Consider the following 230,686-nt stretch of genomic DNA (forward strand, 5'->3'; position numbering starts at 1 on the left):
ATGTCAAGTTCGCTACAGTCAGTCTGGCAAGACGCGATCCGACAGTTAAAACAAAATCCCCAGGTAGGTCAAGCGGATCTGGCCTTCGTAAGAATGTCAAAACCCTTAACCACCTACGAAAACACCATTATCATTGCCACTCCCAATAACTATTCAAAATCAATTATTGAGACCCGGCTAGCTCCTTTTTTACGGCAATCACTTTCTGCAGCTACCTCTCGCGACGTCATTTTGGCGGTTTCGGTAGATCCCTCTTTGGATACTGGACAGACCGTTAATCCTTCCGAACACCAAACGGTTGCTCCCCTTCCTCAAAAAAGTGAAAGTACCACTACTAAAACCAGTACCACTTCTCGAGAAAAAAAGCCGTTTGAAAGCCGTTTGAACTCAAAATATACTTTTGAATCCTTCGTAATCGGAGCTTCCAATCGCTTCGCTCACGCGGCGGCTATCGCAGTCGCCGAAGCTCCCGCTAAAGCCTATAACCCCCTCTTTGTGTACGGTGGTTCCGGGCTGGGAAAAACTCACCTGCTTCACGCCATTGGCAACTATGCGCTGAACCTTTATCCCCATATCAAAGTGCGTTATGTAAACTCTGAGGAATTCACCAACGACTTCATCAATTCGGTATCAGAGGGCAGTGCCCACGAATTCCAAAGGCGCTACCGCAATATCGATATTTTGATGATTGATGATATCCAGTTCCTACAGGGAAAAGAACAAACTATCGAGGAGTTTTTCCATACTTTTAACTCCCTACATAATGACAACAAGCAGGTAGTTATTACTTCCGATGTTCCTCCCAAAAAATTAGAAGGATTCGAGGAGCGACTACGGTCTCGTTTTGAGTGGGGACTATTAACTGATGTGCAGCCTCCGGATCTCGAAACTCGAATCGCTATTTTGCGTAACAAAATCCGTCAGGAAAAAGTGGAGGCGCCCTCGGAGGTCTTGGCCTATATCGCTTCGCGGTTTACTATCAATATTCGCGAGCTGGAAGGTGCCCTGCTTAGGGTTACTGCTTTCGCTTCCCTAACTAAGCAACCCTTGACCCTACAGCTAGCAGAGATGGTGCTTAAAGATATTGTTTCTGACCCTAATGATCAGGAAATCACCCCCGCTCTGATTAAGGCACAAACGGCTGGATATTTTGAAACCACCGTTAATGACTTATGCTCGCCTTCGCGTTCGCGTTCGCTAACCGAGGCACGCCAGATAGCCATGTACTTGTGCCGGGAACTTACCGAGCTATCATTACCGCAGATTGGCAAGGAGTTCGGAGGACGTGACCACACTACGGTAATGCACGCCAATAAGAAGATCACCCAACTGATGAAGTCGAAACCGCAAATTTTTGATCATGTCAATGAATTAACCAACCAAATTCGACAGGCCGCTCGCCACGCAAAGTGACTTAGTCAATAAAATCACGACAACACCCGCTTATCTAAGGAAAGTTTTGACTTCTTTTTTACCTTTATTTTTGAATACTTCTACCTGCAAAACTACAAAATTATAGTTCTCATGATTACAGGTTAAAGCTGGTTTCTCCACACCTGTGCATAACCCTGTGTATAGCTGGGGATCGTAGTTATAAAATTGTTCATAAACCGGGCATCATTTGCTCGAAATTTTTCTGTCCCCAAAACGATCCCCAGAACCATAGCCAGCAATTCACAGGCTTAAAACCCTTATAAACTGCATGTTTAACTGATAATCCCGATAATTCTAGGCAGTGATGACTATTAAAGAGTTAAAAATAATTTCTAAATAATTCACCATTGCAGCGGCAGAACACCAAATGAAAATTGCCATTAGCTTTGAAATCTAAGTAATTCAATCCTTTTCCTAAGCTAACCTGTATTTATGACCGAACAGCACTCATCGCGTGGCAATAAAGCTGGAGAACATAAGTTTTCCTCTCGGGCTGAACGCCGCAAACATGAAAAAGCGCAATTTCAGGCACGGGCACAAGAGGGGGATCAACGTATTTTTGCCCCTATTAACCCGGATCAGTACGGTAGTTCTTCTAAACCGGGTGCTAGTGCTGCCCGCAAAACACAAAATGTTCCCTACAGTGCAGTTAAGCCCCGGTATGTGCCAAATAAAAAATCCACCGCGCCCTCTTCCCAAACTAAAAATAGAGTTAAGACGCAGGCAGCTGGTAAAGGTGACAACAACAAAAAGTCTAAGACAGCTGTCGGTAATAAAACTTCCAAACAAAAGCACCCAAAGGGCAAGAACACTTCGGGCCGCAGTAGAGTCGGACTTTGGGTAAAAAGAATCTTAGGATTGATAACTGGCTTAGTTCTGGTGGCAATTATTGCCGGATGTATAACTTTCTTAATTGCCTACTATCGCCTGGAAGTACCTGAGGCACAAAAATTTGCGAACGCCCAGGTAACTACCGTTTATTGGGGTGATACGAACAAGATGATGGGAAAGTTTGCTGAACGTAACCGTACCATCGTAGACACTAAGTCTTTCGAAAACTCCTATATTCGTGATGCCGTAGTAGCCAGCGAAGACCGCACTTTTTACGAAAACAGCGGGATTGATATTAAAGGTATTGCCCGCGCCTTGTGGAATAACGTGCGAGGGCGTCCCACCCAGGGCGCTTCTACCCTCACCCAACAATATGTAGAGAACTACTACACCGGAAAAAACACGGGGTATACCGGAAAATTTAAAGAAACCATTTTGGCGTTAAAGATAAATAGACAGGTACCGAAAGAAAAAATTCTTAATGACTACTTGAATACCATCTATTTCGGTAGGGGGGCCTATGGGATCGAAGCAGCAGCTAACGCCTATTTTGGTAAGAGTGCTAAAGATCTGAATTTGTCAGAATCAGCCTTACTTGCCGGGATTATTCCCGCCCCTAATGCTTGGGATCCACTAGTTAGCCCCGAAAAAGCTCAGCAACGTTGGCAGCGGGTATTAAACCTCATGGCTGCCGACAATATGATCAAAAAGAATGAAAAGAATGCCGCAGAATTTCCTCAGGTACAAAAGAAAAAGCAGGAAGGAACCTATTTTAAGGGCACCACAGGATATCTGCTCCAACATGTACGCCAAGAATTAGTAACGCAAATCGGCTATACCGAAGATGAGATCGATCGAGCGGGGATTCGGATTTATACGACTATCGATCCAGAAAAACAGAAGCTGTTGGAAGAGGCAGTCGGTACCCTCCCGGAGAATAGACCTGAAGGATTAAGAGTAGCAGCTACCTCGATCGATACCGCTACGGGAGCGGTAATCGCTGAATATGGGGGACCGGATTATCAAAAAGTTCAACGCAACGCGGTAACTCAAGACGTAGCCCAAGCCGGGTCGACCTTTAAACCATTTGCGCTTCTAGCAGCCCTCGAGCATGGTCATAAACTATCGGAGAAAATCAATGGTTCTGGCCCGATGAAAATAGGGGATGCTTGGGTAGGTAATTATGGAGGTGCCTCCTACGGTCAAGTAGACCTGATCAAAGCTACAAAATACTCGATTAACACCGCCTATGTCCGGCTTAATAGCGAAATCGGTATGGATGCCACCCGGCAGGTGGCGATTGCGGCTGGATACTCTAAGAACACGGTGGGGTTGGATAAAAATTCAGTCGTGGGGGTATTAGGAACTAGTTCTCCCCATAACTTAGAGATCGCGGAAGCTTATACCACTTTCGCTACCGGAGGTATCAGGCGAACAGCTCATATCATTGATAAGGTTACCGATTCGTCTGGCAATATTCTCTACGAAGCTGATACTGCTGGTATTCGCCAGTTTGAAGAAGAAAACATTTCAGAGTTGACTAAAGCGTTATCGGCGGTAGCTGAGACTGGAGGTACCGGTGATACTGCCGGAAAACTCGGTCGACCGGTAGCGGCGAAAACGGGATCTTCAAACGATAACCGCTCTGCACAGTTTGTGGGTTATGTACCGCAAATGGTGACTGCAATTTCCATGTATCAGGTAGGAAAAAATGGGGCAGAAGAATCCATTACCCCCTTTGGTGGGGTAAGGGAAGTAACCGGTGGTACTTGGCCGGCTAAACTATGGTTGGCATATATGAGACCGGCGGTTAAAGGCCTGGAGCCGCAGCCCTTATTTTCTTCTGAAACCAGCAAATATCGGGTGAGGCCGAAAGAAAAGAATACCCCCTATAAGACTGCGGAAGTGCCTTCAGCTCCTCCGCCAGAAACGGTAGGTAATCCGCTCACGGTTCCTAGCAGCTCTGCTCCTGCCAGTTCGCCGCCTCCGCAATCCCCAGAGGCTCCGGAATCGTCTTCTCCAGCTGCTCCTCCTAGTCCCTAGGGAAAGCGAGGTATTAGGGACTGCTTTAACGCACCCTGCTCGCCCTGCTACCCGCGAGGTGAAGGTGGGTTTTATCTGCGGAGGTTAAAAAAGAGCGTTTCCTAACAATGTTTGATAACGGCTAGAAATAGTGCTTTAAACTAAGTTATCCTGTAGTGCGACCTTTGGGTCGTATGCATAAGCCCTCCTGCCGCGGAAGGACCGTGGCCGTTAGACCAAAGGAGGTGGGTTGAGATGCGTAAATATGAGATGATGGTGATCCTGAATCCCGAAATCGACGAACGCACCGTAGCCCCGGCATTGGAGAAACTACTAAATGTGGTTTCTGCTAATGGGGGAAGCGTAGACGCGACCGATATTTGGGGCAAACGTCGCCTGGCATATCAGATTGAAAAATACTCTGAAGGGATCTATGCGGTCATCGAGATGACCACTAACCCGCAGATTGCTGAGGAGCTAACCCGGCAGCTGTCGCTAAACGAATCTGTTTTGCGCACTAAGTTGTTGCGGCGCGATTAAGTTCGCGGAGAGGAACAAAGATGGCTGGAGAAACCCAGATAACGGTTATTGGGAATCTGACTGCAGATCCCGAGCTGCGCTATACCGCGCAATCGGTGCCAGTGGCTTCGTTTACCGTGGCCTCCACTCCCAGAACCTATAATCGCGCCTCCGGACAGTGGGAAGATGGCACTGCCATGTTTCTGCGTTGTTCAGCGTGGCGGGAAATGGCCGAAAATATCGCTGAATCTTTAACCAAAGGCATGCGAGTGATTGTTCACGGTCGCTTGCAGCAACGTAATTGGGAACGGGATGGACAGAATCGTTCCTCAATAGAGATTCAAGTCGACGAAATCGGTCCTTCCTTGCGTTATGCGCAAGCCCAAGTTACCCGGATTCCGCGCTCAGGTGCAGGCGGATTTAATCAGGGAGGACAGGGCGGCTTTGGCGCAGGTGCTCCAGCCGGCAATTTCAATCAAGGTGGGGGATTTAACGGAGGGGCTGCCGCGAACTTGGGAACAGGTTCCATGACGGCCGCGCAGCCGGCGGGGGATGAAAATCCCTGGGCTGCTCCTGCCACCAGCGATAACGGCGAGGACAATGAACCGCCGTTCTAAAGTTTCAGGATAAGACCTTAGGGTCACACCATTAAGGAGTAAATATGGCGAAGAAAGTTCTTCGCGCGAAGCCGATTAAGAAAAAGGCTAACCCGCTACGTAATATGCCGGTTGAAAAAATCGACTATAAAGATACCCCGTTCTTGCGGAAGTTTATTTCCGATCGCGGAAAGATTCGTTCGCGCCGGGTTACCGGAGTTAGCGTTCAGCAGCAGCGCGCTATCGCTAAGGCAGTTAAGAATGCCCGCGAAATGGCGTTGCTTCCCTACACTAGTTCTGGTCGCTGATAGGAGGGTTTAGTCATGGCAACAGCCAAAATTATTTTGAATATGGATGTACCGGGGCTGGGTTCCTCCGGGGACGTAGTAACCGTAGCTCGCGGATATGCCCGCAACTACCTGGTACCGCGGAAAATGGCGCACCCTTGGACTAAGGGCGCCCAAAAGCAGATCGATGAAATGATTCGCGCGCGCCGCCGTCGGGAAATCTCTAACGTAGAGGACGCCCGGGCAGTACGCGATGCTATCGAAGCCCACAATACCGTGGTAGTTTCCAAGCGGGCCGGACATTCCGGTCGCCTCTTTGGAGCAGTATCCACTCAGGATGTGGTGGCAGCGGTTAAAGAACAGATCGGGCAAACCATTGACCGGCGCAAAGTTATTATTGAAAAGCCGATCAAAGCGGTCGGAAAATATCAGATTCAAATCAATTTGCATGAAGATATTAGCGCCAAACTGTTTGTAAACGTTGAGGGCGGCAAGTAGGTAAGTTCTTACCTGGCAGCACTTAACTAATAAAAAGTAGGGTGAGCAAGATTAACCTCTTGCTCACCCTACTTTTATCTGTAGATGAACTAGGGTTCTACCAGCAGTAACCGGCTCAATTCATAGTAGCTAGAGCCAAGCGTCGGTGCGGATACGCAGCCACAGCGAGGCCGCCCTCCCGCCAATAAAAACCAATCCGTAGATAGCCCATAAACCAGCTAAACCCCAGGCTCCTTCAGGGAGGAGGCCAGCTAGTAAAATCGCCGGTAGATAGATAGCAAACACTATGGCCATCGCTTTTGCCAGGTATTTAGTATCATCAGCGCCGATCAAGTAACCGTCGTAAATGTAGGTTAAGGCTGCCAGTGGTTGCATAAGACCCACCACGATGATGGCGGGGACACAAACGGATAATAGCTCAGGATCTGCCGTAAATAGGTGTGGCGAAAAGCTAGAGGTAGCTGCAAATACTAGACCAATCAGGGTGCCAAAACCCAGTGCCCAGCGGTTTAACTGGGCGATTAGCACCCGTATTTTTCGCTCCTCGCCCTCACCGAGAGCGTTGGCGAGGAGAGCCTGAGCTGCGATCGCTAATGCGTCTAGCCCGAATGCCGCTAGGGTCCACAGAGTTTTTAGAATCTGATAGCCCGCCAAAGTTGCTGCCCCCAGGCGGGCCGCCTGCCAAGTCGTGACTACGATAGCCGCCTGCAGAAAAAGCGAACGGAGAACTAAAGGTAATCCGTGCATACCGGAATGAAAAATTAGTTGTATATCAGGGCGAGCCGATACTCCTTCCGCTCGAAGTTTTTTAACTACCACTATCCACAGCCAAATAGCCATGAAGAACTGGCAAATCGCGGTGCCAGTGCCCGCCCCCGCCACCCCGAGAGAGCATCCGAAAATTAAGAATGCGGAAACCGGTACGTTAAGAATAGCTGCGCTGGTAGTTACCAAAAGAGGAGTGCGAGTATCTAATAATCCCCTCAATACCCCGTTAGCAGCTAATACAGACAGCATGGCGACAAGTCCGGGAGCCGAGACTATTAAGTAGCGACGTGCCAAATCCGCAACTTGCTTCTCAGCTTCGAAAAGGCCAATGATTTGCGGGGCAAAATCAATCAAGACTATTGCCAAGGCGCCACCCAACAGCGCCCCCAACCACATTCCCTGAATACCTAAACGCAGACCTTCAGCGCGTTTACCTGCCCCAATGGCTCTGCCGGTCACCGCAGTAGTGGTGTAGGCGAGGAATACACAGATTCCCACTACCAGGGTAAGTACCGTCGAACCGATAGCTAATCCTGCCAAATCTGGGGTTCCTACATGCCCGACCAGGATGGAGTCAGCCATCCTTAACACCGGCTCGGCGATTAAGGATCCGAGGGCAGGTAAAGCCAAAGCCAAAACCTGGCGGTTAAGACTGGTTTTCTTAGGCTTTTCCACGAATCTTCCTCTATTTTCTATACACAATCTGTGAATAACTCTGTTAGTAGTTTCCCAGTTTGTAACTGGTTTATAAACTTGGGGTTATTCACTACCCACATATTCCCCGATATTTCCACAGGTTATTAACACTGTCTGCACCAAATTTTACGAGTTTTCAACAGGGGCTTTTCTGGTTATACCTGCGGGATGTGGCACAATCAAAGAGTTTGTAGTTCTTTCCAGGAGGTAGCGATGACAGATTTTGATCGGACACCTCCGCAAGATATTGCCGCAGAACAATCCGTATTGGGAGCGATGATGCTCTCCAAAGATGCGATTGCCGATGTCACCATGACGATCAGGGGAGAAGACTACTATCGTCCGGTGCATCAGACTATCCACGAAGTAATCTTGGATCTATTTGGTCGCGGGGAACCGGTAGATGCGGTGACCGTAGCTGGGCAATTAAAGCGCCGCGGTGACTTGGAGAGAATCGGGGGCGCCCCCTATTTACATCAACTAATCTCCGGGGTTCCTACCGCCGCAAACGCGGGATATTATGCCCGGATCGTGCGGGAGAGGGCGCAGCTGCGTTCCCTGGTGCAGGCGGGCACCCGGGTGGTGCAACTAGGTTACGCTGACGATGGCGGTGACGTAGATGAGCTGATAAACCAGGCACAAAGTGAAATCTATGCAGTCAGTGAACGCGGAGATAGCGAAGACTACCGCCCGATCACCGAATTTTTAGATGAAACCGTAACTGAACTGCAAGAACTACAAAAAAATGGGGGCATGTCTTCGGGGGTTCCCACCGGTTTTTATCAATTAGATAATCTCACCCATGGCTTGCACCCCGGGCAGTTGGTGATTGTGGCCGCTCGCCCGGCAATGGGTAAATCTACCTTGGCACTGGATTTTTGTAGAAACGCAGCGATCCATCACGACCTTACTTCCGTGATTTTCAGTCTAGAAATGGACGGAACGGAAATTTCGCGGCGCATGATTTCCGCGGAATCCGGGGTGTCTATGTCGCGGCTCAGCGCGGGAGATTTAGAGGACGCAGATTGGACAAAAATAGCCCAGGTGCTATCCCGCTGTTCCCAGGCTCCGCTGTATATAGATGATTCTCCGAATATGACCATGCCGGAGATACGTTCAAAATGTCGACGGCTCAAGCAGCAAAACGATTTGAAATTGGTAGTGGTGGACTACCTCCAGTTGATGAGTTCCGGTAAACGGGTAGAGTCCCGGCAACAAGAAGTAGCGGAGTTTTCTCGCTCTTTAAAACTGCTAGCTAAAGAACTAGAAATCCCGGTGGTGGCAGTCGCCCAGCTAAACCGCGGACCCGAACAACGAATCGAACACAAACCAATGCTTGCTGACCTGCGAGAATCTGGTTCGTTGGAACAGGATGCGGATGTGGTAATGCTGCTAAATCGCCCAGAAGTTTACAATCAGGAAGATCGTCCCGGGGAGGCAGATGTGATTATCGCTAAACACCGTAACGGTCCCACCGCAACCATTCCCTTAACCTTCCTCGGGCGTTTGTCTAAGTTCGGTAATCCCGCCCGCGAGTAAGTTTTCTGGTAGCGTCGCCATGTTCGTCCTCGACCCGCCCTAGTGTCCAGGAAGGGGCAGCCGGGAGCGGAAAGACCGCAGCCATTTGGGAGCCCACCAATTAGCTTTTCCGCAGATTGCCATAATGGCGGGTACTAGTCCCATGCGTACTAAAGTAGCGTCCAGGGCTACCGCCACCGCTAAGGTAAATCCAATCTGTTTTATGGCTTGGATGCCTCCGGTGGTAAAACCGAGGAACACTACTAGCAGAATTAATGCTGCGGAAGTAATAGTTGAGGCCGAATGAGTAAGTCCCTCCCGCACCGCACGTTTGTTATCTGCGGTTTCATCCCAGATTTCTTTCACCCTAGAAACTAGGAACATTTCATAATCCATTGATAAGCCAAAACCGAAGCAAAACACGATCGCCACTACATAAGATTCCACTGCGCCCAAGGAAGTGAAACCTAGCAGCTTCTCTCCATGACCATATTGGAAAACCCATACGGCTACCCCTAAGGAAGACATTAAAGACACCATATTTAATACCAAGGCTTGCAGTGGTAGCAGCAACGCCCCGGTCATCAGGAACAACATTAAATAGGTAGTGAGGGCGACTACCGCAAATACGTAGGGAGCGTATTCGTAAAGGGTGTCTTGGAAATCGGTTTGTAGTGCAGCTTCTCCGGTCACCCAAATTTTAAAGGGGGCAGGTAACTGGCGTACCTCTTGCATTTCTTGTTTCACTTGCGCGGCGAAGGCATCTTTTTCTTTCGTGTAAACATCCAGAGCCGCGTATTGTTGGCCATCTATTTTCAGGTCTTCGGCGGGTCGAATTCGTTTCACATGGGATAGCGGTTCCACTTCTTCTTCTGCCCAAGTTTGCAGCTTTTGCGGGGTGGTTTTGGCTACCAAACGGATTTGTGGGTTTGCCGAGTCGGGGAAGCGTTCCCACATATCCCATAATGCCCCGATTTGCGGGATTGACCGCGGCATCGATTCTACCGCGGAGGAACGCATTTGCATCTGGTAGAGCGGAAGAGACATCACCACTAACACTAGGGTCACCACTACTAGCACTGGCCAGGGACGGCGGGTCACGAAAGTTGATACCGCGCGAAAAACGGGAGAGGGATCGTCTTCGGAGCGCTCGCGGGAACGGCGCAGTAAATGGCGGCGTATCCAGTTCATCCAGTGGGAAAACTTGGAGGGAGAAGCCAGGCTCGGTCCGAACAGCATCATCAGGGCAGGCAAAAACGTCATATTAGAAATCATCGCCAGCATGGTTACTAACACTCCGCCGATGCCCATCAGACGCAGTAATGGTAGCGGGAAGATACATAGCCCCAAGATTGCGAGGGAGACAATTAGAGCCGAAAAGAAAACCGTGGCTCCGGCAGTGTCCATAGTTTTATCTAGAGCCTGAAGATAGGGTTTGCGGGCACGCAGGAGTTGGGTGCGGTAATCTTTCCGAGTGGCGATACCGATTTTCCTATCGCCTTCGCGGCGCGAAGCAACTAATAATTGCAGCACGCGAGGGTAAAAAATAAAGGTATCTTCCTGGCCGTGAATACCACGTTTATGCAGTTCATGGCGGTAACGAGACACGATTAGTAATCCGTAGTCAATCGATAGCCCCAGCCCGAGGAAAGAAACAATATTGACTACGAATGATTCCACAGTGATCAGATAAGTCAGTGCCAGGATCAGCATTAAGGTGATTCCAATGGCAGCCCCGGCTCCCATTAGCGGCAGCAAGGCAGCTAACATTCCCCCGAAAACTATGGTCATGATCAGCAGAGAAATTGGAATCGAAATTCCTTCCCCGCGTAACATATCGGCTTTGACTTGCCCATTGGCAGCATTTTGCAAACCGATGTTATCGACTACATTAACGGTGGCAGTAACATTTGAACCGGAAAAATAATCAGGTATTTCCTCTAAAATCCGGGCTACCTGGTCGCGGGCATCTGGGTCAACCTGGTCATAGCCGCTGGCAGCTAGCTGCACGTTGACTAGGAAAGTTTTTCCGTCCTCGGCAATCATCTGCTGGAGTTCACTGGACTGGATAGTTTTCCAAGCCGGGGGTAGCTGACTGTTGAAAGCTTTTTTAACCTCCCTTTCGGCACGCTGCTTTGCTTTTTCTAGTTGCTGGCCACTAGCGCCCTTAGCTCTAGCGACTTGCTCGGCCTGGGTTCTTCCCTGCGCTAATGCCTGCGCTAATGCCCGGTCAATTTGTTCTTGAGCTTTTTTCCCGGCGGGGAGCTGGGGGTCAAAGGCGATAAAGGGATCTGCGATCTGTTTTACCTTACTTACCTGCAACAGATCCGCGTGTAGCGGGCGCAGCATTTTTGCAATCTGATCAGCATGTTTTTCTAAATCCGGTATTTCAACTACTGCCGTTACCGGATAGGTATCGCGGTGGCCTTGCTCATACAGTTTCTTACCCACGGCTGATTCCGAAGCGGGGCTGGCCGGCTGGGGGGTAATTAACCTTTCAAATAGTGGTTTTCCCCCTAGACCCGAAAATACCGCGACGATGGCGAGAGTTACGGTTAGCAACCAGATAGTTACGATGAAGCCTGGGTGTTTTCCCCACCAAAAGCGCTTCATCCGTTTCATATTTTCAATTGTGCTGGTTCTGGCGTCAGAGTGCAGGCAAATCAGGTAAAGATTTTAAATCGGACGCAGGGTAACTCCGGAACTGCTGGCTCCGTGCCGGTTTAACTGGGTAATTGATACTTTGATAGTTGGGGGAACGTAATAATCTAGGTGACAATTATCGGTAGCAAGCTGCGGGGACTGGGGATAGGGCGAGGATTTTAAGAACCAAAATCCTCAAACCAGGAAGCGGAAGGCATCCGAAAATTGCTGCCTCCCCGTTTTTTGATCTGCTCTATTAGGGAATCACTATCTTTTGCTACCCGCTTCAAACTGGCAGAAACCTTACTAGTAGCGGGAGTACCTCTCTCCAGTTTCCAGTATTTTTGGCGAGTTTTTAAAGCTTCCTGATTGCAGTAAACCAGCTGCTGAGCAGCCTGGACTAAAACATCAGTGGATTTGGGTTCCTCACTGGTTTTTATCGTCACTAAAGCTAGGTTGTAGTTCACCTGGCAGCCAGCCAATACGGCCTGGGGTTCAGTCATTTTTGCTTCCAGAACGAACGGCATTTTCTTACTAGCCCGAGATAAATATTTGTTAGCATTTTGCAGGTCGCCGGCGTTTAGATAGGTGGTTCCCAGGTTGTAGTTCACCAGCCACCGATCGGCTAGTAGGCGGGAGTCGGCTTGGCGTAGACGCAGATCTTGCGCCAAGGAAGGATCCCCCTGCCGGTCTGCGCGGACTGCCTGTTGTTCTAGTAGCCAACTTTGGGTTTGCAGCCCGGAAATAACTAGCAGACAGAGCACGGTTAAGGTTACTGGCACTATCCAAAACCGGGATCTGCGAGGAGGTTTGATTACCAGATCCTGGCGGGTATTTAGAGCGTGGGCGTGGAGTTGGCTGCGATAGCTAATCTGGGAGAGCGCGGCCGTTAGCGTGGCAGTGTCGCTAGGAGAAACCTGGGCGCGCCCTTCCCAGGGAGTTTGTCCGGGGAATTGGTCGGGATGAGACAGCGTCGAAATCAGGGCAGCCAGTTCTGGCCAGTCCGTGGCTACCAGCTGTTGCGGGTGATAGTTACCCCAACCGGCGGTGCGGTAATACTGTTCGCTTAGATTTCTTAAGATTTTGCCGAGGATGACTCGGCGAGCGCTAGTATCTAAAGCCGCGTATCGAGGATCGGCTCCTAGGGAAGCCAGCCGCTGACGGTAAGCAGCCAGTAGGCGGTATAAATTCTCGTGGCGACGCGCACTAAAAGTCAGGATGGGGGAGCGGGAGGCACTTTGGTAAAAAACCACGGTCCATACCACTAGCAGCGTGGCCACCACTATCAGGGCGGCCGCACCTACCAGCGCCATAAAGGAATGCTCCATTAGGGGCTGAATAGGGAAGTTGGCAGTTGAGTATGGGAGCATAGATCCCTTCCAATGCCTTAGTGATTTAGTGGTGGTTGCGAAGTAGGAGCCGAGTTAGGGGGCATAAATGACTGCGTTGGCGGCGCCGGGAACTGTGGGTAAGGCTGGGGCTGTCCGCTTTGACCTGCCGGTGGTACTGGTTCCCCGTAGTAAGACTGTGGAGGGTAGGGGTAGACAGGGTATTGTCCCGGCTGGTAGTAGCCCGGGTACTGATTAAACTGCGACTGGTTCCTAAAGGCTGCGGTTAAGTCAGTGACTGGTTTTTTCGCAATGGTCTGGTAGATAGCCAAGATGCAAGCTGCTAGGACTACCGCGGAAAACACCCAAGTTAGACCGCCGATAATCCAATAAATCCAACCAACCTTTTCTAGCTGCCCTTCATTGCTAAATAGAGTTCCATACAGACTAATTCCGTGGTAATCCCCGTTTAGTCCCAAGAAACAAGCGGCAGCGGGGGAGGCCAAACCAATAATGAAATTTGCCAGCCCCAAAGTCCCGCTTACTCCCAGAACTACGAAGTAGGCCGGACGCGGCTTAATTACCGCGCAGGCGGCAGCCGCGATTAATAAAATCATGCCCACCGCGTGAATCACCGGAGTAGTGGTGGCGGCCAATAATAAGAACAGGCTGATTAGAAGCGCTGGTGCCGGGGAAATAGGCTCACTGGGTTTACTAGCCAGTACCGATCCGGTAATAATTCCCCCGATAAGTATCAAGACGAATAACACGGAGAAAATTAGGAGGGTCGTGGGGAAATACGATCCGTTTTGGGAAATTCCGAGCACCATATTTATCAGCACGCAAACCCATCCTCCGGTGATTACCCCACTGGCCACCCAAGCTGTGGCGTAGGTAAACCCGCCAACTTGCTTAGCGGTAGCCAGGATGAAAGCAACTAGCAGGGCTTGCCCTAGAGTTAAGAACAATAAACCGGTACCCGCCGCTGCAGCTGAATCCAGCTTTGAGACCGCAATTACGATGTATCCCACCAAAATAAAGAACAGGGCGAAGGGGATAAACCAAATCCGGTTTCGTTTCACGCTGTTTAGTAGCCAAGAAAGGTCGGTTCCGGTTTGGGGGGCAGGCATGCCTCCCGGGTATCCCGCCGGGGGATAGGGGTATTGGCTATTAAATCCATTATTGCCAGGTAAGGGGTAAGCAGCGGGAGATAATCCGGGCTGCGGATTTCCCTGCGGTAGATTGCTGGGCGGATAGGGATAATTTGGGGACGACATTTTTCTCCCGACTCTCTTAGCAAACAGTTACGTAAACTTCTAATATAAAGCTACCAGTGACCCTAAGTTTAGAGTTGCTACCTGATCCAAGCAATAATATTCGCTAGCTGGCGCTGAAATCGTGCCTACAATTCCTGTTTATTAAGACCAGCATCTTTAGTGGCGGTTTCTAGAGACTGATTACTAGTCACCATCGGGGAAGAAACCAGAATTTTTTGGTGTCCCGTAAAAACCAAAGTCTGGCTTTTAGAACAGTTCTTCTTCACAGTTTGCGGGCTTAATCTACAATTGCAATCGAGAGTAAGTAACAGGAGGTAACGCAATGACCTATCGGGAGCGGCAGGTTCCTAGTGATCACGAGCTGGAAGCTCTGCTCGCTGATACTCGCGCTCTCCTTGCCGAAAAAGCCCGATGGGAAAATGACCAGATAAATCGCGACTTAGACGTGTTATTACACCGGGTACGCGGGGCAAAACGGGTCTCTTACTCCCAGGTACTGCGTCAGCGTGCCCAAAGGTGGCAACAGAATCCGGAAAATACTGTCGCGCCCTCGGAACAGGAAAAGACTCCTCACTTAGACTCGGGGCTGCCCTCTTGGATAGGCAAAGACGAAGCCCCGGATAAATTGGCTGATCAGCTAGCCCGTTCAGAAGCAGCGATTAGGGAACAGTCCCGTGAAGGGGAAAGCGAAGATTTAGATATCCCAGAAGATATCCTGGAATCTGTTGACGGGGAGATTCCTCCAGATTCCGATAATAATTTTTAATCACTATCTAGGAGGCAGGCAAGGATGCTAGTACTAACCCGCAGACGCGGAGAAGAGATCGTGATCGGGGATCAGGTCGTGATTACGGTGGTGGAGTCACATAAGGACTCGGTGAGACTGGGAATTAGTGCCCCTAAGGATTTAACTATTCGTCGCGGCGAATTGTTAGAGCAACCAGATCGGGAACGCCTGGGATTAGAAGGACCAGGACCGGGATCTAAGCAGGCCACGCCGGAAAAATAGTTTTTTTATCTTCCCCTTTCCCCGGGTAGCATTTTATTAGCTGGACTTGGAGTGCGCGCGTAACCGCCGCCGAGTACGCTAAAAATAAGTTATTCACTAGTAAAATAAGTGGATAAATATTGGTATTTTAAAAGCCAAAACTATAAGGAGTAACTGTGCGAATTGGAGTTCCCAAAGAGCCCACGCCAGGCCAAACCTTGGTTGCCGCCACTCCGGATACGGTAAAGAAACTCATCAAACTGGGATATCAAGTCCTAGTCGAGAGGGGGGCGGGAGAAAAAGCCGCCTATCTTGATGAGCAGTATTCGGCCGCCGGAGCGGAGATCGTGGATACTCAGGCCGCCTGGCAGGCCGATATCGTAACCGTCCTGGATACACCCCCCACCAACTACCTGGATTTGGTCAAACCCGGAGCGCTCTTAATAGCCCGGATGGCACCAGGCCGTCACCCTGAGACAGTAGATGCACTGGTAGAGCGGGGTATTACTGGGTTTGCGATGGATACGGTTCCGCGAATTTCTCGGGCACAATCTATGGATGTGCTCTCTTCCATGTCCAACGTTTCCGGTTATCGCGCGGTCATTGAAGCTGCGGAAAGTTTCGGCCGCCTCTTTACCGGTCAGGTAACCGCGGCCGGAAAAATTCCGCCCGCCAAGGTCTATGTGATCGGCGTAGGGGTAGCCGGCCTGGCTGCTATCGGTACCGCCAACTCGATGGGTGCCCAGGTTAGCGCCACGGATGTGCGCAGTGAAACTGCCGAGCAAGCAGAATCGGTAGGCGCGACTTTTGTGCCCATCCCGATTGCGCAAGAAAAATCCGATGATGGTTACGCCAAAGAAATGAGCGCGGATCAAGCCGATGCTGCCACCAAGCTCTACACCGAGCAGGCCGCCGCGAATGACATTGTAATCACCACTGCGAATATTCCCGGTCGCCGCTCGCCGCTGCTAATCACTAAAGAGGCAGTAGCGGCCATGGCTCCCGGTTCAGTCATCGTGGATATGGCCGCCGCTGGCGGCGGTAACTGTGAATTGACCCAACCCGGCAAAAAGGTAGTTACCGAAAACGGGGTTACCATAATTGGCTACACCGACCTAGCCGGAAGGCTGCCGGGACAGTCATCACAGCTGTATGGACAAAATATTGTTAACCTGTTTAAGCTGATCACTCCGGAAAAAGACGGAAATTACGTCCTCGATATGGAAGACGAAGTAGTCCGGGGGATTACGGTCGCCAAGGACGGGGAAAATATGTTCCCCCCGCCCCCCATTCAAGTGCACGCGGCGCCTGCTACCCCTGCTAAGGCAGAATCAGTAGAGGATGCCGCGGCCAGTGCGCGCCAGAAAGCTGAAGAGGCGGCGGCTAAGAAACGCAAGCGTTTACTGTGGGCAACGGTAGGGATAGTTTTAGGGCTGGCTCTGATTGCCGCCACCCCCAAGCCGCTGATCCCCTACTACTTCATTTTGATGCTGGCGATTGTAGTGGGCTTCTATGTGATTACCTCTGTTACTCACTCGCTGCACACTCCGTTAATGAGTGAAACTAACGCCATTTCCGGAATTATTTTAGTGGGCGCCATATTGCAGGTAGGCAGCGCTAACCCACTGGTGTCCGCGCTGAGCTTCCTGGCAATCCTGGTGGCCTCGATTAATATTTTCGGCGGTTTCTCGGTAACGCACCGGATGCTGGCCATGTTCCGGGGGGAGGAGAAGTAAGAAATGAGTAACGTGCTATTTGCGGTAACCCCCACCCTGGTTGCCAGTGCTTCTAAAGGCGAATTTTTGATTAGCAGAGGGCAAAGCATTGCCTATCTGATTGCGGCGCTGCTGTTTATTTTGGCGCTCGCGGGTCTGTCTAAAAATGAGACCGCCCTGCGCGGTAACCGTTTCGGCGCGATCGGAATGTTGGTGGCCGTGGTCGCTACTATCGCGGTGGCGCTACATAATGCGGGTGGACCTGGATATCAATCCACCCTCGTAACCGCGCTTTTAATAGCGGTAGCGATGATTGCAGGTGCGATTATCGGGCTGTGGCGCGCCAAAACTATTCCTATGACCGGCATGCCGGAACTGGTAGCCATGCTGCACTCCTTTGTAGGTTTAGCGGCGGTGCTGGTGGGATATAACACCTTCATTCACATGCCCTCCGAATTTAAAAAAGCAGGCGCTGACGCGGCCACCGCGATTAATCCCGCCACGGTAGGGTTCCATCTCGGGGAAGTAGGAGTAGGGATATTTATCGGCGCGGTTACCCTCACCGGTTCTATCGTCGCCTACCTGAAACTATCGGGAAAGATTAAGGGCGCGCCCCTGACGCTGCCGGGACGGAACTGGCTGAACGCTATCGCCATTATCGTGTCTATCGTGCTCATCGGAGTGATGGTGCGCGGCTCGCACCTGAGCGCTACCACTATGACCTTGACTTGGATGCAGTGGGTGGCCATCATCGTGATGACTGTAATTGCCCTGGTACTAGGACTACACCTGGTGGCCGCGATCGGCGGCGGCGATATGCCGGTAGTGGTTTCGATGCTTAACTCTTACTCCGGTTGGGCAGCGGCTGCCGCGGGCTTCATGTTGGGTAACAATATGCTGATCATCGCGGGTGCCCTGGTGGGCTCTTCTGGTGCCTACCTGTCCTACATCATGTGTAAAGCCATGAACCGTTCGTTTGTCTCCGTGATTTTGGGAGGCTTCGGCTCTGACGGGGGACCGGCTAAGGGGGCAGACACCGATTATGGCGACTATACCGAAACCAGTGCGGCTGAGGTCGCGCAAGCGTTAAAGGACGCCTCCAGCGTGATTATTACCCCCGGTTACGGAATGGCGCAGGCACAAGCCCAGTTCCCGGTAGCAGATCTGACTGCCAAGCTGCGCGAGGCAGGAGTAAACGTGCGTTTCGGGATCCACCCGGTAGCCGGACGGATGCCCGGACATATGAACGTGCTGCTGGCAGAAGCTAAAGTACCCTATGACGTGGTGCTGGAAATGGATGAGATTAACGACGACTTCCCCGATACCGACGTAGTGCTGGTGATTGGGGCAAACGATACTGTTAATCCCGATGCCACTAAACCGGGCAGCCCGATCGCGGGAATGCCGGTACTGGAAGTGTGGAAAGCCCGCCAAGTAGTGGTGTTTAAGCGTTCGATGAATCCGGGTTATGCCGGGGTGCAAAATCCGCTGTTCTTTAACGACAACACCGATATGCTCTTTGGTGACGCGAAAGCCTCGGTAGAAGAGATCGTGCGCAGCCTGTAGCCCGATCCCTAAAATAGGGGTTCCGTACCCGAAAGCCAGGGGCGGGATCGAAGTAGGTATCTGCTACTTCGACCCCGCCCCGTTTTCACCTTTGCAGGTACTAGCCGGTCAATACCCGGTGATTAACCGGTAAACCCAAAATCAGGAAACAGAATTCTTTTGCATCAAGATATTTTCCCCGGTCAGCTTAAATTTGAGGTGATCGGCTTTAATCTCTACTGCGCTTAGCTGCAGATTGGCGGGCAAGCCGGTGATCGGGATATTGATGGTGGGTACGAATTCCGGCAGTTTCAGGCGAGCCTGCAGGTGGCGCGGCAATTCAGTTTGGAGAGCAGTGGGTGTAATTACCAGGGTGGGGGTCAAACCATCTGCCCCGCCAGCTAGGGAGAGCTGTCCCGTAGCTAGGATCTCTTGCCCCCACTTCTGGGTAGCAAAAGTTAGCTTCCCGGCATCCAGTTTTACTTTTACCCCCGGAGCCTTTGCCTCCACTAGCTGCGCTACGGTTTCTTGGCTGAGATTGCCTTCAGCGTGCAATTGGCCGATTCTCTCGATATTTAACCGTCCGGCGGTCAGATCCAGCTGATTGAGCTGGGCGCGGACGGCGGTTATGGGGATGGCGCCGCCCTCAGCGGCAATATCCAGGCGGGGAATGTTAACATCCACCTGGTTAATCCTGCCGGCCACCAGGGAGGTTAGAAAGGGCAAGTCATTAACTTTAACCGTGGCGTTTTCTGCGCCCCGTTTCTCCAGAGCCTGCGTGCCCTCGCTTTCTGCCCACCAGCAAGTAACCCGATCCAGCACTCCCAGTAGGAGTGCTAGTACGGCTACTACTATTAAAAATCGCTTCAGACTTCGCACCTGTTCATTATAGGGTGCGCAGCATAATTCCTATGCACCCCGCTGAACCCCTAAGTAGACAGGATCGCTGCCGCCTGGAGAGGTGAAAAGCTACTTGGCGATTTCTTGCTGCAACGGTCCCAGGAGTTCCCGCTTGGGGTTAGCTCCCAGAATCCCGCGAGTAATTTCGCCCTGGTTGAAAACCATAAACATGGGGATGGAATTAATCCCGTATTTGGCGGCCAGCTGGGGGTTCTCGTCAATATTTACTTTGACGACTTTAGCTTTCCCGGCAACCTCGGCGGCTACCTCGTCTACTATCGGTCCCATTTGGCGGCAAGGTCCACACCAGGGCGCCCAAAAATCTACCAAAACTGGGGTTTCTGCTTTCAATACTTCCTGGTCAAAGTTATTTTCAGTTACTTCTAAAGGTTTAGTCATCTCGTATTTTCCTCTCTAAATATGGTAAAAATCAGTTCTTAGTCGGCTAGGGAACGCTCGGCATCCAGAGCAGCTCGGCATCCCGAACCCGCGGCAGTGATCGCTTGGCGATAAGTGTGATCCACTAGGTCTCCGCAGGCGAAAACCCCTTTGAGGTTAGTGGCGGTTCCCGGTTCATTAACCCGCACGTATCCGGCCTCATCCAAATCCACTTGGCCGGTTACTAGCTGCGAGCGCGGTTCATGGCCGATCGCTACGAATACTCCGGTGGCATCTAAAGTACTTTCTTTGCCGTCTACCGTTGACTGCAAAGTAAGCGATTCCACTTTATTTTCCCCATTAATTTGGGCAACAGTACTGTTCCAAGCAAAATCAATCTTCGGGTTAGCTTCAGCGCGTTCGGCCATAATCTGGGAGGCACGTAGTTGGTTGCGGCGGTGAATCACCGTCACTTTCTTAGCGAACTTGGTTAAGAACAGCGCCTCTTCCATGGCGGAGTCCCCGCCCCCCACTACTGCCAAGTGCTGGTCTTTGAAGAAGAAACCGTCACAGGTGGCGCAATAGGAAACGCCGCGTCCGGACAGTTCCGCTTCTCCAGGCACGTTTAGTTTGCGGTATTCCGAACCCATAGACAAAATCACGCGGCGCGCCAGATATTCTCCCTCCGAGGTGACTACTTTTTTCTCTTCCCCTGCAAGAGAAACTTCGAGGGCGTCTTCGTAAAGAATTTCGCACCCGAAACGCTCGGCTTGAGCAAGCATATTCGCCATTAGATCCGGGCCTTGAATCCCCTCGGGAAACCCGGGGAAGTTTTCCACCTCGGTGGTGTTCATCAGGGCACCACCGGCAGTTACTTCCCCGGCGATTAATAGGGGGTTAAGCCCCGCGCGGGCAGTGTAGATCGCTGCCGTATAGCCGGCTGGTCCGGAACCGATGATGATAATGTCGCGTACCGACATGGAGCCTCCTAGATCAAGGTCTTAGCGCCGCTATTACTAAAACCATTTTCCCAGCTAAAAAGCTCGCTATGCAACCAGTTAATGCGGTGAGCGAAACCGGGCAGGCAAGGCTCGCTAGGAAACCGAGATCTCAGAAATGGTTGCCCGGTTGTTTCCCGTGTTATCAAGCGGAAGTTCGGGGAACCATAAGATCAGAGCCTGGGCATTAGCTTTCGGGTTAAGTTTGAGGTTAACGGTATCGGAAAAAGTACCATTGGCTAGGACTTTGCCATCACGCGGGAGTCCGGATTCCGGTAGCGAACGCACCTCAATTTTTCCGCCTTGCGCATTAGTTTTTAGCTTAATCTCAGAAACATTAGCCTGTTCCTTGAAAGTTATTACTACCCCAAAACCGCTGCGGTCTCCTAGTTTCGGGTTGCGGAAGAACCGTGAGCGCCACCAGGTGTTTTCGTCGCCATCTATCATCCGGTCAGCTAGCTCAGGATGCTCGGTGTCATTGCCTTCCGCATCGATAGAAGCCACCCCGGCGATTTCCGCCGGTTTAGTTACCGGCGCTGGTTCCGAGGACGGCTTTTGGGTTTGGGTTTGGGTTTGCGAGGCGGACGGTTTGGCTACCGGCGGGGTGTGCCGTGGCCAAAGCACTAAGATCATCACCGAAAGAACTAGCACTACCGCCATCCCGACCAGGCTAGAAACAATCAGCCGCCGACTAACGTTCACCGGTTCTAAATCTCTAGGGGAAAGCTGGGAAATTCGGTCTTTCCGGCGCTGCTCCCGTTGCTGTTGCCGTTCCGCTTTACGCGCAGCTTTTTGCGCGTCCCTATTGATTTTTTCTGCTAATTTCGCTTTCTGTTTAGCTGCCTTTTTCGGATTCTTAGAAAACTTCGGTGTCTGGAGTGAAGATTGAATAGCGGTTTCCTCTGCGTTTATCCCCAGTTCTTCGGGTGTTTTCATTTTCGAATCTAGGGTAGCTAATGTAGGTATATGTCCCGCCGAGTCCCCCGGTTTGCCTGATCCGAGGCGACCTAAGAAGTTTGGTGGTTGCGGGTGAGATCCCTCCCGGGCCTGCTGGGAACTCACCGCTTCGGGCACCCAGGCGCCATCCCCTGCTTTTTCCTCCTGCGGGTTAAGATCCATTTCCTGCATTTCGGCTAAGGGGATTGCCTGGGTCTTTTCTGATTCTTGATAGGGCTGCTTGCGATGTCCCGCGATTTTAGCTGCCGGAGGCAATACCGGTTTTATGGCTCGGGGAGAATCAGCAGCCTCCATAGCTAAAGTATTGTCCCGGGGCTTTTCCTCTAAATTCTTTTCCCCGCCATTGTCGTTTTTATCGTCCCGGTCGGCTAACCAGTTAGCTACCGGATCCAGTTCGCCCGTTCCCAGTTGCTCCCAGATGGCCTGGCAGAGACGAGGAGAAGGCATGGCTGCCCCCGCCAGGGCTACCGCATCTAAATCCACATCGCTGCCATGATGGAAATCAGAGGGAGGGAGCAGTTTTTCTCCCGCATTTGCTTTCTGGAACTGGTCACGATCACCGCTAGTCAAGAAATAGAGCAGCTCTAAAACTCGCTGTCCGTCGCGGCTTTGCGTCGCGGTTAAATCAGCGGACGCGTTTTGATCTGCTACGTCAAGACGGATAAATACTTTTCCGGTCGGCGAGACCAAAATATGGGCGGGATCGATAGCCCCATGCGCTAGACCTGCCTCATGAAGTTGTGACAACCCCGCGCTCACCTGCGAAATTAGAGAGTGGATTACCGATGCCGGCATTCCAGATCCTACAATCTCGCTAAGCGGTAGATCCGGGGTAGCTTGCAATAAAACTGCATCCACCGGATCAGAACAAACCCAAATAAATTTCTGGAAACCTGGAGCCTTAACTTGCTGCAGGCGGGAATAATATTCGCGGGTTTTTTCCCGTTTACCTTGTAGCACCAGCAGCTCGGCAGGTTTATTGCTTTCATCACTAACTGCCCAGGCATCCTTTTCGGGTAAAAATTCGCCCTCCAGTCGCTGGTTGAGAGTCAGCAAAGAAAAATGTTCCTGACCGGGGAAACGCACCGTCATACCGGATTGCAGGTTAACATATCCGTCGGCGTTATAGCTGATAGCTGTCACCTCGGGTTCAAGATGTTCACTGGCCACTTGATCCTCATCTTCCTTGCTTAGTTCATTTTGAGGCTGCAAATAGGAATTTTTCCCAGTTTCGCTGGGATGCGATTGCGCTTCAACCTGGGTTTGCGCGGGTTCGTCCTCCCCTATAGATGCGATACTAGGTTCATCTTCCCTAGAGTTTATCGCCTCTGGTGCGCTAATGCCCTCCTGGGACTGCGAGTTAGAGCTCGGCTGAGTCTCGCTGGGAACGTAAGTTAGTACTTGCGGCAAAGGACGCCCTTTGCTCAACTTGGCCCAGATGGGAGCCGCCAAAAGGGCAAGCGCGGGACAGCGCCAAACCAATAGTAGTCCCAGGTACACCAGGGTAATTACCAGAGTGACTACCAATACCCGCGCCAAAGCCCCGGTCATATGTACTAGCGCCGGATCATTTTCGGCACCAGCCAGGGGCCCCCAGTAATGTAAAATCAACCAACCCGCACAGCCGGCTCCCAGGGTCGCGAGAGAAATAGTCAGCAGTGAACGCCCTAGTTGAGCAGTAAATTTTAAAGGCAGATGCTTCTTGTGCAAATGCCAAAGCGTAAGTGCCGATCCCACCAGGTATGACAACTGCATACCGGCGGAGGCTCCCATTACCCAATATTTGACCGGTAGTAGCAGCACCGTTAACCCACAAACAATAAGGGTGGAGATCGTCATGGGGATTTGCACCAGGAAAGTACTGCGGGCATCCGCAAAAGCCAAAATTAGTCGCTGTGAAAGGTTAAAGAATCCCAGGAAAGGAATCCCCAACGCCATCACCGCCAACACCTGTGCAAACGCCTGCACCGAGGCGATAGGGGTAGTGGGCATAATGAACTGCATAATTGGCAGCGCTAAAACTATGATTAGTACCGCACACAGGCAAGTGATTAAAGAAACCCCCTGCTGGGTGTTAAGGAATTGGGTGCGTAGGCGCGAGAGCGCTCCGACGGCCACCATAGCGCTCATAGAGGTAAACATGGCGGTAACTACGGAAGTCACAATCATTGATTGCGGGATCATATAGACCGTAAAGGCAGTGTTATAAGCTGTAGTAGTAGCGATAGTTACCTGATGTTTGGAGGCGTAGCCGTTAGCTGCGGCCGCGATATTAGAAATTGCCAAAAAACCCAGCTGGGCTACACATAAAGCTGAAAAAGCCCAGATGGCAGTGCGGGATACTTCTCCTAGGCCATGGCCGCGAATCCCCCAAACGGGACGCATTTTAAAACCGGTGCGGCGCAGCGGAATCAGCAAAATCAGGGCTTGCACCACGATTCCTAACGTGGAAATACCGGCCAGTAAAACCACCGGTTCCCCGGTCCAGACGCTGGGGTCACCCGCCCAATCGGTTTCGGTACCCAGTACCCTCCAGAAAACAAATATTCCTGCAATCCCCACCACGTTGTTTACTACCGGTGCCCACATGTAGGGGCCGAAAGAGCCTTTAGCGTTAAGGAATTGTCCCCACAGGGAATAAAGACCGTAGAAGAACACTTGGGGGAGTGACCAATAAGAAAAAGTAATCGCCAGCTGTTTCCATCCCGGATCCAGTTTTGCCGCAAATAAAGTAACGAATACCGGAGCCAGGGCTACACATACCAGAGTTAAAAGTAGCAGTCCGGTAGTAAATAAGGTAAGCAGCCGATTAATGAACTCATCAGAGTTTTGGCGTTGCAGGGCGCGCACAATCTGGGGAACCAGCACCGCGGAAAGAATAGAGGAAGCTAGCAGATTATAAATAATATTGGGAAGGCTATTGGCGGCCTGGAAAGCATCATTAGCCCCGATCGAACCGATCAGCGCAATTAGCAATGCCGCCCGCACAAAACCCAGCAGCCGGGAAACCATGGTTCCAGCTAGCATGATTCCCGAGGCACGAGCTACATTAATTTTCTTGATGCCCTTAATTTCCGGGTCGATTTTTTTATCCTCGCTGCTCACTGCCTCCTCCTTCGCTTTATTCTTGTTCCATCCGGGTGCCCCGGCGGAAATTAACAATCAAACCAACTATAAAGATCGCTGCCGCGCTAAAGATAAAACCAAGAAAAATCCGATCCTCCCACCCGGTACGAATCCGCAGGTCAATTTGCTGTTGCTGATCAAGAACTAGATTACCGGTCTGCGGTAAGATCGCTACTTTCACCCGGACGTTACCGTTGCGTACCGCAGTAATTGGAATCTTTACGGTTCTTGATCCTTTGGGAGCTAAGCTCACCGCTACTGTGGAGTCGGCTCGCAGACGCGAATCAGTTGGCTGTAGCTTTAAGCGTACGTTCACCTTAACTGGGAGTCGATTTAACACCTTAATCGGTATTTGGGAACTACTGGCAATCAGATTTATTTGCGAAGAAGTCTGGATCTGTACCGCCCGCGCCAAAAGATCCAGTTCGCTTCCCGCATTAGTGATCGCCTGGTTACGTTCCGCACTAGTCATTGCCCGGGAAGTGGAGAGCAAAAGCTGCTGATATAGGGGGGTAGTAATGCGCTGGTGATCCTGAGCTATCTGCTCTAACGACGGCACCACGCGCCCGCGGGCAGAATTAAGCGATTTGGTGGAGCTATGGGAAGAACTCCCGGCGACTCCTAAAGTTCCGGTAGTATCTGGCGCCAGATTCTGGATTTTGGGATCGGTACCTAAAGTTACCGAGGTAGGGTCGGCGCCTAGCGCTTGCGGTAAAGCGGTACCCTTAACCCACGAGTCGCTAAGAATCTTGCTTATACGCTGTTGGGTTACCGCCCCCTCTATGGCTCCATTAGGTAAAACTGCGTTAATGAGTCGGGGTTGTGAAGGACGTTCGCTGGCGATTGCGGCCAGCATGGCGCGAGCTACCTGGGTATTAGTGAAAGCGTCCTCGGTAGAAGAAGAAGCCAAAAGTGCCGATAAAGTCCCATGATCTGCCAGGAATTGACGGGTTTGATCCCCGGTTTTAGCTTGCCCTAGCAGGTCCGGTTGATAGTTGTAACTTTGCGTTAAGGGTAACTGATCTCCGCCGGTAACTAGGACGCAGCCCTCGCTTAACCGATTTTCGGAGCTGCCGCAGATAGCATCTGTCCGGCCTGCCCAGTGGGGATTAGCCAAAAAAATGGTACTGGGAGCTAGGGTTAGCTCCTTTTCCAGTAATGCTCCCAGTTGGCGGTTTCCTTCTGCTGCTTTAGCCAGCGCGTCTTTATCTAATTGCACTAGGTCGGGTGCGCCCCATAAATCAAGTGAGACACTAGCGCCTTTAGCTTGCGCAGTTTTCAGAGCCTCAAGCATTACCGGTTCAAGACTTAAAGGGTCGGGTTTTTCCGGTAAAGGAGCAAAACTACCGGTTAAGAGGGGAGAGTTAGTGTGCAATAGGGCAGGATCAACCACCCAAGTAATTCCCGTAGTTGACAGGTTGCTCAAGAGTTTTGCATTAGCGCCCACGCTTTTCAATGGCTCGTTGACTCGACTGGACGTCTGGGTACTGGCAGTAGCCTGACTGCCTATTCCATCCCTAGCCAACCATTTGGCGATTTCGGGGGAAGAGGCCGAAAGGGGAGCTATAATCGCCAGGGAACTTTTTGCCGGTGATTCTGTTTGCGGAGCATACAACAGTAGGGACCGGTCACCTCGGGTATTTTTTCTTTTCACCTTGCTAGCGGAAACGCTAGCCTGAACCCCCAGGCTCCCCAAACTGTTCTTACTTAGGGCAGGCAGGGTACTGGTGGGAATCTCTATTGCAAATTTAACGGTTTTTTTCGCTGGCACCTGGGTTAAAGTTTTACTTTGCCGAAGGCGTAAAACCCCCATCCCCCTGTCGGATTCCCCTTTAACCCAGGTGCGGATAGTCTCGGCGTCTCCTCCCAATCTGGAAGTAGTAGACACCTGCACTATTACATTATTTACAGTGGCGTCGGTGTGGTTGCTGACGCTTCCGGTCACCGTAACCTTTTCTGTTCGCCCCTGTTCATCCTCTTTATAGGAGAGGGTGTCGGGGCTAATCGCAGTAATGGCCGCAGTTAGCTCCGAGGACGGCGCAGATGGGGCAGCTTTAGCCCCCGGGGGGCTAACGGGATTCAGGGTGCAGGTCAGGGCGAGTAGCACGGTAACTACCGCCCCGAACACTCTGCCCCTCAGACGTGAGATAGCCACCCTAGTCCTCTATTTCTAATAGTTCCAGGGCAGTGGCTACCACTTTGCGTTCATTTGGGTAAACCAGCACTTTGGAGACCATGTCCAGGGGAACCCAAGCGGCGGCCTCCGCTTCATGGTCAGGATCATTATCGACGGTAATCGCGCCGCCCGTAGCCTCTAATAGATAGTGGTGTACCACTTTATGGATCCGCCTGCCGGCTCCCGCGAACCAGTAATCGATAGAGATCAGCGGGGCAATCACTTTTCCTTTGATCCCGGTTTCTTCAAAAATTTCTCTCCGCGCAGCTTGTTGCGCGGTTTCGCCCGGTTCCAAATGACCTTTAGGCAGGCACCATTCGATATTGCCATTGCGGTTACGACGGGCGATTAAAGCCACGAAAGCCTGGCGGTCTTCAACTTTTACTACCAAGCCGCCGGCAGAAGTCTCGTCCACAATTGGTAGCGAGGCAGCGCGGCGCGACTTGGCGCGGTGACGGCGACGATACGAATTGCGAACAGACATATCTTTAATGCTACCTTGCCCCCTTGTCAGCGGGCTAACAACTTGCCACTTGGAAGACGGCTAGGCTTTCTGGCAATCTGTAAACGATGAATAAGAATCTAAAGTTAGCTAATGATCCTGCTGGCCTGAACGCTAACGAGGTGCAGTTGCCAGAAAATGCGGCCGCCGCCCTCGCGAATATGCTGCAGGCGCTTTCTAAGCTGCCGGCAGTGGTGTTAGAACTCGCGGATCTATTTACCGCCAAAGGCCAAGAGCTTTCCTTGGTAGGCGGGCCGGTTCGGGACGCCATGTGCGGGCGCGAACCTCACGATTGGGATCTGGCAACTTCAGCGCGTCCAGATGAAACCGAACAGATTTTGAAAGACTGGGCGGGAAACGTGTGGACCATGGGTAAAGAGTTCGGCACTATTGGAGCCCATAAAGCAGGTTTAACCGTAGAAGTAACTACCTATCGCAGCGATAAATATCAAAAAAATAGCCGCAAACCCGCGGTAAAGTTTGGGGATACTTTAGAGGGCGACCTAACGCGTCGGGATTTTACGGTGAACGCGATGGCGCTGCGGCTACCAGATTTAACCTTGGTGGATCCCCATCAGGGGATAGCCGATTTAGTTGCCGGCCAGCTACGTACCCCGGTGTCTCCGGAGCAATCTTTCGATGATGATCCGCTGCGAATGATGCGAGCTGCCCGGTTCGCTTCTCAGCTTGACCTGGACGTGACTATGCCGGTGATGGCGGCGATGGAAAATATGGCGAGTCGTATCGAGATTGTTTCCCCTGAGCGGGTGCGCTCCGAACTGGAAGCCCTGATGGTGGGAAAAAATCCGCGCAAAGGCCTAGAACTATTGGTTTATACCGGGCTGGCAGCGATAGTGCTACCGGAAGTGGCAAATCTGCGCGCCACCGTTGACGAACACGGCCGCCACAAAGATGTCTACGAACACACCTTGACCGTAGTTGACCAGGCAATAGCTTTAGAGACCGGCCCCGAGGGGGAGGTGCCGCGTCCCGATTTTATTCTGCGTTTCGCCGCTCTGATGCATGATGTGGGTAAACCTGCCACCCGCCGTTTCGAAAAAGATGGGACGGTATCTTTCCATCATCACGAGATCGTGGGAGCGAAACTTACCCGTAAACGGATGCACGCCCTCCATTTTGATAAACAAACCATTAAAGATGTAACCCAGTTAGTTGCTTTACACCTGCGCTTTCACGGCTATGGGGAGCAGGCTTGGAGTGATTCGGCGGTGCGCCGCTACGTGGCCGATGCCGGGCCGATGCTGACTCGTCTGCATCGCCTGACCCGCGCTGATTGTACGACCCGGAATCGGCGCCGCGCGGCGCGCCTAGAGCACGCCTATGATGACCTGGAAAAACGCATTGCCCAGCTGGCCGAAAAAGAGGAGCTGTCTCGGATTCGCCCCGAATTAGACGGGGAAGAAATTATGCAGATCCTGCAGCTAAAGCCCGGTCCGCAGGTGGGGAAAGCCTATAAGTATCTGCTGAATTTGCGACTAGAAGAGGGCGAAATTGGCAAAGAGGCGGCGCGTGAGCGACTGCTGGAATGGTGGGAAAGTGATTCTGCCTAAGTAACCTAGAGGATGCCCGCCGCTTAGTGAGGTTTTGCCGGGCTAGTGCCCGTTTTGTCACCGGAGGCAGAGCGCTGAGCTAACTAAGTTCGGTAAGCTAAGCACATGAATGCCGCCACGCCCTACCCTGGTTTCTTTATCTCCTTTGAAGGAGGGGACTATACCGGGAAATCTACTCAGGTGAAACTGCTCATGCAGGCTTTAGCGGCGCGCGGGGCAGCTGCGATCGCCACTTTTGAACCCGGCGGCACCTCCTTGGGGCAAAGACTGCGCCGGGAAGTGATGCATGGTGAAGACCTTGACCCCCACACGGAGGCGCTGCTTTATGCGGCAGATCGGGCTTGGCATGCGCACACTATAATCAAACCGCATCTGCAGGCGGGCGAAGTAGTGGTATCGGATCGTTACCTGGATTCTTCCCTGGCCTATCAGGGAATAGGACGGGGACTAGGGCTAGAAAAAATTGCAGAAATCTCCCGGTGGGCAACCAATAATCTCCTGCCTGACCTGACTATATTGCTCGACGGTGATCCGGAAGTATTAGCTTCGCGGCGCACCGAGCGCCCTGACCGGATGGAGTCGGCAGGCCTGGCTTTTCACCAGGCGGTGCGGCAGGCGTTCTTGCAGATTGCGCAGCGCGATCGGCAGCGGATAAAGGTGCTAGATGCTACCCGTGGGGTAACAGAAATCCATCAGCAAGTGTTATCACTAGTCAGCGCGGCTTTTGCGGCGAGGACGAAAATGCAGGCTGGCCAAAAGCAGACCGGAAGCGTGTGGTCGCTACCAGATTTGGGTGCCTGCGAGGCGGATACTCCGGCCGGTGATAGTCCCCAAACCGGGTTGCAGCAGTTATGAGCGTTTGGGATCAGATCGTCGGGCAAAAGACGGCGGTAAAAATTTTTGAGACCGCTGCGCATTCTGCGCGCGCCCTCCGACAGGCAAATGAGCAGCAGACAGAGGACTCGGCTTTAACCAGGCAAATGTCGCATGCTTGGTTGGTTACCGGTCCTCCCGGTGCGGGACGGTCGGTAGCGGCGCTCGCTTTCGCGGCCGCTTTGCAATGTGAAGATCCGCAAACTCCAGGCTGTGGGCAGTGTGGGGAGTGCCGCCGCGTACTTAAAGGTACCCATCCGGACGTGAAAGTGGTGACCACCGAACGCCTGATTATCAAAATGGAGGAGATTGCTTCCCTGGTGACGCTGGCACAGCAGGCGCCTGCCGGAGGAAAATGGCGAGTGATATTGATGGAGGACGCCGATCGGATGGTGGAGCGCACCTCCAATCTATTGCTGAAAGCGATTGAGGAACCACCCCCGCGTACCGTGTGGCTCCTGTGCACCACTCAACCTGGCGATGTGTTACCCACGATTCGTTCCCGCTGCCGCCACGTCAGCTTGGTTACTCCCAGCGTGGAGGAAGTGGCGCAGTTGCTGATTGAAAAACATGGGGTCGCCCCGGAAACTGCCCGCCAAGCAGCGGCGATGTCTCAATCCCATATTGGGGTGGCGAAATCTTTAGCTCGCGACCCGGCCGAACTGGAGCGCCGCCGAAAAATTTTATTGTCTGCCACCACTACTTCCAGCGTGGGCGAAGCGGCGCTGCTAGCACAAAAATTGGTGGAGGCAGCAAAAACCGATGCTAGTAAACGGGCGGAAGAAAAAGATCAGCAAGAACTGACGCAGTTGCGTCGCGCTTTGGGGTATGACCAGGAGGGGACGCGGCTGCCGCCTGCCCTAAAAGCCCAGGAAACTGCGCTAAAAGCGGATCAAAAACGACGCTCTACCCGCTACCTACGCGATAGTCTAGATCGAGTATTACTTAATCTTCTGGGGTTTTATCGCGATGTTTATCTGCTGCAAAGCGGGGCGCAGGTACCGCTAATTAACGTTGACCTGATGGAAGCGATTACCAGATTGGCGAAAGGCTCTGCGCCGCAGCGTACCGTACAACGTATGGACGCGATTCGCACCGCCAGGCGGCGCCTAGCAGCAAATGTGACGCCGCTACTTACGATGGAAGCAATGATGATGGATTTGAGGCAGTAGTTAATGATTAAACACAAACTGTCAATGCTGGTAGCAATAGTTTTTACCGCTTGCTTGATGCTGTCGGCCTGTAGCGTTGGCTCCAAATCCGATACCCGGGTGGCCCCGTCTACGTCCTCAGAAACTAATTCCTTAGATGGCGAGGACGCCGTTATTCCCGCCGGGCTGGAACGCTACTATCAGCAAAAAGTTTCCTGGGCGCCCTGCCAGGAAAGCGACTTGAAGGATTATCAATGCGCGCAGGTGAAAGTACCTTTGGACTATAGTGACACCCAGAAGGAAGATATTGAGTTGGCGCTGGCGCGCAGTCGGGCGAGCGGAAAACGCTTAGGGAGCCTGCTGATCAACCCTGGCGGACCGGGAGGATCAGGGGTTGACCTGATAAAAAACTCGGAAGATATGTTTTCGGAGCAGGTGTTTTCCACCTTTGATGTGGTGGGATTCGATCCGCGGGGAGTCTCCCGCTCGCATCCCATAGAGTGCACCACCGATGCGCAAAAGGATGAGTCCTTAGCCGAAAGCCTGGATCTGGGAACGGTCGCAGGCCGGGAGACTTCCATAGCGGATATGAAAGAGTTTGCCCAGCGCTGTCAGGAAAAAAACGCCGACTTGGCGCGGTATCTAGATACCGTTTCTTCCGCCCGAGATTTAGATATTTTGCGAGCCGTCCTCGGAGATAAAAAACTCTCTTACCTGGGATATTCCTACGGATCGTTCCTGGGGACCACCTATGCGCAACTATTTCCCAAAAATGTGGGACGCCTGGTATTAGACGGGATTTTGGATGGGTCTTACTCCTATGGGGAAGTCTCAATGGCGCAAGCCAAAGGTTTCGAGGCGGCGTTTGGCAACTTTGCTGCCTGGTGTGCGCGAGAAGGCAAGGATTGCCCCTGGAAAGATACGCAAGCCGGTATAAAACAGTTGAAACAGTTTTTTTCTGCCGCCGATGCCTCGCCGATTCCTACTAATGATTCTGCCCGCCCGCTAAATGGGGCTTTAGCTTTTGGGGCAGCGGTCGGGATGCTCTACTACGAAACTTTGTATCCCTCTCTGCTAGAGGGACTGCAAGCCGCGTTGAAAGGTGATGGTGCGCCTCTATTGAAAATCTCTGATTTATTTAATCAACGCGGCGTAGACGGCAAGTTTGAGAACAATGCTTTAGATGCTTTTATTGCGATTAACGGCGCCGATTATCCGGTGGAAGGCAATGAAAAACAGTGGGATCAGCGTGGGCAAAAACTGGTGCGAGATTTTCCCTTGATGGGATCTTCCATGGCGTATGGAGAATATGCGCTCGCGGCCTGGCCGTGGCAGTCTACCGCGAAACGGGAAAAAGTGAAGATTGTGGGGGCGCAACCCATTTTGCTGGTGGGTAACACTAAGGATCCGGCTACGCCCTATGAAATGGCGCAATCGGTTCACCGGCAAATACCTAACTCGCGGCTGGTGACTTGGGAATCCTATTCCCATACGGCTTACGGTTTAGGGTCGGAGTGCGTAGCGGAAACGGTAGACAAATACCTGGTGGCGGGGATTTTACCTGAAAATGATGTTACCTGTGATGATTAAGGCCGAGGGTATAGCCGATGGATAAACCCCGTGATGTGGCTAAGCATCCTGCTCGGCGAATAGGGGCGGATGCGGTCGCTATTTTTATTGGCGGTATGGCGGGAACTTTGGCGCGCTGGGGGCTAGATAGCTGGACTTTACCGATTTCAGAAAGTTATTTTACCTGGTCGGCGGTAACTTTTGGAGTGATTGTCGCTAATTTGTTGGGGGCTTTCCTGCTGGGATACTTCAAAACTCGGGCTAATCGGAAAGGGACGGGCCTGCACCGTTTGGGAACTCCGGTAAAACTGGGGATCACCACCGGGTTCTTGGGAGCTTTCACCACCTTTTCGGCTTTCGGAATCGCGGCAGTTAGTGGTGAGAAAACCTCTTTGGATAGTGATTTTTGGGCGCTAGGGGGCAAGTTTTATCCCGCCGCAGCTTTGGCGATAATCCTGCTGGTAATCGGGGTGGTGCTTGCCGGTGTTGGGTACCGGCTGGCGACTAAAGATGCCCCGGGAGGGCGCGTCAAGAGCGGACGGGGGCAGGAGCGTTAATGGGTGGAATCGGTTTTGCCTTAGCGTTAGGCGCGAGCGGTGGAGTGGGGGCGCTTTGCCGTTGGGGGATCGACGTGACTTGGCTAAAGCTAGAAAAACGCCACCCGGCTGGAGGAATCGCCCTGGTGAACGTGTTGGCTTGCCTGTTGGGTGGGATGCTGATTGCCGCGGTGAGTAGTGGCGGCCTGCATTCTGATAGCCGGGTCTATGCCCTGTTAGCTACCGGATTTTTGGGTGGCTTTTCTACTTTCTCTACTTTTGTGCTCGATATTTTTTCGGTGACGGAACGGGGAAATTGGCGCCGCGCCTGGGGAGCGTTACTGCTGGTATGGGCGCTCTCACTACTGGCAGCGGCCGCCGGGCTCGCCCTCGGTAGTTTCCTATTCTGATTTTTACTTCCAGATGGGATTTTCGAGTTTAGGTCTGACTTTTGTGTGACATCCGCCGAAATCTAGGCAGGTGATTTTTAGATTTACCGAGGGTCTGCCTACAATATGGGAGTTACGCGGGGTGTGGCGCAGCTTGGTAGCGCGCTTCGTTCGGGACGAAGAGGTCGCAGGTTCAAATCCTGTCACCCCGACGAGCGAGACCGAAAGGGAGAGAAACGAAAGTTTTTCTCCCTTTTGTGTTGAGCGAGGAAGGGGTCGTAGGCGACCAGCCGAATACCCCGACCATGGTCAGGGCACGATTTATGCCCATAACCGGGGACTGTACGTGCAGCAGATATGTCGTGAGATTCATTTGCAGCCCCCAAGACTGTTTAGAATCGCAAGGGCTCGCGGGTCATTAACACGACCCCGACGCTGTAAATAAATCTTGGCCGTAATTTGAACATCAGGATGGCCCAACAGTTGGGAGACAGTCGGCAACTTCATTCCCGCGTCAATCCACACACAACCGGCCAAATGCGGGTTAATACCCAAATGGGCATTAGCCCTGTATTAGGGGGGTTGTGATCCGTTTTTCCCTCAGATATACTGGATGCATAACCAAGGCTCGTGTTTCCGAACAGTCGCCCCAAGGTGTGCGTGCCTCCTAGCGAGGCTAGGAACACGAGCCGTTCCTTTTACTGAAAGTGCCACCAAGTCCCGTAAGGTTGGTAGGTACGTCCTCTAAATGTTCTCACGTGGTTTTCGCTATCAGGGTTGCCTCTCAGGAGTCCATGTACTGCGCCAGCAATCATGTCCGCCAGTTGTATTAGTTCGTTATCTTTGGAGTCGGCAAATTCCGCACTTTGGATTGGGTGATGGTTTTTAGAATTAACGGTTTTTCGCAGATATTCAGCACCTCCAGAGAAACCGAACGCTCTCTTGTCTTTGCCGTCAATAATAACTTTTGCGCGAGTTATCTTGCCGCGTGTTTGTGTCAGAACCTGCTTAATCATGTACATCTTTAGATCTTCCGGATTGGATCGCAGATGAGGTGAATACAAGTCATTTTTGTCTATGAAAATGACCCGCACGTAAAAATTGCAGTTTTTGATTGCGTTAAAGTATTCGTCTTTTAGGGCAAGTTTTGTTTTGGAATACTTAAACTCCCTGCTGTAGCGAATCACTTTGCCATGGCTTATGTGTCTGTTTCTTAGCGTGTCTATAACGGATAGGAACTCTACTATCGACTTTCGGCTGTAAAAAACACAAGCAGCCATCACAATGTACTTGCTAGATCCCTGTTCTAACTTCATTCCAGCATCGCCAGAATCATCGATAAATACGTATGCTTCAGGTTCTCGCATTTTTAAATTGGAGCCTGCCTTCATTGGGTACCGTTTCGCAAGAGGACGAGTTCCATGATACCTGCATTTGCATTCTCAATTCCCGCCAGACCCAAAAATCTTTCTACCTGCATTTTTGTTTTGGAAATCCTGTTTACGCATTACCTCTAGTGGAAACACTAAATAGGCGCAAGGAGGGTTTTCCAAGATGATACAAAAAGTATCGAAACGCTTAGTATTGCTTTTCGCCTTGGTGCCGTTAGCGGTAAGCGTTATAGTTCCACTATCAATGCCTAAGGCTGAGTCGAAATAAGAATAGTCGGAATCTGATCGGGTATTTCTTGGTGGATATCCCTGCTTGGCTGCCCCACGCTTCCGGTCGTTTCTGGCCCGGCTTCGAAGGTCTCTCGCCTGAAGAACACGACGCGAAGCTATTCGAAGTGGCCACGCAGTACTACAAGACCATTACTGAAGCGATCCGTCGATACGATCCGAATCACCTCATCCTCGGTGACCGTTACAACGGAAACAAAGGAATTCCTGAGGTCGTGTTGCGCGCTATGGCACCGTTCGTTGATGTACTTTCAGTACAGTACTTCACCGGGAAAACTGAGGAAGAGTACGCCGCGATGATCTCCGACCTCCGGCAGTGGCATGAAATCACAGGTAAGCCCGTGGTAATCGCCGATATTGGGAACTGGGTTCCTACAGACATGAACCCGCACCGCACCAGTGACATGCACACTCATGCCGAGCGTGGTGAGGACTATGCGCAAGGTCTTGCCAGAGTCATGGCCGAACCCTGGATCATCGGCTGGCACTGGTGTGGGTACATTGAGAACCTGGGCCGAGGATGGGGAATTAAGGATCCCTATGATGAGTTTTACTCCGACCTGACTGACCGCATCCGCGAAGCTAATGCAGCTGCCCAGGCTGCGATTAGTAAACGAATGGAGTAAAGAATAAACGAGCGACGGTTAGGTAAAGTCTGATCGCTAATTTCCGTTACTGCAGTCAGCTAGCACCCGCTAGCTGACTGCAGTAATGCTTTGTTTAGCGTTGACATCGACGATAAAACAATCTGAATGATGTACAAACCCGCAGTTCAGGGTCGACTATCCTATCTGTGTGGCTACGTCCATGTTCAGAAGCAGATCAACTTGGCCGTGTAAAGGTCGCTAATAGTTTCGCTAGCGCTCTATTTTTCATAGCTCATTCAAAGCATCATAATCCCTGGTAATACCTCAAAAACAACAGGTTTACATACAGAATTCAGGTGTTATTGCGAAAAAAGTTTTATAGAAGGTCTTGACATCTTGAGTATGAACGTTCACAATAAGGATATCTGGTTCCGCCTTACGGATCGGAGCTTGATAAGTCTCACAGTTCAAAGGAGAACGATTATGAAGAAAAGGGCATTGCTTATCGCTGCGGCCTTGGCAATTGTCGGAAGTACAACGGCCTGCACAGTCGAGTCTGGAAGCGGTGAAAAAGCTGACACTCAGGTTGCCAGCAAGGCAGATGCCGCCCTCAAGGAAGTAGAGGGCAAGGTGTTCAGCAAGGGGCCGAATGGGGAGACTCCCGTCACGTCTAAGGCTGTCGAACTCACCGATGAAGAAATAGCGCAGGTTAAAGCGAAGAAGGCCACCGCTGCCCTCGTGATGCACTACGCTGGCAATGACTGGGCTAATGCCCAGATTGCGGGGCTTAAAGCCGAATTTGCTCGACTAGGCATCGAGGTTATCGCGGTCACCGACGCGAACTTTAACCCGGGTCAGCAGGTATCCAACATCGAGACGGTGCTCGCCAAGAACCCGGATATTGTGGTGTCTATTCCCACTGACCCGGTGGCTACCGCCGGTGCATACCGTAAAGTCGCGGAAAGCGGCGCGAAGCTCGTCTTCATGGACAACGTTCCTAAGGGGCTAAAAGCTGGCGTGGACTACGAATCGATTGTAAGCGCCGACAACTTTGGTAATGGCGTTGTTTCCGCGCACCTGCTCGCCAAGTCTCTAGCCGGTAAGGGAGAGATCGGAGTCATTTACCACTCCGCAGACTTCTTCGTTACCCGTCAACGTTACGAAGGATTCACCAAGGTTATCGAAGAGGAATACCCGGATATCAAGATCGTTAAGAAGCAAGGGATCGCTGGCCCCGACTTCGCTGGAGACGCGCAAAAGGTAGCCGACGCGATGATCAGCCAGAACCCCAAGCTAGCGGCTATCTGGGCAGTCTGGGATGTTCCCGCTGAGGGTGTGATGGCTGCCGCTCGTTCAGCCGGACGCACTGACCTCAAGATCGCTACCGAGGATCTAGGGACAAACGTGGCAATCGCTTTGGCTCAAGACCAACTAGTTGTCGGTCTTGGTGCCCAGCAGCCGTACCAGCAGGGTGTCGCCGAAGCGCGTATCGGCGCCGGGGCTTTGATTGGCAAGAAAGCTCCCTCTTATGTAGCGCTAAATGCTTTGCCGGTCTCGCATGAGAACGTGCTTAAGGCATGGAAGCAGGTCTATAACAGTGAGCCTCCAGCTGATCTGAAGAAAGCGATGAAGAAGTGACTGCCGCAGAGGACACCAAACGGGATGTAACCAACCCGGAACCCTTGGTGGCTATGAGAGGGATCGAGAAATCCTTCTCTGGGGTGAAAGTTCTCGACGACGTTGACTTTGAAATCGTCGCCGGTGAGGTTCACGCCCTGGCAGGTGGTAATGGCGCTGGAAAATCTACGTTGATGAAGATTCTCCAGGGCGTGTATTCCCTGGACAAGGGAACCATCGAGATCGCTGGCAAGCAGTGTCGCTTCGGAAATATCCACGATGCGAAGCGAGCCGGGCTGGGGATGGTATTCCAAGAGTTTAGTTTGGTGCCTACCCTAACCGTTGCGCAAAACATCTTTCTTAATGGTGAGCCTCGCAGCGGGGGAGTGATCAACGACAAAGAAATGATTCGCCGTTCTCGGGAACTTTTCCAGCGTATGCAGGTCGATGTAGATCCCACGGCAAAAATGTCCTCGTTGTCGACGGCCTACTGGCAGTTGACCGAGATCGCGAAGGCTCTGGCCGAGGATGCTCGGGTACTGATCATGGACGAACCTACGGCCGCTCTTGCTCGACAAGAAGCCAAGTCGCTGTTCGAGCTGATCGAACGGCTTACCTCCGAAGGTATCTCCATCGTCTACATTTCCCACCGGATGGAGGAGGTCTACCAAATCGCGGATCGCATCACGATCCTGCGCAATGGTAAGCGCCTACTCACTTCCACACTGTCGGAAATTACACCTGAGGAGATCGTCGAAGGTATTGTCGGTCGTAATGTAGCCATGGCATCTGCTCCCCACCGGGATTGTGCTGAACGTCCGGTTGTGCTCTCGGTAGAGGGGCTGGCCGCTAACAATGGGCTGCATGATGTGTGCTTCGAAGTCCACGAGGGAGAGGTTCTCGGGCTGGCTGGTCTGATGGGCTCCGGTCGTACTGAACTGGCTCGTTCCTTGTTTGGTATCGACCAGGTGACTGCAGGAACCGTGCGTATCGATGGGAGCGAGGTTAAGATCAGCAAACCCGGGGATGCACTCTCGCACGGTTTGGTACTGGTTCCCGAGGATCGCCGCCGTCAAGGTCTCGTATTAAGGCACTCTGTCAACAGCAACCTCCAATTGCCGCACTTGGCGGAAAACTCTCGAGTTGGATGGATGAATGATCGCGCCCTCGGCGGACTGGCCAACAAATTGATCGAAGAGTTTCGCATCAAGGTGACGCGCCCCGAGGCACCTGCCTCGTTACTGTCCGGCGGTAACCAGCAGAAGATCGTGCTCGCCAAGTGGATTAGCCGTAACCCGCGGGTTCTGGTGATGGACGAACCTACAGCCGGTGTTGACATCGGAACCAAATCAGAAATCATCGAGACTATCCGTAACTTTGCAGCCGAAGGCCACGCGGTGATCGTTATTTCTTCTGAATATCCCGAACTACTCGCCATGAGCGATCGCCTGCTCCTGATGCGCGAGTCCACTGTTGAACGCGAACTCACCGCGTCCGAAACTACCGACGAGCAGGCACTAGAACTAGCAGTTCAAGGAGTGAACCATGAGTGATTCAACAGTCCCGGCCAAGGTGGCCAGAAAGCGCTTCAGCTTCGACTGGCGTCGGGATATCATCTATGTCGGTTTCGTAGCCGTCCTGCTTATTTTCTCGGTGCTGCTGCGCGATCAGGGGTTCCTGTCCACAGCTAGCTTCTGGAACATCCTCCGTCAAGCAGCCATCGTCTCGGTGATTGCCGTCGGGATGACACTGGTAATCGCAGCAGCGGAAATCGACTTGTCCGTTGGTTCGGTCGCGGGTCTGGCTTCCGTGGTGACGGCCATGGCACTGTCACAATTTGGGTTGGTGCCCGGCATCTTAGCGGGACTGGCGCTCGGGGCGGTCGTCGGCTGCGTCAACGGTGCCCTAGTGGCCTTTGTACGAATCCCGTCCTTCTTGGTGACACTAGCCATGATGGGCATAACCTTCGGTATCGCCCAATGGATTACCGACTCCGCGCCGGTACCCATTCTGGACATGAACTACGTCGCTAACTTCGGTGGCGGGAACATTGGCCCGATCCCCGGCCTGATCATCTGGATGCTGCTCTTCGTCGTGGGTGGTGCCTTAGTGCTCAAGAAAATGCGCTTCGGACGCCAAATCCTGGCGACCGGCGCCAATCCGGTAGCAGCCGAGTACTCCGGTATCAGTACCTCTTGGGTACGTTTCCGGGTAATGCTGATCTGCTCCATGGGAGCAGCCGTGGCCGGCATGCTCTACGCTGGTCGCCTCATGTCTGGTCGTTTCCAGTGGGGCGCCGGTGACGAGATGAACGCTATCGCCGCAGTAATCCTCGGCGGTACCGCACTTGCTGGTGGTCGTGGCTCCGTTGTCGGCACCTTCTTCGGTGCATTACTTATGGCGACGATTAACTATGGCCTCATTTTGGCCGGACTCGATACCTCTCAGCAGCAAATCATCCGGGGCATAATCATCATCCTGGCAGTCGCCCTGGCACGCAAAGACTAGCCGCCTAACAAGCAAGAATACAGAACTCTCCGCAGTAACAGAAGAAAGGAAGAACTATGGAGAAGCAAACAGACAACCGGCCTGTGTCGGTTGGCAAGAGCGCCTTCAAGGTTGATGGCGAGACCGTCTCGCTCTACGGCGGTGCCGTACACTACTGGAGGCTTGACCGGGACAAGTGGGATCAGATCCTTGAATCCGTCAAAGGTATGGGTTTCAACATGATCTCGATCTACATCCCGTGGGAGATCCACGAAGTAGAAAAGGGAGTCTTCGACTTCTCGGGTAACAAGGACATCGACGCCTTCCTGACCCTATGTGAAGAAAAAGATTTCCGGGTAATCGTGCGTCCCGGACCGCAGATCAACTCCGAGTTGACCTGGTTCGGATACCCCAAACGTATACTCGAGAACGAGCGGTTGCAGATGCGCAACGCTAAGGGAGGACGGACCGTCCTGACCCAGGTGCCTAAGCCCATCCCCGCGGTCAACTACGCGGCCGATGAATTCTACGAGGAAACCGCACTCTGGTACGACGCAATCTGTGAGATCCTGGCACGTCACTGCTACCCCAAGGGCGGCATTGTTGCGGCTCAGGTAGATAACGAGATGGCGTACTTCTTCTGCATCAACGCTTACGCTGCTGACTACTCTGAAGAGTCGTTGGCACAGTACCGCAACTTCTTGCTTGACAAGTACGGTGACCTGGCCAGCATTAACAAGGTCTACGGCACCTCTTATAGCAGCGAGGGCGAGATTGACCCGCCGCGCCGCTTCGAAGGCAAAGAAAAGCATGACATCCCGGTATTGGCTGACTGGATTGAGTACCGCGAGCAGTACCTGATCATTTCGATGGATCGTCTAGCCGACATGATGCGTGAGCGTGGCCTGGATCAGATTGCGCTCTTCCACAACTACCCGCACCCGCTCGGTCCTGGTGGTGCCGCTTCTGGCTTCACCACACCTTTCAATATCGCCAAGCTGGAAGAAAAACTCGACTTCGTCGGCTTCGATATTTACTCCCGCAAGGAACTTTACAGCCACGTCAAGACCGTAGGCTCGTATGTGGTGGGAACCAGTCGCTTCCCCTACATCCCGGAGTTCATCGCCGGTGTATGGCCCTGGTACCTGAACCCAGGTGAGATTTACGACGAGGAATTCGTTACCAAGGCCGCGCTGATGCAGGGGATCAAGGGCTTCAGCCGCTACATGCTGGTGGAGCGCGACCGCTGGCTAGACTCTCCCATCCGTCGCGATGGTCGGGTTCGCGAAGACCACGAGAAGATGTTCAGCAATGCTAACCGGATGCAGTCCGAGAACAGCTTTACCTCCTTGCGTCGTGACGCAAAGGTACTGCTCCTGGCTAACCGCGAATATGACCGGCTAGAGGCGGCCTCGGTGCTGGTTTCCTTCCCCGGTGACTTCTTGGAGACCCCGTCGGGCTTCAGCGAATACGCTAACCCGCTGACCATCAGCGAAGACAATCTGGGCTTCGATGCACCAGTACAGTTGGAGAAGAGTAAGGCTTTCGGTGCTTGCTTCGAGGCACTGTCTGCCGGGGGTCACGACTTCGTGATCTCCGATACGGATCTCGATCCCGCGCGCTGGGGCGAACGCAGCATCATCGTGTTGCCGACCCTCGACTACCTGGATGCAAAGATTCAGCAGGCTTTGGTGGACTTCGTAGCCGGTGGTGGCTGCGCGGTAGTTGGTCCGAAGCTGCCCGAGCTAGACTCCCTGATGAACCCCTGCACTATCCTCAAGGATGCTGTTGAATCCGGCAAGGGCAAGTGGTTCGTTGTCAAGAGCGGAGATGACGCCGCTAGCATGCTCGATAAGGCTTGCGCTGCTGCCGATGTTGCCGCCGTAAGTAAGAGCGATTCCCGGCTTGACGTGGTGGTACATGTAGACCAATCTGACGATAAGCGTCGCGTGGTCTTCGTCGCCAACCCGACTGCTGAGGCTATCGATACCCGTATCGAACTGCCCTTCGAGATCGAAAAGGCCACGGAACTGTGGTCAGGTCAGCCGGGCACCGTCCAGGGCAGCCAGTTGATGGCTTCTATGCCCGCCTACTCAATCAATGTCTACGACTGCTCACTAAAGAACTGAAAGGAACTGCAATGCTTCACGGTGATGTTTTAATGGCCGATCTGGACGTGGACCAGTGGCGGAATGCGCAGCGCCTGCTGCTACGTTCCGCTAAGGGTGCCCGTAGGATCGTGTGTTTGCTGGAAAAGGGAAAGGTAGTCAAGTGCCGCCACACCGAAGGTAAAGAGGTGGCTCAGGCTCCGACCCAGGTTGATGATCTGCAGGCTGCTGCGGATGCGCTGTACGCCGCCAACCGCGACCAGGTCGATTTCGTCCTGGTGGCAGAGCGCGATGAAATGGACGAGTACTTCGCCGAATACCAGAATACCTGGAACGCGGACGAGGATCTCGACGTATACGTTTGCCGCTCTTGGAGCCTACTGCGTGGCCGCTACAAGTCCTCGATTGTGACGGCTCCGGAACCTGCTGACGAGACTCTGGGTCTGCAGTGGAAGCTGGGCGCCTCTCATGAGGATGTGGTGTCGTCTGCGGAGGCGTTCGTGAGCCCGGAGAGCACTGTGGTGCTAGCCGTACACGACAACAACTCTTTGTGGACCAGCCTGATCCTGCGTTTCGATCAGGACCGCAAGGTTATTTCGATTGGTACCGCCGACCCGAGCTTGATGGATATCAAGGGTGACCGGACTGCGGTTACGGAGCGCCTAGTCTCCTTCGCTAATGGTCGCGAGGGCGACGTTAAGCTGGTGGTGAGCTGTACCCGCGAGGCCGCCGAACAGTTCTTGGCTACCAAGGACAAGGCAGCGGTTATTTCTAAACTTGGAGATGACTTCAAGGTAGAGCGCATCGGCTAACCGTAATAGATAAAGGAAGTGGCCGGGATCCCAGGGATGGGATCCCGGCCACTTCATGTTACGCACCTAAATATTGCCTTTAACAGGACTTTCACCCCGAATTAGGGGCTTCTGTGCTCTCTAGTTAACAGGCGCCTAGCTATTGCTTTGCCGGTTATTATCACGAAATTCTCGAGCGGGGGGGGGGGCGGTTCAGTGCTCTTCCTGATGATGAGATCAGGGGAAATAGTGTGGCGAGCGTCAGGTTCAGAATCTTGCAGGCTACTCACACACAGGCGGCCCAGCGCCACGAAGTCCTGCCGCACGGTGGTTAGTGGGGGATCGAATTGGGAAGCGAACTCATGGTCGTCGAAACCAATGATGCTGATGTCTTGCGGTACGCGGAGGCCGCGCTCGTTAAGTGCCCGCATCAAACCGAGCGCCATCAGGTCGGAAGCTACGAATACGGCCGTGGGGCGGGGATTCAAGTCGGCTATGCGGCATCCAGCCTGGTAGCCACTTTCCCCTGTCCAGTCACCGATTAGCGGTTCTGGAACGGGTAGATCCTGAGCGAGCAGGGCATCTCGCCAGCCATTGAGTCGAACTTGTCCTTCGAGCCACTCCTGGTTGCCAGCTACATGGGCAATATCTTGATGACCGAGCCGTATCAGGTGTTGCACGGCTCGCATGGATCCCTCGTATTGGTCCTCGGACACGACTATGGCGTGTGGAAGGGGAGTAAGGTCAGCGGCGAGCACGACAATAGGTAGTCCGCTGGCCCATCCAGAGTTTTCGATGGAGTTCAAAGCGAGTTCGGCTTCCCGGATTAGCGGGGCGATGACGATCAGACCGTCAACGTAGGCATCGCGGAAAGTGTCGAAAGTTGACTGGAGTGAACCAAAAGAATCGCGATCATTGACGGACAGGATTACATTTTTTCCGACTTCTCTGGCAGCGATTTCGATTCCTCGCAAAGCTCCCATCGGGCCGTAGCGCCAGGATGAGTCAGTAACCACCCCAATGCTGCCGGGTCGGTCAGTCTTTAGAGCCGCAGCAGCGGCATTACGTCGATAGCCTACCTCAGCGATAGCGGAGAGTACTCGCTCGCGAGTATCCGGATGCACGGCTCCCTGATCATTAACCACGCGCGAGACGGTCTGATAGGAGCACCCAGCTAGACGGGCAACATCATGTAAAGTTGGGCGTCGCTTGCTAGGTGTAGTAGACATACAAGCAACTCTACTACGAAGCGGTTGCCGTCACTTTCGTAAGTTGTCCGTTTTTCATCTTGATATCGGGAAATTACCGGGTTTAGCAACCTGGTATTTTAACCTAGTGATAGAACTAGGCGTCATTTTTAAAGATGCTGAGCAGACATAATACGGGATGGATGGTTTCCTATGAGCCAATCTTTAGGTGAAACCGCTAATGAACCGGCAATGCCCCTACCGGAAAATAGCCGGAAAGATGCGAAAGTTAAATTCCCGGTCTTCCTAGGTTCCTCATTGGGGATCTTAGCCATAGCCCTGTGGGCACTGATATCGCCCACTAGCGCCGCCGAGGTGCTGGGAGTTGCGGTCGGGGCAATCTCGAAATGGTTTGGCTGGTTATATATTGCACTGGCTGCCATCATTCTAGTTTTCGTATTTTTCTTGGGATTCTCCCGCTATGGGGAAACCCGCCTGGGGCCGCCTAACTCCCGTCCCGAATTTTCCACCTTCTCCTGGGCATCCATGCTGTTTGCTGCCGGGATTGGTACCGATATCCTATTTTTCTCCGTGGCCGGCCCCGTCAGCCAGTATCTGCAGCCTCCGGTGGGAAAAGGGGAAACTATCCAGGCTGCCCGGGAAGCCACGGTTTGGACGCTTTTCCACTACGGGATTACCGGTTGGGGGATGTATGCCCTGATGGGGATGGCTCTGGGGTATTTCGCCTATCGTCGGAAAAAACCACTCTCGGTACGCTCCGCCCTCTACCCGATTTTTGGAGACAAACTCAACGGCCCGCTGGGACATACCGTTGACGGAGCCGCCATCCTAGGCACTATCTTTGGGGTGGCCACCACCCTGGGAATCGGGGTGGTGCAGCTTAATGTGGGGCTGGAAATCCTGTTCGGGATTGAGCAGGGGATTCCCGCGCAGGTGGGACTGGTGATCCTTGCGGTAGCCATGGCTACCGTCTCTGCAACTACCGGAATCCATAAAGGAATCCGTTTCCTTAGCCAACTCAACGTGGTATTAGCGCTGTTTCTAGCATCCTGGGTTTTCATCACTGGAAGAACAGATTTTTTGCTTAACGCTATTGTGATGAATATCGGGGACTTTGTATGGTCATTCCCGCGCCGCGCCCTCGAAACCTTTGCCTATTCAGACGTAAGTGCCTGGATGTCGGCGTGGACGCTGTTTTTCTGGGCGTGGTGGGTGGCCTGGGCGTCCTTTGTGGGAATGTTCCTAGCTCGGATTTCTAGAGGACGCACCCTGCGAGAATTCGTAGTAGGCACCATGCTGATTCCCTTCTCCTACGTCCTCATGTGGGTAGCTATTTTCGGTAACGCCGCCATCGACCTGATTCGCAGCGGAGATAAATCTTTTGCCGAGACTACCCTCAAAGCCCCCGAAATGGGTTTTTATCTGCTTTTACAACAGTGTCCGGCGGCGGTATTCATTATGGGGCTAGCCACCTTTGTAGGTCTGCTGTTTTACGTAACCTCCGCGGACTCGGGCGCCCTCATTATGGCGAACCTGTCCTCATTCCTCCCGACGGTACGTTCCGATGCTCCCGGTTGGCTACGAATTTTTTGGGCGGGGGTAACCGGGCTGTTAACTATCGGGATGTTGATAGTAGGGGGTATCCCGGCGCTACAAAACGCCACCATCATTATGGGATTGCCGTTCTCGCTAGTAATGATCTTAGTGATGATTGGCCTGGCCAGAGCCTTAAAACAAGATCGGCGTGCCCGGCAGTTACGGGCGCACTCTGCTCGCAATATTTTGGCGGGAACCGGGTCTATTGCCGGGCGGCTAGAAACTAACTGGCGCGAGCGCCTCTCGAAAACTTTCGGGCAAGTAACCCCTCTCGAGGCTCAAGCCTACCTGGATAATGTGGCGGAACCGGCGTTGCGGGCCTTTGCCGCAGAACTAAATAAACAGGGGATCCCCGCCGAGGTCGTCCGGGGAGATAATGATCCCCTCGAGCAAGTAGATCTACAAGCCCGCATCTATGACCGCCTAAAATTAACCGCTTTCAAAGGTGCTGACCAGTTTGTTTACCGGATTTTGGCGGTAGATACCGCGAATACTATCTACGCGGGTTCTGCCCCCAGTAGCCCGCGATCTACTCGCCTGGAAGTACATTTGCCTGATAATGATCAAGATTATGACGTGATGGGGTATTCGCGCAGCGCCATCATCCATGACGCCTTTGACCATTTCGACCGCTACCAGGACTATTGGCGGATTAACGACGGCTAAAGCGGGAAAAATCGCGCTCGGGCTTTAACGTTTCCTATTGTCGAGCGGGGTTTTCCGGTAAACTGCAAGTATAGACAGGATTTTGAGCCGCTATTGTTAGCACAGTAGACAATAACGCTCGCGGATCGGGCGATCCGTTAACTAGGGTTAAAGTTGACGCCATCGCCAGTAGTTTAGAGAGGAAAATAGATGACTATCCCGGTGCCCCTGTACAGATTACCGGAGGCTATGGCCTGTTTTAACTCGGCTTCATTGATTACCTTGCCTTACGGTGCCCACGTAAAAGTCCATACTGTAGATCCGATCTTAGAGGACGGGCGACTGAGAATCCGCAATGCTCGCGACTCGGCCTTACGTAACGGAGCTGCCAACCCAAATGTTACTTTGATTTGGCAAAGCCCCTATCCCCATGGCTGGAGCCTGGTAGTTGAGGGCCAGGCTTGGGCAAACGGTCCAGATTTGATGATCGAGTACGAGTCGGGGATTCTGCATCGTCCTCAGTACCATAACGATGGGCCGCAGTGGATGTGGCAAGACGGGGAGTGCCCCGTCCAGTAGGGTGCCCCGTAGGCAATGCTCGCCCCGGCACGGATCAAGCGGGAGACTATTTGGCTTATACTGGCTGAAAAGACCGTAACCGCAGGCTATTTCCCACCACGAAGGCCGACGAGCAAGCCATAGCGGCTCCCGCCAGCATGGGGTTAAGTAATCCCAAGGCTGCCAGCGGTATGGCGGCAACATTGTAAGCGAATGCCCAAAACAGATTCCCTTTAATGATTTTTAGGGTGCGGCGCGAAAGCCGAATCGCATCTACCGCGGCCAATAGATCCGGGCGCATCAAAGTAATATCAGCGGCTTCAATCGCCACATCGGTGCCGGAGCCCATCGCGATCCCCAGGTCTGCTTGCGTAAGGGCGGCCGCATCATTAACCCCATCACCAACCATGGCTACGGTGGCTCCCCGTCCCTGTTTGCGGAAAACTGCCACCACTTTATCCTGGGGTTTTACTTCTGCGATTACCTCTTCAATTCCAATTTGTTTACCTACTTGGCGCGCCACATTTTCGGTGTCTCCAGTCAGCAACACCGGGGTTAGCCCTAACTCTTTGAAGCGTGCGATTGCCTGGGCACTGGTTTCTTTTACCTGGTCGGCAATCCCTAGAAGTCCTTTCACCTGGCCATCGAGGGCTACCAGTACCATAGTTTCGCCGCGGCTAGTGTGTTCCGTGATTACGTCCTCGAAAGCGGAAGAAATTACGGCACCTTGCTCGCTAATAAACTTGCGGTTCCCCGCCAGTACCGCCTGCCCTGCAATAGTGCCGCGCACCCCGCCTCCGGGGTAGCTTTGGAAATCTGCTGGTACCTTATCGCTGGTGAGCTCGATTCCTTTAGCGGTTGCTGCCCGGGTAATCGCCCCGGCGATGGGATGTTCACTGCCGCTTTCCAGGGTAGCGGCCGCCTGCAATACCCCCAGATCATCGGGAGGAAAGATGCTTACCAGTTCCATATTTCCACTGGTAACAGTGCCGGTTTTGTCGAGGATAACTGTATCTACTTGTCGGGTAGATTCCAGTATCTCCGCGCCCTTAATTAAAATCCCCAGCGAAGCCCCGCGACCGGTTCCCACCAGTAGCGCCGTAGGCGTAGCCAGCCCCAAGGCACAGGGGCAAGCAATAATTAACACCGCCACCGCGCAGGTAAAGGCAGTAACCGGGGTTCCAATTATTAACCAGATCAGCAAAGTAAGCAGCGAAATCGCCATCACTATCGGCACGAAAACTGCGGAAATCCGATCTGCCAGGCGTTGAATCGGGGCTTTACCGGCCTGTGCTTGCTCCACTAGGCGGGTAATTTGAGCCAGTTGCGTTTTAGAGCCCACCCGGGTGGCGCGAACTACCAGGCGGCCATAGGTGTTGATGGTCGCGCCGGTAACCTGGTCACCTACTCCTACCTCTACCGGGACTGATTCCCCAGTTAGTAAGGAATTATCGACGGCGCTGACCCCGGAGACTACCACTCCATCGGTAGCGATTTTTTCGCCCGGAAGAGAAATAAATTCTTCACCCTCGCCAAGTTCTTTGATCGGGATCTTTACTTCCTGGCCGGCTCGCAGCGCGGTTACCTCCTTCACCCCCATTTCGGCGAGGGAGCGCAGCGCGTCCCCGGCCCGCACTTTGGCGCGTTTCTCAAAATAGCGTCCGCCTAGAATAAAAACCGTTACCCCAGAACAAACTTCCAGATAGATGTGGCTGGCGGCATCCCCGGGTCGGGCAAGTAGCTGGAAATCATGGGTCATTCCCACCCGGCCAGCATCCCCAAAGAACAGGGCATATAAAGACCAAATAAAAGCAGCTAAAGTACCCAAAGAAATCAGGGTATCCATAGTGGTGGTGGCGCGGCGGGCATTTACGAAGGCCGCGTGGTGGAAGGGGTAAGCTCCCCACAGCACCACCGGAATCGTCAGAAGCAGGGACACCCATTGCCAATAGGGGAACTGCAAAGGCGGAATCATTGCCAAAGTGATGACCGGAACCGCCAGGAGGGCGCAAATAATCAGGCGCCGCCGCAGCCCTGCCAGTTCCTGCGAGCTGGTCTTCGGGCGTTCTTGCCCGTCCTCGCGCCCAAAATCCCCGTCCGTAAATGCGCTATAACCGGCGTTTTCCACGGTTTTTATAAAATCTTTCGCGCCAAAATCACCACTTTGGGAAATAGTGGCTTTCTCAGTCGCATAGTTAACGGACGCGCTTACTCCCGGCATGTTATTGAGGGCTTTTTCAATATGCGCCGCACAGGCCGCGCAACTCATGCCCCCGATTGTCAGTTCGAGGTTCTGAGAATTATCGATACTACTAACCAACTGCTACCTCCTGCGCCCTATCCTAACTATTTGATAATCAGCTAGTAAGCGTTTTTTTCCAGGGCGAAAAGCAAACTGGCAGCACCTTCAGCGAGTGCGGGCTTTGAAAGAATCCCGGTAAGAGGGCGGGAAAACAGAATTAGCTAAGGAAACTAGCAGAGCCGCTAATCGGACTTGAACCGATGACCTACGCTTTACGAGAGCGTTGCTCTACCAACTGAGCTATAGCGGCAAAATGCCTTAGGCACCGTGTCAGTCTATCTAGCCTTCGCCCCGCTTTCCAAACTTTTCGACCAGGTAGAACGGTTATTTTCGCCACGCTATAGCCGGTGGCAGAGCCGGGAGATGGAAATATGAGGTTACAGCTGGCGGATGGTTTGTTTAATCATGGCGATCATTCCGGCGCGCACCGATAGCGAATCCACTCCGGCCGCAACTAACTTGCCTGCCCAAGCCGGATCAGAAGCCATATCCCCGCATACGCAAACTTCAATGGGAGCGGCGGCGTCATGGCAGACTTGAACGATCTGGCGAACCATTTCCACCACTGTTTCCCGCACTTCATCGGCTAGGTCGGCTACCTGAGAGTTTCCCCGATCCGCGGCGGCAACATATTGACACAGATCATTCGTGCCTATGGAGATAAAATCCACGGCCCCACAAAACTCATCCATGCGCAAAGCAGCAGAGGGTGTTTCCACCATAATTCCCAGAGGCAAAGGTATTTGGGCTGGCCGCGCAGCTTCTTCGATCCCGTAAGTATCGGCGGTGATTTCTTCTAGGAGGGAACGTACCCAATCCACTTGATGCACGTGATTGACCATAGGAATCATCACTCGCAAAAGTTTACCTAGACCTTCGGATTCTAAAGTTTGGTTAGCGTCGAGAACTGCCCCTAATTGGTCGCGTAACAGATGCGGGAACTTACGTAGTAAGCGAACCCCTCTAACCCCTAAGAAAGGATTATTTTCCGGAGGCTGCTTGGCAAAAGGCAAGGGCTTATCTGCTCCAATATCCCACAGGCGAATCGTGGTTTGCCCCAGGTTACGCGCTAGCTCGGCGTACACTTCTGCCTGCTGCAGACGGGATGGAGCTCCCTGGTAGCCCGCAAATAGGGTTTCGGTTCGCACCAGACCGCAGCCTTCGGCACCTTTAACTGCGCCGGTAGGCCCGGAAACATTCACCTGGATAGGGATCTGTTTACCATTGGCGGTAATCGCCGGGTTCTCTAGCTGCTCTAAGGCTTTGGTGGCGGTAGCAACTCGCTCGCGGGCTAGTTCAATCCAATGAGCAAAGACCCTAGCCTTGGGGTTAACTTCTAAATGTTTTGTGCGTGGATCGAAAACAATGGTGTCCCCGTCATGAACCCCCCATTTCAGACCGGCATAAACGGGGATTCCCCGCGAGGCTGCCACAATCGCACCATGACCGGTAGTGCCGCCACTGCGGGTAACTACCCCTTCTATTTCTGGAGGCAAACTGGCGGCTAGCGGGGCATCAAGTTCTTCAACTACCAACACTGCCGGAGTGGAATGCTTCTTAATCAGTTCCTCTAGATTATCGAGCTCGCCACCGATCAACGCCTTTTTTAACAGGCGAGATACCGCAAGTAAATCGGTAGCCCGCTCCGCCAAATAAGGATCATCCAGCTTTTCCATCTTGGCAGCAGCTGCGCTATAGGCATTGTCTACTGCGGCAAAAGCATTGGTTCCCCCCGCAATTTCATCGGCGATTTCAGCTCGCAGTTCGGGATCATCCACCAGCGCGATCTGCATTTGGATAATTGAATCCGAACCCAAAGACCTCAGGTAGGCTCTAACGGCTTTGCGGGCTTCTTCTAACGCCTGCCCCTCATTGGGACTGACCCGATAAAACTCGGCGTCCTCGTGCCCCTCCAGCACCAGCGCGTATCCGATAACTATCTGGTCGCCGTTACGCGCCGGGTCGGTAGGAGTAGGAACTTCCTTAGCAAGTTGAACGGCAATCGCGTTAACCGAACTGCCCTCTGTTTCCGCGGATCCGCCTGCAATCGCAGGAGGATCAGTTTGGGTCAAGGCTTGCCGGATAGCAGCAAAAACCTCTGTTGCCTGCGGATCTAGAGTACCTAGCTCTAAAGTGTCACCTTTGCCAATTCCTAAAGAACTCACCTGGGTGAGGGAAGCGGCGTTTACTATGCGGAAAGTCCCGGCGTTGCGGGCAAAAACCGGAATTTTTCTCGCTCCAATAGCGCCGGCGAGGGCAGCGGCAGGGCGGGCATGCATCCCGTGCGGATCAATAATTTCTAAAGCCAGGGTCGCGGCCTCGGGGGCGGAAAATGATTCCTCTCCCGAGGCCGCCTCGGCAGCATTATCGCTAAACTCCCCCTCGCCCTCGGGGAGAGGCTCCTGGGTGTCACTGAGCTGGTCGATCTTGCCCGCCAAGGCTGCTTGTGCTTGGGTGGCTACCTCTTGCAAGCTAGCGCCCCCGGCGGCGCTCACTACCGCCGCAACCAGTCCTTCCACCAGGGGGGCGGAAGATATTAGGCAACGGTCAGCCAGTTCAGGGTCAAGGAACTCCAATGCCATTTGCGAACTGAGCAGCGCGGAGCCCAAATCTACCAAAATCAGCACTCCATCGGGGTTATCAGCAGCCTCGATAGCTTCGCTGATTTGCTGAGCATCGGTACCTAGCTCTACCTGCTCGCCATCGCTAATTCCCGCTGCCACCAACACTTTGGGGGCGCTGCCGGCGACGGTCATTTGCATCGCGAGTTCTTTAGCGGCAGTAGCTAAAGGCAGTGAATGAGACACCACTACCAGGGAGATCATGCCTACTCCTTATAACCGGTGTTATGCCAAAGCAGCGGCGGCCGCTTTGAACAGTAAAGCAGAGGAAGTAGCGCCGGGATCAGGGGTGCCCTGAGAGCGTTCCCCTAGATAAGAGGCGCGACCTTTCTTTGCGATCATCGGTTCGGTTTCACTGGCAGCCTTATCAGCGCGTTCGCTGGCTGCCGCCAATGCGGCCTGAAGCCCTCCGGCCGCGGCCTCGTCAAAAGCATCCAGAGCCGGATAGAGACAGTCAAGCATGGTTTTATCACCCAGTTCGGCTTTGCCTCGCATCTTTACCCCATCGGCTCCGGCTCGCAGCGCCTTCCCAATGGCCTCAGTGTCCGCATCAGGGGTTAACGCTGCCCCCATGCGCATGAAGAAAGTGCCGTACAGCGGCCCAGAAGCGCCCCCCACTTTAGAAACCAGGGTCATGCCGGCTTTCTTTAGCAGGGCGCCGGCATCAGCAAAACTGGTGGGATCGAGCTCTGCCACTGCGGTCATGCCGCGCGCCATATTGGCACCATGATCGGCATCCCCAATGCGTCTATCGAGATCAGTCAGGTAGTCGGCGTTCTCGACGATTAACTCTTTGTAGGCGGTGAGCCAGGCGAAAAAGTTTTGGGTTTCTGCCACTATTAGCACCCCCAACGCAAACCGGTAGTGTTAACCGGAGCATCCCAGAGTTTGAGGAGCTCGTCGCTGCCCTGGGTTAGAGTCAGGGAACAGCCCGCCATATCTAGGGAAGTAATGTAGTTACCTACCAGGCAACGAGCTACTTTAATTCCTTTAGCTTCAAGTATCCGGGCTACCTCGCCGTACGCCAGGTAGAGCTCAATCATCGGGGTGGCACCCATGCCGTTGAGCATCGCAAATACCGGTTCCCCACTAAAATCTAGGTCTGCCAAAATCGGTTCCACCAGTTCCGCAGCAAGCTCATCGGCGGTCACTAAGGGGCGGCGTTCCCGTCCGGGCTCCCCGTGAATACCGATACCTACCTCGATCTCGTCCTCTCCGAGGTCGAAAGTGGGTTTACCGGCAGAGGGAACCGTACAGGAAGTAAGGGCAATCCCGTAGGAGCGGGAACGTTCATTTACTTCCTTGGCGATGCGTTCTACCTCGTCCAAACTGGCTTTAGCTTCCGCGGCGGCTCCTGCCAGTTTTTCTACGAAAACGGTGGCACCCACCCCGCGGCGTCCCGCAGTATAGAGCGAGTCTTGCACCGCTACGTCATCGTTGACCACTACCGAACGCACATCCACCCCGGTTTCGGCGTTTGCCATCTCTGCGGCCATCTCGAAATTCATCACATCGCCGGTATAGTTTTTGACGATATGGAGGACACCGGCACCCCCATCTACTTCACTGGTGGCGGCCATCATCTGGTCGGGTACTGGGGAAGTAAAGACCTCTCCGCAGCAGGCGGCATCCAGCATACCGGGGCCTACGAAACCGGAATGCAGCGGCTCATGTCCGCTGCCTCCGCCCGAAATCAAACCTACTTTGCCTTTAACGGCGCCGCGGCGAGTGTAAACCACTTTGTTTTCATGATCGATACGCAGGGTATCCAAGTGAGCTAGTTCTAAACCTTTTAGCGAATCTGCGACTACATTGTCGGCAGAATTAATTATTTTTTTCATGCCCTCATTGTGTCACGTACCACTTCCAGGCGCTACCGTTTTTTAAAGCAACGCTAGAAGCTAGTTACTTACGCTCGTTACCGCGCTTTGAGAATAAGAAAAATGAAAGGAGGAAAAATTAACGATGCTCCGGAGCTTTAAGGGGTATCAGCAATGCGAGCCCGGTTCCCAGCAGCAGGGTGATCCCTAAGACTCCGAAATGCTGGGAGCTAGCCCCTGCCGGCACGAAAAGTTTTCCAATCCACACAAACAGGGCAAACAAAGTGGGGGACATGAAAGAAACTGCTCTTCCAGTGGTGGCGTAAAGCCCAAAAAGTTCTCCTTCGCGCCCCTTAGGAATAATCCGCGCCAGGAAGGAACGCGAGGCTGACTGGACGGGACCGACGAAAATACACAGCAACAACCCAAAAGACCAGAAGATCTTGGCGCCACCGTTGTGGGCAAAAAAGAGGGTCAGCCCCAAGCAGGTCATACAGACAAGAGAAAAAACCATTACTTTTTTCGGACCAAAAAAGTCATCAGCGACCCCGCAGGCGATAGTGGCGATTCCCGCCACCACGTTAGCGACAATCGCGAAAATCATTACTTGCCCGCCGTCTAGACCGAAAACGGTAGAGGCCAGGATAGCTCCGTAGGTGAATACCCCGGCGAGGCCGTCTCGGAAAATTGCAGACGCAATTAGGAAACGCAAAATTTCGGGGGCGGTTTTTGCTAGACGTTTAATGGTTTCCCACAGCTCGATATAGGCGGCTTTAACTCCTGCCAAACCCCCAATAGGTTCTTGGTCTTGCGAATCGACCCCTGCCATAGTCACGGGATGGAGTTTTCCATCCGCTCCTCGCCGCCGTCCTGGAAGCGCCACAATCACCGGAATCGAAAACACCGCAAACCAGATGGTAGCGAACACCATGGCGATCCGGATATTTAGGAAGTTTTCACCGGTTACCCCGAACCAGCCCACTTCGGGGGAGATGAAACCAACATAGAGCACCCCCAGTAAAATAATGCCGCCCAGATATCCCATACCCCAACCGATACCGGATACTTTTCCCATGTTTTCTTTCGTGGAAACCCGCGACAACATGGCATTATAGTTCACGGAGGCGAACTCGAAAAAGATATTTCCAAAAGAAAGCAGCGCCACCCCTAGCCACAGCGCCCCGGTTTTTCCGAGGGGAGAAGTGGGGTAGACCGCGAACATTAGCGCCATGCAGATGGTTACTAGGGTAGAAAACAGTGCCAACATCCGGGTGCCGCGCCCCTTATGGTCAGCACGCTGCCCGGAAACCGGTGCCACCAGAGCGATCACCAATCCGGCGAAAGCTAGCCCAATCGACAAGTCAGTAGTAGCCCGATTGCCGGGGGCAAATAAATCTTCGGTAGTTAGGTACACGGTGAAAACAAAGGTGGTGGCCACCGCGTTGAAGGCCGCAGAGCCCCAATCCCACAACGACCAGGCTAAAATTTTACCTTTGGTGCGGTCATGGTTCTCGCCTGCCAGATGTTGCTGTTGATCACTGGTTTCAGCCATAAGTTCCTGCCCTTATTCTTGCTCGGGATTCTCCACCAGCCAGGTGGCTAGTTTTAGATCCAAGGGGTACGTGATTTTCAAAGCTCGCATTGATCCTGCCACAAAGTATTGCTGGTAACCGAGTTTAGCTGCAAGTAGAGCATCATCTAGAGCCCCGTCCTCGGAAATGCTTTCCTTTCGCGCCTGTTCGTGAGCCGCAAAAATAACATCCCCGGCAAAACCTTGGGGGGTTTGTACGCAGCGCAGTCGGGAACGATCGGGGGTAGCTCCTGAGGGAGTAATCTCTACCCCCGCCCGGCAAAATGATTCACCGGCGATTTCCCGCACGGTGTCAACCAAAGCGGTGGCGGGTACTACCGCCGGGCAGCCAGAGGCGACCGCTGAACAAACGCGTTGAAACTGCGCGCGAGGAGTGAGTGCCCGAGCCGCATCATGAATCAGGACGATAGCTTCCGGGTCTTTGGCGGGGACTATCCCCTCGCCAGTTTCGAAAGTTAATAACCCTTGCAGACCCTGGTAGACGGAGATTTGCCGGTTTGTGCCCCCGGCTACAACTTTCCAAGGGTAGGACAGGGAGGCGGTACGGGCAATCGCGCTGAAAGCATCTAGGTGATCGCCGGGAGCGGTAATTACTACCCCGGCCAAGTCATCCAACGGTTCTAGGGAGCGCAGGGCATGGTGCAATAAAGTCTGACCAGCCAATTTTACTAGCGCTTTTGGTCCGGGATTGCCGAGACGAGATCCGGAACCAGCGGCAGTCACGACGCAGTAAACGCTGCGCCCCATAACCAGTCCTTTTACCTCTATTTATCGTTAACCCGGTTGTATTCTACCTGGGCTTCTTCCATGATTTTATCGAGACGATCCGAGGCCGCCTCTTCGTCTTCGTTTTTCGCTAAAGCAAGTTCAGAAATCAGAATTGCCCGCGCTTTAGCCAGCATCCGTTTTTCACCGGCCGACAGTCCGCGTTCGTTATCACGGAAGGTTAAATCCCGTACCACTTCGGAAACTTTTAAGATGTCTCCGGTGGCTATTTTTTCGCCATTAGCCTTATAGCGGCGTGACCAGTTAGAGGGTTCTTCAATATGGGCCTCTTGCAGCACCGCTAGTACTTCTTTTAGGCCTTCTTCATCGACCACGTCGCGAACCCCAACCATATCCACATTTGCCGCCGGCACTTGGATAGTCATATCGCCATTGGTAACCCGCAGCATTAGGTAGGTGGTGTCTTCTCCCTTGAGTTTACGAGTAGTGATATTTTCGATCACCGCCGCGCCATGGTGGGGATAAACAACGGTCTGGCCGATTTCAAATGTCATAACTTATAGGCTCCCAAATACAATTTTTCCGGATCCTATTCTACCGTAAATCGGCTTTACCTGCTAAAGAGGGCGTGTAGGTCACATATTTTAAGGAGATGCTTCTTTCCCGCTATTTTTGCAAGCTAGGAGGATGCAAAACCAAAACCTGACCCGCTTTTCTAGTATTCCGCCGTGAGCTGGCTTTTTCTTTAGGCGTAGCCAGTAATGCTAATGATTGCCGCCTCGGGTGGGCAAGCAAGACGCACCGGTGTGAATTTGGAGGTGCCTAGTCCTCGCGAAATATGTACCCAGGTTTTCCCGCCCGGCCTCCAATCAGAGATTCCGGCCTGCCCGGAAAGCTTGTTGAGGTTTGGGAGGGGGTAGGTTATCCCTTTGTGTACCCGAGGAGCCGGATTAGCTACCGTGCCTATATGCCATAAATGCATCCCGCCCGAATAGCGTAGCGGCAGATCGGTGTTGTTTACCAGAGCCCCAAATCCCGGCAGACAAACCTGACCTCCGTGGGTATGTCCGGCCAGCACCAGGTCGGCTCGGCAAGCTACATATTGGTCGAGGACGCGCGCATAGGGGGCATGGGTGAGGGCGAGCCGCAAATCTGCTTTCTCCCAGGTATCCGGGACCTGCACCGCCTGGTCACGTCCAATATGGGGATCGTCGGTACCCGTCAGCGCCACGGTTAGTTTTTTTGCGCTGTGTCCTTGCCGAGCAGGGGAAGTCAGAGTGCAGGTAGCTACCTGATTATTAAGATCGCTCCAGCCTCTAGCAGTTAAGAAGTCGCGAAAATCTTCGGTCGGCAGGTCGGGAACGGTACGTAACTTGGGTTTCTTGTTCGGGAAAAAATAGTGCAAGGGCACTTTGGGGATGCCTGAATAGTAATCGTTGGAACCAAATACAAACGCGCCCGGTAGCTTTAGCAAAGGGTTGAGGGCGCGGGAGAGCATCCTTAATCCGGAAGCATCCGCAAAATTGTCTCCGGTTAGCACCACAAAATCTATATCCTGAAATTCCGCCAGTGAGGCCACCCAGTCGGCAAGCCAGCTAGTTCCCGACCAAAGATGCAGGTCTGATAGGTGTAATATCCGCAGTTGCCAGCGCAAACTGGCTGATGAAATATTAGGCGAATTGCTGGCTGCTCTTCGGTTTTCCTCGCGTCTATCTATGCGGATAGCATAGTTAGGGGCAGAATCTTCCAAAACTAGGGACGGTAGCTTCCCTAGGTTCTCCCTCAACTGGTAGCGGCGCAGGCGCGGTGATCGAGCCTCAAAAAATGGGTACGCTATCGCGCCTGCAGCTAAAGATAACCGGGTGCGGTGGCGCCTCAAAAGCTAATCTTCCTCATAATAAAAAGTTTGAGTGATCTGGGTGGTGGTAGCAGTAGGCGATTGCGAGGGCGAGGGCTCTTCGCTGGGTTGCGTGCGCTTAGGCCGCACTCGGCCTTGGGAAATGGTTTTACCCTCTCCAATATTGGCGGCCGGGAAACTCGTGGCCGGCAGGGGTTGTACTGCTGCTGACATGTATTCCCTAAATGCCATGGCGGGAACGGTGCTACCCCAAACGATCCCATAGTAAGCACCGTTAATCCTCAATCCCGTCAGGTTGCGTGGCCCTCCCTGGGAGTAGCCGACCCAAACCGCGGTTGCCAGATTCGGGGTTGCCCCCACGGTCCAGGCCGCTTTCGGGCCGTTAGTGGTACCGGTTTTTGCCATTACTTGGCGGCCAATATTGACCCGGCCTCCATAACTATTAGCGGTAGATACCAGTACCTGAGCAGTTTTATTAGCCACGCTCTCTTCAACGGTGCGTTTACAGTTTCCCGAAGGAACTTTGAAAGATTTACCGTCGGCATCCACCACTTTTTCGAGTGCTACCGGCGAGCAGAGTGTACCTCCGGAAGCAATAGTGCCAAACGCGTTTGCCATGTTTAGGGGGGTCACGGAACCGGCGCCAATAATAAAGGATGGACCGAAATCCTGTTTTAGATTAGGATCGCCACTCACCGCGCCAAGATTCTCGCCCATTTTGTAGATATCGCAAAGATCAAGGTTGGTAGCCATCCCGGCATAGGTGGTGTTTAAAGATTTTTGGGTACCTTCTAAAACCGAAGTGGCATAGTTGTTACCCCCGGTAGCGTTCTTTAGCGGCCAGGGACCAGCATGTACCGGGCAGTTACCAGAAACTTTCCAATCGCGCGGAGAATAATCGGTGCGCCCTCCCACAACCGAATAGGCCGAGTAACCATTATCAAACCAGGTAGCCAAAGTTACCGGTTTATATGATGAGCCTGGCTGGAAGCCCGCGCCTCCACCGTGCGCCTTATCCACCCCGAATGAGCTCTGGGTTGCCCGCGGATGCTCCTTCGCGGGATTACCGTAAGGAGTGTTTTGGGCGATAGCTCGAATTTTTCCCGTTCCCGGTTCGATAGAAGTAATCGCGATGGACAGTCCGGAACCATCGGCCTCTGGGATGCGGTTAAAAGCGGTATCGGTTGCCGCATTTTGCATATTGGAATCCATGGTGGTGTAGATTTTTAGACCGCCGCGTAGCAACAGGCGTCGCCGGTCATTAAGGGACTTGCCGAAAGCAGGATTATTGTAAATTTCGTTGACTGCATAGGCGCAAAAGAAAGAGGCCTTCCCCGCGGCTGCACATCCCTGCTGACCAGGAGAAACCTTCAATAATTCAGGAACCGGTACCGCTTTAGCCTCTTTATATTGATCGTAGGAGATCATTTGTTCGCGCAGCATCGCCTTTAAAACCTGGTCACGACGATTTTGGCTATAATCTGGGTGGACAGTGGGATCGTATTTTGCGGGGGACTGGGTAATGCCCGATAGCAGGGCACCTTCGCTAAGCGTCAGGTCTTTCGCGCTTTTCGAAAAATAGTATCGGCTGGCCGATTCTACCCCGTAAACCGAAGTTCCATAGGGGGCGATATTTAAGTACCCCTCTAAGATTTGGTCTTTAGAAAGCTTTTTTTCGATAGCGAGGGCGTCCTTGGCTTCCCGCAGTTTACGGGAGATGCTCTGTTCGCGGGCTTTGCGAACCTCGTTCATATCACCGGCGCGCAGACCCTTGTCAATCAAGGTATTCTTTACCAATTGCTGAGTCAGGGTGGAAGCCCCCTGGGTATCCCTACCAGCTAAGTTGTTAGCGATAGCGCGGGCAATACCCTCAAGGTCTACCCCGCGATGCTGATAAAAACGGTGATCCTCGATAGCCATGGTTCCTTTTTGAACCCAGGGGGACATGTCTTTGAGCTTGACGACGATACGGTTCTCGGCATAGAAACGGGCGATTGCTTTGCCATCGCGAGAGTAAATCACCGATTGCTGAGATGGCTGAGTGGGTTTGAATTCGCTGGGTATTTCGGTGAGGGCGCTCATTCCGGCGCGAGCCGCTAGCCCCGTTACTCCCACGACAGGCAGGGATAGACCGGCTAGGAGCACTGCAGCCAGTGCGATTAAAGCCGCCAGTGCCGCTAGGGTGCGACGAAGCTGCTGACGGGGCAGATAACGAGCGGTGCCTTTATGCATATTCCTAGCCTACTTGTCTTCCGGCCTATTGGGCACCTTCGCTGGCAGTTGGGAGCAGATTGTGGGCAATAACTATCTATTATTTTAGGTAAAATTTTTCTCTGGTTTTCGTTTTGTGTTTTTAGCAAAATGTAGGTACGGTCACATATATAGGCAATGTCGCCGCGAGAGCTCAAGGAGTGAATAATGAGTTTTAGCCAGGATGAGACATGGGCTGCACGGGCTCTGTGTGCTGGTCAGGAACCGGATGCTCTATTTGTACAAGGAGCGGCGCAACGACAAGTTCGCACTCGCTGTTTCGCGTGTCCAGTACGTCTTGAATGCCTAGCCGATGCCTTACAATCAGAAGCTAACTACGGGGTGTGGGGCGGCCTCACTGAAAGGGAGCGCCGCGCGATGCTGCGTCACTACGAGGACGTAACCGACTGGTGGCAATGGCTGAACGAGTCTCATGACGAACTGGCTGCCGAGCTCCGCCAACCAACCACCCCCAATGTTTTAGCGCGGGTGCGTTAAGCGCCTGGCTGCCATTAGACTTGACCTATGACTAAATGGGAATATGCGACGATTCCGTTACTGTCGCACAATACGAAAGCGATTCTTGATAACTGGGGAGAAGACGGCTGGGAACTGGTTAGTGTAATTGCCGGCCCCAATGGTTGGGAAAACCCAGTCGCCTATCTAAAACGTCCTCGCGGTGAATAAAATGTCGAACGTTTCTCACCGTTTAACCGAGGCTGGAATGCTTTTGCCCCCGGTAGCGACTCCGGTGGCGGCCTATACCCCCGCAATTGCCCTTGCGGGCGAGGGCGGATTACTGGTGCGCACCTCCGGGCAGATTCCGGTAGTGGACGGAGAACTGGTGGCAACTGGCTTGGTGGGGGCAGAAGTTAGTCCTCAAGATGCTTATCGGGCAGCTCAGGTTTGCGCCCTTAATGCCCTGGCAGCTGGCGCGGAGGTTGCCGGTGGGGTAGACCAGCTAGAACGGGTACTTAAAGTGACCGTTTTTGTCGCCTCGGCTCCCACTTTTACCGGTCAGGCGAGTGTAGCCAACGGTGCCTCCGATACTTTCGGGAAGCTTTTTGACCAACCCCATATTCGCTCCGCAGTTGGGGTGGCCGCCCTGCCGTTAGGAGCTCCTTGCGAGGTAGAGGTAGAGTTTCTGGCTCGTTCTTAGAAGCTAGGTTTTAGCTAGCTTTCTTGGCGTGTACGGTGGCGACCCGGCGCGCCGACCAGTAAACGATACCGGTAAAGATCACGGTACCTAAGCTGCAAATAAGCTGCACAGACAGCTTATGTTCTCCGGTGAGGGCAGCGATAGCAAACCCGTTAATCACGCACAGTACCGCGGTAGCCCCCAGTAGGGGAGCTGCCGCCCGGTGAGCCTGGATCCAGGCATTATCGCTGGCGATGGTGGCGGCATTCACGATCCCCCAGCGGGAGGCGCGGGGCAGGTGGCGACGATGAAATAAAATCAGTCCCACCCCCAGGTAGGCTGCGAGCAGGAGGTAGCAGATGCCAATTACCAAAGCCATCATTTATTCATTCTCTTTCTTTGGCGAATTCACTTCAAACTTTAACGGATTTTCCCGGCGTTTCAGGGCATCAGTCAGTGCAAATAGGAAAGCGATGATGATGAAAGCTACTACCGCGGACATTCCGTAGCTAAATGCCTCGGTGTAGGCGGCTCGAGCAGGCTCACTGCCGGCAGGGGCAGTGATGGTACCTAGCCGCAGGTAAAAAGCTAAAGTAGCGCCGGCCAACCCAATAGCTCCTCCTACCCGTTGGGCAGTTTGGGAAATTCCCCCGGCCGCACCAGCTCTGCCCGGTGGTATCGAAAGCAGCGAGAGTGCTTGCGCGGGAGAAAAGAAAATTCCCGATCCTAAACCTGAACAGAACATGGAAACTATTAACAGATAGGGGATGCTCCCGGGGGAAGCAATCCGGGTTATTAGCACGGTAACACTCAACGAGACGATAACGAGGGCGCAGGCGATGACTAAAATCCCGCGACCCCACTTTAGGGTCAGGCGGGAAGACCTAGCGGAAGCAATCGCGGAGCCTAGCGCTAAGGGGATCTGTAAAAGTCCAGCTACCAGGGGGCTGATTCCTAATCCTTGTTGCAGGTAGAGGGTGTAAATAATAAATAGTGCTGTCCAGCCTGCGCAAAATACAGTCAGTACTATCGTACCCACCATATAGGAAGGATCTAGGAGCAGAGAGCGGGGCATGATTACCGGGATCTGGCGTCTTTCGCGGAAGTCCTCCAGTGCCCAAAATCCTAGGAAACCTAGGGCTCCACCCGGCAGCAACAGCCAGCGCCAATTTCCAAGTCCTCCACCAGGCATAGTGGCATCAATAAAGGGATACATTACCGCCAAAAAGGCTGCCGCCAGCAAGAAGATTCCCGGCAAATCAAGGCGAGTGTCGCTAGCTGTGCGGGCGGGGTCAGGGGCAATAGTGCGGTAGGTGACAAAAATAATTACTAGGCAGATGGGGATATTGATTAAGAACGCGGCTCGCCACCCGAGATCGGTACCTAGCAGCGCGATTAGTACTCCTCCCATCGTGGGGCCGATGGCGGTGGCAATCCCGATAATCATTCCGAAGGATCCGTAGGCGCGGGTGCGTTCTTCCCCATGAAAAAGGATCTGGATCAGCCCTAATACTTGGGGACTGATGATGGCGGCACCGATTCCGGCCAGTAGACGCATCAAAATTAGAATTAGCGGGGTGGTAGCTAGACCTGCGCCTAAAGAAGAAAGGGCGAACACTGCTACCCCGATTACAAATAGGCGGCGGTGCCCCCACGTGTCTCCCATTCTGCCTGCCGGAATTAGGGCAATCCCAAAAATCAGGGTGTAGCCCGCCATTATCCATTGCACATCGCTACTGGTTAGTCCCAGTGCTTTGGTCATGGAGGGGATGGATACATTGAGCATCGACACTGCCAGCAAGGTCAAGGCTGCCGCCGAAAGCAAGGTGTAAAGCGCGCGGTAGCGTTGGCGCCGGTCTGGCTGAGGATTATGCATCGGTTATAGCCTAAGGGGTGGCGGGTTAAAAGCGTTAGTAAAGCCAGTCAGGGTGCAGCAAGTGCCGCGAGTTAGTAACTTAGGAGGCCGATTTGGGGCGAAAAATATCTGCGGAGGATGGGCAGACGGCTTTAGCGGTCTGGAGCAGGGGAAATGCCAGCCGGGCAGACACTGGCACCGCAGTTCGTTACAGCTTGCAAGTGTTAGCTCAGCGTCATCCGGGGCAGGCGGTAGAAGTGAGGGTGCCGCCTTTTGGGGCAGTGCAGATTGGCGCGGGAACCGTGCATCGGCGTGGAACCCCGCCAGCGGTGGTGGAAATGAATACGGATACTTGGCTCGCCCTCGCCACCGGCATCTTGAACTGGGAAAACGCCGTGAACGCCCAGAAGATTACCGCCACGGGCGTGGGCTCAGATTTAACCGCCTATTTGCCGGTGTTTTCCTCGCCGCTCCCTCGCAGCTAGGGGAGAGTGTAGCTAGTGGCGGATCGCGGTAGCCCGATTCGCTAAGGGGGAAACTGTGGGAAACTATAGAAACTGCCTATAGCTTAGAATATGGTTACTACAAGGAACAGCTCTCAGCTATGGATAGGAGCGATTTGAAAATGTCAGATTCACAGCGGCAGGTACCGCCTACTCCCGGCTATCATTCGGCACCTGGAACTCCGCCGGAACATCGGGCGACTCCGGGAGTTCCGGCAACTCCCGGTTACCACTCGCCGCAAAATGGAGGAGCGCCTCAGGGATCTACTGCTCCCCAGGCAGCAGCTGGTGGTGCTGCAAATACGGGTAGCAAAACTGCTCCGCGCTATGTATCTCCGCAGCTAGCGGGGCGGGAAAATGCCAGCGATAAAGCAAGTGCCAGCAAACCGGCAGCTGTGGCTGCGGAAAAAACAGGATCTGCCCGTCCTAATTTGGGAAATCTGGTTTCGAAACTATCTGACCAGGTGCAGGCACTGGTAAAGGGTGAGATTGAACTGGCTAAGGTTAAGGCCGCAAATATGGCTAAGCGTTCCGGGCTGGGAATTGCGCTCCTGGTAGTAGCTGGGGTGCTCGCCCTCTATATGTTGGGGTTCCTGTTTGGGGCAGCGGCAGAGGCTCTGGCGCTGGTAGTGCCGGTATGGGCGGCGAAACTGATTGTTGCCGGTATCCTCTTGGTGTTGCTGCTGATTTTAGCGCTGGTAGGCAAGGCTTCTTTACAAAAAGGAATGTCTGAAAAACCAGACCCTCAAGAAGGTATAAAAGAAGGTATCGCAGCAGTAAAGAAAGGCTTGGAATAAGATGACAGCACGTAGCGAAAGTCAGATTAAGGCAGATCTCGAGGCTGTCCGGGCAGACTTAAGTGGCACCGTAGAGGAACTTTCCGATTATTTTTCACCGAAAGCTAATGTAGAGCGAGCAAAATCCGATGCCCGAAAGAAGGCGCGTGCCTTAGCGGATAAAGCTCAAGATACCGTGCAGCAGGCCAGTACCGGCAAACCAGAGGCGCTGGGAAAGGTGGCATTAGCTGCTGGGGGAGCCTTGGCTTTAGGAGCGCTGCTGGTGCGCCGGATACTAAAGTAACTCCAAAGCCCAGCTATTTACACAGTAAGACTATTGCCATTCCCACCTGGTGTCATTAACCTCACCTGGCGGCTCAAATGGTCATGGCGCCCGTAATGGGGTATCTTTTTATACAGAACATTTTAGAAGTTTTAGGGTGCGTCCGGCGTATCCGTGATTATTGTGGAGGGGGTCACGCCATGGGGCGCGGCCGTCAAAAGGCTAAACAGACAAAAGTAGCGCGTAAGTTAAAGTACTACAGTCCCGAGACGGACTACGAAGCGTTGCAGCGGGAGCTGCAGGCTAAACAACGTGATCAAGCCGAAGATGATAACGGCGATGATTACGAGGATTGGCGTAAGCATATTCCGTCCGCGACTGATGACGATTGGTTTAACTAACCCGGCGGCGTTTCTGGGTAGCGGTATATCTAAAGGCATTAAGCGGCGTTAGGCAGCAGCTTCCGTCGCCTCTTCAGGTTTAATCCCCGGAGGAGACCGCCTCCAGGATTGGCATCCTGCGGGCGCGGCGCGCCGGCATTAGCGCCGCCAAAGTTCCTACCAGCACCGCCAATAGACAAATCAACCCGAGCGAAGCCCAGGGCACCTCAATAATGCTGATCCCGCGGTCGGATAGATAGCGACACACAAACGTTGCCAGCGCGGTTCCGCCACCTATCCCCAGGAGGGTACCTGCCAGCGTAATCAGCACCGACTCGACGGTAATCATCAGGGATAGCCCCAGGGAAGAAAGCCCCACGGTGCGGATTAGCCCTAGTTCTCTAAAACGCTGCTGCACCGAAAGCGATAGCGTGTTCATAATTCCTAAAGCTGCGATTATCAGGGATAATGCTAGTAGTGCGTACAGGACTGACAAAACCTGATCTACGGTAGCTGCCACTCTATCTGCTGCTTCCTGATGCGTTTGCACCACCATAAAGGGGTTGTTTGAAACTACTTTTTGCACCTCGCGTTGTACTTTATTCAGGTCAGCCCCGTCCTCAAGTTCGATGGAGGCGCTGGTGGTAATGTCGGCCGCTTCGGGACCTAGTTTGGTGGCCAGGGAGCGGGGCACCATTACATCCAGGAATATTAATTCGGTGTCGATAGTGGCGGCGATAGTAACTATTTCTTGCCCGTGAATCCCGCTGATCTCGATCTTGTCCCCGGGGGCGAGCCCTCTAGATTTAGCCCAGGCGCGTGAAACAATTGCTCTAGGAGTTGCAGGTGACTGCGAGAAATAGTCTGCGGTTGCACCGCTAATGGGGGTTACCTTAATGTAGCGGTCAAACTGCGGATAGGTCACTTGCATCATGGTTTGCTCAGGTTTTTTCCCCGGAACTGTAATCCGAAAAAGCCCGATTCCAGTCATCAGGTCTACCTGTTTTACCCCAGATACTCGGGCGGCTTTGTCCAAAAGACTGGGAGAAAGCGAAACCACTGTTGGCTCCGTGCTCACCACCAAATCGGTGTTTATCTTTTGATCTATTACCGATTGGGTAGAGGCCTTGGTAGAGGCAGCCAAAGTCGCTCCCACGGCTACCAGAGCAACCCCGATCATCAGGGCGGCGGCAGTATTGGCCGTTTGCCTCAAGTTGGCAGTTAAGGTGCGCATCGCCAAGCGGGCATGAGGACGCAGCCACCAAATCAGTCCGGCTAAGACCCTAATGATTGCTGCGGATAAAGGAGTAACCAAAATCAGCATGGCCAGCAAGAATAGGGTGGCACCAATGCCGAGCCACAGGCCGTTTTTCCCGCTATCAGAGGATGCCCACGCAAGTAGTCCCCCTGCGAGCGCCAGCACCAGCGTCCCAATTATGGCTCGTGGCCATACCGGCTTTTGGGTTTGCGTATTTTGCCGCATTGCCTCGACCGGAGGCGTAAGTGCCGCCGCGCGGGCAGGCCAAAGGGAACCGATGACCGTCACCAAAATGCCCACGGTTAAAGCCAGGAGGGTAATTGACCAGGACCAGCTAATTTGTAAAGCTTCGAATCCGGCTTTTGCTAAGCCCCAGGAAACCAGGCGGGTGAGTAGATATCCGGCTCCCACCCCGATCGCGGAGCCGAGGATACCAACTAGTAAGCCTTGTAGCGTCACAATCGAGAACACTTGTCCTCCGCTAGCCCCGATTGCCCGCAACATCGCGAATTGTGATTGCTCGGCACGCACCATCATTTGGAAAGTGTTGGTAATAATAAACGTCCCCACAAATAGGGCGATTGCTGCGAATACCAGTAAAAATACATTGACAAAATCGAGAGAGCTATTTGCTGCCGTATTTATCTCATCGTTGTATTCGGCCTGGCTCATTACTTCCGCAGTATCTGAAAACTCGTTATTGAGTAAGGCGCGCAGCTTTTGGGAGGACACTCCTTTTTCAGCGGTGATACCGATAGCGGTGGTGGCTAACGGCGGAGGTTTTTGGGTTAGAGGCACGAAGCCATCGGCATCCACAAAAACATAGTTGGTGAAAGCTACCGGGTTGGGGAATCGATAAATCCCGCTGACCGTAGCGGTTTTACCTTCGCTAGAAACGTATATTTTTAGTTTTTTTCCAGTGGTTATACCTAAGCGTTTAGCCGCGGATTCTTCAAGGGCGATTTGTTGTTCACCGCGAGGAGCTTGCCCTTTGATCAAGCGGGGTTGGGTTGAGTGTCCCGGATATAGAACCTGCAAAATGGATACTTGTCCCGCTTGTCCCAGGCGTTTATTATCCTGGTCGGCCAGCATGCACACATCCACTAAATAAGGATCAGCATACTTGACTCCTGCTACCTTTTCGGCTTCTTTAACATTTGTTAGGGCTAAGCTATCCCGCACGGGAGTCTGCCCTGCAACTTTTTCACCCTGCATTTTTCCTACCAGGTAATACTGGTAAGTGTTGGTAGAGGCGATCAAAGAATCATAAGAATCGGCAAGGGTGGCGCGGAGCGCAAAAATTCCTGATAAGAAAGCCACCCCGAGCACCACTGCCAGTAGCGACATTTGGAAACGTCGCAGGTGGGCGCGCAGGTTGCGCCAAGCTATCCTAATCATGCTTTATCCTGAGGGGTTTCAAAGGAATCGATCGCATCTTGCGAGGAATCAAGCAGTGCTTCCGCCTTCTTAATCATGGCGAGCAAACGCTGTTTTTCCTGATTTAAAGTGTCTTCCGGGGTGCGTGGTACCGATTTACTCGGTTTGGCCTCAATTGGCGGCATTTGATTCCCCGCAGTTTTCTTGGTTCCTGCCTTGCTTGCGGATACTTCCGGCTGGGCAGCGCCACCTGTCTGTTTGCTAGGGGTCTTTTTCGTGGCTGCCAAAGCTTCATTTGCCCGGGAATCGTGTATAGCTGTAGGCTCAGGATTTTCAGTGCGGGTAGTTTTCCTGGAGGCGGGAACATCTGCTGCGTCCTCCCAAAATCCGCTAGTTTCTGCTACCGGATTGGAAAATACTGAATAAAGTCCCGACCAGCGCTGGTTATCAGTTTTTTGGTCAGTCTTTCTAGACGCGCTAGTAGCAATCTTGTTTGCTTTAAAGCCACCGGGTGTGGAGGCAAGCGGTTTTGCCGAGGTATGGGGGCTGGGCGAGCGCGCAGGCTCCGGCTTAGGCACGTTTTTTGAGGACAACTGTGGACTCGGTTTTTCTTCTTTAGTAGCTCTCGATCCCGGTTTGGGAGTCCATCCCTGCCAAGTAGTGCCGCGTTCATCCCGAGTTTCCCGCACGCTGCCACTTAGGCGGGTAACGGGCATTTTGGAGGCGGCGGGCTCGGCCTGTTTACTGGCGCTTCCAGGCGAGGCTACTTCCACCGGCGGGTTGCTTTTCTTTTCTGGCGGCGCCGCTTCCCGCTTCTTAGCCAATGCTCGCCGCGCGCCCTCTCGGGTACGCAATTCCGCGGGTACTACCGGTTTTCCAGCTCCCATCAGGGCGTGCAATGCCCCCGCATCTATGCCCCCAACTTTATTTGGGGCGGCGGAGCGAGGCGGTAGCTCAACTTGAGCGCCTCGAGCTAGCTGTAAGTTTGCCAGGCGCGCCTGCATTTTTTCATGATCTGGCCAGGCACCTGTTTTGGTTCCAGCCGGCAAGAATGCGGCAGATTTCTGGGTATCCTTTAAGGATCCGCTGGCAGCATTCTCGGTATTAGGTAGGGAGTGCGTGGCCATAAAAGCAGGTAGTTCGGTTTGAGCCGCCAGTATCCTTTCGCGTTCCGGATTATCAAGTTCGGCCACAATCTTGCCATCGGATAAAAACAGGACGCGATCAGCATAGGCGGCCGCCGCGGCCTCGTGGGTCACCATCACTACTGATTGCCCAAAATCATTAACTGCTTTACGCAGGTAACGCAGCACTTGCTCCGAGGATTCAGAATCTAGATTTCCCGTGGGTTCGTCCGCAAAAAGCACCACCGCATCTTGGAGGAGAGCTCTAGCGCAAGCCACTCGCTGCTGTTGCCCGCCCGAAAGCTCCGAGGGACGATGATTTAGGCGATCTTGTAACCCCAATGCCGCGACTACCTGTTCGAAGCGTTCTGCGGGAAATTTTCGACGTGAGATTTCGAAAGGCAAAACCATGTTTTCTTTCGCGCTCAGCGTGGGGATTAAGTTAAATGCCTGAAAAATAAAGCCGATATGATCACGGCGCAGTCGAGTGAGCCGGCGCTGGTTCATCCCTACGATCTCGGTGTCGTCGATTTTAATAGAGCCGGAAGTAGCGGATTCAAACCCGGCTAAGCAGTGCATAAATGTCGATTTACCAGACCCGGACGGGCCCATAATCGCGGTGAAGTGGCGGCGAGCAATCCCGATGGAAATACTATCCAGAGCACGTACCTTGCCCGCTCCTGACTCATAATCTTTGGTCAGGTGGTTGACCACAATCACCGGGTCTTCAACTTTAGAAGGCAGTTTAAGACCGGATTTCAGGCGGCTGTCTTGGGAGTTCACCATGTGTTTTATGTTATCCCATACCTCTAGGAGTGTCGTTAGTGCCACTCGCATCAATATTGCACAGCCGGGATTACGATCTAGTTTTCCTAATTTGTTTATTTGTAAACAGCTCCGCGAATTATTGCCCCGCTAGATTCGCAAATAGCTAAGGAAGGAGAGGATATGGCAAGCGAGGTGGCGATTGCTGCCGCTATTAGCGAGGATATGCGGCAAGCGGCGCTGGTGGCGCACAGCGCTTCAGGACAAGTGGCTGGGATGGATTTGCGTGAACAGTGGACATCAGATGCAGCTACCGCTGCGCAAGGAACTTTGCGGCGTCACGAGCAGCACCTGATTGCGCTATCTAGAGCCGCCGTGGCGGCGGATAGCTTAGCCCAGGAAGCAATCTCGGCGCTGCTAGCCCTACAGCAGGCGGGAAAATAACTATGCCCACCGATGATAATTCCCTACCGATTAGCGTAGTTGGCGGTCACCAGCTGGGGATTAACACCGCTGTTATTCGTGCTAACGCGGCCAATTTAAACAGTGTTTTAGAAAAGGTTTTACAGGTCAGACGGATTGCCAATCAAGCAGTAAACTCTGCTGCCATCTTGCCGCGGATATCGGTAACGCAGCGACTGATTTCAGCGTTGCAGATGCTCGCGGAATCAGCGATAGATTTATCTCTCCAGATCGGATTGCTACAAAATAACTTGCTGCTGGCAGCAGCCAGATACGAAAACTGCGAGGCACGTTCGCGACAGATAGTTTCTTCGTTGGATGTGCTTTCCGGTTCAATAGACTTCGGTAGTCTTGCGGGACTTTTGTTATGGAGCAAACCTGATGATTCCATAGGTGATTCTGCGCTGTGGGTTTCACAAAACGACCGGCACCGCGATAATTCTTTGCTCGCAGCCCTAAATGAGCAGGGTGAAAACGGCAAAGGTTTCATCGTCCAGTTATTGTCTGCCCGGCTCGCCCAGCAGATTGCGGCATTTCAAGGACCGGGTTCGCTGTGGGTAGCCCCGAAAATCGATGGTAAATCTCAAAAAGTTACCGCTCCCTTAAACATTTCTGGACTGGTCAGCGAATTTAATCAAGCAAAAGCGTTTCCCGATCATGGCGAGTTGCGGGTAGTTAAATATCGTACCGGTAATCGGGTTGCTTGGCGGGTAGATATCCGTGGCACCCAGGTATGGACGGTTACGGGGGCAAATCCGCAAGATATGCGCACTAATTTGCAAACAAATGCATCGGGTCGGGCAGGAAACTCCGATATGACCAATGCGGTTACTAGAGCCTTAGATCAGGCCGGGTATCGCCGCGGGCAACCGGTAGAACTGATAGGTCACTCGCAAGGCGGGGCGGTGGCAGCACAACTAGGTGCAAATCCCGCTTTGGCAAAAAAATACAATATAAAAAGCGTGGTAACGCTGGGTTCTAATACCGGCAATTTTCGTCCGGCGTCAGGAGTCCATATGGTATCACTAGAAAATTCTGCCGATATTGTGCCCCGGCTTGACGGACGGACAAATCCCAATGTTCCCAACCTGACTACGGTGCGGACCTATAAGAACTACCACAGTGTGGGAGGAAATCACGCTAAAGAACTATATGGCCAGGTAGCGAAAGCGTGGGAAGACTCCGGCGATGGAGACTATGCGCGTTTTATTGAAACTCGTAACCACAACTTGGGGATTAATAGGACTACCAAAGCCACGGCGCAATCATTTGTGGTGAAACGGATGGAAGCTCCGCGTCCTGCAAATCCTAGAACCATTAAAAGGCTAATCTCTCCCTTTTAATGGGGTTACACCAGTAAAGTAATAATGATCAGCATCGCCACCGCTATCTCCGCGAACCCTATCCGCGATACCGTAAGCGCCTGCGGATATTTCTTTTGCAATAGCGGCACCGCAATTGAGCGCGCCAGCAGCAGCGTCCAAACCAACAGATGCCACCAGGTAACCCAACCTAGAATGAAAAATGCCAGAATCACCGCAGTTAGTACTGCATGAGCCCCTATCGAAAAGAACCAGAAAGGCTGTGAATTTCGCCGGCGAACCAAAGACCGCACATAGGGAACAGTTGACCAGTAGTAAGAGGTAATGACCCAAGCTACTACCAGCATCCAGCCCCAACCTTGCAGATTCCCGGTAGGAGATACGACCCAGTCAACATTACTGGTAGCAGTATGTTCCAACCAGGGAATGGCAGCGAAAGATCGCGAAAACTGGGTGCCGATATCGTAGGAAACTAGGCTCATGACTCCAGTCGCCAAAATGGTACTGGTGCGCGCCAATAAAGATCGTTCCCGATGGAGAATCGATTCGACCACTGCGATTACGATTAGCGGGAAAAATACTAGGGTCCACTCCAGCAGCGGGGGTGCTACCAGCAGGCTGATAACTCCTAAAACTAAAGTTATAGCACCATAGATTTGTAATGGTTTGAAGTAACGATCTTTACGGTGGGATCGCAACCACAGTCCCCCCGCATTAAAGGCGAAATATCCGCAAAGCCACAGCGTAAATACCAGCCAATGAACTGGACGAAGCGAAGACTCTATCACTCCAATCCAGTAGGGCAGTAGCGCCATCGCATAGGCACCCTCTTGAGTTGGCACCCAACCGTTGCGTGCCCATCTGCCCCAGCGGTTAGATTTTTTACCAAGCTGTTGGATGATATGGAGATCATCGTCGCGTTTAAGTGGCTTATTAATCTGCGAAAAATCGTTTTTCACTACCCGCCGAAAGCGGGAGGTGTGAGCCTTCACTCCCGGTAGCTGCAGTTTTTCCGAGGGCGAAGACAGCTTTTCGCCCTTCCGGGAGTCTTCTGCAGATTTTGCCAGCTGGTCGCTAGGCGCGGGATTGTCAGCGTTAGACTCTCCCAGCAAGGGGGCATGAATCTTTTGCAGGTTACCGGTGTTGGGAACGGCAGTTACCCCGCCGGTGGTATTAGCGGAAACACCGCCCTCGGCACTGAAGCCCTGGGGTTTTCTAACCAGCAGAGAACGCCGGATCGGGGGCTCGGAGTTGGTGTCACGAGGAGTATCGCCCTGGCCGCCATCACTATTCAAGGGAGTAGGATCCTCGCCCGCTAAAGGTTTTGAAGAGGCGATCGTATGAGAGGAAGGCTGCGGAATTGTGCTGCGTACCGGCCTCGCCCTTGAGGGCGTCCTGTCCGGTTTGACCTCGTCTTCGCCCGCTATATCTTCGGGCTGAACGGCTTCATACGCATTTTGCACATGGGCAACCGTACTATGAACACATGAGATTGTGCTTAATAGATGCTCACGAAGCGGTAGCATTTTGGTCTCGGTTAGATATAAAAGTGCCGATAAGAACGGCTAATAACACTTCGGTCACATTTTTTCTGGCGGGATAAATATGCGCTCAGGTATTTAAGATACATTCGCGTCAGGGAATCCCTTATGAGGTAGAAAACCTTATAAACTTAAATTCCCTGGTAATGGCAATTTAATATTTGGATGCCTCTTAGCTGGGACCGCAGTCCTAAGGTAAAAGTATGACTGAAGTTCGAATTCATGGCAGAGGTGGCCAAGGCGTCGTAACTGCTGCTGATCTGATTGCCTATGCGGCATTCACCGATGGGCATCATGCGCAGGCGTTCCCTTCTTTCGGTTCGGAGCGTACCGGTGCGCCGGTAGTTTCTTATTGCCGGATTGCAGATAAAGAAATCCGTACCCGCGAACCCGTTCAGGAACCCGATTTGGTGGTGGTGCAAGATGCTACCTTACTGGCGATTATGGACGTGTTTTCGGGTCTGAAACCAGACGGGTTCGCGCTGGTAAACTCAGCCAAGTCGGCTGCTGAACTGGGGATAGAGGAAGTTATTGCCGCCCACCCGCAAGGACATGTGGTGATGATCCCGGCTACCGAGATCGCTAAGAAGCATCTGGGTCGCCCCCTACCGAACGCAGTGATGCTGGGGGGAGCAGCCGCCCTGACTGGGTTAGTGCGCCTGTCCAGTGTTACCCAGGCGATTCAAAACCGTTTCCACGGCAAAGTCGGTGAAGGCAATGTGGCTGCCGCGGTCGCCGCCTACGAAATGGTCAGTTCAATGAAAGCAGAGGCCAAGTAACGTGCTAAAACAGATTGAAGGTTCGCAAGCTATTGCGCAATCGGTTGCCGCCTGCAGCCCGGAAGTTGTCAGTGCTTACCCGATTAGCCCCCAAACCCACATAGTGGAGGCGCTATCTGCCCTGGTTAAAGCAGGCAAAATGGGTAGCGCGGAATATATTAACGTAGAATCCGAGTTCGCAGCCATGTCGGCCTGCATTGGGGCTTCGGCAGTGGGGGCGCGTACCTATACCGCTACCGCCTCCCAGGGGCTTCTCTATATGGTAGAGGCAGTTTATAACGCTGCCGGGCTAGGGTTGCCCATCGTAATGACGGTGGCTAACCGGGCGATCGGCGGGCCGATCAACATTTGGAATGACCACTCCGACACCATGAGTCAACGCGAATCCGGGTGGCTACAATTGTTCGCTGAGAACAACCAGGAAGCCTCGGATCTGCATGTACAAGCGTTCAGGATTGCCGAAGAACTTTCGGTTCCAGTAATGGTTTGTATGGATGGCTTCATTTTGACCCACGCGGTGGAACAGGTAGATGTTCCGGAAAAAGAGCAGGTAGAAAAGTTCCTGCCTCCCTATACTCCCCGGGTCGTCCTCGACCCTGCCGATCCGATCACTATTGGCGCGATGGTAGGTCCGGAAGCCTTTACCGAAGTAAAGTACCTCCAACACGTAAAACAGCTGCAAGCGTTAGAGCTCATCCCCAAAGTACAAGCAGAATTCAAGAACATTTTCGGGCGCGATTCCGGCGGGCTGGTTCGTCCCTACCGGATCGAGGACGCCGAAACCGTTATCGTGGCGATGGGTTCGGTGCTGGGCACCATTAAAGACGTGGTTGATCAGCGCCGCGAAGCGGGCGAAAAAATCGGGGTGCTCGGGATTTGCTCCTTCCGACCCTTCCCCTTTGAACAGGTAGCCAAGTATTTGGGGGGTGCAAAACGCTTCGTATGTATCGAGAAGGCCTTCTCCTTAGGTATTGGGGGAATCGTAGCTTCTCATTGTCGCTCTGCTCTTTCGCGATCCGGCAAATCAGTTCGTGACTATGAAGTGATCGCCGGTTTGGGCGGGCGCAATATCACCGAGCATTCCCTGGAGCAGGTGCTGGATCAGGTAGCCGCCGATCAGCTAGAACACCTCACCTTCTTGGATCTGGATCAAGAACTGGTTGAGGCGGAGCTGGAACGGGAAAAAGCCACCCGGCGTTCTGGTCCGATCAGTGAAAACATTCAACGTCACGCCACTCAGCGTGCCAATGCGGCGCGCGGAATTTAGGAGGCAGGCTATGTCAGCAACTATGAGTGTTCCGCTTCCGGCACCGCAGTTTCGCGAAAGCGTAGAAACTGCGATTCCGGCACGCGAAAATGTAAAGTTTTACCAGGTAGGCTCCTATGCGGTGGGTAACCGGCTCGCGGAATTAGATTATCGTTCCGTCCAGTCTGACCCGAACCGGATCAACTCGCTAACTTCCGGTCACCGCGCTTGTCAGGGCTGCGGGGAAGCTTTGGGGGCGCGTTACGCCCTCGACACCGCGATGGATGCCGCCGATCGAGATTTGGTGGCGGTTAATGCCACTGGCTGTCTGGAGGTTTTTTCTACTCCTTACCCCGAAACTGCTTGGACGATTCCTTGGGTGCACTCCCTATTCGGCAATGCTCCCGCAGTAGCTTCGGGGGCGGCGGCGGCGCTTCGTGCCAAAGGCAAGAAAACCCGGGTGGTTGCCCAGGGTGGTGATGGCGGCACTGTAGATATCGGGATGGGCTGCCTGTCGGGGATGTTCGAACGTAACGATGACGTCCTCTATATCTGCTATGACAATGGCGCCTATATGAATACCGGGGTGCAGCGAAGCGGGGCGACTCCCCCCGCTGCCCGTACGGCTACCACCCAGCCGGTAGGGGAAAAACCCGGAAACGTGTTTGGCCAGGGTAAAGATGTACCGCGAATCGCCATGGCGCACGAGGTTCCTTATGTAGCTACTGCCACGGTCGCGGATTTGCGCGATTTGGAATACAAGGTACGTAAGGCCATGCAGTTCCACGGTTCTCGCTATATTCACGTTCTGGTGCCGTGCCCGCTGGGTTGGGGTTCTGCTTCTAACCTGACGATTCGCCTGGCACGCCTGGCCACCCAATGCGGACTTTTCCCGGTTTACGAGGCCGAGCATGGCGAGATTACTTCGGTAACTAAGCTGCGCCGCCCGGTGCCGGTCACCGAATATATGCGTCCGCAACGCCGCTTCGCCCACGTATTTAAGAAAGGGCAAGAAGAGGTCTTAGAGCGGATGCAGCAAATCGCGGATCGTAATATCCGCCGCTACGGCCTCATCGATCCGGAACAATTGGACGAGGACGTACTGGAGCGGATTCTGGCGGCGGGTGAAGACCCCGAGGGGCGCTTTACCCAGCGCATTATTGAAGAGGCTTCGAAAGCTAAACGTACCCAAAGCGACGCTTTTTCTGCGGATGACCGCCCGGATTCTGGGGAAACTTCTGCTTCCGCGATGCGTCATATTGCCGGCAACTCGGCTTCAAAGGGGGATAACTAAATGAGTCAAACTGCTCTGCCCACTCCGGAGATTCGCAGTGAAGATACCGCTCCTTGGGCGGTGACTTTGAATGTGGGGTCGTCGCTGGCGAATGAAACTGGTTCCTGGCGTACCGAACGTCCGGTTTATGTATCCATGCTGCCCCCTTGTAATAAGGCTTGCCCCGCTGGTGAAAACGTCCAGGCTTGGCTTTACCACGCCGAGGAGGGCGACTACGAGGCCGCTTGGCGGGAAATCATGGTAAACAATCCGTTACCTGCTACTATGGGGCGGGTTTGCTACCATCCTTGCCAAACTGCCTGTAACCGCGGGCAAATGGACGAGGCCGTAGGCATTAACGCGATTGAGCGTTTCCTGGGCGATAAGGCCATTGCAGAGGGCTGGAATGTAACTATAGATGCGGCTCCCACCGGTAAACACGTACTGGTAGTGGGAGCCGGGCCTTCCGGGCTGTCTGCTGCCTATCACCTGCGCCGTCTCGGCCATGAAGTTACCGTAAAAGAGGCAGGTCCCATGGCGGGCGGGATGATGCGTTTTGGGATCCCTAAGTATCGTCTGCCCCGCGAGGTGCTCGATGCCGAGATTAAACGGATCGAAGACCTGGGCGTACGTTTCGAGTTCAATGCCAAAGTCGAAAATGTTGACGATGTGGCCGATGACTTCGATGCCGTATTTTTGGCGGTCGGTGCCCATATTGGGCGTCACGCCGATATTCCTGCTGGTGGCTCTGCGAAAGTTATGGACGCGGTTCAGCTGCTTGCCGATATGGAGGGCGAGGACAAGCCGATGCTAGGGCGGCGGGTTGTTATCTATGGCGGGGGTAATACCGCGATTGATGCTGCCCGTACCGCGAAGCGTCTGGGCGCAGAGGAAGCGGTGATCGTGTATCGCCGTAACCGTGACCGGATGCCTGCCCACGATTCTGAGGTTACAGAAGCCGAAGAAGAGGGGATTATGATGCGGTGGCTGTCCACCATCAAACATATTGATGGCGGCAAGCTTACGGTAGAGAAAATGGAGCTGGACGAGAACGGCTTCCCCCAACCTACCGGTGAGTTTGAAGAACTCGGCGCCGATTCGGTGGTAATGGCGCTAGGTCAGGAATCTGATTTGGGTCTGGTGGAGCGCGCCCGCGATATTGAAATCGAAAAGGGAGTCGTCCAGGTTAACTCGCAGATGATGACCGGGCGTCACGGCGTGTTTGCCGGCGGGGACATGGTTCCTTCCGAGCGTACAGTTACGGTGGCGATTGGTCACGGCAAGAAAGCTGCTCGCTATATTGACGCTTTCCTGCACGGCACCGAGTACCACAAGCCCCCGATCACCGGGGATGCCACTTATGATCGGCTTACTAACTGGTATTACGCGGATGCTCCGCACCGGGTGCGCGCCAAGATTGAATCTGCCCGGCGCTCCTCGACCTTTGACGAGGTTGTGCAAGGCTTAGATCAAGAGTCTGCCCTATTTGAGGCGCGGCGCTGCATGTCTTGTGGTAACTGTTTCGGTTGCGATAACTGTTTCGGGGTTTGTCCTGATAACGCCATCAAGAAGATTAAGCCGGGCGAGTACGAGTTCAAGTATGACTACTGTAAGGGCTGCGGGATTTGCGCTGAAGAGTGTCCTTGTGGCTCCATCTTGATGATTCCAGAGGAAAACTAGCCGGTGATTAGGCGCGCTAAAGAGTAGATCGGAACCGCAATAAACAAAGTGGGTAGCAGGGCGAGGGTAAGTTGCCGCCAGCGGTAGTTTTTGCCTGCCGGCACCATAAATAACGCGTTGATACAGGCGACTAACAGCCCAGATAGGAATCCTAAACCCACCGTCATGATCCAGATCGCCAAGGCAGGATTGCGGTAGGCAAAGGGGATCGCTAGGGCTAAATCGGAGTATTGGTAGAGCACAAAATACGTCAGCAAACCCGAGGCGAGGATCCCGGCTACAGAGCAATATAGCCAGCGGAGACTGGCATATTTGGTGGGGAGTGCCAAGGTTAGGCATGCTAGTCCCATGGCTGGCAGTGCTGCCATCGCCAGCAGGTTCATCGTGGGGTAGGCGATAGCCAGTCCCCAGGCCGATCCGGCTGCTACCAGCGCGCATCCAGCGATAGTGCTAGCTAGTGACCAGGTAGTTAAAGGGCGATGTTTTCCCCGGGTCATTTCGGCGATAAAAGCTGCCAGTACACACCAGGAAAGTACCAGCGGAACCCAGGTGAGATTATTGGTTAAGAATGCGGCCAGCAGGCAGCCGATTCCGGCGATTACCACCACTAAGCCGGTTCGCCCCGGGCTGGGAGCCTGGGAGAGGCTACCCCAAGTTAGGGAGACGGCGATAGTTACAACGGCGGCAGTAAGTACCGCCAAATAGGGGTTCCAATAAAGGAAAAACAGCATCGCTAGGGGAGGCAGGGCAGCAAGTAGTGCTACCCACCAGCTGCGAGCAGCTATGGGAGAAACCGGTTTCGGGGTAGGTTTTGTAACCGCATTTGCCAAGCCAGGCGCGTTTTTCTGGGTGTTTTTGCCGACAGGGGCAGGGGAGTCTGCTGGCGCAGACGGGTTCGCGCCGCTCGGGGTTGCCTGCGGTGTGGTTGCCGAATCTTCCATATTTCCGATTCTCTCCCGGTTTTGCTCTTCGCCCAATTGCGTCACTTTTATAGCTTGTGTCTTACTTACTCTACTAGGCTGTAGCTCATGATGGATTTACCTTTAGGCTTAGCGAAAGAATTAATCCCCCTGGCGTGGCTACTGGGATCTTGGCGAGGGTGGGGAACCGCGCGTTTGCCTAAAGAAACGGATGCTGAAAACGCAGAGCGTGAAGAATGCTTTATTTGGCAAGAAACTACTTTTCGCGCCACCGGAACGAGTCTGCAGCAAGCCACTCTCACCTGGTTGGCAGAACCGGTCGCCGAAAAACCGGATATGCAAGCTGACGCCGCGACCGGCCTCTCGCAGTTGCGCCGTGGTGCTTTGCTTTGGCGGGAGGATACCTCTTGGAGAGTAACTGCCGCCGCTCCGGCCGATAGTGAGCAAGAGGCGCGCTCGCGTTGTCGCCTGACTTCTGCTGGCGGCCCCTACACCGCCGAGGTTTCCTGGGAGGCGGTATCGATGGGGCCGCGGATTATGGTTTCTTCCCGGCGCGCACCTGCTCCCTTCGAGCAGCTTTCGCGAATGATGGGATTGGTTTCTTCGGAACTGTTCTGGGCGCAAGATTCGGTGCTTCCCGGTAAAGATGCCGAATCTGATTTTTCGGCGCGCCTATTGCGTCTGCCCGCCGGAGAGGAGACTTTGAGCGCCCCCGGGGTGACGTCTTTGCCCGCCGGGGAAGATCCGCGCGAAGAGCTAGATAAAGAGGACGCCGCGGAGGTAGCGGAGGCCAAAGCGGCGAACGATACCGGGCAGACCGCAAACGGGCAGGAAGCTGCTGATCCGCACGAGGATACTCCAGGTATTAACCGGGCAGAAGGAGCCTAATAGTGACTTTTGTAGACAACCAAGTGGCTTTGCGGTGCGGATACGGGATCGCGGAAACCGGGCTGCAGGTCATCACCGTGTCTGGCTCGGACGCTCCCTCCTGGCTAACCACCCTATCTTCGCAAGTGCTAACCGGTATGGCTGCGGGGGAGAGCCGGGAAATGCTGTTCCTGGATGCCAATGGCCGGGTCAAATTCGCGGCTGGAATCGTTTGGACCGGCGAGGTTGCTTGGCTGTTTACTGCGGATGCGCTGGCTTTGGCGCAGTTTTTAGAATCTATGAAATTTATGTCGCGGGTGGAGGTTGCCGTACGCGCGGAGCTTACGGTTTGGGGTTTTTTCACTCCCAGCCTAGCCGAGGAAGTGCTGGCACATTTTGGGCCGATTTGGACAGACCCATGGCCAGGAATAACTGCTGGTGGCACCGCTTATTCTCCCCGTTCTCAGGCTCATCCGGGGCAGGATTACCCGGCGCGCCTGGGGGTAGTTCCGGTGGAAAAGACTGCCGCAGTTCGCGCCCAGTTACTTTCCGAGTGGGAGCAGCTTTCTTGGCCACGAGAAACTGAGGACGGATACAGCCTGGCTGCTCCGGTTTTTGCTGCCGCGGCCGATTGGCGGGCTTTACGGATAGCGGCTTGGCGTCCCTACGGCACCGACATTGACCCGCGCACTTTGCCCCATGAACTGGATTGGCTGCGCACCGCGGTACACCTTAATAAGGGATGCTACTGCGGACAGGAAACAGTAGCGCGCATCGTTAACCTGGGTCACCCTCCGCGACGAGCGGTGTTTTTGCATCTGGATGGCAGTTCCTCTTTGCTGCCACCTCCGGGAGCGAAACTCTATGCTGGGAGCCGCAAAGTCGGTACGGTGCAGGCGAGTGCCAATCATTTTGAGGACGGGCCGATTGCTTTGGGGTTAGTGAAACGGACTGCTCCCACCGGGCAACTGACTGTCTGCTGGAAAGAGGGAGAGGAAGAGCAATCTTTGGCCGCGGCGGTGACTGTGATTACCGATCCTGCCGGGGTTTCCTGGCAGGGACAGTCCCGCATTGATCGGAAAGCCTTTGCTGACGCCTCCCCGCGTTCGGGTTCCGGATCGTTAAATATCGCAGGCTAGGAGGGTCTTATGCGTACCTTAATTCAAAGGGCACTTTCCGCGGAGGTGACGGTTGAGGGTAAAACCGTCGGGAGGCTGGATCGGCCAGGCCTGGTGGCTTTCGTGGGGATAACTCCCGGTGACGGCCAAGAGCAGATTGATTGGACGGTGCGCCGCCTACTTAATCAACAGATTTTTGAGGACGGCTCTTCAGTGCTGGAGTCGGGGGCACCCCTGCTGGTGGTTTCCCAGTTCACCCTGTATGGTTCGGTGCGCAAGGGACGCCGCCCTTCCTGGACTTATGCGGCTAAGGGCGAGGTGGCACATCCTATTTTTGACAAACTAGTTGCGGATTTGCGCGCTGGTGGCGCGGAGGTTGAAACCGGAGTCTTCGGCGCGATGATGCAGGTGTCTTTAGTTAATGATGGGCCTTATACTTTGTGGCTGGCCAAGGAACCTCAGTAACGCGTCAGCTAACGCTTTTTCCTGGCGGTTACTAAGTATTGCTGCCTTCGGTTTAGGCTGGTCACTAAAGTTAGTCTCATAATTAAGGAATACCCAGTTCGGAAATCATAAAACCGCTTAATGGATTTTTAATGTTAATTCGTAATTGATACAGGCCTTTTGTCCTGTGAATCTGTGCACTTTTCAAGACAGTCCAGATGGTAAGCGCCGCTAAATTCCCTGTTGAAAGTGGGCTAACTTCCGCGAACTACCTCAGTATCCTAGGTTTACCTCTATAACTCTCTTGCGTTGTTCTATGAAAATCTTGTAAGATGGTAAGTGTATTAAAATAAATTAACTACACCTAGACAAGTTAATAGTGTTCCTGTCGGCATTGACAACAGGCCAGGTCCCTCCAGGCGGGGCGTTTGGGCGTGACATAACCCAGGCGAACGCCTCGTCAGGATCTGTTGGTGGAGATGTCGATCCCTCCTTCTAGTAGACACAGGATGAATAATGATTAACAGTCAAACTGCTAAATTGTTGCGGCGTTGGATCGTCGCTGGATTAGCTGCTGCATTAGCCCTGGCATGGACTATCACCACCTTGGTAGCCCCCTCCCAGGCCTCCGATACGGAGAATGCCCAATTAGCAAAAGATTTCAAAGCCGTAGAAGCCGGCATGAATTTCCAGGAGATAGAGGACGGAAACTGGGATATACCTAATCCGCCTTTTGCCGAGGGAACTATATTTTGGGCGGAACAGTTCGGTCAGAGGAACAATCATTGGCCAAATACTCAGCTGAGAGACGCGTATAACAATGCGATTGCCCAGAGTAATGGGTGGTCGAATGATTGGGAGGTAGAGCTCCCCAACACGCTTCGGATGCATAATGCGAATTACCTGATGGTAAAAAACCGCGGAGATGTCTATCGAGATGTTAATCAACAGGGTGTCCTGACTAAAGCACCGGAATACTACACTAGTTCATTCTGCGCACAGCCTGGTTTTGGGATTGACCCCTCCTGGTTAGATCCCAGCAAACCGGGGCATACGGAAAAAGGTTTGAAAGTATCTATTGATGCTGGCGATGCGGTAGGTTCTGTTGACAGATCATCGACAGGTCGTATGGTCTCCGACCCTAAGATTCAACGAGAGCTAAAGGCTTTAGCGTACATCTATAACGGTGGGGATCGTCGTCTGATGGATGTTGACACTAGTTACCCAGCCGGAAAAGATTTTTACGAGCAGAACAAATTACTGATCGAAGAACATAAAGCTGCCTTGGATCTGTTCAATCAGTTAGATCCGTACCAGAAAAATGGCGCCGCCCAGGCTCTAGTTTGGGCCATTGAGAAGAATTCTGCCGCAGACGGAATTTTTGTCTATCGAAAGGGAACCATCGATTGGACTGTTACCAATGTGGCGCGGGCAGTATTGCCGCATATTCGGAACATCGCCAATGCCGAAATCAAGATGTGGCAGGCGTATCAGGCACTTAAAGATCAGCAGATCGCTGATGAAAAGGCTTATAAAGAGGCATTGGCCAAATGGAAAGCCGAAACTGCGGCCAGCATGGCTAAGGATGAAGCAGCCTATCAAAATAATAAGCAGCTACTGGAATCGATCAAGCTCAGCGTTACCCGCGCCGATGACACTCACTTCCGGGTGAACCTGATTGGTAGTTCGGAGGCCATTGCTCTGTTGCAAGAGGCTAAAGGTAGCTTGCAGATCAGCGGCTCGGATAACTTAGTCCTGCCCTCCGATACTTCAATTGCGAAAGCTGCTTCGCCGGGCGGAATTTTAGTGGGCGTTAAATTTGATAACGCTGCCGCTTGTTCCGGAGCTGTCCAGAAAGCTAATATCAATGCGTCCTTCAAAGGCAGTATTGAGATCACTCGGACTTATATCTTCAAGAACCCCAAGACTACAGGGAAATACGTTCAGTTCCAGTCCCAGGTGAACCTCGGCAAATATGCAGTAGCCGTTTCCGGTTCTGCCTCCAGCTCTTTCGAATTCACCTCTACCTGCCCGGTGGCTCCGGAGCCTAGCATCGGCACCACTTTGGAAGGCAGCGATGGAGCCAAGGTAATCGATACCGCCGGCAAAGCCGATACCGACACCGTAACCCTTATCGACAAGGTAGCCTTTAAGAATCTTAAGGGCGGACAGAACTATGTCATTAAAGGTGAACTGGTAGATGGTGATGGCAATAGCGTTGGAGTAACTGGCGTCAGCGATCCTTTCGATCCCAAAGCTTCTGGTGCTACTGACAGTGGCAGTGGCTACTATTCCGGAACCGTCAGCATTCAGTTCCAAGTACCAGTAGCTAAAATCCGTGAAAACGCGAAACTGGTAGCTTTTGAGACCCTATATCAGGGAACGAATCCAGAAAGTGGCACTAAGGCTGCCGAGCACAAAGATAAGACGGACGAAAAGCAGACCGTAACCGAGAAACCCCGCATCGGTACCAGTGCTCAGGCACAAGGTGACTCCACCGATGAAGGTAAAGTAGCGGTACCGGAAGAAGGTAGCGACGTCCTCATTAAAGACACGGTCACCTGGAACAAGTTGAAGCCCGGCACCTACACCCTCAGCGGACAGCTAATGAAGAAGGTAGGCGACCAGGTAGTGCCCGTACCGGGCACCAATGCCTCCAAGAACTTCACCGTAAACGCGGGAGAGCTAAAGGGCACCCAGGAATTAACGTTCACCCTGCCTGCTAAGCAAATCGAAGCTGGCGCCTCCTATGTGGTTTACGAAAAAGTATTCAAAGGTGCCGACAACACTGCTGGTATCCTCGTGGCATCCCACGAAGATCCCAACGACAAGGGACAGACCGTCTCGGTGAACCCGAAGCAGCACAAGCTGCCCACCATTGAGACCAAAGCGTGGGTACGTGATGATGGAAAGTCACTAATCAGCTCGGTTGAGGCCGATGGTCAAGACTTCAAAGTCAAAGACCAGATCACTTACAAAGACCTCAAACCCGGCACCTACACTGCCTTCGCCACCTTGGTAAACAAAGACAATCCGAAAGACATTATTGCTAGCGGACGTCAAGTATTTACCAATGGTTCCGAAAATGGCTCCGCCCTGGTAGAGCTGACAGTTCCTGGTTCCGAGGTAAAGGCTGATGGCAAGTATGTGGTGTTCGAGCGCATTTATCAAGGTGAGCAGAGCGCTGAACCCAGCGGTGAACCCTACGCGAAACACGAGGAAATCACCGATGGTTCCCAAACCATTACCGTAACCCCGAAGAATCCGGTACCCGCCGAGTTCAAGATCGTTAAAAAGACCGTCGGGGGCAACACCGATAGCGATCGGGCATTCGACTTCGATGTAAGCTGTGACGGGTTTAAGACCACCGCCACCGTGTTGGTGCGCAAAGGCAAAACCCAAGGCGAGACCATCGTCTCTAACAAAGCGCTGACCAGCGGTATGAGCTGCCAGGTAAGTGAAAAAGCAGTAACCGATAGCCTCAACACGGTAAAAGTTAAATTCACTGGCACCGACACGAACACTGACGGTACCGTAGCGAAGTTCAACCTAACCGAGGACAACGCTAAGACCGTCGTGGTGACTGCCACCAACACTTACACGCCGAAAGAAGCAAAATTCACCGTTCGCAAGAACGTAGAAGCAGCCGGGGTAACCCACTTCAGTGTGCCGAACTCCTTCGACTTCTCCTACCAGTGTGACGGCGACGCTTCCTGGAAGGCCATACCTAGCTTGAAAGCAGGCGAAACCTCCGCGGCCATCAAAGTAAAGCCCGGCGTAACCTGCAAGATCAAGGAAAATAGTGCGACCCCGGAGAACCTGGATCGGCAACTGCAATGGCAAGGCGCCCAAAGCGTGGCCGACGGAGAAGCAACCTTCAAGGCAGAAGCTGCCAACCAGCTCGCCCTAGTTGCCACCAACACCTACACCGAGAAGACCGGGCAACTGGAAATCTCCAAGCAGGTAGTAGATGGAACCGCCGGTGCAGGCACCATTCCTGGCACGTTCGAAATGAAATACATTTGTGCCACCGGACAGAAAGCCGAAAGCGTAACCAAGAAGCTTACCTCCATTAGCGTAAACAAAGGTGGAAGCGCAACCATCACTGGTATTCCAGTTGGTTCCCAGTGTGCAGTCTACGAAGATACCACCGGTATCAACGTACCGAACACCACTTTGACCACCACGTTTAACGGTAAAGCGCCTCAGCAAGTAACTATCGGGGGACAGGTACTGCACAACGCGGCACTATCCAACCCGATTAAAGCCGGGGAAAGCCAAAAAGCTACCATCAACGTAGAAAACAAATACGTAAACCAGAAAGTTGGTGGCTTCGAGGTAGAGAAGCTAGTCGCCGGAGTAACAAACCCCGGCACCGTCCTCAAAGACGTAGCCTTCGACTTCGGATACTCCTGTGAGATTCCTGGCAATGCACATGCGGTTAAAGGCAGCTTCAAGCTCAAGCATGGTGAAACCTTCACCAGCGCTGACCCTGCCAACCCGCAGCTAAATAACCTGCCCGTAAACACCGTATGTAAAGTATGGGAAGAAACCCCCAAGTCCAGTGCAAATGCTGACTATGTAGGTTCTGAGCTACGGGCAAGCGCCACCAACGGTGCGGAAGTAACCGGAACCGACGGGAAACTAGAACTGACCATCAAGCTGAACAAAGCTGCAGCAAAAGCCAAGATTTTGGCTACTAACCAGTACAGCCAGCAGCTCGGTGGGTTCACCCTGAAGAAAGAAGTTCAAGGCAGCGCTGACCAGTCTCTGGATATTCAGTCCTACAAGTTCAAGCTGACCTACATGGACGGCACCAACACCCACATGAAGGAGCAAACCATTCCTGCGGGCGGTGGTTCCTACTCCTTCTGGGGAGTACCGGTCGGCAGTCAAGTTCAGGTGGAAGAACTCGGCGCTATTGACAGCAAGGGTAAGTTCATTCCGGTAGACGAACTGTCTACTGCCAAAGTGAAGCACTCGATTAGCTGGAACGGCACCCAGGATGATTCCTCTACTGCGTCCGCTAACATCTTCACCATCAACAAAGCGATGACTGAAGCACAGTGGAAAGAAAACGGTAAGCAGGCGAACGTGGTAGTGAAAGCTACCAACGCCTACAAGGAGATCGAGCAAAAAGGTACCTTCTCCGTGCAGAAGACTTCGGTGAAGGTAGCCGGTGAAAGCGCTGATAAGGTAAAGGATCTACCCGCCAGCTACAACTTCACCTATGACTGCTCCGATGGCACCCACGGTAATATCCCCAACGTGAAACCGGGCGGCGAGCCTGTAGTAGCCCCCGCGCAATTCCGGGCGGGCACCGTTTGTACCGTAACTGAGCAGCAAGTCCTACCTAAAGGCACTAATGCCCAGACGGTAAGCTGGACAGTTGACGGTAAAGGCGCAGGCGTAGGTGCGGCCGCTGGAACCAGCGCGACTGTAACCATCGGTTCAGATGCGAAGACTCCGGTTGCCGTACAGGCCGCTAACGAATATCAGACCCCCGATGAGCCGAAGATTGCTACTGAGCTAAAGGGCGAAGGACGCGATGGCAATATCGACCTGGTTGAGGACGCGGATCACACCTACACCCTGACCGATAAGATCAGCTACTGGAACCTTGAGGTCGGCAAGACCTACAAGTTCTCCGGTGAGCTGGTAGTACCGAACGCGGATAAGACCGATGCCACCCGCACCGGAATCAAAGCCGAAAAGACAGTCACCATTACCACCCCAAGCGGAGTAGTGGAACTGCCATTCAAGCTGACCCAGGCAGATGTAGCCAAGTACTCGACGCTAGTCGCGTTCGAAAAGCTAGACCTGCAGGTCGAAGGCGGATTCGAACCGGTCACTAAGCACGAAGACCCCAAGGACGACAACCAGACCAAGCAGGTCAATCCCTGGATCGCCACCGTGCTTACCGATGAAGGTGGAAACAAGCAGATCGATACTACCGGTAAAGCCGATAGCGATCACGTAACCCTGGTTGACACCGTGAAATACCGGAACCTAGAGGCCGGTAAGACCTACCACTTGACCGGGAAACTGGTCGATGGATCCGGAAACCCGATCGGGGTCAGCTCCACCTCCAAGGCATTCACTGTTCCTGGCGAGGCTGGAACCCTCCAGTCCGGTGAAACCAAGATGACCTTCCAGGTTACCGTGGGACAGATTCGTCAGAACGCGAAACTAGTGGCCTTCGAATACCTCCACCCGGGGCAGCCGAACACCCCCGGTGATGAGACGGTAGTCACCAAGCACGAGGACCCGAATGATGAAAATCAGACGGTAAACGAAGGGCCGCGGGCGGCAACCACTGCTCAAAGCTCGACGGGTACCAAGGTATTCGACGCTAAGACCCCGGCCAAAGTGCTGGACCGCGTAACTTGGTCGAAACTGCCTGCCGGAAACTACGTGCTGGTTGGCACCTTGATGGATAAGGGAACCAAACAGCCGATACCGAACGTAAATGCGGAAATCGTGAAGTTCACCGTTAGCAACGGCGAGCTGAAAGGTATCCAAGAAATGACGTTCACCGTTCCCGCAGAGCAGGTGAAAGCGAACTCGCAGTTCGTTGCCTTCGAGAAGATTTACCGTCAGGGCGATGTCGATGAAAACGGCAACGTTAAGGACGGAAAGAAACCAGTTGTTGACCACTCAGATCTCAACGACTCGGCACAAACCGTAACCATCGGTGAAGAACCGCAAAGCCCGGTAACTCCGACACTAACTTTGCAGAAAGTTGTTAAGAGCGAAGGACTAGAGGTTCCCTCCACCAAGGAGTTTACTTTCACTTTGAAGTGCTCCAACCCTGCCAAGCAAGAGACCTACAAGGTTACTGCCGGATCCAAGATCTCGCTGCCCTACGTCAAGGGAGCCAACTGCACCCTTACAGAGGATCGCGAAGCTGCCAAGGTAGCGGGCATTGCCCCCTCCCAGGTATCCTTCAGCGCAGATTCCGAGAAGATCGGTCTGATCAGCTCTGAAAACTCGGCCTCCTTCAAGATGCCGGCAGAAGAGCTGACCGAAGTAAACGTAGTGTTCACAGCGACCAACACCTACCCGGCGCCGGAGAAGCCCACCGTGGCGACCTCCGCTAAAGATGCCAACGGCACCAAGGGTATGTATGGCCAAACCAAGCAAGCCAACCAGGTTTATGCTGGAACCTCCGCCAAGATCGTGGACGAGGTATCCTGGGCGAACCTGCTGCCTGGCGACTACGTCCTCATCGGTAAACTGATGGACAAAAAGACCGAAAAAGCGGTAACTTCCTACACTTCCACCCCGGCACCCTTCACGGTGAACGAGGGCCAGAAGAACGGGAAGCTGGATAACACCTTCACCGTCAGCGGTGACTCTCTCAAGGCTGGTAGCCGCTACGTGGTTTACGAATACATCTACCGCGCAGGTGATGTAAACGGCACAACCCCGAACAATGGCGCCAAGCCGGTCGTGGAACACGCCGTAATCACTGACGCGGATCAGACGGTAGAGGCCATCACGCCTCCGACTCCGCCGGCCGCGAAAGTGAAGATCATGAAGAAGGTAGAGGCCTCGGGTATGGAAGTATCCAACAACCGCCCCTACTACTTCACCTTGAGCTGCCGTGATAAGGACGGCAACGCCGCAGGCGATAAGACCTTGCTAGTACGTCCAGACAAGGCTACCGAGGTAACCGGTTTGCGCAGCGGCTACGTCTGTTCCATTCACGAGGATCTCAATGCCGCACTCGAGCAACAGGTAACACCGTCAGTTTCGCTGACCAGCGGAACCAACGGTTTCAGCGTGCAGCAGGACTCCACTGCAGGATCGGCACACTTCACCGTACCGGCGGCTACCGACGAGGTTCCCGAGGTACTGGTGAACGTGACCAACACCTACAACAAGATGGGCAAGCCGGAACTGCAGACCAACGCGGTAACCGATAACGGTACTTCAACCGTGCAGGCAGGAACTGCTACCACCGTGACCGATAAAGTCACCTGGAAGAACCTACCTGAAGGTAAATACCTGCTCACCGGTAAACTAATGCACATTACGGATAACAACGCTGCTCCGGTAGCGGGAGTTACCAATGAACCAGTGGTAGTGGAAATCACCAAGGACAACTCCGCGGCGGGTAGCACCACCATGAAGTTCAATGTGCCAGCCGGGGCAATCAGCCAGGCCGGAAAGTACGTAGTGTACGAATACCTCTACAACTACGAAGACACTGACGGCGAAAATCCGAAGCCGAACACCTCCACCGTGGTTTCCCACAACGACCCCAGTGATGATGCGCAGACCGTGACCGTTACCGAGGCGCCCTCGGTAAGCACCACTGCCACCACCGATGGAGCCAATGAAAAGGAAATCCAAAAAGGTAAAGCTGCGGTAGTAACCGATACTGTTAACTGGAAGAACCTGCCTGCTGGCAACTACCAGGCGCTGAGCGAACTGGTAGACGCCAAAGGCAATCCGGTTGCCGGAGCCACCACTAAGGCGGTTCCCTTCACTGTCAACAATGGTGAAGACGCAGGCAGCGTGACTACCAAGATCCAGCTACCGGCAAGTGCTACCACAACAGTTGGAGCAAAGTTCGTAGTCTTCGAACGGATCTATCGCGCCAGCGATGTGGATTCTAAGACCGGCCGTCCCAATGCAGGTGCTCAGCCGGTAGTGTCCGAACTGGATCTGAACGCTATCAACCAGACCGTGCGGGTAGTTGAAAGCCCGAAGGGGCCGCCAGCTATTACCTTCACCAAGGTAACTGAGAAAGTTCTCGACGGTGAAGTTCCGGATAAGGATCGTAAGTTCAAGTTCACCATCAGCTGTGACAAGAACTTCGGAGGAGCATTCGAATTCGATATGCCTGCCGGAGTATCCGCGGGACTGCCTGCCGACAAGCAGCTGCAAGTAGGCACGGTATGTACCTTGACTGAAATGCTGACCGATGAGGCGAACCCCGACGGGATTCTCCCCAATACAATCAGCTTCAGCTCCTCGGATCCGGCAATGACGGTTTCGAAGATTGGCAAGCAAACCGCACAGTTCACGGTGCCCGATGTAGATACCAAAGTGGTTCCCGAGATTCAGGTAACCATTAAGAATACCTACAGCAAGGACTTCCCAGAACTAGGAACCATTGCTCGCGACAACGCCGATCAGGACAAAGTCCTCAACCTTAAGAAGGGCGAGAACGCTCAGGTACAAGATGTTGCTACCTGGAAGAACCTGAAACCGGGCAAGTACACCATGATCGGTACCTTGATGGACAAGCTGACCGGTAAGCCTGTCGTAGGGGCCAACACCCCGGCGGTTGACTTCGAGGTCAAGAAAGGCGAAAAGACCGGAACCATCTACGCGCTATTCACAGTGCCGGGAGACAAGATCTCCACCAAGGCCAGCTGGGTAGTATTCGAGCAGGTCTACAAGGCCTCCGATGTTAAAGATGGCAAGGTAGTGGGTAAAGCTACTCCGGTAGTAGATCACTCCAACCTCGAGGATGCCGATCAGACGGTTCAGGTAACACCTCCGCCGGCCTCAACGGAAGAAAAGACTCCGGAGATCGCCACGGTTGCTAAGAATGGCACCACCTACAACGACGGAACCAAGGATCCGAACCTAGGTAAACCGGTATTGACCCCAGGTCAAGATGCGGTGATCGTAGATACGGTCAAGTGGAAGAACCTGGAGCCTGGTGAATACACCATCACCGGAACCCTGATGGACAAATCCAGCAACGTTCCGCTCACCTACCTGGACAAGGACGGTAAGCTCCAAGTGGCAGCTACAGCTGAACGCGGATCCTTCACCGTCAAGAAAGGTGAAACTGCAGGAGAGGCTAAAGTCTACTTCACGGTTAAAGGTGAAGCTATTCAGGCTAATAAGCAATACGTAGTATTCGAGGATCTGTACAAGACTGCGGATATTAAAGACGGAGAGCCTAGCCCTGGCGCTAAGGAGGTAGCGCAGCACCATGACATTAATGATGCTGCTCAGACCCTGAGCGTCGAGAACCCGACACCGGGGACACCTCCAGAAACTCCGGAAACCCCCAAGACTCCGAACACTCCGGGAACCACGCCTCCCGGACCGACTCCGCGAACCCCCTCCGGGTTCGGGGGAGTGGTGAGCACGGTTCTAGCTAAGACCGGCTCCACCACCGGAATCATGGCAATGACCGGTGTTCTAGCAATGGTTGCGGGAGTTGGATTAGTACTGATCCGCCGCTACCAGCGCGAAGAACTAGAGGACTAGGAAAGACATACAACTAAATAGCTAGAAGGATCTCGGGGTCGGAAGCCAAGCTTCCGGCCCCGAGTGCTATATATCCGCGCTCCCTTTCGGGTTTTAAATCGGTCTCCTAGTTACTTAAAAGCCATGAAAAGTCGGGTCTGGCGCGGTAAAAGTAGCAAATGTGAGGGGCGGGGGAGATAGCTTTTCCTCCTGCCCAGAGTCCGGGAAATACCTGTGGTATTTCCCGGACTCTATGCCCACCGCGCCTACTCGGATAAAAGCTATCCCCCCGCCTTCCCTTAGTGGTTTTCGTTTATTTATCGGCCGCGACCCTGGTGTTTCGCCAGAAAATCGTTCTCGGTCAACGTTTCTGCGGTTTTATCACACCCGAAATTGAGCGCGGTGAGGGGTAGCAAAGGGTAATGTCCCGTACTCACATCCCGGTTCATAAAATCACCATCATGTTTCAAGCGAAATAAAATTTGCGCGGTCTTGGAAATTAAAGACCGCGCAAATTTCTATCTAGACTTTCTTATTCTGCAACCGGATCGAGGGTAGGCAATTCACTCTCGTCCCTACCGTCTTCTGGTCGAACCGTGGCAGGATTAATTGCAGCTTGAATTCTGCGTGGAAGGTTCAGCCCGACAGAGAGAATAACTACGAGCGCACCTCCAACCGAAATAGTTGCCAAGGCTATCCCCAAGGGAACAGCAGATGAGATGGAAGCTCCCACGATTGGTCCAACTGCACCCCCTAGGGCACCAACGTTATAGCAGAAGCCTAGCCCCGCAGCACGCTTTTCAATAGGGAAGTAGCTAGAGACCCACTTGGGTGCAAGTCCCGAAATGCCTTGCCCAAACATTTGCTGGAAGAATAACAAGATACCGATCAGGACTGCATACTTTCCCCCGACCATAAAACAAGGGAATACTAGGACTTGGGATAAAAGCAGGGAGATTACGTACCAACGGCGCATTCCTAGTTTGTCGCCAAGGAATCCCGAAAGAATATAGCCACACATATTGCCGAGGTTGGCATACGAAACGATAGCCGCTACTAGTCCGGCATCCATAGACAGATCGCTCTTCAAATATGTCGGCAATAAACCAAGAATCGGCCAGGTGTAGATGAATGAGCAAAAAATCGTCAACATAATGGCAACGCCCACCGCCCAACGGGTCGGATCGGACTGGTAAACAAACCACACGAAAATCCCCGCACATACGAGTGCCAGCAAGGTAACTAACAGTCCGCCATGAACAATGCTCGTGAAAATTAGGAGTAAGAGAGTCAAAGCTAACACGGTAAGTAGATAATTAACTACCCGATTTTTCCCCCTGTAAAGGATAGTAAGCATATTTCCTTCATGCAGGCGTTCATTATCATCGGACTGCTTAACACTTCCCAATCCTCAGCCTCTGGAAGGCGACGGCGCATATATAAAGCTACAAGAATCGGAATCATTCCGGTTAGGAATAGTGCACGCCACCCCCAGTTGGGATGCCAACTGTCTACCCAGGGCACAAGCAAACGGTATATCTGTGCTGCAAGAATCGATCCAACGGCGTAGCCAGAAAGCATGAAACCCGAAGCGCGGTTGCGCATACGAACTGGCCAAAGTTCAATAATATAGGTCGCAGAAGAGGAATACTCTCCCGCCATAGCAAAGCCGATAAGTAAACGCGCGAGGAAAAGAACCGTCCAATTTGAAGCCAGACCACACATTAAAGACCCAATTGTGAACAGAAGAATCGAAGCAATCATCGCAGGTTTACGTCCATGCTTGTCTCCCATAGCGCCCAGAACTAGTCCGCCAAACCACCGGGAGATGAATGCGGCGGAAACAAGGGCGGTTCCTTCAACAAGTGTCAGACTGAAAGTGTCGATAATCTCGGAAAGCACCAATGATATTAAGACAAAATCATATCCGTCTAACACCACTCCAATCCAGGCGGCGAAAAACGCCTTCCAACGTTGTGCCCCGATTTCCTTATACCAGGGTATTTTCTTTGTTTGTTGAGACATTATTTATTTCTCCTTTGAAACGTCTATTAAAAGGTTTGCTGGATAGCGCAAAAGGCGAGTGTTTTTTAATAAAAAGAGCAAGAATACAAGCTGCATTCAGCTGATAGTTGAGTTCGATTCTGTAACCCAAGCCAGAGGAAACGAGGTGAAGAAAACTCCTTGCAGTTCTCTCTCCCACAGGAGACCAATCGTTCCATCGGGCATTTGGGTCATACATTGGTATACATAGTGACGCGGGTTAAAGACTTTGTTGTGCGGCCATGTTAATCCGTCATCATAGGATAGCCGCACGACCCCCCGTCCCCTGAAAGGGAGAAGCTGGGAAGCATTCGCAAACAGGATTGCCGGCTTTGAATCCTCATCGTAGACCCGAATAGCGTTCGGCTGCGAAAATATTTCAGGTATTTGTTCAACAAATGTGACTTCTCCCCAGTTTTCGCCACCGTCATCGCTTATTGCGTGAGCAACTCGACCGCGGGGATTCAGATTCCTCATCCAGACGTGGACAGTGCCGTCTTCCCCTTCTACTAGGACAGATTCGTGACAGTAGGCTCGCTCGTCCTCGAGATTTCGGGCAAATACTTCTTTTCCGTCAACTACCCGGCCATCGTTCGGCGATTGCCCACGATGCCAAGTTTCTCCACCATCATCGGAATAGGCAGCTGCACACGAAAATGCCAAACCGCTCTCATGGTTGAAGTAAATCGGAACCAAGATTCGTCCCTTGTGCTTTCCAATCTGAAGCTGGATTCCATTCCCCGGGGAGGTTCCACAAAAACGCATCCACTCCTCTTTAATCTGAGGAGTCAGGTCTACAGGGGCGCTCCAGGTTTCCCCATCGTCATCACTAAAAACCATGAGCAAGTGGCATGAGGGATGTTCGAATAATGATTCGTTAGAGTCGACTCCTGGCGCTAGATAGATATTTCCAGCTGGTTCGCCCTGAACTGTCACATTTCCAAGCTTGTCTACAAGGTAGTTAGTGGATGTGCCGTCTAAGTTGTTAACTATTCCGTCATCCATCAGGTGATACTCGTTGCCATCACGGTCGTGTAGAATTTTAGTGCCATCTTCCGAGTATCCGGTGCCAACCTTGGCGTTCGGCTGCCCGATTCCGCCGGGAAAGTGATCGATCAGGCAGATCACGCGACCTGATGATTCATCTTGTACGAGGACGGAGTCAATAACCGAGGCTCCCAGTCTTCCACTTCCCGGGTACTGGAGTACTGTCTGAGGATCTGTCCAGGTCTTACCATTATCCAGACTACGTCGAATAACAAAATTAATGTCGTTCGGACTGTCGTTTGCGATACTTACTCGCTGGTCGGCGCCTGCGAGAACCACTCCTGATTTGCAGGTGATAATTGAGGGAATGCGGTAATTCTTAGCACCCATCAACCCCGTATCGAAGAGTGCTTGAGTTACTAAAGGGGCAACACCAGCTAGTCTTTTTATTTGATGGTCAGTCAGAACCTGCTGATAGATCTCTGCTGAGGAGACTTCTCCGAATAGTTTGGTTCCATCCAGATCCTCTCCAACTAGGACGCTTTTCAGATTTCCAATATCGTCGAAGAAAACTGCTCCTGGGGAATGAACTACTTCGTATCCATCTACGAATATCGTGGTAGCGCCCCTTCCGCTTACGAGCACGAGCTCATGAACCCTTCCATCATCCCAGTGTCCCGGCGCCGTAATTTCAGCAATAACCTCGGTATCTACCGATGCATGGAAATAGAAACTACCCCCTTGTTCGATACCTAGACGCATAGCTCCTTGCGCTCCTTCAGCAGCCATGATCACACCAAACTGACCTTCGCCACGAGTGCGGAATTTTGCCCGCACGCTTCCCTTGGTAAGTCCACTAACTTTGCGCACATCCCAAGGTGATAACGCAGAGCCACCAAACTCTACAACCGAGTTTGGTGTGCGTGCTATTGAAAGAGGAAAATCTGGTTCCGTTTGACCAGCCCAAACCGCGAAGTGTATGACCTTGTGGACACCTTGGGGATTGATTGTGATGTCCTCGAGTTCAATCTGTAAAAACCATGATGGCAGGGAGGTTGAGAATGCTTCGTAGCCGTCGAAGAATAGGTGCATACCAGATTCGTTCGATGAAAGAGCCACCGAGTGTGCGAAACCGTCATCAATTCCGGGTACATCTTCGGCGTCAATGATTCGGTGTTCGTGTCCGCTACGTACAAACCCGGTGATTTGCCCACTAGAAATATTGAGCTCAATACAGCCGTTTTTCCCATTTGCTCGGAAAATACATCCAGGCATTGTCGTTGCTAGATTAATGTCGACAATACCGCAATAATCCTGTTTAACGAGGGTGCACAGCTTACTGTTATCTACGGGTTGTCCGTTTGTAGAGAACCTTTCTTCCAGATCCTGCGTAGCGTCTTTGCGACTCATAATCTTGCCTCCTTGTATCAGTTATCGCCAGTTGCGTTAAAGTTTTATGTAATCGGTGACTGCTCGCCTGACTGGTATGTCCAAATTGATGGATTCTGCTGCAAAATATCTCGCCTGATTGATCGTTTACAACAGAGTCGTGGTGTATATCTCACGTAGTCCCTGATGGGAATAGGTGATAACACAAATCTAACTACCCGACATCGTTGTCTTCCATTCCATAAATTACGTTGGCGGATACAAGCTTACAATAAACATAGGACGTCTGACAAATAACTTGAAAACGATAGCTAAATAGCGCGATATTATTAAAATTAAATAAGAGCTTTATAAATATTTAACTAGGTGTCTGATGAATAAATGAATTCATAGGTCTTTTCTTTATCTATGGACGCTGATAACCAAACTTATGTAGGCTCTAGACATCCTTGAAACGTGGTTTAATACCTAATCGGGTATTAAATCTGAAAAGTGGTAAGACAATGCCCTCCCTGCTTTGGGCAGGGAGGGCATTGTTAACTATTTGAATGACTTACTGGTTACTTTTCAACCTTGTCTTTTACTGCGTCAACGGCTTTGTCGGCTTTATCGGCTACGTCCTCGGCCACCTCTTTGGCCTTGTCCTGAGCCTTTTCTGCTGCTTCTTGGGGATCGAATTCGCTCACTTCTACATCCTCCCAGTATTCTTCTGCCCACGGATCATCAACCGGTTGCGAACGCCGGTACAGTACATACCCAATGCCACCGGCTACGGCAGCTAGTAGCAGGAATAGTAGAGTCTTACGCCCCCGCTTGGGCTCCGGTTTACCAAATGTTTCTGCTGATTGTTTCTTCACTTGCTTAGCAGCCTCCTTCAAAGACTTCTCGGAATGCTTCTTTACCTCATGGAACTGGTCACGCACATTGTCTACCGCATGTTCTACACCCGGTACTAGTTCACTGCTAACTTTTTCTTGCAGATCTTGAGCGCCCTCAAGAACAATATCTTTCCCTTGGTCTGCCAAACTCCGTGCCTGTTTGAGCAGCTTATGCGGGCAGCATTTCTTCATGTTCGCTCCTTTGTCTTAGGCATACCGAAGCGCTCCGCCTCGGTAGCGACAGCTTGTACTCTCTTAGTCTAAACGTTACCGCCTAGCTTGTGGGAAGAATAGTCCCAGATTTAGCTACTGTTCGGTAAGCTTGAGTGTCGGTAATTTGGCTTTCATGAAAGGATAAGAACTATGGAAGCAACAATTCACACTTCAAAAGGCGACATTAAAGTCGAACTATTTGCGGATAAAACTCCGATTACGGTAAACAACTTCAAAGGTTTAGCCACTGGCGAGCGCGAATGGCAAAACCCGGCAACCGGACTTAAGTCCAATGAACCCCTTTATGACGGGGTGATTTTCCACCGCGTCATCCAAGGTTTCATGATTCAGACCGGCGATCCCCTAGGCACCGGCACTGGCGGCCCCGGTTACCGTTTCGGGGACGAGATCGTACCGGAACTTAACTTTAATGAACCCTACGTGCTAGGCATGGCCAATGCCGGCCCGGGAACCAACGGATCCCAGTTCTTCATCACCCAGGTACCCACCGAATGGCTAAACGGCAAACACACCGTATTCGGTAAAGTAACCGACCAGGCATCCCGCGACGTGGTTGATGCGATCGCCGCGGTGAGCACCGATGGACGTGACCGACCGCTCGATGACATCACCATCGAATCCATCGAAATCAGCGAATAAGCTGTGGTTTGCACCAATTAAGCGGTGGCAATAAAAATCATCGGGACAAATGACGAACTCTAAGCAGCGCGTCAATATAGTCAACGCTCTCATCATTGCCTGCGGGATTGTCTATGTGGCTTCCTGGTTGGCTCCCAGCCTGGTAGAGCAGTTTCTGTTCTATCCTGGCTTGGGGTTCACCCAGCCCTGGCGGTTTTTGACCGCTGCCTTCTTGCATGGCGGGATCGTGCATTTAGCGTCCAATATGGCGTTCTTGTACATCCTGGGTGAGCTTGCTCGCCGGGTGATGAGCAACTATCAGATCCTACTGATCTACCTGCTCTCTGCCTGGGGAGGATCGCTCGGCACCCTGGTGTGGGCACTCATAACCGGGCAGCAGCAGGCGGTAGTCGGCGCCTCCGGAGCAGTGTTGGGATTATGTGCGGGCGTATTCGTCTACATCCGCAACCTACACGGCTCCTCCAGCGCTCTGGGTGGGTTGCTAATAATCAACTTGCTGATCGGGTTCGTGATCCCTAATGTGTCTTGGCAAGGACATTTAGGGGGTGCCCTGGTGGGAGCACTTATCGGATGGGCGTTGCACCTGGTGGCTGTGATCTCGGGTAGACGGGGACGGAAAAAACTGGGGACAGGCCTGCCGGACGTGGTGGATCGACAGCGCGCCACCGCGACCGTTAAACGCACGCAAATCATCGGAAATATACTGGTCACCCTGCTATCAGTAGCGTTACTGCTGGTGATTACCGTGGCCTGCTATATCTGAGAAAAACCATCCAACCCGCTCTGGGGGAACCCCTAAGATTCTAAAGGTGGTCCCCTGAGCCCGGTAGATGTCGTATTTCCTCGCTGCGACGTCCTCGTCCTCGTAAAAAAATAACCTTAGCCGGTAGTGAAACCAGGCGAGGGCACGGGTAAAAACCTAATAATGTACATAGTGGAGTCAATTCCCTAACCGAAAGAATCCTCTCCAAAGGTCAAGGAGTAAAATGTTCGAACGCTTTACAGATCGGGCGCGCCGGGTAGTGGTGCTGGCGCAAGACGAGGCGCGCAGCCTGGAGCATAACTATATTGGTACCGAACATATCCTCTTGGGGCTGATTCGTGAGGGCGAAGGCGTAGCCGCGAAAGCCCTGGAAATGGCGAACATTTCCCTCGAGGGCGTGCGCGATCAGGTCATTGAGATCATCGGCAAGGGCGAGAACGATTCGAAAGACCATATCCCCTTTACTCCGCGGGCCAAGAAAGTCTTAGAACTGTCGATGCGGGAAGCGCTGCAGTTGGGGCACAACTATATTGGCACCGAACATATCCTTTTGGGACTGATTCGCGAGGGCGAAGGCGTCGCGAACCAGGTGCTCACCAATCTGGGCGCTGACCTGGGAAGTATTCGCCAAAACGTGATTCATTTGCTCTCCGGATACCCGGGAGCGGGGCAAAATGAAGCAGGCGGAGAAACCGTGGGGGTGGGCACCGGCACCCAAAAGCCGCAAAAGTCAGGTTCAGCCATCCTCGACCAGTTTGGACGGAACCTATCGGAGGCGGCGCGGGAAAACAAACTAGATCCGGTGATCGGACGCGTAAACGAGATGGAAAGGGTCATGCAGATCCTTTCGCGGCGCACCAAGAACAACCCGGTGCTGATCGGGGAACCCGGGGTGGGTAAAACCGCAGTAGTAGAGGGGCTCGCGCAGGCAATTGTGCGCGGAGACGTCCCCGAAACCCTTAAAGACAAGCATATTTACTCCCTGGATATGGGGTCGTTGATCGCCGGATCGCGTTACCGCGGCGACTTCGAGGAACGCTTAAAGAAAGTTCTGAAAGAAATCCGCACCCGCGGGGACATTATTCTATTCATTGACGAGATTCACACCCTGGTGGGGGCAGGTGCCGCCGAGGGCGCGATTGACGCGGCCTCGATCCTCAAACCGATGCTGGCGCGCGGGGAACTGCAGACCATCGGGGCTACCACCACCGAGGAATACCGTAAATATATTGAAAAAGATGCGGCCTTGGAGCGGCGTTTCCAGCCGGTGCAGGTAGAACAGCCCAGCGTGGAAGATACCGTAAAGATTCTGACCGGTTTGCGGGATCGTTACGAGGCACACCACCGGGTAGTGATTACCGATGACGCGATTCGGGCGGCAGCCTCTTTGTCCGACCGCTATATTTCGGATCGCTACCTGCCTGATAAGGCGATCGATTTGATTGACGAGGCCGGGGCGCGCCTGCGGATTCACCGCATGACTGCACCCCCCGAGATTCGGGAAATGGACGAGAAAATCGATGAGGTGCGCCGCGATAAAGAAGCCGCGATTGATGCCCAAGACTTTGAGAAAGCCGCGCGCCTGCGTGATGAAGAAAAGCAACTTGGTGAAAAACGCGCTCAGCTGGAGGCTGACTGGAAGTCGGGAGAAGGCGACCGGATCGGCACTGTTGATGAGGACTCTATTGCGGAAATCCTGGCAATGTCCACCGGTATCCCGGTGTTTAAGCTGACCGAAAAGGAAAGCGCGAAACTGCTGCATATGGAAGATGAGCTGCACAAGCGGGTTATCGGTCAAAACGAGGCAGTCAGCGCCCTCTCGAAATCTATTCGCAGGACGCGCGCGGGGCTTAAAGACCCGAATCGTCCCGGCGGCTCCTTCATTTTTGCCGGGCCCACCGGTGTCGGTAAAACCGAGTTGGCGAAGACTTTGGCAGAGTTCCTCTTTGGTGACGAGTCGGCGCTAATCCAACTGGATATGTCGGAGTTCGGGGAGAAGCACACCTCCTCCCGCCTATTCGGGGCTCCTCCCGGATATGTGGGTTATGACGAGGGCGGGCAGCTGACCGAAAAGGTGCGCCGCAAACCCTTCTCAGTGGTGCTCTTTGACGAGATCGAAAAAGCGCACGCCGATATTTTCAACACTCTTTTGCAGGTGCTTGAAGATGGGCGGCTCACTGATTCTCAAGGGCGGATGGTGGACTTCAAGAACACCGTAATCATCATGACCACCAACCTGGGCACCCGCGAAATCAATAAAGGGGTGCAAACCGGTTTCCAGGCCGATAATGACCAGGTCGGTTCCTATCAGCGGATGAAGAATCGGGTACAGGAAGAACTCAAGCAGCAGTTCCGTCCGGAGTTCCTCAACCGGGTAGATGAAGTAATCGTGTTCCCGCAACTGGGGATGGAAGAAATCCGCGAGATTGTGGACTTGATGATCACTAAACTGCAAGAACGCACCCAAGAGCAAGATATGACCCTAAGGCTCACCGATGCGGCTCGCGAAGAACTAGCCACTCGCGGTTTCGATCCGGTGTTGGGGGCACGTCCTTTGCGGCGTACTATCCAGCGCGATATCGAGGATGCCCTCAGCGAAAAGATTCTGTTCGGAGATATCGAGCCGGGTCAAGAAATCGTGGTCGATGTGCGCGAGGGCGAGGACGGGGAAAAGGAGTTTACCTTCAACGGCAAGTAAACTGCACCTACTTGTCTCTCCCCCGTAAGTTGTCCTTCCGATATATTTTCGGTGTCCCTAGTCGTGCCTCGGTACAGGGATAGTTAAGCTGTAAATGAGGGTGACTTTAAAGCTCTGCTGAACCCTTGTGTTTAGAACTTATAAGTTCTAAACTTGAGAGGTGTGGACGGTTGATGTTGAGCTGGTAGCCGAATGGCTGGTAACGCTCGACGAAAACTCGCGCGCACAGGTCGTTGCGGCTTTGGAGATACTGCAAGAGCAAGGTCCGGCGCTGGGCAGACCTCTGGTAGACCGGATTTCTGGTTCTCGGCATCAGAATATGAAAGAGCTGCGTCCAGGGTCTAGTGGCAAGAGCGAAATTCGGATTATGTTCGCTTTCGATCCTATTAGACAAGCCATCTTATTAGTGGCGGGGGATAAGTCGAGGCAGTGGCAACGCTGGTACCGAAAGAACATTCCTATTGCGGACGATTTATATGATCGGCACCTGAAACAGTTGCGAAGGAGAAAGTGAAATGACTGTGACTTTAGAAGATTTTCTAACGGAACATTCGGTGGACAGAACTTTAGTTGATTCTCATAAGCAACAAATGTTAGCTGAAGTTCGCGCCTATAAACTGCGGGAACTGCGGGAAGCCTCCGGACTTACGCAGCAGCAACTAGCCACGTGTATCGGGGTTTCACAACGGCAAGTTTCCAAGATTGAACGCGGAGATTTAGAAAGCACCAAAGTCGGCACAATTAGGGGTTATCTGGAGGCCGTGGGGGGAGGGCTCGCGGTAGAGTTCGTCCGCGGTGACGCCCGTATCCGCGTCGCCTAGAAAGATAACTGGGCACGCTTAGACTAGGTGGATCAATACTGCACGAAGGGACGGGGAAAAGGAATTTACCTTTAACGGCAAGTAATCCCCGCGCGCAGCTAGCCTTGGCGTGCATTCTTGCCCGGCGACGCTGGTAGCCTCCAGCTTAGGGCGGTCTTTTTAATCGATCCGGGCTCTGCCGGGTTCAATCATCCTTGCAGCACCTCCGTTGCTTATAATCTCGCTATAATGTAGAGGTGAGAACGTAAGGAGGATACGTGAGTGCAGTAGCGGAGGGAAAGATCGGGTTACGACCTGAGATGACTCATGCTGCTGATGAGGCTTCGTCCTCGCAAATTAAATCTACAGACCATGCCGCGACTAAAGATAGCGCGCACCGGGAAGTCTCTATAGAGCTGCCGATCCTGTTCCTGGATGTAGACGGGCCGCTGAACCTGTGGGGGAGGGCGAACCGGCGTATTCTCAATCCGCTGCTGCGTGCCCACTTGGTACAGCTACAACCAGATAATTCCTTTAACGTTAATGTGGTGCTTTCCCGCCTTCTGGGTCCGCGCCTGCGGGAACTTGGCAAATATTTCGAAGTGCGGTGGGCGACCTCCTGGAATCAGTGGGCGAATCAGCATCTTTCCCCCCTGCTGGGGATTTCGAAGAATCTTCCCTGGGTGCGTTGCCCTAATGGTGACCCCCGGGCAAAATTTCCCGAAGTTATGGCTGCTGCCGGAGACGCCAGTTTTGCCTGGGTAGATGATTATTTAACCGAGGAAGTAGCCCAACAAACTCGTAAGCAATTGCGCTCTCCGCAGTGCGCGCTTTTAGTTTCGCCCCATATTATGTGCGGTATAGATCGCGAAGTTGCCCACCTGCTAAAATGGTTTTCGCAAATACCGCAAACGGAGCGGGAACCAGGCAGACGCGAGGCGCGGAAAGCTGTTAATCTTCTAAGTTCAGGACGAGTTTCCGCCTGGCTGGTTACTCCCTCAATGGTGATGTGTTTGAGTTTGCGAAAGGGGGCAAAGCGCTATGGCTAAACTGACGGTAGGGAAAGTGGCGAAGCGTTGCCTGGAAATATCAAAACAGTTAAACCCCCAACTTGACGATCCTCGTTTACAGGATCTGCGCGTCAGTATCGAGCAGGCACGCCGCGCGATTAAGGAAGGGCAGTTACCACGTTGGCAGGTGAAACGACTGGTAGATACGGTCGCTTTGGCGGCAATGCTCACTGGTAATGCTAAACTCGCGGAACAAGTTTTTGGGTTGTGGATGAAATCCGGACAGTCGATCTCCCAAAACCCGGCATCTTTGGTATTAGAACCACTCTCGGATTTAGGAAAAAAATCCGAGGGAGCGTCACCGGAGGCTAACCCGGGGCAGCCTGCTGGGCAGGCGCTTGCGGAAGAGGTCGATAACTCCCAAAGCTCAGGAATGGGACTAGCCGCTATGGTCTCGGCAGCTTACGCGGCTGAAAACGATAGTGCCCAAAACCCTACGGAAAGTGCCGGGGTGAAGCAATCATCCAGCAAAACTCCTGCGCCGCAGCCGGCGGAAGCAAAATCAAAATCTGACCAAAGCAATCCAAAGCCGGTCGCTACCGCACCAGCTCCTGCGGTTTCTGCTAACGCTGAATGGAGTGCTTCGCGCGGACAAATGCCCTGGCTACCCGTCCAGCGCCCGGCTCCGGCGCCGGATCGGCGAGGGGAAGTCGAACCGGCTCCCGCTGCCGATATTGATGAGGCGAACTCATCCCAGGTAAAACCGGAAACCAGTCCGGGTAATGTTTTGGCTCCGGGCAGCGAGTTTCCTCCTCGCCGCTCCCTGGCACGCCGGGATCTTTCCCCCCAGTCTCCCACCCTAGCCAGCAGCCAGATACGACCGGCGCCTGCTCCGCCTGCTGATCAGCCCTTGCCAAGTGCAGCACCCCCAAAGCCAGCGGCGCCGGCACCGCCCGCAACAGTAACGCCGGCAGCTGCCCCAACTGAGGTGGCGCCGACGCAGGCACCACCGCTTGATGATGCTGCTATCTGGGATTATTTCCAAAAGATGGGTTTTGATTCCAAACTCAATATGAGTTTCGAAGAGTTCGTGGCGCGCAAGAACCATACTGTATCCAGTAACGCTGAAACTGGGAGTAACTTAGCAGCACATCCGGCCACGCAACCAGAGGCACCACGTTCGGCTTTTGCAGAAGTGCCGGATGAAATGCCAGCTAGCCTGCTAGCTTCGCAGTCAGAACCCTCAGAATCAGCCCTAGCGCCAGCAGAATCGGCTTTGCGACGAGCTGCCCAAAGTCCGTTGGCGCCCTCTCGGGTACCTCCCGCCGCCCCCCATAGGCCCCGGGAAATATTAGCTGATGCCGACCGGCAGCCTTCAACCAGGCTAATCACTATTCGGGTACGCGGCTATTTTGACTATCAACCCCGTTTTACACGTCCGAAACAGCGTCTCGATGAACCAGCAGTGGCCGGCTCTACCACCTCTTTCGCTAAAAGTATTATTAGTGCCGAGGGGCCGATGCCCCTAGAATTTTTAGCGCGCCGTTTGTGTCAGAAGTACCGGATTGAATATCACGAGCAGCGGCCGGAAGAGATCAGTCGTTGCCTCGGCTCGGGGTTGCGTCTGATATCAGAGCCCGGAATGCGCACTGTTTGGCCAGCTGGGGTCGATCCTCTCAACTGGAATACCGCTCTGCAATCTCCAATTGGATTACCTCGTAAACTGGAGTCGCTGACCCTAACAGAGGTAGCTAACGCCTTGCGGTGGCAGATCTCGCGTACTAACAGCATGGAGCGAACCGAGATTATAGGTGAAGCCTTTAAGCTGCTTTACGGTATTTCTCCCTTAACTGCGCCAGCCAGACAGCTAGCAGATAGAGCTATTTCCTATGGGATAGCCAATAATCTGTTGGAAGCCGGTAATGACACCCTGTGGCTGCCCTGATATTAGCGAGTGAAGTCTTTAAAATCTGTTGTCCACCTGATAGGGGTATTTATCTAAACTCATCTGAAGATAACCAAATTACGAGCTAAAAATGCGGGGGTTGGGAAATATTTCCCAACCCCCGCAAGGCATTTATTCAGTTATAGAACTAGCGCAGCGTCTAGATTTTCACCTGCTCCGAAAGGGGAGTGTGATTACCGAAGCGGTGGTTAGTGAAGGCTACTGCCTGCTCGCGAACAAATGGGATCATTTCTACGCGTCCACAAGCAGTCACCGGATGTGACCAGACCGCTACATTCACATTGCCATTAACTGCTTCATTGACTGCCTTCACATCTCCACCGATCAGGCGGATACGTCCATCCAGCCCGGCAGCGGCAGCCCAGGCCGGCAGACGGTCACGGAAGGACTGATCGGACTCGACCTCGTAATCGATGTGCTGTACGCGCAGGTACTGAAGCAGCGCGGAATCTGGTTCTTGCGGCATCGATACCGAAACCTGCGAACCAACGGCGCGACCGGCAGCTGCCAGCATTAACACCTGAGAGGCGTCCTCGCCCTCGGATAGACGAATCAAGACCGGCAGTGGACGGTAACGCAACACGTTACGTTCGACCCGCAGATCCGAGGGGTCATGCCCAATGCCAAACTCGCTGTCTAGAGCCTGCTGTGAAGAACGCAGCGAGGCCATTACGAACTCTTTATTGGAATCCAAAGAGCGCGCTACTTTCGCGGCTTCAACCAAGGCGCGGTTGCGTAGCTCCACGTCCTCGTTTTCCGGAATACCGTCGGCCTCCCATTCGCCTAAACCGAACAGATAGGACGGGCCGCCAGCTTTCGTACCCGCCCCAATCGCGGAGTTCTTCCAACCGCCGAAGGGCTGACGGCGCACGATAGCGCCGGTGATACCGCGGTTGACGTAGACGTTACCGGCCTGTACGCGATCTAGCCACAGGTTGATTTCATCGGCATCCAAAGAGTGCAAACCAGCGGTCAAACCATAGTCGGTCGCGTTTTGGATCTCGATGGCTTCTTCCAGAGTGTCACAGCGGATAATCCCCAGAATCGGACCGAAGTATTCGGTCAGGTGGTATTCACTGCCCGGTTGTACCCCAGCGCGAATGCCGGGAGTCCAGAGTTTTCCGGATTCATCAAGCTGCTTGGGCTTGAGCGCCCAATGCTCTCCCGGCCCCAAAGTGGTTAGGCCGCGCAGCAGCTTCCCCTTAGCCGGAGCGCATAGTGAACCGGTTTGGCTGGAGGGGTTGGAGGGGTAGTCCACCACCAGGGAACGTACGCCGTCAAGTAGCTGACGATGAACCCTTTCGGAGTACCCGACGGAACCGACCAGGATGGCCAGGGAAGAAGCGGAGCACTTTTGTCCACAGTGGCTGAACGCCGAGTTAATAATATCTTTGACCGCCAGGTCTAGATCCGCCGAGGGGGTGACAATAATAGCATTCTTACCAGAGGTTTCCGCCAACAGCCCCATATTATTGTCCCAGGAACGGAACATCTTGGCAGTGTCGATCGAACCAGTCAAGATTACGCGATCTACCCGCTCATCAGCCATCAGGTTCTTGCCGAGTTCCCGATTGCCTAGTTGGACAAACTGCAGAACCTCACGCGGAACCCCCGCTTCCCACATAATTTGGGCAAGCAGCGCGCCCGTGCGGCACGATTCTTTGGCTGGCTTGAAGATCACTGCCGAACCTGCTGCCAACGCCGAAACGGTCGAACCAGTAGGAATAGCGATTGGGAAGTTCCAGGGCGGGGTAGAAACCGTTACCCGTGCCGGCTGGAACTTGGCGCCCGCTTGCTGTTCTAGCTCTAGGCACTGCTGCGCGTAGTAGTGGCAGAAGTCCACGGCCTCCGATACCTCAATATCGCCGCCATCTAAAGCTTTACCACATTCGGCGGCCGCGATCTCCATCAGCTTCGCCCGGTTTTGGCTCATTAGCACGCCCACGCGGTGAATAATCTCGCTGCGTTCCTTGGCAGGACGTGCTGCCCACACTTCGGCGGCCGCGGCTGCCCCAGCCAGCATTTGATCCAACACATTAGCATCAGAAACGGTGGCTTCCTCGACCTCTTTAATCCCAATCTGGCAATCGGGAATCGCCTTAACGATCTGGCGTGACCATTCGATATTTTCCGGTAGGGAAGGATCAGAATCCGGGGTGTTCTCGAAAGTCCACTCCCCATCCTTTTGTACGAAAGATTTAATATCTTCAGCCGTCTCGGTGAGACGATTTTGCTGGCGGACCGGGCCGACCTCGACGTCATAGACCCGCGCTAAGGCACGCCGGAAACGCTGCTCTTCCTTGTGAAGCACATTGGCGTCATCCAGATCAAAAATATCAGACATAAAGTTCTGATCCAGCGAGTTTTCTTCCAGCCTGCGCACCAAATAGGCAATCGCCACATCGTATTCTTCCGGATTAACGACCGGCACGTAGAACAGGAGATGACCGGTATCCTCGGCTACTGCCTTGGACTGGGGAGAAGCCATACCGGTCAGCATCTCGAACTCTACGCCGCCGGACTCTAACACTCCGCGTTCATGTGCCAGTTCGTAGGCAAAGCCCACGGTGAAAAGGTTCATCCCGGCAACGCCGATCTTAATGTTGCGAGTGCGCTCTTTAGTCAGGGCGTAGTCCAACACCTTCATATAGTTCGAGTCGGTGTCTTGCTTGCTCTTTTGGGTAGTGAGTTTCCAGCCACGTTCGCGAGAATCAACGGTTTCCATCGAAAGGTTCGCGCCTTTAACTACGCGAACTTTGATCCGTCCGCCCCCGTTAGCTACGCGCTTAGCAGCCCATTCTTGCAGGTCCTGCATAGCGGGGAGGGCGTCGGGCAGGTAAGCCTGTAACACGATGCCAGCTTCCAGCTTTTCTAGACCGGGGGTCTCCAGAATCTTCTTGAATACATCAATGGTCATATGGAGGTCTTTGTATTCCTCCATGTCCAGGTTGATGAACTTCTTTGGTTCATAGGAGTTAGCGCGCCGATATAGCGGTAGGAGAGCTTTTACAGCTCGATCGACCACATGATCATATGCCCAAGGATTGTGAGGGCCGGTAACTGCAGATACCTTCAAAGATACGTATTCAACATCTGGACGTTCCAGTAGCGCCATGGTGTCGGTAAGCCGCTTATTAGCCTCTTCATCACCCAGGATGGCTTCACCCAGCAGGTTCATATTGAGCCGCATTCCGCCTTGCTTTAACCGCTCAATTGCCGGCCCTAGTTTGGCGTCAGATACGTCCAGAACCAGATCCCCGACTAGTTTCGCGAACACCGTGCGGGTAATGGGAATAACCATTTTTGGTAGCAGCGGAGCCATAGCGCCGCCTACCTTAAAGGGTAAACGCAGGTACCAGGGCAGGAAGCTCACGGAGGAGGACGAGAGACGGTTTAGTTCCTCGGCCGCGACTTTAATGTCCTCGGGGCGAATGACTCCGTCAACAAAGGCAACGGTGAAGTCTAGGCCTGCTTGATCTTCGAGCACCTGGGACAAGAGTTTTGCTGCCCGATCTTCCGGGTATTTCTCAGACTCCCGTACCCATTTTTGGGCACGAGCAACCGCCAAGTCCGCTAAGTGACGGCAGTCGCCGGTTTCCCCACCAACTTTGGGGGGAGCCACGCTTTCTGACATTTGTTTGCGTCCTTTCTTAGGAAACTGTTAGTAGGTATCGATCGCACCTAAGACGTAGAGCGCCGAGCTGTATGGTAGCTCGACCCTCTACGCACTTACATGTTCAAGGTAACACTAGATGCGCAGGTGTGTACCCTGATTTAAGGGACTTTTTTCCTAGGGTCGACTTTTATTTGCTGGGCTTCTTCGCAGCAAGAGGTTCCTCTCCCGCTACCTCGGCAAACGGAACGGTAGTAATAGGAGTTACGGAGCGACCTTTCAGAGCTGAATTGATTTCATCATGCGAAGCGTGAGCGAGTTTGATCGATAGATCGAACTCTTCGTCGATTTCAGCATTCGGCTTGTAGGTGGCGTGAGAAACCAACCAAGAAACCAGGAGGTTCAGCAAGAACCCAGGCAGGATCTCGTAAACCTGGAAGATCATCGGTACGGTATCGGGCAGGTTGCCCCAGATACCTACGGTGATAGCACCCACGGCCATACCGGCGGCAGCGCCCTGCCAGGTGTATTTGCGCCAGTAGAGGCTGAGCACGATTACCGGACCAAAGGCGGCGCCGAATCCTGCCCAGGCGAAGGCAACCAGACCCAGGATCGAGTCAGTACGGAACCAGGCAAAGAAAGCGGCGATAACCGAAATCGCTAACACCACCATCCGGCCGGCATTGATACCCTTGGCGCCCAGCAAGCGACGCTTCTTGATGCCCCGGTAGATATCCTCTACCACTGCGGAAGAAGTAACCAGCAGCTGTGAAGAAACAGTAGACATGATGGCGGCCAAAATAGCAGCCAGCATAAACCCGGCTAGTACCGAGGGGAAGAGCTGTTGACCCATCACCAGGTAGATACTTTCTTGCGGATTCTGTTTCACCAGCGCCAAGGCTTCTTTGATTCCGGCGAGGCCATTTTCGGACAGGGCGCGCCCGATTAAGGCGGTAAGAGTTGCGCCCAACACGCACAGGAACATCCAGCCGATGCCCAGGCGGCGAGCCGAAGTTGCTTCCTTAGGGGAGCGTAGTGCCATGTAGCGTACGATCACGTGGGGCATGCCTACATAACCCAGACCCCAGGCCAAGCCGTTAAGGATGGACAGCTTACCGGCCGCCCCGTCACCCACTATGGAGAACATCTGTCCTTCCAGGCCGTTCAGAGTATCGGTCATTACTCCAAAGCCACCCAGGGCAACCACACCGAAGACTGGTACTAGCAGAAGGGCGATTAGCATCATGATGCCCTGTACCATATCGGTCCAGGAGACAGCTAGGAACCCGCCTACCAAGGTGTAGAGAATTACTACCCCAGCTACGAGTACCATGCCTACGTGGTAGTTGACATGGAAAATAGATTCGAAGAACACCCCACCGGACACCATGCCGCTAGCTACGTAGATGGTGAAGAAGAAAAGAATAATAATCCCAGCTACCAGCTGGAGGATGTATTTCTCGTCTTTTAGACGCGCTGACATGAAGGAAGGTACGGTAATCGAGTCTCCCGCTATTTGCGAATAGGAACGCAAGCGGGGAGCTACCCATTTCCAAGCGCACCAGGAGCCGATCAGCAAGCCGATAGCAATCCACGATTCGACTAAGCCGGTTAAGTAGAGCGCCCCGGGCAGTCCCATCATTAGCCAGCCCGACATATCTGCGGCGCCCGCCGAGAGGGCGGCGACCAGGGGAGGTAGGGAACGTCCCCCAACCATGAAGTCATCCATGGTTTGAGTGCGGGTGTATCCGTAGATGCCAATTAGAATCATGGCTACAAAATAGATAACCATTGCAATGGCGATGCCGCTGGTGCTTCCGCTGTTAATAAAATCTGCCGCACCGACGGTGGGCATCAGTAATGTTGAGAATGAAGTTATCATTTGCTCTCCCTTCGGGGGATTAGCGCCGAGACTTTCGACTGCGAAACATAATATCTCGTTGTCAAGCTAATCACAATATCCCACGGGACTTTAGGTATATGAGAGCTAGGGATCCTTTTTGCTGCATCTGGGGTAAAAGGCCAGGAAACTCTAGGTTTTAAGCCCATATTTTTTAAGTATTTTTTCTGAAAAAACCTAGGCCTTAAGGCCTGTATTGCTATGACGCAGATCACTTAAAACCTAAAAAGCTGCTTCGGGAGAGCATAGAGAGGCAGATTTAGTCACGCAGATTTTTTGCGAACTAGGTATTGTCTTTACCCCCGGAAGAGAATAATTTTCATCAACCCGGGAGCACAGACATAGCGACGGCTTGCCCGGAACTGGTAAGAGTATTTCTCAGATCCCGGCGCTCAGTTCAAGTTAGTTAGGGGATAAACCAGCGCGGTAGCTATAGCCGCCGCTCCCTCCCCGCGGCCAGTGAATCCTAATTTGTCCGAGGTAGTCGCAGAAATAGACACCGGCGCCCCTACTGCTTCCTCCAGCACGGCGCGCGCCTGCTGATAACGCTGCCCCATCCGCGGGCGGTTCGCGATCACCTGAACCGCGGCGTTTCCCAGTCCCCACCCGGCCTGATGAATAATCTGCATGGTGGCTGCCAATAGCTGGGCGCCGCTGGCACCTTTCCACTCGGGACGGTCAGTACCAAAATGGGTGCCCAGATCCCCTTGACCAGCGGCTGATAGAATCGCGTCACAGAGAGCGTGAGCAGCTACATCGGCATCCGAATGTCCTTTAAGAGGGAGCTCTCCCGGCCAAGAAAGTCCAGCAACCATGCAGGGACGGGCAGTCGAGCTGGGGTCGGCCGGGTCGGCGAAAGCGTGAACGTCACTACCAATGCCCACCCGAGGTAACAGGTAGGGAACAGAATTAATGTCGGTATGAGAGCGATTGTCAGCCGGAAAATCCGGGCGGCCAGGGGTGTGGGAATTGTTCATGTCCCCAGTTTAGCGATCCGGGTTCTTACCCGAGTCACGGTTGCCTGGCAGTACTAAAGCTTGATCGCATCCAAAAGACCTGGGGCACTGAAATATCTCACCGGTAAAACCCTAGGGATCGAGGCGAAATACCTCCAGGTCAACAACTCTCGGCTCCGGGTAATCTGCCATATGCACGATCAGCATTCCCGCGGTTTTTAAATAGGGATCACTTTGGGGCAGCAACCTGCCTAGATGGTTAGGGGTAAGCGGTGCTAGCTCCCCGATAATTCCTGGAATCGTAGGCCGATGTACGCAAATTGCCAGGGGAGCGGCCGGCTGATCTAGCTGACTTTCCGAAAGCAATCCCCGGATTACCCCTCGCATCCGCGAAGGATCTTCCCGATAGGCGTCCTCGGTGAAGGAAGCCTCCGTTTTTAAGGGAGTGCCCGAAAGCGTGGCATAAGGGGCGACCGTGGCCACGCAGCGGCGCCACGGCGAAGTAATTATCTGATTAATACCCAAAGCTGAAAGTGCTGGAACCAGGCGTAACACTTGTGAGGAGCCGCGGCGCGAAAGAGGCCGGGTCATTTCGCCACCCTCCCATTGGGAGCGTTTAGTGGCTTTAGCGTGCCGGAGCACCGCCAGTGTCCGAGTACTCAAAGTACGTTCTGCCAGTCGGGTGAGCAGTTCTTCCAACAGCCGGCGATCCCCGCGGCGAGTCAACAGTCGCATGGCTTTGCGCGCACCCACCCATTGTGACTTATCAATTTCCTTGCTCGGAGCTGGGGGAGCCAAGGGGCGTGCTCGCAGAGTTTCCGTGGGAACATCGGGGAATCCTACCCAGTAGTAAACTTCTTTGGTCACTCCCGACCCCAGGCGATAACGCTGCACGGTCAGCGGCGCTCCCAGACGAATGGGAACTCCGGTTTCCTCTTCTACCTCTCGTACTGCCGTTGCCGGGATGGCTTCCCCGGGTTCGCGTTTACCCTTTGGCCAAGACCAATCGTCATAGCGCGGCCTGTGCACAATCAGCACCTCGATATCCTGGCGCTGGGCGGGGATGGAAGTGCCTGGAATTGGGGTGGCTCCCTCTCGCAGCCGCCACACTAGTGCGCCTGCAGATCGTACTATCCGCATATGCGGTGGCTTAGGTCGAGCCGTCATGGTAGCAACTTGCCTTTCTCGTAATCTGTCCCTATTGTCTAACAAATTACTTATAAGGTCATTCCCCCAGGTAAAAGGGGTGATAACTGTTCAACATGAAGAGTTAGATGGATGATCAGCCGTTTAGCGTCCTTTCATCCGCGAGTTAGCCTTGTTAATTAGGTACTCTTGAATGTCCATAAGAGGCGAGCCATCTTTGCTATTAATATGGCGCCGCCAAGTACCATCCCGCCGTAAATGCCAAGAAGATACCTCCGGGGAGGCCTCAAGTTTCACCAAGTCCATGAGTTCGGCGGTCATGTCGGGATCTTTGATCCGGATCAGCGCCTCTACCCGGCGATCCAAGTTGCGGTGCATCAGGTCAGCAGAACCGATCCAAACCTCTGGCTGTCCCCCGTTTTCAAAAGCGTAAATACGGGAGTGCTCCAGGAAACGACCCAAAATGGAACGCACCCGGATATTTTCCGATAGTCCGCGCACCCCGGAGCGAATCGTGCAAATTCCGCGCACGACAATATCTATCGGTACCCCTGCCTGGCTGGCGCGATAGAGGGCATCAGTTACCGCTTCGTCTACCAGGGAGTTTACTTTAATTCCGATATAGGCGGGCAAGCCTTTCTGGTGATTTTCTACTTCGCGTTCAATGCGTTCAATAATGCCCGGGCGGATGGAGCGGGGAGCCACCAGCAGGCGATGGAAGGAAGTACGGGGCGCATAACCGGATAGCTGATTGAACAGGCGAGTAAGGTCTTGGGCTACTTCGCGATCGCAGGTAAGTAACCCCAGATCTTCATATCCGCGTGCGGTCTTGGGGTGATAATTCCCGGTACCTACGTGACAGTAACGGCGCAGGCCATCGGCTTCTTCGCGAACCACCATCGACAGTTTGCAGTGAGTTTTCAGCCCCACCATGCCATAGACCACGTGTACCCCGGCGCGCTCTAGTTTGCGTGCCCACGAAATATTGGCGTCCTCGTCGAAACGAGCTTTAATCTCTACTATGGCAAGCACCTGTTTTCCGTTTTGCGCGGCCTCGATCAGGGCGGACACGATCGGAGAATCCGAGGAAGTGCGATACAAGGTTTGCTTGAGGGAACGCACTTTCGGATCCCTAGCGGCATAGGTGACGAAATGTTGCACCGAGGTAGAAAAGGAATCATAGGGGTGATGCAAGAGCACATCGTGGCTGCGGATCATTGCGAAAATATCGGTGGGGGTAGCCGATTCTACTTCCGCTAACCCGGCAGCGGTAGCTGGAACAAACTTCTGGTATTTCAGTTCCGGCAAATCTAGTTCATGCAGCTCGTTTAGGCAACGCAGGTCAATCGGTTCCGGAAGGGCAAAAACGTCCTCCATCCCAATTTCCAGTTTGGCAACCAAGAAGTCTAAAACTGGACGGGAGATGCCTTCGGCAACCTCTAGGCGTACTGCCGGGCCGAAACGGCGCCGCAGCAATTCTTGTTCCATTGCGGTTAGCAGGTTCTCCGCGTCGTCCTCTTCGACTTCCAGGTCCTCGTTGCGGGTCAGGCGGAACACGTGATGTTCCAAGATTTCCATACCCGGGAAGAGGTGATCGAGGTGGGGGCCGATAACATCCTCCAGGGTAATGAAGGTGGCCTCGCCGTTAGTATCAATCGCATCTTCTGGACTGACCTGGTCTATTGCCTGTTCCACGCAGATTAACCGGGGCAGGCTTTCCGGGATCTTTACCCGGGCAAAATGCTGCTTTCCAGTTAGGGGATTGCGTACCACTACCGCCAAGTTAACTGACAGCCCCGAAATATAGGGGAAGGGGTGCGAAGGATCGACCGCCAGCGGGGTCAGGATCGGAAAAATCTGGCGGCGGAAATATCCGTGCAGAAAATCTTGTTGCTCCGGGGAAAGATCATCCCAGCGCCGTAGTTTGATCCCCACATTTTCCAGTTCGCCTAGCAAAGTGTTTTGCACAAAATCGGCTTGCCGAGCACACAAAACTTGGGCGCGTTCAGTCACCAGGTCAAGCACCTGCCGGGGAGTAAGGCCGGAGGCGGCGGTGCGGGCAATTCCGGCGGCAATGCGGCGTTTAAGCCCCGCCACGCGCACCATATAGAACTCGTCAAGATTGGAAGAGAAAATCGTGGTGAACCAGGCGCGCTCTAGAATTGGGAGCCGCTCGTCCTCTGCTTGCTCTAATACCCGCTGGTTGAACTGCATCCAAGATAGTTCCCTGTCCCCGAAACGGCCCTTGGGGAGGGGCTTGTCTTGACCCAGAGGACCGGCCTGTGCCAGTTTGTCCATCCCGGGTGCCTCCCGCAAAGTGGAGGGGCTGATTTGGGAAAGATCTTCGGGGCCATCGGTTTGGGCGTGACCGCTGCTCGCCGCGGCCTGCGCGTTCCCCTTCTCCTTTTCAGGTGCCGCTTTATCGATGGTGGTATTAGGTTTCTTAGTGCCCGTACTGGGCTTTGCGGAAGCTGCCTTGGTTTTGCCACCACCGGTTTCTTTTGAGCTTTCCTGGCTGGCTGCTTTATCGTTAGCGTCATCAGTCGCAGTTTTTCGGTCCTTACCGGCAGCTTGAGGCTTATCGCTGTGATCTGAACTAGCCGGTACAGTTTTTTTCGGTCGCGGCAGCAACTCGTCATCAATACTTATTTTCCTGCCGTCAACAAAAGGTGAGGATCCGGTGGGCAGGTCATAGTCGGCATCCTCATAATCGGTACCGGGAAACTGTTCGGGGGAGGTCTTAGAAGAGATCAGTTCGTCAGCAGTGGCGGTCTCAAAGTTGGATTGTGCCGCTTGCCGGTCTACCTGAGCTACCGGTTCAGTTTGCGGGTTTTCTTTATACATCCGGGCAATATCGGCAGGCGAAGGCACCACCTGAGAGTCCCCTTGCGCATCCTCTTTAATTTTAGCTTTACGTACTTTCGGTTCTGGCCTGTTTTCAGCTTCCTGTTTGCTGTCCATGCCGATCCCTTCTAATAAAATTTTTTGGTGACGGTACCTGAATTAGTCTGGGTTGATTTATTTCTAGTCTAGGCGATTTACCTTGGCTGCACGCGCTGAAAGCTTTAGGTCGCGCGCGGTTTGTAATAGCGCTTCGGGGCGCAGGGTTACCGGATCGGCCAGTTCATCTCGAGCGTCTTTAATCCAGTCGGCACTGACCCCACTGGCCAGCACTTTCAGGAAATCGCTGGTGCGATCAAGCAGCGGAGCCAGCTGGTCAATGGAGGTTTGGGTTCGCCACAGCTCCGCTAGTTTATTCATGAGGGCAAAAACCGATTTTTCGCAATGCTCGCGCGAAAAAACTTCCCCAATTTCTAGAGCCGCCAACCCCTGCTGGAAACGCTCATTTACCAGATCTGGGTCGCGTAAATACCATTGATGAACCAAGTAAAGCCGCCAGAGCGTTCCGGGCAAAGTATTGGCTGGGGAGGCAGACCAGAGCTCACTGACCGTATCTATTCCTCCAGATTCGAGCAGCTCCCGTAAACGTTTAACCTGATCGTCACTTTCTTTTTCGATTCCTAGCAGAGTTTGCGCTACCAAATGGGCAACCTCCGAAGAGATCGCCCCGTCCTCGGCACCGGGAATGTTTTCTGCCTGCTCGGCATCTAGCATCGCTGGCCTGCGCGGAGTTCTCCGTGTAGTCATTTGTTTCCTCCTTTAATATCCCTATTGTCTCCCATGCATCATTACTTGGGGCAGCTTTGCTTTTATTGCGCGAGTTAGGAGCTGCTGGCGTCCAAAGTAGGGTTTGCCGGTTTCCTCGCCGTTACTTTCTGCGCTCGTCCCCATTAGTAAGGGTGGCGGAGTCAATGTGTGAGACCGCTCAATAAAATGCGAGATAGTCGCTACTCGCGGCTAGAATAATTTCAGGTTTGAGGTGCTAAAAGGTGGCGCCGCCAGATTTATTACGTAAAAGGAAGGGTTTTAGTGTCTGACCGTCCGCTTAGTGTCGCTGTAGTTGGAGCCGGCCCCGCCGGCATCTATGCTTCTGATATTTTGTCCAAATCTGGTCTTGACGTTGAGATTGACCTCTTTGAACGTCTACCTGCACCCTATGGATTGGTTCGGTATGGCGTAGCGCCCGATCACCCCCGGATTCGAGCCATTATTACTGCCCTCTACAAGGTCTTGCAGCGCGGGGATATCCGTCTGCTGGCAAATGTGAATGTTGGCGGCGAGGACGCCGATATCACTGTTGATGACCTGCATGAACACTATGATGCGATTATTTTCGCTACCGGGTCTGACCGCGATAAACCGATTGATTTGCCCGGTCAGGATTTGCCGGAATGCTATGGGGCTGCCGATTTTGTTTCTTGGTATGACGGCAACCCGGATTATCCGCGTTTTTGGCCCTTAGAAGCGAAAGAGGTCGCGGTTATCGGGGTCGGTAATGTCGCCCTCGATATTGCGCGGGTAATGGCGAAGCACCCTGCCGATATGCTCAAAACCGAGATTCCGGAAAATGTGGCGAAAGAGCTCTATAAATCCCCAATCACAGACGTGCATGTTTTCGGACGGCGCGGACCGGCTCAGGTGAAGTTCACCCCCTTGGAGCTGCGCGAACTTGGGCAGCAGCCGGGAGTAAAAGTTATCGTTTCCGAGGAAGATTTCGAGTTCGATGAAGGCTCGGAGCAGGCGATTGCCGCCTCCAAACAAACCAAAATGGTGGTTGATACCTTAATTAATTACGCTATGGACGAGGACGACCAGGAAGCTGATCGCCGTATTCACCTGCATTTATTCTCTGCTCCTAAGGAGATTTTGGCTGATGAGGACGGGCATGTGCGCGCCCTGGTTACCGAACGTACCCAGCTGAACGGAGACGGAACAGTATCTGGCACTGGCGAACTGCGGGAGACCCCGGTACAGGCGGTTTATCGCGCGGTAGGATATTTCTCTTCCCCGATTGCGGGACTACCTTTCGATAAGCATCGCGGAGTAATCCCCAATCAGGAAGGGCGGGTGACCGATTTGGAGGGCACTCCTTTGAACGGGATTTACGCTACCGGTTGGGTAAAGCGCGGCCCGGTGGGGCTGATTGGATCCACCAAGTCTGATGCGCAGCAAACTATCGCCCACCTGGTAGAGGATGCAGAAGCTGGCAAACTCGTGGCTACCGGGGAAGCGGTGGGTCACGATGCCATGATTGAGCTGCTTAAGCAGCGGGGAGTTCCCTTCTCTACCTGGCATGGCTGGGAACTACTCGACGAATACGAAAAGCAACTGGGTGCTGACTTTGGCGAGGTCGAGGGCGGCCGTGGCGCGCGCGAACGAGTCAAGGTGGTGTCCCGCAAAGCTATGAGCGCGATTTCTCGCGGGGAAACAGTTCCGGAAGATTTAATCGGTAAGGACGGCGAATAGTTAGCTCACCTGTCTTTTCACCGCTGGTCAAGTTGCAGTTCGTTGGCAGGATTTTGTCAGTATTTGTGCAGATCCACCTGCTAGATTGCGGGTAAACCAGGAGGAACAAATGGGTAAGAAACGTTTTAGTAATGGCTTGAAAACTGGGCTGCTGTTCGCTGTGATGTGGGCGTTGTTGCTGCTAGTTGGCTATCTGATTGCTTATGGTACCGGCAGTTCCGCTTTTATCTGGATTTTTGCGGGTATCGGGTTGATTTCAACCTTCTATAGTTACTGGAATTCAGACAAGATCGCGATTAGATCCATGAATGCCTACCCGGTGGATCCGGGGAAATATCCGCAAATAGTGCGGATTGTTACTGAGCTTTCGCAAACTGCCGGTCAGCCGGTTCCGCGAATGTATATTGCTCCTACTTCGGCCCCTAACGCTTTTGCTACGGGACGTAACCCCCAAAATGCAGCGGTTTGCTGTACCGAGGGGATTTTACAGCTCCTCGATGAGCGTGAGCTTCGCGGGGTTTTGGCACACGAGTTAATGCACGTCTATAACCGCGATATTTTGACTTCTTCGGTGGCCTCAGCCATTGGCGGTCTGATTACGTCGGTCGCGCAAATGCTATTTTTCTTTGGGGGAGGGCGCCGCGACAGTGACAATAACCCGCTTAGCGGGGTGGCGGCGGTGTTATTGATATTCCTAGCCCCGATTGCCTCAATGTTTACCCAAATGGCGATTTCTCGCACGCGCGAGTTTGACGCAGATGAAACCGGTGCTGAGCTGGCGCGAGATCCGTTAGCTTTAGCCAGCGCCCTAAAGAAACTTGAGGCGGGAACGGTGGCGCGTCCTTTGCAGAGTAATCCGCAAACCGAGAAGGTTGGTTTCATGATGATTGCTAATCCTTTCCGCGGGAAGGGGATGAAGCATTTGTTTTCTACCCATCCGCCGATGGATGAACGGATTGCCCGCCTGGAAGAAATGGCGGGCTACAGTCGTTAATCTGGTTTTCGGCGCTGACTAAAGGGTTTGAATATATGCTTGCCTTATGGCAAGTGATATTCCAATCCAGGTACACCAGATTGACGCTGAATACTCGCTAGCTGAAATTACTGATTTTGGGGCGCAGGTGCTTTCTTGGACTCCGCGGGGTCAAAATCCAGTTGTTTGGCTGTCTCCGCAAGCCAGTTTTGCGGGGGACACTACCGTGCGGGGAGGAATCCCGATTTGTTTGCCCTGGTTCGGCAATCCCAGGTTTTCGCCGGCAGCCCCGGCAGGTGCAGCTGGTAATCATGGTTTTGCGAAAACTACTGTTTGGGAGCGGGATGATAGCGTTTCCAGCCCGGCGGCGCAACTTACAAGTGGGCAAGGAAATGATTTAGGCACGTCACAAATGCCTGGTAATGGGGGCAAGCAAGCGGGCGTAGGCGCTGAAGCGAGTTATAAAGTGCTGACCTATCGCCTGTCACATAAAGACGGAGAACTATTTCCCCACGCTTTTTCAGCACAGCTAACAATCGAAGTGGGTACGACTCTACGGCTGATGTTGGAGGCGGTAAATACCGATGATCACCCGTTCACATTTGAGGCGGTATTCCATACCTACCTGGGATTTAGTGATTTAAGGCAGTGTGAGCTTCACGGTCTGGAACACGCAGTTTTCTTAGATACCTTAACTGATAAGAAAGCTAGTGAAGACCAGCCGATTACTTTTAATCAGTCATTTGACCGGATTTATGATTCCCCTTCTGACCTGGAAATTTATGATCCAGCTTGGGGGAGAAAAATTTGGTTAAAGAAATTGGGATCTAAATCGACTATCGTGTGGACACCGTGGAACCGGTTTATTAAAGATTTTAGCGATATTCCCGACCAGGAAGTTTACCGATTTGCCGGAATTGAGTTTGGAAATGTGCGCGAAAATGCGTTTTTGCTGCAGCCGGGTCAAAGCCACCGGCTCGCCATGGAGATTGGAGTAGATTCCCTAGTTGATCAGGGGCAAGTAGCTTCTAATTGGGACTTATTTGTCCGGGGATATTAGCCCCTAAACACTATTTGAACTGATGATGCTTTATTGGGGGGCGCTGCCTGGCAGCGCCCCCCAAACTGCAATCGGGCTATTGACCCATATATTGCGGTTTACTCGTCAGCACTAGCTAAAGCAGCTACCGGGCTGGCTTTAGCGGCTTGACGACCGGGCAGCACCGAGGCTAGGAAACAGAACCCTTCGGTTACCAGGATTATTACCCCTAACCAGAGCCACGGGATTTGCAGGTGAATGTCTTTCGGACTGATGAAACCGCTGAAAGGCATACATTGCATCACGAACCAGGAGAACAGTATCGACAGCCCAATCCCTACAATCAGCGCCCCTAACCCGATTAGCGTCCCCTCGGTCAGCAGCATGGCGCGAATCTGTTTTTGAGTAAAACCAACCGCCCGGAGCAGAGCATTTTCGCGTTTGCGATCAACTACTGAAAGACTCAAAGTATTCGCGACCCCCACCAGGGAAACCAGAGCTGATACCCCTAATAGCGATAGCAGAATGGTCATCAGTATTTTTAGCACCAGATTTATGGAAGCCGTAGCCATTACGCCTCCAGTTTCAGCTACAGAATCTGCCGGAGCCAAGGTTGATAGCTCCTGAATGTCCTCCAAAATCTCGGTAGGCGTTTTTTCCATATTAATTTTGAGGATTACGCCTGCCGGGTTTTTCCCTGTTTCACTGGGGGTAATACTGTCTAAATCAGCTCGTGACAGTACCAGATAGGAGCCTAATGCAGAGCTAGGGAAGGCTTGATTATCTTCTGGAGGAGACTTTAAAGCAACTGTCAGCTTCTGTCCGCTAGCAAAAGTTAAGGTTACCTGTTTAGGGTGTTTCCTCTCGTCCTCAGTCATCAGCCAGGCAGTACCTTTCTGAGGGGTCTTAACCTGGTTACGTAATACTGCCTCGGGGTTATCGGGCAAACCGACCGCTAAAACTGACCGGTTTTCGGGTTTTTGGTTGTCGGAATCGGTGGTAATCGCATCCGAGGTGTCTCCCGTTTCGCCCTCCCCTTTATCCGGAGCCGAGCTGGTTGTTGCTTCTTTCTCGCCCTCGTAAGCTTCTACCCGTTCAACCGCTAAGTTCAGTTGAACCGGTTTACCGTTTTCATCATGAGTCTCTTTGATAATCCGAGAGGGCAGGGAAGCAACCCTATTTACGCTCTGCAGCTTCGGTAATTTCTTGGTTATCTCCTCGGGCATCTGATGGGATTCATCTACGGCAACTAGTGACATATCCACTGAAAAACGGCGGTTTAGTTCATCAGTGATGGTGCTTTGTAAAGATAGCGTACCTACCAAAATAGTGGCCATTAAGGTTACCCCTAATACCAGGGCAGTTCCGGTAGCTCCAGTGCGATTAGGATCGCGTTTTACGTTTTCTCCCGCTAGTTTCAAAGTTGCAGAGCGGGATGCAAAAGGCCGCGTTAGGGCGGCCGTGAATGCCGGTAGGAAACTGCGGCAAGCTAGCAGAGCCGCCAAGAAAACAAATAGGCATCCTCCCAGGGCGCAGCTCAGCGCGATGGTCATAGCTTGATCGTCTTCCTGCCCCTTATTTAGCCATGCAATCGTCCACAACCCGGCTCCCATCAAGGTAAACAGTGTCATGAACACGCCGCGCGCAATGTGGCGCTTCTTCTTGCTCATTTTGTTTAGTTCCATGGGGTTCAAGGCGGCTACCGGCAAGATTTTCGCTAGTCCCAGGGTGGGACGCATTCCGCCAATCAAAGGCACTATTATCCCGGTTAAGAGCGATACTACTGCCGGGGTGAAACCGATTACTTGGACCGCTTGGGCGAATGATCCAATCATTCCGGTTGCTACTGCCACCACAATCGAGGCAGTCCACCCTAAGAGCGTTCCAATAAGCGCAGCGATTACGCCCACCATAATGCATTCGGCAAATGCGGAACGCCTGATTTGAGAAACGGTAGCCCCCACGCAGCGCAGCAAGGCGGTTTCTCGCCGCCGCCTAGCTAGAACCACCTGGAAAGTTACAGAAACTATACCAATACATACCAGCACCGCTAGGAGTGGGAAAGCTAGGGAAGCAGCTTGTATTGCCACAGATTTGGCTAAATCGGAATCGGAAGATTTTTGTAGCGCCTCTACGGTAACTACCCAGCCATCATCGGATAGCAGTTTATTGTCATTTAGATATTTACCGAGTTTTTGCACTACCTCTTTGGGGTCTTGCTGGGTGTTTACCAGGATTTTCGTGGGTGATTCGTTTGCGTAACTGCTTAGCTGCTTGGTTAGCTGGGCAGAATAATACACATCCGGGAGGTTCCCGATTCGCATAGCGGCATCTTGCTTAACCGTGCCGGTGATCGTAACGGGAATGGTTTTCTCTTTCCCGGTGTATACCCCGTTTACTAGCTCATCAATTTTGAGCTCAATCTGGTCACCAATCTTGGTTTTGCCATCTGCCAAGTAGCTTTCGCCCAAAATTATTTCATTTTTCCCGGTAGGATAGCGTCCTTCAGCTAAGGGAGGACGATAGTACCCTTTAGGTAATAGTCCGGTCCCGTACAGATAAATGTTTTTCTCATTGATATTGGCGACCGTAAACGGATAGTAAAGCGGCTGTAAATCAAGGTCTTTACCGACTGCGTTACGAATAGCGTCTTGTTTTTTCAGAATGCTTTCATATTCGTTATCGGGTGTTTTTTCCGGGCTTACGGTTCCCTGTACGGCCTGCGAGCTATCGGGGTTGTCCAGGTCTACCTTTCTGGTTATCTGTACCTGGGTATTCTGGTTGAATTGGGTTTCTCCTACCCCCATCACCCAACTCATTACGGAGGCAAAACTGCTGGCTCCGCAAATAAAAACACAGCAAATAATGATAGCGATGGCAGTTGCTACATATTGGCGGCTGTGTGCTTTCAGGTTTGCTTTTGTTAAAAACAACATTTAGATCACCTGTGCCAGTTCTTCGCGGCTGGGTTGGTTAAGTTCTTGGGTTACTTGCCCGTCGCGTACCACCAGTACCCGGTCAGCTACCGAGGCGGCTCGAGCATCGTGGGTTACCATCACTACGGTTTGTCCCAACTTGTCTACTGCTTCCCGCAGCAGTTTTAGTACTTCCGTTGACGAGGACGAGTCTAGGTTTCCCGTGGGCTCGTCAGCTACCAGCAGGTCTGGTTTGGCTACCAGGGCGCGAGCTACCGCTACCCGTTGCTGTTGTCCCCCTGATAGTTCTGCCGGTTTATGGGTTAGACGGTCTTGTAAATTGAGGATTTCGATAATCTGTTTTTCCCACTTAGGGGCAGTTTTCTTTCCCGATAGTAGCGCGGGCAGATGGATATTTTCGGCAGCCGTCAAGGTGGGGATCAGGTTGAATGATTGGAAAACAAACCCGATATGGTCGCGGCGAAATTTGGTGAGTTTAGTGTCGTCCATAGCGGCCAGGTTTTGGCCGGCAACTGTAACTATTCCGCTGGTGACCGCATCTAGTCCCGCTAAGCAATGCAGCAAAGTTGATTTACCGGAACCCGAAGGTCCAACGATGGCTGTAAATTGACCGGAGTAAATATCCACGTTCACCCCGTTGAGGGCGCGTACTTCTACTTCTCCTTGCCGATAAATCTTGTAAACATCTTTTAAGCTCACTAAAGAACGTCTATTGGCTGGTGTTTGCGGATAGTTTCCATTTTGAATCATGGCTGCTCTTTCTCTAGTTTGTTCGTTCTTATCTAATAAGTTATTTTCTTTGACCAGGGCTCACCATCACTTAGGCAATGATTTTTTCTTATAGCTAGCTCTACCTGACATAGGGGATTGAGCTACCCTACCGCTCCGGTTAAGTGCCATAAACGTCCCGATCTGTACTAATACACTTACCGCTAACATGGCTGCCATCGGGGCAGTAATCTTTAGGGTTGTTTGTAGCTCTTCGCTTACCCCTAAACCGTCACCAGCTACCAGTGAGGTTAAAAATAGGATTACCCCCAGGATTAGCTGGCTGAATCCGAAAATGTAGGGCAAGATTATTTCCCACCATTTTGCTCTGCGAATAGTACGTGGCGGGCATCCTAACTGGAGCAATAGGGCTTTTTGGGTTCGGCTTTGCTCATTATCTGCAGTGGTGCTCACGGCTACGCAAAGACAGGTGAGGGCGGCTACCAAACCAGCGGTAATAAGCCATCCGCTGCGAATATCGGTTTGCAGCAGGGAAAGAAACTCGCCCTCGTCACTTAAAAGTGACTGCCAAGCCCCGGCGTTCTCGCTGGAACTGGCGGGGATGGGTTCGCTAGATCCTTTCCAAAGATAGGGAAAGATAGTTAAGAACATGAAAGTTAGCAGGTAGCTAAGCGCTAAGGATAGTACCGGGGTGATTGATACCCAGTATCTTTGCGGGTGGAAGCGGATATTTCGCACTGCTAAAAGCAAACTTAGGTGGCGGGTGTGGCTGAGTGGCCAAACCGCTAAGGAGAGGGCATTTGCTGGTAAAAATATTCCAAAAATCCAGGCGAAAAGTAAACAAAATAGGAATATCACTACTGCTAATAGCAGGGGAGTTAGCGGGATAATAAACGCTATCCCCGGAATCGAGACCAGGCAGGCACCGATAATTATTAATCCTATTGTTGGCCCGGACAGTTCTCTGACCCTACTGCGGGAGCGTGAGTAGCGGGGAATGCCAGTGTATTTACGGGTTAAGCTCAGCGCTTTCAACAGGGGAACTATGGCTAATACTAAGAAAACTATTATTACTGCCTTAATTGGCGGGATTAAGTTCAATCCGCCTAGAGGAATTCCTAATAGTTTCAGCTTTCCCAATAACGGCGCAGATGCACGGTAAAGTACTACTCCTCCTAGCCATCCCAGCCCCGCATATGCGAGCGTCGATACTGCAGATACGGCCAACCTGGTGTGAAAGGGTGCCCCTAGTTTTCCTAAAGTATTTAATAACTCAGCTAATCTGCGTTCGTCTAGGGTTAAACGGTTCCACCACAAAATGGTTAAGGGAAAAATAATCAGAATCACCGCAGCGGCGAACATTAATCCGTACAGTACGGTGACTACGTCTGCTATCTGGTTCCCTAAATCCGATTCATGCAGGGAAAATAAGTCTTGTACCGAGCCAGCACATTGCGAATCTGCTCCCGATGGGCAAAAAACTCCCAGACGGAAAGCTGCTTTTATTCCTCCTAGCAGCAAACAAATACTATAAGCAGTCAAACAAGCTGAGAAAAGGGACAAAAACTCTGCGGTTTTAGGATAGCGGAACCGCCGCGACCAGCTATAAACAAGTTGTAGGGTTCGCATTTAGTTTTCCCCAGGATTCTCCGGCAAAGATGTTTTGGCTCTATCAGAAACTATCAATCCGTCCCGTAAAGTAATCGTGCGTTCGCACCAGCTGGTGTCCTGGGAATTAAGACTAGTTACCAGCAGGGTAGCTCCCATTTGATGAGCGGCAGTAGATAGCACCTGCATAGTTTCTTGCGCGGTTATCTCATCTAAGCGGTCGGTCGGCTGGTCAGCGATAATAACTTCTGGTCTGCCAACTAGGGCGCGCGCCAGAGCTACTTTTTGTCGTAACGCTGCCGATAGATTCCCACTTATTTGACTGGCAATGGTTTCTAAACCCAGTTTTTCTAGTTCTCTTTGGGCACGAGACATCGCCTCGGCGCGTCCTATCCGTTTTAACAGCAGTGGTAAGGCTACATTTTCCCGTACACTCAACTGGTCTACTAGCTGCTCTGATTGGAAAACAAACCCAAATTTTTGCCGGCGTAGTGCCTGTAAATCTCTCCGGGAGTAATCTTTAAGTCGGCTACTTCCCAAATAAATTTCACCACTAGAGGGCGCAATAATTCCGCTGAGCAGGTAAAGTAGCGTAGTTTTTCCTACCCCGGATGGCCCGGTAAATGCTATCTGGCTGGCAGTGGGAATCTGTAAATCAATCCCCGCTAAAACGGTGCGTGAACCATAAACCTTAGTCAATGCGCGGGTAGATATATCCATATTCTCTATTGTTGCGGGCTGTATTCATTCCGGTTAGCCCCTTAGAGCTAGTTTTTAGGTAGTGCTAGCTCTACCTAAATAATAGTGAGCGCGCTCTGCCGGAATGCTAGCACTTGCCAATAGGATAGAAATATGCAGCGAATAGATCCCTTTTTCCAGGGAATAAACGATAAAAAACGGGTGGCTCCCCGCATGGCCCTGCTGCTAGGACCAGCCTATTTTGTAGTAGAACTCTTAGCGCTGCTAGTGCATTTAGCGTTCATGCTGATTCATCCTAAAAAAGCTCGCATCACCCTCGCCAATTACACTTGCGCAGTGCGTTATCGCGCCGGAGCAATGCTCGGTAAACCGGACGCGAACATTTGGCATCTTTGGGCGATCCCGGGGAATGATTCTTTATTGACCGGAGAGGGAAAGCTTCCCCCACCAGCTAAAACTAGCCGAGACATCCCAATATTACTGTTTTGCCTGTTTGTTAATGCGATTAGTTTCTGGGCGTTAGTAATTTTAGGCTGCCTGGTAACTCAGTTCTTTCAGTTCTATTTCCTACGGCTGCTAGCGCCACTATCGCTGGGGGACGGTCAGCCGGATTTAATCGCGACCATCGGGCTTTGGCTGGTATTTAGCCTAGGGGCGGCTATTTATCCGCGAATCATCTATTCGATTGCGCAAGGCAATCCGATGGACGAGCAAGAAATCCGGCAACTGCATCGTTCTCGCCGGGAAATCGTGGATGCTTTCGAGATTGAACGCCGCCGGATTGAACGCGACCTGCATGATGGGGCGCAACAATACTTGGTGGCAGCGTCCATGAAAGTGGGAGAGGCAGAGCTTTCTCTTAGCTTACTGGAACAAGAATTGGCGAACGCGGCGGCTTTAGAGGACACCGATGCTAGTCAAAACCAGCTGGGAAAAACATCTGGGGAAGCAGTCTTGGGTGAGGACGCGCCTCCTACGGAACTAGCCGGTACTTTAGAAAGCTCGGTGAAACGGGAATCAGTCTCCTTGCCGCAGTTCAGCGCAAAAATACAGGAGGTGCTGTCTTTGCTGCGGCAGGCACAGGACGCTAACGATAGATCCTTAGTGGCGCTTAGACGCACAGTTGCGGGGGTACATCCGAAAGTATTGTCTGACAAGGGACTAGCGGAGGCAGTGCGAGACGTGTGCGCAGATTCTCCGGTACAAGTTGAGATGCATCTCCCGGAAGAGTTAGCGTCTCTGCCCGCTGGAGCGGCTGCTGCCGCCTATTATTTGGTGTGCGAATCTTTAACTAATATCGCCAAACATGTTGCAAATCCTAAAGCATCTTTGCTGATAGTTGCAGGTTCTTCCCTGGTTATTTCCATAGTGGATAATGGGGGTGGGGGTGCGAAAATCATTCCGGGACACGGCTTGGCAGGTTTGCAGGCGCGCCTAGAGGCTTTCGGGGGAAACTTGCGGATAGTTTCGCCTGTAGGCGGGCCAACAACGGTGCGTGCCGAAATTCCGATTTTAATTCCTAACGTTGAGGAGGACGGCTTTGAAAATCATCTTGGCTGATGACGCGACTTTGATCCGGGAGGGCTTAGCGGGGCTACTGGAGCGACTAGGGAATCAAGTAATCGCTCAAGCCGAGGACGCGCCCTCCCTGATAAAAGCGGTCGATCAGGTCTATAGCGGCGACCAGGTTCCCGATGTGTTGATAACCGATGTGCGAATGCCTCCGGGTATGAGTGACGATGGCTTGCGCGCTGCCGTACAAATTCGGGAAAAATATTCTGACCTGGGAATCATGGTTCTCAGCCAGTATGTGGCTCCGGCTTATGCGGCTCAGCTTTTTAGTTCCGAACAGTTTTCACTGCCGGGAAATCATGCGGGTGGTACCGGTTACCTGCTTAAAGAGCGGGTCTCGCGGGTGGCAGATTTTTTGAACGCTTTGCAGACCGTAGCCGATGGCGGGGTAGTGGTGGATCCGGAAGTAGCAGTTAAGTTGGTGCGGGAACGCGGTTCTGCTCTTTCCAGTCTTACTCCTCGCGAAAGCGAAGTTTTAGAGCTGATGGCGCAAGGTTTAGCGAATGAGGAAATCGCGGCGAAACTGTTTCTATCCGGAGCATCGGTGGCTAAACATATTGCGAATGTGTTCATGAAGTTGGGTCTAACCCCAGATGAACCCAACCGCCGGGTGAGGGCCGTCCTCGCCTACCTGACCGCCACCGGTTTGCGTTAGGTACGCGAACCGGTGGTTCCCGATTTGAACAGGGGAAATAAGCTTAAAACAGTTTAGCCAACCGCGTTTAACTCTCTATTGTGGCTGGCTCGATTTCTTCACCCTGCCTAAATAGTCGTTGTATCTGATAATCAGAATCTAAGAGCATAAAGCTAGGTTTGCAGCCAGCAGTAAAGCGGGTAGTTACCCCGGGAGCGTCCTCGGGAATAGAGGCTGCCTGTACCGGGGTGCCCACGCAGGCACGAATCAGTTTCGCTAGGGGGATTTGTCCGCGCCGAGCAAAGAGGGCGAACTGATTGAGCAGACAGGAAGCCCCACCCGAGAGGGTATTAGTTCCATCCAGATAGCAGGCACCGTTCTTTACTTCAACCTTTAATCCTCCCAGAGTGTATTTACCGGGAGGCATACAGGCGGCCGCCAACGCATCGGTTACAAAGAATAGGGAAGCGTCGGGGAAAGTAGCGAACATATCTTCTACCAGTTCTGGTTTCAAATGATGCCCATCAGCGATAACCTCAACGCCAGCTGTTCTGTCTTTCGCCGATCGCAAGAACTCTATAATCGGACCGGGAGAACGGTGATTAATCGGGGACATGGCGTTAAATAGGTGAGTAACAGTTTGCGCGTATCCCTGCCACTTAAATTCGCCGGCGGTTTTAACCGTGTAATCCAAAGCCAGGCGGGCTTGATCCTCGTTACAGGAAGTGTGACCCCAGGAGGGAACCGCTCCATATTTGAGTAACAGTTTCGCCGCCTCGAGGGCATTATCGGTTTCCGGTGCGATAGTCATGGTCTTAAACCAGCCCTGACCAGCCTGAAGCCAGGACTCAAGCTCCGTTAAATCAGCTGGGCGGATAACTTCTGGGTTTTGCGCCCCACATTTTGCTTTCGAGATGAAAGGACCTTCTAAATGCAAGCCCGCAAGCTCGCCCTTTTCACAGAAAGGAACCAGAGCCTTGATATAGGGCAGGGGGTCAGCCAGAGAAACCAGGGAAGCAAATAGGGCGGTTGTGCCCCCACTGCGGTGAGCTTTAATCGCGGTAGCTATCTCGTCTGGATCAGTGGTGTCGGGGAAAGAAAACCCGCCGCCTCCATGGCAGTGAACATCGACAAAACCGGGAACAATGAGCGGCCAATTTGCGTCAGGAGTTCCCGGAATGACCTCAGCTAACTGGTTGCCATCTAGAACTAGACCGCTTCCAATCTGGTTTCCGAAACCATCAAAAACTCGCCCTTTTATCGTGGTCATCTCGGTTGCTCCCAACGCCGCTGTTAAAGTTCAAACACTTCAACTTTACGCTAGCTGCTGCGCCTTAACAATGCTGCTGGGAAGGGAAATAACCAGGTTAATAAGGGTGTTGGCTATTAATAGTTCCTCAAGATCGGGTTTTGTCCACTGCTATTGGGTATTTGTTTACTGGGTTCGCAAGGTGGTGAGGCTACCTAGCTTGTTAGTATTGAGTAGTAGTTTTTCTAAATCTGGTCTCAAAGGTGATTATTATGGCGGTTGCTAAGGCAGTTGTTTTGGCTCGCGGACTTGGTACCCGGATGCGCGCAAATGACGAATCTACTAATCTCTCTGGCGAACAAGCCGCCGCCGCTTCGGCAGGTACCAAAGGATTAATTAACGTTGGGCGACCTTTCTTAGATTACGTAATCAGCGCCTTTGCTGATGCTGGGATTAAAGAGGTCTGCCTGGTAATCGGTCCAGAACATGATGCGTTCCGTAACTACTATGACAACGTAGAAAAGAATCGGGTAACCATCAGCTATGCGATTCAAAAAGAGCCGCTAGGAACCGCGAACGCGGTCGCGGCTGCCGCCGGTTTTATCGGTAAAGATCGCTCCTTGGTTTTAAACTCTGATAACTACTACCCCTTGCCGGTATTAAAGCAATTGGTGCAAGCCCCGGGCCTCGCGGTAGCCGGGTTTTCGCGGGCAGAGTTAATCGCGAACTCTAATATCGAGGCAGAACGGGTGAAATCTTATGCGATTATGGATGTTGGGGGTGGGGTGTTGCAGAACATTATTGAAAAGCCCTCTGACGTGGAAATGGCGGCGCATCCTGACGCCCCAGTCAATATGAATTGTTGGCTATTCGACCACAGCATTATCACCGCTTGCGAAAATATTGAGCCCTCGGTGCGCGGAGAATACGAACTGACGGATGCAGTGCGTTACCTAATTCAAAACGGTTCACAGATTAAGGTGGTTCCAGTCGCTTCTGGAGTGCTGGATATGTCCTCCCGTAAAGATATAGGTGCGATTAAAGACGCTTTGCAGGACGTGGAGGTTAGTCTTTAAGGACCTTAGACAATCAGAAGGTTCTGTCTCCGTATGTCAACTTAATTTGGTATTATTTTAGACACGAAAATGTCTCATTTTCATATCAAATTCGGGAAAATTTCAGCAAGAAATCAGTTTTGCTATAATCCTTAATGAGTTTTCAATGGCTCGCGATGTAGCGGGTCAGCTCAACAAGGAGGTTTGATTTGTCGCGTAAGCTAAAACGGAGTATTGCTCTCGCTGGCGTAGTCGCAATGGCATCATTGGGGCTAGCTGCCTGTGGCGGTGCTGATGACAAAGCCGGTTCTGCAGACAGCAACGAAAAGGTAGAAATTGAATACCTACACCGTCTTGACAATGCCGATGATGCAGTAAAAGTTCAGACGATTGTTGATAAATGGAATAAAGAAAACCCGAACATTAAGGTAACCCCGAAGAAATTTGATGGTAAAGCTCAAGAGCTAATCAAGAAAGTACAGACTGACACCGACGCAAAGAATGCGCCTTGTCTGTACCAGGCCGGTTACGCTGACTTGGCCGAACTTTACGTAAAGGGTCTAGTACAGGACGTTAGCAAGTATGCTACCCAGTACAAAGACAAGTACCTGCCCGGTCCGTTCGATTCGATGGCGGTAGACGGAAAGTACCTAGGACTTCCGCAGGATACCGGCCCGCTGGTCTACTTCTACAACAAAGCAGAATTCGACAAGCTGGGTCTGAAAGTACCCACCACTTGGGAAGAATTCACCACCACCGCGAAAGCTGCCGCTGAAAAAGGCAAGTACATCGTGGCCTACGAAGGTGACGAGGGTGCCCAGATCTTCTCCGCTATGACTGCCGCCGCTGGTGGTCAGTGGTTCGGGGTAGAAGGCGATGCCTGGAAAGTTGATACCACCGATGAAGGCTCTGCGTCCGTTGCTGCTTTGTGGCAGAAACTACTTGACGAAAAGTCTGCAAAAGTAGTTGGTCGCTGGGCTGACGAATGGGCTCCTGCTGTTCAGAAGGGCGAAATCATCGGTACTATCGGTGCCGCTTGGGAAGCTCCGCTGATCGCTGGTGACGCTCCTGACCAGTCCGGTCAATGGGCTATTGCTCAGCTACCTGGTGGCGCATCCGGCCCCGACGGTGGTTCCGGTGTAGTAGTTTCCAAGACCTGTGAGCATCCTGAACAGGCCATGAAGTTCAACGCTTGGTTTAACGAGCAGGTTGATGATCTAGCCAGCCAGGGTCTGGTTGTAGCTGCGAAAGCAACTCCTAAAGCTCCTGATTACGCGAAGTTCTATGGCGGCCAGGACGTAATTAAAGAGTTCACTACTGCTAACACCAATATGAAACCGTTCACCTTCCCGCCCAGCTGGTCGGTACCTCAGGGTTACCTCAGTGGTGAAGGCGGCGCTGCTGCTGGAGACGGCACCATGAAGGTTGCAGACGTGTTCAAGAATTCGGGCGATCAGCTAAAGGACGCCTTGAAGAAACTGAATCTGGAAGTTAAGTAACTAAGTTTCAGGCTTAGTTGATGTTCTTGGATACCGGATGTACCCACGTAACATCAGGGAGGCACCTACCATCCCGCAAAGTTGGTAGGTGCCTCCATTTCTATATCTGATATTTCGTAGATTATTTTTACGGATTTCAGACCGTATTACCGTATATCCCAAACTGTTGAATGAAATAAAATATACGCATCCACTTTCTGGTGCATACCAATAATCTTTAATACAAATACGTGGGGATTTAAGCATGAGTGCTACTAAAGTAAAAAAGCGTGAACCAGCAGATAATGCTGATACGCTCCCACCTGAGGCAGGGGTCGCAAAGGAGCGAAAGACGCCTCGAGCAAGAAAGGAAGCGTTGACGGGCTGGGCGTTTATGGCTCCGTTTACGATTCTGTTCCTGTTTATTTTTATCCTGCCGATTTGCATATCGGTATTTTCTAGTTTTTTCCAAGTTAAAACACAAGGTGGCGGCGCATTCGGTGGGGGTGAATCTCAGAGTGTTTTCGTCGGCCTCGAGAATTATCAATACGTTATTTTCTCCGGAGCCTTCTGGGCAGGAATCGGCCGAGTTATCCTGTACACCATAGTGCAGGTACCAGTGATGATTATCGCTGCTCTCGCTTTGGCGCTACTCATTGATTCCCTGATCGTTCGCCACGTAACTGTTTTCCGTTTAGGTTGGTTCTTGCCCTATGCGGTACCGGGGGTAGTTGCCGCTATTATTTGGCTATGTATTTACACCCCGGAAGTTTCTCCGCTTAACTCCCTGGTAGAGGCTTTCGGCGGAGACCTCACTATTAACTTCTTTGGCAAGAAAATGATTTTACTTTCTATGGCCAACATGACTACCTGGACGTTCACCGGCTACAATATGCTGATTTTCCTGGCAGCTTTGCAGGCTATCCCCCATGATTTGTATGAGGCAGCTCGCCTTGATGGTGCCAGTAGTTTCCAGATTGTCACCAAGATTAAAATCCCGATGGTGCGAGGGGCTGCCCTGCTGGCAATCCTGCTGTCTATTGTGGGAACGATTCAGCTGTACAACGAGCCAGCGGTGATGGAAACCAGTCAAAAGTGGATGGGCTCTGCCTATACACCGATGATGATGGCGCTTAATACCGCGAAAGGATATATGTCGCCTTCAGGGGACGGCCCAGCGTCTGCAATCGCTATCGTTATGGCGCTAATCGCCGGTATTTTGGCAGTTGCTTATTTCTTAGCCGATCGGAAACTAGGTGGTAGTAATGACTAAGAAAACCGCTGTTACCCCTGGTGGGGTCGAGTATCGCCCCTCTATCAAGGGCTTACAATCACGTTCCTTGAAACCGGCAATGTGGTCGAAAATCCTCGCCATCTTGGTGATGATAATTGTCCTGATCTATTTCATTTTCCCGATTTACTGGGTGATTATCGCTTCTACCAAAACTAATGCCGAAATTTCCGGATCCTTCGGTTTCTGGTTCGCTCCGCACGACGATTCTGGGTCTGTTTGGGAAAGCACCAAAGCTAACTATGTTGGGCTTTTAGGATGGACCAAGAACATGGTTTGGCGCTGGATTGGTAACTCCCTGTTCTACTCAGCCGTTGCCGCCACCATCGGAACCCTGGTAAGTGTTATGGCGGGCTACGCACTGGCGAAGTTCAAATTCCCCTTCAAGAACGGTACCGCCGGGATCATCATGGCAGGTCTGTTGATGCCAGTTTCCATTCTGACCGTTCCTATGTACGTGATGTTCTTGCATATGGGCCTAAATAACACGATGGCATCGATCATTGTTCCCTGCTGTGTATCACCATTCGGGGTATTCCTAGGGCGCGTATATGCCCAAACCTCGGTACCAACCGAGCTGCTGGAAGCAGCCCGGATTGATGGGGCAGGAGAATTCCGGATCTTCTTCGGGATGGTTTTGCGTCTATTAGCACCCGCTATGGTGACGATTTTCTTGTTTATCTTCGTAGCTACTTGGAACAACTTCGTGCTTCCACAGCTGATGATTTCCTCCGAAGAGCTCAAACCGATCACCTTGGGTCTATACGGTATGGCTTCCTACTTCTCGCCGCCCTATGGACAAATGATGATGGCATCGCTGTTCGGTATTATTCCGCTGATTGTGCTGTTCCTGGTACTGCAAAAGTACTGGCAGTCTGGTCTGGCAGCTGGTGCGGTGAAGGGATAAACAGATTAGTTCCTTATAGCATCTGCTAGATGCTCATCTAAATAAAGGTGGGAGGCTCGATTTACGAGCCTCCCACCTTTATTTGCCCTGGGGACTCAACTCTTCCCTTGTCCAAGTTTTTGGGCTACGTTAGCGTTACTGGTGGTGCTGCCGGTCTTTAGAAAGCAGGCTAAGGCTATTGCATAGCGCGCTGGGGGAACTGCTTGCAGTTTCATTTATCCTCGCTGCTACTTAGGGGCAATCTGTCGAATTAATATAGATAGACTTAGGGGAAAGGCTGAATCTAGCTATTGTTGTACAATCTTTCGTATCCTTATCTGGTGCACAATGATAATCCCGAATACTCTCCTTCGATCCTACGTCGCTTAAACCCAGAAGTACTGGCACCAGCCGGTAATCTAGAAACCCTAAAAACTGCTATCGATTTCGGGGCAGACGCGGTTTATTGCGGCGGGAAAGCTTTCGGGATGCGGGCGGCTCCCCGCAATTTCAGTCTCGAAGATTTCGAGGACGCGACTACCTATGCTCACCAGCGAGGGTCTCGGGTTTATGTAACCTGCAATATCTTGCCGGACAGTGATGAAGTTGTGGCCATGAACGAATATATGGGACAGCTAGGTGAGATTGGGGTAGACGCCCTCATAGTAACCGATATCGGGGTTTTAATGGCAGCGCGCCGGGTCGCTCCCGATACGGATATTCATATCTCCACTCAGGCAGGAGTAACCAACTATCAGGCAGCTGAAGCCTTAGCAGCCCTGGGGGCTAGCCGGGTAGTCCTGGCACGCGAACTTGATTTAGCGGCAATCCGGATGCTGCGTGCTCACGTTTCTCCCGAACTTGAGATTGAAGCATTTGTGCACGGCTCAATGTGTATGGCGTTTTCTGGGCGCTGTCTGATTTCGCAACACACCACCGGGCGGGACGCTAACCACGGGGATTGCGTGCAAGCATGTCGCTATAAATATCACGTGGTGGAAGAGAAAAAATCCGGGAACTTTATTCCGGTTGAAGTAACCGATCAAGGTACATTCCTGTTCAACTCCCAAGATATGAACATGGTTGAACACGTAGCAGACGTGATAGATGCCGGGGTTACCAGCCTAAAAATAGAAGGACGTGCTAAAAGCGCCTACTATGTGGCCGCCATGGCGAACGCCTATAAATGCGCGGTTAATGAATATATGGTTCAACGCGGTTTCGAAAATGCGCAAGGGCAAGAACTTAAACCCCTTATTCCCAGCGAAGAGCCAGGGGACAAGATAGTTCTGCCTGATTGGATTGGTCAAGAGCCCTATAAAGTTACCCATCGGGAATACTCAACCGGTTTTTATTATCCCGAAAACCCGACCAGTGAATCCATTACCAAAGGGGGATATATAAATACCTGGCGTTGGTTAGGTAGCGTTCGCGAACACCGCTTAGATGAAGGACGGGTCTATATATTAGCGAAAAATAAAATAACCCCCTTAATGCCTATCGAGTTTTTAATTCCTGGTGCGGGGCCAATCGAGTACCAAATCCCTGACCATGATTTACGGGATGAATTTGGGCATGAAGTACCAGAAATCAATCATCCCGCACACGAGTTTTCCTTCCCGTGTCCATTGCCGCTACCAACTGGGGCAATGATTCGTGCCAAAGTGCGTTAAAGACGGGAAACCCTATCGTTAATAACCCTAAAACTGCGATCGTTTGCTGCCGATAGCTACTTAGAAATCCTGGTAACAGAACATTGAAAATGCGGGTTCGGAAAACCTATAGTTTTCCGAACCCGCATTAGAGGTTTCACTATTTAGTTATTGCAGGTATTACCCCGATATGCCACGCAACCAGTATTTTCTTACGTGACTAAAACGCCTTAACAATTAGGCGTTCTCTACGTCGGTATCTACCCACTCGAAGGTGCGAGTTACCGCTTTCTTCCACAAGCGATAGTTGCGGTCGTACTCTTCGCGATCTTTACCCGGCTCCCAGCGTTTGCCTTCTGCCCAGTTGTCAATCACGTCCTGTTCACCGTCCCAGAATCCTACGGCGATACCGGCAGCATATGCTGCGCCCAAGGCAGTAGTTTCTAGTACCTGCGGACGAACTAGCGGCACACCCAGCTGGTCGGCCTGGAACTGCATAACCATTTCGTCCTTGGTCATGCCACCATCTACCCGCAGCTCCTTGAGCTCCACGCCCGAGTCTGCCACCATAGCGTCAAATACTTCACGGGTCTGATAAGGAGTAGCTTCCTGTACAGCGCGCGCAATGTGTCCCTTGTTGTTGTAGCGGGTTAGACCCACAATCGCACCCCGGGCATCGTCCTTCCAATAGGGGGCGAACAAACCAGAGAATGCAGGCACAAAGTAAACGCCACCGTTATCATCAACCGTGCTGGCCAGCTTCTCGATCTCGTCCGAGCTCTTGATCATTCCCAGGTTGTCGCGTAGCCACTGTACCAGCGAGCCAGCAACCGCAATCGAACCCTCCAAGGCGTAAACCGGCTTGTTATCACCAATCTTGTAAGCCACGGTAGTTAGCAAACCATTTTCAGAAAATACCGGTTCTTCACCAGTATTCATCAGCACGAAGCAGCCGGTACCGTAGGTGTTCTTTGCCATGCCTTTCTCAAAACAGGCCTGACCGAAAGTAGCAGCCTGCTGGTCACCCAAAATACCCGAAATCGGGGTGTCAATCAGCAAGCCGTTCTTACGGCCATAACCGTAGACCTCGGAAGAGGAGCAAATCTCCGGCAGCATCGACATGGGGATACCAAAGTCTTTGCAGATATCTTCGCGCCACTGGAGGGTGCGAATATCCATCAGCATGGTACGGGAAGCGTTGGTGACATCGGTCTTGTGTACCCCGCCGTTCACGCCGCCAGTCATATTCCACAGTACCCAGCAGTCGGTGTTACCGAACAGCAGGTCTCCGGCTTCTGCCTTCTCGCGTGCGCCCTCGACATTATCCAAAATCCACTTGATTTCTGGACCTGAATAATAGGTAGATAGGTCAAGCCCGCAAATATCCCGGTACTTTGACATTCCCTCCTCGCCGGCGAGTTCTCGAATAATCTGCGAGGTGCGGGTATCTTGCCAAACGATCGCGTTGTATACCGGTTCCCCAGTATTCTTGTCCCAAACCACTACAGTTTCCCGCTGGTTGGTAATTCCTACTGCGGCGACCTCATGCCGGTTTACCTGGGCTTTTTGTAACGCATCAGCTACGCAGGAGCGAATGTTGTCCCAAATCTCAATCGGGTTGTGCTCAACCCAACCGGCCTTCGGGAAAATCTGTTCGTGTTCTTTTTGTCCTACCGACACTATCTGTCCGCCGTGATCGAACAGGATCGCGCGCGAGGAGGTTGTCCCCTGGTCAATGGCCATTACATATTTTTTTTCGGTCATATCTCTTTTCTTCCTTTAGGGTTTTTCTATTTGTCTTTAAACAGTCTTCCTAAACTTCCTAGGCAGCCATACCCACGCCGACTACGATCAGCGGAGTGATGATGGCACCAATCGTGGGTCCAACAATCGGAACCCAAGAGTAACCCCAGTCAGCGTTCGGCTTTCCGCCCTTCATCGGGAGCAAGCTAAACATGATACGCGGCCCCAGGTCACGTACCTGGTTGATGGCGTACCCGGTGGGGCCACCCAAACCAATACCGATGACTACGATACAGAGAGCCACCGCCAAGGGGCCTACCTGAGTCGGGGTGCCGCCAGAAACCATGACGAAGGCGAGTAGACCGAAGGTGCCGATAACCTCGGTTAGGGTGTTCCATCCGTAGGAACGTACCTCGGGCGCAGTAGAGAAGCACCACAACTTGGGGCGAGGATCATCCATCTGCAGATCGAAATGCTTCTTGTAAGCCAAGTAGGCGATTAGCGCACCCACCATTGCTCCCAGAAGCTGCGCCACAATGTAGATACAAACGTTCATGCCGGTGACCGGAATTCCGCCCTCGGCAACGCTGGGTCCATTAAGAGTTACCTTGCTGTCCAGTCCGTGCCAAACAGCTTTCATAATGGTAACTGCGGGGTTGAGGTGACCACCGGTCTTATAGGCAGCGTACACACCCATGTACACTGCCAAACCCCACCCAAAGTTGATCATTAACCAGCCGCCGCCGTTACCTTTCGATTTCAAAAGGTTATTGGTACAGCAGGTGCCAACACCGAACATCAAAAGAATGGCGGTGCCAAAGAATTCTGATGCGAAGATCTCACCACTACCTGGGGTGGCTGCTGCCATCGGTACCAGGAGATCATTCAATGTCGCAAACATACGCGCTCCTTTGCGCTAGGTTATGGGATTATTCTTTATTCAGTTTTGTTAGGTCATGGTTAAAAGTGAGAAATCTCCTGCGATCCCTCTCACTTTTTACCAATGGTCTACTTCCATTTTTTGCTTTCGGACACTAATGTTCAACATAGTAGAACAAACGTGCGCACATAAGCCTCGAGGTGAGATTTTTGTCAAAGGAAGTAAAACCAACCGAGGATCAGTTTACCGAAGAGAATGTCAATAGAGATGAATTGGCACGCGCTGCTGCGCTGGCTTATTACGTACAGGGACAAACGATGGAGGCCATCCGCCGTCGCATGGGTGTGTCCCGCTCTACGGTGTCCCGCCTGTTGTCCTATGCCCGCAAGCGCGGAATCGTCACCATTTCGGTGCAAACCTCAAATACGCCGCACACCCGCTTAGAGCGACAATTGCAGGACCGATTTGGGATAAATGTACACATAGTGGAAATGCCTCCCGACACTACCCAAAACCGCGTCCTCGAAAACGTTACGAAAACCGCTGCTCAAATGTTAGGGCAGATGGTCAATGACGGTGAAGTAGTAGGGATTGCTTGGGGGAACACCACTACCGAGATGGCCGGTCACATAACTCAAAAGGACGTCGATAACGTCACCTTGGTACAGCTAAATGGCGCGGCTTCCACCGAAACTTCCGGTATCGCGCATGTAGGCGGGATCCTAGCGCGCATGGCTTATCAGTGGAAGGCTAATATCGTACAGTTCCCGGTTCCCGCTTTCTTTGATGATCCCGCTACTAAAGAGGCGCTTTGGCGGGAAGGATCGGTACGGCGCGTCCTTAACTGGCAGGAAAAATGTACTTTAGCAGTGTTTAGCGTAGGGGCATTACGGGCGGAAATTCCTTCCCACGTTTATGCCGCCGGTTACCTCTCACGCAGCGAGTTAAACAAATTGGCGCTGGATAAAGTAGTGGGGGATGTTTGTACGGTACTTATCAGACCGGACGGATCCTGGAGTGATATTTCCTTAAATCGGCGCGCCACTGGCCCTAGCCCCGATCAGCTGCGTCGTATTCCTCGGCGTTTTTGCGTGGTTGCGGGGAAGAACAAGGCACAGTCCCTGCTAGGAGCGCTTAACGCGGGGGTGGCTACCGATTTGGTTTGCGATAAAGCGATAGCGGAAAAGGTTTGGGCGCTGGCAAAGTCCTAGAATAGAGCCATGGTAAAAACCGATTTCACTGACGCTTGCGAGTGGATCCCTCCCCACGCCGACCATCAACCCACCCAGCCAGTTCCGGCTTGGTATCGAAGCAATGAAGTAGCCCCTGGTAGTGGCGATTGCGCGAAAATCCCAGCTTTGAAGGATATGACCACTATTAAAGTTGGGGGAGTGCCCGCCGATTTTATCCCGGTGGATACCGAAGATGATTTCGTGGCGGCAATTCGCGCAGCCGATAAAGAACGCCGTCCCCTGCTGGTGCTAGGGGGCGGTTCTAATCTGCTTTGTGCCGATGAGTTAAATGATTTGGTGGTTATCCAAGATCGGCGCAGCGGCATTAAGGTTACCGAAGATACTGCTTGTGGGGGCGCAATGGTTAGTGCCCCGGCTGGTCAGTCCTGGGACGAATTCGTGTGTGGGTGCATTGATAATGACCAGATGGGTTTAGAGGCGCTTTCGGGGATACCGGGAACGGTGGGGGCAGCTCCGGTGCAAAATATTGGTGCCTATGGTCATGAAGTGGCCGAAACCTTGTCTACGGTGCGGGTTTTTGATCGTATCCGGGATGCAATCCGGATTTTGCCGGTCGGGGATTTACGTCTCGGCTACCGCACCTCGATTATTAAACGCTCCCTTCACGATGAGCAGGCAGGAGGAGGACGGACTTGGACTAATACCGGGCGTTACGTGGTGCTTTCTGCCGATTTTCAACTAGCTCATGCCTCTTTGTCTGCCCCGATTGAATATCAACAGCTGGCCGATAAATTGGGGGTAAAACTGGGGGAGCGTGCCGATATGCGGGAAGTACGTGAGGCAGTTTTAGAGCTGCGCCACTCCAAAGGAATGGTACTTGACCCTGCCGACCCCGATACTTACTCTTGCGGTTCTTTCTTTACTAATCCGATTATCTCTAACGAGGACGCGCTGAAGCTTCCCGCCGCGGCTCCCCGTTTTCCGGTTTATGATTTACAGCTGCGTAACTCCGTGACCGGAGTGGCTCCGAAACTTGAGGGAGTGGTGAAAACTTCTGCGGCCTGGCTGATTTCGCACGCTGGTTTTTCTAAAGGTTTCACCCTGGATGCTACCAATGGGAGTGACCAGCCGGTGAGGGCGTCACTATCTAATAAACACGTCCTGGCGCTAACTAATCGCGGGTCGGCTTCTAGCACCGATATTGCGCAGCTGGCAGCAACGATTAAACGCGGGGTGCGGGAAAAATTTGAGGTTGAACTGGTCGAAGAACCAGTCCAGGTAGGTTTCTAAAAGTTTGGGGGTTTCGGATTAGTATCCGAAACCCCCAAACACCATTTATTTAAGCTATAGATTCAATAACCGATTAGTGAGTCTATTTATTCGGTTTCCAGCTTTGCCGTTTCTGGTACCTTGTTATCAGCTTTTTTATTGAAGAAAGCCAGGGTGAACGCACAGGCGGCTCCCAAAGCTGACACCAAAATGGTTATCAGGAATAGTTTTCCAAATAGGGGAGCTGCCGCTTCCATCGAGCTGGCTTTATTGGCTTGTTCAACAATCTTGCCTGCCCAGGGATTTGCCCAGAACACCGGGGCATAAGCCAGGAAAGAGCCAACGGCCATTGCGGATCCGTTAATAGCTGCTGGTAAATGCAGCTCGGCGACTGGGGCTAAAATAACGGCTTTACCCATGAAAACCCCGATTGCCATCACCATGAGCAGAATCATTGAAATCCACATAGCAGATTCATTTACCGGCAAAACATAGACTAGACCAGCACCGATAGCGGTAACTGTCAGGGAAACTCCCATCATGACGGTAGATGATTTGAAAATGTAATCAGCTACTACTCCCGAAACCAAGCCGGCGAATACCCCGACTAGACCGGTGTTGAAGATACCAAAGGCACCCGAAACCCCATCCGAGGCTTTGAAAACGATAGTCATATAGGGAGCGGAAGCATAAATCAGGTGAACGTATGCCCAGTAAACACACATGGCGGCCAGTCCAGCTAGCCAGACCCGGGGACGCATTAGCACTTTACCGAGACCTATTAGGGCGGCGAGGTTGTCTGAGTGGGATTCCTCGTGAGCAATAGCGTTGGAAGGAACCATCTTCAGTAGGGCAATAATCATGGGGATTAGCAATAGTGCGTACGCCATAGCAAAAATCCACATGATGGTTTCTTTATTATCTGGACGCCAGGCAATTAGCCCTACTACCAGTAGATTCATCAGCATTTCTGATCCGCGGCGAATGGTTTCCAAAAGTCCCATTGCCAGGCCGCGTCCTTTGCTATTTTCGTCAGAGGTTACGAAAGAAACCCCGTTCACTACGGCGGGCCAGCCGATGGCATCCCATACCGCCCAGGAAATAGCAATAGCAATCATTACTTTGAAAGACAGGTTGGGTACCAGGAACAAAATCATGTAGGTGGCTAATCGCCATCCGCACCAGGCAATCAAAATATGCTTGATTTGGAAACGGTTGTTTATCCAACCGCCCGGCACGTATAAGAACATGGCAATCCCAATCCAACCCATCAGGGTTCCGAATTGACCTTCGGTAATGCCAAGCATTGCGCATAGGGGCAACAGTAAAGCGCCCTTAAAAGCCTCGAAGGAGGAATAGGGGATCTGACCTGACATAACTACTGTCAGGTAGGAACCTATTTTTCCGCGACTCAAAAAATGCGGCCAGCGCGAAGTTTTTGTCTCGGTAGTAGACATATTTTTCCTTTCATTTAAGGGAAAATCATATTGATTTGGTTGATATATTTATTGGTTGCTTGAAACTCGTGGTGGATAACCGAGTTTGAGGGTAAATAGTCGATTGATTGAATTAATTACGGGGAGGAATCAGGTGGGCAGTATCGGTGAATACCCCGGTTACGCCCCAATTGAATAGTTCATTAGCCCGGGCAGGAGAGTTCACTGTCCACACGTTTACCCCAAAACCAGCATCTCTAAATGCCCGCACTTTTTCGCGGGTTAAACCGGTGTCCTCGGGGTGGATATAGCTAGCCCCCACCAGTTCTAGAACTGAGCGCCAATCATCGTAGAGGGCGCAAGTTTCATAGAGACATCCCAGGGGAATCTGAGGGGCGAGGGCGTGGAATTCGGATAGCAGTACATGGTTGAAGCAAGAAACAATAACTTCTGGTCCGTCTAGACGTTGTAGCTCACTGATTACGGCCTTTATGAGCTGGCGGGTCATGGTGGCGCCGGCTTCATTCGACTTTATTTCGATATTGGCGTTCAGTCCGGTTTCGTTCATAAAATCCACCAGTTGATGGAGCGTTGGTAAAGGCTCCCCCGCGAATTCGGGACTAAACCAACTACCGGCATCAATGCTGGGTAAATCTTTGGCAGTTAATTCATAATAACCACCAGTTTTGTTGGTGGTGCGATCTAAAGTAGTGTCATGGCAAATAATGGCAGTGCCGTCACCTAAAATATCAACATCGGTTTCAATCCAGTTAAGCCCATGTTCAACTACTTTTTTGAACGCTGACATGGTGTTTTCGGGAGCTAGAGTATTTAACCCGCGATGCGCAAATACCCGGTTTTCTAGTTTCATTTATCAGTAGCCTTTTCGTTACCAGGTTGCCTTCATTGGCAGACCTACATTAACTATTAGAACTTTACGAAAATAATATAAGAAAAGCCTGGATAAAAATTGCTGCACAATTTTTCTTCTCCCTAAAAATGAAATTAGAAAATGTGCGAGAAATAAAAATCGGGTGGGTGGCATTGTTCATGCCACCCACCCGAAATGCTTATGCGAACCCGTTAAATCGGGCTACTTAGATGTTCCTCCACGCAATACCACTACCAGGAAGTTCGAAGCTTTCCTCGCGACCTCCAGGCAAATAAACTACCGTAGATTGCGGATCCTCAGTGTTGTTGATGACGCAGTACTTGCCGGCCTTAACGAACTCTGCCACCTCACAATGAGGATTAGAAGAACTCCAGGCGGCATATTTTTCCTCGTTATGAGAAGCGAAGAACAAAATCCGCTCCAACAAACGAGCATTAGCAGCCGAATAGGGAAGCCCGGAAATATAAACCCCGCGACCCTTGCCGTACTCGTTGGCTGCCAATTGCACCTGCCCGTCCTCAGCGCAAATCAAAGTGGTGTCTTCACTGATTGGGAAAGTATTATGAACCGGTTCGCCAAAATCAATCGCCGTCCCCTTATCCAAATCAGCGGTCACGAAATGCTCAGGAACGACCTCGGGGAAATACTTATCGACCGAAAGAGTATGGTAGCGTTCCTCGTCAATGCCGAGCACATCCGCTAACTGGAAGAAGCGGCCGGGATGGTCACTAGAAGCGGGCTGACCAACCCCCACAAAAGCGCCCCCCTGGCGTACCCAGGAGCGAATAATGGAAACCAGGCGACCATCATTCCACACGTCCCCGCCAGTAAACGCAGTATTGTAAGGGCCGGCGTTAATTAGCACGTCAATATCGCTGGCAATCCCATCACTCAACACGTCTTCGAAACTGATAAAACGCACATTAACCCGCATCCCGGATAGTGCTTCCAGAATGCCGTAATAGGAATGGTTGTATTTATTCGGGAGGGCGTGTGCCACCGTAAATGCTTGCCAAGAACGCATCTTGCCCCAGGCATTCACAATCGCCACATTCAAAATCCCTTGAGCAGGTTCACTGTCGGTTTGCTCGTGAATATCGCGGAACTCGTTAGCAATATCGGTTACCGTGTCCACAAACTTCGGGAATTTGGCGGCCAAGCTCAAGTAACCGCCATAACCCATGCGAGCAATCGGGCTACGCAAAATCGCGCGGCGTGCCTTCCGCCAGTTATCCAAGGCTTCAATACTGGGGTCATTACCCTCGTAGAAAGTATCGGGGAAGAAATAGGGGAGGAAGCGACCCTCGGTGTATTTAACCCCGGGAATATCAGAAATCATGCGGGTGGTAGTGCCATCCCCAATCGAACCGACCACTGCGTCTAAACCAAGCTTTTCAAAACCATCACGATATGGCTCGGTGCCTAGCCACTGATCCCCCAAGAACATCATGGCCTCTTTACCGGCATCATGAGTATCCTTGACCATGGTTTTCACGTTTTCATGGACGAAATCAGAGACGAAATCAATCCAATCTAGCTGCGCCTTACTGGGGATGCAGAAAGTCGAATTATAGGTTCCGTCATTTACGAAATCTTCAGGGCGAATCGGGTATCCCTTGGCTTTTTCAAACTCGGCCAGAGCTTCCGGTGACACGGTTGCCGCATAGCCAAACCAGTCCACAATTTTTTCCCGATGTTTCTCATCAAAAACCAGGGTGAACTGGTAAAAGAAAGTGGTAAACCGTACCACATCGGTTTGGGGATTATCCTTTAGCCACTTACGGAAAGTGTCCATTACGAACTGGTGGGTTTCGGGGTTACGAATATCGAAAGGAATCTCGTGTTCCTTGTCCCCCCAATCATTAGTCAGGTGGTTATACATTTCCACCGGATCCCAAATGATATAAGCCAGGAAAGTCACTGTGTATTCGTGCATCGGCTGGGCGCCAGAAATCTTCACTACCTGCAAGGTGAAATCAACATCCCAGTTGCCAGGATCAACAACCTCACCAGTGGTACGGTCAATAACTTCCCAGTATTTCTTGGGATCTGCGTCCTGGTTAGCCTGCAACTGTTCGCTATAGAAACGTTGCATATAGGGAATAGACACTGAATCAGCTTCCGCTAGTACCCGCTGAGATAGCAGGTAAATCTGCGGGGTCTGCTCCATATGTTTACTGATGAACTCGTTATGTCCACGGGTGGGGAAATATGCCGAATAGACTTTTTTCCCGAGCTTCAGCACGTCCTCGTCAAGGTGAGTACCATCGGCGTTACGGATGGCGTCAGCGCCCCACAGTTCGCCGATACGCGCGGTTTCTGCTGCAAAATTTTCTTCACTGGGAAGAGTAAAACGACCAGTTGTCATCTTTTTCTTTCTGGTAGTAACTGGAAAATAAACGATTGGTATAGGTAGCTAGCAAAGCACTTAATTATAAGATTTGATAGCCGTGATATACCCCAAAAATGCAGGGAAAAATTACATCACTACCAGGCGGTATCCCATGCCACGGACGGTTACGATGCGTTCCGAGCCAATCTTGCGGCGCAGGTAACGCACATATACATCCACCACATTAGAACCGGGATCGAAATCGTAGCCCCAAACCATATCTAGCAGCTGGGAACGAGAAAGAACCTGGTCAGGGTGTTCCATAAACGCCTGCAGCATAGTGAACTCGCGGGCAGAGAGCTCTACCGGTTCCCCATCAATGGTCGCGCAGCGGGTTCGCAAATCCAGGTGCAGACCCCCCACATTGATTTGCACCATATTGGTAGGATCTTCAGAATTGGCGGTCTTCAGCCGCAGCCGGATCCTCGCTAGTAGCTCCTCGAAACGGAAAGGCTTCGACATATAATCGTCAGCACCCTGTTCCAGACCGGAAACAGTGTCCTCTACCGATGAACGGGCGGTCAATACAATAATCGGTAAAGTGGCTCCCTGACCGCGAATCTGCTCTAGTACTTCGAAACCGTCCATATCGGGAAGGCCGATATCGAGGACGATTAGGGAATAATCGCCGCCTAGAGCCCCCGAGATCGCGTCTGCACCTTTGTCGACTACAGTCACGTTGTATCCGGCGGAAGTTAGTCCTTTAGCGACAAAAGAGGAGATGCCGGGCTCGTCCTCTACCACCAAAATACTGGTCATGTTTTATTCTCCTTGTAATTCATCTTTGCAATCATCATTTGAAATCGGCAGGCTGATATTAAAGACCGAACCAACTGAAAGCGCGGATCGGACTTGCAGAATTCCCCCATGGGCTTGCGCTATGGCGTTTACGATGGAAAGCCCCAGACCGGATCCCGCATAGGAGTGATTGACCCGCATGAAACGGCTAAAGACTTGCTCTTGATCTTTGGAGTCAATACCGATTCCCTGGTCACGTACCCACAGGTTGAGGCGGTGGGTGCCTTCCACCGAGGGAACTTGCGAGAGCATCTGCAGGCTGGGAGCGGTGATAGTGTCGGCGGGCACCGGATTACCTTGCTGGTCCAATAGGGGTTGCTGATAATCAATCCCCGCCCCCAGGGCAATTACGGTGCCGGGGGTAGCAAACTTAGAAGCATTTTGGGCGAGGGCGAGTAATGCTTGCTGCAGGCGTTGGGGATCAGCGGTGGTGGGGACGATGGTAAGGTTATCGATTCGCCAGTTGAAATTGCCTAATTGGGTGGCATTTTCGAAGACATCCATCAGTAAATCGCCGATATCTACCCGTTCGGGACGGATAAAGTCGGGGCGATCACTCTTGGCAACGGTAATCAGGTCTTCGGTTAGCCGGTGCATTCGCGAGAGTTCTTCTAAAGCCAGTTCGCGGGTGCGGGCAGTATCTTGAGGGTCGCCAGGGTTTAGCAGTTCTAGATGCCCGCGAACCACCGTTATGGGGGTGCGCAGCTCATGTCCCACATCATTTAGCAGGTCGCGTTGTTCGTCGAAACTGGACTGCAGGCGGGCAATCATCGAGTTCATCTGCCGGGTAACATCTGCTAGGTCATCATCACCTTCTACCGGCAAACGCTTAGTTAGATCCTGTTCGCTGGTAATAGACGCCATCAAATTTCGCAACCTGCCAATAGGGGCAAGCAGTGACTGGGAAGCGCGTACATTTACCAAACCCACCAGGGCTAAGACCAAGAAGGAGATGCCAGCAAACAATAACAGTTGGGTTTGAGTCGGGGTAATATCAGCCGAATAGTTAGAGACGATCGCCAGCAGGGCATCATCGGTATCGGCTGCGCTAATCGGCACCATTCCTACCGCAAAGGTGGCCTGATCGGTGCGGATCATAAACATTCTGGCCGAGTTGATATCGGAATAACTGGCTAGTTCTGCCAAAAGTTGCGCATCTTGATGGGCGGCGGAATCGCGCGCACCTTTTTGCTCAATTAATTTCCCGGCAGAGAATCCCAACAAACTACCGTTGTAGGGCGCATCTTCGGCAGCAATGAACTTACTTAAGGCATCTTTGGCTGAAACTATTCCTCCGTGTGATTTGCCACTTTCGGCTTTCACGAAATTACGCAGATCATTGGTGATTAGCTCGGTTTGAGAACGCTCGGCGTGGGAGATTTGAAACATTCCACTGACCAACATAATCAGCCCTACGATCGTGAGAGCGAATCCGGAAATCAATACCGAATGCACCAGCATCCGGTTACGCAGGTTAGTAATCCGCAGCTTAGGGGCATTGCTTTGAGGCTGGATGGTTTTTTCTACTACTCGTCGTGGACGGCTTTGATAGGCGGCGCGTTCCCCAGAGGGCGGTGGGGTGGTTGCTACGGGCGGTAGGGAGGAGGAAAGAGGGGAAGGTGGGGCAGCGTTGGCAGGGTTGAGGATCTGCGGCAAGGGCTGATCCCCAGGTAATTGCACGGCAGGACGAGGCTGACTAGCCGCCAGCGTAGGGGGAGCCGGAACTGGGGAACCGCTAGATCCTCCGGGATAGCTATTGCCCGGGTAGCTGAGTTTCTCACTCATGGCTGTCCCCCTTATTGGGAGCGGGAGCACTGGGGGGAAGCTGCGGAGCTTGCTGGGTAGCAACCGGAATCTGGGGTTCAAAGTTAACTGCCGGGCCCAAATCATAGACTCCGTTTAGCACCATAGCCCGCGTTCCGATTAAAACCGCAAGACAAAGGGCGGTACAGACAATTGCCACTGCTGCAAACTTGCGCACTTCGCCGCCCTCTCTGGTGATAGCCGTTCGGTTGGGGCGTTCAGGCGCCCCTCTCTCTAATCATTATAGATTATAGAGAGGGTAGTAAGGACAACCTATTTTACTTGATTAAGAAAATCGACTATGCGGCCGACGCCTTCTTCTAGATCTTCATCGCTTAACGCGTAGGAAAGCCGGAAGAAACCGGAAGGGCCAAAGGCCTCGCCAGGAACGACCGCCACTTCGACTTTGCGGAGCATTAGATCAGCCAATTCGGCGGAAGTCTGTGGGGTTTCGCCCGCGATTTCGCGTCCCAAAATACGTTCTACACTGGGGTAACAGTAAAAAGCGCCATGGGGCATAGGGACTTCGAGGTCTGGGACCTGGCGCAGTAGCTCCACCATCCGCTGACGCCGCCGATCGAAGACCTCTCGCATCTGCTGAACTTTATCGAGCGGACCGCTCACGGCCGCCAATGCCGCCCGCTGCGCAATATTCGAGACGTTCCCGGTGGTGTGGGATTGGAAAGCGGCGCAGGCTTTGATTACATCCGGCGGAGCTATCATCCAACCGACTCTCCAGCCGGTCATGGCATAAGTTTTGGCTACCCCGTTTAGCACCAGAGTTTGTTTTGCCAGTTCCGGAACCAGTTTCACAATATGTTCGGCATGAATCCCGTCATAGATTAGGTGTTCGTAGATCTCGTCCGTGATCACCCAGATCCCGTTGTCTAATGCCCACTGGCCAATAGCTTTTAGTTCATTCGCGTCATAGACCGCGCCGGTGGGGTTAGAGGGGCTGACTACTAATAGAGCTTTAGTCTTCTCAGTTTTAGCGGCATCTAGCTGTTCGACCGTCACCTTATAGTGTTGATCTGCTCCAGCCATTACCGAAACCGGAACCCCGCCGGCGATCTTGATAACTTCCGGGTAAGTCGTCCAATAGGGGGTGGGCATTAGGACTTCGTCGCCGACCTCTACTATGGCCGAGAAAGCCTCGAAAACTGCCTGTTTGCCACCGTTAGTAACAATGATTTCGGTATTGGGGTCAACTTCGTAACCAGAATCCCGCAGGGTCTTCTTCGCGATCGCTTCCCGCAGCTGGGGCAGGCCTTTCCCCGGGCTGTAATGATGCATAGCAGGATCCGCACAGGCAGCCTGTGCGGCCTCAACAATATAGTCAGGGGTAGAAAAGTTGGGTTCCCCGGCGCCAAATCCGATTACTGGGCGTCCCTGAGCTTTGAGTTCTTTCGCGGCCGCATCCACTGCCAGAGTGGCAGAAGGAGATATTTGCGCAAGACGATTCGAGATTCTGTGTTCTAGCTGTTTGTGCATAGCCCCATTTTGCCACGTCTGGCGATTGTTTACCTGCTACGACCAAAATGTGTAGTTGATTGTGTCCGGTGTGGTTGTCAGTAGTAGCCGCTAGCTTGCCGAGGGGAGTCAGAATATGCGTTTTTCCCCACTATGTGCCCGTAGGTTGGACGTGACCAGTAAAACCCCATAAACTTATTTAGCACCGTATTCGGTCAGCCTGATGGCTGGAAGGGCAGTGGCGCAATTGGTAGCGCAACGGTCTCCAAAACCGTAGGTTGTGGGTTCGAGTCCCGCCTGCCCTGCAAATTTGAAACCTGTGCCGGGCCCGGTACAGGACGAAATAGGGGCTTCGACGGGAGCTCCAAGACAGCAAGTGAGGAAACGATCTTGGCACCTAACGAGGGCGCAGCCTCCGTAGAGGCAGACGCAAAAACGACGAAAAATGGTTTTTGGGGTCGCATCGTGCAGTTCGTGCGACAGGTCATTGCCGAGTTAAAAAAAGTTGTTTGGCCCACCCGCGATGAACTCACCACTTTCTTTGTGGTTGTGATTGTGTTTGTGCTGGCAATGATGGCTTTTTCAGGAGTTGTCGACGTCATCACCGCCTGGCTAGTAACCAAGGTATTTGGCGGTTAATTAAGGAGCAAGAATTGCAAACAGGCAATAAGGAGCAGGAAGAAAACACTGTGAGCAACGATCCCGTATTCTCCTCAGAGGCAGGTGCCTCCGCTGAAGTGAGTGCACAGGCTGCTGATAATGAGCAACCGGTGGCAGCAGAAACCGAGGCCAGGGTAGAAAACATCCCAGAAGAGCCGGCCGCTCCCGCTGAAGAAGCTTATGCCGAACCAGCAACCGTTCCTGCGCAGATAGAGCTTACGGATACCCCCCAAGATCAAGAGCTCGCCCCCTCGGCTACTGCGGAAGAGCTTTCTAAGGCTGAACAAGACAAGTTGCGCGAGGAACTAGAGTTTCTGCCCGGCTACTGGTACGTTCTGCATACCTATTCCGGATATGAGCGGCGGGTGAAAGCCAATCTGGAGCAGCGGATTGTCACCTTCAATATGGAGGATCAGATCTACCAGATTGAAGTACCGATGGAAAAAGTCGTCCAGGTAAAATCCACTGAACGTAAAGTGGTGGATCGGGTACGGATTCCCGGTTACGCCCTCGTACGGATGGAAGCAGTCGAGGACGCCCCCGATGCTTGGCGGGTAGTTAAGGACACGCCTGCGGTCACCGGATTCGTGGGTGATTCACAGCATCCGATGCCTTTGACCGAGGACGAAGTAGTTTCCATGTTGGCGCCTACTCCTGCCTCCATTAAGGCTGCGGAGCTGCAAGATGAGCGCGCCAGCCAGGCCAAGCAGCCGGAACAGCCAGTTATTGAGGTTGATTTTGAGGTCGGAGAGAACGTAACTGTTACCGACGGCCCGTTTGCGACTATGCCGGCTACCATTTCAGAGATCATGCCTGACCAGCAGAAACTTAAAGTTCTGGTGGTTATCTTTGATCGCGAAACTCCGGTAGAGCTTGGATTTAACCAGGTAGCAAAGATTTAATTGCTCACAGTGAGCAGTCCTAATTGGTTGTAAGGACGGGTGCGCCCTTAGAATGGACGACTGTGCTGGTAGTTTTTCTACGGAAAAATTGCCAGACCGCAAAGAGTTTCCGGCAACCGCCGGGAAAGTAAAATCAAGAAATTATATTGAGAAGGACCCTATATGCCTGCCAAGAATAAAAAGGTAATCGGCCTGATCAAGTTACAGATCGAGGCCGGTGCTGCAAACCCGGCGCCTCCAGTAGGCCCCGCGCTTTCGCAGCACCAGGTAAATATCATGGAGTTCTGCAAGGCCTACAATGCGGCTACGCAGGATCAACGCGGGAACGTGATCCCGGTAGAAATCAGTGTCTACGAAGATCACTCCTTTGACTTTGTTCTCAAGTCCCCGCCGGCTGCCCAGCTGATTAAGAAAGCTGCTGGGATCGCTAAGGGCTCTGGTACTCCGAACACCAATAAGGTGGCAAAGCTGACCATGGCCCAGGTTAAAGAGATTGCCGAGCAAAAGAAGGATGACCTGAACGCGAATGATATCGATGCGGCCGCAAAGATTATCGCGGGAACGGCTCGTTCAATGGGAGTTGTCGTCGAGGGCTAGCCCGGCGAACAGCCAAAAAAGACTATAAACCGTGGAGGGGAATGTGCGCCCTCACCACAACCTGCAAGGAGAAAAGCAGATGAAAAAGCACTCGAAAGCCTTTAACCAGGCTGCTGAGAAAGTTCATAAGGATCGTCTCTACCAACCGCTAGAGGCTTTCCGCTTGGCCAAGGAAATTTCTTCCACTAAGTTCGATTCCACCGTTGACGCGGTTTTCCGGCTCACGGTTGATCCGCGTAAATCGGATCAGATGATCCGGGGCACCGTTTCTTTGCCTAATGGCACTGGTAAGACCGTTAGGGTCCTGGTTTTTGCCAATAGTCCCAAGGATAAGGAAGCGTTAGAGGCTGGAGCCGACGAAGCCGGCGGCGATGAGCTGATCGAAAAAGTACAAGGTGGATACTTGGACTTTGATGTAGCGGTAGCTACCCCGGACATGATGGGTAAGGTGGGACGCCTCGGTCGCGTCCTCGGCCCGCGTGGCTTGATGCCAAACCCTCGTACCGGCACCGTCACTATGGATGTGGCTAAGGCTGTTAAAGAGATCAAGGGTGGCCGGATTGACTTTCGGGTTGATAAGCATGCCAACCTACACGTAGTGCTGGGTAAGAGCTCTTTCGATGCAGAAAAGCTGGCAGAGAACTACCAGGCAGTTCTGGATGAAATCCTGCGTCTGCGTCCGGCAGCCCTAAAGGGTCTGTACATCAAGAAGATCGCCGTTTCTACTTCGATGGGGCCGTCCATCCCCTTGGATAGCTCGCTAACTAAAGATTTAGCGACTGACGATCCTCGCTAGGAATCCTATTGTCCGCCTTAGGGCGTAGATGATACAGCTGAAAATCAAAGGGATCCCGCCGGTGGAAAAATCCACCGGCGGGATCCCCTTTTTACTTTCTGCGGATTGGCACCAGAAATGCGGGCTGGCTCGGTAAAAGCACTCCGGGGACCCCATGACCTGCTTCGCAGGTCAAGCCCCTGTCGTATCTTTTACCGGCCGCGCCCCAGGTGGGAAAATCAGCCGAAGTAACAGTTATCAAAGGTGCTCCGGCGGCGGCCTAGATCATAATGGCTGCGGCAATTTGATTATCGATACTGTAGCGGCTGTCCTTAATCACCACGATGCACATTTTGCGTTTACGGGAAATAACCGTGATTTCTTGGCCACTGTAGCATCCTAAGCGAAACAGGAAACTATCCATCTCCGGGTCATCGGTAGCTATATCTTTGACGATATAGGTTTGACCTTCGATAGCTTCCAGAAGATTCATTCTTTCCTTAGTCTGGCAGGCCCCTTTTGTCTGGCACGCTAGTGACAGTGACATTTCGGTTCACCTGCTTGGTTAGTGATACCTACTATTTGCAGATTATGACGGTTTCCGGGGCTGGGTGCAACCTCGGGATTGAAAGTGCAGGAGGAGGAAATCGGGCAACCGATACATTTGGTGCCTTTGCGCTTCTCTTTGACGATATAGGTGATGGCTCCACTGACAATCGCCACTAGTGCCAGGCTGGCAATAACTGTACTCAATTCGCTTCCTCTTTCTTAGGCGGCTTTCTGTACTTGCTGGTGTAGGTTGTATTGAGCGGAGAAATTGGCGTGAATCTGCCGGGAGATTAGGGTAATCACCCCGGCCATTATGCCTACTGTCAGTAGCCCCGGGAGGAATCCGGCTGCCAGGTGCCCGTACACCACCAGCGTTCCCACTTGATTGACCAGGAAGGCAATGGTGTAACCGGTGCAGAACTGCAATCCGATGGCGCTCCACAGCCACCGCCGATCTCGCATCTCGGAGTTCATGGCCCCGATAGCGGCGAAGCAGGGCGGGGTGTACAGGTTAAAGAACAGGTAGGCGAGGGCGCTTACCGAGGTAAGCCCCATAGTGGCAGCAACGGTGTTGGCTCCCCCAGTCATTGCTAGTTCATCGGTATCGATAAAGCGGGTTAGACCGTAAACCACCGCCAAGGTGCCAACTACGTTTTCTTTGGCGATAAACCCAGTGACCGCAGCCGCTGCCAGCTGCCAGGTGCCAAAACCTAGCGGAATGAGCAAGAAGGAGAAGGGGGTAGCAATAGAAGCCAGGATCGAAGTGTTTTCCGCACCCTCTTCGACTACTTGGAAACTCCAATTGAAGGTTTGCATAAGTTGGACTACCAGGTTACACACCAAAATGATGGTAGCGGCCTTAATAATGTAGGCTTTGGCTCGTTCTAGCATCGACAAGGTGGCATTCCACAGGGAAGGAACCCGGTAGCGGGGCAATTCCATAATGAAGAAAGTTTTCCGGAACTTGTGTCCGGTGACCATCTTTACCAGTAGTGCGCCCAGGAAAATCAGGCACAGCCCTACAAAGTAGCTGACCCAACTCACCCAAGCAGACCCGGCAAAGAAAGCTCCACCAAATAGCGCAATAACCGGAATCTTTGCTCCACAGGGTATGAAGGAAGCCAACATCGCGGTGGCGCGACGTTCGCGTTCATCTCGGATAGTTCGGCAACTCATAATCCCGGGAATGGCGCAACCGGTACTGATGACGATGGGGATTACAGATTTACCGGATAGCCCCACCCGCTTGAAGATGGGATCTAGAACGGCGCTTACCCGTGCCATATATCCGGATTCCTCTAATAGTGCCAGCAGGAAGTACATCACCATCACTAACGGGAGGAATCCGATTACCGCACCTACCCCGCCAATAAGACCGTCGGCAATGATGGTGCGTAACAGGGCAGGCGAATTCGCCATTTGTTCACTGGTCCAGTCCTGGAAGGTTTCAATCCAACCGACAAGCCAATCAGCGATCAGCGGGCCGAGATAGGTTTGAGAAATCGCGAATACCGCCCACATAATCGCCGCGAAGATTGCTATCCCCGCAAATTTGTTGGTTAGTACCGCGTCCAGGGTGTCTTGGCGAGTGTGAGCGGCAACTTTCACTTTCCGGGTTTCGACCGCGTCCACTATGGAGTCTACGAACTGGTAACGGCGCCGATCTTCTTTATCTACTGCCTGCTTATCGGTGAGATCAATATCTGCTTGCAGGTAAGGGGATTTTTGCTGCTGACCTTCCTGACTAAAAACTGCGCGCAGAACCTGATCCAACCCGTTGTTTTCTTTCGCAGTGGAAACAGTAGGTACCACTGGGCATCCCAGTTCGTTTTGCAGCTTCTGGGCGTCAATCTGGGTTTGTTCTTTCTCGTTGATATCGCTTTTATTGAGGGCGACTACCACCGGAACCCCTAACTCCAGTAGTTGGGTGGTAAAGAATAAAGAGCGGCGCAGGTTGGTGGCATCAACGATATTGACAATAGCGTCCGGGTTGGCATCATGAACGTATTTACTGGTGATGGTTTCTTCTGGGGTAAAGGGGGACATGGAGTACGCACCGGGCAAATCCACGGCAGTGGCATCGCGATTACCGCTGAGCTCATTTCTTAGTTTAGCCTCAGCTTGTCCGACGGTAACCCCACCCCAGTTGCCTACCTTGGCCTTTTTCCCGGTTACAGCATTAAACATAGTGGTCTTACCGCTATTAGGATTACCAGCAAAGGCGAGTCTCATAACCCAGTCCTCTCGTGAATTCGTAATATTAATGCGGGAACTTACGTTCACCTAACTAATTACGACAATAGTCATTGTAAGGTAAACCTTACTAGGACGTAAAGCCCGGAATATGCCTGAGGCAGCAATAAAACAGCACCGCCAAGGGGAGAGGGATTCTAATAAATTACTTTCCTGAATCCTTTAAGGAACCTTTTTGCTCTGGCAAGCTCAATGCCACGCAGGTAAGTTTGCGCTCGCCCTTATCCTGCCAAGTAGTTTCGGTAGGGGTTAGTGGATACAAATCCCACTTGGAATCGCGATAACTAATCCCCACAAAACCTTCGAACTCTCGGGCGCATTCTTTAAGCGCCAGGTCGTAAAGCTGCTTTTGTCCCGGGTAGCTATCGCCCGATAGCTTCTTTATGCCCACCACTTGTGAGTTATGGGAGTGTTGGCAATCTACCCGTTCCACCTGCCCAGCGGGTTGCGCACCGGTGAGCACTTCCTCTGCCATGTTAAAACAGTCGCCCACTTTAAGATCAGAAGTGGCAACTGGTTGCGAAGCGCATCCGCCTAAGAATCCGCAGTTTGCTAGAGCCAGGGCACAAAAAAGGGTAAGGCGCCGTTTCAACTGGGCAAACGGATAGGCACTCATCACTTACAGATTATCCCTTAATAGGGGAAAACTGCGTGGATCAGGAAATAACTGATAGCGCCAATGAGTGCGGCGCCGGGCAAAGTCAGCACCCAGGCAATCGCAATATTGCCGGCAACTCCCCAACGTACTGCAGAAAGGCGCTTAGTGGCTCCCACCCCCATGATGGCGGAGGAAACCGACTGCGTAGTGGAAATCGGAGCGTGCCAAACGAATGCGGTCAAATAGAGAATGGTAGCGGAAGTAGTTTCTGCCACGAAGCCGTGGGCGGGAGTAACGTCAATAACCTTCGATCCTAAGGTGTGCATGATTCGCCCACCGCCGAAGTAGGTGCCCAGAGAAATCGCACCGGCGGCAGCCAGTTTTACCCAAAAAGGAATCTGCATGGAGCCATTGGCGTCGGTAGCATGATAGCCGGCAGCTAGTAGCGCCATAGTAATAATTCCCATGGTTTTTTGTGCGTCCTGCAAACCGTGACCAAGCGCCATCGCTGCCGCGGAAAAGCGTTGCAGGAAACGGAAGTTGTTCATAGTGCGGTGATAGCTGGCTCGTTGGAGCGCCGAAAGTAAAAACCGCATGACGAAATAAGCCGTGAAAAACCCGATTAGAGGCGAAACTACCATAGGAATTAGTACGTGATTGACTATCCCCATCCATTTCACAGTGATAGTCGCGGCCAGTCCCACTCCCGCCATGCCTCCGATCAGGGCGTGGGAAGAAGAAGATGGCAGCCCGAAATACCAGGTGATGATATTCCAGGCGATTGCCCCGACCAGCGCCGCCAGAATTACCACCAGCCCATGGTGGCGGTCAGCCAGCGAAGTGGATTCGGTGAAATGGGAAATATCAATAATCCCGTTACCGATTGTCTGTGCTACCCCGGTGCCTAGCATCGCCCCGATAATGTTCATGATTGCCGCCATTAAAAGAGCGGCTTTAGGGCGCATTGAGCGGGTAGAAACACAGGTAGCGATGGCATTAGCGGCGTCATGGAAGCCATTGGTGAAATCGAAGATTAAGGCAATGGCGACGACCGCGATCACCAACCCCAAGGTGATATCCACGGTTTAAGACTCCTTGATGTAGATAGCCTCAACCGCGTTGGCTAAGGTTTCAAAGGAATCACACGCGGTTTCTAGCGACTCGATTACGTCCTTAATCTTGATTACGTAGATAGGGTCAGTTTCGGAAGCAAATACTTCTGCCAGCATCTTCCGGTACTGTTTGTCGCCCTTGTTCTCTAGGCTGTTAATGTGCACCGTGAAATCTTTAAGGTCGCGTCCTCCCCGCAGCTTGGGGATGGCGAGAGCTGTTTCCTGGGCGCATTCACGCAAAATATTTGCCTGCTTTTCTAGCCTGCGAGGAATATCCTGAATCTCGTAGAGGACGATTAAGTCTCCGGCCTCATCGATTCCGTCCATGCAATCATCCAAGGCGCCGGTTAGCAGGGAGATGTCTTCCCGATCCATGGGGGTAACGAAAGTTGCATTCAGCATACTCATGGTGCGGTGAGTAATCACGTCGGAGTCATGCTCTAGATCGTGGAGTTGCGCACGTAGCTCCTTGCGTTCCTCGAAAGAATCAACCTGGGTGATTTTCAACAATAGTTCGGATGCGGCATCTAAGTTTTGTGCCGCTTTCGTGAATAGGTCGAAGAAATCTTCTTCTTTCTGCTTCTTCTTGAACAGCATTCGTGCCTCCTTGGCGAAGAACCATCCGCCTTTAGAGTATCCAACTTTTGTTCGTAATCTAAAATTCTACTTCCGTTAACTTTTTGGGGAAATAAATCTGGCTTTAACTGCAAAAATACTAACGAGAGGTGGTAGTGTATCTGGGGCTTTGCTGGCCAAGGGGCGGTGATCAAATGGGAGTTTAAGCACCGGATAACCGGCGATGTTGGTAGGGAGCTAGAAACTGAAGGAAAAATGCGGACTAACGGCCTAAAAAGGTTAGCTCCCCAAATTTGTTTACTTGCGAAAATGGGGAAGTAAGTTCAGGGTAATAGGACAGGAAAGCCCCGGTAGGCTTTATCCTGCATTATGACTTTTTATTAGAGAACGGCAATGCTAAATTGGTTGATATATAACGACACATAGTTAGATAAAATGATGCTAGTTTTCCCTCCGACTATGTGATGAGGTAGCCGTGAAACGCACAGGAAGTAACATGAACGGTAAAAATGCTGATCTGAACACTGCGGATAATGACATTCAGCCTAGTCAGCTAGCTGCTGATCATGGAAACACCGGCACTGCTACTAGCGAAAGCGGCAAAGTTTCGGTTCTTAATCGACGTACCCTAGGGGTGGCTTCGGTTCTGGGGCTACTGTTCGCTTCCTTGTTGGCGGGCACTTTGTTTTTTACTTCCGCAGATGATTCCGCTTCCCCGGCTCCCAAGGTTGACGCTAAAACTGTTTCCGACAATACCGTGTCTGCGCATACTCAGATAAAACCGGCGGAGTTCTCTACCGCTAACAGCTTTTACCATTCAGTTCTAGACCCTGCCAGTGTTTCCGCTAGTCCGAAGGCAGGGAGGGCATTGGCAGCTTCCCGCAATCAGAGAGCTGCTGAAACTTCCGCGGCTCAACCCAGCTCGACCGACAGCGCGCGCTCGCAATGCTCGGGTGCTGATTGTACATCTCCCAGGCGTGCCCCGGTTACCGGGGTGACGGTGCGGTTGTTTAAGTTGGGGGTAGAGAAGCTTTTCTCAACTAAGGATCCTCTTTGTAGTTCGAGAAAGTTGTGTTCTGCTGCTGATGGTGTGCCTGTTGCTGGCGCTAAGTTTGTCTTGTATAAGGGGCAGAAGGTTGATGAGGCTAATAAGGTTGGGGAGTATACCGTTGGTGAGGACGGGGTTGAGATTCCTGGTTTGCAGCCGGGTAAATATACCTTGGAAGAGGTCGCGGCTCCTGGGGGTTATAACCTGAATCCTAATGCTGTCAAGTTTACCGTTGGGACTGATGGAAGTGTTAAATATCAGTTTGGCAAGTTCACTCTTAAATTCGAGAATAACGAGTTTTATTTCCCGAACTTGAAGGCTGCGGAGCCTGAGGTTTCGTTGTTTAAGTTGGGGGTTAAGGATTTAGCGGATTGTTCTTGGGGTTCTTGTTCTGAGACTGATGGTGAGCTTTTGGATGGTGCTGAGTTTGCCTTGTATGAGGGGACTGTACTTGATCAGGCTCATAAGGTTGGGGACAATTTTACTGTTGGCAAGGATGGTTTGAAGATTCCTGGTTTGCAGGTGGGTAAGACTTATAGCTTGGTAGAGGTGACGTCTCCGGCTGGTTATCAGGTTAATCGTACTGATTTAACGTTTGAGGTTGATGCTGATGGTAAAGCTAAGTATCAAACGGATGCTGGTTCAGAGTTTTTTGTAGATAATAAGATTTTTGTTCCTAACCAGAAAGCTGCGCCTCCTGCGGTGACGGTTAAGTTGTTTAAGTTGGGGGTTGAGAAGCTTTTCTCAACTAAGGATCCTCTTTGTAGTTCGAGAAAGTTGTGTTCTGCTGCTGATGGTGTGCCTGTTGCTGGCGCTAAGTTTGTCTTGTATAAGGGGCAGAAGGTTGATGAGGCTAATAAGGTTGGGGAGTATACCGTTGGTGAGGACGGGGTTGAGATTCCTGGTTTGCAGCCGGGTAAATATACCTTGGAAGAGGTCGCGGCTCCTGGGGGTTATAACCTGAATCCTAATGCTGTCAAGTTTACCGTTGGGACTGATGGAAGTGTTAAATATCAGTTTGGCAAGTTCACTCTTAAATTCGAGAATAACGAGTTTTATTTCCCGAACTTGAAGGCTGCGGAGCCTGAGGTTTCGTTGTTTAAGTTGGGGGTTAAGGATTTAGCGGATTGTTCTTGGGGTTCTTGTTCTGAGACTGATGGTGAGCTTTTGGATGGTGCTGAGTTTGCCTTGTATGAGGGGACTGTACTTGATCAGGCTCATAAGGTTGGGGACAATTTTACTGTTGGCAAGGATGGTTTGAAGATTCCTGGTTTGCAGGTGGGTAAGACTTATAGCTTGGTAGAGGTGACGTCTCCGGCTGGTTATCAGGTTAATCGTACTGATTTAACGTTTGAGGTTGATGCTGATGGTAAAGCTAAGTATCAAACGGATGCTGGTTCAGAGTTTTTTGTAGATAATAAGATTTTTGTTCCTAACCAGAAAGCTGCGCCTCCTGCGGTGAAGTTTAAGTTGTTTAAGTTGGGGGTTACGGATGCTGCGCTTGTGAGGAGCTGTACGGTTGCTTCGAAGATGTGTTCTGCTGGTGATGGTGAGCTTGTTGCTGGTGCTAAGTTTGTCTTGTATAAGGGGCAGAAGGTTGATGAGGCTAAGAAGGTTGGGGAGTATACCGTTGGTGAGGACGGGGTTGAGCTTTCTGATTTGCAGGTAAATGAGTATTACACGTTGAAAGAGGTTGAGGCTCCTGCGGGTTATGAGCTGAATACTAATGCTGCAGTCTTGAGGGTTAAGTCTGATGGTGTAGTTTCGCGCAGAGTTAGTAAAATCTATAGAGATCTGGTTAATAACGAGTTTTATTTCCCGAACTTGAAGGAACCAATACAGACAATCGATATCGCTCTAAACAAAGTATCCGATAAAGGTACCGCCCTAGAGAACGTAAAATTCGATTTATACGAAGCGGCTAACCCGGCTACACCAATACAAAATCTAGTCACCGGTAAAGACGGGAAAGCTACGCTAACGGTTATGCCCGGAGATAAATATCGGTTAGTAGAAACCCAAACAGTCTCCGGATACGCCCTCCTGCCACAGGCAATAGAATTCCAGGTGGATGCAAACGGTACGGTAACAATAGATAAACAAAACGGAAATGTAAACACCGTAACCGGGGGAGATAAAACCCTGAAAGTAGTCAACTATCCTGAAGGAAAACTCCCCTTATCAGGGCAGTCCGGATTCCTAGTAGTACTGCTTAGCGGATTATCTTTATTGTTGGTGGCCGTGGCCATATCCCTCGTGGGAAGAAAGCGAAACTAAAACGGCAACGTAGCATCGCTAAGCGCGACCCTGTTGGCGGTTTTGGGTAGTAGCTGAGGATTGGAAGGTGAGGGTACTCTGCCCGGGGCTAATAGTTATTTGAGCAATAGCCCTGCGGCTATCCGCCTACCGTCCTCGCTTAACCTAAACCTTGTAAAACTACTTTTCAGCGAACACCGAGCTATGCACGTTCTATACCCATGCCCGGAACTGGCAAGCACCACGGTTAGGGGAAAATCTGAGGGCTCAAAAACAGGGCAGTAGCCCGTATTAACCCCTTTTTTACCCCCGCAAATTAATCTGGGGTTGGTAAGCGGAGATTCCGCTTACCAACCCCAGATTAATGATTAGCTACTCTAGAGACGTCGGCGCTTAATCGCCACCGCCCCTGCGGCTATCAATACCAAGGCTGCACCTAGCATGATTGCCCCATTTGAACCGGTACGTTCCAAACCAGGGCTGCTGGCTTGTCCGTTTCCGTTCCCAGCGGGCGCGGCGCTGCCGGGCGTTTTCCCTTTACCGTCACCACTGGCGTTTCCACCTGGGGCAGGCTTATCGGAAGTACCAGGTTTACCGGTATCTCCCGGCTTATCGCTACCGCCTGGCTTATCAGTATCCCCAGGAGTATTTTCCTCGCTGACAGTAATCGTGAAAGCTGCGGTCACTTCTGCTTCATCCGGGTTCTCCGCGATAACCTGTACCGAGTATTTTCCAGCCTTAGCCGGTTTCCCGCTAATCACCCCAGTTTGCTTGTCAAAGACTACTCCCGCGGGGAGACCTTTAACTTCCCGAACTGTGCCATTAGTTACCTTCACCGGTATATCTTTAATCGCAGCGCCTAGCTGCAGACTCTGGTCAGCTAGGGGCGCGATTGTCGCTGCCGGAGCTGCCGGATCGGCAGCTGGCCACGGATTAGCAGGGGCGTTTTGAACCTTAACTTCCGGCGAAACTGAAATCGGATTCTCGGGTTGGGCTGGCGCAGTCAAGGTGGCGGGCGGCATCTGTGAAGATACACAGATAGCGGCCGCGGACGCGAACTGATCTTCCCTACCTGCGACTTCGTCCCACACGTCGGTAATCAGCAGTTTTACATACTTAGCTTTTACCGGATTGTCATAGTAGGCACGCTGCCAATCGGTTCCGTTTTCCCACTGCCCCTCTTTTTGCAACGTCCACCCCGTGGTCGCATTGCCGTCTTTTGTAGTGTCAGAGGTGTAAATCTGGTAACTCTTGATGCGACCGTTCACTTTCCCTTGCCGTGAAAGGTATTCGACCGAGAGCATATTGTTAATCGTGCCGTCTGGATTAGTTAAAGCCTGTTGCGGACTAAATACCAGCCAGTGCGGCAAAGGATCTGTTCCGCCATTCCATTTACTGTGCCAGAAAGTATTGGATTTACCTGATTCGTCTACGCCATCAAAAGCGGCTTTTACGTGACCATTAATAGGGCCTTCACCGGTCTTTTCTTCCGAGTCTGCGCTTAAATCGGTAAATCCATCACATACGCGAGGTCCGAGCATTCCGCTCAATTTTACAGTAGTGCTGAGTTCTTCATTCCCCATTTTCCAGGTAAAAGTAGCGCTGCCAGTTGTTCCGGTAGTATTTACCAGCTTAAATTTAGCGGTTCCAGTGCCACGCGCAGGTAGCTCACCGATTTGAACTGTTTCCGGTAAAACCTTCCAACCTTCACTCACGGAGGCTTTAATTAATGAGGGCGCGACTTTGGCGTTATCGGCAGCTGAAACTGTTACCGTAACTTCCCGCGGTTCAGAGGGATTCACATCCTTAATCTCGGGCTGATCAACGGTAATAGATTTTTCACGTACTAGGGAGAACAAGGCTTTATCAGCCAGTTTTCCTTTGGTGGTCACCAAATCTTTCGGGAATTGCGCAACCTTGCCGGCGGCTAGATTATTTCCAGTTTTAGATAATGATTTTTCCAGCAAAGTGGCATCAGCCTTTACTTCCGCAGCCGAAACTCCTTGAATATCCACATGTTTCTCGCTGCCGTCAGCTACTGCCAGGTACTGTATTGAAACCGCGTTTCGCAGTGAAACCTTATTATCGGCTTCCACCACCACTTGCCATTTCTGTTGGTTTCTTTCCCGACCGGCAGCAAAGGCATTCTTATAGGTTTCACTGAGCGGGCGGCAAGATACCAAGGTAGGCTGGGCACCCACTTCGCTAACCGCACCTAAATGCTTTTTACCTTCACTCATCGCCAAGCATTGCCCGGTAGCAGCATTGGAAATCTGATAGTAACCATCATAGGTTTTTGCCAGCTTCCAAGGGCCCTTGGCTACCGGATCCAATTCTGGCAGACCGTATACCCCATCGGGAACCATAGCCGCCTGCACCTTCGAACGGGTAGTAGGATCGCCCAGAGAGTCGATGGTAGCTTTCATACCGTCAGCGCCCTCCCATTTAGGCCAAGGACGAGAAGCCGACCAGGTCATTTGGGCTAAGAACCGCAGAGAATCAGCCGTTATCATCTGGACTTCGTTCTCGGTTTCATTGATGTTATCGGGCCATAGCGATACCCGCGCCCCCAGGAGTTTGTCGTAGTTAGGGTCTATCTGGGCGCCACCATCAAAAGTGCCCACGTTCCAATTTTTATTGTTATACAGGTTATTTGGCTTCATGGCATAGGTGTAACCAGCCGGATCAAAGGCGCGAGACCAATACATTGCTTGGGGAACATTTGTTAGTTGATATCCCCGTTCCGCGAGCTGTTGCGGAGTTAGCGTACCGCCCTTTTTGAACCAATAATCAATAACAATATCTTTATCCAGCTGAACGTTTGCCGTGTCATAAAGACCATCATTGAAAATCCGCAGATTCTTGCCTTTACCTTTTACATAGGTGTTAATTTCGTTGATAAAGGCGGTAAAAGCATCATTGGCGTTGGCGCTGGGGCCAAAAGCGTCTTGAGCATACTTCGTTAACTGGGGATATAGCTGATATCCACCAGTCATGGTGTATTCGTCAGCCCCCATATGCCAGAATTTCGAGTCGAAAGCCCCGTCATATTCATCGATTAGCTTCTTAATGAAAGCCCGGGCTTTAGGGTTGGAAATATCAAGCTGATCGGGGTGATAACCGCCGTTCTTATCTACCAGTTGATATTGGGGAGCGTTCTCCAACCAAATATTCATATGACCTGGAGAGTTTATTTCCGGAATAACGTCAATATTTAGGCTCTTCGCTTTAGCGACAAACCTTTTAACGTCCTCGGGGGTGTAGTATGACCAGGTCTGAGTGTCAGGATAGGCATCAGACTTTAGTTTCATCTCTAGGACAATGTTATTGATATGCAAGTCAGCGGCATCATCCAAAAAACGCTCAATCCATTCGGTTGAAATGTTGAGCTGGCAGGCACACAGAGTTACCCCCCGTTCTTTATATTTAGGTACTGATACTACCGAGCCTGCCGGTAAAGTTAGCTGCTTTTGCCGCATTAGCTGGGAAAAGGAACGAGTCCCATAAAACACGCCCGCATCAGTCGCGCCGATGATCTGCACGCCCGAGGAGCCAATCTTTAGCTCAAAGCCTTCTTCCCCTAAATCTTTGCGCGTACTATTTTGCAATAATTGCACATCGAATTCGCTAGTCCGTTTACCTATTTTGGCGGGAACTGGCGAACCTAAATAGGCGCTAAGCTCCGTCGATAATGCTTTAGCCCGCGCGTTAAGCGCCTGGGTGGAAACTACCCGCGCGTCCTCGGCTAGCGTCCAGGTTCCGCCACTAGCTTTCCAAGCATCCAAACTGGGAATAGTTTTCGGTAGGGTAGCGGTTCCGTCAGCTTTATAGGCTCCGAGAGGTTCGGCCTGAGCCAACGGAGCTGGAAGCGATATTGACAGAGCTAACGCCCCACTTACTAGGGCTACCCCTAAAGGTTTCAATAGTTTCGAGCCTATTCGCAGCCGACCCTTACTGGCCTTATCAGCTTTGACCCTGGAAAATACCGATGGAATTTTTCGTTTTTGAAGCAACACTGCTACACCTACTCTAATTCTATGAATGAGTCTGAGGATTTATCAGATTTTAGAATACCATACCTCAACAGCCAAAACGTTAAGGTTTATTAAGATAATGCGCGCGGGCGGGGGTGCTCACTTTGGGGAGCACCCCCGCCCGCGGTTTACTGTTTGTAATCGGTCTAGTTTGTGCGGCGACGTCGAAGTGCTACCGCCAAACCTACTGCCACAAATCCTAGCCCTAGTAGTGCTATCATTCCTGCTTGCGAACCAGTGCTAGCGGTTTGCTGATTTGACCTTCCCGGAGTTTTCTGCCCGGATGCCGCAGGCTTACCGGCGTTATCTTTACCGGGTTTAGCCTCACCAGTTCCGGGTTTAGGTTTATCAACGCCAGGTTTACCGGGTTTATCCATACCGGGTTTGTCACCCGGCTGTTGCGGATTGTCCCCCGGTTCCTCCGGATTCACTACCGGAGGCTGCTGGTTAGCTTTAAACACGTGAGTGAAAGGAGCAGTTACTCCTGCTTCGTATCCCTCACAGGTGGAAGCCACGCTTACTTGCACCGTCACATCCTTGTCCGAATCGGCAACCGTTACCTTACCAGCTTTAGCGACTTTCGCCTCTTGATCGTCTACTTTCACCGAATATTCCAGGCAAGTAGGGGCATCAGGCACGGTATAGGAACGGTCATTATCATCGAACGTTACCGCAGGAGCAGTCAGTTTCTTTTTAACGACCGTCATCGTAACCATAGTGGTTTTCCGTTTCCCATCGCCACTGTCAGCAACTAGTTGAACTTTTTGCGCACCCAACTGTAAAGAGTTGGGATGCGGATATCCCCAGGAGTATTCCACTGCGTCCTGCGGATTTACTACTTTGCTTTTTGCCTCAGGTACCGCGTCAGAATACTCAACGGTAAAATCTGTGCCACTAAGCTGTGGTTTTTCTGCAGCTGGAGCATCCGGATCATAAACTGGCTGCCCAGCAGGGTTATAGTCAGTCTCCACATATTTGATTACTGGGCTGATGTGAACCGAGTTCGCCTTGAGACTACCCGCATTGTGGGATACTACCCGCAAATAATCGCCAGCTTTCAAAGCAATCTGCTCATTGAAAACAAAGTCGCCTTTCTGCCTGGAAATTTTCAAATCCACGCTCTTGAGCACTTTGTCATTGAGCATCAGGGACACAGTTACCGTGGCATTTGGGTCATGATTATTTTGACGCAGATACGGTTCATCGTCCTTAATCTTGAAAGTTACTTTTCCGCTAGCAGGAGCCTTAAAAGCCATTGCCGTATCGGGAGTTTCACTGGAGAGTAGACCGTGAATATCTCCGCGCTGATCTGGAGCTTTCAAAGCGCCCTGGTTGTGATCTAGACCGGGACCGTAATACTGGTTATATGCCCAGTTATGCCAACCGTCATTATCATAGGTGGTCATATTTGCCCAGGTGTTACCCTGTTTAATCTGTGCAAACCAATATGGTCCTTGCACGCCCATCCATTTATTATTTCCAGCCGGAGTCTCCCGATAGTCTCGCACCCAGTCAAAATCGGAAACTACCTTGACAGTATATTCACTGGCTTGCGCGCCCTCTCCGATAATGACTTTCGCGCCCTCGGTAATCGGATCATCCATACCTAGCTGAGTGTTACCAGACATAACTTTGGCTTTAACCCCTGCTGGCAACCCTAATTGGGCGAGGAAATTCTTTACCAGAGGAGCTTTGTTACTACCTGCCGCTGCAATCGCCACGGTTATCGTCTTCGCTTTATTATCAATTTGATAGGGCGAAGCAGTCGGATTCGGAGCAGGTACTGGTATTTCCGCTGCTCCTATAGTAGGTAGACCAGAAATAGCCGTCCCAAAGAAGTCGTGTTCTACCGTATAACCATTCGCGTCAGTAATGGTTTTGCCGTTCCCGATAGCGGCGGATCCCGCTACCGGCTTGAATCCATCAAAAACGGTGGTGGCAGTAGAACCATCATGGATGCGAGCCTGGTGATTACTCGCCATCTCAACCGCAGCTGGGTTCTGCAGAACCGGTGTACCTTTAGCTACTACCTGCTTATTGGCATCTTGAGGGGTAGTAGCAAAGTTGTAATACAGGTTATGGTCATAAATCTGGTTTCCGGGCTTCCAGTTCTCTTCAACTTTAGTAACCCCATCTGGTTTATAGAAGATATTGTTTTCTATTCTGGTGGGGGCATGACCACGGGTAATAATTTTGGATCCTTCACCCATAATGAAGGTGTTGTTGTAGACGTGAGCATCTTTCTGATCGGGGATATCTAAAGCTCCCCGGACATCACTGTGGGCTATGTTGTAACGGAACGTGTTATGCAAAGAACCATTATTACAGAACATAATGGTAGCGCCAGTATTGGCATAGGAATAGTTGTATTGATATACAGTGCCATCCCCAAAGTCGGCATCCCAGGGCTGACCGTCGCCATTACCGGTAAAAGCGTGACGGGTGTTGAAGGCCTCGTTGTATTGGAAGATGGCATTCTTGCAGCGCCAAGGCCAGATGCCCGCGGCTACCCGCCCCCAGCCAGAACCGGCTGGGCCATTAATGTTATGGGGATGCAGGTAATCCGTGGTATTCATGTGACGTGCCGCCCCATCGGAAACGTTATATTCAATTAAGGGACGGTCACAATACATAGTGGTGATGGAATCGCCACCCGCGTCCTTAATATAGTTGCCGCGAATGACCACTTTACTAGAACCGTATTTAGCGATTATTTCATCAGAGATAGGTCCGTTTTGCGGACGGTCAATAATGTTTTGGTAAGCGGTATAGCCAGCCGCAATCCCCCAGCGGCTAACGGTTTCCACCCGGTTATTTAGAATCTGTAAATCATCGAAACGCGCAATCTTATCTGCTTCGGTGGCGGGCTGACCGCTTTGCGGGTAATGGGCCATGAAATAGATGCCCCCATTAGCCAGATGCTTATCGTAGATATTGCCGTCAATATCGTGGATATACATATCCGCCACTACAATATGGCGCATCGGCCCATTCTCGGCAATCCCGGCTACCCCGGTACGTTCCAAAGCTAAACCGTCATTGTAGGCTTTAGGGTCAGCCGCCGGATTCATTTCCCGGTCATTTGTTACTTCCAACCCCGAGATTTCCAAATAATTAACGTCTTTAAGTAAAACCGCACTGGAAATCTCTGCCTTATTGCGGTGAGATTCGATTCGGGCGTGGTAATCCTGATTCCAGCGTCCCGCACCATTGGTGTTAATCACCGGACGAGCACTACCGTCCCCATAGGGTTTGATTTGAATCGGGGCATCTTTAGAGCCACTAGAGCCTGTCTTTACGTGTATTGCTTGACCATTCCAGGTGTCACCACGTTTAAGCAAGACCTTATCGCCTGGCCCTAACTTTATTTCATTTATTTTTGCCAGAGATTTGAACGGTTTATCCTGGCTGGTACCGGAATTTTGGTCGTTTCCAGCACTGCTGGATACGTAATAGCTGGTGCCTCTTACCTTATCCATATTAGCCCCCCCATCTGCTGCAAAGGCGCTGGTGGGGCTGAGAACCAGGCCAGCCGTTAATATCATGGAAGAACCGAGGATAGTTGCTCGCCGTAGAGCTTTCAACATTACCTTCCCCTTTTTTGCTTTATTGTTATTTTCTATTCACTTTTTCAAACTATGGTTATTACTAAAATCGTTACTTAAACTCTTTTTCAATCAATTTAGCTGCTCCTTCAATCGAAAAATCTTGTACTAGCAGTTTTTCTACCCGCTCAGTAATCAGCTTGGTTAGCTTTTCTTCGCGAAGTGCTTTAACAGCTTGCGGGCGCACTTGTTCAAAACCAGCTTTTCGCCCTTGCTTATCCGTCCACTGCCGGGAAGCATAAAAGCTACGCAACTCGTCCTCGGAAAATTCCATACCAGGATTCTTGGGATTGATGACATATTGCTGAGTCAAGGATGAAATCCGATAACTAATAAAAGTGGCCAGGTCATAGCTTTGCAAGCCATAGACTGGCTGCTCTAAGTCAATCTTTTGCTTATTTTCCTGGTTGGTTCGCTCAAGATCGCGCTGTAATCCCGTAAAAGACGCATCCTTGATCAAACCAGCTTCTTGGAAAAGAGAGAATGCTGCCCGCCAGTTTTTAAGCTGCGCTAAAGCGGAAGTTGCCGCTTCTCTGCTCGGAATATGTCCCTGATAGCTCCGAGACCAAAAGTCCTCGTCCTCAAGGCGAGCACCATATTTACTCACGCATTCCCCCTGTACCTGTTGCTTCACCGCCCGAGCAGCCTGAAGATACTCGGCGTTACTAACCGGGTCGCCGGAGAGCTTAAACATAGTTGCTTCCCCGGTGGAGGAGGTAGTTTTTGCAAAGGACGAGTGCATATATTCCCAAATTCCGATGCCGATTCCTAACGCCGCCACCAGTGCCGTAACCACTGCTATTACCCATTTACGTGCCGAAAACTTTGCGGGCTGCTGCTGGTTTCTCGTCTTAGCACAGTTCTTCATAGGGACACCTAAAGACTGAAATGCCGAATGGGAAACAGAGGACGTTGGGCAAGACCCGAAATAGTTCGCCATCGTCTGCTGAGTGGTAGGAACAAGGCAGGATACAGAATGAGACCTCTTCTTTGAAGTAGAAACGATAACTAGCTTGACTTTATAAAAGAAAACCCACACATTCAAGATTGAGAATTATTCCTTATGTAAAGAATCCGGTAATTTCTCCAAAACCAAAACATTAGAGTATTACAAGCTATTGCTGCTGGTAAAACTATTTCATTATTGTTAATCTAAATTTTATGAGCGCAAAGAAGCACCCCATTTTAAAACCAGTAATCAGCATCTTGTTTGCCCTAGCCCTAGCAATTGGGGCAGGCCTAGCCACCCCCTTAAGTGCCTATGCGGCAGAGCCTACTTTAGTAGCTACCAAGGACACTCCGCAGGCGAAAATAGAGCTATACCTAGTATCCGGAAATCCTAAAGCAGCCGGTCAGACCGTTGAATACCGGGTAAAACTAACCAATAAAACCGCCAAAGCTGCCTCCTTTGAGTCAGTGAACTACAACTTAGCAAATGCGGAAGGTTGCAAATGGCGCAACGCTGCCCCCAATCAAGTGCAGGAATGTTATATAGCGGGAATCACGAAAAAACTAACCCACGTAGTTACCCCAGCTGAGGCTACGGCAGGCGGATTTGTCCCCTACGTTACTTTCCGGATGTATTCCGAGGTGGAATATGGCGGTGAAAAAACCAGCCTGGGCGGAATCAACGAAAATAAAATTCCGACCACCCTTACCGTTACCAACCCGAAACCAGCCGGTCAAAAATGGACGTTAGGCGAACGCATCAACTTCAAAGCCACTTTGATTAACCAGACTGGCAAAGCACGGGCACTGTCCGCTAAAAGCTCCAACCTGACAAATTGGGAAGGCTGCAAATGGTCAAATATGCCAGTTAATCGAGAAATGGGGTGCACTGCCCCCTACCATGTAGTCACGGAAGCTGACGTTAAAGCCGGTAAATTCACCCCCGAAATAGTTTGGCAGTATTACCCCAATGCCGGATACACGGGGACAGCCACCTATTACGCCACCACCGAAGCCGAGGCGCTGCCGGTTGCCAACAACTATCTAAAGTTGGACAAGTTTGAGCTGGCTGACGAGTCGCAAAAAGCTCACTACCAGGTGGGGGAGGTTCTGAAATTCGCGGTAGAAGTTAGCGCGAACGGAGACGATGCTTTGAAAGTAGCACCCGTAACCGACACTACCCTAACTAACCTGACTGACAGCGCTACCAGCAGCTGCGCTCTTGAAAGTCTGGCAGTCGGAACAGTTCACCGCTGTCAGCTGACCTACACCATCACTGAAGCTGATTTAACCCGCGGTGAAGTGGAAGCCAAGTTAGCTATTGACGGGAAAATGGGGCAGCAACTACTTAATCGCGTAACTGCCACAACTTTTGTATATACCCAAAAGCAATATCCGCAGGCAGACGCGAACACTAAAGCTAAAGACGCAGATCCGGCAGCGGAAGCTAAAATCAGTGAAATAACCCCGGTAGGTACCAGTTCAAAACAGGCGAATATCCGTATTCCAGCAATCGCTCTTGTCCCTAATGGAGATTTATTAGCCTCTTACGATTACCGCCCGAAGAACGGCAAGATGAATGGAGGAGACTCACCGAACGAAAACTCGATTATGCAGCGCCGTTCTACCGATAATGGCAAGACTTGGCAGTCAGAAACAGTGATTGCCCGCGGAATTGTGGGCAGCAACATTGCCGGCTCAAGAGGGTACTCCGACCCGTCGTACGTAGTAGACCATGAAAGTGGCACTATTTTTAACTTCCACGTGTACAGCCAGGTATCGGGAGTATTCGCCAATAATCCTGCCTATGCTTTCACTCCAGAAGGCAAAATTGATGAAAATAGCGAACATGCCATGAACCTAGGGCTGTCGGTATCTACCGACAATGGTCACTCTTGGACGCAGCGAGTAATCACTGACCAGGTATTAGGGGAAAAAGCGAAGGAATTGCAATCTTGCTTTGCTACCTCCGGTGCCGGTACCCAAAAAATGACTGCACCTAACAAAGGACGTCTGCTGCAGCAGATGGCCTGCGTCCCGAAGAGCGGAGGGATTGTTGCCTACACGATTTATTCGGATGACCATGGTAAAACCTGGAAATCTGGTAATCCTACCCCAGCAGTAGTTGAGGGTAAAAAGTTCGACGAGAATAAAGTTACTGAACTAAGCGATGGGAGCCTAATCCTGATTTCGCGCTCCCAACAGGGCGGAGGTCGCATTATCTGTACCTCTACCGATTCCGGGGAAAACTGGAAAGATTGCCACGTTAGCAAGGATTTAGCTGATGAGAACAACAATGCGCAAGCGATTCGAGCTTTCCCAAATGCGAAACCCGGCACTTTACGTTCACAGGTGCTACTGTTTTCGGGAACCGATAATGGCCGTAAGAACGGATATGTTTGGGCTTCGTTTGATAATGGGAAAACCTGGCCGGTAAAGAAACAATTCAAGACTGGCGGCACCGGCTATACCACTATGACCGTGCAGAAAGATGGCAACATCGGGTTATTGATGGAACCCAATGGGGGTGGATGGCAAGACATTTCCCACCTCAGTTTTAATCTGCGCTGGCTAGAGGACGATTTCCGCACCGAACTTAAAGGGAAAGATACCGCTGCTAGCGGGCAGATTGGCAAAGAAATCACCCCGATTTCGCTGGGTACTCTATTTGAACGAAACGACCCGCAGCTAGCAGACACTTTCGAGGTAACTGGGCTGCCCGAGGGGCTGGTATTCGATAAAGAAACCGGTCAGATTAGTGGCACTCCCGTTGGAAAACTTGAGGCAGACAAAGATTACGAAGTAACCGTTAACCTCAAGGAAGCCGAAGACGGCACGGGATACCCCAGAGCCGCGCAGGCTAAGCTCGCCCTCAAGATTTCCCCGCGAGATGCCGCCACCCCGGCGCCTGCCCCGCAGATTAGTTCGATAGCTGACCAAACCGTAACAGCGGGCTCGATGATTACTCCTATTACCTTAGAGGTTAAAGACGGAGCTATTGGGACAGTTACCGGACTGCCAGAGGGCGTCAATTTTGACCCTGCTACTGCAACCATCTCCGGTACTCCCCAGAAAGCGGGCTCCTATAAAGTCACGGTAACGGCTCTGAACGTAGATGGGGAGGAAAAGGCCACAGCTACCTTTACCATCACCGTCGAGGAATCAAAGCCTACCCCCGGTGGTGATCCGGGAACTACCCCTGATCCGGGTGCTTCCCCTGATCCGGGAACTACCCCCGGTGATTCCACCCAAAAGCCAGGGCAAAGTGGTAAAGACAATCAGAACCTGAAGCCCCAGGCAACTGGCAAAGCGGCAAATCAGAAAGCTCAAGCCGCTAACCCGCAGCAAAAGGGACTAGCGAGGACGGGCGCACCAATGGGAGCCGAATTGTTGGCTGTCTCGCTATTAATGTGCGGGCTGGCTATCGCCACGCTTCAGCGCAGGAGGCACGGATAGAATCCAGTAACTAAGTAACGGTTTTGTCCGGTGATGGATTGGTTTCCATCACCGGACAAAATGTTTTAGGCAATGGGATTATTGGGGATTAAGCACTCACGGAGCCTATTAGATCACGTGGAGGATTGGGGAACGCCGGACCGAGAAGCGCCAGTCGGCGCTAAGGCCGCTCGTAGCGGCAATTTTTGGAGCCCGGGGCTAAACGGCCCGACGCCCTTATAGTCTAACGAAAGCCCTCCACCCTTGCATCTACCCTGGTAAGAGAGGATAATCGCAGATTTAGTCCGGAAAGAAGTTTATGTTCCCTTTGCCCTGAGAACCTAAATCTAGCGATAATGGGAAGGTGATTAATACTGCCCGGAAATATCGTTTGCGCCGTCTAGCAGCGCTTTTGATATTGGTTGTCCTGGTGGCAGTAATCGCCCTGGTGGTGAACCTGATTTATGGGTATATCCGGCAAGAAGAAACTGCTGATTCCATTCCCGAACCCGCCATGCCTCCGGTTAGCGCGCAGGGATATGACGCCACCGATTTAATCAGTGAAGCAGAGTTTACGCGCTGGGATTCCCTTTCGTCCTCCCAAATCCAGGATTTCATTACGGATTGGGGATACGGATGCCGCGCAGGTAAAGCTAAAGCTATGCCGGAAAGCACCGGAGTTGCGCGGACGAATGATGACAGTAAAAAGCAAGAGGTGGAAGTTCCCTGTTTGAAAGATTTTCGCGCTAGCTTGCCCCCTCATGATCCTGACCGATTTTGCCCGCAGGCGGTACCGGGCGGAGATAATCTTACTGCCGGTGAGGTTATCGCTCAGGTGTCTCGCAGCTGTCAGATTAATCCGAAAGCAATTTTGGTGACCCTACAAAAAGAACAGGGGCTGATCACTGTTTCTTCTTCCCGGCTGACCCCACGTCGATACGAAATAGCAATGGGCTATGGATGCCCAGATCATACCCAATGTGACCCCCAGTTCTACGGCTTTGGCACTCAGGTTTACTACGCGGCGCGCCAGTGGCGACGTTACCAGCTTGATCCTGGTTTGTATGATGTGCAAGCTGGCAAACCGGTTACTTTAGGTTATGGCCCGGATGCAGGCTGTGGCAGTAAGGAAATAGTTCCGCGAAACTGGCCGACCGCCGCCCTCTACAACTACACCCCCTACCTGGCTTCAGCCGATGCAATCGCCGGACTTAGTGACGAGTGCGCCCAGCCGGGGAATCTGAATTTCTATCAATTTTATAAAGCCTGGTTTGGCGATCCCCGCCAGGGCGGGGGCGAAGTCCTGACCCGTAAAGCTTTGGCTGGGCGGCAAGATCAGCAAAAAGCAAAGCAGTAACAATAGGTTAATAGGATTCCGATTTACAAGAATCCTTCATTGTTTACGCAGGAAGATGCTAAAATTACGGGGAGCGTTTGCAAGTTGACGCTCTGGCGAAGGATGTTATGGGAGGTATCCTCCGCCTAGGGGAGAATGCCAGGTATTTTCCCCTGACTCGGATCCCTACCGAGGACTGTTAGGGACTTGGGGGCTCAGGTAGGAAGCCTGAGCCCCCAAGCAATTCCTTTCCTTACCCCTGAATGCCTGTTGTCGGTGTGCTTACCTGTTCCCAGCTAACGCTGCCTCCCGCGCGTGCGGGCGGATTTTACCTCGCGCCCCGAAATCCGGAAAATGCTCTGGCATTTTCACGGATTTAGTGCCCGAAGCCTACCCCTCGGCATAAATCCGCCCACACACGCTCACCCTAGCCCCGCGCTTGGAGGTATCGCGCGCAAAGGTCGCGATTTCGAGATGCGGGGAAAAGTTTTATCCGAGTGGGTGCGGTGGGCATAAGAATTCGGAAAACGCCGCTACGTTTTCCGAATTCTTGGGCGGGAGGAAAAACTTTTCCCCGCATATAACCGCATATACCGTGTGCAGCAGAAACAATCGGAACCTCGGGATACTCACTTAGATGCAATTAGTCAGCGGGGTCGGGGTTTTTTAGGGCGCTCAGAGGAGAATCTAAAACCAGTGCTTGCAGGTAAAGAACAAACCCGATGCCGAAAAGAGGCATTATGATGAGGGCGCTCCAGAAAAGACTGGGACGCAGATAAAGCCCAGCTAGCGGTAAGATCGCGAAAAGTAGGGCGCTTAAGGTGCGTGGCAGGCGTCCGATGGCCAGCAACGCAGCGTTGCGCAAAGTTTGCCTAAACGAGGCCGAGAACTGAGAAGTATAGGCAAAGAACCAGATTCCAATGGCAGTTATTACTGCCATGCCGAGGAGGACTCCGGTGCGCATTACCAGATGCCAGGTAGGAGAAGCTGGCAGATATTTAACTAGCTGTAGTTGGTAGGCTCCCACCAGAAGCAGGGCTACTAGCAATACTCCTCCGCCGAAGGCTGAGCGAAAATCGCTGCGAAAGTGACGCCAAAAAGTAAAACCAGGTCGCGCGCCCTCTTCCCGTACCATCTGTAATAAGACGTAGTAGCCTGCGCTAAGAGCAGGCCCGATCGTGACCACCGGCAGGGATGCTATACAGATGAATAGGCTGATCATTGCGACATCAGCAATCAAGGTTAGCAGCGTGGCCAAGAAGCCGTAGTGAGAGAAAAATCGGTTCATAATATCTCAGTTATTGTTTTTACCAGATTGTGGGGTAGCTAGGGCGTAGGTGCCGGACCGGTAGAGTCTGCTATCAACAGGCTGCCACGCAATAATCTTTGCGGCCGGGTTATTGACTGCTTCTTCATCTGGGCGAATAGCAGGCGACAGGAAGTTTCTGCCAGTAGCTCAATGGGTTGCTCAACGGTGGTTAGAGCGGGGTTAGTGTAGCGCGCAAATTCGATTCCATCGAAACCAGTAATCGATACATCTTCCGGTATCTTCAGCCCCGCATCTATCAATGCTTTTTGGGCACCGAGAGCAATCACGTCACTAATCGCCACTACCGCTGTAAAAGGAATCTTACGGGCAAGCAGTCGCGTGGCCATTTGGTATCCGTAACTAAAAGAATAGGGGTTGTCGCCGTCCCCTCCTCTAACAATAAGATTCTCATCGGTGGTGATTCCCTGCGCGCTTAGGGCAGAGATGAAGGCTTTTTCCCGGATGGCACCCACGGAACGTTCTGCTCGGTCAGGGCCGAGAAACGCAATCTGACGATGCCCGAGATCGGTGAGATGAGAAACTATTAGGGAGATTCCATGTTCCTCGTCAACGCTAACCGCAGCCACGGAATTATCCCAGGCAGGTGCCGGTGGCACAGTGCAAAGGGTGAAGGGGAGGGGAAAGCTATTAAAAACCGCCGTTGATTCGCGCGCCTGTCCTCCTAAGAAAAGCACTCCCGCGGCCTCGGAATCTTGATAGGCGCCGCGTCCAATGTTTACCTCATCCGCTTCGTGGGGAACTCGTAATAGCGACATTTGGTATCCGTGGGCGCGGATTGCTTTTTCCAGGGGGTCAATTAGTGAAAGGAAGAAAGGATTGGATGGTCCTTTCATCACTACCGCAATGTTATTGATATCTTGGGATCTTAGGTTCTGCGCGTGCCGATTAGGCTGGTAATGAAGATCCTGTGCAACTTGGAGGATTCGAGCACGAGTAGCCGGGGATATTCCACTCTGATTGTTGAGGGCGCGAGATACCGTAGTGATCCCCACCTGTGCGGCAGCGGCGACATCCCTAATAGTCACGGCGGGTGGCGGTTGTGACATGGGAATAGATCCTTGATTCTATAAGTGTTTGACAGTAGTTAAAGATAACAGGGATTGGGATGGAAGTGTTTTTGCTTCCACCCCAATCCCTGCTTAGTTTAAGGTTCTTAGCCCTTAACCGCGCCGGCGGCTACACCCTCGATAATGTACTTCTGCATGAAAATGTAGAAGATAACAATCGGGATGATCGCCAGCACTAGCATCGCCATGAGGGCGCCCATATCCCGGTTGCCGTTAGAGCCCAGCAGGAACTGAACAACGATCGGGATAGTGCGGTATTCACTACCTGGCCCCAAGACCAGGTTGGGGAGTAGGAAGTCATTCCAGACCCACATGGTATTGAGGATGGCCACGGTAATCGCGGTGGGTTTTAGCATCGGCAGTACTACCCGGAAGTAAGTTTGTACCGGGTTGCAGCCGTCAATAGTGGCGGCCTCTTCAATATCAATCGGAATCGATTTAACGAATCCGGCAAACATGAAGACGCTGAGACCGGCTCCGAATCCCAGATAGAGAACCATCATTCCCACCGGGTTATCTAGCCCCAGGATACTGGATACCTGCACCGTGGGGAACATAACCATCTGGAAGGGGATCACCATCGAGAATACAAAAATGTAATACAGGGCACTGGTCCACCAACGTTTTACTCGAGTGATGTAGTAAGCAGTCATCGCACATAACATGACGATAATGGCCACCGATCCAATAGTGATTACGAACGACCACAGAATCGAACTAAAGAAATTTGATAGTTGCAAACCGGTTACGTAGTTCTCAAGTCCAACGAAGGTGTCTCCCATAGGAAGGGCGAAGGGATTGTTCGACAGCTCGAACTTAGACTTGAACGAGTTCATAACTACGAACAGGATTGGCCCTAGGAATACACAGGTCAAAGCAATTAAGACGATATAGATAATAACTTTGCCAACCGGGTTAACTCCGGACTTGCTGGTGTCTTTAACGGGTTTTTGCTTAGCAACAGGCTGCCCGGGGGCAGCAACGGTAGTGGTGCTCATGCTTCAATCTCCCTTGAACGAGTTGCCCGTAGCTGGAACATGGCGATAGCCACCACGACTACTACGAAGATAACTGCTTTGGCTTGTCCAACGCCTTCCATGCCTACCTGGTTAAACATGGAGTTAACGATATTGAGGGCGACCATCTCAGTTTTACCCGAAGGTGCGCCGGCGGTTAACGCCAAGTTCTGGTCGAACATTTTGAAGGTGTTCGACAAGGTTAGGAACAGGCAGATAGTGATAGACGGCATCACCATGGGAATGGTGACGTTGCGCAGCACTTGCCAGCGACCGGCTCCATCAATTTCTGCCGCCTCGGTGAGTTCTGGAGGAACGTTTTGCAGGCCGGCAATGTAGATAATCATCATGTAGCCGATTAACTGCCAGTTAATCAGAATAATTAGTCCTGCGTAGCCATATTTCCAGTCTGTAACTAGGGTCGCGCCGTAGTTCTGTAAAAAGGCGTTGATAATAATCTGCCAGGTGTAACCCAAGACGATGCCGCCAATCAGGTTAGGCATGAAGAATACGGTTCGGAAGAAGTTAGTTCCGCGTAGTTTGCGAGTTAGTATCCAGGCGATCGCGAACGCAAAGAGATTCACGGTAATTATCGAGACTATTACCACCAATATGGTGAAGAGGAACGCGGAGGTAAAAGTATCTCGAGAATTAAAAACTTCTATATAGTTCTGAATTCCGACGAAGGTTGCATCGGTGATAGTGGTGAATTCGCAAAACGATAGGAAAAAACCAACGATGAACGGTATCAGAAAAGCAATCAGAAAGGCTGCCAGAGTGGGCAGCACAAAAAGTGGAAAATAATATTTTAAATTCGACCTCATTGTTTATCCATTTCCTTTGGCCGGTGGATAAAAGATTAAACAAAAACTGGGTTTACTGCGGTAAATCGAGTTGTAACCGATTTGGTTTATGTCTTTGAAAGCGGGGAATGTATTACTTAAGGTGAGGTGGCAGATAAGAACCGGGCGGTTCCTATCTGCCACCTTGTCCCTGGTAGGGCATTCGCCCTCTTTTATCTAACCGAGGTTATGTCTCAGTTATCTCTTTTCGGCGGCCCAGCCGTCTTGGAAGTTCTTAACTACCTTGTCCCAGTCCAGGTTGCCAATGGCGTACTGTCCCAGATCCTGGCCAAAGTCATCTTTAAACTTCTGTGACGGGTAAGTGGTGAATACCCACGGTACGGTCTTCAGCTTGTCGTTGCTTAGGGAAGCCGCAATTTCCTTGGCTAACGGATCGTTCGGAATCTCGTCAGCAGAGAAGGACTTGAAAGGAGCGATGAAGCCTAGGTCTTCGACTACTGCCTTTTTGCCTTGGGCGTCGCTGAAGAGCCAGTTGATGAAATCAATGGTGGCCTTTTGATCGGCCTCGGAGGCTTTAGCGTTAACTGCCATGAAGGCTTCGGTACCTACGGCCAGACCCTGCTTTTCTTCACCCTTGTGACCGGTGTAGATAGGCAGCATCTTAATCTTGTCTTCTTTAACTACGTTGCCTTTCTCTTCGGCGACCTGGCTCCAAGCCCAGTTACCGTTTTGCACCATAGCCGCTTTGCCCTGCGCAAACTCAGCCATGGAGTCGGCTACGTTCTTGTTAGGAGTTAGCTTGCGGTCAACAGTGGAGTTATCCAAGTAGAGGTCGAAAATATTCTTGAACTCTTTGTTGTACTTGAATTCTGCCTTGTCTTTATCGGTTACCTTGTCGTCCTGGTACTCGTAGTACATGGGAATGTTGGACAGGTGGGTCTGCCAACGCCAATCTTCACCTTTAGCGAGCGACGTGGAGGCAAACACGCCCTCAATTCCCAGGTCTGCCTTATGGGCTTGCATATCCTCAACAACTTCTTTCAGTTTGGCGAAGTTATTGATTTCATCTACCTTAGTGGCTTTGGCGCCCGGCATTGCGAAGTACTTGTCCAGAATCTCTTGGTTATAGACAATGCCGTAGCCTTCTACTGCCAAAGGCACCCCGTAAATCTTGCCATCCTCGCCCTTCAATGCCAGGTTGGGATCATTGAGATCCTTGGCAAACTTAGTGTCGGTCAGATCCGCAGTGTATTTTTGCCAGCTCTTTAAGCCGACCGGACCGTTTACGTTGAACAGGGTAGGAGCATCAGATTTAGCGATTTCAGACTTTAGTTGCTGTTCGTAGTTTCCGGAACCTACGGTTTGGACTTTGACCTCTACGCCCTTGTCTTTGGTATAGGTCTCAGCAATTTTCTTAAAGGCTTTTTCCTGCTCCGGTTTCCAGTTCAACATATAAACTTTGCCTTTACCGTCGTCAGCACCAGAGCCTGAAGAGCAGGCTCCCAAGCCGGTCAACGCAAAAGCACTGGCAACAAAGGTTGCCAGAATACGAGTCTTTCTTGACATTAACGTCCCCCTTTGGACCGTCGATCAGTAGGTGCGGGTTGTTCCGCCCTTCGTCGGAAACGTTTCCGATGAACATCTCTACAGTATCAGTTAGTGCCTTAGAAAGGAAGAGCCAAATTAAGAATTGTTATCTTCTTGTTAACTTTTCAACATAAATTATCTTGATTTGCTGATAAACGGCGGCGGCGCGGGGATTATCCTTCCGCGCCGCCGCCTGGCATTTTAATTTTTAGTTAATTACCGCGAGGTATCGTTTTAGAGCACTCGCACGTATACGGGATTTCCGTAAACCCGGGCGATCTTGACCCTATCTCCCGGTTTAGGAGCGTGGATCATATAGCCATTACCTAGGTAGATCCCGACGTGACTGGAGTAGTTCACCATATCGCCCGGTAGTGCCTGAGATCTGGAAACAAACTTTCCGGCTCCGCGTTGGTGTTTTGCCCGCCGCGGCAGCGTGATCCCGGCAGCGTTCTTATATACGTAGGAGGTCAGTCCCGAGCAATCAAAGCCTTTGGGGGTGGAACCGCCCCATACGTAGGGAACCCCGATGAACTTCTTCGCATAGGAAATAATTTCGGAGCGAGAGGCGCTACCGCGCGAAGTCGATTTCTGATTAGTCGCCTTTTTTGCAGTCTTGTTGGTAGCTTTCGACTGGCTCTTTTTGGCGGGTTTGCTGGTAGAAGTTTGTTTCGGAGCCGGAGAACTATTATTGGTTTCCTTTTGCTCCTGGGCTTGCCTCTTAGCTGCTTCCTCCCGGGCTTTTTGTTGCTCTGCCTCTTTACGGGCTTTTTCTTCCGCAGCTTTCAGGGCAGCCTGGGCAGCAGCCTCTTCGCGCGCCTTCCGCTCCGCTTCGATCTGTGCTTGGCGTTCTTTCTCAGCCTGCTCAGTCACTCCGCGCGCGGCCGCTAGCTGCTTAATTAGCTCCTCACGCTGCGCACCCAAATCGGCAAGCTGTTTCTCAGAGGCAGCCTTAAGTTGGTCGGCTGCGTCCTTTTGGGTTTTAAGTTCGTTAGCCGCCTGCTCTCGATCTTGTTTCGCCTGGCTGGCACGTTCTTGCAGGACGCTGGCAACTTTGGCAATCGAGTCAAAAGTCCGCATCTGGGAATCCGCCTTCGAGCCAAATAGCTCGACGGAGACCTTCCTCATTTCCACAGTCTGCAGACCGTCAGCGTTCAGGTAGGGAGTGAGCGAAGAAAGTGATCCCTGGGTGGTGTAAACAGTGCGTGCTAGGCCGGCTAAAGCCTTGCGAGCTTGCTCCACTTTTTCTTGTGCCTCTTGAGAATCCTGGGCAGTCTTATCTGCTGCCTGCTTGGCGACTACCAGGTTAGAGATGGCATCGTTGTAGCCGGCTTCAGCTTCCTCGGCTAGATCGCGGGCGTCCTGAGTCTGGGCACTGACCTGAGCAAGTTGTGCCTCGATAGCGGCTACCGAGTTAGCGGCATCAGTTTCTGCAGCCTTAGCTGCTTCCACCTTGTCATCTGCAGGTGAAGCAAATGCTACGGGTGCAAAAATTGAAGCGGAAGCTGTTAGAGCGAAACTGGCCGCAATGACCAATGCCCTTTTACCAGCTTTTTGTCCCGCAAAATTGTGGGGCTTCATAGCTTTCCTCCTAGAGCGACTTTGGGAGTTATAAGTCGGACTAACTGCCACAATACCGCGCTTTCGTACCTCTAACAACAAAATTCACATTAACAACAGGTGTAACAAGGGCTAGATCGGAGGAGATTTAGATTAAAAATGCTACTTTTCAAGGGGGTATAGTTAATTTACAAAAAGAAACACGCGGAAAACGCCGTAAAGTGAAATATATCACTATCTGAGGTTATCGGCGTTTTCCGCGTGTCTGGCAGGCAGGAAATTACTCGGTTATCTGTCCGTCAAAGAAATCAGCGACTAGGCCAAAATACTTCTTTCCATTTTCTGCTTCCCACTGCTTCATTCGCTCACGCGAACGCCGGATTTCTTCCTCAGCTTCTTTACGTCCTACCCAATGGGCGCCCTCAACAGATTTACCTGGTTCCAAATCTTTATAAACCTCAAAGAAGTGCTGAATTTCTAGGCGGTGAAACTCAGAAATATCTTCAATCTCGGTACGCCAAGAGGCGCGCTGATCAGCAGCAGGAACACATAAAACCTTATCGTCACCACCGTTCTCATCGCGCATCCGGAACATCCCCAGTGGCCGGCAACGGATCACGCAGCCGGGGAAAGTGGATTCTTCTAAGACCACCAGGGCATCCAAAGGATCTCCGTCCTCGCCTAAGGTGCCATCAATGAATCCATAGTCATCGGGGTAGCGAGTGGAAGTAAAAAGCATACGATCCAGACGGATGCGGCCAGTACCGTGATCAACCTCGTATTTATTACGGTTTCCTTTCGGAATCTCAATGGTCACATCAAATTCCATGTGTCTTTCCCCTTCCCGCCCAAATAGGCTAAGTGTGCGACAATCGGGGCAAAAGTATTACCGCCGAAGTCGTGGCATCTGCTTTATATTTAAGAATACGTGGAAAATTCATAAACGAGGGGAAGAATGCGAAAATCTGTACTTTTACCGCTAATTCTCCTGGTAGCGATGGTGGCAAGCGGCGTCGGTTATGGCGTTTTGGACGCCTACAACCTAGTGCCAGGGATTCTAACCTTAGAAAATGAATCGGTAGACATGCCCGAAACCGTGGAGATTAGTCTTACGGATGCCGGCAATAAGGAAGTAATAGGAATAAATGAACACGCTGCGAAAATTACCGCGGCGCAAGTCCAGCCTCTAATGCAACAGCTGGTCGCCCAAGCGCAAAACGGTTTGCCCCCAAATCCTGATAGCAACGACCCGGCCGCCAAGATGCCGGTGGCGACGGGAAGCAGAGTCGGCGCGATAGTAATAGACACCGCCAGCGGGAAAACTCTTGGCCAAGTAAACGCCGACCAGCTAATGACCCCCGCCTCTTCCAGTAAAATCGTGGCAGCGGCAACTGCCTTGAAAACTCTCGGACCCGATTACCGTTTCACTACTTCGACGCACTTGGCAGGCGAAAAACTATTCTTACGAGGAAACGGGGATCAGCTATTATCGGCAGGTTCTGGAAATCCCGCTGCCACTGCCGGACATGCCGGACTAGCAGACTTGGCGGCTCAAACCACGCAAAAACTCAAAGACAAGAAAACTACTACGGTGCAGTTATTCTTGGACGAGAGTGCTTTCGGGGATCAAAATCCGCTTGCGAACTGGCAAGCCCAAGGCAATGACAATTACGAAACTAAGCCCACCCCCATCGCGATCAACAACGGATTAGCTAACCCCGAGCTGTCATACGGATACTTGCCCGACCCCGGACTTTCGGCAGCGGAACAGTTCGCGGCGCGACTAAAAGACCAGGGTATTAAGGTGGGACAGATCCAGCGTGGCGCTACCCCCAACGATGCCCGCAAAATTGGGGAAGTAAAAAGTGCCCCCTTGCATGAAGTTATGCATGAAACCCTTAAAGAATCGAACAATATGCTGGCAGAAGTGCTGTGCAGAGCTTCGGCAGCGAAAGCCGGAACCGGTACGAACTTTTCCGGGGAAATAAAAATTGCCCAAAAGGTCTTAAATGATCTAAAACTCGAGGGTGCAGCTTTTGCCAATCATGATTGCTCAGGACTATCCACTGAAAACCAGATTAAACCGCAACTATTAGCCGCGCTAATGCAACAAGCTGCTCGCGGCGATGATCCCCAGCTGCGGCCGCTGGTCGCCTCCCTTCCTATTGGAGCCCTAGATGGCACCTTGCACGATCGATATTTGCAGGCAAACGGCGCCGGTAATGTACGAGCAAAAACCGGGTCTTTGCAGAACTCGCGGGCGCTCACTGGTCTCGTGACCACTAAATCCGGTAGAACTCTCACTTTCTGTGTGATTGTTGATTCCTTCAAAGAGGGAACCGGCACAATCGCGCGCGGCGCCATCGATAACTTCGTAAACGGACTGGCAGGTCTGTGACCCGGCAACCGCAAGGCGCGCGAGGACGGGTAGAAAGAGCCGTCCTCGCGCAGCTAAAACATCTAGAAAAACACCATGCGCGGGCAACCTTAGTAGTGGCTTGTTCGGGCGGCGCTGATTCCCTCGCCCTCGCTGATGCTATTATTCGTCTGGCACCTTCGAGGGAATTTAAACCAGTAGCAGTCACCGTTGATCATGGTTGGCGCGCAGAATCGGGTGCGCAAGCACGAAAAGTGCAAAAAATACTGACGGGCTTAGGGTATAGCCAAGTGGAGCTACTCACCCTTCCTGATGCGCAAATAGCCGGTAAAGGCAAAGAAGGTGATGCCCGCAAAAGGCGCTACCAGGCTCTAGAAGAAGCCGCCAGCAGGTACGGTTCTTTGGGTGAAAATGTTTTTATCCTTTTAGGGCATACCCGTGACGATCAAGCAGAAACTGTGCTTTTGGGGCTGATACGTGGCAGTGGCGCGCGCTCGATTGCGGGAATGCGTAGCTGGGATGAGGGCGCCGGAGAACACAGTGCTAGACGCGCCGGCTATCTGCGACCACTCCTGGCGCTGCCCCGCCGCGACACCGTAGCTGCTTGCCACGAAGGGGGACTATCTTTTATCGACGACCCTTCCAACAATCCCGAAGGACCAGTTCGAGCTGCAGATGGTACGGCTCTGCGGCGGTCAGCCCTGCGGTACCACGCCTTACCCGCCCTCGAAAAAGCCCTCGGGGTAGATCCGCGCCCCGCCCTCGCCCGCACTGCCGCCCTGCTGCAAGCAGACTTGGATGCCTTAGACAGCCTAGCTGCCGATTGGTTTGCCAAGACTCAGCGGGGTGAGGGAGAGAATGTAACGCTGGAAACCAAGGGGCTACTTGCGCAACCAGCGGCGATCCGAAAGCGGGTGTGGCGCCTGGCGGCGCTAAAGGCCGGGGCGCGAGCCTCAGACCTGCGGAAAGTTCAACTAGATGCCGTGGATTTTATGGCTACCCACCGCCGAGGTACCGGCCCGATCCAACTGCCTGGGAAAGTGACCTGCACCCGAGTGACAGGAACCTACGAACTTTACTTTCACGCGCAATCGAGAGGATAGACTGGGAAAATGGACGCCAATGATATGGGCGATGCGCTGGAGCGGATATTGATCAGCGAGCAGCAAATCGCGGACAAGCTGCAAGAAATGGCCACCCAAATCGATCGCGACTATCGCGGCCGAGAAATCTTATTAGTCGGGGTGCTCAAAGGAGCCACGATGGTGATGGCGGATCTGGCTCGCCTCATTCATACCCCCCTAGAAATTGATTGGATGGCGGTTTCCTCCTATGGGGCTTCTACCAAATCCTCCGGAGTGGTGCGGATTCTCAAAGACTTAGATTCCGACCTGGGGGGACGGGACGTGTTGATAGTAGAGGACGTGATTGATTCCGGCTTAACTTTGGATTGGCTCACCCGCAACCTTTCTTCGCGGGGTGCGGCCTCGGTAGAAATCGCTGCCCTGCTGCGCAAACCGGAGGCGGCGAAAGTTGCAGTTGACGTGAAATACGTGGGATTTGATATTCCCAATGATTTCGTGGTGGGGTACGGCCTGGATTACGCAGAAAAGTACCGGAATCTCCCGTTCGTGGGAACCCTCGCACCGCATGTTTACCAATAGTGGGTCAAGCAGGTTCACTGAACCGCGCACTGGGAAGAAACGGTACCTCGCGAGGGTAAAATTCGGCTGAGGGTGACCAAAATAAGCAATTGGAGCCCAAAGCGTTTAGGCTTGTCTCTATGAAATAACGCCGCCTGGCGGCACCGGATAATAGGGTATGAAACCGATAAATGGCGAAGAAGAAAAAAGAAAATAAGAAATTTTGGCTGAAATGGGGGATCCCGGCGATAGTAATAATCGCTGTATTTTGGGTGATCTCCCTGGTAATGGCGCCTACCGTTATTGACACCTCCGAGGGGATAGCGCTACTAAAAGGCAAAACCGTTGAGCGGGCGATAGTCAATGACGGCACTCAGCAGGTAAAGCTAGAATTATCGAAGAAGTACACCCCCAAAAACTTGGGGAAAGATGCCCAGATGATTCCGCAAGGCGCCACGAAAGAGGTCACTTTTACCTTTGTGCAATCCCAGGCGGAACAGGTAAATGAACTAATCCAGGACGGGAACCTGAAGAAGGGATATAACTCGATTTTCCCGACCGGTTCTTGGTGGTCAGCGCTTTTACAGATGATGATTCCGCTGCTACTGTTCTTTGCCCTGATCTGGTGGGCGATGTCCAGAATGCAGGGCGGCGGCATGATGGGATTTGGGAAATCCAAATTCAAAAAGTTTGACGCCTCCGCTCCCAAGATTACTTTCGCCAATGTGGCGGGAGCCGATGAAGCGGTAGAGGAACTCCGCGAAATTCAAGAGTTCCTGGCCAATCCCGCGAAGTTCCATAACCTGGGGGCGCGGATCCCTAAAGGCGTATTGCTGTGTGGTCCGCCCGGAACCGGTAAAACTTTGCTGGCCAAGGCGGTAGCCGGGGAAGCGAAAGTTCCCTTCTTCACCCTGTCCGGCTCGGAATTCGTCGAAATGTTCGTGGGCGTGGGCGCCTCGCGGGTGCGCGACCTCTTTAGCCAGGCTAAAGAGTCCGCCCCGGCGATCGTGTTCGTTGACGAAATCGATGCGGTGGGGCGTCACCGCGGCACCGGTATGGGCGGTGGCAATGATGAACGCGAACAAACCCTAAACCAGTTGCTGGTAGAGATGGACGGGTTTGACGAAAACACTAACGTCATTTTGATTGCCGCCACCAACCGTCCCGATGTACTCGATCCGGCGTTGCTGCGCCCGGGACGTTTTGACCGGCAGATAAACGTGGATGCCCCCGATATCAAGGGACGGAAAGCAATTCTACAGGTACACGCCAAAGGTAAGCCGATGACTACCGATGTGGATCTAGAACAGATCGCGAAACGTACTCCCGGCTTTACCGGTGCCGACCTGGAAAATGTGCTTAACGAAGCTGCTTTGCTAACCGCTCGTTCTAATGCGGATCTGATCGATATGCGGGCAGTTGATGAGGCAATCGACCGGGTAATTGCGGGGCCACAAAGACGCACTCGAGTTATGAATGACCACGACAAATTGGTTACCGCCTATCATGAGGGCGGACACGCGCTTTGTGCGGCTGCCTTGCGATATACCGATCCGGTCACCAAGGTTACGATTCTGCCGCGTGGACGCGCCCTGGGATACACCATGGTGATGCCGGTTGAGGATCGCTATTCGCGCACCCGTAACCAGCTGTTAGATGAACTGGTTTACGCCATGGGAGGGCGGGTAGCTGAAGAGCTAGTATTCCTGGATCCTTCCACCGGTGCCTCCAACGATATTGAAAAGGCCACCGCTACTGCTCGCCGCCTCGTAACCGATTTCGGTATGTCCGACAAGGTAGGGCCGGTAAAGCTCGGTAAAGATGATAGCGAACCTTTCTTGGGGCGCGATGGTATCTCCAGTAGAAACTATTCCGAGACAGTGGCCAGCACTATCGATGAAGAAGTACGTAGCTTCCTAGACACTGCCAATCGTGAAGCCTGGGAGATCCTTACTCGCAATCGCGGGATTCTCGATGATTTAGCTGCCCGACTAATTGACAAGGAAACCCTGCTAGAAGAAGAACTAGAAGAGATCTTCTCTCCGGTTCAAAAACAGGCAGAACGCACCGTTTGGTCCTATGGTCAAGAAGGGGCAGTCCCCGGAGCGGTTTTTGGTAAACCGATTGCTGGTTCCCAAACTCCGGCTACGGCTCCGATTCCGGAAAATCTAGCGGTAGAGGGCGAGTAACTAGTGGGTTACAACCAGGATGGAGTAGAAAAGGCGATTCGCGATTTGCTGATCGCGATCGGTGAGAACCCCGATCGGGAAGGACTGCAGGAAACCCCGGCACGGATGGGTAGAGCCTGGAAAGAAATAATTTCTGGGATGCACTCAGATCCGGCAGCACCCCTCGAAAAACAGTTTCACGTGGACGATGAGGAAATGGTGATGGTGCGGGGGATCCCTTTCTACTCCCTGTGCGAACATCATCTGTTGCCCTTCTTTGGGGTAGCGCACGTGGCCTATATTCCCCGTGAAGGCCGGATTACGGGACTATCGAAACTAGCGCGGGTAGTAGAGGGATTCTCTCATCGCCTGCAGGTACAAGAACGGCTCACTGCGCAGGTCGCGGATGCTTTAATGGAGAAACTGGATCCGCGGGGAGCCGCGGTAGTTATCGAGGGTGAGCACCTTTGCATGTCCATGCGCGGAATCAAGAAGCCGGGCGCGCGTACTACTACCTCAGCGCTGCGCGGGGTTATGCGTTCTGACCCGCGCTCGCGGGCGGAAGTGCTTTCCCTGATTCGCTAAAACTAGTTAGTCTAGGCGTTTTATCGGGTGGAAGAATGGAGAAATGCTACTTTTGCCCGCCTCCAGACCAAAAGGACGTTTAATGCCAGGTAGGCTAGAATCATGACAATCCGCCAGATTCCTGACTTTTTAACGCCCGGACGCACCAGAGTTATGGGGATCATTAACGTCACTCCAGATTCTTTTTCTGACGGTGGCGATTGGTTCAATCCTGAAAAAGCGATTGCCCACGCCCTCGAGCTGGAAGCCGCAGGTGCCGATATCCTCGATATTGGTGGCGAATCCACCCGGCCGGGAGCCGAGTCTTTAAGTCCCGCGCAAGAACAACGTCGAGTGCTGCCGGTGATTGCCGGTTACTTAAAAGCATCTCGCAACCCGCTGCCAATTTCTTTAGATACCATCAACGCGGAAACTGCTGCCGCTGGCATAGCTGCCGGAGTACAGGTCATTAATGATATTTCTGGGGGGACCCTAGATCCGGGGATGCTTAAGGTGGTAGCCGAAACCGATGCCTACTATATTTGCCAACATATGCGCGGTAACCCGAAAACTATGGATAGCCTGTGTGACTATGGCGGGGACGTAACTGGCGGGGTTTGTCAAGGTCTGAAAGAACGTATCGAGGCATGCGAAAGTGCCGGAGTTAATCTGAAGCGTCTGATTCTAGATCCTGGTTTAGGGTTCGCAAAAAGCGCTGAGCAGTCTTGGGAGCTATTGGGTAACCTAGAGCAACTGGCAAAGCTGGGATATCCCTTGCTCATTGGGGCTTCCAGAAAACGGTTCTTAGAAATGGCGGTTCCCACCGGCTGGGACAATGCTTTGCCCGCGGGGATTAAGGCGGGAGCCAGACGGCGGGAGGACGCTACCACCGCGGTGAGTGCGCTTTGCGCCGAGAGTGGAGTTTGGGCAGTTCGGGTACACAATGTTGCGGCTTCAGCTAGTGCGGTCGCAGTGGGGCAACTGTGGAGGGAAGCGGCATGTCGCTAACTCAAGAAGAAATCAGTGAACGTTTGCAATACCTCGACCACATTAGTCTGGTGGGGATTGAGGAACGTGGACGGCATGGGATGCTCGATCATGAACGCCAAGACGGTCAACTATTTCTAGTTGACGCCGATATTTACTTAGATCTGCACGGTGCCGGGGCTAGCGACCGGATTGAAGATACCGTCGATTATTCGCAGACATCGGCGCTGATTAGCCGAATTATTACTGGCCCGCCTTGCGACCTGTTAGAAAAAGTTGCTGCCCAGATTGCCGAAGAAACTCTGGAACTGGAAAACGTCCAGGCAGTGCGGATCTGTTTACATAAACCTGAGGCGCCTTTGGGTCTAGAAAAACAAGACGTAAAGGTAACCATTTGGCGGGGTCTGGAGAATCTACTTCCCGAGGAAGAAGAACCTTTGGAAGAGACCGCTCCCTTATCCCTGGCAGAGATCGCGGCGGAGGGTGCCGCCGAACCGGGAGACACTTCCCCCGAGGAAGCAGATAATCCTTTAGAACAGGCTCCCACCTCCCCTAGGCAAGTGGTAGTGGCCATGGGAGGAAACCTAGGAGAAGTTTCTGCTACCTTCCGTGAAGTAGTTGCGCAATTGTCGCAAACTAATGGGATCGGGGTAGTTGAAGTTTCTCCTCTGGTGAGGACAGCTCCGGTACTTAGCGAAGACCAGGAAGAGCAACCAGATTACTTAAATGCGGTAGTAATCCTCTCCACTATGCTTTCTCCTTTAGCGCTTTTGCAGGTATTGCAAAATCTTGAGGACGAGCACGGCCGGGTGCGAAGCGAGCGCTGGGGGGCACGCACTCTGGATTTAGACATCATCGATTATCAAGGCGTTACCAGCAAGGATGAGCGTTTGACTCTGCCGCATCCGCGGGCTAGTCAGCGCGCTTTTGTGCTCTTACCCTGGTCGCTGGTAGCCCCGGCAGCCGAACTTACCGGGGTAGGCGAAGTGGTAGTTTTGGCAGACTATGCCCCGGATCGGGATGGAATAAAAGAGATCTACCCCGATTGGATAGACAATAACCATCCGCTAACCGAAGCGGGGACGGGATCAATCCCCTTACCGCGTTGGTCAGCAATTTCTCGTCCTGCGGTTCCACCGCGAGTACTAGACGATGCTCGAGAGTTGCATCCTACCGGAGAAGTATCGCAGGTGGATAAGCTTAGTTCGCCGCTTCCTGCAGCTTCCGAGGAGGCGCCTTCTGTCCAGGGTCCCCCGCGTCCACTTCCTCCTACCGCCTCCGCGCAGCCCACTCCTCCATCCTCTTCTTTGCCCCTGCCGCACCTGGGTCATGATCGCCCCCAAGCAACAGTGATCTTAGATGAGGAACCAGAAGAAATACCTGAGAAGCAAGAAACGATAGCGCCAAAGCCTAAGAAAAAGAGCTGGTGGCAGCGGATTAAAGCTTTCTTTGTAGGGGAGAAAGCAGATCCCGAGCAGTTTATGCCAGACTTTGAGCAAGCGGACAACCTGACGGAAAATGCAGTCGGATCTGAGCATTCCTGGCAAGCGCTGCCTAATCCTCCCGTACCCGCTCCGCCCTCCTCGCCAACGCAGACTGAAAGCGCCAAGACGGGCGCCGACGAGGAAAAAAATCCGGCTGCAGCGCAGAATACCGTCCCAGAAGCGGGAACTACCATCGAAACTAGGGAAGCTAATGACAGTCAGCAAGAAGCTGCTGGTGGCGCCTCCCAAGTTATGGAGGCAACCGAGGGAGCGAGCAACGAACAGCCAACTGAAACCATCAAGCGGGGCACTGGCCGTCACGCCGGTAGGTTAGTTACCGGTCCGATTCCAGTTCCGGAAGAATCCCCGCAGCCGCTCCCGCTAGATATTACGGCAGGTCAAACTAGCGATAGTAGTGCTGCTCGCGAGGAAGACGAATCTCGGGTGGAACGCAAATCTATTCTGCGTCCGACCACTACTGGCGCGATCCCGCTGGTCAAGCCGGAAACAGACCGAACTGCACAACCTACTGCAGTTTTCGATCCGCTAGCGGACTCCGAGTAATAATATGCGGCCACTGCGAAAACTTAGCCTGTTAGCCCTGGGGGCAACGGCATTATTGGCGGGATTCTTCCTCAGCGATTTGGCAGTGAAAATGGGGGGCACGCCTTTGCAATTCAGCCCCATTCTCACGGTGCTGATATTTTGCGGGGCGGTGGTACTCGCAATTTTTGGGCAGGCCGTCAAGCGTTTGCGTGACGGGAAACCCTCCTGGATGCAGCTGGCGAAAGCCCCGATTGTAGCGTTGGTAGCCCAAGCCTCCGCGGTGTGGTCAGCTTTGTTCTTGGGGTATTTACTTTCCCAGTTGATCTTGGCGTTCCAGTTGCGTCATGCGGAAATAGCGGGTTCGTTTGCGGGAAACACTATTGCTTTAGCGCTGGTGAATCTGGCGCTACTAGTGGTCGCGCTGCTAGTTGAATCCTGGTGCATTATCGATGACGGCGATGACGGCTCACCGGGGGCAAATGGGGTTCCCGGTGGCGTTAATCCGGCTTCCCCCTAGCGGCTTGGGGTAACCTAAGGGCATGAGTCCAGATCAACGCCGACGCTCTTCCGAGCGGGTACGCCCTTCGCAAGCAACTTTTTGGGTACGCCGGCTAGTAGCAGTGCTAATTTTGGCGGTGTTGATCGCTCTAGTGGCATTAATTGTTCGTTTCGCCTGGTCGTGGATGCAGGCTGCCGATGACAGCAAGCAGCGTGCGCAAGCTGAACAAGCCAAAAAAGAGGTCGTAACGCAACCCACTACCTGTAAGCTGGCAAATATTAGCTACAAATTGGAGCCGGAAAAGACTGAAAACCAGGTGGGAGCGGGCGTTAACTTCAAAATAGTTTTACATAACACCAAAGGTAATCAGCCTTGCACTATGAATGGGGCTATAGACAAGGTGGGCGTAAAAGTTATTACCGGTGAAGATACGGTGTGGGAATCTTGGAAATGTCAGGGGAAGGTTCAAGAACAGCCACTGCTGCTGGGAACCGGCATGGAATATGACACCACCCTCAAGTGGGATGGGAAAACTTCAAACGGTTGCGAGAAAAGCGATATGGCGCAGGCCGGCACTTACCGGGCTATTCCTGTTCTCTATGGGAAAGAAATCGCCGACGCGAAAGCCGTCTTTACTTTGAAGTAGCCTCGCCCTCGGGCAGGGCGATCATTACTGCTTCTGCCAGGTTAGTTACCGGATGTAGTTTCATCCCTTTGGGGGCAGTAACTTCATCGGCTCCCAAGCGAGGTATCAGAGCGTGACGAAAACCTAGCCGCGCGGCCTCGGATAGGCGCTGCCCCACGCCCACGGTAGCGCGGATTTCGCCGGTTAAGGATACCTCCCCGATAGCCACCATTTTTTCTAGGGGAGGGCGTGACTTGGTAGCGCTGGTAATGGCTAACGCCACCGCCAAGTCAACTGCCGGTTCGCTGGTTTTGGCGCCTCCTACGGTGGAAACATATACGTCACATTGGGAAAGGGCGAGACGCAGGCGGGCTTGCAATACCGCTAGAGTCATTGCCACCCGCGAATAATCCAGTCCCGAGGTGGTGCGCCGCGCTGAACCCCCTGACACCAGCGGAGACACTAAGGCTTGGATTTCGGTAGGCATCGGGCGTCGTCCCTCTAGGGTTACGGTTACGCAAGTCCCGGGTACCCGCGAGGAAGTCTGTGACAGAAATAGTCCCGAAGGGTCTGCTAACCCGATAATTCCTTTCTCTACCAGTTCGAAACAACCAACTTCATCGGTTGCGCCATAGCGGTTCTTAACTGCCCGCAGCAGCCGCAAGCGGGTATGACGATCCCCCTCGAACTGGGTAACTACGTCAACTAGGTGTTCTAAAACGCGCGGCCCGGCAATTCCACCGGATTTAGTTACGTGTCCTACCAGCAGGATCGGGATCCCGCGACTTTTGGCTACCTCGATTAGAGCCGAGCAGACTGCCCGTACCTGGGTCACGTTTCCGGCTTGCCCGCTGACCTGGCCGGAGGCAATAGTTTGTACCGAATCTGCAATCACCAGTGAAGGGGAGCATTGATCGATATGCCCCAGGACGCTTTCCAATTCGGTTTCCGCAGCCAGTAAGAGATTATCGGTCAGGGCGCCGATCCGTTCTGCTCGCAGACGTACCTGTGCGGCAGATTCTTCCCCGGTTATATACAGTACCGACTTGTTTGACCAGGTGGACGCCACTTTTCCGGCAACATCCAATAAGAGGGTAGATTTGCCGACCCCCGGTTCGCCCGCCAATAAAACCACTGATCCTGCCACTAGGCCGCCGCCGAGTACCCGGTCTAGTTCTCCGATCCCCGTGGGGATGAATCTAGCGTCAGCAATATCAACTTCACTGATGGGCAGAGCCTTATTTCTGGGAGTTTTGCCTGCGATCTTATTGCGAGAGGGTGCGGATTCCTCAGCCGGGACGCTTTCCTCTAGCGTTCCCCAAGCTTTACAGTTACGGCATTGCCCCAGCCACTTGCTAGATTGCCAGCCGCATTCTGAACATTGATAGCTTATCTTTGCCTTGGCCATGCCCTAACTTTAGCGCGCCAAGCCTAGGAAGTAATCGAGCGGGGTAGGCTGGAAGCAGAATGCTTGATTATCTACAGTTGGAGATAAAAGGAGGACGCAGATGGCGAAACGGGATACTGGCGCATCTGGAGTGCTAGTTATCGGTTTGGGGCGTTTCGGTTCGGCGGTTGCCGTCTCATTAGAGAGCCTAGAGCGTGAAGTGTTGGCGGTAGAAAAGTCTCCGCGGATCGTTACCCAATGGCAGTCGCGCTTGCCGGTGGTGCAGGCCGATGCTACCAGCGCTGAAGCCTTAGAGCAGCTGGGCGCCACCGATTTTCAAGCCGCCGTAGTGGGGGTAGGGACTGCCCTAGAGGCATCGGTACTGATCACCGCGAACTTGGTGGATCTGGGAATCGGGTCGATCTGGGCAAAAGCCACTTCCCTAGAACATGGGTCGATTCTAAAGCGAATCGGTGCTCATCACGTGGTTTACCCCGAATATGATGCTGGGGTGCGTACCGCGCACCTCGTGGGTGGCAAGATGCTGGACTATATCGAGATGGATCGCAAGGGCTTCTCGGTAGTGAAAATGCGTCCGCCCAAAGCCTGCCACGGCTTTACTTTGGCGGAACTAGATACTCGCTCTAAATATGGGGTCACGGTGATTGGGGTGCTCTCTCCCGGCGAGCCTTTTGAATATGCTGCTCCCCAAACCCGGGTGGATGCTAACGACATCATTATTGTTTCTGGTGACGCTGAATTATTGGAGCAGTTTGCGCAAATGCCATAACCCGCTTTAGGAGTCGAAATCGGGGTTTCGGGGACTTTTGGGGATTGTAGAGGACGCGGGGTAGCTAATCTCGCGCGGGTTTCGAGCGTTTCTGCTACCTGTATCCCGCTACTAAATTTCTATCCTAGAAACTGTAGGTTCTCTCGGCAGAACTATCCGATGATGGGACGTTCTTCGGGCATTCTGATTACGCGCCGGCGCTCGCGCAGCGCGAGCGCCGCTGCCACTGTCATAGTGCCAGTTCTGCCCGCAAACATTAGCAGTACCAGTGAGTATTTCCCGATAATCGGTAAATCGGGGGTGATTCCGGTTGATAATCCTACGGTGGCGAAAGCAGAGATCACTTCGAATCCGATAACGTCCATCGAATAGTCCGTTACCGATAGTAAGAAGAAGATAGCGGTCACCACCAGGATGGCGCCCAGACCGGTCACGGCCACTGACAGGCGCACTACCGAAGGGGGAATGCGGCGATGGAAGGCTTCTACGTCGCGATCCCCGCGAGCCTCCGCCATAATCGCCAAGATCATGACTGCCAGGGTGGAGACTTTGATACCTCCCGCGGTGGAGGCGGAGCCCCCGCCAATAAACATCAGTACGTCCAGCAGGAACCAGGATCCTCTGGTCATTTGTCCCACGTCAATGGTGCTAATCCCGGAGGAGCGGGAGTTCACTCCGAACAGAATCGAGGTTTGTAGGGATTCGGAAGTGCTCATGGAGCCGAAAGTTCCCCGGTTATTCCATTCTGAACAGGCGATTACTACCGCGGTAAATAGCCAAACGGCCAGGTAGGTAGTGATAGTTAGTTTTGAATGCAAACTAAGTTTGTGGGGGGAACGCCAGTTTTCTTTGAGGTCTAACATGACTGGGAATCCCAGGGCGCCCAGGAAAGTTCCCAGGATTACCGGGGTAATCATCCACCAGTCTCCCAGGTGGGCATCTATTCCCTCGGGTAGGTTGATTAGTCCCGCATTATTGAAAATGGAGATGGACTGGAACAGAGCGTGCCAGATAGCGGAGCCAACGGACTCGTTCAAGGTTAAGAAGCGAGGTAGTAGCGCGATGAAAATAATTGATTCGCAAGTCAGTGAGGTGACGATCACCGTGCGGATCAGGGCGCCGACTTTGCCGAGGGAAGCGGTTTTTTCGATGGCGGCCAGCATTCTTTGGGTTAGTCCAATATGGCGTGATACCGCTAGTGCCAATATCGATGCCAGGGTCATTACCCCCAGGCCGCCAATGAGGATCCCCAACATGATCACGATTTGTCCGAATAAAGACCAGTAGGAAGCGGTGTTGACTACGGTTAGGCCGGTTACACAAACTGCTGAGGTGGAAGTAAAGACTGCGTCGACCAGGGGAGCGGGTTTGCCGGTGGTGGTGGCAATCGGTAAAGAAAGCAGTAGCGTCATCACCAGGATGATTACTGCGAACACCAGTACTACCAGCCGTGCTGGGGAGGTGCGGGCAAGATGGTCTAGTGATTCTCTGACCTTCGCACGCTTGGAAACGCGCCGCTGTTTTGCCATTGCACCCCCTTTAAAAATAAATAATTCCTGCCTTGATATTAACCCGCTGCTTCTACTTTCGGTTAGGACAGGTAGGCAGGATTATTTTCGCAGCACCAATACCGGAAAATATAGCTTCCAGTAGAGTAAATCAGTAGAAAAATAACTAAAGCAACTCTAAAAAATAACGAAAATTTCCGGTTTTTTAGGTACTTTGCTGTGGCAGTTGAGAAAAGTGGGTCTCTTGGGGTATTTTTAGACATGGATGCCTGAAACTCTAGAATTTTTCTAGGTCAACGGCTTAAGCTTATAAATAATCCCTAACCGGCATGGATTCGAAATTAGGACGGAACATTATGGCACAGCAGCAAGCTCCGCGCTTCGTAACAGTGGCAGAGGTCGCGGAACTAATGCGTGTGTCCAAGATGACGGTCTATCGGATGATCCACGCCGGTGATATCCCCGCAGTTCGAGTCGGTAAATCTTTTCGGGTACCGGCTGCGGCCATCGACCAGATGATGGGGCAGGGTTTTGGTGACTGGGAACAGTCTTCAGGGGTAGCCAATAGTTAATCGCCGCTTAAGTTGTTGTATAGTAGGGCGAGAAAAATACCTTAAGGTAATATCTGCGCCGCGCGCGCACCAAGAAGCAAAAGGAGAACCTAGTGGGCTCGGTAATCAAAAAGCGCCGCAAGCGCATGTCCAAGAAAAAGCACCGTAAGCTGTTGCGTAAGACTCGTCACCAACGCCGCAACAAGAAGTAGCGGGCAATAATGCAAAATGGATCCAGGCATAACCTGGATCCATTTTTTATTTAACCGTCCCCGCTACCTCAATCAGTGTTAGCCCCAAAGGGTCTTTTAAGTCCTATATCCCCTGTTTAAACCCGAAAAATAATCCGCACCCCAAAATGGGCATTAGCCCGCATTAGCCCCAAATCTAGTTTGCTACGTAGCAAATTGTGTACTAGGCTACTCATATGACAATCAACGATGATTTGAAAATGGGTTTTGAGTACCCACGTCCTCAACTACGTCGAAGTAACTGGACTAGCTTGAATGGGTACTGGCAGTTTGCGGAAGACTCGGAGGATATAGGGCTTAAAGAAGGCTGGTTTAACTCCGCTACAGTATTTGATCGGGAAGTACTGATTCCTTTTCCCCCTGGAAGTGAGTTATCCGAAATTACGGATTTTTCGGATTGTGACGTGGTTTGGTATCGGCGGATACTGAGGGGTCAAGATTTTCCCCCAAAACCAGACAGCGAGGAATGGCATCTTAATTTTGAGGCCATTGATTTCGTTGCTGATGTGTGGGTGAATGGGCATCATTTATGTAGGCACACTGGGTGCGGCACCTCTTTCTCTGTAAAACTTCCGGAAGAAGAAGAATATGAGATTGTTGTGAGGGTAGAAGACCACAAGATTGATCAGAGTCAACCGCGTGGAAAACAGGATTGGCTCGATGACCCACATGATATCTGGTATAGACGGTCTACAGGGATTTGGCGAGATGTTTGGCTAGAATCTGCTCCTAGCCACGCAATAGAGAGAATTTGGTGGAAATTTGATCTCGATAATGCGACAGTTAGTGCTGAAATTGCCTTTTCGCAATGGGTTTCAGAAGGACAGTTACGTGTTGGTTTAAGTTTGCGGGGAGAAAAAATTGCCGCAGTTCAAGCCGATATACAAGGACTATCCGCAACTGTAGTTTTAGAAATTCCTCAGGTACGGAGTCGAACGGAATGGGACAGGTTGCTCTGGTTCCCCAGCTCGCCAAATCTAATAGACGCTCAACTGGAGTTGAAAGTCGGTTCTCAGTCAGACGAAGTCCTCTCGTACTTGGGGCTTCGTGCGGTAGATACTAAGGATGGCTATCTCCGGATTAATAGAAAGCCCGTTTACGTTCGGGGAATTCTAGATCAAGGGTACTGGCGCCAAAGTTACTACACAGCACCTAGTTCCGATGCGCAAATGCGCGACTTGGAACTGGTTCGCGAAATGGGATTCAACACAATTAGAATTCATCAGCGTACTCCAGATAGACGCTATCTTGCCATGGCCGATTTCCTAGGAATTATGGTGTGGGCTGAGTTTCCGGCGGCGTTCGAGTATTCCCGCCGAGCCATCAATTGGACTCTGTCACAGTGGAGTTCAATACTCGACCGTGATGCCTCTAACCCTTCTATTGTGGTTTGGGTTCCTTTCAACGAAAGTTGGGGGGTTGACACGATTTCCACTAATAGCAGTCAACGACACTTCGTAAACTCAATAGTTGAATTAACCAAGGCGAAGGATTCCACCCGGTTGGTAGTTGCTAACGACGGTTGGGAGCAACTTGATACGGATATTGTGAGCACACATGATTATGCAACCACCGCAAATGAATTGGAGATTGCGTACCGCGATGCTGGTAATATCCATCAGACCATTCATGGAATTGGCCCACAAGGAAGACCTATCCTGCTGAATTCTTCAGCGGACTTAGGGGATCGTCCGATGATGGTTACAGAATTCGGAGGAATTTCACTACCGGTGGGTGAAGAATCTTCCTGGGGGTATGCCGTAGTCTCAAATGCTAAGGAGTTTCAAGAAAGGGTTTCGTCGCTTTTTGAGGCTCTATACAAGTCACCAGTACTCACGGGGTGGTGTTATACACAACTCACCGACACCCTTCAAGAGGCAAATGGCTTGTTGACAGAAGACCGGGTTCCTAAAATCCCTATCTCTCAAATTAACCGGTTTGTTATGGGGAATAGTTTTGATAATCAGATTCGGCCTCGCAGGTTTAATCAGCCCGCAGGAAGCGAGGAATAATGCGTTTACCATCAAAGAACAAAAGTAAAGAATGGTTGGTTAACTTCAGCTTTGTCATACCGTTCTTGCTGTTCTACCTTGCGTTTATCGTTTACCCCATCATCCAAGCCGTAGTGATGAGTTTCTACGATTGGCAATTACTGGGCAATGCGCCGGTATGGTCAGGTCTAGATAACTATTTGAAGATGTTTGGTGGACAAAACATCCAATGGTCTTTGAGTGCTCAGTGGATGGTGAGGCTGTTATTGCTGATTTTTGCTACCTATTGGGCTTGGCGAACGAGACGAAGTCGTACCAGCGGAGATATTGCATTGGTAGTATCCGCAGTCCTTGTTGCGCTGCTGATGGGATTTCATCCCGGAGAAAATGGGGCTTGGAATGATCCCCGCTTTTGGAACGCCTTTAAAAACACCGTTGTGTTTACGGTTGTATCTACCCCGATTATTGCTGGATTGGGATTAGTATTCGCGTTACTCCTCAATAATCCCAAACGGAAAACTAACGGATTGTATAGAGCAGCGTTATTTGTCCCCTATGTTTTGCCGGTTTCGGTAGCAACTTTGATTTGGGGGTATTTACTTAATCCTTCACGCGGATTGATTGGAAGATTAAGTGTGATCCTCGGGAGAGAGCCAATAGCTTGGCTTTCAGATCCGAGATTTGCTATGGGAGCGATTATCGTTACTACTGTTTGGTGGACTGTTGGGTTCAATATGATTCTCTTCGGAGCCGGTCTTCAGGATATTGATCCCGCGTTGTACGAAGCAGCGCAATTAGACGGGGCTAGTAAATGGCAACGGTTCCGCCATATCACGTTGCCGGGTCTGAGCCATGTGTCCTTGCTCGTCATGGTTACTCAGATTATTGCATCTTTCCAGATTTTTGGTCAGGTGAATATTATGACCGGTGGGGGCCCTGGTAATACCACGGATGTTTTAGTTCGTTACATCTATCAAACCGGATTCCGGGATATGCAGTTAGGGTATGCATCCGCAATGTCGCTATTTCTCTTTGTAGTTATGGTTTTGGTTTCTCTTATCCAATTCCTCATGTCTCGTGAAAGGAAAATGCAATGAAGGTGGTACTTCAGCAGCAAGAAGGGCGGCGCGAAGGGGCAAAGAGAAAGAAAATACTCTGTTCTAATTCTAGAAGCCACAAGCGTGTATTGAGTTCATACCAGCTTGTGATGGTTGTTGTCTGTCTGTTGTGGATACTTCCACTACTCTGGATGTTTTCCCTGTCTTTAACGCCGAATGACGCATTGAAGGTGAGTTCTCAGCACATCCTTCCGCAGGGGTTCACTTTGCAGAACTATGTAGATGTGCTGAGCACAAGCTTAACCATGAAATGGTTTATGAACTCGGCACTTGTAACTGTGGTTACAACCTTGCTTACGGTATTTGTCTGTGCAACTGCAGGATATGCCTTTTCCAAATTGCAATTTCCGGGACGTTTATTCGTGTACGCACTTACGCTAGCTGGGATGATGGTACCAAAAGAAGCTATGTTTATCCCATTGTTCATGATGTTTGCGGATGTGGATATGCATAATACCTATACCGCATTAATAATTCCTCGTGTAGCTTTCCCGCTCGGGGTATTTATAATGACACAATTCTTTAGCCAAGTGCCGAGCGAGCTGGAAGAGGCTGCTAGAGTAGACGGTGCATCACAATGGAAAGTTTTTTATTCTGTTATGCTGCCAATGGCTGTTCCCTCCATGATAGCGTTGGCGACGTTCACCTTCGTTCAGAGCTGGAACGATTATTTATGGCCGCTTGTTTCAGCCACTAAGCCTGAGATGTTCACCATTACAACTGGGTTGGCGTCAATGCAGGGTAATTTTGCCCAAGCCACAGAATTAGGGTCTCTAATGGCTCGAGGTGTCTTAGGGTCGCTTCCCCTTTTGATAGTGTTTCTGCTTTTGCAAAAATATCTCATTCGCGGAATCTCAATGTCTAGTGGTGGAAAGTAATACAACAATGGAAAGGAATCAACAATGAAGATGATTAACAAGCTAGCGGTAGGAGTAGTCGCTTCTTCTCTACTTCTGACCGGCTGTGGAGCGAGTGGGGGGAGCGCAGGAAAGGAAGCTGTTAGCTCCAAAGATCTCGCATCCAAGATAAATGCGGTAACTGATGATCAGCTTAAAGGAACGACAATTAATTTGGCTCGTTTCTTCGGGGACTGTGATGATACAACGAAAAACGTCACGGATATTTCCAAGGCGACGACTGAATGTGAGGCGATTCAGATTCTCACTAATAAGTTTGTGGCAGAAAATAAGTGGGGCATAAAAATCAATAGGCTCGGTGGGGCTACGTGGCATTCTTTCTATGACGGTTTGAACGCTGCCTTAGCGAGTACCGATCGTCCAGATGTAACAGTAATGCATGGAGCGAATCTTCCCGATTATGCTTCCAGGAAATCACTACTGGAACTGGACGATAGCTTAGGAATAGATCTTTCCGATGCCACAGATGCCGCCAAAGATGCTATTCAATATGAGGGTAAAAACTATGCGGTACCGTTCGACACGCACGCAATAATCTCTCATCTAAATATGGATATTCTCGAAAAAGCTGGACTAACTAATCCTGATGGGACATACGATATGCCCACTTCTCCTGAGAAATTCCTCGCCGATGCTGAGGCGGTTAAATCAAAGACCGGTAAGAACTACATAGATATCGCACTGTCCAAGGATCCAATGGGTGGGCGCCTGTGGATGTCTCTTATTTGGCAGCAAGGTGAACAGTTTATTGACGCTAAGAGTAATACCGTCAAAATAAACTCAGAAGCATCGAAAACCGTGCTTAAATTCATGAACGAACTAGTTAAAAAAGGATATACCACTCCGACTCATGATTATGACGCTTCTCAGCAGTCCTTCATGAAAGGTGAATCTGCGATTATGTATAACGGCGTTTGGGCTGTGGATCAATACGACAAGGAAGTTCCCTTCCATTATGAAACCACGAATGCTCCCATGCTGTTTTCTAAGAAATACACTTGGGCAAACTCCCATACCTGGGCGATCCCGATTCAGGATAATAATGACCCGGTTAAGTATCGTGCAGCACTGGAATTTGTGAAATTCCTTTACGGACACACCGGGGATTGGGCTGTAGCTACCGGACATATGGCTTCAACGCAGACGGCGCTGATGTCTGATGCTTACAAGAATGCTCCACACCGTGCACAGTATTTTGATACGGCCACTAAGTATGCTCATATGCAACCTCGCCTCGCAAAATGGCCTGCCATTGGCGATAAAATACAAGAGGGAATAGAAGCAACTTGGTTAAATAATGAGCCAGTAGATTCTACACTTAATAACCTGCAAACAGATGTTGAAGGTATGCTTAGGTAGCAAGATCTAGTAAGTAGCATTGATGATGGGCCAGGTTAAAACCTGGCCCATCGTTATAAATAATACTTGTGTTACGGGCGAGGCGGGGAGGGAGTTAGTGACTACAAGAAAAAATCTAAGACCTACTATGACAGATGTGGCTAAGAAAGCAGGTGTTTCTCAGCGGACCGTATCGAACGTCGTGCGAAACTATCAGTACGTCGCTCCTCACACGCGTGAGCGGGTTTTAAAGACGATTGCGGAAGTTGGATACCGTCCAAATAAAGCAGCTCGGCAGCTCCGTAGTGGTAGAACTAAGCTGATTGCATTAGCGGTTCCTGATATTACTTGGCCTTATTTTTCTATGCTTGCACAGGCAATCCAGGTGGAGGCTAATCGGGTTGGCCTTACTCTGATAGTACGTGAAACTCGTGGAAGTGCCAGTGTTGAGCGTCAAGTGTTGGAGGATTTTCATACTGGTTCGGTCGATGGCCTTATTATTTCCCCGATTGAACTTTCTGGACAAGAGCTGCGCGAGTTGGATCTGGGAATTCCTGTAGTTCTACTGGGAGAAAGGATTCATGACGCTGGATTGCTTCATCTCTCTATCGATAACGTTAGTGCCGCTAGAAAGATGATGGAATATCTTATTGACCGAGGCGCACGATCTTTTTGGATTGTAGGTGATTCTGACACAATGGCTACCCGTTCGGCGGGAAAGTTGAGAAAACAAGGGTTTATAGAAGCCGCAAGTTTGAATGGATTTTGTGAAGATGCATGGATACAGCTCCCCGCTTCGCCGTGGACATTAGAAAACGGGTATGCAACGGTATCTGCTCAACTCGGAAAGGGAAGGCCGCCTGATGCCATTATTTGTATGAATGATCTACTCGCGCTGGGGGCACTACGGGCTTGCCAAGAAAGCGGTTTTATGGTTCCGCAAGACACGATGATTTCAGGTTGGGACGATATCCCATTCGCCGCTTTCTGCACCCCTCCAATCACTACGATATCTGCGGATCTTGCGACTATTAGTCGTAAAGCAGTTGGTGGGTTAAAGATACTGTTTGATGAGCCAGATTCCAAGCTATCTGATGTAACAGTTGGGTACAAACTGTTAAGTAGGGAATCAACGGGCACATTGTTTTCGAGAGATTAAGCTGCCTGTCGATATTGAATACTTAGCAATGAATAGTCAAAAGAGCTTTGAAAAAGAAATCCTGTTTTGAGTTGCGCGTATCCGGACTTTGATTAAGCGGTAAGCCGCTGGGCTTCCTCGCGACTTTGCCTAATCAGCTCACGCCGTTCCTCTTGGGTAAGACCGCCCCATACTCCGTAGGGTTCTTGCGCTGCCAACGCATATTCGCGGCACTGTGCGATCACCGGACACTTGGCGCAGATAGCTTTGGCGGCATCATCTCTCCTGCGGCGAGTTCCCCCGCGTTCGCCCTCGGGATGAAAAAACTGTTCGGTGTCTAGGTTGCGGCAAGCTCCCTGATATTGCCACTCCCATAAATCAGCCACCGGTCCGGGAAGTCGCGAGATGTCGCTCATTCGATACTCCTTTTTATCCCTGTTAGTTATCGCTCAGTATGGAGGAGATATCTTACGGTTCTCTGAAAAATAGACCATTCTGCGGTGAATAAAATGTAAACAGTAGATTAATCTGCAGCTCAATAGGGTAAAGATTGCGGGTTAGCGCTCAGCGAACAGTAAAGTCGGGTGCAGGCACAATGCTCTAGGCGGAGTAAAAAGCATTCGAGGCGAGCGGCAATCTTTCAAGTTTTCATCCCAAGGTAAAACGAGTCACATCTAATGGAAAAATTGCTGGAATTGGGGTTAATAGCCGAAAGAAAGTGGCGGGAGCCCGGCTCTTCGCGCTAACCTTAAAAAGGTGATTATCGAACACCTGGATGCCCTCGACGGGCTAACTTATGACGACGTTCTGTTACTTCCCGAAACTACCGATGTTATTCCCTCCGAAGTCGATACCTCCAGCAGGCTAACCAAACGGATTACCTTACACACCCCGGTAATATCTGCAGCCATGGATACGGTTACCGAAGCTAATATGGCGATCGCGATTGCGCGCCAAGGGGGAATCGGAATCGTCCACCGCAACTTGCCGATTGCGGAGCAAGCCGCGCAGGTGCGCCAAGTCAAACGGTCTGAATCCGGAATGATCACCGATCCGGTAACTATCGGCCCGGATGCGACCCTGTTGGAACTGGATAAAGAATGCGGACATTACCGGGTGTCCGGACTGCCGGTAGTGGATGAGGATCGTAAACTCAAAGGAATTATCACCAACCGGGATCTACGGTTCATTCCCGCCGACAAGTGGGCCACGGTAAAGGTTCGCGATGCTATGACCCCGATGCCGCTTACTACCGGGCGTAAAGGAATGCCCCGCGAGGAAGCTCGGGCACTACTAGCAGAAAAAAAGATTGAAAAACTGCCATTAGTCGATGATGAAGGTCGCCTGACCGGCCTAATCACCGTAAAAGATTTCGTGAAAACCGAACAATACCCCAACTCCACTAAAGACGAAGAGGGACGCTTAAGGGTAGGAGCCGCTCTCGGATATTGGGGAGATACCTGGGAACGCGCCGAAGCCCTGGCGGAGGCGGAAGTAGACGTGCTGGTAGTCGATACCGCCAACGGGGGCGCAAAGCTCGCCCTGGAGATGATTAAGAAGCTGAAAGCCTCTCCCACTTTCTCCGATATCGACATTATTGGGGGAAATGTGGCTACTGCCGAGGGCGCGCAGGCACTGATTGATGCCGGGGTAGATGCGGTGAAAGTCGGGGTAGGTCCCGGTTCGATCTGTACCACCCGCGTAGTTGCCGGAGTGGGGGTACCGCAGATTACTGCGATTAACCTGGCTGCCCAGGCCTGTTCGAAAGCAGGAGTGCCATTGATTGCCGATGGTGGTTTGCAGTATTCCGGTGATATTGCCAAAGCCATGGTGGCTGGCGCCGATACCGTGATGCTGGGTTCTTTGCTGGCAGGCTGCGAAGAATCACCAGGTGAATTGGTGTTCGTGAATGGCAAACAGTATAAGCATTACCGCGGCATGGGTTCGCTGGGAGCAATGAGTTCGCGCGGACGCAAATCCTATTCCAAAGATCGCTATTTCCAGGCGGAAGTAACTAGCGATGCCCAAATCGTTCCGGAAGGAATCGAAGGGCAGGTGCCGTTCTCCGGTGCCCTCTCGGCGGTGCTCTATCAGCTAATCGGAGGACTGCGGCAATCCATGTTCTATACCGGTTCTCACGATATTTCCACCCTGAAGAAGCGTGGTCGTTTCGTAAAGATTACTGGTGCTGGCCTGCGGGAATCCCATCCGCACGATGTGCAGATGACCGCTGAAGCTCCCAATTATCATTCAGCAGTTAAGTAACCACGTATTATTTGAACAACAGGTGCAGTAAGTATCGCGCGAGGCAAGGAGTAATTGGTGGGTTGGAGTAAAGGGCCATTTATGGGTTTCGATACCGAAACCACGGGAGTAAAGCCTGCCAGTGATCGGATAGTTACCGCCGCCTGCGTGGAATGGCGGCACGGGCAAACCCGAGAACAAACCTGGCTGGCCGATCCCGGGGTTCCTATCCCAGAACCAGCCCAACAAGTGCACGGGATTTCTACCGAGTATGCCCGCGAACATGGACGCCCCCTAGAGCAAGTGGTGACGGAGGTTGCCCAGGTGCTTGAGGCCTGCGGTCAGGCACAGATCCCGGTGGTTATCTATAACGCCTCTTTTGACCTGCCGCTGCTAGATCATCATCTGGAGCGTCTGGGACTACCCACTATGCGCGAACGGGTAGAGTTTTTGCCGATAATTGACCCTCTGGTACTAGATCGGGCTTTGGATCGCTACCGTAAGGGGAAACGCACCCTAGGGGCACTAGCGGAGTTTTATCAGGTGCGCGGGACGGATAGCCTGCATGATGCCCTGGTGGATGTGCGGCAAACAATCGCGGTTTTACGAGCACTTTGCGCTGCCTATCCCCAACTAGAGCAAATGGATTTGCGGCAACTGCAAGACTACCAGCGCGATCAGTATCGCGAATGGGCGCAGCATTTCAACCAATATCTGCTGTCCAAAGGACGCAGCGCCGATGTGAATGAGGAGTGGCTAGCGTGAGTGAGCAGCCCGGTTACGGTTATCGCGGCGAGAGCGAGCCACAGGTGAATCCGCACGCCCCGGAAGCGGGGCAAGGCCGCTATTTCCCTCCCCGCTCTACCAGTCAACAATCACAGCCACCTGCCCAGCCGCCGCATGCTGTGGGTGGGATTCCCCAGGTTCCCCTGCCGGCAGAGCCGGATCCCAACCTATACCAGCAGGTACCCCCAGCTCGGGCAGGAGACCCTCGTCCAGCGGAGCCTCCGTATCAAAACGTCCAGCCGGCCCTAGAGCCTTCCCAGTCTGCTGAAAACTATCCGCCAGCAGATCCCGGCTCTCTTCCGCGCCCGGCCACACCTTATCCTGCTTCAGAGCAGCTGAGCCCGCGTGCGGACTCTTCGGCAGCAGCGGGGGACTATGATGTGCCTGCTGCGGTTTATGGCACAATGCCCAGTAACCTGCCGGCACCGCAAAATAACCGCACTTCCCCGCAGCCTCAGGCAGTTACCCCTAGCGGATTAACGCCAACTAGCTCCGAGGCAATCGCTTCCTCAACTTTGAACGCTTCAAGCTCTGGCGAAGCAGAAGGGAATTCTCCGCAAGTAACCTCCTCGCGGCGATCCCCGTGGTGGTTACTATATGGACTGGTAATCCTGGTTTTAATTGCTTTAGTTAGTTGGCAGATAGTGCGGCTTAGTACCGGAAAGGTGCCCTCAGCGGTTCCTCTGGGATCTCAGGCAGGCACTACTGGAACCGTGGCAGCTCCCGAGCCTAAACCGGTGTCCACTACCCAAACTGAGCAGGTCAAGAAAGTGTTAGCGGCACAACCAGTGACTCCGGCACAATTGGGAGGGGATAAAAAGCGAGTAACTTTCCGCTCCCAATCCGGGATTGTGGTTTGTACCATTGCGGAAAAACTTGAGGATGGCGTGCCGCCACTAGTTCCCTTAGCAGCCGATGGTTCGGGTGCTCTCGCAAGTGGCAGCGGCGTGGTCTGTGCTACCGCCAGTAATTTTGAAGCTGCCGGTAACGTCGGAAAGTGTAAACAGGGTGATCTTCGCCTGTCCGTGCTGGGGGTGTGGGATAGTTCCTCTGGTATTGGTGGGTGCGTAAATGGCACTACTCCGCTGTATCAAGACGTGAAATCTGGTCAAAAGGATAACAGTGGTAAACGCTTTGATCTGCAGCCGCTGGGAACCGGTCAATACACTCAGCTAGGTAAATATGCCTGCACTTTCGGCGGTACCGATGCTACCTGCGTAAACGTTTCTACCGGCAAAGGATTCACCTTTACTGATCTGGAAGGTTATAAGTTCTTTTAACCCTTAAGCGGGATCCAGTAAACCGAAGCGTTCAAAGGCGGCCGCCACTCCGTCCTCTTCAATCGGGGGAGCGACCCAGTCGGCAATCTTGCTAAGTTCTTCTGCCCCGCCTGCCAGGCACACCCCGATGCCTGCTTCGCGCACCATTTCATAGTCGTTTGCGGAATCTCCAATCGCGAGTGCCTGAGCTGAGCCTGTGCCAAAGTGGTGGAGTACTTCCCGCATGGCGCTGCCTTTATTAACCCCTTTTACGCCCAGTTCCACCACTTCCCCTACGCGCACATCAACTGACCCGGGGATCACCATATAGCGATCCCCGAACAGTCGGTGAGCTTCTTCAAAGCTAGAGGGCGTTTCCGGGGATAGGTAGAACATGCATTTTCCGGCAGAAGTGGGGATTCCACTGGCTAGGTAAGGCGTGATCTGTTCTAGGTAGGCAGACCAATCCCCAGTGGCGGCACGGTCAGATTTGCCGGAGAGACGGAAAAAATCCAGGAATGTTTCGGAGGGATAAAAATGGTCTTTTCCTTGCCAAATCCAGGTGGCGCCGGAGCGGCGGAAATAATCTGTCCACTCGGCGATGGCGGCTTGATCTAGCGAATGATCGGCCAGTACTTCGTCTCCCAATTCTACGTACGCGCCGTTGGCGGTAATCAGGCCGGAAAAGGGCAGGGAAAATAGGAAGGGGTAAAGCTCCGGATAGGAACGCCCGGTGGCGATAAAAACTTTGTGCCCGTTCGCAGTGGCGGTGGTGATAGCGTCCTTTACCTTTGGGCTAATCACCTGGTTGTGGTCGATTATGGTTCCGTCTAGATCCAAAAAAGCGAACTTGCGCATTGCTGCTCCTTGTAGGGGACACCTGCCTGGGGAGGGCTGGGCAGTTTCCGGGCTACTTCCACTCTATGGGAAAACTCCAGCTAACGCGCGCATACCCGGTTCTCTATAACAAAAGTGCATTAGCTGCTTTAGCTAGACAGTGCCTTATAGGTGAGGGCGGGGAAAGGTTTTTCCTCCTGCCCAAAATTAGTATTTGCCCGTAGCAAATACTAATTTTCAACGCAAAGCCCGAAAAACAATTCTGATTTATAACCAGGTATCCGAAAGGGAAAAATGCGATGGCAGGTGTGTCTAGCCTGCTAGGATAAAACCTTTCCCCGCACGACCTCAGGATGAAAAGTGTCTAAAGGAAATCTCCGCCGAATTGATTGATTAGTTGTGTTAGTGATGCCAGTTTCGATAAAATGAAATTGGTGGCTGTAAGCTACCTCCAAGTGCCGGGGGAGTCCCCCGGCTTTTTAACTAGGAGTGCGATGATGCGCGAGCTAAGCATTTTCGTAGATGAAAGCGGAGATCGAAACGCTAATTCTCGCTATTACTTATTGACTCTTGTTTTTCATGAGCAAGTAGAAGACATTAAACAGTGTATTAGCCAATATGAATCTCGGCTTTTATTTGCGGATTTGCCTAATATTCCATTTCATTCCGAACCCTTGCTAAATGGACATGGGCAATATCGATACTTGGATATACAGCAGAGAAAGAAGATTCTTACCTGTTTTGCGACATTAGTTCGGCGTTTGCCAGTATCCTATGTAACTTTTCGATATCGAAGTAAAGATATTGTGGATGATAAGCAATTAGAAACCCGTATGAAACGGGATATAACAGAATTTTTACGCGAACATTTAGACTACTTTCAATCCTTCAAGGTTATTAAAGTTTATTACGACAATGGTCAAGACGTTGTTAGCCAGTCTTTGGATCAGGCAATATTGGCTATGCTCTCAAAACATACGGTTCAACGCCGGAAAACTTCTATGACCGATTATCGCCTGGAGCAGGTTGCTGACTATCTGTGCACCATTGAGCTGGCAGCAATAAAATACAAAGCGAAAGAAAATGGCGGAACCTACAATAAGTTCTTCGGCGGTATTGGGAAGTTTAAGAAGAACTGGCTCAAACAAATTAGACCTAAAAAAATCTAAATCATTAGTACATAACCGTGACTAACGCGCTATCGACTGTTGGCTCATTTGGCAAAGTTTTGTCCTGTCTCGAGTTCACAGAGCGTTGACTAGACGACGTGCTTTAGCGAGTGCGGGGAAAGGTTTTATCCGAGTAGGTTGGGCGGGCGTTAAATCCGGAAAACCTGGGGTTTTTCCGGATTTTGGGCAGGAGGAAAAACCTTTCCCCCCACGACTCCAGGTTCTGCACGCGTCCTAGAAAGAAAAAGATAAGCAACTGGCAGTTTTCAGCTAGTTTAAGCAGTTAGCTATGCAGCAAGTAGGGATGGCAACTAGCAGATGGGGGAATAATTTCATAGAAAATCATTTGGTGCCCCGAACAGGATTCGAACCTGCGGCCTTTCGCTCCGGAGGCGAACGCTCTATCCACTGAGCTATCGGGGCTGGACTTCAATGATTCTACACATTTACCCCGGAGCTTACTAAATCAGCGCCCGCTAATTAGACGCTGATTACATTTAGGGAGGCAGACGGTTGCGAGGGCGGGTGCAATAATATGTACATGACTTTTTCTAGCCCTTATGAGCACGGTTTCGCCCGGGTCGCGGCCATTACTATTCCCAGCCATCCCGGCGAGCCGGATCGAAATGTACCGGAAATCGCGGCGGCAGCGCGACAAGCTGCCCGCCAAGGTGCTTGTGTAGCAGTATTTCCGGAGATGTGCATCTCCGGTTACACCCTCGATGACCTGGTGTTTTCTGAGCGTTTGTTAGCGAGTGTGGAAAAAGGAATAGAACTGCTGGCCAAAGCCACTTCGGATTGCGCCGAGCTAATCGTGGTGGGCGCTCCGCTGCGGATAGCGGGGCAAATCTATGATTGTGCGGTGTTTTTGGCGCGGGGGAAAGTTATTGCGCTGACTCCGAAAGTTTTTCTTTCTAGTGAAGCTTATGAAAAACGCGACTTTACTTCTGGTGCCCACCTTCCTGCGGATGCTCGCTGGGAGGCGCCCCAGATTCCGGGAGCCAGCGAGGCTCCTATTGGAAACGGGATAATCAATATCGAGGACGTGGCTGGCCTGGCAGTGGGGGCGGAAGTTGGTAGCGACGGGGCGGCGGCGCGTTCTCTGGCGCTGTCACTCGTCTTGCAAGGGGCAAGCGTAATCGTAAATCCTGCGACCTATCCTGCTACTTTAGAGGGCGGAGACCAACAGAGACTCCTGGCAGGAGCCACTTCGCGGCGCGGGATTTGCGCCTATGTGAGCGCGGGAGCCGGCAATGGAGAGTCATCCTCCGATTCGGCTTGGGATGGGCGAACCTTTATCTACCAAGACGGCTCTAAGCTTGCGGAAACCGATCCGTTCCCCACCGACACCCAGATTGCCCTGGCCGATATTGATTTGACCGCCCTCGGCAATCGCCGGCGGCGCGAAAGTGGTTTCGCGGATGCCAGAGCCGGGCAACCCGAAAAACCCTGGGAAGTAAAAATTCGTCTGGGAGTAGGAGCTGCCGGGGCAGCGATACCTTTCGATCCCTGGGCAAATGTTTCTAATGCCGCAACTTCCAAGGATGTGCAGGTTGCGCTAGGTCCCGCTCCGGCGAGGTTCCCATTCTTACCTACGGATCAGGCAGGTATCGACCGCGCCTGCCGGCAGGCGTTCGAGATTCAGGTTTACGGACTGAAAAAGCGCTTGCAGGCAGTCGGTAACCCCAAAATGGTGTTGGGGGTATCTGGCGGTCTAGATTCCACCCAGGCGATTTTGGTGTGCAGTGAGGTGGCCGCCCGCCTCGGGCTCGAAAAATCCCAAATTTTGGCCTACACCCTGCCCGGTTTTGCGACTTCGGAAGGCACAAAATCTCACGCTTATAAACTTTGTGAATCCTTAGGGATCAAATGCGAAGAAATCGATATTCGCCCCGCTGCTCGGCAAATGCTCGCCGATATGGGGCATCCTTTCGCTAAAGGCGCCGCCCAATATGACGTGACCTTCGAGAACGTGCAAGCCGGGCTGCGCACCGATTACCTGTTCCGGATAGCTAACCATCAGGGTGGATTGGTGATTGGAACCGGGGATTTATCGGAGGCGGCTTTAGGGTGGTGCACTTATGGGGTGGGCGACCATATGTCGCACTATTCGGTTAATCCCGGAATCCCCAAAACCATGCTGCAATACATGATTCGCTGGGTTTGCCGGCAAAATCTGTTCGGCGAGGCTTGCACTAAAGTGCTGCAAGATATTTTGGCGCAAGAAATTTCCCCGGAACTGATACCGGGAGGCGGGGAAAAACTTCAATCCACCCAGGACACTATCGGCCCATACGAGCTACACGAGTTCTTCCTCTACCACCTGCTGTTAGGACGCGAACCCCGCGATATTGCCTATCTGGCCTGGCAAGCCTGGCGGGATAAAGATAACGGGGTTTGGCCGGCAGACCTGCCGGAAGCGGATCGTCACCAATACGATTTGGAAACTATTTTGCGCTGGCTGCGCGAGTTCTTGCGCCGCTTCTTTACTTCCCAGTTCAAACGGACTTGCGTACCTGGCGGACCAGGAATAACCTCCGGATTCGGCTTAAGTCCTCGAGGTGACCTGCGGATGCCCGCAGATATTTCCGGACGGATCTGGATTAAGCAGGTTGACGAGCTGCTCGCGCAGCTGGAGGACGACAAATAGGGGTTGCACTGGAAAAGTATCTCGCAAACACGATAGCCACCGGAAACGACGGAATGCGTCCTCGTCGCAAAATATTTAAGTTCAACCCGGTGGATCTGCGTCGGCCTCACAGCGTTAAGCGCCCTAAATTAACTAAGTGAGAACGATGGGCTATTTTGGAAGCAGGAACAAAAAGGCGAAACTGCGGTATTAACCCAAAAGCGGGAGAGTTTGCCGGGATAGTTTTGCCCACAGAAGGCGGACATCCGCCCAATTTTAGGAGGAACAGTGAACGAACGCGAAGCAACATTAACCCCAGAAATGCTAGCGGAAATGCGCAATGAATTTAGCGCGGATCCGCACGGCAAGCTAATGCAAAACGCGGTGACTAACTCTGACGTGGATCAAGTGGCACAAAATCACCAGGTAGTTGCTTTCGCTGACCGTTCCATGTCCCACAAACTGGATGCGTGGCCGGTCGCTAATCAAAAGAAATCGGGACGCTGCTGGCTGTTCGCCGGTCTAAACCTGCTGCGTTCGTCGATGATTAAACGCTTAAACGTAGAAAATTTTGAGTTCTCGCAGACGTACCTGTTCTATTGGGACAAACTAGAAAAAGCGAACTACTTCCTAGAATCTCAAATTGAGCTGGCCGATCGCGATCTTGATGATCGCACGGTTGCCCACCTGCTGTCTGACCCGATTGGGGACGGTGGTCAGTGGAATATGTTCGTGGCGCTAGTCGACAAATACGGGGTAGTGCCCAAGTGGGCAATGCCGGAAACCGAATCTTCCTCGAACTCGAAAAATATGGATCGGATTTTGGAGCGTTACTTGCGGGAGGGCGCCCTCGCGGTGCGGAAAGCCGCGCACAACCAGCCGGAAACTGTCGGGGAGGTAAAGGCGGGACTGCTCAAAGGAGTCCACCGGATTCTTAATATCCACCTGGGGACACCTCCGGAAAAGTTTGTTTGGCAATATCACGATAAAGACAACAAGTTTGAGCGGCTGGGAGAAGTTACTCCCCAAGAGTTCGCCGATAAATATATCGTGAATGACCTGCGGAATTATGTTTGCTTGGTGAATGATCCGCGCGAAGCCAACCCGTATGGGAAGACCTATACCGTCGATCGCCTGGGCAATGTGCTCGGCGCTGCCCCGGTACGGTACTTGAATGTACCCATGCAGGTAATGAAAGATTGTGCGGCCACGGTATTGCAGGCCGGAAAACCGGTGTGGTTCGGTTGTGACACCGAGCAGCAAGCAGACCGGGAACTGTCACTGTGGGATAAGAATCTTTATGACTATGGCGCGGTTTATGGAGTGGATTTTGGGATGGACAAGGAAGAACGCCTGCTCTCTCATGAATCCCTAATGACTCACGCCATGTTGTTTGTAGGGGTAGATATGCTGGATGGGGCTCCGCGCCGCTGGCGGGTGGAAAACTCTTGGGGCTGCGAAGATCGCGCCGACCAGGGATTCTATACTATGAATGATTCCTGGTTTGACGAATACGTATTTGAAATCGCAGTTCACCGCGACCGGCTGCCTGAAGAATATCGCGCAGCCCTCGATTCCGAGGACGCACCGATAGTGTTGCCCGCCTGGGATCCGATGGGGTCGCTCGCTTAAAGCCCGGTCGGCATAATAATCCCGCCGTAAGGGGCGAGAATAAACAGGGCTATGGACAGGGAAAACAGGGCAATACAGTCAAGCCACCAGGAACGAACTGCGCACCAGGCTTTGGGGGAACGGTCTAGCAGCCGGTAAACCCCTAAGCTCAGCAGCATTAGGGCGAAAACTCGACAAGCAAATACGGGGTGCCCGATATATCCGAGGGTGACGATGCAGATAATCCCGATTATCACTAATGCGGTGCACCCGCGTCTCCAAAGCCGATTATTCGACAACCCCATAACGGTAGTTTAACGGGCTTGGTGGGGTTTTGTGATTACCCAGCCCCGCTCCGCAAGTCGGCGTTGTGCGCATTTTAAGAGGGAGAGGGTGGGGGCAGGGCGTGCCGGTAGAAGGTGAGGGGGGAGTAACCTTTTTCACCGCCTCTTAAATTAACTACTAACTGCTAAAACAGTAGGCTAGGGAATATGTTTAAGTCTTATCGGGAGATTTTTTCCTACCCTGGCGCTCTTAGGTTTTCACTCGCTGGAGCGGTAGCGCGTTTCCCGATGGCGATGGCAGGGCTGTCCACCCTGCTAATGATTTCTACCCTCTACGGGGAATATTCACTGGCCGGACAGGTCAATGCTTTAGTGGTTATCGCGATGGCGGCGGCATCCCCAATTCAGGCTCGGCTAGTGGATCGTTACGGGCAAGCCAAAGTTTTACGCCCTCTGGTTGCCTGCTCCCTGGTTTTACTGTTGGCTTTGATGGTCTCGGCGCTATTTCGTGCTCCGCGCTGGACGCTCTACCTATTTGCCCTGTTATCGGGGGCTACTACCGGCTCTTTCGGGGCATTTGTGAGGGCGCGCTGGACGCATTTGCTCGCGGGGTCGCGTAAGTTAAATACGGCTTATGCTTTCGAGGCTGCTGTTGATGAACTGATTTTTATTTTCGGCCCGATTATTGCCACGGTGCTAGCCACCGTGGTTCACCCCGCGGCTGGGATTGTGGCTTGTTTGCTTACTTCTGGTATTGGTGGGTTCTGGTTTTTATCGCAGCGCGCTACTGAACCGGTGGTGACCGCTAAATCTGATTTAAGCGACCAGGAAGCTAAACCGTTGATGAAATCGGCAGCCATGGTGATTTTGGGACTGATTTTTATGCTCTGTGGTTTTACTTTCGGTGGCCTGGATTTGACGGTAGTTGCGTTTTGTCGCGAGCAAGGGGTAGCCCAAATTTCGGGGCTGCTGCTGGCCATGTTTGGGGTGACTTCTTTTAGCTCTGCGGTGATCTATGGAGCTAAAGAATGGGGGATTAGCGCCTTGCGCTTGTTCTTGGGGGGAATCACCTTAATGGCGATAGGTTTTTCTACTTTCTTTTTCGCGTCTAATCCCTGGATTTTGGGGTTGTGTCTAGCCTTAACCGGTGCGACCTATGCACCCACCATGACTAACGCCACCAATATTTTGTCGCAGGTTGTTCCGCCTGCTCGTTTCACCGAGGGGATGGCGTGGCTAAATACTTTCTTCACTTTAGGTATTTCTGGTGGTGCGTGGCTTGGCGGTTCCGTCGTGGATGTGGCGGGTGCTCGCGGGGGGCTGTGGCTGGTGATTGCGGCAGCTTGGGCGATTCTTGCCGTGGTGTTGATTGGTTTTATTCCTTTACGTAATTCGCTGCGCCGCGCCTACAAACGCCGTCTAGTAGCGGTCGATTTACAATGACCGAAGAATCTTCCCCCACCCAGAACAGCTAAATGTCTTTGCGTGATAACGCATAAGTTTGCTTTGCTCTACACCCCGCACCCTAGAAATCTGTGAAAACGGACGAGCGGGGTGAAGTATCTTAGTGCTTTGAAGTCGGGAATTGAGCTATCTGTTTTCGGCAGTACCGGCTTGCCCTGTTCTTGGGAATCGCTCTATCTCTTAAATCTAGTATTGCAATATGCTAGACACTCATGTAGCTCATAGGCTACAGTAGGGCTGTGGAGATTATTTCCAGTAGCTTGTTTGATGAGTGGCTAAAAAAGCTGAAAGACAAACATGCACAGCGGCGTATTATGTATGCGATAGCCAGATGTGAAGCGCACGCTATGATGCTCGGAGATATTAAAGCGGTTGGTGGAAAAGTTAGCGAGATGAGATTTCATTTCGGTTCCGGCTATCGCGTGTACTACACGCAGCTGGGTGCATTGACAGTTTTCCTGCTAGCTGGCGGAGATAAATCCAGTCAAACCAGAGATATTCAAATTGCCCAAGAACTCGCACAACAGGTAAGGGAGGAACGGTAATGAGTAAGGTGACATTTTCAGCCTTTGATGCAAGTAAATATCTTGATAGCAAAGAAGCAATGAATGACTATCTGGCTATTGCACTCGAAGATGGTGACACCAAAACCGTGCAGGTTGTTTTACGTGATATTGCGCGGGCTCACGGTATGAGTCAGCTTGCTAAAGAAACTGACCTCAACCGTGAATCTCTCTACAAGTCTCTATCGAAAGATGGTAACCCGTCTTTCGCGGCTATTAGCAAGATAATGAAAGCCCTCGGACTCAAAATGACGCTCGCGGAACAAGCAATCTAGACCTCCGCGAGGTATGTAGAGCTGCTGTAGGTATATGAAGTTTTTGTTATCCGTTCTGGAAGCGGAAATCTGTGAATTCGTGCCAGTTAATTTTTTGCTTTAGTGAATGCCCCCAAGCGTAATCACCGGTTTGGTGTTGCGCTTGCCCGAGGATGATACTCGGCGCTACTCCTATTTCTTCAGCCATTTCCTTGACTAATTTAAGATCCCGTTTTCGGGGTAAGGATTTTTGATAGGGTTCAGGGATTAAAGTTTGAGCCGCAAAGGCATCAGCTTCTTTCTCTGCCTGCGAATCATCATCACTGATAAACAACTCGGTATCGCTGTGAAGTAGTACGTGACCGAGTTCGTGAAAAAGAGTGAACCAGATTTGGTCATCGGTTTTATACAGTGTTGATAACTGAATCACCGGGGAGTCGTTGACCCATCGAGTAACCCCGTGCACTCCTAAGCCTTTAATGGCAGGAACAATACACAGTGCTACGCCCACCTCGCGCAGACACCGCCGTGCCTCTGGCAGCGCTTTGTGGATATCACTGCAAGTTAGTTTACGAAGCTGCGGTAGCAGGGCTTTAACTTCCGTTTTATTCAAGGTTGGTAGATTATCTGAAATCTGTTTTTCCCCCAGGAGAAGCCAAGATGCGAGGGTGGGGAGTTCGGCTTTTCGGGAGGCTGCTCGGCGCCGATATGCCATACTGCTTTCTGACCAGCTGGCGGAAAATGCGCTAAAACTGGCGACTCCTAGAAAGGATAATAGTTGCGATACTGTCGCCGCCTTATCTCTCGCATTTGCGGTGATTACCCCGATTTTTCTGAGGTGAGCAAGCGGGAAACTTTTCGCTGTTGCATAAGAGTTTATTGCCTGTTTGCGCTGTTCTTCCCGAAGTAAAGCATCTCGGTATCCGGTTTCGTAACGGTTCCATATTCGGGAGGGAACTCCGGTTACCCGCTCTAAGGCGAGTGCGGTTGCCGGAGTCAATGCCGCCTTTCCCATTAGTAGTTGGCTAACGTGCTTTCGGGAAACCCCTAACCGACGCGCCAGCTCCGCCTGGTTAATCCCAGTTTCCTCCATCCACTCTTGGATAAACTCTCCCGGAGCGGCAATAAAATTGTATTCGTTATTCATTTCGCTCCCTCCTTTTCTTTAGTGGTAGTCCCGTATGTCTACCACTTCGACTACTACTTCGATTTGCCTTGTCGTGTTTTCTGGTCGCACAATCAGCCGCCAGTTTCCGCTAAGGCGAGCCGACCAGTGACCTGCATAATTACCAGTTAATCGTTCCCATTTTCCGGTTCCCTGCAATAAGTCGGTCATATTTTCTGCGTACTGTAACTCAGCTAAGCGAAGCCTGAGGCTATTGGCTATCTGACTACCGTATGCGCGTTTTCGATTTGCCTGGGTGCTGCAGGATTTCTGCAACTTGGTCGAGGAAAATCGAATCAACATGAATAAATGTTACCAAATAGGTAACATTAAAACAAGGGTCTATGTGCTCTTTTTCCTGCTGGTTGTAGCGTTGGGTAGCTGTAGCGGGGTAGTGACCGGACGTGAACCGAAGAAAACTGGGGGATTGCGGGTAGGCTGGCAAGGTAACCAAAGCGAGGTAGCGTGACTGGTGACGGTGACGTTAGGCAATAAAGGAAATCGTGGTGAGTGGAGTAGGTATCCGGTGGCGGGCGGCGGAACTTTTCGTGCAACAATGGGCAGGTCACGGCTACGAAAAGGGCGAAACCCACAGTTTTTGGCTGTCCTTGCTGCAAGACGTATTGGGTATGCGCGAGGTTTCTACCAAGTGTCGCTTCGAGCAGCGCACGCGGGCGGGCGGATTTATTGACGTGGTGATTCCATCGGCACGCACCATCGTGGAACAAAAATCTTCCGGCGTGAACCTAGATCGGGGCGAGCTGCGCCAAGGTCAAATGGTTACCCCTTTTGAGCAGGCTAAACGCTATGCAGATGCTTTGCCGAATCGGCAACGCCCAGATTTTATTATTGTTTGCAACTTCGAGTGTTTCCGCCTGCATGACCTCAACAAGGATGACCCTGCCGGTGACTATATCGAGTTTTCGTTAACGGAACTGCCCGAACAGTCTTATCTGTTGGATTTTTTGATTGACCCGGCATATTCGCGCACGGAAAAGGAACGCCAAGTCTCAATCCGCGCCGGACAGCTGATTGGCAAGCTGCATCGCGGCCTATTGGAGCAATACCAAGACCCAGATTCTGCCTGGTCGCAGCACTGCCTAAATGTGCTTTGTGTGCGGCTAGTGTTCTGCCTTTTTGCCGAGGACGCGGGGCTATTTGGTAAGGACGCGCTGCTGCGTTACCTGCGGGGTTTTACCGCTTCCCAAACCCGGGGAGCGCTGCAACGCCTGTTCCAAGTGCTAGATACCCCACTTGAACAGCGAGATCCCTATCTGGAGGAAGAACTGGCGGTTTTCCCCTATGTGAATGGGGGACTGTTCCGCGATTCTGCTGCTGGCACTGGTGTTGCTACGGGATTTGATGATGGAGAGGACGCGCTGGCAGGGGCTAGTGCCGGGGACGGGGCTACGGTTTTTCCTTCTTCGTTTGCGGGGGAACCGGGACGGGCTTTAGAGATTCCGAACTTTACCGAGGAGCTGTGCGATTTGCTGCTTAACGAGGTATCGCAAGGAACTGACTGGTCACAGATTTCTCCCACTGTGTTTGGGGGCGTGTTTGAGTCGACTTTGAACCCGGAAACTCGCCGCAGTGGAGGAATGCACTATACCAGTCCGGAAAATATCCATCGGGTGATTGATCCGCTGTTTCTTGACCGCCTAAAGAATGAGCTAGAGGGGATTCTTTCTGATCCGGGGATTTCCGATAGGTCGCGGCGGGCGAAACTGCGGGCTTTCCAAAATCGTTTAGCTAGTTTGACCTGGCTGGATAGCGCTTGCGGATCTGGGAACTTCCTGACCGAAACCTATATCGAGGTGCGGCGCCTGGAAAACCAGGTGATCGCGGAGCTAGAACGGGGACAGCAGGCGTGGGAGTTCGAGCAGGAGGGCGCCGCGACTAACCAGATAAAAGTGAATTTGGGACAGTTCTATGGGATTGAAATTAATGATTTCGCGGTGGCGGTGGCGCGCACTGCGTTGTGGATTGCCGAGCTGCAGGCTAATGGGGAAACGGCGGCGATTTTGCAGCGGGAAGTAGCGGATTTACCGCTGCGCGATGACTCCAATATTGTGCTGGCGAACGCGATCCGCATGGACTGGGAGCAGCTGCTTCCTGCCGAGAAATGCTCGTTTTTAATCAGCAACCCGCCGTTTATTGGCTACTCCAATCACTCCCCGGAGCAAAAGCAAGACCGCGCGAATTTATTTGGTAAGCGGGGGGGGGGTACTGGATTATGTAGCCTCCTGGTATCAGAAAGCCGCCGACTATATGCGCGGCACCCAGATTCGGGCGGCTTTCGTGTCTACCAACAGTATTTGCCAAGGACAGCAGGTTACCCCGCTTTGGCGACCGCTGTTTGAGGACGGGATTCGCATTAACTTTGCCCACCGCAGTTTCGTTTGGGGGAACGAAGCGGAGAATCAAGCCCACGTGCATGTGGTGATTATTGGATTTTCTTATCAGGATGAGCAGCCGAAATATCTTTTTGAGCATCCTAAAGAGGGCGAGTCTCGCCGCCAGCAAGTGGAACATATTAACGGTTATCTAACAGCTGCCCCGGATGTGTTTGTAGACAAGCAGATGAAACCGCTTTCTGATGTGCCATATATGGCCAAAGGTTTCCAGCCTACTGACGGCCAAAATCTATTGCTTTCCGCCCAGCACCGTGACGAGCTACTAGCTAAAGAACCAGCAGCCGAAAAGTGGATTCGCCCATTCTCTATGGGGGCAGAATTTATAAAAGGCATCGACCGCTATTGCCTGTGGCTACCGCAGATTACCGGAGCGGAACTCAAAGAAGTGCCCGAAGTGCGCAAACATATTGAGGCTTGCCGGCAGTGGCGCTTGCAACAGATTCCAACCGGCGACGCCTATAAGCTGGCAGATCGTCCGCACCTGTTGCGTCCCTGTGGAAAATTCCGAGACGGAACTTATCTCGGGTTCCCAAAGGTGTCCTCAGAACGTAGACGCTATATACCGATTGGCTTTGTTACTGACGGGATGATTCCGGGAGACAAACTCTATTTTGTTCCCACCGCTGATATTTACCATTTCGGTGTGCTCACTTCTCAGTTCCATAACGCCTGGATGCGAGTGGTTGCTGGCAGGCTGAAAAGCGATTATAGCTACGGTAATACCACCGTCTATAACACTTTTATTTGGCCAGACCCCACTCCGCAGCAAAAGCGAGCAATCGAGGAGGCCGCCGCCCTCGTCCTCGAAAAAAGAAAAGCCTATGCCCCGGCTACCTTGGCGGAACTGTATGACCCGGACAATGATTTCCTCTATCCCGAGTTAGCCCGGGCGCACGCCCAACTAGATCGGGCAGTGGAAGCTGCCTACGGGGTGGACTTTGCCGGTGACGAAACCAAAATCACCGCCCACCTGTTCACTCTCTACCAAACCGCCATCACGTCTTGACCGGGGTAAACCACAAATCTCGTGGGGAAGCTACTAGCTGCTGATATCCCTGGCTTGTAAGCAGCGTCTCCCTATCGCCACTTATTGTTGTATCTACACTGAAAAAACTATAAAGTTTCAGTGTGAACACAACAAGTGCTGGTGTGGATTACCAAGATAGAATCTTGGCCTGTATTGACGCACGAAAAGGCGTAATTACGGCGTCTCATTGCAGGGAGCAAGGTATCCCCACTGTTTACCTGACGCGGATGGTCAGGGATGGGCGTTTAACTCGTCTGGCGCGAGGGCTGTACGGAGTTCCGGATGGCGAATATGATGAATTCTTTATTCTCCAGCACAGGTTTAAGAAAACCGTTTTTTCGTACGAAACCGCTCTCATTTTGTTGGGACAGACAGATATAATTCCAGATGGCATCGATATTACGGTAGAAAACAGCTATAAGATAAATAATCCACCCTGGCGGCTTTCCATAAACTACGTCAGCCCAGATATTTTCAAAATGGGTATTACTTGTGTCCCCACCAGCTATGGTAATCCAGTTAAAATCTATGGTTATGAGCGAATAGTATGCGATTTTATCGCTCATAAAAAGAATATAGATCCCGAAACTTACGTTAAAACAATTCAGGGTTACGCGAAATATCGAAACAAAGATATTCATCTTTTGTGGACGATAGCGCGGGCGATGCGGATAGAGAACCGGGTAAGAGACATAATGGAGATCGTGCATGAATAGAGCCAAAATTATCGCGCTTTGTCACAAAGTGGCAGAGAATATGGGATTGAGTTTTAATACTGTGTTGCTCTATTACTTCCTGGAAAATCTTCTAAAACGCTTGGCTGCTGGAGAAAATAAAGATCGTTTCATTTTTAAGGGTGGATTTCTGCTCTCGAATGTAGTTGGAGTGCAAACCAGAAGTACGGTAGACATAGATTTTCTAATCCGCAATCTGGAAATGGCGCCGGAATCAATAGAGCAGGTGCTAACTCCGGCTCTAGAAGAAGAATCTGGTGACCTCGCCTATGAGATTCAAGATATAGTCCCCATTCGTGAGGCTGACCAATACGGAGGGTATCGTGTCCGTATTGCATGCCGATTGGGGAATACTAGACATATTCTCCCCCTTGATATTGCTACTGGTGACCCCGTAACTCCGTCTCCAGTTGAATATATTTTTACCAGTATTTTTAGTGATGAAAGCATCCCTATTGAGGCTTACCCGTTAGAAACGATAATCGCGGAAAAACTGCAGACTATCTATTCTCGAGGTTTTTTCAATAGTCGCAGCAAAGACTATTACGACCTGCACATACTTTATAACTCCCAAAGGCATCATATTAATGAAGCGACATTGAAGGAAGCGTGCCGTCGAACATTTCGTTATCGGAATACGGAGTTTAACCTTGAGAAACTGCGTAGTCTCCTGGAATCGATAAAAGATGACCAGTCCTTTTTGGATAGATGGCGGGCTTATGCGAGGAAGAATAACTATGTAGGTGAAATTACTTTTGCTGATGTAATCAATAGTGCGATACAGCTAGTTGATGGGGCGTCAAACGTAAAATAGTTGCCCATCTGTTCACCCTCTACCAAGCCTCCACCACTCCCTGACCGGGGTAAACCACAAATCTGGTGGGGAAGCTAGTAGCTGCTGATAACCCTGGCTTGCAGGCAGTGCTTCCCGCAGCTGCCGCGGGCGGGATTTATATGTAAAGCAGTTTTACATATCGAAAAAACGTGTAAAAAAATCGCGAAATTTTTTACACGTTCCCCAATTGCTGCTTCATGTTGCAGCTACCCGGAATAAAATCCCAAAAATTAGTGTGAATGCAACAATCACCGCTAGCTGCCGTGGGTGGGGATTATCTAGGTGCTCAAACTAAATAAGGTGTTAGCAAGATCGCTACTCCCTGTTTGCTCACAATCCATTTGAAGTGTACGACACCACCGCTGTTGCTGTTCCGATGCTTGTCAACTAATATTTCATCTTGTCAGACAAATTTATAGTTGGAAGCAAGGTAGCTTCCTTAAGAAAAGAGATAACTATGAGTCAGAAATTCGTAGTCGGTGCCTATGCGTCCATGCCCGATACAAATCAACAAGATGAGTACTATCGCTTACTTGGACAACTTGATTGGGTAGACGGAATTGAAATTCCTTATCCTGGTGATCTTGCCGATAATGCTACTTGGCTGGCAGAGAGACTGTGCCCGCAATGGGATTCGAACACAATCACCGCGATTCCCGGCACGATGCAAAATGTTGGAAAAAATCCTTTATTTGGTCTCGCCTGTGCGGATGAGGAAGGACGCGGCCTCGCTATTGCCCAGGCTAAGCAAATTTCCGAGGTAGCCAGAGAGCTTTCCGATTATTTAGGGCATGCCGCAGTGAGTAAGGTGCAAGTGCATTCCGCCCCTACTCGTCTAGCGGATGCAAACGCTTTTCGCACCTCCCTCGAAGAACTAAAAGAACTGGACTGGAGCGGAGCAACGATCGTGGTCGAGCACTGTGACCGTTTCATTAAGGAACAGCCACCCGAAAAAGGGTTTTTATCGCTTAAGGAAGAAATCGAGATTTGCCGAACCCTGGGACTTGAAATTCACCTTAACTGGGGTAGATCTGCCGTAGAAGGTAGAAGTGCCGCAACTCCTTACGAGCACATTCTAGAAGCCGGACAGGCTGGAGTACTTGCGGGAGTATTTTTCTCAGGTGCCGGTTCTCAAGAATGTGCTTACGGGTATGCCTGGATTGATGGTCACCTTCCTTCGCAACCGGATGAACCCAGCTCACTCATGAGTGAAGAAGAAATTTCTAGATGTTCAAAGGCTGCAATACGAGGGGGAGCGAAGTACCTAGGGGCAAAGATCTGTGTGCCTAAGGATGCACCTCTTGAACAGCGCATCCGTATGCTTAAAACGATTTACAACGCTACCCGATAAGAAGAGAGGCGAGACCGCCCCGGTTGCTGGAATTAGTGTTTGACCGGCAGTGGTGGAAGGGAGCGTACCACCAGCAAATAATATCGTCTCCATAGGGATTGTCTTTCTTAATGGACGGTTTTGAAAGAGTTGTCAGCTTGGCAATAATTTAGCGAATGTAACCGCGGTTGCCCACCAATCTGAATCCTTGAAAGGTTTTCCTGATGCTCACTTGCCCTGAACCTGCCGAAAATCCAGTGCTCTGGCCGTGGGGAACCCAGCGAGAAGAGGACGGACAGTTATCTTTTGCCGGACAAAAAATAACTGACCTGGCGCAAAATTTCGCTACCCCCTCCTACCTGTTTGACCTGGATGATTTCGCTGCCCGCGCCGAAACCATTTCCAGCGCAATGGCGGAAGAGTTCTGGGAGGGCTACGGATTTTCCGGTGCCAGCGTCTACTATGCGGGCAAAGCCTTCCTGTGCACCGCTTTAGGGGAAGCCATCACCAGGGCGGGTATGGGGATAGATACCGCCAGCCTGGGAGAACTTACAGTCGCGCTCAACCCCGCAATGGGAGCTGACCCTAAGAAAATCGGGTTACACGGCAACAATAAATCCTTCGAATCTTTGCGCTTGGCGCTGCGCCGCGGTATTGGGCGGATCATCGTAGATTCCCTGGGCGAAATCGACCTATTACAGTCTCTTTGCGAAAGCGAAAACACCACCGCTCCGGTGATGGTGCGGCTAACCACTGGGGTACACGCCGGGGGACACAGCTTTATCGCCACCGCCCACGAGGATCAAAAATTCGGCCTCTCCCTGGCCTCAGGAGCCGCCCTCCAGGCAGTCAAAAAGATTATTGCCGCCCCCAATCTAAAGCTAGTGGGGCTGCATTCTCATATCGGTTCCCAAATCAAAGATTTAGCATCTTTCCAAGTAGCAGCCGAGAGGTTGCTAGCTTTCCGCGGCCAGGTGCAAAAGCTAGGTGAAGCCGTCCCCGAAGTTGATTTAGGTGGGGGACTAGCTATTTCCTATCAGGGCGAGGACGTGCCCAGCGCCAGTGAATATGCGCGCTCCCTCGCAGCTTCAGTAAAGAAAGCCTGCGAGCAGGCAGGCACCGATATTCCTCATATTTCGATTGAACCGGGGCGCTGGCTAGCCGGCCCGGTATGCGTCAGCCTGTACCAGGTGGGCACGGTCAAGGATGTGCAGCTCGAGGACGGGGCTATCCGCAAATACGTGAGCGTAGACGGGGGGATGAGTGACAATATTCGCCCCGCCCTCTACGATGCCGGATATGTGGCGACCCTAGCTTCGCGCCTTTCTGATGCCCCCGCTGCTAGCTGCCGCATAGTGGGTATGCATTGCGAATCCGGGGATATTTTAGTTCCCGAAATCGCCCTGCCCGCCGATATTCAAGCTGGTGATTTGCTGGTAATTCCGGCGACAGGAGCCTATGGGCGGGCAATGGCCTCGAACTATAATCTGGTTCCTCGTCCTGGGGTAGTTGGGCTGAGCCGTAAAGCGGCTCCGCGCTATATCGTTGCCCGGGAAACCGTGGATGACCTACTGCGACTGGATACCGGAGCCGCCGGTTTATCTCAGTGACAAATCTTCGGAGCGCTCGAACTCCAATAACCGTTAGAGTAGAAAACCCCGGCGGGTAAAAAGCCCCGGCGAAAGTGATGAAAAGAGGGTGAACATGAAGCAAGCGGTGAAAATAGCAGTCCTCGGGTGCGGAACTGTGGGGGCGCAAGTAGTGCGTCTACTGCAAGAACGCGCCGCTGATTATCAGGCTAGGTGTGGAGCCAGCCTAGAGATTATTGGGATTTGTGTACACAATCTGGCGGCTCCCCGCCCTGATTTTATTAGCCGCGACCTGCTTACCGACCAGGCGGAGCCTTTGATTGATCAAGCCGACCTGGTAATCGAGCTAATCGGGGGAATCGAGCCGGCGCGCACCTATATTACCCGCGCCCTCGAAGCTGGAAAATCCGTGGTCACCGGGAATAAAGCCCTCCTCGCGCAACACGGCCCGGAACTGTTTGACCTTTCTCGCGAGCGGGAAGCCGACCTTTACTATGAGGCCGCAGTCGCTGGAGCCATTCCGGTGGTTTACGGATTGCGTGAATCTTTAGCTGGCGATCGCGTCCAAGTGGTGCAAGGCATCGTTAATGGCACCACCAACTACATGCTTGACCAGATGGAAAAGAAAGGCTGGTCATTCGAGCAGGCGCTTACTACCGCCCAAGAACTCGGATATGCCGAAGCTGACCCGACTGCCGATATTGATGGGTTAGATGCTGCCGCCAAATGCGCCCTCCTTGCGCAGCTAGCTTTCCACACCCGGGTTTCCCTAGATCAGGTAGCGGTGAAAGGGATTCGCAGTATTACCGCGGACGATATTGCCGACGCCAAAGAGTCGGGGCGCACCATTAAGCTGTTGGCGATTGCCCAGCTCGCGCAAGATGAACAGGGACGCGAATGCGTATCTTGCCGGGTGGAGCCGGTATTGGTGAAACCAGAGAATCCGCTCGCAAGCATCGCAGGAGCCTTCAACGCGATTGTGATTGATGCCGAGGCCGCGGGCAGGCTAATGTTCTACGGTCAAGGCGCCGGCGGGGTACAAACCGCTTCCGCCGTGCTCTCCGATGTGGTGGCCGCTGCCTTCCACCTAGTTTCCGGCGGCAGCGCCCCGCGCGAGTCCGCCTATGCTGATTTGCCACAAATGCCAGCTGAGCAGGTGAGTTCCAAGTACAGTATCCGTCTGCAGGTCGAGGACGTAACCGGGGTATTAGCCGAGGTAGCAGGGATTTTTGCTCGCCGCGGGATTTCTATCGAGCAGGTGCGTCAACGCAGTGACGCTAAATCCGGGAAAGCGATTGTTTCTTTGTCAAGTGACTGGGCTAGTGCGGGAGACATAGACTTGACGGTGAAAGATTTGGAAGCCGCCGAGCCGGTGAGCCAAATAATTCAAGTAATCAGTATGGAGGGCTAGCAAGATGGCGCATCTGTGGCAGGGAATAATCAACGAATATCGCGATTGGCTCCCCGTAAGTGATGAAGAAAAAATTGTCACCTTACAAGAGGGCGGCACTCCGCTGGTCTACTCCGATGATTTGTCGGACGAGGTAGGGGCGCGGGTATTTATCAAAGTCGAGGGGATGAACCCTACCGGTTCTTTTAAAGATCGCGGTATGACCATGGCGATTACTAAGGTGCTCTCTAGTGGGCAAAAAATGGTGGCTTGTGCCTCTACCGGCAATACTTCAGCTTCTGCCGCTGCCTATTCGGCAAAGGCTGGCCTGGAATGCGCAGTCATCCTGCCTGCTGGGAAGATTGCTGCCGGAAAACTCGCCCAGGCAATTGTGCATGGGGCAAGGCTAGTGGCAGTGGATGGAAACTTTGACCAATGCCTGACTATTACCCGCCAGCTCACCGAATCCTATCCGGTAGCCCTGGTTAATTCGATTAACCCCTACCGCTTGCAGGGTCAAAAAACTGCGGCTTTTGAAATCGTTGATTTCTTGGGGGACGCGCCTGATATTCATGTTCTCCCGGTGGGAAATGCCGGAAATATCTCCGCCTACTGGATGGGATATAACGAATATGCTGGTCGGCGCACCGCCGCCTCCTTGGAAAAAGAAACTAAACTCGGGGAGGCGCGCGCCAGTAAAGTTCCGCAAATGTGGGGTATCCAGGCTAAAGGGGCTGCGCCTTTCGTTGCTGGACACCCGATTGACAACCCGGAAACCGTGGCGACCGCCATTCGTATCGGTAACCCGGCTTCCTGGGATTATGCATCGGCAGCGCGGGACGATTCCCACGGTTTTATTACAGCGGTCAGCGATGAAGATATTTTAGCTGCCCAGGCGCGGTTAGCGGCCGATACCGGTATTTTTGTGGAACCAGCTTCCGCGGCCTCGGTTGCGGGACTGCTGTGGGCTGCTGGGGCAGGTAAAGTGCCCGAGGGTGCGACTATTGTGTGTACGGTTACCGGTAACGGTCTAAAAGATACTGCGACTGCTCTGGGCGATCGCGATATTAACCCGCAGGTAATCGCGCCCACCCTGGAGGCCGCCCTCGCCGCCCTCGACTTGAAATAACCGGAAGTAAGCAAGATGCGGATTGTTAAGGACGAGGCGGAAGTAAAAGTTCCTGCTACCTCGGCTAATCTGGGGCCTGGATATGACTGTATGGGACTAGCGCTTTCCCTGCATGATCGAGTGCGTTTTCGAGCTACTGTTGGAAAAACCCAGGTGCACGTACGGGGTCAGGGCAAAGACAAGCTGCCGGAGGACGACAATCACCTGGTAGTACGGGCGATCCGCCTCGGTCTCGATGCCGTAGGAGCCTCCCAAGTGGGGATCAGTCTTTGGCAAGAAAATCAGATTCCCCAATCGCGTGGTCTGGGTTCATCAGCGTCCGCGATCGTGAGCGGGTTGGCTATTGTCCGGGCGATTATTTCCGATCCGGAAGTGCTCGATAAGGAAACGATGCTGCGAATCGCGACCTACCTCGAAGGGCATCCCGACAACTTGGCGCCGGCGATTTATGGGGGAATCACGCTGGCGGGAATCCACGGCACTTCCAGTGAAGAAGCTGCCACTACCAAGGAACTGACTTCACCTTTCCTTGAAATGGGGCAAAACGACCAGGACGATCAGGAGGAAGAAACGGATCCGCTTGCCTTGAACCCGGAGTTTCCAAAAACTTGGGCAGTGAAAATCAAAAATCAATACGACCTCTGTCCCACGGTGTTTATCCCGGATTTCGAATTGGATACTTCCCAGGCACGCTCGCTACTGCCTGAACAGGTGCCCCACGCTGATGCTGCCCGGAATGTGGCCAACGCGGCACTTTTGGTCAGTGCCTTGCAAGCTCATCCCGAACTATTGATGGCCGCTACCACGGACTATTTGCATCAAAACTATCGCCGTGCCGCTATGCCGGCCTCTTTGGACTTAATGTATTGGTTACGGGCGCAACAGCTGCCAGCAGTTGTTTCCGGGGCGGGGCCGTGTGTATTGGCACTGGCAAACGTGGGTGATCAGGTCAAAGCCAAGGCAGAGAAAGTGGGTTGGAAGGTTCGTACCTTAGAGTTGGATACTCGCGGAGTGCGAGAGCTGTAACGCTCTTGCGACAGTTTGAGCTATTTGCCGGACTTAGGTCATGGCCAGGTTCACTAAGCGCAAGTTTCCTGCCCGCTGAAAATCCTGGTAAGCTAAACTCACGAAGGCGAAAGCACCTAGCGGGTTTACCGCCAGGGACGCTCAGTTCCGGCCTTCAAAATCGAGGCCTTTTTTCTCGATTCTTAATATCCAGGCGCATCTGCGTCAACCTACATTCAAAAGGAAAGTTTGTGAGCACAAACGCGAATGCCAACGATCTGCGCACTATGAAGCTGGGTGAGCTAAAGGCTCTAGCTGCAAAAATGCAGCTGCGGGGGATCTCCCGCTTACGGAAGAATGAGTTGATCGAAATGATTAGTCAGGCTCGCTCCGCCCAACCTGCCAGCGATGCCGCGCAAGAGACTGTGAAGGCTAGTGCCAACCAAAATGGCTCGTCTCAACGGAAAGCGGATACGCGCAGACACAACAGACAACATCAGGCTGCGGTTCGCGAAGGATCCGATGCTAAAAAAGATGCGAAGGAGCAGCTGAAACAGGATTTAGCCGAGCACGCCGGCAAGAAAGACCTCCGCAATAAGACCAAGAAGAATAAAGGGGAGACCCCTCATTCGGTCGATGAGATTTCTTTGCCCAGTGCAGAGGATGAAGACCGCGGGGAGGGACGTGGTCGGGGACGGCGTAATCGCCGGCGTGACCGGAATCGCCGCCGCGATGATAACTGGAATGATAATCGCGGTCGCGGTAAAAACGACCATCATGAAGAGGAATCCTCCGAAGAAAACGAGGAAGAACTATTGCCGATCGCAGGGGTATTGGATGTGCAAAGCAACCATGCTTTCGTGCGCACCTCGGGTTATATAGCTGGCCCCAATGATGTTTATGTCACCTTAGGACAGGTGCGCCGTTGGGGATTGCGGTCTGGAGATGCAGTACAGGGCGCAGTGCGTCCTCCCAAAGAGGGCGAAAATAACCGGCGGCAAAAATACAATGCCCTGGTACGTTTGGACGCTGTCAACGGGATGAGTATCGAGGACGCCAGGGCGCGCACCCAGTTCAAAGATTTGGTGCCGTTGTACCCGAATGAGCAGCTGCGCCTAGAGAACAATCCCAAGAACCCCACCCAGCGGATTATTGACCTGATCGCCCCGATTGGTAAGGGACAGCGCGGGTTGATTGTTTCTCCTCCTAAAGCCGGTAAAACTATTATTTTGCAGCAGATCGCCAATGCGATCACCACTAATAATCCGGAATGTCACCTGATGGTGGTACTGGTAGATGAACGGCCCGAAGAGGTTACCGATATGCAGCGCACGGTAAAGGGAGAGGTTATTGCTTCGACCTTTGACCGTCCCGCCTCTGATCACGCCTCGGTAGCCGAATTAGCGATT

General features: G+C 52.1%; 177 protein-coding genes, 4 tRNA genes and 1 pseudogene (1 of these 182 cut by a window edge). 106 read left to right on the forward strand and 76 right to left on the reverse strand.

The genetic code is table 11. The features are described 5' to 3' along the window. From dnaA to rplI, 6 genes are all read left to right on the forward strand, one after another. Positions 1-1,413, forward strand: coding sequence for a chromosomal replication initiator protein DnaA (gene dnaA / locus ACZ5BI_RS00005; protein ID WP_464896324.1), 1,413 nt, complete (start codon positions 1-3; stop codon positions 1,411-1,413). A gap of 453 nt (positions 1,414-1,866) precedes the next feature. After that, a complete protein-coding gene (locus tag ACZ5BI_RS00010; RefSeq protein ID WP_464896325.1) occupies positions 1,867-4,308 on the forward strand; it encodes a transglycosylase domain-containing protein in 2,442 nt (813 codons plus the stop codon). 234 nt (positions 4,309-4,542) lie between these two features. Then, entirely contained in the window at positions 4,543-4,827 is a 285-nt protein-coding gene (rpsF, locus tag ACZ5BI_RS00015) for a 30S ribosomal protein S6 (protein WP_464896326.1), read from the forward strand. Positions 4,828-4,847: 20 nt separating this feature from the next. After that, positions 4,848-5,423, forward strand: coding sequence for a single-stranded DNA-binding protein (locus ACZ5BI_RS00020; RefSeq protein WP_464896327.1), 576 nt, complete (start codon positions 4,848-4,850; stop codon positions 5,421-5,423). 44 nt (positions 5,424-5,467) lie between these two features. After that, a complete protein-coding gene (gene rpsR, locus ACZ5BI_RS00025; protein ID WP_022864511.1) occupies positions 5,468-5,710 on the forward strand; it encodes a 30S ribosomal protein S18 in 243 nt (80 codons plus the stop codon). A 15-nt stretch (positions 5,711-5,725) separates the two neighbouring features. Further along, a complete protein-coding gene (gene rplI / locus ACZ5BI_RS00030) occupies positions 5,726-6,187 on the forward strand; it encodes a 50S ribosomal protein L9 (protein WP_101929521.1) in 462 nt (153 codons plus the stop codon). Between the two features lie 129 nt (positions 6,188-6,316). Here the strand turns inward: rplI and ACZ5BI_RS00035 are convergent, their stop codons facing one another. Beyond that, positions 6,317-7,630 (reverse strand): MATE family efflux transporter, encoded by a 1,314-nt coding sequence (locus tag ACZ5BI_RS00035; protein WP_464896328.1) that lies wholly within the window; start codon positions 7,628-7,630, stop codon positions 6,317-6,319. Between the two features lie 234 nt (positions 7,631-7,864). On the opposite strand from ACZ5BI_RS00035, the gene dnaB reads away from it, so the two are divergent. Further along, positions 7,865-9,190 carry a replicative DNA helicase gene (gene dnaB, locus ACZ5BI_RS00040; protein ID WP_464896329.1) on the forward strand — a complete coding sequence of 442 codons (1,326 nt, stop codon included), beginning with the start codon at positions 7,865-7,867 and terminating at the stop codon, positions 9,188-9,190. Between the two features lie 39 nt (positions 9,191-9,229). Here the strand turns inward: dnaB and ACZ5BI_RS00045 are convergent, their stop codons facing one another. From ACZ5BI_RS00045 to ACZ5BI_RS00055, 3 genes are all read right to left on the reverse strand, one after another. After that, on the reverse strand, positions 9,230-11,782 hold the full coding sequence (locus ACZ5BI_RS00045) for an MMPL family transporter (protein WP_464896330.1): 2,553 nt from the start codon (positions 11,780-11,782) through the stop codon (positions 9,230-9,232). A 209-nt stretch (positions 11,783-11,991) separates the two neighbouring features. Next, a complete protein-coding gene (locus tag ACZ5BI_RS00050; protein WP_464896331.1) occupies positions 11,992-13,182 on the reverse strand; it encodes a hypothetical protein in 1,191 nt (396 codons plus the stop codon). A 17-nt stretch (positions 13,183-13,199) separates the two neighbouring features. Beyond that, complete coding sequence (locus tag ACZ5BI_RS00055; protein WP_464896332.1) at positions 13,200-14,417, reverse strand: hypothetical protein; 1,218 nt, start codon at positions 14,415-14,417, stop codon at positions 13,200-13,202. A gap of 322 nt (positions 14,418-14,739) precedes the next feature. On the opposite strand from ACZ5BI_RS00055, the gene ACZ5BI_RS00060 reads away from it, so the two are divergent. The 4 genes from ACZ5BI_RS00060 (at position 14,740) to pntB (ending at position 18,686) form a co-directional block, all read left to right on the forward strand. After that, positions 14,740-15,183, forward strand: coding sequence for a hypothetical protein (locus ACZ5BI_RS00060; protein ID WP_464896333.1), 444 nt, complete (start codon positions 14,740-14,742; stop codon positions 15,181-15,183). A 24-nt stretch (positions 15,184-15,207) separates the two neighbouring features. After that, positions 15,208-15,426, forward strand: a complete 219-nt coding sequence (locus ACZ5BI_RS00065) for a carbon storage regulator (RefSeq protein ID WP_101929513.1) — start codon at positions 15,208-15,210, stop codon at positions 15,424-15,426. 155 nt (positions 15,427-15,581) lie between these two features. Next, a complete protein-coding gene (locus tag ACZ5BI_RS00070) occupies positions 15,582-17,141 on the forward strand; it encodes a Re/Si-specific NAD(P)(+) transhydrogenase subunit alpha (protein ID WP_101929512.1) in 1,560 nt (519 codons plus the stop codon). Between the two features lie 3 nt (positions 17,142-17,144). Further along, the gene (gene pntB, locus ACZ5BI_RS00075; RefSeq protein WP_288291398.1) at positions 17,145-18,686 is read left to right on the forward strand and encodes a Re/Si-specific NAD(P)(+) transhydrogenase subunit beta; all 1,542 of its coding nucleotides are present in this window, start codon (positions 17,145-17,147) and stop codon (positions 18,684-18,686) included. Positions 18,687-18,827: 141 nt separating this feature from the next. Here pntB and ACZ5BI_RS00080 read toward each other — a convergent pair whose 3' ends face one another. The 6 genes from ACZ5BI_RS00080 to ACZ5BI_RS00105 form a co-directional block, all read right to left on the reverse strand. Next, complete coding sequence (locus ACZ5BI_RS00080) at positions 18,828-19,544, reverse strand: LmeA family phospholipid-binding protein (protein WP_464896334.1); 717 nt, start codon at positions 19,542-19,544, stop codon at positions 18,828-18,830. 90 nt (positions 19,545-19,634) lie between these two features. Further along, on the reverse strand, positions 19,635-19,964 hold the full coding sequence (trxA, locus tag ACZ5BI_RS00085) for a thioredoxin (protein ID WP_464896335.1): 330 nt from the start codon (positions 19,962-19,964) through the stop codon (positions 19,635-19,637). 38 nt (positions 19,965-20,002) lie between these two features. Then, entirely contained in the window at positions 20,003-20,923 is a 921-nt protein-coding gene (trxB, locus tag ACZ5BI_RS00090; protein WP_464896336.1) for a thioredoxin-disulfide reductase, read from the reverse strand. 114 nt (positions 20,924-21,037) lie between these two features. After that, positions 21,038-25,003 carry a lipid II flippase MurJ gene (locus ACZ5BI_RS00095; protein WP_464896337.1) on the reverse strand — a complete coding sequence of 1,322 codons (3,966 nt, stop codon included), beginning with the start codon at positions 25,001-25,003 and terminating at the stop codon, positions 21,038-21,040. 16 nt (positions 25,004-25,019) lie between these two features. Next, complete coding sequence (locus ACZ5BI_RS00100; protein ID WP_316085982.1) at positions 25,020-27,179, reverse strand: DUF6049 family protein; 2,160 nt, start codon at positions 27,177-27,179, stop codon at positions 25,020-25,022. A gap of 1 nt (position 27,180) precedes the next feature. Continuing rightward, positions 27,181-27,684, reverse strand: a complete 504-nt coding sequence (locus ACZ5BI_RS00105) for an NUDIX hydrolase (RefSeq protein WP_024059646.1) — start codon at positions 27,682-27,684, stop codon at positions 27,181-27,183. A gap of 86 nt (positions 27,685-27,770) precedes the next feature. Here ACZ5BI_RS00105 and ACZ5BI_RS00110 point away from each other — a divergent pair, with 86 nt between their 5' ends. The 7 genes from ACZ5BI_RS00110 to ACZ5BI_RS00140 all read left to right on the forward strand — a co-directional run bounded on the left by ACZ5BI_RS00110 (position 27,771) and on the right by ACZ5BI_RS00140 (position 34,003). After that, the gene (locus ACZ5BI_RS00110) at positions 27,771-29,273 is read left to right on the forward strand and encodes a CCA tRNA nucleotidyltransferase (RefSeq protein ID WP_464896338.1); all 1,503 of its coding nucleotides are present in this window, start codon (positions 27,771-27,773) and stop codon (positions 29,271-29,273) included. Between the two features lie 105 nt (positions 29,274-29,378). Then, on the forward strand, positions 29,379-30,128 hold the full coding sequence (tmk, locus tag ACZ5BI_RS00115; RefSeq protein ID WP_464896339.1) for a dTMP kinase: 750 nt from the start codon (positions 29,379-29,381) through the stop codon (positions 30,126-30,128). Then, positions 30,125-31,318, forward strand: coding sequence for a DNA polymerase III subunit delta' (locus ACZ5BI_RS00120; protein WP_316087351.1), 1,194 nt, complete (start codon positions 30,125-30,127; stop codon positions 31,316-31,318). Before tmk ends, ACZ5BI_RS00120 begins: the two co-directional genes overlap by 4 nt. Positions 31,319-31,321: 3 nt before the next feature. Continuing rightward, positions 31,322-32,887 carry an alpha/beta hydrolase gene (locus ACZ5BI_RS00125; protein WP_464896340.1) on the forward strand — a complete coding sequence of 522 codons (1,566 nt, stop codon included), beginning with the start codon at positions 31,322-31,324 and terminating at the stop codon, positions 32,885-32,887. 17 nt (positions 32,888-32,904) lie between these two features. Then, positions 32,905-33,423 carry a fluoride efflux transporter FluC gene (locus tag ACZ5BI_RS00130; RefSeq protein WP_316086802.1) on the forward strand — a complete coding sequence of 173 codons (519 nt, stop codon included), beginning with the start codon at positions 32,905-32,907 and terminating at the stop codon, positions 33,421-33,423. Next, positions 33,423-33,812 carry a fluoride efflux transporter FluC gene (locus ACZ5BI_RS00135; RefSeq protein ID WP_278605351.1) on the forward strand — a complete coding sequence of 130 codons (390 nt, stop codon included), beginning with the start codon at positions 33,423-33,425 and terminating at the stop codon, positions 33,810-33,812. Before ACZ5BI_RS00130 ends, ACZ5BI_RS00135 begins: the two co-directional genes overlap by 1 nt. A gap of 117 nt (positions 33,813-33,929) precedes the next feature. Beyond that, positions 33,930-34,003, forward strand: a tRNA-Pro gene (locus tag ACZ5BI_RS00140). Between the two features lie 486 nt (positions 34,004-34,489). Here ACZ5BI_RS00140 and ACZ5BI_RS00145 read toward each other — a convergent pair. Further along, positions 34,490-35,158, reverse strand: a complete 669-nt coding sequence (locus ACZ5BI_RS00145; protein ID WP_278605352.1) for a DUF3800 domain-containing protein — start codon at positions 35,156-35,158, stop codon at positions 34,490-34,492. A 539-nt stretch (positions 35,159-35,697) separates the two neighbouring features. Between ACZ5BI_RS00145 and ACZ5BI_RS00150 the strand changes: the two genes are divergently transcribed. The 6 genes from ACZ5BI_RS00150 to ACZ5BI_RS00175 all read left to right on the forward strand — a co-directional run bounded on the left by ACZ5BI_RS00150 (position 35,698) and on the right by ACZ5BI_RS00175 (position 43,081). Continuing rightward, on the forward strand, positions 35,698-36,096 hold the full coding sequence (locus ACZ5BI_RS00150; RefSeq protein WP_464896341.1) for a hypothetical protein: 399 nt from the start codon (positions 35,698-35,700) through the stop codon (positions 36,094-36,096). A 444-nt stretch (positions 36,097-36,540) separates the two neighbouring features. Beyond that, a complete protein-coding gene (locus ACZ5BI_RS00155) occupies positions 36,541-37,695 on the forward strand; it encodes a substrate-binding domain-containing protein (protein ID WP_024059988.1) in 1,155 nt (384 codons plus the stop codon). Further along, complete coding sequence (locus tag ACZ5BI_RS00160; RefSeq protein WP_464896342.1) at positions 37,692-39,227, forward strand: sugar ABC transporter ATP-binding protein; 1,536 nt, start codon at positions 37,692-37,694, stop codon at positions 39,225-39,227. Before ACZ5BI_RS00155 ends, ACZ5BI_RS00160 begins: the two co-directional genes overlap by 4 nt. 190 nt (positions 39,228-39,417) lie before the next feature. Then, positions 39,418-40,182, forward strand: coding sequence for an ABC transporter permease (locus ACZ5BI_RS00165; RefSeq protein ID WP_464896343.1), 765 nt, complete (start codon positions 39,418-39,420; stop codon positions 40,180-40,182). A gap of 56 nt (positions 40,183-40,238) precedes the next feature. Continuing rightward, positions 40,239-42,290, forward strand: coding sequence for a beta-galactosidase (locus tag ACZ5BI_RS00170; RefSeq protein WP_412585624.1), 2,052 nt, complete (start codon positions 40,239-40,241; stop codon positions 42,288-42,290). 11 nt (positions 42,291-42,301) lie between these two features. Next, a complete protein-coding gene (locus ACZ5BI_RS00175; protein ID WP_316098265.1) occupies positions 42,302-43,081 on the forward strand; it encodes a hypothetical protein in 780 nt (259 codons plus the stop codon). A 101-nt stretch (positions 43,082-43,182) separates the two neighbouring features. On the opposite strand, the gene ACZ5BI_RS00180 is transcribed toward ACZ5BI_RS00175, so the two are convergent. Further along, complete coding sequence (locus ACZ5BI_RS00180; protein WP_464896344.1) at positions 43,183-44,289, reverse strand: LacI family DNA-binding transcriptional regulator; 1,107 nt, start codon at positions 44,287-44,289, stop codon at positions 43,183-43,185. A gap of 171 nt (positions 44,290-44,460) precedes the next feature. Between ACZ5BI_RS00180 and betT the strand changes: the two genes are divergently transcribed. Together betT and ACZ5BI_RS00190 are read left to right on the forward strand one after the other, a co-directional pair. Next, complete coding sequence (gene betT, locus ACZ5BI_RS00185) at positions 44,461-46,530, forward strand: choline BCCT transporter BetT (protein ID WP_464896345.1); 2,070 nt, start codon at positions 44,461-44,463, stop codon at positions 46,528-46,530. A 189-nt stretch (positions 46,531-46,719) separates the two neighbouring features. After that, entirely contained in the window at positions 46,720-47,088 is a 369-nt protein-coding gene (locus tag ACZ5BI_RS00190) for a hypothetical protein (RefSeq protein ID WP_024059995.1), read from the forward strand. A 55-nt stretch (positions 47,089-47,143) separates the two neighbouring features. Here the strand turns inward: ACZ5BI_RS00190 and ACZ5BI_RS00195 are convergent, their stop codons facing one another. The 10 genes from ACZ5BI_RS00195 to ACZ5BI_RS00240 form a co-directional block, all read right to left on the reverse strand. Further along, positions 47,144-49,387: a heavy metal translocating P-type ATPase gene (locus ACZ5BI_RS00195; RefSeq protein WP_464896346.1), complete on the reverse strand. Its 2,244-nt coding sequence runs from the start codon at positions 49,385-49,387 to the stop codon at positions 47,144-47,146. A 159-nt stretch (positions 49,388-49,546) separates the two neighbouring features. Then, positions 49,547-49,619 (reverse strand) — tRNA-Thr (locus tag ACZ5BI_RS00200). A gap of 127 nt (positions 49,620-49,746) precedes the next feature. Continuing rightward, entirely contained in the window at positions 49,747-52,194 is a 2,448-nt protein-coding gene (gene dhaM, locus ACZ5BI_RS00205; protein ID WP_316098184.1) for a dihydroxyacetone kinase phosphoryl donor subunit DhaM, read from the reverse strand. A 21-nt stretch (positions 52,195-52,215) separates the two neighbouring features. Further along, on the reverse strand, positions 52,216-52,827 hold the full coding sequence (gene dhaL / locus ACZ5BI_RS00210) for a dihydroxyacetone kinase subunit DhaL (RefSeq protein WP_316086995.1): 612 nt from the start codon (positions 52,825-52,827) through the stop codon (positions 52,216-52,218). A gap of 2 nt (positions 52,828-52,829) precedes the next feature. Continuing rightward, positions 52,830-53,831, reverse strand: a complete 1,002-nt coding sequence (dhaK, locus tag ACZ5BI_RS00215; protein ID WP_238127969.1) for a dihydroxyacetone kinase subunit DhaK — start codon at positions 53,829-53,831, stop codon at positions 52,830-52,832. 118 nt (positions 53,832-53,949) lie between these two features. Continuing rightward, positions 53,950-55,362, reverse strand: a complete 1,413-nt coding sequence (locus ACZ5BI_RS00220) for an MFS transporter (RefSeq protein WP_278605362.1) — start codon at positions 55,360-55,362, stop codon at positions 53,950-53,952. A gap of 12 nt (positions 55,363-55,374) precedes the next feature. Then, on the reverse strand, positions 55,375-56,148 hold the full coding sequence (locus ACZ5BI_RS00225) for an IspD/TarI family cytidylyltransferase (RefSeq protein ID WP_316098186.1): 774 nt from the start codon (positions 56,146-56,148) through the stop codon (positions 55,375-55,377). Between the two features lie 17 nt (positions 56,149-56,165). After that, a complete protein-coding gene (locus tag ACZ5BI_RS00230) occupies positions 56,166-56,681 on the reverse strand; it encodes a CarD family transcriptional regulator (RefSeq protein ID WP_238127972.1) in 516 nt (171 codons plus the stop codon). Between the two features lie 191 nt (positions 56,682-56,872). Further along, positions 56,873-57,781 carry a metallophosphoesterase gene (locus ACZ5BI_RS00235; protein ID WP_464896347.1) on the reverse strand — a complete coding sequence of 303 codons (909 nt, stop codon included), beginning with the start codon at positions 57,779-57,781 and terminating at the stop codon, positions 56,873-56,875. A gap of 228 nt (positions 57,782-58,009) precedes the next feature. After that, positions 58,010-60,217, reverse strand: coding sequence for a transglycosylase domain-containing protein (locus ACZ5BI_RS00240; protein WP_464896348.1), 2,208 nt, complete (start codon positions 60,215-60,217; stop codon positions 58,010-58,012). Between the two features lie 186 nt (positions 60,218-60,403). On the opposite strand from ACZ5BI_RS00240, the gene ACZ5BI_RS00245 reads away from it, so the two are divergent. From ACZ5BI_RS00245 to ACZ5BI_RS00255, 3 genes are read left to right on the forward strand one after another with little or no spacing between them, the layout of a single operon-like run. Beyond that, positions 60,404-60,733 carry a WhiB family transcriptional regulator gene (locus tag ACZ5BI_RS00245; protein ID WP_024060005.1) on the forward strand — a complete coding sequence of 110 codons (330 nt, stop codon included), beginning with the start codon at positions 60,404-60,406 and terminating at the stop codon, positions 60,731-60,733. A 27-nt stretch (positions 60,734-60,760) separates the two neighbouring features. After that, positions 60,761-60,922, forward strand: coding sequence for a DUF4177 domain-containing protein (locus ACZ5BI_RS00250; protein ID WP_022864469.1), 162 nt, complete (start codon positions 60,761-60,763; stop codon positions 60,920-60,922). A gap of 1 nt (position 60,923) precedes the next feature. Next, on the forward strand, positions 60,924-61,394 hold the full coding sequence (locus ACZ5BI_RS00255; protein ID WP_464896349.1) for a RidA family protein: 471 nt from the start codon (positions 60,924-60,926) through the stop codon (positions 61,392-61,394). A gap of 10 nt (positions 61,395-61,404) precedes the next feature. On the opposite strand, the gene ACZ5BI_RS00260 is transcribed toward ACZ5BI_RS00255, so the two are convergent. Beyond that, positions 61,405-61,755, reverse strand: coding sequence for a hypothetical protein (locus ACZ5BI_RS00260; RefSeq protein ID WP_278605367.1), 351 nt, complete (start codon positions 61,753-61,755; stop codon positions 61,405-61,407). Beyond that, entirely contained in the window at positions 61,756-63,249 is a 1,494-nt protein-coding gene (locus ACZ5BI_RS00265; RefSeq protein WP_464896350.1) for an MFS transporter, read from the reverse strand. A gap of 92 nt (positions 63,250-63,341) precedes the next feature. Between ACZ5BI_RS00265 and ACZ5BI_RS00270 the strand changes: the two genes are divergently transcribed. The 4 genes from ACZ5BI_RS00270 to ACZ5BI_RS00285 all read left to right on the forward strand — a co-directional run bounded on the left by ACZ5BI_RS00270 (position 63,342) and on the right by ACZ5BI_RS00285 (position 65,191). Then, positions 63,342-63,713: a sterol carrier family protein gene (locus ACZ5BI_RS00270; protein ID WP_464896351.1), complete on the forward strand. Its 372-nt coding sequence runs from the start codon at positions 63,342-63,344 to the stop codon at positions 63,711-63,713. Between the two features lie 140 nt (positions 63,714-63,853). Beyond that, positions 63,854-64,528 (forward strand): phage holin family protein, encoded by a 675-nt coding sequence (locus tag ACZ5BI_RS00275; protein WP_464896352.1) that lies wholly within the window; start codon positions 63,854-63,856, stop codon positions 64,526-64,528. Between the two features lies 1 nt (position 64,529). Then, positions 64,530-64,811 carry a DUF3618 domain-containing protein gene (locus ACZ5BI_RS00280; RefSeq protein WP_464896353.1) on the forward strand — a complete coding sequence of 94 codons (282 nt, stop codon included), beginning with the start codon at positions 64,530-64,532 and terminating at the stop codon, positions 64,809-64,811. 179 nt (positions 64,812-64,990) lie between these two features. Beyond that, entirely contained in the window at positions 64,991-65,191 is a 201-nt protein-coding gene (locus ACZ5BI_RS00285) for a DUF3073 domain-containing protein (protein ID WP_238127980.1), read from the forward strand. Between the two features lie 79 nt (positions 65,192-65,270). On the opposite strand, the gene ACZ5BI_RS00290 is transcribed toward ACZ5BI_RS00285, so the two are convergent. Together ACZ5BI_RS00290 and ACZ5BI_RS00295 are read right to left on the reverse strand one after the other, a co-directional pair. Continuing rightward, positions 65,271-67,826, reverse strand: a complete 2,556-nt coding sequence (locus tag ACZ5BI_RS00290) for an ABC transporter permease (protein WP_464896354.1) — start codon at positions 67,824-67,826, stop codon at positions 65,271-65,273. Continuing rightward, complete coding sequence (locus ACZ5BI_RS00295) at positions 67,823-69,760, reverse strand: ABC transporter ATP-binding protein (protein WP_464896355.1); 1,938 nt, start codon at positions 69,758-69,760, stop codon at positions 67,823-67,825. The genes ACZ5BI_RS00290 and ACZ5BI_RS00295 overlap by 4 nt, the downstream gene beginning before the upstream one ends. 117 nt (positions 69,761-69,877) lie before the next feature. Between ACZ5BI_RS00295 and ACZ5BI_RS00300 the strand changes: the two genes are divergently transcribed. Together ACZ5BI_RS00300 and ACZ5BI_RS00305 are read left to right on the forward strand one after the other, a co-directional pair. Beyond that, positions 69,878-70,138, forward strand: coding sequence for a hypothetical protein (locus ACZ5BI_RS00300; protein WP_316086891.1), 261 nt, complete (start codon positions 69,878-69,880; stop codon positions 70,136-70,138). Positions 70,139-70,140: 2 nt separating this feature from the next. Next, positions 70,141-71,499 carry an alpha/beta hydrolase family protein gene (locus ACZ5BI_RS00305; RefSeq protein ID WP_464896356.1) on the forward strand — a complete coding sequence of 453 codons (1,359 nt, stop codon included), beginning with the start codon at positions 70,141-70,143 and terminating at the stop codon, positions 71,497-71,499. A 5-nt stretch (positions 71,500-71,504) separates the two neighbouring features. Here the strand turns inward: ACZ5BI_RS00305 and ACZ5BI_RS00310 are convergent, their stop codons facing one another. Continuing rightward, positions 71,505-72,941, reverse strand: a complete 1,437-nt coding sequence (locus tag ACZ5BI_RS00310) for a YwiC-like family protein (RefSeq protein ID WP_316098286.1) — start codon at positions 72,939-72,941, stop codon at positions 71,505-71,507. 281 nt (positions 72,942-73,222) lie between these two features. Here ACZ5BI_RS00310 and ACZ5BI_RS00315 point away from each other — a divergent pair, with 281 nt between their 5' ends. From ACZ5BI_RS00315 to ACZ5BI_RS00330, 4 genes are read left to right on the forward strand one after another with little or no spacing between them, the layout of a single operon-like run. After that, positions 73,223-73,798 carry a 2-oxoacid:acceptor oxidoreductase family protein gene (locus ACZ5BI_RS00315; RefSeq protein WP_288291395.1) on the forward strand — a complete coding sequence of 192 codons (576 nt, stop codon included), beginning with the start codon at positions 73,223-73,225 and terminating at the stop codon, positions 73,796-73,798. Between the two features lies 1 nt (position 73,799). Continuing rightward, entirely contained in the window at positions 73,800-75,065 is a 1,266-nt protein-coding gene (gene porA, locus ACZ5BI_RS00320; RefSeq protein WP_316086471.1) for a pyruvate ferredoxin oxidoreductase, read from the forward strand. A 10-nt stretch (positions 75,066-75,075) separates the two neighbouring features. Next, on the forward strand, positions 75,076-76,338 hold the full coding sequence (locus ACZ5BI_RS00325) for a thiamine pyrophosphate-dependent enzyme (protein WP_024060020.1): 1,263 nt from the start codon (positions 75,076-75,078) through the stop codon (positions 76,336-76,338). Next, positions 76,339-77,997, forward strand: a complete 1,659-nt coding sequence (locus tag ACZ5BI_RS00330; RefSeq protein ID WP_238127985.1) for an NAD(P)-binding protein — start codon at positions 76,339-76,341, stop codon at positions 77,995-77,997. Here the strand turns inward: ACZ5BI_RS00330 and ACZ5BI_RS00335 are convergent. After that, the gene (locus ACZ5BI_RS00335; protein WP_464896357.1) at positions 77,994-78,974 is read right to left on the reverse strand and encodes a hypothetical protein; all 981 of its coding nucleotides are present in this window, start codon (positions 78,972-78,974) and stop codon (positions 77,994-77,996) included. The genes ACZ5BI_RS00330 and ACZ5BI_RS00335 overlap by 4 nt on opposite strands. 51 nt (positions 78,975-79,025) lie before the next feature. Between ACZ5BI_RS00335 and ACZ5BI_RS00340 the strand changes: the two genes are divergently transcribed. From ACZ5BI_RS00340 to ACZ5BI_RS00355, 4 genes are all read left to right on the forward strand, one after another. Further along, complete coding sequence (locus ACZ5BI_RS00340) at positions 79,026-79,805, forward strand: heme-binding beta-barrel domain-containing protein (protein WP_316692999.1); 780 nt, start codon at positions 79,026-79,028, stop codon at positions 79,803-79,805. 2 nt (positions 79,806-79,807) lie between these two features. Next, complete coding sequence (gene ygfZ, locus ACZ5BI_RS00345; RefSeq protein ID WP_464896358.1) at positions 79,808-80,923, forward strand: CAF17-like 4Fe-4S cluster assembly/insertion protein YgfZ; 1,116 nt, start codon at positions 79,808-79,810, stop codon at positions 80,921-80,923. A 9-nt stretch (positions 80,924-80,932) separates the two neighbouring features. Then, entirely contained in the window at positions 80,933-81,367 is a 435-nt protein-coding gene (gene dtd, locus ACZ5BI_RS00350) for a D-aminoacyl-tRNA deacylase (RefSeq protein ID WP_316692997.1), read from the forward strand. A 495-nt stretch (positions 81,368-81,862) separates the two neighbouring features. Beyond that, positions 81,863-91,585 (forward strand): VaFE repeat-containing surface-anchored protein, encoded by a 9,723-nt coding sequence (locus ACZ5BI_RS00355; RefSeq protein ID WP_464896359.1) that lies wholly within the window; start codon positions 81,863-81,865, stop codon positions 91,583-91,585. Positions 91,586-92,096: 511 nt separating this feature from the next. On the opposite strand, the gene ACZ5BI_RS00360 is transcribed toward ACZ5BI_RS00355, so the two are convergent. The 4 genes from ACZ5BI_RS00360 to ACZ5BI_RS00375 all read right to left on the reverse strand — a co-directional run bounded on the left by ACZ5BI_RS00360 (position 92,097) and on the right by ACZ5BI_RS00375 (position 97,053). After that, positions 92,097-92,921 carry an MFS transporter gene (locus ACZ5BI_RS00360; protein WP_464896360.1) on the reverse strand — a complete coding sequence of 275 codons (825 nt, stop codon included), beginning with the start codon at positions 92,919-92,921 and terminating at the stop codon, positions 92,097-92,099. Continuing rightward, entirely contained in the window at positions 92,885-93,589 is a 705-nt protein-coding gene (locus ACZ5BI_RS00365) for an MFS transporter (protein ID WP_464896361.1), read from the reverse strand. The genes ACZ5BI_RS00360 and ACZ5BI_RS00365 overlap by 37 nt, the downstream gene beginning before the upstream one ends. 96 nt (positions 93,590-93,685) lie before the next feature. Beyond that, positions 93,686-96,004, reverse strand: a complete 2,319-nt coding sequence (locus ACZ5BI_RS00370; RefSeq protein ID WP_464896362.1) for an exo-alpha-sialidase — start codon at positions 96,002-96,004, stop codon at positions 93,686-93,688. Between the two features lie 539 nt (positions 96,005-96,543). Next, positions 96,544-97,053 carry a hypothetical protein gene (locus tag ACZ5BI_RS00375; RefSeq protein WP_024060031.1) on the reverse strand — a complete coding sequence of 170 codons (510 nt, stop codon included), beginning with the start codon at positions 97,051-97,053 and terminating at the stop codon, positions 96,544-96,546. Positions 97,054-97,224: 171 nt separating this feature from the next. Here ACZ5BI_RS00375 and ACZ5BI_RS00380 point away from each other — a divergent pair, with 171 nt between their 5' ends. From ACZ5BI_RS00380 to ACZ5BI_RS00410, 7 genes are all read left to right on the forward strand, one after another. After that, positions 97,225-97,734 (forward strand): peptidylprolyl isomerase, encoded by a 510-nt coding sequence (locus tag ACZ5BI_RS00380; RefSeq protein ID WP_024060032.1) that lies wholly within the window; start codon positions 97,225-97,227, stop codon positions 97,732-97,734. A 49-nt stretch (positions 97,735-97,783) separates the two neighbouring features. Beyond that, positions 97,784-98,497 carry a rhomboid family intramembrane serine protease gene (locus ACZ5BI_RS00385; protein WP_464896363.1) on the forward strand — a complete coding sequence of 238 codons (714 nt, stop codon included), beginning with the start codon at positions 97,784-97,786 and terminating at the stop codon, positions 98,495-98,497. Between the two features lie 223 nt (positions 98,498-98,720). Further along, positions 98,721-101,195: an ATP-dependent Clp protease ATP-binding subunit gene (locus tag ACZ5BI_RS00390; RefSeq protein WP_024060034.1), complete on the forward strand. Its 2,475-nt coding sequence runs from the start codon at positions 98,721-98,723 to the stop codon at positions 101,193-101,195. A gap of 160 nt (positions 101,196-101,355) precedes the next feature. Then, positions 101,356-101,709: a type II toxin-antitoxin system RelE/ParE family toxin gene (locus tag ACZ5BI_RS00395; RefSeq protein ID WP_464896364.1), complete on the forward strand. Its 354-nt coding sequence runs from the start codon at positions 101,356-101,358 to the stop codon at positions 101,707-101,709. 1 nt (position 101,710) lies between these two features. Next, positions 101,711-102,016 (forward strand): helix-turn-helix domain-containing protein, encoded by a 306-nt coding sequence (locus ACZ5BI_RS00400; RefSeq protein ID WP_464896365.1) that lies wholly within the window; start codon positions 101,711-101,713, stop codon positions 102,014-102,016. Between the two features lie 257 nt (positions 102,017-102,273). Then, positions 102,274-103,044, forward strand: coding sequence for an HAD domain-containing protein (locus ACZ5BI_RS00405; RefSeq protein WP_464896366.1), 771 nt, complete (start codon positions 102,274-102,276; stop codon positions 103,042-103,044). Next, positions 103,037-104,950, forward strand: coding sequence for a hypothetical protein (locus ACZ5BI_RS00410; protein WP_464896367.1), 1,914 nt, complete (start codon positions 103,037-103,039; stop codon positions 104,948-104,950). Before ACZ5BI_RS00405 ends, ACZ5BI_RS00410 begins: the two co-directional genes overlap by 8 nt. 160 nt (positions 104,951-105,110) lie before the next feature. On the opposite strand, the gene ACZ5BI_RS00415 is transcribed toward ACZ5BI_RS00410, so the two are convergent. The 6 genes from ACZ5BI_RS00415 to ACZ5BI_RS00440 form a co-directional block, all read right to left on the reverse strand. Next, positions 105,111-108,605 (reverse strand): proline dehydrogenase family protein, encoded by a 3,495-nt coding sequence (locus ACZ5BI_RS00415; protein ID WP_464896368.1) that lies wholly within the window; start codon positions 108,603-108,605, stop codon positions 105,111-105,113. Positions 108,606-108,774: 169 nt separating this feature from the next. Beyond that, positions 108,775-110,439, reverse strand: coding sequence for a sodium/proline symporter PutP (gene putP / locus ACZ5BI_RS00420; protein ID WP_464896805.1), 1,665 nt, complete (start codon positions 110,437-110,439; stop codon positions 108,775-108,777). A gap of 437 nt (positions 110,440-110,876) precedes the next feature. Then, positions 110,877-111,398 (reverse strand): 2-C-methyl-D-erythritol 2,4-cyclodiphosphate synthase, encoded by a 522-nt coding sequence (gene ispF / locus ACZ5BI_RS00425; protein WP_464896806.1) that lies wholly within the window; start codon positions 111,396-111,398, stop codon positions 110,877-110,879. A gap of 174 nt (positions 111,399-111,572) precedes the next feature. Then, positions 111,573-112,580, reverse strand: a complete 1,008-nt coding sequence (locus tag ACZ5BI_RS00430) for an NUDIX hydrolase (RefSeq protein ID WP_464896369.1) — start codon at positions 112,578-112,580, stop codon at positions 111,573-111,575. Positions 112,581-112,730: 150 nt separating this feature from the next. After that, positions 112,731-114,884 carry an RNA degradosome polyphosphate kinase gene (locus ACZ5BI_RS00435; RefSeq protein WP_464896807.1) on the reverse strand — a complete coding sequence of 718 codons (2,154 nt, stop codon included), beginning with the start codon at positions 114,882-114,884 and terminating at the stop codon, positions 112,731-112,733. Between the two features lie 726 nt (positions 114,885-115,610). After that, complete coding sequence (locus ACZ5BI_RS00440) at positions 115,611-116,234, reverse strand: hypothetical protein (protein ID WP_464896370.1); 624 nt, start codon at positions 116,232-116,234, stop codon at positions 115,611-115,613. A gap of 282 nt (positions 116,235-116,516) precedes the next feature. Here ACZ5BI_RS00440 and ACZ5BI_RS00445 point away from each other — a divergent pair, with 282 nt between their 5' ends. The 3 genes from ACZ5BI_RS00445 to ACZ5BI_RS00455 all read left to right on the forward strand — a co-directional run bounded on the left by ACZ5BI_RS00445 (position 116,517) and on the right by ACZ5BI_RS00455 (position 119,986). Then, a complete protein-coding gene (locus ACZ5BI_RS00445) occupies positions 116,517-117,953 on the forward strand; it encodes an FAD-dependent oxidoreductase (RefSeq protein ID WP_316086259.1) in 1,437 nt (478 codons plus the stop codon). 109 nt (positions 117,954-118,062) lie between these two features. After that, positions 118,063-118,947 carry a zinc metalloprotease HtpX gene (htpX, locus tag ACZ5BI_RS00450; protein ID WP_316086258.1) on the forward strand — a complete coding sequence of 295 codons (885 nt, stop codon included), beginning with the start codon at positions 118,063-118,065 and terminating at the stop codon, positions 118,945-118,947. Positions 118,948-118,993: 46 nt separating this feature from the next. Then, positions 118,994-119,986 (forward strand): D-hexose-6-phosphate mutarotase, encoded by a 993-nt coding sequence (locus ACZ5BI_RS00455; RefSeq protein ID WP_316098320.1) that lies wholly within the window; start codon positions 118,994-118,996, stop codon positions 119,984-119,986. 98 nt (positions 119,987-120,084) lie between these two features. Here the strand turns inward: ACZ5BI_RS00455 and ACZ5BI_RS00460 are convergent, their stop codons facing one another. The 4 genes from ACZ5BI_RS00460 to ACZ5BI_RS00475 form a co-directional block, all read right to left on the reverse strand. Beyond that, complete coding sequence (locus tag ACZ5BI_RS00460; RefSeq protein ID WP_464896371.1) at positions 120,085-122,901, reverse strand: ABC transporter permease; 2,817 nt, start codon at positions 122,899-122,901, stop codon at positions 120,085-120,087. Continuing rightward, complete coding sequence (locus ACZ5BI_RS00465) at positions 122,902-123,651, reverse strand: ABC transporter ATP-binding protein (protein ID WP_464896372.1); 750 nt, start codon at positions 123,649-123,651, stop codon at positions 122,902-122,904. Between the two features lie 66 nt (positions 123,652-123,717). Beyond that, positions 123,718-125,172 carry a hypothetical protein gene (locus ACZ5BI_RS00470; RefSeq protein WP_464896373.1) on the reverse strand — a complete coding sequence of 485 codons (1,455 nt, stop codon included), beginning with the start codon at positions 125,170-125,172 and terminating at the stop codon, positions 123,718-123,720. Positions 125,173-125,259: 87 nt separating this feature from the next. Beyond that, positions 125,260-125,958: an ABC transporter ATP-binding protein gene (locus ACZ5BI_RS00475; RefSeq protein WP_024060052.1), complete on the reverse strand. Its 699-nt coding sequence runs from the start codon at positions 125,956-125,958 to the stop codon at positions 125,260-125,262. 132 nt (positions 125,959-126,090) lie between these two features. On the opposite strand from ACZ5BI_RS00475, the gene ACZ5BI_RS00480 reads away from it, so the two are divergent. Further along, positions 126,091-127,497, forward strand: coding sequence for a sensor histidine kinase (locus tag ACZ5BI_RS00480; protein WP_464896374.1), 1,407 nt, complete (start codon positions 126,091-126,093; stop codon positions 127,495-127,497). After that, positions 127,478-128,164, forward strand: a complete 687-nt coding sequence (locus tag ACZ5BI_RS00485; RefSeq protein WP_464896375.1) for a LuxR C-terminal-related transcriptional regulator — start codon at positions 127,478-127,480, stop codon at positions 128,162-128,164. Before ACZ5BI_RS00480 ends, ACZ5BI_RS00485 begins: the two co-directional genes overlap by 20 nt. Positions 128,165-128,231: 67 nt before the next feature. Here ACZ5BI_RS00485 and ACZ5BI_RS00490 read toward each other — a convergent pair whose 3' ends face one another. Further along, positions 128,232-129,413: an N-acetylglucosamine-6-phosphate deacetylase gene (locus tag ACZ5BI_RS00490; protein WP_464896376.1), complete on the reverse strand. Its 1,182-nt coding sequence runs from the start codon at positions 129,411-129,413 to the stop codon at positions 128,232-128,234. A 251-nt stretch (positions 129,414-129,664) separates the two neighbouring features. Here ACZ5BI_RS00490 and ACZ5BI_RS00495 point away from each other — a divergent pair, with 251 nt between their 5' ends. From ACZ5BI_RS00495 to ACZ5BI_RS00515, 5 genes are all read left to right on the forward strand, one after another. Further along, positions 129,665-130,468, forward strand: a complete 804-nt coding sequence (locus ACZ5BI_RS00495; RefSeq protein WP_464896377.1) for a sugar phosphate nucleotidyltransferase — start codon at positions 129,665-129,667, stop codon at positions 130,466-130,468. Between the two features lie 188 nt (positions 130,469-130,656). Further along, positions 130,657-131,946: an ABC transporter substrate-binding protein gene (locus tag ACZ5BI_RS00500; protein ID WP_024060057.1), complete on the forward strand. Its 1,290-nt coding sequence runs from the start codon at positions 130,657-130,659 to the stop codon at positions 131,944-131,946. A 244-nt stretch (positions 131,947-132,190) separates the two neighbouring features. Then, positions 132,191-133,198 (forward strand): carbohydrate ABC transporter permease, encoded by a 1,008-nt coding sequence (locus ACZ5BI_RS00505; RefSeq protein WP_464896378.1) that lies wholly within the window; start codon positions 132,191-132,193, stop codon positions 133,196-133,198. Further along, the gene (locus ACZ5BI_RS00510; RefSeq protein ID WP_307737696.1) at positions 133,191-134,123 is read left to right on the forward strand and encodes a carbohydrate ABC transporter permease; all 933 of its coding nucleotides are present in this window, start codon (positions 133,191-133,193) and stop codon (positions 134,121-134,123) included. Before ACZ5BI_RS00505 ends, ACZ5BI_RS00510 begins: the two co-directional genes overlap by 8 nt. A 320-nt stretch (positions 134,124-134,443) precedes the next feature. Beyond that, entirely contained in the window at positions 134,444-135,775 is a 1,332-nt protein-coding gene (locus ACZ5BI_RS00515) for a peptidase U32 family protein (RefSeq protein ID WP_464896379.1), read from the forward strand. Between the two features lie 216 nt (positions 135,776-135,991). Here ACZ5BI_RS00515 and glpK read toward each other — a convergent pair whose 3' ends face one another. Beyond that, positions 135,992-137,518: a glycerol kinase GlpK gene (gene glpK / locus ACZ5BI_RS00520; RefSeq protein ID WP_316087384.1), complete on the reverse strand. Its 1,527-nt coding sequence runs from the start codon at positions 137,516-137,518 to the stop codon at positions 135,992-135,994. A 58-nt stretch (positions 137,519-137,576) separates the two neighbouring features. Further along, entirely contained in the window at positions 137,577-138,398 is an 822-nt protein-coding gene (locus tag ACZ5BI_RS00525; protein WP_316098379.1) for an MIP/aquaporin family protein, read from the reverse strand. A gap of 188 nt (positions 138,399-138,586) precedes the next feature. Here ACZ5BI_RS00525 and ACZ5BI_RS00530 point away from each other — a divergent pair, with 188 nt between their 5' ends. Together ACZ5BI_RS00530 and ACZ5BI_RS00535 are read left to right on the forward strand one after the other, a co-directional pair. Then, positions 138,587-139,588, forward strand: a complete 1,002-nt coding sequence (locus tag ACZ5BI_RS00530) for a sugar-binding transcriptional regulator (protein ID WP_024060063.1) — start codon at positions 138,587-138,589, stop codon at positions 139,586-139,588. A 9-nt stretch (positions 139,589-139,597) separates the two neighbouring features. Next, positions 139,598-140,860 carry a UDP-N-acetylmuramate dehydrogenase gene (locus tag ACZ5BI_RS00535; protein WP_316087545.1) on the forward strand — a complete coding sequence of 421 codons (1,263 nt, stop codon included), beginning with the start codon at positions 139,598-139,600 and terminating at the stop codon, positions 140,858-140,860. Between the two features lie 86 nt (positions 140,861-140,946). On the opposite strand, the gene ACZ5BI_RS00540 is transcribed toward ACZ5BI_RS00535, so the two are convergent. The 7 genes from ACZ5BI_RS00540 to ACZ5BI_RS00570 form a co-directional block, all read right to left on the reverse strand. Next, positions 140,947-142,296: an MFS transporter gene (locus ACZ5BI_RS00540; RefSeq protein ID WP_316098377.1), complete on the reverse strand. Its 1,350-nt coding sequence runs from the start codon at positions 142,294-142,296 to the stop codon at positions 140,947-140,949. Between the two features lie 112 nt (positions 142,297-142,408). Next, positions 142,409-143,146, reverse strand: coding sequence for a glycerophosphoryl diester phosphodiesterase (locus ACZ5BI_RS00545; RefSeq protein ID WP_316086981.1), 738 nt, complete (start codon positions 143,144-143,146; stop codon positions 142,409-142,411). A gap of 226 nt (positions 143,147-143,372) precedes the next feature. Continuing rightward, positions 143,373-145,535 carry a 1,3-beta-galactosyl-N-acetylhexosamine phosphorylase gene (gene gnpA / locus ACZ5BI_RS00550; protein WP_316086982.1) on the reverse strand — a complete coding sequence of 721 codons (2,163 nt, stop codon included), beginning with the start codon at positions 145,533-145,535 and terminating at the stop codon, positions 143,373-143,375. Positions 145,536-145,646: 111 nt separating this feature from the next. Next, complete coding sequence (locus ACZ5BI_RS00555; RefSeq protein WP_024060068.1) at positions 145,647-146,318, reverse strand: response regulator transcription factor; 672 nt, start codon at positions 146,316-146,318, stop codon at positions 145,647-145,649. Positions 146,319-146,321: 3 nt separating this feature from the next. Beyond that, positions 146,322-148,142 (reverse strand): sensor histidine kinase, encoded by a 1,821-nt coding sequence (locus ACZ5BI_RS00560; protein ID WP_464896380.1) that lies wholly within the window; start codon positions 148,140-148,142, stop codon positions 146,322-146,324. Further along, positions 148,135-148,338 carry a hypothetical protein gene (locus ACZ5BI_RS00565; RefSeq protein WP_024060070.1) on the reverse strand — a complete coding sequence of 68 codons (204 nt, stop codon included), beginning with the start codon at positions 148,336-148,338 and terminating at the stop codon, positions 148,135-148,137. Before ACZ5BI_RS00565 ends, ACZ5BI_RS00560 begins: the two co-directional genes overlap by 8 nt. Before the next feature lie 95 nt (positions 148,339-148,433). Then, entirely contained in the window at positions 148,434-149,651 is a 1,218-nt protein-coding gene (locus ACZ5BI_RS00570) for a pyridoxal phosphate-dependent aminotransferase (RefSeq protein ID WP_316086998.1), read from the reverse strand. Positions 149,652-149,862: 211 nt separating this feature from the next. Between ACZ5BI_RS00570 and ACZ5BI_RS00575 the strand changes: the two genes are divergently transcribed. The 5 genes from ACZ5BI_RS00575 (at position 149,863) to rplA (ending at position 152,585) form a co-directional block, all read left to right on the forward strand. Then, positions 149,863-149,935: transfer RNA gene (locus ACZ5BI_RS00575), tRNA-Trp, on the forward strand. An 85-nt stretch (positions 149,936-150,020) separates the two neighbouring features. After that, the gene (gene secE / locus ACZ5BI_RS00580) at positions 150,021-150,269 is read left to right on the forward strand and encodes a preprotein translocase subunit SecE (protein WP_307738309.1); all 249 of its coding nucleotides are present in this window, start codon (positions 150,021-150,023) and stop codon (positions 150,267-150,269) included. Between the two features lie 131 nt (positions 150,270-150,400). Beyond that, positions 150,401-151,192, forward strand: coding sequence for a transcription termination/antitermination protein NusG (gene nusG / locus ACZ5BI_RS00585; RefSeq protein WP_464896808.1), 792 nt, complete (start codon positions 150,401-150,403; stop codon positions 151,190-151,192). A 162-nt stretch (positions 151,193-151,354) separates the two neighbouring features. After that, positions 151,355-151,789, forward strand: coding sequence for a 50S ribosomal protein L11 (gene rplK / locus ACZ5BI_RS00590; RefSeq protein ID WP_024060074.1), 435 nt, complete (start codon positions 151,355-151,357; stop codon positions 151,787-151,789). A 79-nt stretch (positions 151,790-151,868) separates the two neighbouring features. Continuing rightward, a complete protein-coding gene (gene rplA / locus ACZ5BI_RS00595) occupies positions 151,869-152,585 on the forward strand; it encodes a 50S ribosomal protein L1 (protein ID WP_038110638.1) in 717 nt (238 codons plus the stop codon). A gap of 259 nt (positions 152,586-152,844) precedes the next feature. On the opposite strand, the gene ACZ5BI_RS00600 is transcribed toward rplA, so the two are convergent. The 6 genes from ACZ5BI_RS00600 to ACZ5BI_RS00625 form a co-directional block, all read right to left on the reverse strand. Beyond that, positions 152,845-153,057, reverse strand: a complete 213-nt coding sequence (locus ACZ5BI_RS00600) for a FeoA family protein (RefSeq protein WP_038110356.1) — start codon at positions 153,055-153,057, stop codon at positions 152,845-152,847. Positions 153,058-153,095: 38 nt separating this feature from the next. Then, positions 153,096-153,317, reverse strand: a complete 222-nt coding sequence (locus ACZ5BI_RS00605) for a FeoB-associated Cys-rich membrane protein (RefSeq protein ID WP_462334755.1) — start codon at positions 153,315-153,317, stop codon at positions 153,096-153,098. A gap of 15 nt (positions 153,318-153,332) precedes the next feature. Beyond that, a complete protein-coding gene (gene feoB / locus ACZ5BI_RS00610) occupies positions 153,333-155,345 on the reverse strand; it encodes a ferrous iron transporter B (RefSeq protein WP_464896381.1) in 2,013 nt (670 codons plus the stop codon). A 166-nt stretch (positions 155,346-155,511) separates the two neighbouring features. Further along, complete coding sequence (locus tag ACZ5BI_RS00615) at positions 155,512-155,982, reverse strand: septum formation family protein (RefSeq protein WP_464896382.1); 471 nt, start codon at positions 155,980-155,982, stop codon at positions 155,512-155,514. Positions 155,983-155,999: 17 nt separating this feature from the next. Then, positions 156,000-157,046 carry an inorganic phosphate transporter gene (locus ACZ5BI_RS00620; RefSeq protein ID WP_024060080.1) on the reverse strand — a complete coding sequence of 349 codons (1,047 nt, stop codon included), beginning with the start codon at positions 157,044-157,046 and terminating at the stop codon, positions 156,000-156,002. Positions 157,047-157,049: 3 nt separating this feature from the next. After that, entirely contained in the window at positions 157,050-157,673 is a 624-nt protein-coding gene (locus ACZ5BI_RS00625; protein ID WP_464896383.1) for a DUF47 domain-containing protein, read from the reverse strand. A 475-nt stretch (positions 157,674-158,148) separates the two neighbouring features. Here ACZ5BI_RS00625 and ACZ5BI_RS00630 point away from each other — a divergent pair, with 475 nt between their 5' ends. Further along, the gene (locus ACZ5BI_RS00630) at positions 158,149-160,977 is read left to right on the forward strand and encodes a SpaA isopeptide-forming pilin-related protein (protein ID WP_464896384.1); all 2,829 of its coding nucleotides are present in this window, start codon (positions 158,149-158,151) and stop codon (positions 160,975-160,977) included. A gap of 356 nt (positions 160,978-161,333) precedes the next feature. On the opposite strand, the gene ACZ5BI_RS00635 is transcribed toward ACZ5BI_RS00630, so the two are convergent. The 3 genes from ACZ5BI_RS00635 to ACZ5BI_RS00645 form a co-directional block, all read right to left on the reverse strand. Further along, positions 161,334-164,972 carry a family 20 glycosylhydrolase gene (locus ACZ5BI_RS00635; RefSeq protein ID WP_464896385.1) on the reverse strand — a complete coding sequence of 1,213 codons (3,639 nt, stop codon included), beginning with the start codon at positions 164,970-164,972 and terminating at the stop codon, positions 161,334-161,336. A 164-nt stretch (positions 164,973-165,136) separates the two neighbouring features. Then, positions 165,137-168,577: a right-handed parallel beta-helix repeat-containing protein gene (locus ACZ5BI_RS00640; protein ID WP_464896386.1), complete on the reverse strand. Its 3,441-nt coding sequence runs from the start codon at positions 168,575-168,577 to the stop codon at positions 165,137-165,139. A 70-nt stretch (positions 168,578-168,647) separates the two neighbouring features. Beyond that, on the reverse strand, positions 168,648-169,463 hold the full coding sequence (locus ACZ5BI_RS00645) for a hypothetical protein (RefSeq protein WP_464896387.1): 816 nt from the start codon (positions 169,461-169,463) through the stop codon (positions 168,648-168,650). A 293-nt stretch (positions 169,464-169,756) separates the two neighbouring features. Between ACZ5BI_RS00645 and ACZ5BI_RS00650 the strand changes: the two genes are divergently transcribed. Together ACZ5BI_RS00650 and ACZ5BI_RS00655 are read left to right on the forward strand one after the other, a co-directional pair. Next, positions 169,757-172,999 (forward strand): exo-alpha-sialidase, encoded by a 3,243-nt coding sequence (locus ACZ5BI_RS00650; RefSeq protein WP_464896388.1) that lies wholly within the window; start codon positions 169,757-169,759, stop codon positions 172,997-172,999. A gap of 343 nt (positions 173,000-173,342) precedes the next feature. Beyond that, positions 173,343-174,335 (forward strand): hypothetical protein, encoded by a 993-nt coding sequence (locus tag ACZ5BI_RS00655; RefSeq protein ID WP_464896389.1) that lies wholly within the window; start codon positions 173,343-173,345, stop codon positions 174,333-174,335. A gap of 622 nt (positions 174,336-174,957) precedes the next feature. On the opposite strand, the gene ACZ5BI_RS00660 is transcribed toward ACZ5BI_RS00655, so the two are convergent. The 7 genes from ACZ5BI_RS00660 to ACZ5BI_RS00690 all read right to left on the reverse strand — a co-directional run bounded on the left by ACZ5BI_RS00660 (position 174,958) and on the right by ACZ5BI_RS00690 (position 182,506). Beyond that, positions 174,958-175,602, reverse strand: coding sequence for a MusI family membrane protein (locus ACZ5BI_RS00660; RefSeq protein WP_464896390.1), 645 nt, complete (start codon positions 175,600-175,602; stop codon positions 174,958-174,960). A gap of 38 nt (positions 175,603-175,640) precedes the next feature. Further along, positions 175,641-176,690 (reverse strand): LacI family DNA-binding transcriptional regulator, encoded by a 1,050-nt coding sequence (locus ACZ5BI_RS00665; protein WP_464896391.1) that lies wholly within the window; start codon positions 176,688-176,690, stop codon positions 175,641-175,643. 107 nt (positions 176,691-176,797) lie between these two features. Further along, positions 176,798-177,709, reverse strand: a complete 912-nt coding sequence (locus ACZ5BI_RS00670) for a carbohydrate ABC transporter permease (protein ID WP_464896392.1) — start codon at positions 177,707-177,709, stop codon at positions 176,798-176,800. Further along, entirely contained in the window at positions 177,706-178,551 is an 846-nt protein-coding gene (locus ACZ5BI_RS00675; RefSeq protein WP_464896393.1) for a carbohydrate ABC transporter permease, read from the reverse strand. Before ACZ5BI_RS00675 ends, ACZ5BI_RS00670 begins: the two co-directional genes overlap by 4 nt. A gap of 216 nt (positions 178,552-178,767) precedes the next feature. Then, positions 178,768-180,096: an ABC transporter substrate-binding protein gene (locus tag ACZ5BI_RS00680; protein ID WP_464896394.1), complete on the reverse strand. Its 1,329-nt coding sequence runs from the start codon at positions 180,094-180,096 to the stop codon at positions 178,768-178,770. A 255-nt stretch (positions 180,097-180,351) separates the two neighbouring features. Then, on the reverse strand, positions 180,352-181,698 hold the full coding sequence (locus ACZ5BI_RS00685; protein ID WP_464896395.1) for a C40 family peptidase: 1,347 nt from the start codon (positions 181,696-181,698) through the stop codon (positions 180,352-180,354). Between the two features lie 259 nt (positions 181,699-181,957). After that, positions 181,958-182,506 carry an inorganic diphosphatase gene (locus ACZ5BI_RS00690; RefSeq protein WP_238128376.1) on the reverse strand — a complete coding sequence of 183 codons (549 nt, stop codon included), beginning with the start codon at positions 182,504-182,506 and terminating at the stop codon, positions 181,958-181,960. 126 nt (positions 182,507-182,632) lie between these two features. Here ACZ5BI_RS00690 and dacB point away from each other — a divergent pair, with 126 nt between their 5' ends. The 9 genes from dacB (at position 182,633) to ACZ5BI_RS00735 (ending at position 192,591) form a co-directional block, all read left to right on the forward strand. After that, positions 182,633-184,075, forward strand: coding sequence for a D-alanyl-D-alanine carboxypeptidase/D-alanyl-D-alanine endopeptidase (dacB, locus tag ACZ5BI_RS00695; RefSeq protein ID WP_464896396.1), 1,443 nt, complete (start codon positions 182,633-182,635; stop codon positions 184,073-184,075). Continuing rightward, positions 184,072-185,157 carry a tRNA lysidine(34) synthetase TilS gene (gene tilS, locus ACZ5BI_RS00700; protein WP_464896397.1) on the forward strand — a complete coding sequence of 362 codons (1,086 nt, stop codon included), beginning with the start codon at positions 184,072-184,074 and terminating at the stop codon, positions 185,155-185,157. The genes dacB and tilS overlap by 4 nt, the downstream gene beginning before the upstream one ends. A 9-nt stretch (positions 185,158-185,166) precedes the next feature. After that, positions 185,167-185,718: a hypoxanthine phosphoribosyltransferase gene (gene hpt, locus ACZ5BI_RS00705; protein WP_024059657.1), complete on the forward strand. Its 552-nt coding sequence runs from the start codon at positions 185,167-185,169 to the stop codon at positions 185,716-185,718. Between the two features lie 170 nt (positions 185,719-185,888). Then, positions 185,889-187,886, forward strand: coding sequence for an ATP-dependent zinc metalloprotease FtsH (gene ftsH / locus ACZ5BI_RS00710; RefSeq protein WP_278611863.1), 1,998 nt, complete (start codon positions 185,889-185,891; stop codon positions 187,884-187,886). A gap of 3 nt (positions 187,887-187,889) precedes the next feature. After that, positions 187,890-188,450 carry a GTP cyclohydrolase I FolE gene (folE, locus tag ACZ5BI_RS00715; protein WP_464896398.1) on the forward strand — a complete coding sequence of 187 codons (561 nt, stop codon included), beginning with the start codon at positions 187,890-187,892 and terminating at the stop codon, positions 188,448-188,450. Positions 188,451-188,552: 102 nt separating this feature from the next. Then, the gene (folP, locus tag ACZ5BI_RS00720) at positions 188,553-189,437 is read left to right on the forward strand and encodes a dihydropteroate synthase (protein WP_464896399.1); all 885 of its coding nucleotides are present in this window, start codon (positions 188,553-188,555) and stop codon (positions 189,435-189,437) included. Further along, complete coding sequence (folK, locus tag ACZ5BI_RS00725; RefSeq protein WP_464896400.1) at positions 189,428-191,464, forward strand: 2-amino-4-hydroxy-6-hydroxymethyldihydropteridine diphosphokinase; 2,037 nt, start codon at positions 189,428-189,430, stop codon at positions 191,462-191,464. Before folP ends, folK begins: the two co-directional genes overlap by 10 nt. A 4-nt stretch (positions 191,465-191,468) precedes the next feature. Then, positions 191,469-191,963 (forward strand): DUF3180 family protein, encoded by a 495-nt coding sequence (locus ACZ5BI_RS00730; RefSeq protein ID WP_278608498.1) that lies wholly within the window; start codon positions 191,469-191,471, stop codon positions 191,961-191,963. Between the two features lie 22 nt (positions 191,964-191,985). Then, complete coding sequence (locus ACZ5BI_RS00735; RefSeq protein ID WP_278611856.1) at positions 191,986-192,591, forward strand: hypothetical protein; 606 nt, start codon at positions 191,986-191,988, stop codon at positions 192,589-192,591. Here the strand turns inward: ACZ5BI_RS00735 and radA are convergent. Next, positions 192,578-193,978, reverse strand: coding sequence for a DNA repair protein RadA (gene radA / locus ACZ5BI_RS00740; RefSeq protein WP_464896401.1), 1,401 nt, complete (start codon positions 193,976-193,978; stop codon positions 192,578-192,580). The genes ACZ5BI_RS00735 and radA overlap by 14 nt on opposite strands. A gap of 100 nt (positions 193,979-194,078) precedes the next feature. Between radA and ACZ5BI_RS00745 the strand changes: the two genes are divergently transcribed. Then, positions 194,079-194,747, forward strand: a complete 669-nt coding sequence (locus ACZ5BI_RS00745; protein WP_464896402.1) for a potassium channel family protein — start codon at positions 194,079-194,081, stop codon at positions 194,745-194,747. Between the two features lie 152 nt (positions 194,748-194,899). On the opposite strand, the gene ACZ5BI_RS00750 is transcribed toward ACZ5BI_RS00745, so the two are convergent. Next, positions 194,900-196,276 carry a TrkH family potassium uptake protein gene (locus ACZ5BI_RS00750; protein WP_316086434.1) on the reverse strand — a complete coding sequence of 459 codons (1,377 nt, stop codon included), beginning with the start codon at positions 196,274-196,276 and terminating at the stop codon, positions 194,900-194,902. A 335-nt stretch (positions 196,277-196,611) separates the two neighbouring features. Here ACZ5BI_RS00750 and ACZ5BI_RS00755 point away from each other — a divergent pair, with 335 nt between their 5' ends. The 7 genes from ACZ5BI_RS00755 (at position 196,612) to ACZ5BI_RS00785 (ending at position 203,580) form a co-directional block, all read left to right on the forward strand. Further along, complete coding sequence (locus tag ACZ5BI_RS00755) at positions 196,612-196,827, forward strand: helix-turn-helix domain-containing protein (protein ID WP_024059667.1); 216 nt, start codon at positions 196,612-196,614, stop codon at positions 196,825-196,827. A 125-nt stretch (positions 196,828-196,952) separates the two neighbouring features. Further along, a complete protein-coding gene (locus tag ACZ5BI_RS00760; RefSeq protein ID WP_434533527.1) occupies positions 196,953-197,018 on the forward strand; it encodes a 30S ribosomal protein bS22 in 66 nt (21 codons plus the stop codon). 215 nt (positions 197,019-197,233) lie between these two features. Further along, a complete protein-coding gene (locus ACZ5BI_RS00765; protein WP_464896403.1) occupies positions 197,234-199,069 on the forward strand; it encodes a glycoside hydrolase family 2 protein in 1,836 nt (611 codons plus the stop codon). Beyond that, positions 199,069-200,145 carry a carbohydrate ABC transporter permease gene (locus ACZ5BI_RS00770; RefSeq protein WP_464896404.1) on the forward strand — a complete coding sequence of 359 codons (1,077 nt, stop codon included), beginning with the start codon at positions 199,069-199,071 and terminating at the stop codon, positions 200,143-200,145. The genes ACZ5BI_RS00765 and ACZ5BI_RS00770 overlap by 1 nt, the downstream gene beginning before the upstream one ends. Continuing rightward, a complete protein-coding gene (locus ACZ5BI_RS00775) occupies positions 200,142-201,044 on the forward strand; it encodes a carbohydrate ABC transporter permease (protein ID WP_316076446.1) in 903 nt (300 codons plus the stop codon). The genes ACZ5BI_RS00770 and ACZ5BI_RS00775 overlap by 4 nt, the downstream gene beginning before the upstream one ends. A 24-nt stretch (positions 201,045-201,068) precedes the next feature. Then, complete coding sequence (locus tag ACZ5BI_RS00780; RefSeq protein ID WP_464896405.1) at positions 201,069-202,442, forward strand: extracellular solute-binding protein; 1,374 nt, start codon at positions 201,069-201,071, stop codon at positions 202,440-202,442. 127 nt (positions 202,443-202,569) lie between these two features. Continuing rightward, complete coding sequence (locus tag ACZ5BI_RS00785; protein WP_464896406.1) at positions 202,570-203,580, forward strand: LacI family DNA-binding transcriptional regulator; 1,011 nt, start codon at positions 202,570-202,572, stop codon at positions 203,578-203,580. Between the two features lie 92 nt (positions 203,581-203,672). On the opposite strand, the gene ACZ5BI_RS00790 is transcribed toward ACZ5BI_RS00785, so the two are convergent. After that, the gene (locus ACZ5BI_RS00790; RefSeq protein WP_024059668.1) at positions 203,673-203,975 is read right to left on the reverse strand and encodes a WhiB family transcriptional regulator; all 303 of its coding nucleotides are present in this window, start codon (positions 203,973-203,975) and stop codon (positions 203,673-203,675) included. Between the two features lie 340 nt (positions 203,976-204,315). Between ACZ5BI_RS00790 and guaB the strand changes: the two genes are divergently transcribed. Genes guaB through ACZ5BI_RS00805 form a run of 3 tightly spaced genes read left to right on the forward strand, consistent with a single transcriptional unit; the run spans position 204,316 to position 207,869 of the window. Beyond that, positions 204,316-205,824 (forward strand): IMP dehydrogenase, encoded by a 1,509-nt coding sequence (gene guaB, locus ACZ5BI_RS00795; RefSeq protein WP_024059669.1) that lies wholly within the window; start codon positions 204,316-204,318, stop codon positions 205,822-205,824. Positions 205,825-205,881: 57 nt separating this feature from the next. Then, a complete protein-coding gene (locus ACZ5BI_RS00800; RefSeq protein WP_464896407.1) occupies positions 205,882-206,568 on the forward strand; it encodes an exonuclease domain-containing protein in 687 nt (228 codons plus the stop codon). Continuing rightward, positions 206,565-207,869, forward strand: a complete 1,305-nt coding sequence (locus ACZ5BI_RS00805) for a hypothetical protein (RefSeq protein WP_464896408.1) — start codon at positions 206,565-206,567, stop codon at positions 207,867-207,869. Before ACZ5BI_RS00800 ends, ACZ5BI_RS00805 begins: the two co-directional genes overlap by 4 nt. A gap of 3 nt (positions 207,870-207,872) precedes the next feature. On the opposite strand, the gene ACZ5BI_RS00810 is transcribed toward ACZ5BI_RS00805, so the two are convergent. Continuing rightward, a complete protein-coding gene (locus tag ACZ5BI_RS00810) occupies positions 207,873-208,706 on the reverse strand; it encodes an HAD family hydrolase (protein WP_464896409.1) in 834 nt (277 codons plus the stop codon). A 413-nt stretch (positions 208,707-209,119) separates the two neighbouring features. Between ACZ5BI_RS00810 and ACZ5BI_RS00815 the strand changes: the two genes are divergently transcribed. Further along, positions 209,120-209,854, forward strand: coding sequence for a DUF3800 domain-containing protein (locus ACZ5BI_RS00815; RefSeq protein ID WP_278620022.1), 735 nt, complete (start codon positions 209,120-209,122; stop codon positions 209,852-209,854). Positions 209,855-210,201: 347 nt separating this feature from the next. Here ACZ5BI_RS00815 and ACZ5BI_RS00820 read toward each other — a convergent pair. Continuing rightward, a tRNA-Arg gene (locus tag ACZ5BI_RS00820) sits at positions 210,202-210,277 on the reverse strand. 118 nt (positions 210,278-210,395) lie between these two features. On the opposite strand from ACZ5BI_RS00820, the gene ACZ5BI_RS00825 reads away from it, so the two are divergent. Both ACZ5BI_RS00825 and ACZ5BI_RS00830 read left to right on the forward strand, forming a co-directional pair. Continuing rightward, positions 210,396-212,504 carry an NAD(+) synthase gene (locus ACZ5BI_RS00825; protein ID WP_464896410.1) on the forward strand — a complete coding sequence of 703 codons (2,109 nt, stop codon included), beginning with the start codon at positions 210,396-210,398 and terminating at the stop codon, positions 212,502-212,504. 267 nt (positions 212,505-212,771) lie between these two features. Then, entirely contained in the window at positions 212,772-214,115 is a 1,344-nt protein-coding gene (locus tag ACZ5BI_RS00830) for a C1 family peptidase (RefSeq protein ID WP_464896411.1), read from the forward strand. Here the strand turns inward: ACZ5BI_RS00830 and ACZ5BI_RS00835 are convergent. Continuing rightward, positions 214,112-214,399, reverse strand: a complete 288-nt coding sequence (locus ACZ5BI_RS00835) for a hypothetical protein (protein ID WP_024059559.1) — start codon at positions 214,397-214,399, stop codon at positions 214,112-214,114. The genes ACZ5BI_RS00830 and ACZ5BI_RS00835 overlap by 4 nt on opposite strands. Positions 214,400-214,585: 186 nt before the next feature. Between ACZ5BI_RS00835 and ACZ5BI_RS00840 the strand changes: the two genes are divergently transcribed. The 3 genes from ACZ5BI_RS00840 (at position 214,586) to ACZ5BI_RS00850 (ending at position 216,680) form a co-directional block, all read left to right on the forward strand. Beyond that, positions 214,586-215,821 carry an MFS transporter gene (locus ACZ5BI_RS00840; protein ID WP_464896412.1) on the forward strand — a complete coding sequence of 412 codons (1,236 nt, stop codon included), beginning with the start codon at positions 214,586-214,588 and terminating at the stop codon, positions 215,819-215,821. 260 nt (positions 215,822-216,081) lie between these two features. Next, positions 216,082-216,387: a type II toxin-antitoxin system RelE/ParE family toxin gene (locus tag ACZ5BI_RS00845; protein ID WP_278606194.1), complete on the forward strand. Its 306-nt coding sequence runs from the start codon at positions 216,082-216,084 to the stop codon at positions 216,385-216,387. Next, positions 216,387-216,680, forward strand: a complete 294-nt coding sequence (locus ACZ5BI_RS00850; RefSeq protein WP_464896413.1) for an addiction module antidote protein — start codon at positions 216,387-216,389, stop codon at positions 216,678-216,680. The genes ACZ5BI_RS00845 and ACZ5BI_RS00850 overlap by 1 nt, the downstream gene beginning before the upstream one ends. Positions 216,681-216,726: 46 nt before the next feature. Here the strand turns inward: ACZ5BI_RS00850 and ACZ5BI_RS00855 are convergent, their stop codons facing one another. Further along, entirely contained in the window at positions 216,727-217,806 is a 1,080-nt protein-coding gene (locus ACZ5BI_RS00855) for a HigA family addiction module antitoxin (RefSeq protein ID WP_464896414.1), read from the reverse strand. Positions 217,807-217,824: 18 nt separating this feature from the next. Next, the gene (locus ACZ5BI_RS00860; RefSeq protein WP_316087420.1) at positions 217,825-218,127 is read right to left on the reverse strand and encodes a type II toxin-antitoxin system RelE/ParE family toxin; all 303 of its coding nucleotides are present in this window, start codon (positions 218,125-218,127) and stop codon (positions 217,825-217,827) included. Here ACZ5BI_RS00860 and ACZ5BI_RS00865 point away from each other — a divergent pair. The 10 genes and pseudogenes from ACZ5BI_RS00865 to rho form a co-directional block, all read left to right on the forward strand. After that, positions 218,126-218,293 carry a hypothetical protein gene (locus ACZ5BI_RS00865; RefSeq protein ID WP_316087421.1) on the forward strand — a complete coding sequence of 56 codons (168 nt, stop codon included), beginning with the start codon at positions 218,126-218,128 and terminating at the stop codon, positions 218,291-218,293. The two genes, ACZ5BI_RS00860 and ACZ5BI_RS00865, sit on opposite strands and share 2 nt — an antisense overlap. A gap of 37 nt (positions 218,294-218,330) precedes the next feature. Next, positions 218,331-221,244 (forward strand): annotated as a pseudogene (locus ACZ5BI_RS00870) (DNA methyltransferase). A 122-nt stretch (positions 221,245-221,366) separates the two neighbouring features. Continuing rightward, entirely contained in the window at positions 221,367-221,981 is a 615-nt protein-coding gene (locus tag ACZ5BI_RS00875; protein ID WP_316086940.1) for a type IV toxin-antitoxin system AbiEi family antitoxin domain-containing protein, read from the forward strand. Further along, a complete protein-coding gene (locus ACZ5BI_RS00880; RefSeq protein WP_464896415.1) occupies positions 221,974-222,813 on the forward strand; it encodes a nucleotidyl transferase AbiEii/AbiGii toxin family protein in 840 nt (279 codons plus the stop codon). Before ACZ5BI_RS00875 ends, ACZ5BI_RS00880 begins: the two co-directional genes overlap by 8 nt. A 478-nt stretch (positions 222,814-223,291) precedes the next feature. Further along, positions 223,292-224,185 carry a DUF4862 family protein gene (locus ACZ5BI_RS00885; protein ID WP_464896416.1) on the forward strand — a complete coding sequence of 298 codons (894 nt, stop codon included), beginning with the start codon at positions 223,292-223,294 and terminating at the stop codon, positions 224,183-224,185. A gap of 203 nt (positions 224,186-224,388) precedes the next feature. After that, positions 224,389-225,774, forward strand: a complete 1,386-nt coding sequence (gene lysA / locus ACZ5BI_RS00890) for a diaminopimelate decarboxylase (protein WP_464896417.1) — start codon at positions 224,389-224,391, stop codon at positions 225,772-225,774. Between the two features lie 94 nt (positions 225,775-225,868). Further along, positions 225,869-227,164 carry a homoserine dehydrogenase gene (locus tag ACZ5BI_RS00895; protein WP_464896418.1) on the forward strand — a complete coding sequence of 432 codons (1,296 nt, stop codon included), beginning with the start codon at positions 225,869-225,871 and terminating at the stop codon, positions 227,162-227,164. Positions 227,165-227,168: 4 nt separating this feature from the next. Further along, on the forward strand, positions 227,169-228,272 hold the full coding sequence (gene thrC, locus ACZ5BI_RS00900; protein WP_464896419.1) for a threonine synthase: 1,104 nt from the start codon (positions 227,169-227,171) through the stop codon (positions 228,270-228,272). A gap of 15 nt (positions 228,273-228,287) precedes the next feature. After that, the gene (gene thrB, locus ACZ5BI_RS00905) at positions 228,288-229,298 is read left to right on the forward strand and encodes a homoserine kinase (protein ID WP_464896420.1); all 1,011 of its coding nucleotides are present in this window, start codon (positions 228,288-228,290) and stop codon (positions 229,296-229,298) included. A gap of 266 nt (positions 229,299-229,564) precedes the next feature. Next, positions 229,565-230,686, forward strand: the 5' portion of a protein-coding gene (gene rho, locus ACZ5BI_RS00910; RefSeq protein WP_464896809.1) for a transcription termination factor Rho. Its footprint extends 531 nt past the window's final position; the window shows 1,122 of its 1,653 coding nt (coding positions 1-1,122); its start codon is at positions 229,565-229,567; its stop codon lies off the right edge, out of view.

It is taken from the genome of Varibaculum sp. GTC20041 (assembly GCF_055387755.1).

Bases quoted from the DNA above. Each gene is read 5' to 3' on its own strand.
- dnaA (WP_464896324.1), top strand. From the start codon at position 1: ATGTCAAGTTCGCTACAGTCAGTCTGGCAAGACGCGATCCGACAGTTA.
- ACZ5BI_RS00010 (WP_464896325.1), top strand. From the start codon at position 1,867: ATGACCGAACAGCACTCATCGCGTGGCAATAAAGCTGGAGAACATAAG.
- rpsF (WP_464896326.1), top strand. From the start codon at position 4,543: ATGCGTAAATATGAGATGATGGTGATCCTGAATCCCGAAATCGACGAA.
- ACZ5BI_RS00020 (WP_464896327.1), top strand. From the start codon at position 4,848: ATGGCTGGAGAAACCCAGATAACGGTTATTGGGAATCTGACTGCAGAT.
- rpsR (WP_022864511.1), top strand. From the start codon at position 5,468: ATGGCGAAGAAAGTTCTTCGCGCGAAGCCGATTAAGAAAAAGGCTAAC.
- rplI (WP_101929521.1), top strand. From the start codon at position 5,726: ATGGCAACAGCCAAAATTATTTTGAATATGGATGTACCGGGGCTGGGT.
- dnaB (WP_464896329.1), top strand. From the start codon at position 7,865: ATGACAGATTTTGATCGGACACCTCCGCAAGATATTGCCGCAGAACAA.
- ACZ5BI_RS00045 (WP_464896330.1), bottom strand. From the start codon at position 11,782: ATGAAGCGCTTTTGGTGGGGAAAACACCCAGGCTTCATCGTAACTATC.
- ACZ5BI_RS00050 (WP_464896331.1), bottom strand. From the start codon at position 13,182: ATGCTCCCATACTCAACTGCCAACTTCCCTATTCAGCCCCTAATGGAG.
- ACZ5BI_RS00055 (WP_464896332.1), bottom strand. From the start codon at position 14,417: ATGTCGTCCCCAAATTATCCCTATCCGCCCAGCAATCTACCGCAGGGA.
- ACZ5BI_RS00060 (WP_464896333.1), top strand. From the start codon at position 14,740: ATGACCTATCGGGAGCGGCAGGTTCCTAGTGATCACGAGCTGGAAGCT.
- ACZ5BI_RS00065 (WP_101929513.1), top strand. From the start codon at position 15,208: ATGCTAGTACTAACCCGCAGACGCGGAGAAGAGATCGTGATCGGGGAT.
- pntB (WP_288291398.1), top strand. From the start codon at position 17,145: ATGAGTAACGTGCTATTTGCGGTAACCCCCACCCTGGTTGCCAGTGCT.
- trxA (WP_464896335.1), bottom strand. From the start codon at position 19,964: ATGACTAAACCTTTAGAAGTAACTGAAAATAACTTTGACCAGGAAGTA.
- trxB (WP_464896336.1), bottom strand. From the start codon at position 20,923: ATGTCGGTACGCGACATTATCATCATCGGTTCCGGACCAGCCGGCTAT.
- ACZ5BI_RS00105 (WP_024059646.1), bottom strand. From the start codon at position 27,684: ATGTCTGTTCGCAATTCGTATCGTCGCCGTCACCGCGCCAAGTCGCGC.
- ACZ5BI_RS00110 (WP_464896338.1), top strand. From the start codon at position 27,771: ATGAATAAGAATCTAAAGTTAGCTAATGATCCTGCTGGCCTGAACGCT.
- tmk (WP_464896339.1), top strand. From the start codon at position 29,379: ATGAATGCCGCCACGCCCTACCCTGGTTTCTTTATCTCCTTTGAAGGA.
- ACZ5BI_RS00120 (WP_316087351.1), top strand. From the start codon at position 30,125: ATGAGCGTTTGGGATCAGATCGTCGGGCAAAAGACGGCGGTAAAAATT.
- ACZ5BI_RS00125 (WP_464896340.1), top strand. From the start codon at position 31,322: ATGATTAAACACAAACTGTCAATGCTGGTAGCAATAGTTTTTACCGCT.
- ACZ5BI_RS00130 (WP_316086802.1), top strand. From the start codon at position 32,905: ATGGATAAACCCCGTGATGTGGCTAAGCATCCTGCTCGGCGAATAGGG.
- ACZ5BI_RS00135 (WP_278605351.1), top strand. From the start codon at position 33,423: ATGGGTGGAATCGGTTTTGCCTTAGCGTTAGGCGCGAGCGGTGGAGTG.
- ACZ5BI_RS00145 (WP_278605352.1), bottom strand. From the start codon at position 35,158: ATGCGAGAACCTGAAGCATACGTATTTATCGATGATTCTGGCGATGCT.
- ACZ5BI_RS00150 (WP_464896341.1), top strand. From the start codon at position 35,698: ATGGCACCGTTCGTTGATGTACTTTCAGTACAGTACTTCACCGGGAAA.
- ACZ5BI_RS00155 (WP_024059988.1), top strand. From the start codon at position 36,541: ATGAAGAAAAGGGCATTGCTTATCGCTGCGGCCTTGGCAATTGTCGGA.
- ACZ5BI_RS00165 (WP_464896343.1), top strand. From the start codon at position 39,418: ATGACACTGGTAATCGCAGCAGCGGAAATCGACTTGTCCGTTGGTTCG.
- ACZ5BI_RS00170 (WP_412585624.1), top strand. From the start codon at position 40,239: ATGGAGAAGCAAACAGACAACCGGCCTGTGTCGGTTGGCAAGAGCGCC.
- ACZ5BI_RS00175 (WP_316098265.1), top strand. From the start codon at position 42,302: ATGCTTCACGGTGATGTTTTAATGGCCGATCTGGACGTGGACCAGTGG.
- ACZ5BI_RS00180 (WP_464896344.1), bottom strand. From the start codon at position 44,289: ATGTCTACTACACCTAGCAAGCGACGCCCAACTTTACATGATGTTGCC.
- betT (WP_464896345.1), top strand. From the start codon at position 44,461: ATGAGCCAATCTTTAGGTGAAACCGCTAATGAACCGGCAATGCCCCTA.
- ACZ5BI_RS00190 (WP_024059995.1), top strand. From the start codon at position 46,720: ATGACTATCCCGGTGCCCCTGTACAGATTACCGGAGGCTATGGCCTGT.
- dhaM (WP_316098184.1), bottom strand. From the start codon at position 52,194: ATGATCTCCCTGGTAGTGGTGTCTCATTCACTGCCTTTAGCTACTGCC.
- dhaK (WP_238127969.1), bottom strand. From the start codon at position 53,831: ATGAAAAAAATAATTAATTCTGCCGACAATGTAGTCGCAGATTCGCTA.
- ACZ5BI_RS00220 (WP_278605362.1), bottom strand. From the start codon at position 55,362: ATGGCTGAAACCAGTGATCAACAGCAACATCTGGCAGGCGAGAACCAT.
- ACZ5BI_RS00225 (WP_316098186.1), bottom strand. From the start codon at position 56,148: ATGGGGCGCAGCGTTTACTGCGTCGTGACTGCCGCTGGTTCCGGATCT.
- ACZ5BI_RS00230 (WP_238127972.1), bottom strand. From the start codon at position 56,681: ATGACATTTGAAATCGGCCAGACCGTTGTTTATCCCCACCATGGCGCG.
- ACZ5BI_RS00240 (WP_464896348.1), bottom strand. From the start codon at position 60,217: ATGCATAAAGGCACCGCTCGTTATCTGCCCCGTCAGCAGCTTCGTCGC.
- ACZ5BI_RS00245 (WP_024060005.1), top strand. From the start codon at position 60,404: ATGAGTTTTAGCCAGGATGAGACATGGGCTGCACGGGCTCTGTGTGCT.
- ACZ5BI_RS00250 (WP_022864469.1), top strand. From the start codon at position 60,761: ATGACTAAATGGGAATATGCGACGATTCCGTTACTGTCGCACAATACG.
- ACZ5BI_RS00255 (WP_464896349.1), top strand. From the start codon at position 60,924: ATGTCGAACGTTTCTCACCGTTTAACCGAGGCTGGAATGCTTTTGCCC.
- ACZ5BI_RS00260 (WP_278605367.1), bottom strand. From the start codon at position 61,755: ATGATGGCTTTGGTAATTGGCATCTGCTACCTCCTGCTCGCAGCCTAC.
- ACZ5BI_RS00265 (WP_464896350.1), bottom strand. From the start codon at position 63,249: ATGCATAATCCTCAGCCAGACCGGCGCCAACGCTACCGCGCGCTTTAC.
- ACZ5BI_RS00275 (WP_464896352.1), top strand. From the start codon at position 63,854: ATGTCAGATTCACAGCGGCAGGTACCGCCTACTCCCGGCTATCATTCG.
- ACZ5BI_RS00280 (WP_464896353.1), top strand. From the start codon at position 64,530: ATGACAGCACGTAGCGAAAGTCAGATTAAGGCAGATCTCGAGGCTGTC.
- ACZ5BI_RS00285 (WP_238127980.1), top strand. From the start codon at position 64,991: ATGGGGCGCGGCCGTCAAAAGGCTAAACAGACAAAAGTAGCGCGTAAG.
- ACZ5BI_RS00290 (WP_464896354.1), bottom strand. From the start codon at position 67,826: ATGATTAGGATAGCTTGGCGCAACCTGCGCGCCCACCTGCGACGTTTC.
- ACZ5BI_RS00300 (WP_316086891.1), top strand. From the start codon at position 69,878: ATGGCAAGCGAGGTGGCGATTGCTGCCGCTATTAGCGAGGATATGCGG.
- ACZ5BI_RS00305 (WP_464896356.1), top strand. From the start codon at position 70,141: ATGCCCACCGATGATAATTCCCTACCGATTAGCGTAGTTGGCGGTCAC.
- ACZ5BI_RS00315 (WP_288291395.1), top strand. From the start codon at position 73,223: ATGACTGAAGTTCGAATTCATGGCAGAGGTGGCCAAGGCGTCGTAACT.
- ACZ5BI_RS00325 (WP_024060020.1), top strand. From the start codon at position 75,076: ATGTCAGCAACTATGAGTGTTCCGCTTCCGGCACCGCAGTTTCGCGAA.
- ACZ5BI_RS00330 (WP_238127985.1), top strand. From the start codon at position 76,339: ATGAGTCAAACTGCTCTGCCCACTCCGGAGATTCGCAGTGAAGATACC.
- ACZ5BI_RS00340 (WP_316692999.1), top strand. From the start codon at position 79,026: ATGATGGATTTACCTTTAGGCTTAGCGAAAGAATTAATCCCCCTGGCG.
- dtd (WP_316692997.1), top strand. From the start codon at position 80,933: ATGCGTACCTTAATTCAAAGGGCACTTTCCGCGGAGGTGACGGTTGAG.
- ACZ5BI_RS00355 (WP_464896359.1), top strand. From the start codon at position 81,863: ATGATTAACAGTCAAACTGCTAAATTGTTGCGGCGTTGGATCGTCGCT.
- ACZ5BI_RS00360 (WP_464896360.1), bottom strand. From the start codon at position 92,921: ATGCTTACTATCCTTTACAGGGGGAAAAATCGGGTAGTTAATTATCTA.
- ACZ5BI_RS00365 (WP_464896361.1), bottom strand. From the start codon at position 93,589: ATGTCTCAACAAACAAAGAAAATACCCTGGTATAAGGAAATCGGGGCA.
- ACZ5BI_RS00370 (WP_464896362.1), bottom strand. From the start codon at position 96,004: ATGAGTCGCAAAGACGCTACGCAGGATCTGGAAGAAAGGTTCTCTACA.
- ACZ5BI_RS00375 (WP_024060031.1), bottom strand. From the start codon at position 97,053: ATGAAGAAATGCTGCCCGCATAAGCTGCTCAAACAGGCACGGAGTTTG.
- ACZ5BI_RS00380 (WP_024060032.1), top strand. From the start codon at position 97,225: ATGGAAGCAACAATTCACACTTCAAAAGGCGACATTAAAGTCGAACTA.
- ACZ5BI_RS00385 (WP_464896363.1), top strand. From the start codon at position 97,784: ATGACGAACTCTAAGCAGCGCGTCAATATAGTCAACGCTCTCATCATT.
- ACZ5BI_RS00390 (WP_024060034.1), top strand. From the start codon at position 98,721: ATGTTCGAACGCTTTACAGATCGGGCGCGCCGGGTAGTGGTGCTGGCG.
- ACZ5BI_RS00400 (WP_464896365.1), top strand. From the start codon at position 101,711: ATGACTGTGACTTTAGAAGATTTTCTAACGGAACATTCGGTGGACAGA.
- ACZ5BI_RS00410 (WP_464896367.1), top strand. From the start codon at position 103,037: ATGGCTAAACTGACGGTAGGGAAAGTGGCGAAGCGTTGCCTGGAAATA.
- ACZ5BI_RS00415 (WP_464896368.1), bottom strand. From the start codon at position 108,605: ATGTCAGAAAGCGTGGCTCCCCCCAAAGTTGGTGGGGAAACCGGCGAC.
- putP (WP_464896805.1), bottom strand. From the start codon at position 110,439: ATGCCCACCGTCGGTGCGGCAGATTTTATTAACAGCGGAAGCACCAGC.
- ACZ5BI_RS00430 (WP_464896369.1), bottom strand. From the start codon at position 112,580: ATGCGGATAGTACGATCTGCAGGCGCACTAGTGTGGCGGCTGCGAGAG.
- ACZ5BI_RS00435 (WP_464896807.1), bottom strand. From the start codon at position 114,884: ATGGACAAACTGGCACAGGCCGGTCCTCTGGGTCAAGACAAGCCCCTC.
- ACZ5BI_RS00440 (WP_464896370.1), bottom strand. From the start codon at position 116,234: ATGACTACACGGAGAACTCCGCGCAGGCCAGCGATGCTAGATGCCGAG.
- htpX (WP_316086258.1), top strand. From the start codon at position 118,063: ATGGGTAAGAAACGTTTTAGTAATGGCTTGAAAACTGGGCTGCTGTTC.
- ACZ5BI_RS00455 (WP_316098320.1), top strand. From the start codon at position 118,994: ATGGCAAGTGATATTCCAATCCAGGTACACCAGATTGACGCTGAATAC.
- ACZ5BI_RS00460 (WP_464896371.1), bottom strand. From the start codon at position 122,901: ATGTTGTTTTTAACAAAAGCAAACCTGAAAGCACACAGCCGCCAATAT.
- ACZ5BI_RS00465 (WP_464896372.1), bottom strand. From the start codon at position 123,651: ATGATTCAAAATGGAAACTATCCGCAAACACCAGCCAATAGACGTTCT.
- ACZ5BI_RS00475 (WP_024060052.1), bottom strand. From the start codon at position 125,958: ATGGATATATCTACCCGCGCATTGACTAAGGTTTATGGTTCACGCACC.
- ACZ5BI_RS00480 (WP_464896374.1), top strand. From the start codon at position 126,091: ATGCAGCGAATAGATCCCTTTTTCCAGGGAATAAACGATAAAAAACGG.
- ACZ5BI_RS00490 (WP_464896376.1), bottom strand. From the start codon at position 129,413: ATGACCACGATAAAAGGGCGAGTTTTTGATGGTTTCGGAAACCAGATT.
- ACZ5BI_RS00495 (WP_464896377.1), top strand. From the start codon at position 129,665: ATGGCGGTTGCTAAGGCAGTTGTTTTGGCTCGCGGACTTGGTACCCGG.
- ACZ5BI_RS00505 (WP_464896378.1), top strand. From the start codon at position 132,191: ATGAGTGCTACTAAAGTAAAAAAGCGTGAACCAGCAGATAATGCTGAT.
- ACZ5BI_RS00510 (WP_307737696.1), top strand. From the start codon at position 133,191: ATGACTAAGAAAACCGCTGTTACCCCTGGTGGGGTCGAGTATCGCCCC.
- glpK (WP_316087384.1), bottom strand. From the start codon at position 137,518: ATGACCGAAAAAAAATATGTAATGGCCATTGACCAGGGGACAACCTCC.
- ACZ5BI_RS00525 (WP_316098379.1), bottom strand. From the start codon at position 138,398: ATGTTTGCGACATTGAATGATCTCCTGGTACCGATGGCAGCAGCCACC.
- ACZ5BI_RS00535 (WP_316087545.1), top strand. From the start codon at position 139,598: ATGGTAAAAACCGATTTCACTGACGCTTGCGAGTGGATCCCTCCCCAC.
- ACZ5BI_RS00540 (WP_316098377.1), bottom strand. From the start codon at position 142,296: ATGTCTACTACCGAGACAAAAACTTCGCGCTGGCCGCATTTTTTGAGT.
- ACZ5BI_RS00545 (WP_316086981.1), bottom strand. From the start codon at position 143,146: ATGAAACTAGAAAACCGGGTATTTGCGCATCGCGGGTTAAATACTCTA.
- gnpA (WP_316086982.1), bottom strand. From the start codon at position 145,535: ATGACAACTGGTCGTTTTACTCTTCCCAGTGAAGAAAATTTTGCAGCA.
- ACZ5BI_RS00555 (WP_024060068.1), bottom strand. From the start codon at position 146,318: ATGACCAGTATTTTGGTGGTAGAGGACGAGCCCGGCATCTCCTCTTTT.
- ACZ5BI_RS00560 (WP_464896380.1), bottom strand. From the start codon at position 148,142: ATGAGTGAGAAACTCAGCTACCCGGGCAATAGCTATCCCGGAGGATCT.
- ACZ5BI_RS00570 (WP_316086998.1), bottom strand. From the start codon at position 149,651: ATGCACAAACAGCTAGAACACAGAATCTCGAATCGTCTTGCGCAAATA.
- rplK (WP_024060074.1), top strand. From the start codon at position 151,355: ATGCCTGCCAAGAATAAAAAGGTAATCGGCCTGATCAAGTTACAGATC.
- rplA (WP_038110638.1), top strand. From the start codon at position 151,869: ATGAAAAAGCACTCGAAAGCCTTTAACCAGGCTGCTGAGAAAGTTCAT.
- ACZ5BI_RS00600 (WP_038110356.1), bottom strand. From the start codon at position 153,057: ATGAATCTTCTGGAAGCTATCGAAGGTCAAACCTATATCGTCAAAGAT.
- feoB (WP_464896381.1), bottom strand. From the start codon at position 155,345: ATGAGACTCGCCTTTGCTGGTAATCCTAATAGCGGTAAGACCACTATG.
- ACZ5BI_RS00615 (WP_464896382.1), bottom strand. From the start codon at position 155,982: ATGAGTGCCTATCCGTTTGCCCAGTTGAAACGGCGCCTTACCCTTTTT.
- ACZ5BI_RS00625 (WP_464896383.1), bottom strand. From the start codon at position 157,673: ATGCTGTTCAAGAAGAAGCAGAAAGAAGAAGATTTCTTCGACCTATTC.
- ACZ5BI_RS00630 (WP_464896384.1), top strand. From the start codon at position 158,149: ATGAACGGTAAAAATGCTGATCTGAACACTGCGGATAATGACATTCAG.
- ACZ5BI_RS00640 (WP_464896386.1), bottom strand. From the start codon at position 168,577: ATGTTGAAAGCTCTACGGCGAGCAACTATCCTCGGTTCTTCCATGATA.
- ACZ5BI_RS00645 (WP_464896387.1), bottom strand. From the start codon at position 169,463: ATGAAGAACTGTGCTAAGACGAGAAACCAGCAGCAGCCCGCAAAGTTT.
- ACZ5BI_RS00650 (WP_464896388.1), top strand. From the start codon at position 169,757: ATGAGCGCAAAGAAGCACCCCATTTTAAAACCAGTAATCAGCATCTTG.
- ACZ5BI_RS00660 (WP_464896390.1), bottom strand. From the start codon at position 175,602: ATGAACCGATTTTTCTCTCACTACGGCTTCTTGGCCACGCTGCTAACC.
- ACZ5BI_RS00665 (WP_464896391.1), bottom strand. From the start codon at position 176,690: ATGTCACAACCGCCACCCGCCGTGACTATTAGGGATGTCGCCGCTGCC.
- ACZ5BI_RS00670 (WP_464896392.1), bottom strand. From the start codon at position 177,709: ATGAGCACCACTACCGTTGCTGCCCCCGGGCAGCCTGTTGCTAAGCAA.
- ACZ5BI_RS00675 (WP_464896393.1), bottom strand. From the start codon at position 178,551: ATGAGGTCGAATTTAAAATATTATTTTCCACTTTTTGTGCTGCCCACT.
- ACZ5BI_RS00680 (WP_464896394.1), bottom strand. From the start codon at position 180,096: ATGTCAAGAAAGACTCGTATTCTGGCAACCTTTGTTGCCAGTGCTTTT.
- ACZ5BI_RS00685 (WP_464896395.1), bottom strand. From the start codon at position 181,698: ATGAAGCCCCACAATTTTGCGGGACAAAAAGCTGGTAAAAGGGCATTG.
- ACZ5BI_RS00690 (WP_238128376.1), bottom strand. From the start codon at position 182,506: ATGGAATTTGATGTGACCATTGAGATTCCGAAAGGAAACCGTAATAAA.
- dacB (WP_464896396.1), top strand. From the start codon at position 182,633: ATGCGAAAATCTGTACTTTTACCGCTAATTCTCCTGGTAGCGATGGTG.
- hpt (WP_024059657.1), top strand. From the start codon at position 185,167: ATGGACGCCAATGATATGGGCGATGCGCTGGAGCGGATATTGATCAGC.
- ftsH (WP_278611863.1), top strand. From the start codon at position 185,889: ATGGCGAAGAAGAAAAAAGAAAATAAGAAATTTTGGCTGAAATGGGGG.
- folP (WP_464896399.1), top strand. From the start codon at position 188,553: ATGACAATCCGCCAGATTCCTGACTTTTTAACGCCCGGACGCACCAGA.
- folK (WP_464896400.1), top strand. From the start codon at position 189,428: ATGTCGCTAACTCAAGAAGAAATCAGTGAACGTTTGCAATACCTCGAC.
- ACZ5BI_RS00730 (WP_278608498.1), top strand. From the start codon at position 191,469: ATGCGGCCACTGCGAAAACTTAGCCTGTTAGCCCTGGGGGCAACGGCA.
- ACZ5BI_RS00735 (WP_278611856.1), top strand. From the start codon at position 191,986: ATGAGTCCAGATCAACGCCGACGCTCTTCCGAGCGGGTACGCCCTTCG.
- radA (WP_464896401.1), bottom strand. From the start codon at position 193,978: ATGGCCAAGGCAAAGATAAGCTATCAATGTTCAGAATGCGGCTGGCAA.
- ACZ5BI_RS00745 (WP_464896402.1), top strand. From the start codon at position 194,079: ATGGCGAAACGGGATACTGGCGCATCTGGAGTGCTAGTTATCGGTTTG.
- ACZ5BI_RS00750 (WP_316086434.1), bottom strand. From the start codon at position 196,276: ATGGCAAAACAGCGGCGCGTTTCCAAGCGTGCGAAGGTCAGAGAATCA.
- ACZ5BI_RS00755 (WP_024059667.1), top strand. From the start codon at position 196,612: ATGGCACAGCAGCAAGCTCCGCGCTTCGTAACAGTGGCAGAGGTCGCG.
- ACZ5BI_RS00765 (WP_464896403.1), top strand. From the start codon at position 197,234: ATGACAATCAACGATGATTTGAAAATGGGTTTTGAGTACCCACGTCCT.
- ACZ5BI_RS00770 (WP_464896404.1), top strand. From the start codon at position 199,069: ATGCGTTTACCATCAAAGAACAAAAGTAAAGAATGGTTGGTTAACTTC.
- ACZ5BI_RS00775 (WP_316076446.1), top strand. From the start codon at position 200,142: ATGAAGGTGGTACTTCAGCAGCAAGAAGGGCGGCGCGAAGGGGCAAAG.
- ACZ5BI_RS00780 (WP_464896405.1), top strand. From the start codon at position 201,069: ATGAAGATGATTAACAAGCTAGCGGTAGGAGTAGTCGCTTCTTCTCTA.
- ACZ5BI_RS00785 (WP_464896406.1), top strand. From the start codon at position 202,570: ATGACAGATGTGGCTAAGAAAGCAGGTGTTTCTCAGCGGACCGTATCG.
- ACZ5BI_RS00790 (WP_024059668.1), bottom strand. From the start codon at position 203,975: ATGAGCGACATCTCGCGACTTCCCGGACCGGTGGCTGATTTATGGGAG.
- ACZ5BI_RS00810 (WP_464896409.1), bottom strand. From the start codon at position 208,706: ATGCGCAAGTTCGCTTTTTTGGATCTAGACGGAACCATAATCGACCAC.
- ACZ5BI_RS00825 (WP_464896410.1), top strand. From the start codon at position 210,396: ATGACTTTTTCTAGCCCTTATGAGCACGGTTTCGCCCGGGTCGCGGCC.
- ACZ5BI_RS00835 (WP_024059559.1), bottom strand. From the start codon at position 214,399: ATGGGGTTGTCGAATAATCGGCTTTGGAGACGCGGGTGCACCGCATTA.
- ACZ5BI_RS00840 (WP_464896412.1), top strand. From the start codon at position 214,586: ATGTTTAAGTCTTATCGGGAGATTTTTTCCTACCCTGGCGCTCTTAGG.
- ACZ5BI_RS00850 (WP_464896413.1), top strand. From the start codon at position 216,387: ATGAGTAAGGTGACATTTTCAGCCTTTGATGCAAGTAAATATCTTGAT.
- ACZ5BI_RS00855 (WP_464896414.1), bottom strand. From the start codon at position 217,806: ATGAATAACGAATACAATTTTATTGCCGCTCCGGGAGAGTTTATCCAA.
- ACZ5BI_RS00865 (WP_316087421.1), top strand. From the start codon at position 218,126: ATGAATAAATGTTACCAAATAGGTAACATTAAAACAAGGGTCTATGTG.
- ACZ5BI_RS00860 (WP_316087420.1), bottom strand. From the start codon at position 218,127: ATGTTGATTCGATTTTCCTCGACCAAGTTGCAGAAATCCTGCAGCACC.
- ACZ5BI_RS00880 (WP_464896415.1), top strand. From the start codon at position 221,974: ATGAATAGAGCCAAAATTATCGCGCTTTGTCACAAAGTGGCAGAGAAT.
- ACZ5BI_RS00885 (WP_464896416.1), top strand. From the start codon at position 223,292: ATGAGTCAGAAATTCGTAGTCGGTGCCTATGCGTCCATGCCCGATACA.
- lysA (WP_464896417.1), top strand. From the start codon at position 224,389: ATGCTCACTTGCCCTGAACCTGCCGAAAATCCAGTGCTCTGGCCGTGG.
- ACZ5BI_RS00895 (WP_464896418.1), top strand. From the start codon at position 225,869: ATGAAGCAAGCGGTGAAAATAGCAGTCCTCGGGTGCGGAACTGTGGGG.
- thrC (WP_464896419.1), top strand. From the start codon at position 227,169: ATGGCGCATCTGTGGCAGGGAATAATCAACGAATATCGCGATTGGCTC.
- thrB (WP_464896420.1), top strand. From the start codon at position 228,288: ATGCGGATTGTTAAGGACGAGGCGGAAGTAAAAGTTCCTGCTACCTCG.